Source organism: Allobosea sp. P5_A5 (assembly GCF_056400625.1).
Genome location: NZ_JBFUKY010000002.1, coordinates 276,369 through 500,803, shown reverse-complemented (window position 1 = coordinate 500,803; position 224,435 = coordinate 276,369). Strand labels below are relative to the sequence as shown.

The following is a 224,435-nucleotide window of genomic DNA, read 5'->3' as shown; positions in this document are numbered from 1 at the left end:
TGGAATGGCTCCTCAGGACGAGGGCTAAGGGTGATCAGGCAAACGTCCTCTCAAGACTCCCTGCCCGCCAACCAGCGCGCCAGCACCCGCCGCTCCTCCGCCGTCATGCCGGAGAGGTTGTTCGGCGGCATCGCATGCGTCATCACGACCTGCGTTCGGATGGCGCGGGCATGCAGCGCAATCTGCTCCGGCCCGTCAAGCCACACGCCCTTGGGAGCGATCTGGAGACCGGGCCAGGATGGCTCCGGGGCATGACACATCGCACAGCGGCCGGTGACGATGTTCGTGACCTCGACGGGCGGCAGGCTCATTCCCGCCAGCAGCATCGGCCTCTCCGCCGTGCGCGGCGCAAGCCCCAGCCGCTCGCGCCCACCGGGCGACGCCGACATCGCGACCCAGAACGCAAGCCAAAGCGCCAGGATCGCCACAGCCCAGCACCACCACGGCGATTTCGTGTGGTCGGCATGGCGCACATTGAAGAAATGCCGGATCAGCGCGCCGGCGACGATCACCAGCGCCACTAACAGCGGGATCACCGCCGCATTGGCATACGTCACCGGATAATGGTTCGACAGCATCAGGAACAGCACTGGCAGGGTGATGTAGTTGTTGTGCGTCGAGCGCTGCTTGGCCGCCTTGCCGTATTTCGGATCGGGCTTCTCGCCGGCCGTCAGCGCCGCGATCACCTTCCGCTGGCCGGGCATGATGTTGAAGAAGACGTTGGCGGTCATGATCGTCGCCATCAGCGCGCCGGTGTGGATCAGCGCCCCGCGGCCGGAAAAGACGTTCGCGAAGGCCCAGCTTGCGCCGACGACATAACCGAAGCCGATCAGCCCGAGCCATAGATCGTGACGGCCGAGCGGCGAGCGGCACAGCCCGTCATAGATCAGCCAGCCCCCCGCCAGTGCAGCGATGCCGATCGCGCCCGCGGCCATGGCTGAGAGCTGCATGACGGCCGGATCGATCAGATAGAGCTCGGATTGCGCGTAATAGACCCAGACCAGCAGGAAAAACCCCGAAATCCAGGTCCAGTAGCTTTGCCATTTGTGCCAGGTCAGCTCGGCCGGCATCACCGCCGGCGCGACCATGTATTTCCGCATCTCGTAGAAGCCGCCGCCATGCACCTGCCAGGCGCGCGCGCCGGTCCCGGCAGGAATATCCGCAGCCGGACGCAGGCTCGCGTCGAGATGGATGAAGAAGAACGAAGAGCCGATCCAGGCGATCGCCGTGATGACGTGGAGCCAGCGCAGCATCATGCTGCCCCATTCCATCAGATAGGCGCTGAGCATGGCCGGCCTTGGCTCCCTTGCGGCGAGACTCAACGATGGACTTCGCCGCGATGCAAATTACGGTTGGGCACAGGAAGCAGGCAAGCGCTGCGCTTTCCACAGCCCTCATCCTGAGCAGCGCTTCGCAGAACGCGCGTTCCGCGGCTCCTCAGGATGAGGACTCGCCTGCGATCGAAGTGAGGAGCATGAGGATGGCCGGGCTGACGACGCATATCCTCGACACCCATGGCGGCGTGCCGGCCGCGGGCGTGAAAATCACCCTGCATCGGATCACGGACGGCCGAACGCAGACGCTGGTCGAGACGTCGACCAATGCCGACGGCCGCACCGACGCCCCCCTCCTGACGCCCGGGGCGACGGAGTCCGGCATCTACGAGATCGACTTCGCGATCGGCCCCTACTTCCGCGAGAGGGGCGTTCCCTTGCCCGATCCGGCCTTCCTGGAAGTGGTGACGGTGCGCTTTGGCATCTCGGACACCAGCCGCCACTACCACGTCCCGCTGCTCGCCTCGCCCTTTGGCTACACGACGTATCGGGGCAGTTGAGACATAAGCCCCTCCCCCGTCATGGCGAGCAGGCGCCGCCGATGAAGCAATTCAGGGACGTAGAGTGCTCGCTCCGCATTACTTCGCTCCGCTCGCAGTAACAGCTCATGCGCATCCGCGCCGCGACAGCCCTTTCCGCGCGGCCGCAATGGCTTATCATCGTCCCCTGAATCAGATTGCGAGCGCCCGCCGATGACGATGCCCCCCTACCCCCGCGACATGAAGGGCTATGGGCGCACACCGCCGCATGCGCTTTGGCCGGGTAACGCCCAAATCGCCGTGCAGTTCGTGATCAATTACGAGGAAGGCGGGGAGAACAACGTCTTGCATGGCGACGCCGCCTCCGAGGCCTTTCTGTCGGAGATCGTCGGCGCCGCCCCCTGGCCCGGCCAGCGCCACATGAACATGGAGTCGATCTACGAATACGGCTCCCGCGCCGGCTATTGGCGGCTCTGGCGCATGTTCACCGAGCGCGATCTGCCCGTCACTGTCTTCGCGGTGGCAACTGCGCTCGCGCGTTATCCCGAGATCGTCGGCTCCATGCAGGAGGCCGGCTGGGAGATCGCGACGCACGGGCTGAAATGGATCGACTACCGCGATGTGCCGAAGGACCGCGAGCGCGCCGACCTCGCCGAGGCCATCCGCATCCAGACTGAGCTGACGGGAGCACGCCCGCTCGGCTGCTATCAGGGCCGCACCTCCGAAAACACAATTCCACTGACGATGGAGGAAGGCGGCTTCCTCTATACGGCGGATATCTACGCCGACGAGCTGCCCTATTGGCTGTCCGGTCCGAAAGGACCGCAGCTCGCCGTGCCCTACACGCTCGACGCCAACGACATGCGCTTCGCCACGCCGCAGGGTTTCAACAGCGGTGACCAGTTCTTCGCCTATCTGAAGGACTCGTTCGACACGCTCTATGCCGAGGGCGAAACCGCGCCGAAGATGATGTCGGTCGGGCTGCATTGCCGCCTTGTCGGCCGCCCCGGCCGCGCCGCAGCGCTGATGCGCTTCCTGGATTATGTGAAGAACCACGACAGGGTCTGGGTCGCGACGCGGCTCGACATCGCCCGCCACTGGGTGCGTCACCACCCGCCGGCCGGCGGCTATGTCCCCTCAAAGCTGCCAAGAGCGCTTTTCACCGAAGTCTTCGGCCGCATCTGGGAGAACTCGCCCTGGGTCGCGGAAGCCGCCTATGATGCCGGCCTGAGTGAAGCCCAGGACAGTCCCGAAGCGCTGCATGCCGCGATGGCGGGCATCATGCGTGGAGCTGATCGCCAGCGGCACGACATATTGCTCAACGCCCACCCTGATCTCGCCGGCAAGCTGGCGGCGGCGGGCGAGATGACGGCGGAATCGATCGGCGAGCAGGCTTCCGCTGGGCTGGACCGCCTCACAGCCGACGAACGAGCGCGCTTCACCACGCTGAACGAAGCTTACAAGACCCGTTTCAGCATTCCCTTCATCATGGCCGTAAAGGGGGCGAGCAAAGCCGATATCATCGCGGCCTTCGAGACGCGGCTGAGGAATACGCCGGAGCAGGAATTCGAGACGGCGCTGACGCAGGTGGAAAAGATCGCGCTGCTTCGGCTGAAAGAGCTGATGGCGATTCATTAGCTGGCGAGCAAGTCATTAGGTCACCGTTTGTCGGTCTCGCGCGGCCGCCATCCCGGACAAGCGGCAGAGCCGCGCCGATCCGGGATCCATGCCTGAACACAGATGACAAGCGTTCCGGCATAGATCCCGGGTCTCCCTCCGGTCGCCCGGGATGACCCACGAGCCTCCGAGTTCTCTTAAGCCGCCTGCCCCAACCTTAATCCCGGCACCTTTCCGCCCACCCGCTTCAAATCCGAGACGAAACGGGCATATTCTCGCCGCTTAGCGTCTTCATCCGGCAGTCGCAGCAGGAACGAGGGATGGACCGTCGCTAACAGCGGCGTGCCGTCCTCCAGCGCCAGATCGCTGTCACGCGCCTGCCCCAGCGAGCCGGCATGACCGGTCAGGGAGCGCAAGGCCGAGGCGCCCAGAGAGACGACCAAAGCCGGTTTGACGAATTGCAGTTCGAGATCGAGCCAGAATTTGCAGGCCTTAATCTCCCCGACATTCGGCTTCTCGTGAATGCGTCTCTTGCCGCGCAGCTGGAATTTGAAATGCTTCACCGCGTTGGTGACATAGGCCCGACGGCGATCGAGCCCGGCCTCAGTCAATGCCCGGTCGAACATCTGCCCGGCCGGCCCGACGAAGGGTTTGCCGGCAAGATCCTCCTGATCGCCCGGCTGCTCGCCAACGAAGATCACCGGCGCATCGAGCAGCCCCTCTCCGAAAACCGTCTGGGTCGCGTTGCAGTGAAGGTCGCAGCGCGTGCAGGCTCGCGCGGCCTTGGCCGCATCCTCCCATGACGCGATCGCGCCGGCATGCTCGGACGTCCCGTCCTCAACCTGCCGCAGCGCCTGCCTGACATGCCGCTCCGGCGGCTGCGTGGGCGCTTTCATGACCATCTCCTCGGCGCGGCGGGCGGCGCCCGCGATCAGTGGAGCAATCAATTCGGCCTCCGGCAGATTCCGCCAATACTTCACCGGCATCTCGGAGCGCATCGCCTTGGGCTTGAGCCGGGCGGGGTTGAAGATATTGGCGTAGTAGGTGCGCCAGTAATCCTCCATGGCGTCGTCGTCGGGCGCGTCTGATTTGCTCGCGGCGGGGCCGATCTGCAGGTTCGAGCCGTCCCAGTGCAACGAACCCTGCGGCGTCAGGATCGACCACTGCATCGAGGAAAAGCGCCCGGTGAAGAAGGAAGCGGCCCGCTCCAGAATGAAATGCTCGGGCTCGAACCAGGCAATGTAGGGGCCGTTCTCACCTGCCCCTTCGACGGCCCTGAAGCGTACGAAGGCGGTCATCTTGTGGAGATCGCGGCGGACGGTGCGAGCCATCGCCTCGGCACGAGCGACATCGCCGTCGACCGCGACATCGAGCAGGCCGGACTCGGTCTGAAGCCGCAGCAGCAAACGATAAAGCAGATTGAAGCGCTCCGGCTCCCGGTGGCAGATCACGGTTTCCGCCAGCGCCATGAAACGGCGCGGCACGGTCAGCCCCGCCGGCTGGCCGTCCTGACCATCCGCAGCCTCCTCGAAGGAGTCGCTGAAGAGCCCCCCTGCTTCCTCACCTACGAGCCACGCAACCGCCTCCGGCCCTATCCCGGCAAGGGCCAGCCGCCTCGCCTCGCGGCGCCAGCCGTCGAAATCGGCCTGACCCGCCAGCCGCGCGGCGATCATGCGAAAAGCGCCAATTGCTGCGGCTTCGGCGACAGGCGCGCCATCAGCCCTGCACTGTCGAGCGAGGCGCCCGGACGCCAATCCTCCGCCGCGATAAAATGCCGAATGGTCGTTATCGAGCGCGTCAGCCGCCCGATATCATCCAGCCGCAAGCGCCTGAACCGACGCGAGGCCAGAATGCGGTCGACGCTTCGGGTGCCCAAACCAGGGACCCGGAGCAGGCTCTCCCGATCGGCCCGGTTCACATCGACCGGAAACCGCCCGCGATTGCGCAACGCCCAGGCCAGTTTCGGATCGATCTCCAGATCGAGCATTTCGGCAGGGCCGAATATCTCCTCGACCTCGAAGCCGTAAAAACGCGTCAGCCAGTCGGCCTGATAGAGCCGGTGCTCGCGCATCAGCGGCGGCGCCAGAAGCGGCAGCTGCTTCGACGCATCGGGAATAGGGCTGAAGGCGGAATAATAGACCCGCTTCAAGCCGAACGTGCCGTAAAGCAACGCGCTGCGCGTCATGATCGCCGAATCGCTCGCGCCATCGGCGCCGACGATCATTTGCGTGCTTTGCCCGGCGGGCGAAAAAGCCGGCGCCTTCTTCGATTTGCCGCGTTCTTCGCGCGCCTCGTCGATCTTGAGTTTGAGCCCACCCATGGCGCTGCGGATTTCGACCGGCTGCTTTTCCGGCGCGAAACGAGCCAGCGCGGCCTCGCTCGGCAATTCGACATTGATCGAAACCCGGTCGGCAAAGAGCCCGGCCTTGTCGATCAGCTCGCGGCTCGCGCCTGGAATAAGCTTGAGATGGATATAGCCGCGGAAACCATGGTCCTGCCGCAAGCTCTCGGCGACCCGCACCAGCTCCGCCATGGTGTAGTCGGCTGAGCGGATAATGCCCGATGAGAGGAAGAGACCTTCGATATAATTGCGCCGATAGAAATTCAGCGTCAGCGCGACCACCTCCTCGACCGAAAACCGCGCACGGCGGACATTGCTCGAGGAGCGGTTGATGCAGAACACGCAATCGAAGCTGCAGTAATTCGTCAGCAGGATTTTCAGCAGCGAGATACAGCGACCGTCCGGCGCATAGGAATGGCAGATGCCGGCGCCGGTGGTCGATCCGAGCCCCTTGCCTCCCCGCGAATCGCGTTTTGTCGTAGCGCTGGATGCGCAGGACGCGTCATATTTCGCCGCGTCGCTGAGAATTTCGAGCTTCTCCATCACGGTCAGCTGAGCCATGCGACATCTCCTGTTCGCTTTTTGTTCTTATAAATGCTTCTCCGACGCTTGGCCACCCCTTCCTCACGTCGGAACTCCGGTCATCGAAGTCGCGTTGCTCTCGCGCCTTTCAAAGGAGAGATCTCGTGTTCCGCCTGCTTCTCGTGATCATCGTGCTTGTCGTGGGGTATGACGCAGTCGTCCATCAGGGCGCCTACACCCGAGAAGCCTGGAACGGCATCGTCGGGCTGACCGATTCATCTGTCGAAGGTGCGAAGCGGCTTGGCGAGCGGACGCGGACCGACATCCGCAACTAGCCCGACTTTCCCAGCGGCATCGTTATTCCGCAGTGCGTCAATTTCGTCTGGACATGTCGGCGCTCTCGCTCGACAGTCCGGCAACGCACATAGGGAACGCAACTTTTGACCGACTCCGCCGTCGCCAGCCCGCAAGCCGCCGTCCATTTCGAGCCCGACGATCAGGTCGAGCGGCTCAAGGCGGAAATCCTGCGCAAGCTCACCTATTCGCTTGGCAAGAATCCATCGGTCGCGCAGCCCCATGACTGGCTGACCGCCGGCATTCTGGCGGCGCGCGACCACGCGGTCGATGTCTGGCAGGCGACGACGAAGGAAAGCTACGCTACCGGTCGCAAGCGGGTCTATTATCTCTCGCTCGAATTTCTGATCGGCCGCTCGTTGGCCGAAACCCTGAACAATCTGGGCCTTACCGGCCCGATGGTGCAGGCATTGCGCGAACTCGGCGTCGATCTCGACCAGATCGAGACGCTCGAGCCGGACGCGGCCCTCGGCAATGGCGGCCTCGGCCGTCTTGCCGCCTGCTACATGGAAGCCATGGCCTCGACCGGCGTTCCCGCGCTGGGCTACGGCATCCGCTACGACCATGGGCTGTTCAAGCAGCGCATCGATGGCGGCAAGCAGATCGAGGTGCCCGAGGACTGGCTCTCCTTCCGCAACCCCTGGGAGTTCGAGCGGCGGGAATCCTCCTATCGCATCGGCTTCGGCGGCTCGATTACGAGCACGGCGACCGCTGGCGAGGTTTTCTGGGCGCCCGAGGAGACGATCTTTGCCGTCGCCTACGACACGCCGATCGTCGGCTGGCGCGGCAAGGACGCGACGACGCTGCGGCTTTGGCGGGCCCGGGCGATGCACCCGCTCTCGCTCGACGCTTTCAACCAGGGCGACCTGATCGGCGCCGTGGCCGAACGCAACCGCGCGGAATCCATCTCCAAAGTGCTCTACCCCAACGATTCCACCCCGGCGGGGCAGGAATTGCGGTTGCGGCAGGAGTTCTTCTTCACCTCCGCCTCCCTGCAGGATCTGGTGCGGCGCCATCTCCGGCAATTCGGCACGCTCGACAACCTGGCAGACAAGGTCGCCATCCAGCTGAACGATACCCATCCGTCACTGGCCGTCGCAGAGCTGATGCGATTGCTGACCGACGAGCACAAGATGGAGTGGGAGCGCGCCTGGGAGATCACCAAGGCGACGATCTCCTACACCAATCATACGCTCCTGCCGGAAGCGCTGGAGACCTGGCCCGTCGCGCTGATGGAGCGGCTGCTGCCGCGCCATATGCAGATCATCTTCGGCATCAATGCCCGCTTCCTGGCCGGCGTGCGCCGGGACCAACCCGATGCCGACCTCGCAACCCTGTCGCTGATCGACGAGAGCCATGGCCGTCGCGTGCGCATGGCGCATCTTGCCTTCGTCGGCTCTCACAAGGTCAACGGCGTCTCGGCGCTGCATTCGAACCTGATGAAGGAGACGGTGTTCGCCCCGCTCCACAAGGTCTTTCCGCAGCGCATCACCAACGTCACCAACGGCATCACCCAGCGGCGCTGGTTGTTCAGCGCCAATCCCGGCCTGACCTCCCTGCTGCAGGAGGTCTGCGGCGCCGGCGTCACCGACGATATCGGGCTGATCCGCAAGCTGGCGGACCATGCGCAGGACGGAGCGCTGCACGACCGGCTCCGCGCGATCCGGCGCGTCAACAAGGAAAGGCTCGCCACGGTCATCCGTCAGGATTGCGGCGTAAGCGTCGATCCCGATGCGATCTTCGACGTGCAGATCAAGCGCATCCATGAATACAAGCGCCAGCTGCTCAACATCCTCGAGACCATCGCGCTTTATGACGCGATGCGCTCCGAGCCCTACCGGGACTGGGCGCCGCGCGTAAAGGTCTTCGCCGGCAAGGCCGCTTCGAACTACGGCACGGCGAAGTCGATCATCAACCTGATCAACGACGTCGCGGCGGTGGTGAACAACGACATCACCACGCGCGATCGCCTGAAGGTGGTTTTCCTGCCGAACTACAATGTCAGCCTGGCCGAGATCATCATCCCGGCCGCCGACCTCTCCGAGCAGATCTCGACCGCCGGCATGGAAGCGTCGGGCACTGGAAACATGAAGTTCGCGCTCAACGGCGCGGTCACGATCGGGACGCTCGACGGTGCCAATATCGAGATCGGCGAACGCGTTGGCGAGGACAACATTGTGATCTTCGGCATGACGGCGGAGCAGGTCGAGGCCGCCAAGCGCAATCCGCGCCCGACTGCCGACATCATCCGCGATGCGCCGCATCTCGAAGGCGTGCTTGACGCGGTGGCCGGCGGCGCCTATTCCCCCGGCGATCGAAACCGCTATGTCGGGCTGGTCGATGGCCTGCGCGCCAATGACTGGTTCATGGTGCTCAGTGATTTCGAGGCGTATCGCCAGGCACAGCGCCGCGTCGATGCGCGCTGGGCTGATCCGGCGACATGGTGGCGCATGTCGGCCACCAATACCGCCCATTGCGCCTGGTTCAGCGCCGACCGCGCCATCCGCGAATATGCCGAGCGGATCTGGGACGTGCCGATGAAGGCCCCGGCTGAAGCCTGAGCCGGCGTCGATGCAACCGGCTCCTGCCATGATCCCTTGCCCCTTGCCCGGAAGGATGGGTGCGACGGTCACGCCGGACGGCGTCACCTTTGCCGTCTTCTCTCGCAATGGCGAGCGCCTGTCCGTCTGCCTCTTCGACGACGCCGGCGAGCGTGAGGTCGCGCGTCTGCCGCTGCCCTGCCGCAGCGGCGATGTCCACCATGGGCTCCTGCCCGGCGCGTCCGAAGGGCTGCGATACGGCCTGAGGGCAGAAGGGTTGTGGGCGCCCGAGCGCGGACACCGCTTCGACCCGTCCAAGCTCCTGATCGATCCTTATGCGACGCTCATCGACCGGCCGTTCCGGTGGGATCCGCAACTCGCGCAGCGTGGTCAGGACACGGCTGGGCTGGTTCCGCGCTGCGTGGTTCAGGGCGCTCGTCGCAACGGGCCTCATGAGCAGGGCGGCAATCGAACGAAGCCGCACTTCATCTATGAGCTCGCGGTCAAATCCTTTACCATGCGCCATCCCGGCGTTCCCGAGCGACTGCGCGGGACCCTGGCGGCTCTGAGCGAACCCGCGATCCTCGACCATCTCCAGAACCTTGGCGTCAGCCATGTCGAGCTGATGCCGATCGCCGCCTGGATGGACGAGCGCCATTTGCCGCCGCTCGGCCTCAGCAACGCCTGGGGCTATAACCCGGTCAACTTCTTCGCGCTCGATCCGCGCCTGGCGCCTGGCGGCACGGCCGATCTTGCCCGGCTCTGCTCAGTCTATGCGCAGGCCGGCATCGGCGTCATCCTCGACATCGTCTTCAACCACACGGCCGAAAGCGACGAATTCGGCGCAACGCTCTGCCTGCGGGGGCTCGATAACGCGGTCTATTATCGCCACGCCGCCGACGATCCCGGCCGGCTGATCAACGATACCGGCTGCGGCCATACCGTCGCGCTCGACAGCGCCCCGGTGGTGCGTATGGCGACGGATGCGCTGCGGCATTGGCGGGAGCTCGGCGTCGCTGGGTTCCGCTTCGATCTCGGCACGGTGATGGGGCGGACCGAAGCCGGCTTCACGCCGGATGCGCCCCTGCTTACGGCGATCCTGCAGGACCCGGACCTGTCGCAGGCGATCCTGATCGCGGAGCCTTGGGATATCGGCCCCGGCGGCTACCAGCTCGGCCATTTCCCGGCGCCCTTCGCCGAATGGAACGGCCGCTATCGCGACGATGTCCGCCGCTTCTGGCGGGGCGACGGCGGCATGGCCGGTGCATTGGCGACGAGGCTCTCCGGCTCGTCCGACCTGTTTGCGGCAGCTCACCGTGGCCCGCAGGCGAGCATCAACTTCATCGCCGCCCATGACGGCTTCCCGCTCGCAGATCTCGTCGCCTTCGCCGGCAAGCACAACGAGGCGAACGGCGAAGGCAACCACGACGGCGACAACGACAATCACAGCTGGAACTGCGGTGTCGAAGGTCCGACGCAGGATGCCGCCACCGAAGCCAGGCGCGACAGGGACATTTGCGCCCTGCTGGCGACACTCTTTCTCTCGCGCGGCATTCCGATGCTCACGGCCGGCGATGAATTCGGCCGGACTCAACATGGAAACAACAACGCCTATGCCCAGGATAATCCAGCGTTCTGGCTCGACTGGGACAGCTCCGACGGAAGCCGGCTGGCGACCGTCGCCGGCCTTGCGAGATTGCGCCGCGATCACCCCCTGCTAGACGCGGAAACCTTCCTCGTCGGCACCGGCAACCCGCCCGACGCGCTCTGGCTCAAGCCGGATGGAACGCGCATCGCTGACGGGGAATGGGATCGGCTGGATGCGTTTTGCCTGCAGTTGAATGGCGAGGGCGAAAGCCTGCTGATCGCGGTCAATCGCGGGCAGGAGCCAGTGCCGTTTCGGTTTCCGGATGGGCGCTGGATCAAGCTTCTTCTGTCGGTTGAAGGCGCGGATGGCGAGTTGCCATCTCGCAGCGTCGGGCTCTGGCGCAAGGGCTGACCCTTCATCTTCCGGGGCCTCGCAAAGCAAGGACCCTGAACCCCACAACCATGCGAGCGAACGGTTTCGCTCTCACCCGGTCGTGGGTTCCGGGTTCATGCCTGCGGCATGCCCCGGAATGACAAGATGCGGTGCCCGCAACAGGCGGCCTCAGACCTTCACATCAGCACGATCAGCGAACGCGGCGAGAGCGTGATCTCCTGATCGGCCTTCAGCCCTTTGCGGCCCTCGTCGGAATCGGCGCCGGTTTCGGTATCGAGCACGACGGACCATGAGCCCGATTTCACCCGCTGAGGGATCTTGAACACCACCGCCCCGTCGAAGCTGTTGAAGAGGATCAGCGCCTCGTCCCCGCCGTCCTCGACATCGGGTGTGTGCATCAGCAGGCCGATGGCGCGAACACCCTCATCGTCCCAATGCTCTTCCTGCTGGTCGCCGCCGGCAGGATTGACCCAGCGCAGGATGCAGCCGTCGCGGAAGGAGGCGCGACGGAAGATCGAATGTTCGGCGCGCAGCTGCGTCACCCGCTGAACGAAGCCGGTCAGCGCCTTGTCACGCTTCGTCAGCTCCTCCCAGCGCATCCAGGCGATCTCGTTGTCCTGGCAATAGACGTTGTTGTTGCCACGATTGGAATGCCCGTGCTCGTCGCCCGCAAGCAGCATCGGCGTACCGTGCGACAGCAGCATCGTCGCCAGCAAATTCCGCTTCTGGCGCTCGCGGACAGCGATGATGCCCTCGTCTTCGGTCGGCCCTTCCGCGCCGTAGTTGAACGAGATGTTGTGGCCGTGGCCGTCCTTGTTGTCCTCGCCGTTCGCGTCGTTGTGCTTCTCGTTGTAGGAGACCACGTCGTTCAGCGTGAAGCCATCATGAGCGGTGAGGAAGTTCACGCCGGCCCACGGCCTGCGCCCGCGCAGATCGTAGATATCGCCTGAGCCCGTGATGCGGGCGGCGAGATCGCGGATCATGCCCTCCTCACCCTTCCAGTAACCGCGAATGGTGTCGCGATATTTATCGTTCCATTCAGCCCAACCGGGGGGGAAACCACCGACCTGATAGCCGCCTGGACCGATGTCCCATGGCTCGCCGACGAGCTTGACCTTGCTCAGGACAGGGTCCTGGCCCACCGCATCGAAGAACCCGCCGCGCTGGTCGAAGCCATGCGGCTCGCGGCCCAGAATGGTGCCGAGGTCGAACCGGAACCCGTCCACCTCCATCACTTCAGTCCAGTAGCGCAGCGAATCCATCACCATCTGCAGCACGCGCGGATGGCTGGTATTCACCGTGTTCCCGGTGCCGGTATCGTTGATGTAGAAGCGCGCCTCGTCGGGCATCGTCCGGTAATACGAGAAGTTGTCGATACCCTTGAAGGAGAGCGTCGGCCCCATCTCGTTGCCTTCGGCGGTGTGGTTGTAGACCACGTCCAGGATCACCTCGAGACCGGCATCGTGGAAGCGGCGCACCATGTCGCGGAAGGACGAGAGGCCCGCCTGGCCGCAATAACGCTGCATCGGCGCAAAGAAGCCGATCGTGTTGTAGCCCCAGTAATTGGTGAGGTTCTTCGCCTCGAGATAGTGGTCGTCAAGATAGGCATGGATGGGCAGCAGCTCGACGGAGGTCACGCCGAGGCTCTTGATGTAATCGACGATCGCCTGCTCGCCGAGGCCGTCGAACGTGCCGCGCTTGGCCTCCGGAACGGCAGGGTGCAGTTTCGTGAAACCCCGCACATGGGTCTCGTAGAAGATGGTCTTGTCCCACGGCACGGCAGGCTTGGCCGGCGCCTTCATATCGGCGGACCAATCGACAACGACGCATTTCGGCGTGAACGGCGCGCTGTCGAGTTCGCTGAAGGTCAGATCCTCGTCTGCCTCCGCTTTGACGTCATACCCGTAGTGAGACTCGTCCCAGGCGATCTGCCCCGAGTACTCTCGCGCGTAAGGATCCAGCAGCAGCTTGTTATGGTTGAAGCGATGCCCCTCCTCCGGCGCGAAACGGCCGTGGACGCGGTAGCCGTAGCGTTGTCCGGGCTTCACGCCCGGCAGATATCCGTGGAAGATTTCGTTGGTGTATTCCGGCAGCGTGATCCGGGCCGTCTCGGTCTTGCCGCTGTCGTCGAACAGGCACAGCTCGACGCGTTCGGCATGGGCGGAAAACAGGGCGAAGTTGGTCCCGTCTCCGTCGTGCACCGCACCAAGCTCGTGCGCCTGACCGGACTGCACCTCAAATCGCTTGCCCTGCTCGTCGGCCATCGTCATGCACCCCTTAAGGCTTCAATTAGCGCATGGGCAGCCGCGGATCATGCAATACCGCCGTCACATCCCGTCGCTATGTTTCGTCGCGAGGCAGCAACGTGACGAGACCCCGAACGTTCCGGCGATCGGCCCGCAATTTGCTTGATATTTTGCGCTGCACCATGGAACGATGTAGGGTGAAGTCGAGTTATCGTTATGGCGGGTTCCGAGGGCGTGACGATGGCTGACGTGTTGAAGCTGGCTGAGACCGAGAGCGTCTCCTCCACGTCAGGTCATGCACTGACTTACGCAGCCGCCGTCAAGGACGACCCTTTCGAAAAGCCGCCGATCCCGGCCACGACAAAGCTGCTGTTCGTCACCTCGGAGATGGGTGACTTCATCAAGGCGGGCGGCCTGGGTGAGGTCTCGACAGCACTACCGCGCCAGCTGCGGGCCTTCTGCGACGTACGCGTGCTGCTGCCCGGCTTCCGCCAGGTCCGCAGGGCGCGTCCGGCGATGGAGATCGTGCGCCAGATGCCGCGCACCGCCAGCCTGCCGCCATGGTCGCTCGGCCGCTTCTCGACGGCGGACGGTCTGACGATCTACGTCGTGCTCTGCGACGAACTGTACGACCGCGAAGGCTCGCCCTATGGCCCCTTCGCCGGCGGTGATTTCGGCGACAACGATATCCGCTTCGCGCGCCTTTCGCTGGCTGCCGCCGAGATCGCGGCTGGCGAGGCGGACCCGAACTGGAAGCCCGACATCCTCCACGTCAATGATTGGCCGTCGGCCCTGGCGCCCGGCTACATGCGCTGGAAGGGTCTCGCCACGCCGTCGATCCTGACGATCCACAACCTCGCCTATCAGGGCCTTTATTTGCCGCAGCGCATGGGCGCACTCGGGATCCCCGACCTGGCTTTCAACGTCAACGGCGCCGAATTCCACGGCAAGGTCTCGTTCCTGAAGAGCGGGATCTATTACGGCTCGCATGTGACCACCGTCAGCGAGACCTATGCCCACGAGATCACCACGCCGGAGCACGGCTGCGGGCTGGACGGTTTGCTCAAGACCCGCATGGGGGAAGGCCGCCTGACCGGCATCGTCAACGGCATTGACGACAGCTGGAGTGCTCTGATCGAGGGCGGCAAGACCTCCGAGCAGATCGTGCGGCAATGGAAGCGTCGCAACGCGGCCGAAATCCGAAAGACGTTCGAGCTGCCGGAATCGCGCGGGCCGCTGTTTTCGATCGTCTCCCGCCTTGTCCACCAGAAAGGTATCGACCTTTCGCTAGAAGCCGCAGAGACGATCGTCGCGCAGGGCGGCCAACTCGTCGTGACCGGCCGGGGAGAACCCCGCATCGAGGAAGCCGTCGAGAAGCTGGCGCGGAAGTTTCCAGACTCCGTGGCGGCTCGCATCGGCTTCGACGATGCCGAGGCCCGGCGTCTTTTCGCGGCGAGCGATTTCCTGCTGATGCCATCCCGCTTCGAGCCCTGCGGTCTCAGCCAGATGTACGCGCAGCGTTCGGGCGCCCTACCGATCGCCTATCGCACCGGCGGCCTTGTCGACACGATCGAGGACGGGCTTTCCGGCTTTCTGTTCTCGTCCTTGACGGGCGCGGGGCTGTCCAGCGCCGTCACCCGCGCGCTCGAAGCCTTCCGTTCGAAGCGCGCCTTCGTACAGATGCGCGAGCACGCGATGGCCAAGCGCTTCGACTGGCGCAAGCCGACCTTCCGCTATGCGGGTGTCTACGCGCGCGCTCTGTCGTCATGAAAAAGGCCGGCGCATCGAAGCGTCGGCCTGGAAATCTCGTTTGAATGGCCTTGGTGGTCGCAGGCGATCAGGCCTTGCTTTTGGTACCGGTTTTAGCTGCCGGCTTCGCGGGCGCGGCTTTGGTTGCCGCTTTCTTCACTGGCTCCCGGGCTTCGGCCTTGTCCGATACCGCAGCCTTGCCCTTAAGCGGCGCCTTGGCTTTCGCGCCCGTGCTGACGCTCACGCGCTCCTCGGCGAGGCGCCAGTGCTCCGCATCCTTGCCGTCCGGTTTACCCTCGGCCTCCCAGATCGCGTAGGCAGTGTCGCGGACGATCTGATCCCGGCTCATGGTCGCTCTCCCAGCTCTTGGCTATGCCCGAACGGATAACGGCAGCATCGGCTCTTGGTTCCGGTCTCGGCAAGCTCAAACTGACGCCATCTTGTCGTCGGAACGTCGGTCGGCTCTGCTGCGTTGCATCATGACTGATTCCGCAGCACCGCAGGATCAGGCCCAGATCGCGAAAAGACTTGAACGATGCGTGAAATCCAACCTGTCTTGCCGACGCTCTCCCCGCAGGATGTCACGATGCTGGAAGAGGCCCGGCACCCGGACCCTTTCGCGGTTCTCGGGCGTCACACCTACGAGAGTGGCTCGTTCGTCCGGACGTTCCTGCCCGACGCGCACTATGTCGAGCTCGTGACCGGCGAAGGCGAGGAGCGTCAATCCGTCGCGATGACCGAGCGCGGGAGCGGCCTCTTCGAGGCGGTGGCCCCCGCTGAGGGTCCCTACCGCCTGCGCGTCTCCTGGCCTCATGGGATTATCGAGACTGCCGACCCTTATGGCTTCGGGCTGCTGCTCTCGGAAGACGACATTTATCTCTTCGCGGAGGGGCGCCATTTCGATCTGTCGACCCGCCTCGGCGCCAATCCGTCCGTCATCGACGGTGTCGAAGGTGTGGTCTTCGCGGTCTGGGCGCCGAACGCGTCGCATATCGCGCTAGTGGGCGACTTCAACGACTGGGATACCCGACGCCACCCGATGCGCCGCCGGCTCGGCCCTGGCATCTGGGAGCTCTTCATCCCCGGGATCGGTCCGGGCGCGGTCTACAAATATGCCATCACCGCTGCGAATGGCGAGCGCCTGCCCTGGAAGGCCGACCCGCTCGGCCGCTTCCATGAGCTCCCGCCCCGGACCGGCTCGGTCGTCGCGGCCGCGCCGGCCTTCGCCTGGAGCGACGAAAGCTGGCTCGTCCAGCGCGAGAAGCGCAACGCGATCCACGAGCCGCTTTCCATCTACGAGGTCCATATCGGTTCCTGGCTGCGGACCGAATGGGGGCAGATGGGCTCATGGGACGAGGCGATCGACCGGCTCATTCCGTATCTGGACCATATGGGCTTCACCCATGTCGAGCTGTTGCCGATCACCGAACATCCCTTCGGCGGCTCCTGGGGCTATCAGCCGCTCGGGCTTTTCGCGCCGACATCGCGCCTTGGGCCGCCGGAGGCTTTTGCGCGCTTCGTCGATCGCTGCCATGCCGCGGGCATCGGCGTCATCCTCGACTGGGTGCCGGCGCATTTTCCCTCCGATGAGCACGGCCTGGCCAATTTCGACGGCACGGCGCTCTACGAGCACGAGGATCCGCGGCAGGGCTTCCACATCGACTGGAACACGCTGATCTACAATGTCGGCCGGCGCGAGGTGCGCGGCTTCCTGATCGCATCGGCGCTGTGGTGGCTCGAGACGTTCCATCTCGACGGGCTGCGGGTCGATGCCGTCGCATCGATGCTTTATCGCGACTACAGCCGAAAGGCCGGCGAGTGGGTGCCGAACCATCTCGGCGGGCGCGAGAATTTCGAGGCCGTATCGTTCTTTCAGGAGCTGAATACCTTGGTCGGCAGCCGTGGACGCGGGGCCATCACCATCGCCGAGGAATCGACCGCCTGGCCCGGCGTCACCCGTCCGGTCGAGTTCGGCGGCCTCGGCTTCCATTTCAAATGGAACATGGGCTGGATGCACGACACGCTGCGCTTCTTCGAGCGCGATCCCGTGCATCGCGGCTGGCATGGCGACGACGTGACCTTCGGGCTGGTCTACGCCTTTTCCGAACATTTCGTGCTACCGATCTCGCATGACGAGGTCGTGCACGGCAAAGGCTCGCTGCTCTCGCGCATGCCCGGCGACGACTGGCAGCGCTTTGCCAATCTGCGCCTGTGCCTGGCGATGATGTGGACCCACCCGGGCAAGAAGTTGCTCTTCATGGGCTGCGAATTCGGGCAGGAAAACGAGTGGAAGGTCGATGACCCCTTCCCATGGCCGCACCCTTACGACGAACGCCGGCGCGGCACGATGCAGCTGGTGCGTGACCTAAACGCGCTGTACCGCGCTACCCCGGCCCTCCACAGCCTCGACCACAGCCCGGACGGCTTCGACTGGCTGATCGCCGATGACAGTGCCAACTCCGTCTTTGCTTTCACCCGCTCGGCCGAGGACGGCAAGCCGCCGCTCCTCATCGTCGCCAACATGACGCCGACGCCGCTGCACGGCTATCGCATTGGCGCGGCCGCGCCGGGCCGCTGGCGCGAATGCTTCAATAGCGATGCCGGGCTATATTCCGGCTCCGGCCTCGGCAATGGCGGCGAAGTCCAGGCCGAACCCATGCCCTCGCATGGCCACGAACAGTCGCTCTCGCTGACCTTGCCGCCGCTCGCGCTGCTCGTGCTCGAGCATGACGGCGACGCGAACTGAAGACCGCGAGGATCGAATGAGCGACGAACTTCTGCGCCAGCTTGCAGCCAAGGCGGGCATCTCTCCGGAGTGGACCGACCAGGCCGGCAAGTTTCATAGCGTCTCCGCCGAGAGCCTTCGGGCGATCCTGACCGGCTTCGGTCTGCCGGTGGACGGCGACGAGGCCTTGCGCAACGCGATGTCTCTGGTCGAACAAGGCCCCAACCCCGCCGCGGCCTCTCGGTTCACCACGGCGCGTGTCGGGCAAGCGGTCGGAATGCCCTTGGCCGGCGACGCCGGCAGAGCCGTCGAGATCACGTTGGAAGGCGGCGCCCGGCGCCTCGTCACCACACTCGAAGGCTATGGCGAAGCGCTGACCCTGCCGGCCTTCGACACCCCCGGCTATCATACGGTCCATCTGCTTGACGGCGATTTTACAGTCGCCACGGCGCCCCAACGCTGCATCACGTTCGCAGATCTCGACGAGGGCCGGCCCGGCTTCGGGCTCGCGGCACAGATCTACTCGCTGCGCACCGCCCATGATGGCGGCATCGGCAATTTCGCCGGCGTCGCCGCGTTCGGGAAACGCGCGGCGCGCCTCGGCGCCGATGCACTGGCGATCAGCCCCGTCCACGCCCTCTATGGCGCTTCCGCCAACCATTTCAGCCCGTATTCTCCATCGACGCGACTGTTCTACAACCCTCTTCACGCCGACCCCGAAGCGCTCTTCCCGGCAGATCTGGTCGCGGGCGTCATCGCCGAAGAAGGGCTCGGCGAAGCCATGGACAAGCTCTCGGCCGACCCCGCGATCGACTGGGCGCTGGCCACGCCGCTGCGCCAGCGCCTGCTGCGGGCGCTGTTTCGCCGTCTGCGCGAAAGCGACGCGCTTTCGTCGCAACGCGCCGATTTCGAGCACGCGCGTGATGGCGCGTCCTCGTTGCTGCGCAGCCACGCCGTCTTCGAGGTGCTGCACGCGAGCGAATTCGCCCGCGACTCCTCCGCCTGGCACTGGCGAAACTGGCAGCAGTCTTATCGCGATCCGGACAGCGCGGAGGTCGCAGCCTTTGCGGGAGCACATGCCGACGAGGTCGAGTACCAGATCTTCCTGCAATGGCTGACCGGTCGTTCCTATAGCGAAGCTCAGCGCACCTGTCGCGAAAGCGGCATGAAGGTCGGGCTTATCGCCGATCTCGCCATCGGCATGGATGGCTCGGGAAGTCACGCCTGGAGCCGACAGCATGAGGTGCTGAACGGGCTGTCGGTCGGTGCCCCGCCTGACTACTATTCCGCTGAAGGACAGAGCTGGGGTCTCACCACCTTCTCCCCGCGCGGGCTTGCGGCCTCCGGCTATGCGCCGTTCATCGAAACCTTGCGCGCCAGCCTGCGCTATGTCGGCGGCATCCGTATCGACCACGTCATGGGCATGAGCCGGCTCTGGCTGGTGCCGGAGGGCGCCAGCGCCATCGACGGCGCCTATGTCGCTTTCCCGTCCGAGACGCTTTTCAGATTGATCGCGCTCGAATCTTGGCGGCACCGCGCGATCGTCATCGGCGAGGACCTCGGAATCCTCCCCGACGGCTTCCGCGATTATCTGCGTGGCCAGGGTGTCGCCGGCCTGCGCGTGCTTCGTTTCGAGAAAACCGACGACGGCTATATTCCTCCGGCCGAGTGGGACCCTGCCGCCGCGGCGCTCACCACGACGCACGACCTTGTCCCGACGGCGGGCTGGTGGGCAGGCTCCGACATCGACGATGGCGAGCAGCGCCAGACGTTCGAGGATTTGCGTGCCTGGGACCGCGGTATCCTCTGGGGTTCCTTCGAGCGCGAGGGCCTGGTTCACGGGGAACGTCCGGCGCCGGACGATACCGGCCCCGTCGTGGATGCCGCGATCGGCTACGTCGCGAAATCGCCCTGCACCCTCAAGCTGCTGGCGATCGAGGACGCGCTCGGCATCCGCACGCAGCCCAACGTGCCGGGCACGACGATTGAGAAGCCGAACTGGCGCCATCGCCTGGAAGGCGAGGCCGGCGAGCTGCTCGACGACGCGAAGGTGCGCGAGCGGCTGGCATATCTCGGCCCGGCTCGGAGCGACGCTTGAAAAAACACCGTCATTGCGAACGTAGCGAAACAGTCCAGGGGAGGTAGAGCGCTGCCGATTCTGGAATGCTTCGCTGCGCTCGCAATGACGGAAAGGCTTACGCTCTTTTCTCGACGATATCGGCGATCGCCTCCAGCATTCGAGTGTCGTCGCCGGCCAGACCTTCCATCGCCGCCATGCGCTGGATGACGGTCGCGGCGATCGCCTCCTCCACCGTATCCTCGGCATAGGCATAGAAGATCGTCGCGTGCTGCCCGTCCCGGTGGCAGCGGCCTTCGATCTGCTGGAGCTGGATGGCGCTATGGCGCATATCGTGGACGACCAGCGCCCGCTCGCGCTCGCCGCCGGGCATCTCGCCGCGATGAAGCGAAATCGATTCCGTGACAGTGAAGATCACGGCATCGAGCCCGCCGGTCTGGAAGACGATCCGCGTCTGCTCGTTGACGATGCCCGAGTGCTCGCCATTGATCTCCGCCACGCGCCAGCCCCGCCCGCGCAAGCTGTCGGCCAGCATCGCGCTGGTCTCAAGAAAGGCGACCGAGATTGCCACCTGCTCGTCATTTCCGAGCAGATCCTCGCAGAAATCAACCGTGCCGGGGATGCGTAGCAGGCTCGCCTTCTGGCGGAAGCGCAGATCGGCGGCCCAGCCCTGCGGCTTGCGGGTCGAGCCGCCGGCCAGTCCCAGTTCCTTGCGGAACTCGCGCCAGGTCGCCTCGTAAAGCTTGCGCGCGGGCACGTCCAAAGCGATCGGCGCCAGCTCGCGCTGCACCTCGGGCCAGCCCGCGATCTCCTCCGGTCGGCGCCTCAGCCCGATCGCGTGAGTGCCGCGATACAGCAGATCGGCCATGATCTTGCGATCGTCCTCGTTCGGCTGCCAGCTCCAGTTTTTCCAGCGGCCCTTGGCGCGGCCGATCCTCAGCCGCTTCATCAAGCCCCGGAACCCATCGAGATCGGCACTCGGCATGCCCGCCGCCTTGGCCAGCAGGCTGGCGAGATAGGACAGCTCATGCGGCGATTGCCCGGCGGTGGCGCTCATATAGATCGCGAAATCGGCCGCCGCCGCCATCTGCCGGCAGACCATCCCTTGCTGCGAGTTCGGATTGCGGATGCGATGCGCCTCGTCGATCACGACCAGCGGCCAGGTCCGCTTCGGCGTGCCGAGCTTCGCCAGCTCGTTGTTCCTGGCTCGCGCGGAACGCTTTTTGCTGTCGGCAGGTGGCGCGAGAAGCGACTTCGTCTTCTCGAAATTCATCAGCGTCACACGCTTCGCCGGCAGGCCTGACAACGCCATGGTCCGCCGCCATTGCGGGATCGCACCCTTGGGGCAGATCACCAGCACATCCTGCTCCGGCATGGCCGAAAGCGCGAGCCAGGCCGAGAGCGTCTTGCCCAGTCCGGTCAGGTCGCCCAGCAGGAAGCCGGCGGCCCCCTTCGCCCGCGCTGCAAGGATGGCATCGCGCGCGACGAGCTGATGAGCGTGCGGAGTGAAAATCATATCGTGTCGACTTGTACGCCGAACCAAGCCGTCATTGCGAGTGCAGCGGAGCAATCCAGGGGACCGGGCTGGAACCCTTCAGCCCAGTCCCCTGGATTGCTCCGGAGCTTCGCTCCACGCAATGACGGTGCGCCACGTCGGCAAAACATGGCGTCCCTACCTGTCTTGGCACTGGCGCAAGCCCAGCTCCATCGGCAATCTGCGCCCGCCAATAGGAGACAAGACGGCCATGACCCGCGCGCAGGCGATCGCGAACGCCCAGGACTATTTCGATTCACGCCGCATGAAGAGCGACCTCGCCCGCCTCATTGCGATCCCCAGCGAGAGCCAGAACCCCGAGCGCGCGCCGGTTCTGTCCCAATATCTCGACACAGAGATGCGCCCGCTGCTCGAAAAGCTCGGCTTTGCCTGCCGCATTCTGACCCATCCGAAAGCCAAGGGTCCCTTCCTCTATGCCGAGCGCATCGAGGATCCTTCGCTGCCGACAATCCTGGGCTATGGGCATGGCGACGTCATCCGTGGGCTCGACGCGCAGTGGAGCGAGGGCCTTTCGCCCTGGACGCTCGTGGAGAAGGACGGGCGCTGGTACGGGCGTGGCGTCGTCGACAACAAGGGCCAGCACCTCATCAACCTCAACGGCCTGCGCGCCGTGCTGGAAACGCGCGGCAGGCTCGGCTTCAACGCCAAATACCTGATCGAGATGGGCGAGGAATCCGGTTCTCCAGGTTTGCGGGAACTCTGCCAGGACGAGGCCGAACTGCTGAAAGCTGACATCCTGATCGCCTCCGATGGGCCGCGCCTCAACGCCGAGCGACCGACCGTGTTTCTGGGCGCACGGGGCGTCATCACCTTCGACCTACAGATCGTGGCTCGCGAGGGTGGGCATCACTCCGGCAATTGGGGCGGGTTGCTTTCCGATCCCGCGATCCAGCTGGCCCACGCGATTGCCTCGATCACCTCGCCCACCGGTCAGATCCGGATCCATGAGTGGGTCCCGAAGGAGCTTCCGGATGCAGTTCGCAGGGCGGTGGACGATTGCGAGGTCGATGGCGGCCCGGACGGGCCGACGATCGATCCCGGCTGGGGTGAACCCGGTCTGTCGCCAGCCGAGCAGGTCTTCGGCTGGTGCTCGTTCGACGTGCTGGCGATGAAGTCCGGCGTCCCCGAGACACCCGTCAACGCCGTTCCGCCAAGCGCATGGGCGCGCTGCGCGTTGCGCTTCGTCGTCGGCATCGATCCGCGAGATGTCGTCCCGGCTCTTCGTCGCCACCTCGACCGCCAGGGGTTTTCGATGGTCGAGATCGTCATGCCGGGCGCCGAGCGATTCGGCGCGACCAGGCTGAATCCCGACGACGACTGGGTGCGCTTCACAGTCCGCTCCATCGCCGAAAGCACCGGCAAGAAACCTGCCTTGCTGCCCAATCTCGGTGGCTCTTTGCCGAACGATATCTTCGCCGAAATCTTGAAGCTGCGGACCATCTGGGTGCCGCATTCCTACCCCGGCTGCTCGCAACATGCACCGGACGAACATTTGCCGATCACCATCGCGCGCGAGGGCCTGACCGCGATGGCCGGGCTGTATTGGGATATCGGCGGGGGCAAGGCCCCGCCGCTTTGATCGATCACTCCCTTTGATCGATCACTCCTCCTTTTGATCGATCACCCCTGCGGCTGGCGCGGGTCACGGCCCGGCGGCAGGTCGATCGGCGACGCCGGCGGCCCCTCAGGCGGCGCGTTCGGCGGCAGCTCCGCCGGCGGCTCGGTCGGGATGCCCTGCGGTGCCTCGTCCGGAGGAATTTCGACCGGCGGGGCCGGTGGGACCTCGGTCGGGGTCAGCGGTGGCGCCTCCGGCAGCGGCTGCGGAACGGCTGGCGTGCCCTCGGGAGAAGCAAGATAGTCTGACATCATCGGTAGGGACCCTCCTGTGCAAGGAACGTCGCAGACCACGGAAGGTTCGTCGTCTGAGGCGATCAGGATCCCATCGGTCCCGGCTCGTCATCCTTCGGCAGTGGAAAGCGGCGCTGCAGCCGGCTCTCCAGCGAATGGTCGAGGAAGAGCAGGGCCAGCGCGAGCAGTGTCGCCGTCACCGCGATCGGCCAATGCCCCAGCCCGGCCGCACAACCGAGCGTCGCGGTCACCCAGATCGCGGCGGCGGTCGTCAATCCGTGCGCGACGAGATCGTCACTGCGCCGGATGATCAGGCCCGCTCCGAGAAAACCGATGCCGGTCAGCACACCCTGCACCACGCGGCTCGCCGCATCCGGATGCAGCGTGTCGCTGAACAAGCTCGCCGCCACGGCCGTGCCGAGGCCGACGATGCCGAAGGTGCGCAGACCGACACCCTTGTGACGGATCGTGCGCTGCAGGCCGATGGCGAGGCCGGCTGACGTGCCGAGCACAAGCCGCAGCAGGGGTTCAACCGCACCTGAAAGCTGTTCCATCATCATGCGCTATCCACCCGACCGACCGGACAGCCAGCATGAAGGCGCGAGCCGGACCTCATCCAGTCCCGGATGGCGGCTACTGAAAACCGCGTCAACATTGTTTGGAAAGGTCCGTGGTGGGTGATGTAGGGCTCGAACCTACGACCCGCTGATTAAGAGTCAGCTGCTCTACCAACTGAGCTAATCACCCATACGCCACGAAGCGTCGCCGTCGCCGCGATGTCGTCCGCGTCAGGCAGGGGGCGTGTAGCAAAGCCCCCCTGCCCTGTCCACCCGTCTGCGACAGAAATCTGACGACAGCGCCGCTTTCGTCCGGAAAACCGTCAAGCCGCGCGACGGTTGAGCAGGTGATACAACGCGATGGCGCCGAAGGTCGCCGTACCGATACCGGCGAGCTCATAGCCGAAGATCGGAAGCTTGAGATCGCCTGCGCCGAGGATGAGCGCGGTCGCGACCGTGATCAGGTTTTTCGGCTGGGAGAAATCCACCTGAGCCTCGACCCAGATCCGCCCCGCCGTCGCGGCGATCAGGCCGAAGACGACGACGGCAAGACCGCCGAGCACCGCAACCGGGATCGTGCCGATCACCGCGCCGAACTTGGGTGAGAAGCCGAGCAGCACGGCGATGACGCCGGCCGCGACGAAGACCAGTGTCGAATAGACCCGCGTCACCGCCATCACGCCCATGTTCTCGGCATAGGTGGTGACACCGGTGCCGCCCCCGGAACCCGCGATCATCGTCCCGATGCCGTCCGCAATGAAACCGCGCCCGATCATGTGGTCGAAGCTGCGGCCGGTCATCACGGCGATGCCTTTGATATGGCCGAGATTTTCCGCGACCAGGATGATCGCCACCGGCACGATCAGCGTCATCGCCTTGAGCTCGAAGACCGGCGCGGTGAAATGCGGCAGACCGAACCAGGCGGCTGCGCCGATCTTGCTGAAATCGATTACTGGCGCGCCGAAGGAAGACGCGGTCACGGCGTACAGAACATAGGCCGCGAGCCCGCCGATCAGGATCGGCAACCGCTGCACCAGCCCGCGCCCATAGACCGCGATCAACGCCACCGCGACCACCGTGAACAGCGCGATCCACTTGGTATAGGGGCTGGCCGAGATCATGCCGATCGCGACCGAGGTGAGGTTGAGGCCGATTGCGGCAACCACCGCGCCGGTTACGACGGGCGGCAGCAGCGCCTCGATCCAGCGGGTGCCGACGGCCTGAACGACGACACCGATCAGTGCGTAAACCGCGCCGCAGGCGATGATTCCGCCAAGCGCGACGCCGATGTTCAGATTGGGCCCGGAGCCGGCATAGCCGGTGGCGGCGATGACCACGCCGATGAAGGCGAAGGAGGAGCCGAGATAGCTCGGCAATTGTCCGCGTGTGATGATGAAGAACAGCAAAGTCGCAATGCCGGAAAAGAAGATCGCGACATTGGGATCGAAGCCCATCAGCACAGGCGCGAGCACGGTCGAGCCGAACATCGCCACGACATGCTGCAGCCCCGCCACGGCAGTCTGGCCGCCCGGCATCCGCTCGTCCGGCATCACGGCGCCGGAGGTCTTCAGCGTCCAGTTCGGAAAATAGCCCATCGCGATCGCTCCCCACGCGGCCGCACGGGGGCGCCGCTCCGGAAACGCAGATGAAGGCAAGAGCGGGGCCAGCGCCAGATGGCGGCGCGGTCATCCACCGGAATTGAATAGGGTGTCGGTGATTGCGCTCAAAATGGCGGTGACGGCCGGGCCCTATCCCCTCTCCCCTTGCGGGAGAGGGGATAGGGTGAGGGGTCGCTCAACGTCGATCGTTGGCGAACGGCCTACGATGAAGGATAGCGTGACCCCTCATCCGGCCCTTGCGGGCCACCTTCTCCCGCAAGGGGAGAAGGGACGACCAGCTTTACTCCGCCGCTTGAGCGTGCTGCCGCGTTCCACGCGCAACCAGCTTGTTCAGCGCCGCCAGATAGGCCTTGGCGGAAGCGACGAGCGTATCGGGGTCGGCCCCGCGCCCGGTCACGGCCCCGTCTCGCGAGAGCCGCACTGTAACCTCGGCCTGCGCATCGGTTTCCTCCGTCACGGCGTGAACGTCGTACAGTTCCAGCACCGCCTCATGCGGCACGATCGCCTTGATCGCGTTGAACACCGCGTCGATCGGCCCGTTGCCCTCGGCCTCCTCGGTGACGAAGCGCCCATCGACGGAGAGCCGCATGGTCGCGCGCTGCGGCCCGCGCGTGCCGGCGATCACCGTCAGCGATTCCAGGCGGATGCGATCATGCGCGGTGGCGATATTCTCGTCGACCAACGCCTCGATATCCTCGTCATAGACATGCTTCTTGCGGTCGGCGAGCGCTTTGAAGCGCGTAAAAGCATCCTCCAGCTGGTTGTCGCCCAGCTCGTAACCCATCTCCTTCAGCTTGGAGCGGAACGCGGCCCGGCCGGAATGCTTGCCCATCACCAACGAGGTCTTGGTGACGCCGACCGAGGCGGGCGTCATGATCTCGTAGGTCGACTGGTTCTTCAGCATGCCGTCCTGATGGATGCCGCTTTCATGGGCGAAGGCGTTCCGGCCGACGATCGCCTTGTTGTACTGCACCGGGAAGGAGCAGGCGGAAGAGACCGCCTTCGAGACGCGCATCAATTGCGTGGTTTCGACACCAGTCTCGTAAGGCAGCACATCGCCACGCACCTTCAGCGCCATCACGATCTCTTCCAGCGCCGCGTTGCCGGCACGCTCGCCGATGCCGTTGACCGTGCATTCGACCTGCCGCGCCCCGCCCTCGATCGCCGCCAGCGAATTGGCGACGGCAAGCCCCAGATCATTGTGGCAATGGGCCGAGAAGATCGCCTTGTCGGCGTTCGGGACCCGCGCGCGGACCGCCTCGAACATGGCGCGATACTCGGCTGGCGTCGCATAGCCGACCGTATCCGGCAGGTTGATCGTGGTCGCGCCGGCCTTGATCGCCGCCTCGACGGCACGGCACAGATACTCGATCGGCGTGCGCGTCGAATCCATTCCCGACCATTCGACATCCTCGACCAGATTGCGCGCCTGCGTCACCGTGGCGGCAATGATGTCCAGCACCTCCTGCTGGCTCTTGCGCATCTGATGTTCGAGATGGATCGGAGACACCGAGACGAAAGTGTGGATGCGCGGGCGTGCCGCATGGCGAACCGCCTCGCCTGCCCGCGCGATATCGGCGCCGATCGCACGCGCCAGCCCGGCGACGCTTGCGCGCTTCAGCCTGCGGGCGATCTCGGAGACCGCTTCGAAATCGCCTTGGGAGGCGATTGGAAATCCGGCCTCGATGATGTCGACGCCCATGGCATCGAGTGCGTCCGCCACTTCCAGCTTCTCCTCGAAGGTCATGGTGGCGCCGGGGCACTGCTCGCCGTCGCGCAAGGTGGTGTCGAAGATCAGGACGCGGTCTTTGGGAGACACGGCTGGCGAAGAGCCGTTCTGGATCGGATCGGTCATGGATTTTGTCCGGTGTCGGCGCCGCGGCGGAGTTCGCAAGGCGAGCGCATGGGTTCGGAAGTCGGCGGTTCTCGTCACTCCCCTGAGCGCCCAGGCAAAATGCCCGGCCGGCCCTCAGGGGCGGCTAAGGAGAAGCTGGCCGAGAAGCGAGGATGCCGGACGTGCGCACAGGGCCGCATTCCGCGCGATGGCGCGGTCGGTGCGGCAGCTGTGGGCGAACGCCTGAGACAAGGATGATCCTCGTGAACCTGCCGAATGTGTAACCTGAAGCTGCGATGCCGCGCAAGCTGGCCCGCAGGCAATAGCCCGGCCACCTCCTCGCGAGCCCTCGTCCTGAGGAGCGATCCTGCCCGATCGCGTCTCGAAGGACGCTCCAGGAGGCAGCTCCACAATAAACCGGACTGGCCTTCGAGACGCCGCCAGCGCGGCTCCTCAGGATGAGGGCTGCGGAGTGCGGGAGCATGGTGTCCTATCACTTGCCCCATCTTTCTGCCGCAGCACATAATAAACATGGCGCCGGAATCGCGCGGAGACGGGCGGCATGACGCGTTACAACCGCTGGGCCATCGGGCTGGCCTTCTGCCTGGCGGGCCTCGCCGGCTATATCGACACGATCGGCTTCATCAGCCTCGGCGGTTTCTTCGTCTCCTTCATGAGCGGCAACACCACTCGTCTCGGCATCGAGACGGCCGGGCTGAAGGGGGGCGGTATGGCCACCGTCGCGACCATTCTAGCCCTCTTCGTCTCCGGCGTGGTCGCCGGCTCGCTGGTCGGGCAGTTCGCCGGCAGGCGGCGCAAATCGGCCGTGCTCTGGCTGGTGGCGCTGGCGCTGGCCATCGCCGCGCTGCTGGACATGGCCGGCTGGAGCTTCGCAGGCGCGGTGTGGCTTGCCTTCGCCATGGGCGCGGAGAATGGCGTGTTTCAGCGCGACGGCGAGGTCACGATCCCGCTCACATACATGACCGGCACGCTGGTGAAGATGGGCCAGCGAATCGCGAGCGCGCTGACCGGTGGCCCGCCCTTCGGATGGGTGCGCCATTTCTTGCTCTGGCTCGGCCTTCTGCTCGGCTGCATCAACGGCGCCGTGGCCTACCAGTTCGTCGGGCTCGGCGCCGTCTGGCTCGCGGCGCTGGCGGCGGCGGTGTTTGCGGTCGCGGTGCCCTTCCTGCCGCTCACCGGCCGCGATTGACGCGAGGGTGGAATCGGTCATCCTCACGCCCGAACCAGCCGGAGACGACCATGCGCGCCCTTTTCATGACCGCCGCCCTCGGCCTTGCGCTCGCCGGCTGCCAGACGCAGATGGCGGCGGCCCCGCCCGCCCCGCCGCCCGAGCAGGCAGCACCCGGCGTCACGCCCTCGACCTTCCACATGCCGACCGGCAGCGGCTGCTCCGGTGAGATCGCCCGCTTCCAGGCCGTGCTCGACAACGACGTCGCCATCGGCCACACGACGAAACCCGTGCACGATCGCGCCACCGCCGACCTCGATCGCGCGCGGGCGACCTGCTCGACCGGCGGCGAGGGTCCGGCGCTCGCCCAGCTCCACGCCGTCAAGACGAAGTTCGGCTATCCGGGATAGTCTTCGGGCGTCATGCTCGGGCTTGACCCGAGCATCTCGGAAATCCGCACTTTCTCGGCATGAGAGTCTCGGGTCGAAGCTCCGCTTCGCCCGAGAATGACGCATGTCGTTTTTACGCCGCCAGCCCGCGCTTCTGCAGCAGCGCATCCGGCGTCGGCAGCCGCCCGCGAAAGAGCGTGTAGGCCTCGGCCGCATCCCGCGTATCGCCTGCCGAATAGATGAAGCGCTTCAGTTTCGCCGCGACCTCCGGAGAGTAGAGGTCGCCCGTCTCGGTGAAGGCGTCGAAGGCATCGGCGTCCATCACCTCCGACCAGAGATAGCTGTAATAGCCGGCCGAATAGCCGTCGCCCGCGAACACATGCGTGAAATGCGGTGTGCGATGGCGCATGGTGATCTCGGCCGGCATGCCGAGGCGTTCCAGTTCCGCCGCCTCGAAGGCGATCGGATCGATTTCGGCCGGCGCCTCCAGCGAGTGGAAGGCCAGGTCGGCCAGCGCCGAGGAGGTATACTCCACCGTCGAGAAGCCCTGGTTGAAGGTCTGCGCCATCTTGATCTTGTCGATCAGCGCTTCCGGGATCGGCTCGCCGGTTTGGGCATGGCGGCAATAGTCCGACATCACCTCGCGCGTCATGAACCAGTGCTCATAGAGCTGCGACGGCAGCTCGACGAAATCGCGCGCCACCGACGTGCCGGCAAGCGAACCATAGGTCACGTCGGACAGGAGCCCGTGCAGTGCGTGGCCGAATTCGTGGAACAGCGTGCGGGCATCGTCCAGCGAGAGCAGCGCCGGCTCGCCATCCGCCGGCTTGGCGAAGTTGCAGACATTGACGATGATCGGCCGCGTCTCGCCATCAAAGTTCCGCTGCCCGCGAAAGGCGCTCATCCAGGCCCCCGAACGCTTGGATGAGCGGGCAAAATAATCGCCGACGAACAGCCCGATATGCCGACCGCTGGCCGCCTCCGTCACCTCGAAGATCGTTACATCCGGGTGATAGCCGACGAGATCGGGCCGCTCCGCGAAGGCGAGCCCGAACAGCTTGCCGGCGACGTCGAAGGCCGCCTGCCGGATCCGGTCGAGCTGGAGATAGGGCTTCAGCACGGCTTCATCGAGCGCATAGGTCTTCTGCCGGACCTTTTCGGCGTAGTGGCGCCAATCCCAGGGGCGGATCGGCCCGTTCTCGCCTTCGCTTTGGGCGAGCGCCGCGAGATCGGCGGCCTCACGCGCCGCGCGCGCCTTGGCCGGCGTCCAGACCAGTTCCAGCAGATCGCGCACATGCTCGGGCGTCTTCGCCATCGCATCGTCGAGCTTGAAATGTGCGAAGGTCGGATAGCCGAGCAGCCTGGCCTTCTCCGCCCTCAGCTTCACCATCTCGGCGACGATGGCGCGGTTGTCGCTCTCTCCGCCATTCTGGCCGCGCTTGCTCCAGGCGATGAAGGCTTCCTCGCGCAGGTCCCGACGCGTCGAAAAGGTCAGGAACGGCTCGATGATCGAGCGCGAGAGCGTCACCGCATGTTGACCGGGCTTGCCTCGGTCGGCCGCCGCGCGCGCCATGGCCGCCCTGACGAACTCCGGCAGGCCTGCGAGCCCGCTCTCATCCGCGATGAACAGCGCATAGGAGGACTCATCCTTGAGCACGTTCTGACTGAACTGCGTGCCCAGCGCCGCCAGCCGCTCGCTGATGGCGGAGAGCCTCGTCTTGTCGCCCGCGGCGAGCTTGGCGCCCGAGCGGACAAAACCCTTATGCGTCCGCTCCAGCAGACGGGCCTGCTCGGCATCGAGGCCGAGCGTGTCGCGCTGTTCGTTGACCGCATCGACGCGGGCGAACAGGCCCTCATCCATCATCACCGCCGACCAATGACGCGAGGTCAGCGGCGACATTTCGCGCTCGATCGCCTGCAGCGCCTCGTTGGTATCGGCGCCGGTGAGATTGTAGAACACGCCACCGACGCGCGAGAGCGCCCGCCCTGCCCGCTCCAAGGCCTCGATCGTATTGGCGAAGCCAGGCTCGGCCGGCTCCGCGACGATCGCCGCGATCTCGTCCTTATGCTTGGCCAAGGCCGCATCGAAAGCCGCCCGGATATGCTCCGGCTTGATCGCGGCGAAAGGCGGCAGACGAAACGGCGTCTCCCAGCGGGAGGCGAACGGATTGTCGGCCGGCAGCGGCAGAGCCTCGGGATAGGTCGTCGCGGCAGTCGTCATGAGCGGACTTTCAAAAACGTTAGGTCAGCGTTCGCCGAAGATATGCGCGAGATAGCGGCGCATGAAGGGCGGCATGTCGTGCGGATCGGTATCGGCCATATTGCGGATGATGACGATGTCGGAAAGCTCCTCCTCGGCCAGCGTTTTCATCCGCTCCAGCATCAGCGCGCGCGCCGCCTCGGCCGGCAGGTCGATCTCGACCAGGCGCATAAAGGCGACCCGCCCTCGCTCGATCAGTGCCGTCCAACCCTCACCGAACGTCACATCGCCGAGATGCAGCCCGGTCTCCTCTTTCAGCTCGCGCGTGACGCTGCCGGAAAGATCGACCGATCCATCGGGGCGCAGATCGTCGCGATCCGGCGTGCCGGCAGCGAAATAGACCTTTCCGGCATTGGCGGTGTGCTCACCCATCTTCCCGCACAGAAAGGCGCCGTCCTTCGTTCGCAAGGCCGCCATGGCAAAGCCGTTGCGGATCTCCGGGCCGGGAAATCCGGCATCCCGCCAAGCCATGAATGCCGCGTAATCCGTCTCGAAGTAACCCGCTTCGAAGGTATCGCCGCTGATCGCCGCACGGTGCTGCAGGAGCACGCGCCCGTTGAACATCGCGGGCTTGCCGGCGCTGATCCCGGCCCAATGCGCGGCGATCGCCTCGGCGTTGTCGCGCTGGTAAGCCCAGACATAAGGCTCGATCCGAGCTTCGATGCGGCTGAGCTGGACGATGCTGCCGTCCACGACACTGTCGCTCACAACAGCACGCCCTCGCTGACCAGCACAGCCGAACCACCGATCCGCGCCGAGGCGAGGACGCCGCCGCGCACGCTCATCTCAAGCGTGATCTGCGAGGGCCGCCCCATCTCGTAGCCCTGTTCGATCACGAAGCGGTGGTCGCCATCGGCCGGCGCCTCATAGGCCATGATCGCGCCGGCGAAAGCCGCCACGGCCGATCCCGTAGCCGGGTCCTCGATCAGGCCGAGATTGGGCGCGAACATGCGGGCGTGGAAATGATGACCGGCCTCCTCGACCTCGCGGCTGTAGACGAACGCCGCGCCCTGGCCGAACGCCTCGCCCCAGACGCCCATATTCGGCCACGCCTTCGTCACGGCATCGCGCGAGGCCAGCGGCACACACAGATAGGGCACGCCAGCGCTGAACGCGGACGGCCTGTGTCGGTCGAAGCCGATCGACCCCGCGTCAAGCCCAAGCGCGGCGGCCAGTGCGATGTCCGACGCAGCCTCCCCCGTCCGCTCAGGCAGGCGCGGCAAAGTAAAGACCGCGCGACCCTGACGGTTGCTCGAAATCTCCACCGCGCAGGACACGGCGCCGATCTTCTCCTCCAGCACGAGCATTTCCGGCAGATGACCTGCCGCATCGTCATGCAGCGCAAGCCACACCGCCGTGCCCACCGTGGGGTGACCGGCGAAAGGCAGCTCGATGCCCGGCGTAAAGATGCGCACCGCCGCGCGGTGCTCGGGCCGCTCCGGCGGGAGCACGAAGACGGTCTCCGACAGGTTGAACTCGCGGGCGATCGCCTGCATCGCCTCGGTGTCCAGCCCCTCGGATTCCAGCACGACGGCAAGCGGATTGCCGTCGTGGCGGCGCGTGGTGAAGACATCGAGCGTGACGAAACGGCGTTTCATGGCGGGCTTTCGAAAAAGAAGTGGAGGAACCAATGCGATCGAGGCCGCGCGAACGCCGCGCGGCGCTAGATCGCTTCCGGCGCGAAGATGCGCGACGGGGTCACGAATTCGTCCTGCGCCGCGACCATCAAAATCTCGCGCGAGCCGGCTTCCTTGGTCCGCTTCAGCAATCCGTAAATCGAGGACGCCGCCTTGCCGAGCGCGGCGGCGGCCGAGCGCTCGCGCAGGTAATGCGTGAAGAACAGCGCCGCGATCGCATCGCCCGCGCCGTTGACGCTGACATCGAGCTTCGGCGTGCGCACCCGCCAACTGCCGCCCTCGTCCGCCGCCATCAGGTCGATCGCATCGTCGGGCGTCTCCTCCGTGACGAGCGAGGTCACGAGCACGACCTTCGGGCCGGCATCGCGCAGCGTCTCGACCGCGCGATGCGCGTCGGCCACCGTCTTGACCGTGACACCGGTCAGCAATTCCAGTTCGAACTGGTTGGGTGTCATGATGTCGGCGGCGGGAACCGCCTGCTCGCGCATGAACTCGGGGATGCCCGGCCGCACGAAGACCCCGCGCCCGACATCGCCGATCACCGGGTCGCAGCAATACAGAGCTTTCGGATTGGCGGCGCGAACGGCTGCGGCGGCCGAAAGAACTGCGTGGCCGATATCGGCGGAGCCCATATAGCCGGAGATCACGCCGTCGCAATCCGCCAGCACGCCGCGCTCGCCGATGCCCTGCATGACCTCGTCGATCATGCCGCCGTCGAAGACGCGACCTTTCCAGGCGCCATAGCCGGTGTGGTTCGAGAACTGCACCGTATGGATCGGCCAGACCTCGACACCCAGCCGCTGCATGGGAAACACCGCAGACGCATTGCCCACATGCCCGTAGGCGACGTGGGATTGGATGGAGAGAATATTCATGAGGCAGACCAGACGGGCGTTCGAGCGAGAGCCGGAACCTAGCGTCTCCCGCGCTGGGCGCCAATCGAAAGCCGTGGAGACCGCGATCACTGGCGGCGCAGGCATAAGCGCGTCATCCCGGGTAAAGCCCGGGATGACGCGCGCTTCCGGAAAACAAAAAGCCCTCAGGCCCCTGACTGCGCCTTCTTGGCGAACGTATCGATGAAGGTCTTCGTCAGGTCGACATTGGAACTCGTCAGCTCCGGGTCGAGCAGCTTCAGCGAGTCGTACATGCTCTTCATTGCGTCTGCCGTGGCGATGCCGGTGCGCGAATAGGCTTCCTGAGAGTTCTTGACCGCGCGGACGTAAAGCGGCCTGTCTCCGAGCAGGTATTCTTCGGGCACGAGGTCCGCGACCTCCTCTGGCTTGGCGGTCTCCAGCCACTTCAGCGCCTTCATGAAAGCGTTGACCAGCTTCTGCGTGGTGACCGGGTTCTTTTCGGCAAAGTCGTTCTTGAGATAAAGCACGGCGGCCGGGTTCGAGCCGCCGAACAGCGCCTTTGTGCCGGCCTCGGTCCGGGTGTCGATCAGCGCGACGATGTCGCCATCGGCCTCCAGCTTCGAGGTAACGGGGTCGAGATGGGAGATCACGTCGACCTGCTTTTGCTTGATCGCAGCGACCGCGCTGGCCCCGGCACCGACGCCGATGAAGGCGGCATCGGTGGCCTTCAGCCCCGCCTTGACCATGGCATACTGCGCCGTCAGCGACGTCGAGGAGCCCGGCGCTGTGACGCCGATCTTCAGACCCTTGAAGTCGGCCGCGCTTTTCACCTTGTCGGCGAGGTCCTTGCGGACCGCGATGGTGATGGCGGGGAAGCGGCCGAGCTCGATCACGGCCCGGATGTCCTGGCCCTTCGCCTGCATGCGGATGGTGTGCTCATAGGCGCCGGTCACGACATCGACCGAGCCGCCGACGAGCGCCTGTAGCGACTTGGCGCCGCCACCGAAATCGTTGATCTCGACGTTCAGCCCCTGCTCCTTGAAGTAGCCCTTCTTCTCCGCGACCGTGAGCGGGAGGTAATAGAGCAGCGGCTTGCCGCCGACGCCGAGCGTGATGTTGGCTTTTTCAGCGGTCTGCGCAAACGCTGGGAGGGACACCGGACCGGCCAGGCCGGAAACGGCAAGCGCGGTCAGCGCGTCGCGGCGGGTGAGCTTCATGGTCGTGACCTCCGGTGGCGAAAGGCGCCTCTCGCGGGCACCGTTGAAACGGACGATAGGCGAAGCGGCGGACCTGCGACACCCCGTCGTTAGGTGGTCGTCGTCGCACTCTGCGCAGGGCGCCAGACCAGCAGGCGCCGCTCGACCAGCGTCACCAGCGCATCGATCAGGATCACGAAGATCGTCAGGATCAGCATGCCGGAAAACACACCGGTGACGTCGAACACGCTTTCCGCCTCATGGATCTTGTAGCCAAGCCCGGCGGAGGACCCGAGATATTCGCCGACAACCGCCCCAACCAGCGCAAAGCCGACCGAGGTATGCAGCGAGGAGAACATCCAGGTCAGGGCGGAGGGCCAGTAGACGTGTTTGAACAGCTGCCGCTCGTTCATGCCGAGCATACGGGCATTGGCGAGGATCGTCGGCGAAACCTCGCGCACGCCCTGATAGACATTGAAGAACACGATGAAGAAGACCAGCGTAAAGCCCAGCGCCACCTTCGACCAGATCCCTAGGCCGAACCAGAGTGCGAAGATCGGTGCCAGCACCACGCGCGGCAAGGCGTTGGCCGCCTTGATATAGGGGTCGAAAACCGCCGCCAGCAGATCGTTGCGGGCAAAGGTGAAGCCGAAGAAAATGCCCGCCGCAGAGCCGATGCCGAAGGCGAGGATCGTCTCGGTCAGCGTGATGCCGAGGTGATAATAGATGTCGGCCCCGGTCAGCTGCTTGAACGTACGCGCCAGAACCGCGCCGGGCGTCGAGAAGAAGAACTGAGTCGTCTTGATGTCGCCGAACAGGCTTGTGGTGGTGGCAAGGTGCCAGACGGCCAGGAAGACGACCATCACCAGTGCCTGCAGGACGAGAAGCTTCGTGCGCTTCATCAGGCCGTTCCCCGCGCCAGTTCTGTGCCTTCGACGAGTTCCTTGCCCTCGCCCATCGCATAGGCCTTCTGCACCTCGACGCGCAGCGACGACCAGATGTCGCGATGGATCTCGTGGAAGGCCTTGTCCATCCGGATGTCGGCAATGTCGCGTGGGCGCGGCAGCGTGACCGCGTAGTCGGCGACTATCCCTGCGGCAGGCCCGGCCGACATCACCACCACCCGGTCCGACAGCGCGATCGCCTCTTCCAGATCATGTGTGACGAACATCAGGGCCTTGCGATCGCGCGACCAGAGATCCAGCAGCAAATTCCCCATAATCTGCCGCGTCTGCGCATCGAGCGGCCCGAAGGGCTCGTCCATCAGCAGGATTTCCGGATTGCGGATCAGCATCTGCGCGAGGCTGACGCGCTTGCGCTGCCCGCCCGAAAGCATATGCGGGTAGCGGTCAACAAAGGTGCGCAGGCCGACCCGCGCCAGCCATTCGCGCGCCTGGGTGTCAGCCTCTTTGTCGGACACACCCATGGGTTCCAGCGCGACCTTGACGTTGTCCAGCGCCGTCTTCCACGGCATCAGCGCATCCTGCTGGAAGAGGTAACCGGCGCGTCGGTTGAGCCCCGCAAGCGGTTTGCCGAAGATCTCGACGCTGCCTTTGGAGGGCGCGAGAAGCCCGGCCGCCGCATTGAGCAGCGTGGACTTGCCGCAGCCGGTCGGCCCGACGATCGAGACGAATTCGCCCGGCCGAACCTGCAGATCGATGTCCTTCACCGCCTGATAGCGGCCGCCATCGGCGAGGTGAAAGGTGATATCGACACCGCCCAGGGTGACAGCCGGCGAGATGGATTGACCGACGGCTTCTGCAGCCGGCCGCGGACGATCTTGCAGCTCCATGGAAACTCGTTTCCCCGCGGGCCGCATACAGGGCGGCCTGTCCAATCGTTGAGCGGAGTCATAGGCGATGGGCAGGCAAGCCGGCAAGCGATGCGCGCGCGCGCCGGAGATAGCGACAGCGCGTGTTAGGCAGAGCCCACGCTTGCCAAGTCCGGCGGCTCCCAGCCATATGCCGCACCGTTTCCCCGGAAGGATCAGGCGCACCGATGGCCGGCCTTGAGCAGCTCATGCATGATCTCGTGGAGTTCATGCGCACCCATCAGGAATGGGCGATTCCGATCGTCTTCGTCGTCGCCTTCATGGAATGCGTGGCGATCCTGTCCTGGCTCGTGCCTGCGACCGTTTTTTTCACTGCTTTCGGCGCTGCGGCGGGAGCGTCCGGGCTGAACCTCATCCCCCTCGCCTTCGCCGCCTCCATCGGCGCCGGCAGCGGGTTCATGGTGTCCTACTGGGCCGGCCTCATTCTGGGTCCGCAGGTCGACCACTACTGGCCCTTCCGCAACAATCCGCAAATGCTCCGGCGCGGGCATGATTTCTTCGAGAAATGGGGGATCGCCAGCATCCTAATCGGCCACTTCTTCGGGCCGCTGCGCGCTGTTATCGCAATTGTCGCCGGCATCGTCCGGATGCCGGCGCTACAATTCAACATCGCGAATTGGATCGCGTCTTTTGCCTGGGGCTTTGCCCTGCTTTACGGCGCAGGGCAGATCGCGGCGTTCATGACGCGCTAGCCCATGATCGCTCGGAGATATCCGCCGTTCAGACGATCCCGAGCACGATCGACATCATCATCGCCAAAGACAACGCCAGGACAATCCTGACGACTGTCGGAGTTTCAAGAAGTCGCATCAGCTCCATGGCAGCCTCCCCGGTCAGTGGGCAAACTCGGATACGTCACGCATTCTTTTCGACAAGGGCCTCAGGCGACGAGATCGACGATCAGCCAGGCTACGGCCGCAAGCACAAGGCCGCCGAGCAGAACCATCAGCACCGGTCGACCGAGAAAGCCCTGCCGTCCCTCGACGGGCGTCTCGATAGCGGGATCCACATTTGTATGATCGTCGGCGCGCATCGGCTCGATGGCCTCGCCGTCGCGGAGCTCACCTTGTGCCCTGGCACGTTGTTTGGTCTCGGTGGTCATCGCGGCCTCCTATCCTGTTCGAACTTGCGGGCCGTCACTCAACCTGGAAAAGCGTTGAGAAGCGCGTTGACGATGAGCATGAATGCAATGGTTCCAAAGAATGCCGCCGCAAGCGGCCAGTCACTCCGCGTCGGCCTCGGCGCAGCCTTGGCACGCGGAGCCCGATGCCTCGCTTCGATGGTATTGAACTCGCGATACGCTCTCATCGTCGTCGTCCCGCAGATTGCTTCCGTTGAGAGGCCAACGCCGGGATGCTGAGCCGGTTCCGAACTTGTTAACGTCGGCGTCGGTTTCATAAACGAATAGGGCGGGCGCCGATGGCACCCGCCCTATTCAAAATCAAGGTTTCGTCAACCTTAACAATCTCCTGCGCCAGCTTCCGGAATCACAGGGCGAGGCTGTTGATTCCAGAAGCGAGCGGGCCCGGAAGCCCTCAGTTCTTCGTCTTGTCGACCAACGCCTTGGCTTTGATCCGAAAGGCCCGGCGCCAGCCGGGCCGTCGCCAGGCAAAAGACCGTGGGTCGATGCTCAGTTCTTTGTCTTGTCGACGAGCGCCTTGGCCTTGATCCACGGCATCATGTCGCGGAGCTTGGCGCCGACTTCCTCGATCGGGTGGGCGGCGTAGCGGGCGCGGGTCGCCTTGAACGAAGTCTGGTTGACCTTGTTCTCCAGCATCCAGTCGCGAGTGAACTTGCCCGACTGGATGTCGGTCAGCACGCGCTTCATCTCCGCCTTGGTCTCGGAGGTGATGATGCGCGGGCCGGTGACGTATTCGCCATACTCGGCCGTGTTCGAGATCGAGTAGTTCATGTTGGCGATGCCGCCTTCATAGATCAGGTCGACGATCAGCTTCACCTCGTGGAGACACTCGAAATAGGCCATCTCGGGAGCGTAGCCAGCCTCGGTCAGCGTCTCGAAGCCAGCCTTGATCAGCTCGACCAGGCCGCCGCAGAGCACGACCTGTTCGCCGAACAGATCGGTCTCGCACTCTTCCTTGAAGGTGGTCTCGATGATGCCGGCGCGGCCGCCGCCATTGGCCGAGGCGTAGGACAGGCCGAGGTCATGGGCGTTGCCGGTCGCGTCTTGGTGGATCGCGATCAGGGTCGGCACGCCGCCGCCGCGCTGGTACTCGGAGCGCACCGTGTGGCCGGGGCCCTTCGGGGCGACCATCAGCACGTCGAGGTCCTTGCGCGGCTCGATCAGGTTGAAATGCACGTTGAGGCCGTGCGCGAACAGCAGCGCCGCGCCCTGCTTCATGTTGCCGTGAAGCTCGTCGCGATAGATGTCGCCCTGAAGCTCGTCGGGGGTCAGCATCATCATGACATCGGCTTCCTTGGCGGCTTCCGACGGGGTCAGGACCTTGAAGCCGGCCTCTTCGGCCTTCTTGCGCGTGGCCGAGCCGGCCTTCAGCGCGATGATGATGTCCTTCACGCCGGAATCGCGCAGGTTGAGCGCATGGGCATGGCCTTGCGAGCCGTAGCCCACGATGCAGACCTTCTTGCCCTTGATCAGATTGATATCGGCATCACGATCGTAATAAACGCGCATGGGTGTCTCCTTTGTCACGCGGTGTGGGTCTTCCGGCGCGGATCGTTTTTTGCCGTGCCGTAAAGGGTGAAGAACTGGTCGGTGGCGCGCTCGACATCATCGGCGATGTCCGCCTTGTCGAGCTTCAGCGCATCGCCCAGCAGCAGGCGGATCTGCACGTCGCGGCCGACGAGGCCGAAGAAGCTGCGGAACGCCGTTTCCGTATCATCGAAAGCCAGCAGCCCGGCCTCGCGCCCGGCGTCCAGCACAGGCTTCAGCCGCTCACCGATGGCAAACCGGCCATTGGCGAGCACGATCTTGCCGAGCGTCCCGTCACGCGACGCCGCCTCGCTGACGGCGACGCGATTGAGCGCGATCGAGGTCGGGCTCGAAATGACTTCGAGCCAGTTGACGGCGAAGCGCATCAGGCTCTCGCGGAGCGCGCCGGCATCGAGCCGCTGCCGGTCGAAATTACCCGCCCTCACCTGCGAGGCCTGCCAGCGCACGGTCGCCGAAAGCAGCCCGTCGCGGTCACCGAACCATTTGTAGAGCGTCTCCTTGGAACAGCTCGCGCGCCGGGCGACGGCCGTCATGGTCAGCTGATCGCCCTTTTCCACCATCAGGCCCAGCACGGCGTCGAGCACAGCCTGCTGGCGCGCGGTCAGCGCCTCGGCTTGCGTCTCTGCAGCGGCCTGCGTCATGAAAGCGATCGGCTCCAGTACCGTACGTTACGGTTCCGTCGTCTAGCGCGGCGGCCCTTCGCAGGCAAGAGCCAATCAGCACTGGCGTCGGCGAACGCAGCCTCTATGTCTGCCCGATGGGACACCCAAGGAGCCGCCATGACCCTGCCGACCACCGCCGAGATTGTCGCCTTCTGGCGCGAGGCCGGCCCCGAGCGCTGGTTCGAGAAGAGCGACGCCTTCGACGCCGAGATCACGCAGCGCTTCCTGCCCGTTCATGAGGCGGCTGCCGCTGGTGATCTCGACGGCTGGCAGGAAACGCCCGAGGGGGCATTTGCGCTGCTGATCCTGCTCGATCAGTTCCCCCGTAATATGTTTCGCGGCAGCCCGCGCGCCTTCGCCACCGACGAAAAGGCTCTCGCAATCGCCGATGCGGCCATCGCGAAGGGCTTCGATCGCTCCTACCAGCCGCCGGAACAGCGCTTCTTCTATATGCCGCACATGCATTCCGAGGAGCTGGCCGATCAGCAGCGCTGCGTCGATCTCTGCACAGCTACGAACGACGCGGAGGGCGTGAAGTTCGCGGTGATCCACCACGACATCATCCGCGATTTCGGTCGATTCCCACACCGCAATACGGTGCTGGGACGCGAAACGACAACAGAGGAACGGGACTTCCTCGCGGAAGGTGGTTTCGCGGGCTAACGGGCTGGCCTAGGCCGGCTGCGCCATCCGCAGCAGTGCGATAGCGGCGACCGTCAAGACGAAGCCGGTCCACCACAGCGGAGAACGCAGGCTCCCACCCTGCCCCTGCCCCAGCGCCGGCGCCCGCCCAGCCAACCGCATCACGACCGGCCAGGCGAGGCAGGCGAAGCCAATGAGCCCGAGGCCGAGCGCGATGTGTTCCAGAGTAAAAGCGGCCGGCATCATCGATCCAATTCGCTTCGAAAGCGGCCCAGGAACATGGAGAGGGCTTCTACGGCAACGCCGACGATCTCATCGGGCAGCCGCCCGATATAGCGGAGAAGCCGCTCGTCGCGATCGATCATACGCGCCTGGTCGATCAGGATTGCGCCGCCCACGACGCATCCGGGCGGGATGAAAACCTTCGTCGGCCAAACCTGCTGGTTCGACGTGATGGGACACACCAGCGATCTCAGCGAAACCTCATGGAGGCGATTATCCGAAAGCACAACGGCTGGACGACGCCCGGATTGTTCCGTTCCTCGCGTGGGATCGAGGTCGATCCAGTAGACGTCGCCGAGGTCAGGTGTCTTTCGGTCGCGGATTATAGTCGTCATAAATCACTTCCGAACCGACATCCGGGCCCCAGTCGAATTCGTCCTTCGGAGCATTGGCAAGACCGCCCAGTCGTCTGGCTTCAGCGACCATCCACTCGATCGTGATCGGGTCGGGCATATTGTTCAGCTCCCGCACCGACGGCGTTTTAGCGGGTTCGAGTTTCACCGCCTTATCCTCGACCGTAAGATCAAGCGCCATCCCGGGACGCAAGCCAAGCTGCCTCACCACCGCCTGCGGCAATCGAACGGCGGTGCTATTGCCCCATTTTGCGACCTGAACCTTCATCCTCGCCTCCACATCCGGATATCAATATAGGCGCTATCCGGATATCCGGCAATCACATCGCCTCCGGCCCGCGGCTCATCGCGGCAATTCCCGTGCGCGAGACTTCGGTGAGCCCGACCACCGTCATAAGCTTGATGAAGCGCTCGATCTCCTCGGTCGAGCCGGTGAGTTCGAAGACGAAGGAAGTCAGCGAGGCGTCGAGCGTGCGCGCGCCGAAGGCGGAGGCCAGCCGCATCGCCTCGACGCGATGGTCGCCCTTGCCGACGACCTTGACCAGCGCGAGCTCGCGCTCCAGCGACTCGCCCTGTTCCGTCAGGTCGACCACGCGATGCACCGGGATCAGCCGGTCGAGATGCGCCTTGATCTGGTCGATGATGTTGGCCGTGCCGGAGGTCACCACTGTGATACGCGAGATGTGCTTGTCGTGCTCGGTCTCCGAGACGGTCAGGCTCTCGATGTTGTAGCCGCGTCCGGAGAACAGCCCGGCGATGCGGGCCAGAACGCCCGGCTCGTTGTCGACGATCACCGCCAGAGTGTGGCGCGCGCTCGGCTGCGACTTCGGGGCGTTGGGGTAGTGCGTGGCGGTGCTCGACATCTGAAGACCTGTGGCGGCGTGTGGAAAAGCGGAATTTCTAGAGTTTGCGGAGATCGGCGATGGCCGGCTCGTCGACCTCGTCATGGGCGACGATCCATGGCTCGGCGAGCGCCCCCGTGAGCCATTCGAGATAGGCCGGCAGCGCGAGCATGGCATCGATATAGGCCTGCGATACCGTATCGACCGGAATCGCATAGGTATCGAGCCGCGTGACCACCGGCGCGAACATCGCGTCGGCCGCGCCAAATTCGCCGTAGAGGAACGGTCCGCCTGAGCCGAAGCGCTCTCGCGCCGCCCGCCACAAGGCCGTGATGCGCTGGACATCGCGCGCTACGCCTTCGCCCCGGTCGCGCGCGGCATAGCGCTTGCCGAGATTCATCGGGCAGGCGCTTCTCAGCGCGGAGAAGCCGGCGTGCATCTCGCTCGATATCGCACGGGCATGAGCGCGCGCTGCGGGCTCGCGCGGCCAGATGCCCGCGTCCGGAAACCGATCGTGCAGGTATTCCGCGATCGCCAGCGTCTCCCAGACGGCGATATCGCCATCGACGAGGAGCGGCAGGGTGCCGCCGCTGCCGGGAGCCGCCGCGAAAACCGTCGCCTTGAAATCGGGCTCGTCGAGCAGGACGAGCTGTTCCTCGAAAGCGATGTCCTTGGCCCGCAGCAGCAGCCAAGCCCTGAGCGACCAGGACGAATAGCATTTGTTGCCGATCAGCAGCTTCATGCGGCGACCTGCTCCAGCTCGGCAGTGAAATCGAGCGCGGCAGCGACATGCAGCGCCGTCGTATCGAACACCGGCACCGCGCAGTCGCCCTGCCCGATCAGCAGGCCGATCTCGGTGCAGCCGAGGATGATCCCGTCGACACCCTCCTCCCGAACCGCCCGCTCGATGATCGCGAGGTAGCGCGCTTTCGAACCGGGCTCGATCCGGCCGCGACACAGTTCTTCGTAGATGACGCGATGGACCTCGTCCCGCTCCTGCGCATCAGGCAGCAACGCCTCGACGCCGAAGGCCGCGAGCCGCCCGCGATAGAAGCTCTGCTCCATCGTAAAGCGCGTCGCCAGCAGCAGCGGCCGCTGCGAGCCGGCCGCCTTGACGGCGCGCGCCGTCACATCCGCCAGATGCAGGAAAGGCAGATTCGTCGCCTCGGTGATGCGGTCGGCGACCTTGTGCATCGTGTTGGTACAGAGCACGAGGCAGGACGCCCCGCCCCTCTGCAGCCGCCGCGCGCTTTCGGCCAAAGCCGCGCCGGCGCCGGCCCAATCGCCCTGCGCCTGCATCTCCGCGATGCCAGCGAAATCGAGCGAATGCAGCAGCACATCGGCCGAATGCAGCCCGCCGGACCGGGCGCGCACGCCTTCGTTGAGCAGCCGGTAATAGACCGCCGTCGATTCCCAGCTCATGCCGCCGATGAGGCCGATGGTCGCCATGATGTTTCCTTCCCCAACCGCTGCCGTCATTCTCGGGCGAAGCCATGCTTCGACCCGAGAAGCTCGCGACGAAGGGGCGCAAACCGGCGCCTCATTCCGCCTGAGATGCTCGGGTCGAGCCCGAGCATGACGCCATACCTCAAACCAGCTGCTTGCCCTTGGCGTCGATGATCTGGCCGGTATCTCCCTCGAAATCGTTGAGGATCATCTCGTTATGCGCCTTGCCCGAGGGGATCATCGGGAAGCAGTTCTCTTCCTTGGCGACGATGCAGTCGAAGATCACCGGCTTGGGCGTCTCGATCATTTCCATGATCGCATCGTCGAGCTTGTCGGGGTCATCGCAGCGGATGCCGTGGCCGCCATAGGCCTCCGCCAGCTTCACGAAATCAGGCAGCGACTGCGAATAGCTTTCGGAATAGCGCCCGCCATGCAGCAATTCCTGCCACTGGCGGACCATGCCCATATATTCGTTGTTGAGGATGAAGACCTTGACCGGCAGGCGGTACTGAACCGCCGTCGACATTTCCTGCATGTTCATCAGGATCGAGGCCTCGCCCGCGACGTCGATGACGAGCGCCTTGGGGTGGCGCATCTGCACGCCGATCGCAGCCGGCAGGCCATAGCCCATGGTGCCGAGCCCACCGGAGGTCATCCAGCGGTTCGGCTCCTGGAAGTCGAGATACTGCGCCGCCCACATCTGGTGCTGACCGACCTCGGTCGTGATGTAGGTATCGCGATCCCGGGTCAGTTCCTGCAATCGCTGCAGGGCATATTGCGGCTTGATGATCGTCTCGGAGCGCTTGTAGCCGAGGCTCTTTCGACCCCTCCAGCCGTCGATCTGCGTCCACCAGGCAGCGAGCGCCGTCTTGTCGCCCTGCGCACCGCTCTCGCGCCAGATCCGGACCATGTCTTCCAGGACATGGGCACAATCGCCGACGATGCCGATGTCGATCTTGACCGTCTTGTTGATCGAGGACGGATCGATATCGATATGGATCTTCCGGGAATTCGGCGAGAACCCGTCGATGCGCCCGGTGATGCGGTCGTCGAACCGCGCCCCGACATTGATCATGACGTCGCAGTCATGCATCGCGAGGTTGGCCTCGTAGGTGCCGTGCATGCCGAGCATGCCGAGCCATTGCCTGTCGGCGGCCGGAAACGCGCCGAGCCCCATCAGGGTCGAGGTGACCGGCGCATTGGTCAGCCGCGCGAACTCGCGCAGCAGCGCCGAAGCGTGCGGGCCGGAATTGATGACGCCGCCGCCGGTATACAGGATCGGCTTCCTGGCGCCGGCGATCATCTCGATCGCCGCCTTGATCTTGTTCAGGTCGCCCTTGACCACGGGGCGATAGGTCTTGTGCTGGTTGTCGCGCGGGCGGCTGTAGAGACCGGTCGCGAACTGGATGTCCTTGGGAATGTCGATCACGACCGGGCCCGGTCGCCCGTTCGCGGCGACGTAGAACGCCTCATGCAGGATGCGCGGCAGGTCCGCGATGCTCTTCACCAGGTAGTTATGCTTGGTGCAGGAGCGCGTGATCCCGACCGTGTCGCATTCCTGGAAGGCGTCGGAGCCGATCAGATGCGTCGGGACCTGCCCGGTCAGGACGACGAGCGGGATCGAGTCGAGCAGCGCGTCGGTGAGGCCGGTGACGGCGTTGGTCGCGCCAGGGCCAGAGGTGACGAGCACGCAACCGACCTTGCCCGGGCCGGAGCGGGCATAGCCCTCGGCCGCATGAACAGCGCCCTGCTCATGGCGGACGAGGACATGCTTGACCTTGTCCTGCTGAAAGAGCGCGTCATAGATCGGCAGCACGGCGCCGCCCGGATAGCCGAACAGATGCTCGACACCCTGATCCTGAAGCGCGCGGACGACCATCTCGGCTCCGGTCATCATCTCGCTCATAACGCTCTCCTTGCGGCTCGTCTTCGATGTGTCGTGGGGCAGGCTTGAATTCAGGCAATAAAAAAGGCCCTCGAGGGGCCTGGGCATGCGCTGGCGTTGGGGACGCCCGGTCTTGAAACCGGCCCCTACCAGCGCACCTGTACGAGAATAAGCTTGCGCATCGCGCCGTGATCCTTCGCGGAAGTTGCTGAACGCTAGCGGAGCCGCTCTGCCCGGTCAAGCGTCTAACGATGCGGAAAGGGCCAGCGCCTATCCGATGACGGATCCTGCACGACAGGCCGGGCACGCTGGCTGCCCGATCAGCACTTCAGAAGGGATCGCGCATGGTCGAGCGCAGCGTCCGGAGCCACCGCCTGCCACCCTTCCATTTGATGCCGGAACCAGGTGACCTGCCGCTTGGCATAAGCGCGGGTGTCGGCCTGTCCGCGCCGGATCGCCTCCTCGAGCGAAAAATCCCCATCGAGATGCGCGATCAGCCCGGGCACGCCATGAGCCCTCATGATCGGCAGCAGCGGATCGAGACCCCGCGCCCTCAAGCGCTCGACCTCCGCCAGCGCGCCTTGCTCCAGCATGTCTTGGAAGCGGCGATCGATCGCGGCCCGTACGATCTCACGATCCGGGTTGATGAACAGCCGCAATGCTTCAGTGCCGCCAAGCGGCCCCGGCTCGCGCTCGCCCTGGAAACTCGCCAACGAGTGCCCGGTCGCCAGATGGACCTCGATCGCCCGCATGATCCGCATCCGGTCGGAGGGACGCAACCGCTCCGCCATCGCCGGATCGCGCGTCGCAAGTTCGGCATGCAGCGTCTCGGTCGGCACGCCTTCGGCACGCTGGCGAAAATCGGCGCGGACGGCATCTGGGACGGGCGGCATCGCTGAAAAGCCCTCCGTCAGCGCCTTGAAATAAAGCCCGGTTCCGCCGACGAAGATGGGGATCTGCCCTGCCTTCCGAAGTTGCGGAAGCAGCATCGCGACATCCGCAACATAACGCATCGCCGAATAGTTCACGGCGCCATCGACATGTCCGTAAAGCCGGTGCGGAACCGCCGCCTCGTCCTCGCGGCTCGGCCGGGCCGAGAGAACACGAAGGTCCCGGTAGACCTGCATCGAATCGGCGTTGACGACGACACCGCCGAATTCGCGCGCCAGCGTTGATGCCAGCGCCGACTTGCCGCTTGCGGTCGGACCTGCGATGAGCACCGCCCCGATCACTGATCCTGCTCGCTGCACCCGGTCTGTCCCATGCTCGTCGCGACGCTCGTTTCTGCCCATGGCCAGGCGCTGGTCAGCGCCGCGCTGATCGACAGGCTCCGACAGGCGGTTCCCGTCGTCTCCGGATCAGCCGTGCTGGACGGCGAGATCGCCGCCGATCTCTTCGCGGAAGCGGGCGAGCCGCGCAAGCTCGAAGCCGATCTGCGCGCCGCGCTCGACGGCGCGGCCATCGACATCATCGTCCAGCCAGCTGAGACCCGCCGCAAGGCGCTGTTCCTCGCGGACATGGATTCGACCATGATCGGCCAGGAATGCATCGACGAACTCGCGGCCTATGTCGGTCTGAAAGACCTCGTCTCTTCCATAACGGAACGGGCCATGCGCGGCGAGATCGCGTTCGAGCCGGCGCTGCGTGAGCGTGTGGCCCTGCTGCGCGGCGTTCGGCTCTCCGTGGTCGACGAGATCATCCGCGAGCGCATCACGCTGACGCCGGGCGGCCATGAGCTGGTCCAGACCATGCGGGCAAATGGCGCCTACACCGCGCTGGTCTCCGGCGGTTTCACCGTCTTCACCGGGCCGATCAGCGCGACGATCGGCTTCGACGAGCACCGCTCCAACATCCTGATCGCGCAAGACGGCATGCTGATCGGCGAAGTGGCAGACCCCATCCTGGGGATGCAGGCTAAATTCGATGCCCTCGTCGAACTGCGCAGCCGCTTCGGCTTGTCGTCGGCCCAGACGCTGGCCGTCGGCGACGGCGCCAACGACCTCGCCATGATCGGCGGAGCGGGGCTCGGCGTCGCCTATCGCGCCAAGCCGGCAGTCGCAGCCGCCGCCGATGCGAGGCTCGACCATGCCGACCTCACCGCCCTGCTCTATTGTCAGGGCTATACCGGCAAAGAGATCGTGCGGGCCTAACAAAAAAGGGCGGCCCGGCGGGCCGCCCTTTTCAATTTCGCGAAAGAAACGCCTCAGTTCATCGCCAGCGCGACGAAGCGGACCTCACCCTGAGCGTTCGAGACCAGCAGGAGGGCGGACTTCTTGCCCTCCTTCTTCAAGGCATCGATCCGCTTGGTCACATCGTCAGGCGAATTGACCGCCTCCTGTCCGACCTCGACGATCAGCTCGCCCACCATCACGCGCTTGTCGGCGGCGTTGGAGTTCGGATCGACCTTGCTGACGACCACGCCCTTCAGCCCCTCCTTGAGCGAATAGCGCTTACGCAGCTCGTCGTTCTGCGCCGACAGTTCCAGGCCGAGAGCGCTGGCGACCGCCGGCTTTGCCGCTTCCGGCGTGGGCTTGCTGGCGGCAGCCGTCTGCACCTTCTCGCCATCCTCGAGCCGGCCGAGCTTGACCGTCTTGGACTCTTCCTTGCCCTTGCGCATGATCAGGACGGGAACGTCCTTGCCGACCGGGGTCGCTGCCACGATGCGCGGCAGGTCGCGCGAATCCTTCACGTCCTTGCCATCGAACTTGGTGATGACGTCGCCTGTCTCGAGGCCCGCCGGCTTGGCCGGGCCCTTCTCGTCGATGCCTGCGATCAGCGCGCCGCGCGCCGTGCCGAGGCCGAGCGCATCGGCGGTGGCGTCGTCGACGCTCTGAATGCGCACGCCAAGCCAGCCGCGACGCGTCTCGCCGAAATCCTTGAGCTGCTCGACGACATTCGAGGCGAGCGAGGACGGCACGGCGAAACCGATGCCGACCGAGCCGCCGGTCGGCGAGAGGATCGCCGTGTTGATGCCGATCACGTCACCGGCCATATTGAACAGCGGGCCACCGGAATTGCCCTTGTTGATGGCCGCGTCGGTCTGGATGTAAGTGTCGTAGGGCCCCTGGCTGATGTCGCGGTTGCGGGCCGAGACGATGCCGGACGAGACCGAGCCGCCCAGGCCGAACGGGTTACCGATCGCCATCACGGGATCGCCGATCCGCATCTTGTCGGAATCACCAAACTTCACAGCCGGGAGCGGCTTGTCCGACTTCACCCGCAACACGGCGAGATCGACCTTGGTGTCCTTGCCGACGACCTCGGCCTTGAGGCGGGTGCCGTCGCTGAGGATCGCCGTGATCTCGTTGGCGTCGCCGATGACGTGGTTGTTGGTCACGATCAGGCCCGACGCGTCGATGATGAAGCCCGAGCCGGCCGATTGCGAACGGCGCTGCTGTGGTGCCTGTCGCTCGCCCTGCTGGTTGCGGCGGTTGAAGAACTCTTCGAACAGGTCACCGAAGGGCGTATCCGGCCCAAGCTGCGGCGGCTGCGGCAGATTGCGGCCCTTGGTGTCGGCCGTGGTGACCGCCGAGATGTTGACGACGGCGGGCATCACCCGGTCGACAAGGTCGGCGAGCGAGGTCTGCCCCTGCAACAGCGGCGTGTTGGCCCTCACCTGGGTCGGCGCCAGCATCGGCGCCATCAACGCCAGCCCTGCGACGCCCGCGGCGAGCGCGAAGCGAACGGGCCGGCCGGCGACGGAAACGGTTTTCAATGCCATCTGATCCTCTTGTTCCGAAAAACGCAGGCCAACCGAAGCGGCGCGATCTCCACGCCAGATTGAACCCCGAAATGCGGCATGAGAGCGACGCACGATCGCGTCATCCGCCGCTAGCATGCGCAGCCCCGCGACGACTTACCCGTCGCGACGCGACTTACCAGTTGCCGCGCGCCAGCCAGACGAGCACGACGCCGAGCACCGCCGAGCCCAAACCGATCAGTCTCATCCGGTCGGATGGGGTCTCGGCCGCGCTGCGCAGGGCATCCTTCGCCAGATTGGGAATGGAGGCGAAGAGAATGCCCTCGATAGCGAAGACGAGGCCGAGCGCCGCGATGAAATCCCACATCGGCGCCCGCCCGGATCAGGGCCTCGCCGGCGCGGGGACGGTCGTGCCGTTGGCGGCGGGCGCCTGCGGCTGACCGGTCCCGCGCTGTGCGTTGGGGCCGTTGAAGAATTGGAAGAACGGCGAATCCGGCGTCAGGACCATGCGCGTATCGCCGGGCTTGATGCTGGTCTCATAGGCCTGCATCGAACGATAGAAGGCGAAGAAGTCCGGATCCTTGCCGAAAGCTTCGGCGAACACCTTGTTGCGCTCGCCTTCGCCCTGGCCACGGATTTCGTCGGCGTGCTGCTGGGCCTCGGCGACGATAACCGTCGAGTCTCTCTCGGCTCGCGCCCGGATCTCCTGGGCCTGCTGGCCGCCGAGAGCGCGCGCTTCCGCCGCCTCGCGCTGCCGTTCCGTCTGCATCCGCTGGAACACCGCCGCCGAGTTGGCCGCCGGCAGGTCGACGCGACGCAGTTTGACGTCGACGACCGTCATGCCGAAGCGCGCGGCTTCGCGGTTCACCACATCGCGGATGCGGTTCATCAGGCGCGACCGCTCGGTGCGCACCATGTCGGTGAAGGTCGCGTCCGCCAGGACCGAACGGACATTACCGTTCACGATCGAGGTCAGCTGCGAGTTCGCCCGCGGGATGTTGTTGACCGCCTGGTAGAAGCGCAGCGGATCGGAGATTCGGTAGCGCGTGAAGGCATCGACCACGAGCCGCTTCTGGTCCGAGGCGATGATTTCCTGCGCCGGCAGGTCGAGGTCGAGAATGCGGTTATCGAGCAGCGTCACGCTTTCGACCGGCGCGAACCACTTGAAGTAGAGGCCGGGCTCGGTCTTGACCGCGCGCACGGCGCCCAGCCGCAGCACCAGCGCCGATTGCGTCTGCGAGACGATGAAGGTGCACGCGTAGAACACGACCGCGGCGATGACGACGACGACGAGCGCGGCCGCGCGAAGGAAGGGACCGTTCATCGGGTGGCTCCCTGCTGCTGGCCGCCCTGGGTCGGGCGCCTCGGCTGCTGGAGTTCGCCCAGCGGCAGGTAGGGCACCACGCCCTGGCCATTGCCGTTCTGGTCGAGGATGATCTTTTCCGTTCCGCCCATGACCCGTTCCATCGTCTCCAGGAACAGACGCTCGCGCGTCACGCCGGGAGCCAGCTTGTACTGCTCGTAGACCGCATTGAAGCGGCTGGCCTGGCCGCGGGCTTCCGCGACGGTCTGTTCCTTGTAGGCTTCCGCCGACTGGGTCAGCTGGGCGGCGCGTCCGCGCGACTCCGGCACGACGCGGTTGGCATAGGTCTGAGCCTCGTTGCGAAGGCGCTCCTGGTCGGCGCGCGCGGCCTGCACGTCGCGGAAGGCGTCGATGACCTGCTGCGGCGGATCGACCTTCTGCAGCTGCACGAGGCGGATCTGCACGCCGGCCTTGTAGCCGTTCAGCGTCTCCTGCATCAGCTGGCGCACTTCGTTCTCGATCGCACCGCGATCGGTCGTCAGCACCGGCTGGATGTTGCGCTTGCCTGTGATCTCGCGCATCGCGCTTTCGGCCACGGCCTTCACCGTGCCCGGCGGATCCTGGATATTGAAGACGTAGTTCTCCGGCGTGGCCGGGTCGATCTGCCACTGCACGATGAAATCGATGTCGACGATGTTCTCGTCGCCCGTCAGCATCAGGCTCTCTTCGGTGACGTCGGTCTGGCGCGAAGCGCGCACCGAGTCGACGGTCCGGAAGCCGACCTCAGTGGTGATGACGTTGGTGACCTGCGGCTTGACCACCGAGCCGATCGGATAGGGCCAGTTCCAGTTCGCGCCCTCACCGGTCTTCCCGATGAACTTGCCGAAGACGACGTTGAGGCCAACCTCGTTGGGCCGCACAAAATAGATGCCCGACAGAAGCCACAATGCGACGATCAGGAGGAGGCCGATAACCAGCCCGCGCCCACCGAGATTGCCGCCGGGGAGGAGATTTCTCAGCCGGTCCTGGCTGCGCCGCAGAATGTCTTCGAGATCGGGCGGGCTGCCATTGCTGCCATTGCCTCCGGAGCCACCGCCCCACGGGCCGCCGCCGCCACCACCACTGCCTCCGCGCTGGCCCCAGGGTCCCCCCCCGTTGTTGCCACCGCCGCTCTGGTTACTCCAAGGCATTCTCGGCCCGTTCCCTTTCGTTCGCTTGTCGTGCTTGGGGCGCTGCCGAAAAGGAGGCCCGAAGCCGGCGCTCCCGGTGGAACGCTGGCCTGAGTTGGTCATGGGCCATGGATTCGTCAACGGCGCAAGCCATTCATCGTGAACGGAAAGCGGCGATCTGCCGGCCTAGCCGGCCTCAAAGCGGCCCTTCAACCGCCTTCCGGGCGCCGTCTTTCGGCAACGATGCGTCGAAACGACGCGCGAACTCACAGAGGCTGAACGTCATTCCGCCGACGATAGCTCACGAAGGCAAAGGCGTGTTCGTTATCGAGGTCGGCAGGATGCCCCTCGCGTGCAACCTCGACGAAGTCGTCGCGCCGCCAAACTGGAAACACCGCGTCACCGGCTGGCTCGGCATGGACGAAGGTCATTTCGAGCCGATCGGCCAGCGGCAGCATTTGCCGGTAGATCTCGGTGCCGCCGCCGATGATGACGGCCGGGGCCTGCATCTCGGCGCCGATCCGCTGCCCCCACGAAACCGCCTCATCGACCGAATGGGCGACGTCGACGCCCTCGGCAGCGAAGCGAAGATCTCGTGTCAGCACGATCGTGCGGCGGCCCGGCAGCGGCTTGCCTATGGAGAGAAAGGTCTTGCGGCCCATGATGATCGGGCAGCCCATGGTAAGCTGCCTGAATCGTTTGAGGTCGGTCTTAAGCCGCCAGATCAACCGATTATCGCTGCCGATGACGCCATTATCCGCAACGGCCGCGACGAGGACGAGGGGGAGCGCTGTCATCGGAATCAGACCTCTGCGCCAAGTCTCGACAGCGCCTCCCCCTCGAGCCGCTTCACGGTCCATTCGTCCTGCGCTTTTGCGCCGATGGCGCGGTAGAACACACGCGAGGGCTCGTTCCAGTTCAGCACCCACCAGGCCAAACGCGGCAGGTCTTCCTCGACGCAGCGCTTCGCCAGCCGCGCCATCAAGGCCTTGCCGATGCCGCGCCCGCGCTGCTCCGGCCGAACGTAGAGGTCCTCCAGCCAGATGCCGTGCCGGCCCTTGAACGTCGAATAGGTGTAGAACCAGAGAGCGAAGCCGACAGGCGCGCCGTCCCATTCCGCGATGTCGCAGAAGACGCGCGGCCCTTCACCGAACAGCGACGCGGCAATCTCGTCCTCGGTCGCCACAACCTCATGAAGCAGCTTTTCGTATTCCGCGAGCTCGCGCACGAACTGCAGGACGAGACCTGCTTCGCCTGGACGGGCCGGCCTGATCGTCAACGACATGAGAACTGCGCTCCTGGTCTCTAGGCCTCCTGTTCGCCCGCCGGATTGTAAGCGTCAAGCGGTGCGAAACAGGGGTGGCGCGCGGTCGAAAACTGCCCGAAACTAACGCCAAATGTCCGGCTCCGAGTCGGCGACACAAACGGGGGAAACGATGGTTTCAGCGTCCGACACATCTCACGCAGGGCAATCGCGCAAGGCCGCCGCCAGCGGCTGGATCGGCTCGGCGCTCGAATATTATGACTTCTTCATCTACGCGACCGCCGCAGCGCTCGTGTTTCCGCAGGTTTTCTTCCCCTCGCAGAACCCGACGACCGCGATCGTCGCGTCGCTCGCGACCTACGGCGTCGGCTATGTGGCGCGGCCGATCGGCGCCTTCGTGCTCGGCCATTGGGGCGACACCCATGGCCGCAAATATGTGCTGCTGCTGTGCATGTTCATGATGGGCTTTTCGACCGTCGCGGTGGGTCTGCTGCCAACTTACGCGCATGTCGGCATCTGGGCTCCGGTCCTGCTCGTGCTGCTCCGGCTGATCCAGGGATTCGCGGTGGCGGGCGAGATCTCGGGTGCGAGCTCGATGATCCTCGAACATGCTCCCTTCGGCCGCCGGGGCTTCTACGCGTCCTTCACCCTCCAGGGCGTCCAGGCCGGGCAGATCATGGCGGCGGCGGTCTTCCTGCCGCTGGCGCATTTCATGCCGCAGGAGGCCTTCATGTCCTGGGGCTGGCGTGTGCCGTTCCTGCTCTCGGTGCTGGTGATCATCGCCGGCTTCGTCATCCGGCGCGAGGTCGAGGAGACGCCGGCCTTCGCCCGCGAAACCGGCGCTGGCGCACCGCCGAGGGCCCCCGTCGTCGAAGCGATCAAGACCAGCTGGCCAGATATGATCCGCGTCATCCTGATGGCGTTGATGAACACGATCCCCGTCGTCGCCACCATCTTCGGCGCAGCCTATGCGGTCCAGCCGGCCTATGGCATCGGCTTCCATGCCGACGTCTATCTCTGGATCCCCGTGCTCGGGAACATCCTGGCCGTGCTGATCATCCCCCTGATCGGCAATCTCTCGGACCGCATCGGCCGGCGCCCGCCGATCATCGTCGGCTCGCTCGCCGCCGGATTGCTCGCTTTTGGCTATCTCTACGCGATCAGCATCAAGAGCGTACCGCTGGCGATCGTGATGTCGCTCCTGATGTGGGGCATCGTCTACCAGGGCTACAACGCGATCTTCCCGAGCTTCTTCCCGGAGCTGTTCCGCACCCGCATTCGCGTCTCCGCGATGGCGATCTCACAAAATCTCGGGACGACCGTCACGGCCCTGCTGCCGGCACTTTTCGCCTGGGTCGCCCCGCCGGGCTCGCAGAACATACCGATGACGGTCGGCTCGATCGCCTTCGGCGTGACCGTGATCGCGGCTGCGGCCGCCTGGAGCGCCCGCGAAACCTACCGCGTGCGGATCGACGATCTCGGCAAGCCCGACGCGGTACCGATGAACGCGGAAGAATACGAAGCCGAGCGGGCCCGCTTCCGGGCCGAGGCGCTGGCCGAAGGCCGCGTCATACGGCGATAGGCGCCTTGATCGAGGGATGCGCGTCGTAGCTCTCGATCGTCACATCCTCGAAGCGGAAATCCTCGAGACGCGTCACATCGGGGTTGAGCCGAAGCGTCGGAAGTGCCTTCGGCTCGCGCGAAAGCTGCTCTCGCGTCTGGTCGAGGTGGTTCACATAGAGATGCGTGTCGCCAAGCGTGTGGACGAAATCTCCGACGCCCAACCCCGTGACCTGCGCCACCATATGGGTCAGCAAGGCGTAGCTCGCGATGTTGAAGGGCACGCCCAGAAAGATATCGGCTGAGCGCTGGTAGAGCTGGCAGGACAGCTTGCCTGGTCCGTCGACCGTCGGCTCGACGAAGAACTGGAATAGGCAGTGGCACGGCGCCAGCGCCATCTTCGGAATGTCGGCGGGATTCCAGGCCGAGACGATCAGGCGGCGTGAATCCGGATTGCGGCGGATCTCGTTCACCACCCAGGCGATCTGGTCGATCAACTGCCCGTCGGGCGCCGCCCATGAGCGCCACTGCCGGCCATAGACGGGGCCGAGATCGCCGTTCGCATCGGCCCATTCGTCCCAGATGGTGACGCCGTTTTCTCTGAGATAGGCGATGTTGGTGTCGCCGCGCAGGAACCAGATCAGTTCGTGGATGATCGACCTGAGATGCAGCTTCTTGGTCGTGACGAGCGGAAACCCTTCGCCGAGATCGAAGCGCATCTGGTGGCCGAACACGGCGAGCGTGCCGGTGCCGGTACGGTCGTCCTTGCGGACGCCGTCTCTCAGAACGCGGTCAAGCAGGTCGTGATACTGGCGCATGGCGAATCTCTTCGAAATAGCCGCGACCATAGCGGTTCCGCCGCCTGCCCGCGCGGGTCGCGACAGCGAACATCCCCAGTTTTCCGCCATGCCTGCGACAGGACTTGGCCGCAGCGCGGTCCAGACCCGCATGTACATCGATTTTGTCGAACTCGCAGTTGAGGCTCAAAATCCTCACCTTATCGCTTTGCCGTCGAAATGCGGCCCGGCGCCCTTTCCCCGCGCGTCGGCTGCGCCTATATTCGCTCCGCCGCTCGCAAGAACGGCTATGGCGATAAACCGACTTCGAAATAAGCCTTTCGGACCCGGGGGCAGTACCCGGCGCCTCCACCAAAACCCTGAGAGATCAGGGCTTTGGCGGGGGCGAAACAGGATCGACGAGGGTGTAAAGGTTGTCCTTTTGCTCGGCATGGTTCCGCCGTTATCGGGCCAAAAGCATAGTTGCCAACGACAACAATGCTCGGGTCGCCGTCGCCGCGTAAGCGGTGCAGGTACCCAAACCAAAGCCCTTGCGTTTAGCCGCGTAAGGCGGGGCTCGGAGGCGCCTGGCAACAGAAGCCTCCACTTTCATTTTTGGCTGCCGGCTGTTCCCGCCGGATCAAAGCATCGGCCCGAAACGTGGAACGCGGTGTTCGGGTCAGCCGATGCCGGAGCAAGTTGAGAAGCGGAAACGTCGACCCGATGTCCCAGGATGTGCTTCGTTACGATCTGATGGTGCAGGAGGCGCTGAAGGGCGTCGTCCGCAAGATCCTGACGGAGGCGGCGCGCGACGGCCTGCCCGGCGAACATCATTTCTATGTCACCTTCCGCACCACGGCCCCGGGCGTGCGCCTGTCGCAGCGCCTGCGCGAAAAGCACCCGGAAGAGATGACTGTCGTGCTCCAGCACCAGTTCTGGGACCTCAACGTCAGCGACCACTCCTTCGAGGTCGGGCTCTCATTCTCCGGCGTGCCGGAGCGCCTGCTGGTCCCCTTCGATTCGATCACGACGTTCTTTGATCCCTCGGTCCAGTTCGGGCTGAAATTCGACACCCAGGAGGCCGAGGACGCGGCCGCCGCGTTCGAGCCGGAGCCGGAACCGGCGGCAAAGCCCGTTTCCGTGCCCGCCAAGATCCTGCCGGCCGGCCTGCCTGCCCTGAAGAAGGCGGAGGCGGATACGCCGAAACAGGACAAGGGCACCAAGGCGGCCAAGAAGGCCGAGGACGCTTCCGACGACAAGGAAGAGGCCGGTGGCGCCGAGGTCGTGAGCCTCGATTCTTTTCGCAAGAAGACGTGAACCGGGCCGAGAGCCGGCCTTCACGACCGCAATCATCCACCTGACGGATATGGCCCGATGAGCGAGACGCGCACCGAAACCGATTCCTTCGGCCCCATTGCCGTGCCGGCCGATCGTTATTGGGGCGCGCAGACGCAACGCTCGCTGCAGAATTTCCGCATCGGCGGCGAGAGCGAGCGCATGCCGCTGCCGCTGGTTCATGCCCTCGTGCTGGTCAAAAAGGCCGCGGCCCATGTCAACGCCCGGCTCGGACTGCTCGACCAGCGCGTCGCCGGCGCGATCGGCCAGGCCGCCGATGAAGCGCTCTCCGGCAAATTCGACGGGCATTTCCCGCTGGTGATCTGGCAGACCGGCTCGGGCACGCAGTCGAACATGAACGCCAACGAGGTTCTGGCCAACCGCGCCAACGAGATCCTCGGTGTCGGCCTGGGCGCCAAGAGCCCGGTCCATCCCAACGATCACGTCAATCGCGGCCAGTCTTCCAACGATTCCTTCCCGACCGCGATGCACATCGCCGCTGTGCTGGAGATCACCCGCAAGCTGCTGCCGGCGCTCCGCGCGCTGGAACAGGCGCTGGGCGCCAAGGCCACGGCCTTCGACCACCTCGTCAAGATCGGCCGTACGCATCTGCAGGACGCGACCCCCGTGACGCTCGGGCAGGAATTCTCCGGCTACGCGATGCAGCTCCATCTCGGCATCAGTCGGATCGAGGCAATGCTGAAGGGCCTGTACGCGCTGGCCCAGGGCGGCACGGCCGTCGGCACCGGGCTGAACACGCACCCCGACTTCGCCGTGCTCTTCGCCAAGGAAACGGCGACCTTGACCGGCCTGCCCTTCCGCAGCGCCGACAACAAGTTCGAGGCGCTGGCCAGCCATGGCGCGCTGGCTGCGGCCCATGGCGCGCTTGCGGCGCTGGCCTCCGACCTGTTCAAGATCGCCAACGACATCCGCCTGATGGGCTCCGGGCCGCGCTCCGGCCTCGGCGAGATCAGCCTGCCGGAAAACGAGCCGGGCTCCTCGATCATGCCCGGCAAGGTCAATCCGACCCAGGCCGAGGCGCTGACGATGGTCGCGACCCAGGTTCACGGCAACCAGGCGACGGTCGGCTTTGCCGCAAGCCAGGGCCATTTCGAGCTCAACGTCTTCAAGCCGGTGATCGCCGCCGCTTTCCTGCAATCCGTTCGCCTGCTGGCCGATGCGGCCGAGAGCTTCCGCGTCAATTGCGTCGAGGGCATCGAGGCCAACGAGGCGCAGCTGAAGGATTTGCTGTCGCGCTCGCTGATGCTGGTGACGGCGCTCGCCCCTGCCATCGGCTACGACAAGGCCGCCAACATCGCGAAATCGGCTCACCACAACGGCACGACATTGCGGGAAGAGGCGCTCAAGGCCGGTGTCGACGCGCAGCTTTTCGACAACACGGTCAAGCCGGAGCAGATGCTCCAGCCCGCCTGAAACGTGGATTGCGGTTTTCGGGAAAGCCGATGCGAAAAATGACAGGCTAGCGAACAGCGAACATGGCCGAGATCGTCAATCTGCGCCGCGCTCGCAAGCAGAAGGCGCGCGAGGAGGCCGGCAAGCAGGCCGAGCAGAACCGCATCGAATTCGGCCGCACCAAGGCCGAGCGGACCTTGACCAACGCCGAGCGCGACATCGCCGAGCGCCGCCTCGAAGGCCACCGCCTGGTCGGTGACGATCCCCCTGAGAAGCCATGAGCAACGAGCACAAGCGCTCGCTCAGCATCGCCGGCCATCGTACCAGCGTCTCGCTCGAGGATGAATTCTGGGCCGCGCTCAAGCAGATCGCGGCAGAGGAACAACGCAGCCTCACCGCTCTGATCGCGGAGATCGACTCGCGGCGGGGTGCCACCAACCTGTCATCGGCCCTGCGCCTGCATGTCCTAGCGCATTTTCGCGCGCTTGCGTCGGCCGCGCCGCAAGAGTCAGGCCTTTCAACAGGTTAGCGGTCGGCGCTGAATCAGATCGCGAAGCCGTTGAATCACCATCTCAATTGAATGGGGCGGCACGGGGCGGCGGCGACGTGGGTTGACCCGGCGGCACGGCAAGCGTTCCGCTTCCGACCGAGGGCCCGACGGGTGCGACCGGAGGCGCCTGCACGGCCCCTTCCGGCGAGCTGCTGCGAGGCGCGCCGGGCAACACGAGCGGACCGCCTTGGGCAGGGGACGACGATGGCGGCGGCGATAGCGGCGTCCCGGCCCGCTCTGCGGCAGCCCTCGCCCGCTCCTCGGCCTCCGCCCGGCGACGCGCCTCCTGTTCCGCCTTGGCCTGCTCGACCTGCCGGCGCTGCTCGTCGATGCGTTGCGCCTCCTCCTGCCGCTTCTGCTCGGCGGCGCGGCGCTCGTCTTCCGCCTTCAGGAAGTCCTGGAGCTTGCGTTCATTCTCGCGCATTTCGCGTTCGGCGCGCAGGCGCCGCGCCTGCGCGGCCCGCTCACGTGCATCGGCCTCGAAGGCTTCGACGCGCTCGATCTCGCGAGCCAGCGCACGCGCCGCGACGGTGTTCGACAGGGCGCTGACATCGGTCTCCCGCCTGAGGTCCGACAAAGGTCCGCGCCAGGCTATGGCGATTTGCGGTGCGTCGCCCGGCCAGCCTTTCGGCAAGGCCCCGAGCGGTTTCAGCGCAAGGCGGAGATCGGCGCTCAAGGCCCGAAGGTCGACAGTGCCGCTGGCCTCCACCTTCAGGCCGCTCCGCTCGAAGGCAACCGGCTGCAACCGGATGAGGCCACCGGCCAGTGTGAAAGGCAGCGCCAGATCTCCCAACGCCCATGAATCGCGATCGAGCGCCTGAACCAGCCGGTCCCGCAGCCGCGTCGCGTCACTCTCGGAGGCGTCCTCACCCGTGCTGGCGATCAAGCGCCCATAGGCTGTCGGGTCGAAGCGCGCCAGCCGCATCTCCTTGACCGAGAGGTTGCCGGCCCCCGACAATCCCGCAATCAGCCGGGCGGGCGTCTCGCCAGCACCGCCGACTTCAATGCGCCCGGAAGCTTTGCCGCCCACCGCGCCTTTGGTCGGCCCGGCAAGATCGATGTCCGACAGGTCGAGCCGGCCATTGAGCTGCGCCAGACCTCCATCGCGACGCAGCGCGAGCCGCCCGGTGATCTGCCCGCCGCCATAGCCCCCGGCTACATCTTCGATCCGCAGACCATCCTGGTCGGACCGCAGGGCGAAGCGCGCATTCTGCAATGCAATTCCGTCGACCAGGGTCAGCGCGCCCGCCTCCATCGCAATGTCGAGGTCCGGCAGGTCCGCCACCTGTCCGAACCGCGCCGTCGACCAGATCGACCCGGGCGTCGGGCCGGCCTGACCGAATCCGCCCGCGATCAGCCCGCGCAGATCGGCCGATGGCAGCGCCAGCCTGCCGCTCGCGCGCCCCTCTCGCGGAAGCGAGAGCGCGCCCGTGATGCTGGCCCCGCCGAGATGGATGGCGAGATCGTCGAGCTTCACGGCCTCGCTGCCGAGCTGGAGCCGAGCGTGAGCATCGAGCACCGCATCGGGCAGCAGCCTCGCCGCTCCCTCGGGCAGAAGCTGGGCCGGGCTGTCCGCCTGCAACGTCACCTGCGGGCCGTTCGGAGCCTGATCGACCAGCACGGAAAGCCCGGGACCGGCAAGTGCGCCGCCGACACCACCGTCGCCGAGGTTCAGGCTTAGTCGGCCCGCCCCCCCGCGCATCGGCACCGGCAGCCCGAACGCGGCGAAGGCCTGCCGCCGATCCGAAAGATCGAAGTTGAGCGTGGCGCGCTGCCAGCGGCTCTCCCGGTCGAGCCGCCCGTCGATCGAAAGCTTGCCGGCAGCCGCCGCACCATCCACGGTCAGGCTGGTTTCGCCCGTCGCCGCCCGCGTCAGGCGAAAAGCCGCATCGAGCCGGGACAGCCCATCCCCCGCCCGGCCGAGCAACTCGCTCACGCCGGCTGGCAGGAGCGGACCCGCGAGCGCCACCAGCGTTTCTAACCGCGCCGCACGCACGCGGCCCGCAATCTCGCCACCCTCGGAGAGCAACGCGCCGGCGCCGGTGACGGCGACCCCGCCGAAGCCATCGACGCTTAGGCGGCTTAAGCGCCAGGCCTTGCCCTCTCGGCGCAGGTCGAGCGAGGCCGAACCGGGCGGTGCCTTGCGGAAGCGCGCATTGGCAAGCGACAGGTCGAGCGCGATATCCCGCTCGCCGATCAACTCCGCAAAGCTGGTGCCCGGCGGCAAGGTGTTGAGGTCGAGCCCGCTCAGCGTGGCTTTCGCGGCAAGGCTCTGCTCGGTCAGCTCGCCAGACGCCTCAAGCCGCAATCCGGAGGAACCGGCGACGAGCAGCCGCTGGAAGGCGAGCTTGCCGCCGCCCCATGCACCGACCGCATCACCGTCGATACGGCCGAGCCCTCCCGCCAGCTCCGCCAGCCCTGGATCGAGGCCATTGCGGGCGAGCACCAATGCGACGCGACGCGCATCCTCGGCCTTGACGGTGATCCGCCCGGAAACGTTTTCGGCATCGATATGGCCGCTGGCGCCGATCAACGCTCCCGCGACACGCAGCGACGCCGTCGCCTCGTCCAGCCCGTTATCGTCCAGCTTGCCGCGCAGCGAGAGCGCGGAGAAGTCTTCGCCCCGCCAGATCAACTGGTCGAGATCGAGGCTCAGATCGATCCGTCCCGGCAAGCCCCGCAGAGCTCGCTCGAAGCCTTTGCGGTCCGCCAGCGCCGTCGTCAGCGCATCGGCATCGAGCCGCCTGGCGCGCAGCGCCATCGAACCCGTGCCGGTCATCGGCAGAAACTGCCCTTCGCCCTCCAGCCGGGCGGCGCCGCCGGCGATATCCATCGTCAGGCCGGCAACGTCGATCTGCCGGCTCCCGCCCTTCAAGTGTCCCGACAGCGAGACGGCGCCGCCGGGCGAAAGGCCGAAAGCGCCATCCGCCTCGAAACCCACCCTGCCCTCGCGGCGCGGCAGCAGAAGCGACCCGTCGAAACTGAATTGCAGATCGTTGCCGGTGAGAAAGGCTTTCGTGCGCAGCCGCCCGGCATCGTCGATCTCGCCGGTCGTCACCCGCATCGACGTGCCGCCGGCTTCGCCCTCGAAGCGCCAGGGGCCGGCAAGCGTGACGGCGGAAACCTCGGCCGCCAGCGGCGCGATCGTGACGGCCGGCCGCCCGGGCTCGCGCCAGACCACAGCCGAGCGGCTGATCGTCAGCCGGTCGAGGCTGGTCTGCGCGGGCAGGCCGTTGCCCTTGCGCGGAGGCAACCGGATGGCGCCGTTTTCATCGGCCGAAAGCGAAATCGTCGCGCCATCGAGGCGGGCCTCTGCGAAGCGGAACTCGCCGCGCGCCAGCGCCGCGAGAGCAAGTTCGACGGTGGCCTGCTCGACGGTGGCGAAACTATCCAGCCCGTCCGCGCCGCCGAGCCGAACCTGCCCGAGCGCGAGGCGCGGCGACGGCAGAAGCCGCAGCTCGATATCGCCGCCGATCGTCGTCTCGACCCCGAGTGCCTCGCTCAGCCTTGCCTCGAATTGCGGTCGATAGCTCCGCCAGTCGACAAAGCCCGGGCCGATCAGGGCCGCCAGCAATGCAAGCACCAGCATGGCGGCGAGAACTGTCAGAGTCTCACGCAAATGACGCTTTCTGCCCCTCTCGTCCCACGATGGCAGCCCTGCCGTTTTCGGCGGAGCCGCGCGAGACCCGCCATCCCTGCAAATGACGGCAAGTCATGGTGAGAGCACGACATTTCGGGCAAGCGCAGGCTAGGCGCAAGCCGTTATCGCATGGCGGTGAGCATCCGCGGTGTCACAACACCACGATCTTGCCGGGATTGAGGATGTTCTGGGGGTCGAGCGCGCGCTTGATCGTGCGCATCACCGCCATCGCCTCGGCCCCGTGTTCCAGCTCGAGATACTTGATCTTCTTCTGGCCGACGCCGTGCTCGCCGGTGCAGGTGCCGCCCATCGCCAGCGCCCGCTTGACCAGCCTGTCGATGAAGCCCTGCACGCGCGCCACCTCGTCGGGATCGTTCAGGTCGAGCAGCGGCTGCGTATGAAAATTACCGTCGCCGACATGGCCTGCGATCGGCGCGATCAGCCCGGTCGCCTCGATGTCGCGCTTCGTCTCCTCGACGCATTCGGCGAGTTCGGAGATCGGCACGCAGACATCGGTCGCCAGCGTATCCGCGCCGGGGCGCAACGCGCGTCCAGCCCAATAACCGTTATGCCGCGCCTCCCACAGCCGGGTGCGGTCCTCAGCCTTGGTCGCCCAGTCGAACGGCCCGCCGCCATGGTCGGTCGCAATTTCGCCGAAGCGCTCGGACTGCTCCTTCACCCAAGCCTCGGTGCCGTGGAACTCCACGAACAGCATCGGCGTCTCCGGCAGGCCGAGCTTGGAATGCAGGTTGAAGCCCTTGATCATCACCTCGTCGAGTAATTCGATCCGCGCCACCGGAATGCCGGTCTGGATCGTCATGATCGCGGTGTCGCAGGCGGCCTTGATCGAGGGGAACGGGCAGACGCCGGCGGCGATCGCTTCCGGAATGCCGTGCAGCTTCACCGTTACTTCGGTGATGATGCCGAGCGTGCCTTCCGAGCCGACGAGCAGGCGGGTCAGGTCATAGCCGGCCGAGGTCTTGCGCGCCCGTGTCGAGGTCTGGATGATCGAGCCATCGGCCATCACGGCCTTCAGCGCCAGCACATTATCCTTCATCGTGCCGTAGCGGACGGCATTTGTGCCCGACGCCCGCGTCGCCGCCATGCCGCCGATCGAGGCATCCGCACCGGGGTCGATCGGGAACATCAGGCCCTGATCGCGCAGATGCTCGTTCAGCTCCTTGCGCGTGACGCCGGCCTCGACCACGACATCGAGATCAGCGGCATGAACCGCGACGATCCGCTTCATCTGCGACAGGTCGATGCAGACGCCGCCATGGATCGCGTTGACATGCCCTTCCAGCGACGTGCCCGTGCCGAAGGCGATGACCGGCACGCCATGGCCGGCGCAAAGCTTCACGATTTCGGCCACTTCTTCCGTACTCTGCGGAAAGACAACCGCGTCGGGCGGCAGGTTCGGGATCCAGGTGAGGGTATGGCCATGCTGCTGGCGCACCGCGAGGCTGGTGATGAGGCGATTGCCGAAACGGGCGGCCAGCGCTTGTATCACGGCCTCGATCGCAGCCTTCGGTGGCGGCATGGCGGCAGTAGTGGAGGGCTCGTGAAGCGCGGCGGCAGGGAGGCTCATCGTGATTATGTCCGGTGCTGGAGCTCGAATCGGGAGCGGCTTCGTTACACGGCTGCCACAGGTCTCGCCCATGCATTTCCCATGCGGAATGGACGGCTGACGCCGCAGCGATTTGATGCATAGTAGAGCAAGCGATGCGGGAATGGGCAGCGGATTTTCAGCTGCCCGCCTTGAACCAGACGCCCGGCCGGGAGGCGACCGATGAAGACGGAGACACGCGCCCCGGCGCTCTTCTTTGCGCCATTCGTATCCTCGGTGATGCGGGTCGAGCCGCAGTGGATCGACTATAACGGCCACCTCAACATGGCCTATTATCATGTGCTGTTCGACCGGGCCGTGGACGAGGTTTTCTCGCTGGTCGGGCTGTCGCGCGATTATGTCGAGACGCGCCACGGCTCGACCTTCACCGCCGAATGCCACATTCTCTACAAACGCGAGCTGACCGAGGGCGATCTGGTGCGGATCACGGCGCAGCTCATCGCGTTCGACGACAAGCGCCTGCACTACTATTTGGAGATGCGCCACGCCCATGAGGGTTGGCTCGCCGCGACGAGCGAGAACATGGCGCTCCATGTCGATATGCTCAACCGCAAGGTCGTTCCCTTCCCGCCCGACATCCTCGCCAACCTGGCTCTAATGAAGGCGGCCCATACCCGCATGGCCCTGCCGGCCACCATCGGCCGCATCATCGGCATGCCGGAAAAGACGGCCATCGAGGTGGGCGAGCGCGAAATGGCCGATGCGGACGACGGTAAAACACGGCATTAGGGCCCCGTGCCGAGCCGTCATTGCGAGCGTAGCGAAGCAATCCAGAGGGACTGGGGAAGCGGCCATCTGGTCCCCCTGGATTGCTTCGTCGCTGCGCTCCTCACAATGACGCTGGTTTGTCTCATACCGATGGCCTATCCGGCCCTTTTCACCACCGCCCGCACCGCATAACCGCGAAACGGCCTCTCGATCTGACAAGTCGCCCCGGCCTGCGCGGCCATCGCCCGCATCACCGCCGGCAGATCCTCCCTCGGCGTGACATGGAACAGCGCGAGCCAGCGCCGCAGCACCCCCTTGAACGCCGGAGGCAAACCGGCCTGATCGCCGAAATCGACGACATGCAGCGAGCCGCCCGGCGAAAGCCTGTTGATCGCCTCCGCGACGACAGCCTGCCAGGGCGGGATCATCGACAGGGCATAGGAGATCACGATGCGGTCGAAGCCAGCGCGTCCAAACAGCGTCTGCGGGTCGAAATCCGTCGCGTCGGCCTGCGCCAGCCTGATGCGGCCGGCAAGCCCGGACCGCGCCACGGAAGCCTCAGCCGTCTCCAGCATGACGTTGGACACGTCGAGCCCGAAGCACGCGCAGTGCGGATAGCGCCGCGCGATGCCGATCAGGTTTCGCCCCGTACCGCAGCCTATTTCAAGGATCGCATCGCCGGATTTCGGATCGAGGCCTGCGATGAGTTCGTCACGGCCCAGCAGGTAGAATTTCCGGCTGGCATCGTAGATGTGGCGCTGGTGCCGATAGATGCGGTCCATCAGACCGGCAGCGGCTCCGCCGCCGGCCTCGGCAGCGCTCACGCGCTGGCCTCCGGCAATACATAAAGGTGAAAGCCGCCATAGATCGCCGAGCGATCCTGCCGGCATAGCTCACGGCTCTGCTCCTCGCGGTAGTGCCACTGGTCGAGGATCGCGGCCGGCACGCGGCCCGGCAGCAGCCGTTCGTCGGCGGCGGTGCGGAAGATCACGCGGGCGCCCGGCCGGGCGGTGCGCGTGATCTGCGTCCACAGCGCCGTCAGCTCGGCGTCGTTCATCCAGTCCTGCGCGTCGAGCAGCACATAGGCGTCGCAGCTCTTGGCGGGCTGATCCTCCAGAACCGTCGTGATCGAGCCCTGTCGATAGGCGACCGCGCCGGCACGGGCCTTCACCGTCTCGAAATTCTCAAGCTGAAGATAGGGCGGCAACGCCGCATCAGGACCCTCGGCATAACGACGGCCGAAAGCCTGCTGCGCGAAGTAGTTCTCCTTCAGGTCGAAATCGCAGGCGAGCCGCTCGAACCGGAGCCTCAAGGCGCCGAGAATTCCGTCCTCGCCATCGGCGGCGAGCGCCTTGTACTGCGCAGGCGGTATGCCGAGGCCGTAGAGCGAGGCCGGCTGCCGCACGAGCCAACGCACCAGCCTGCGCTCGAAGATCGGCGCCAGATGCTTCTCGTAGAGTGCCCGCTGCTCGGTCAGATCGCGAGCCGCCAGCATCGCCTTCAGATCGGCGCCGAGCAGCCGTGCCAGCACATGGCCAGTGCCGATGAACCGTCCCAGCAACCCGTAGCGATAGAAGCCGTTGGCGAAGAGGTTGATCCGGCGGCGACGGTTCAGCCCCCGCCCTTCCCAGTAGCCGCGTGAGACGGCGTCGAGATGCGGCGCGACCTCACGATCGTAGAGCGCGACGTTCTCACGCCGATCGGCCCGGCCGAAGAAGCGCAGGAATGCGTCGTGCTGCAGCCGCGCCAGCGCCGCGAGCTTGAGCTTGCCGAGAGCGATATGGGCGCCGTTGAGGTCGACCGCGCTGACGCGGATCGGCGCGGCCGTCAGATAGGACAGCACATTGCAGGAGCCGGACGCGATCGCCACCACATGGTCGTCCGGCCTCAAGGCCAGCGCCTTCATGTCGACGACCGGGTCCTCCCAGATCTGCGGATAGACCAGCCCCGAAAAGGCCCGCGTGAACAGCCATTCGAGCAGCCCCGCCTTGGAAAGCGGTTTGCTGCGCTGGACCGCGATGCTCAAGCCGAGCGTCGTCGCCTGTCGAACCGTCCGTGCCGTCTGCGCCACTGCTGGCCTCCTCGGGTGAAGGTGGCGAGCCGCCTAGAGGATGCGCATGACGGTGCGGTGACGGGGCGCATGATCCTGGCCCGGTCCCATCTTCGTGAAGCGGCGAAAAGCGCGAAGGGGCTGAAATCTTCGACACGAATCGCCATATCCCGCGCAGCGACAACGACGATGCCGGTAGCGCTGCTGCCGCATCGATGGAGGAGATCGACATGGGTTTGAGCAGCTTGTTCGGCGCCGAGCGGAAGCCTGAGGAGACGTTCCCGTTCCAGCTGACCGATGCGGAATGGCGCGCGCGGCTGACGCCGGAGCAGTACCAGATCCTGCGCGGCCACGGCACGGAGCGGGCCGGGTCCTGCGCACTGAATTACGAGAAGCGTGCCGGCACCTTCTCCTGCGTCGGCTGCGGCCAGAAGCTGTTCAAATCGGGCAAGAAATTTGAAAGCGGCACCGGCTGGCCGAGCTTCGATGCGCCGCTCGAAGGCGCGGTCGAGACCAGCGAGGACCGCAAGTTCGGCATGTCCCGCACCGAGGTGCATTGTGCCAATTGCGGCGGCCATCTCGGCCACGTCTTCTCGGACGGTCCCCCGCCCACCGGCCTGCGCTACTGCATCAATGGCGCGGTGATGGATTTCGAGCCCGAGGCCTAGGAGTTCTATTCGTGCGTCATGGTCGGCCTTGTGCCGGCCATCGCTGGTCGAAGGTGGTGTCCAAGACATGGATGCTCGCCGCAAAGGCGAGCGTGACGGCAGGGGCGTCACGACCTGTAGAAAATGCTGCCGACAGCGCGCAATCTCGCCGCCCTCGTCCTATATTGCGATGAGAACGAATCACGCACGAGTAGCGCCGCCCCTTGTCCGAATATGACACCACATCGGCCCCGATGCCCCGCCCCGGCGGTCTCGCTTCCCGCGCGGCCGCACAGCCTGCGGCTGGCTATCTCAACGGGCTGAATCCGGAGCAGCGTCAGGCGGTCGAGGCGACGGACGGGCCTGTGCTGGTGCTCGCCGGCGCGGGCACTGGCAAGACCCGCGTGCTCACCACCCGCATCGGCCATCTGATCTCGACCGGCCGCGCCTATCCCTCGCAGATCCTCTCGGTGACCTTCACCAACAAGGCGGCGCGCGAGATGAAGGAGCGCGTCGCCCATCTCGTCGGGCCGGTCGCCGAGGGCATGCCCTGGCTCGGCACCTTCCACTCGATCTCGGCCAAGCTGCTGCGCCGCCATGCCGAGCTGCTCGATCTGCGCAGCGACTTCACCATCCTCGACACCGATGACCAGATCCGCCTGATGAAGCAGGTGATCCAGGCCGAGGGCATCGACGAAAAGCGTTGGCCCGGCCGCATGCTGGCGGGCTTTATCGACTCCTGGAAAAACCGGGGGCTCGCCCCCAAGGACGTGCCGGCGGGCGAGGCGGCGGTCTTCGGCGGCGGCAAGGGCGGCAAGCTCTATGCCGCCTATCAGGCGCGGCTGCTGGCGCTAAATGCGGTCGATTTCGGCGATCTGCTGCTGCATTGCCTGACGCTCTTCCGGGGGCATCCGGATGTGCTGCAGACCTATCACGAGCGCTTCCGCTACATCCTCGTCGACGAGTATCAGGACACCAACACGGCTCAGTATCTCTGGCTGCGCCTGCTGGCTCAGGGGCGCCGCAACATTTGCTGCGTCGGTGACGACGACCAGTCGATCTATGGCTGGCGCGGCGCCGAGGTCGACAACATCCTGCGCTTCGACCACGATTTTCCGGGCGCGACTGTGATCCGGCTGGAACGCAATTACCGCTCGACCGGGCACATCCTCGCCACCGCCTCCAAGCTCATCGCCCGCAATGAAGGCCGCCTCGGCAAGACCCTGCGGACCGAGGGCGAGGCCGGCGAGAAGGTGACGATCACCGGCGCTTGGGACAGCCAGGAGGAGGCGCGTCTGCTCTCCGACGAGATCGAGGCGATGCAGTCCAAAGGCCATGACCTCGGTGAGGTCGCGGTGCTGGTGCGCATCTCCGCCCAGATGCGCGAGATCGAGGAGCGCTTCGTCCAGGCCGGCGTGCCCTATCGCGTCATCGGCGGCCCGCGTTTCTACGAGCGCGCCGAAATCCGCGATGCGCTGGCCTATCTGCGCTGCGTGGTCTCGCAGACCGACGACCTCGCCTTCGAGCGCATCGTCAACCAGCCCAAGCGCGGACTTGGCGACGCGACGATCCAGCTCCTGCACAACCATGCCCGCGCCACGCAGCTTTCGCTGCTGCAATCGGCCCGTGCCGCGGTGGAAAGCGACGAGCTGAAGCCGAAGGCCCGCACCTCGCTGCGCGAACTGGTCGATGCTTTCGGGCGCTGGTCGGCCCGCGCCGAGCATATGCCACAGGGCGAGCTCGCCGAGTTGGTGCTGGAGGAGAGCGGCTACACCGAAATGTGGAAGAAGGACCGCTCGGCCGACGCTGCCGGGCGGCTGGAAAACCTCAAGGAACTCGTGCGTTCGCTCGACGAGTTTCCCGACCTGCCGTCCTTCCTCGAGCACGTCTCGCTGGTGATGGATGTCGCGGACGGCGACGCCGCACGACGCGTCTCGATCATGACGCTGCATGCCGCCAAGGGGCTGGAATTCGACACCGTCTTCCTGCCCGGCTGGGAGGAAGGCCTGTTTCCAAGCCAGCGCGCGCTCGACGAGAACGGCCGCGCCGGGCTGGAAGAGGAACGCCGCCTCGCCCATGTCGGGCTGACGCGAGCCCGCAAGAAGCTGAAGCTCTATTTCGCCTCGAACCGCCGCATCCACGGCCTCTGGCAGACCAGCCTGCCCTCGCGCTTCATCGACGAATTGCCCGAGGAGCATGTCGAGATCGAGCAGGCACCGACCGCCTATGGTGGCCAGGGCAGCTACGGCGCCTCCCGCTTCGACCGGATGGAAAGCTTCGGCTCCAGCTATAACACGCCGGGCTGGCAGCGCGCGCAGGAGAACCGCGCCCGTAACGGCGGGGGCAGCGGCGGCGGCAATGGTGGCGGCAGCGGCTTCTCGGAAAACGGCCAGGGCTTCGGTTCGGGCAACGGCTTCGGCGGCGGCTCCCGCCAGCGCGGCCCGCTGCTGATCGACGGCGAGCTGACGGCCAAATCATCCGGCGAGTCGAGCTACGACACCGGCGCCCGCGTCTTCCACGTCAAATTCGGCCCCGGCTCGGTCGCCAGCGTCGACGGCAACAAGCTCACGGTCGATTTCGACAAGGCTGGACGCAAGATGGTGCTGGACTCATTCGTGCAGGCGACGGGGTAACTCCCTTCGCCGCCTGAGGCGATCTCGCCTTGACGACCTACTTACTAGTAGGTAGAAGGATGCATGGCCGCTTCAGCGACGACATCAGATGAAATCCTGCGCTCTGCGCGCTCTCTGCTAATAGAGGGCGGCTATAACGGCTTCAGTTATGCCGACATCGCCAAAGTCGTCGGCATCCGCAATGCGAGCATCCACCATCACTTTCCGAGCAAGTCCGATCTCGTCCGCACGCTCGTCGCGCGATACCGGGAGGAGGCAGCCGCCGGGATTGCCGCGCTCGACCGCCAGATCCCTGATCCGGCCCAGCAATTGCGCGCCTATACGGGCTATTGGGAAGCCTGCATCGCCGATGCGAGCGCGCCATTCTGCCTTTGCGCACTCCTCGCGAGCCAGATCCCGGTGCTCCCGCAGGACATCGTCATCGAGGTCCGGGCGCATTTCCGCACTCTGTCCGCCTGGTTGACCTCGGTTCTCGAGCGCGGCGCTAGACAGGGCAGCCTGCATTTCACCGGCACGGCCGAGGCCGAGGCGGAGGGCTTCATGGCAAGCGTCCACGGCGCGATGCTCTCGGCCCGCGCCTATGGCGATCCCAAAATATTCGGCACCGTCATCCATCCGCTCCTGCAGCGCCTGAAAGCACCACAGTGAAGCGGGTTCTGGCCCGAGGGCAAAGCGATTTACACATCGTACCTACCGACTAGTAGATAGGTAAAGTAGCGTTCTGAACCCAAGCCTACCCTTTAGACACGCCGACTCCTGACAACCTCCTTTCAAGAAGGCACTCCCATGTTCGGAATTTCATCGCTCGGCTGGGTGCACACGCTTGGCAGCCTGCCGGCCATCCCGGCGGCAGCCTATATGTTCGCGGTCCATGGCCGGATCGTGCCGCGCTCGAAAGCAGGCACGGTCTATCTGGTTGCGATGCTGGTCGGCGCCGCGACGGTTTTCCTCGTCGCGCATCAGCCGGTCAGTTACGGCATCGGCGCGGTGACGCTCCTGCTGCTCGCGATCGGCTATACCGCCGACCGGCTGCCGGTCTCGCGTCGGGCGGCGCGGTATATCGAAACGATCACTCTCAGCGTGACGGCGTTCCTGCTCATGCTGCCGACCGTGACCGAAATCCTGCGTCGTGTTCCGGACGGCCACCCCTTCGTCACCGACCTGAAATCCCCGCTCCTTCTCGGCGCGCAGGGCGGCATCCTCGCAGCGCTGGTCATCGGATTGACCGTCCAGGTCACCGCCTTGCGGAGGCGAGGTACGGCCTCCGCATAAGGCCATAGCGCTTCGGCAAGCGCCTTATGCCCGCTCCTCCCGCCCCCGAAACGCCGCCCGCGCTGCCATCACCTGGGCATGGTAGGTCTCAGCCCACAGCCATACACCGCAGAAGGCGGCGCTGAGCTCCCGTCCCAGTTCGGTCAGCGTGTAATCGACATGGGGCGGAATGACGGGGTGGACGGTGCGGGTGACGAGCCCGTCGCGTTCCATCTCCCGCAGCGTGTTCGTCAGCATCTTCTGGCTGATGCCGTCGACCACCCGGCCGATCCGGCTGAAGCGCAGGGTGCCGTGCTCCTCCAGAGCCTCCAGCACAAGCATCGTCCATTTGTCGGCAACCTGCGCGATCACCTGCCGCACCAGCGACTCAACCGCGGGGCTGACGGCCGGCAGCGCGTCGTAATTCGCGTGAACGGCCTCCACCGCATTCCGTATCACCCGCATCGCACACTCTCCTTTTGGTGCGTATGGCACTTTCAAGCGCCTACTTTCGCTGGAAGAGTAACAGCGCCATCTGCCTCCATGCAACAGCGAGAGACTGCGCGATGAACATCACCGGCAATACCATCCTGATCACCGGCGGCGGCTCCGGCATCGGCCGAGGCTTGGCCGAAGCGCTTCACGCCAAGGGCAACAAGGTCATCGTCGCAGGGCGCCGTCAGGCCGCGCTCGATGCGGTGACGGCTGCCAATCCCGGCATCGAATCCCTGACACTGGACATTCAGGACGCGGCCGACATCCTGCGCTTCGCCAGCGCGGCGATCAGGCGCTTCCCGGCGCTCAATGCTGTGATCCAGAATGCCGGCATGATGAAGCCGGAAACCGTTTCCGCCAGCGAGGGCCTCGCCATCGCAGAGGAGACGATCGCGACGAATCTGCTCGGCCCGATCCGCCTGACGAGCGCGCTGCTGCCGCATCTCCTCAGGCAGCCCCGCGCAACGATCCTGACCGTCTCATCCGGCCTGGCCTTCGTGCCGCTGGCCGCGACCCCGACCTATTCAGCGACCAAGGCTGCGATCCATTCCTGGTCCCTCTCGCTGCGCCACCAGCTCGCGGGTACCTCGACAGAGGTGATCGAGATCGCCCCGCCCTATGTTCAAACAGAACTGCTCGGTCCGCACCAGGCGATCGATCCGGCTGCGATGCCGCTTGCGGATTTCATCTCGGAGGTGATGACGACCCTGGAGACCCAGCCTGATGCGACCGAGGTCATCGTCGAGCGCTGCAAGCCGCTACGACTGGCGGAGGCAAGCGGCAGCTTCGCGCAGGTCTTCGCCGGGCTGAACGCTCGGCACGGCTGACGGAAACCCCTCTCATTCGTCCCGATGGCAGCAAACGCAAAGCTTGTTGCCATCGGGATCGCGGATATAGGCGCCGTAATAGGCCGGATGGTAATGGCTGCGAAGGCCAGGCGGCCCTTCGCAGACCCCGCCATGAGCCAGCGCGGCAGCATGGCAACGATCGACCACCGCCCGGCTTTCAGCGAGGAAGGCGGTCATCGCGCCGTTTCCCGGCGCGGCCGAGGCGCCGTCGAAAGGACGCATCAGGATGAAGAGCGGGCGCTCGGCGTCGGTCGGTTGCCAGCCGACCATGCCCGCCGCCTCATCGCGAAACCGAAGCCGCACGCCGAGCGCCGTAAAAAGCGCCGCATAGAAGGCTTCGGCGCGCGGGAGATCGTTGGTCCCGATCGTGACATGCGAAAACATGGCCTAGCCTTTCCATCAGCCGGCCGAAGCCACGGCCGGTACGCCGATGGGATAGCCTTCTTCGCCGGCACGCAAGCGGGCCGAGCCCGATGACAACCGCCCGCGGCCCTGCTAATCGCTGCCGATGCGCGAAGGCCTGCTGCCCGCGACGGTCGCGACCGTCCTCGAACTTTCCACCTCGGGCGACAAGGCCCGTGCCCTGACCGAGTTGCTTGGCGAGGTCTTCGACCCGACCGAGACCGCGATCTCGTCTTTCGAGGTCGAGGACGGCGTCACGACGCTTTCGCTCAACGCACCTTGGAAGGTCGAGATCTATTTTGCGGCCCATCCGGACGAGGAAGCGGTGCGCGACATGCTGCGGCCCATCGTCGGCGAGATGGTCGATCAGACACCGTTCACCAAGGTGAACACGAAGGACTGGGTTGCCGCCAGCCTCGACGGGCTGAAGCCCGTACGGGCCGGGCGCGTCCTTGTCCACGGCGCCCATGATCGCGGCAGCGTGCGCATCAACGACGTCGCCATCGAGATCGAGGCGGCTCTCGCCTTCGGCACCGGCCATCATGGGACCACGGCGGGCTGCCTGCTCGCGCTCGATGCCGAGCTGAAGAAGCGCCGCCCGCGCCACGGGCTCGATGTCGGCACCGGAACCGGCATTCTGGCGCTGGCCCTGGCCAAGCAGATCAAGCGGAAGGTCGTCGCGGGCGATATCGACGCCGTGGCGGTCGAGGTCTCCGCCCACAATGCCCGTCTCAACCACGCGCCGCAGGCGCTCGATCTCTACGTCGCGCCCGGCGTCCGTCATGCCAAGGCCGCGCGGCCGGGGCGCTTCGACCTCGTCTTCGCCAATATTCTGGCAGGTCCGTTGAAGCGGCTTGCTCCGCACCTCGCGCGCGTGCTGTCACCAAACGGAACGCTCATCCTGTCAGGCCTGCTGGCGATGGACGCGCCGGGTATCGTCTCCGCCTACCGGCACCAGGGCGTCTATCTGTCGAGCCACTCGCTGCGCGAGGGCTGGGCCACGCTGGTCATGAAAAAAGGCGGCGCAGCCCCGAGGCCGCGTCGCCCTGCGTGATCCCCGGCACCTGGATCGTATCGGATCGCCGTGACCGCGCCCAAAAGGACGCGCGGCGATCCAGGCGCGGGATCGTTACTTTCAGAAGCCGAGCGGGCCGTACTTCGCCTCGGCTTCGGCCTGCAGGCTGCGGGCATCATGCCATACGGCGACGGTGAACTTGACGGCGTCGGCGACCTGTTCGGCGATCTGCTTGACGATAGCGATCATGATCATTGTCCTTTCGGCATCCCGGGCGCGAGGCGCCGCCGGGAGTGCGTTCAGCGGTTGCGGGATTCAGCGATCGAACGGGAGCGGTTGGATGCTCGAGAGCGTGAACGGAATGCCGCCCAACACGATCCCGGCTTCGTTCACGAGCAGATGGCGCGCGCGCAATTCGCGCTCCGCGCTGCGCAGGCGGCTTTTCACCACGGCAGCGTAAAAGCGTGAAAGAAGACCCGGCGTTTGCGACGCCTGTCGCGTTGCCTCGGCCATCACAGGCACAGGCAGGATATCGGCGTTGTTCAATACGTAAGTCATGGGTCCATCCCGAAAAACGAACGACAGTCCCGGTCGCTTCCTCGTTCTCTTATGCCAACCAAGATAGGCGCATCTCGCACATGCGAGAAGAATGTTTCGCAGATGCGAGATATGCGCCCAATGCATGAAAAGTCGGGATATCCGTTAAGATTTGCGCTCAACGCATATCGAAGAGGCAGAATGCCGCCTAATTCGGCACCGGCCCATCATCGTTTGCGCAAGCCCGGCGCACGGTTTCAGGCTGGCGTCGGTCATCCCAAGGCGCGAGGATACACAGCGCTCCCTGGATGATGCCATGACCGATTCGACTGCCCCCGCCTGCCGCTTTCAATCCTTCTCCGAGCCCAGCGATCCGGCGCATGTCGCCGGCCGGGTCGCCGCGCTGCGCCAGGCGCTCGCGGCCCGAGGGCTGGCTGGCTTCATCATCCCGCGCGCCGACGAGCATCAAGGCGAATATGTCCCGGCCCACATGGCCCGCCTCGCCTGGCTGACCGGGTTCACCGGCTCCGCCGGCTATGCGGTGGTGCTGGCCGACAAGGCCGCGCTGATCGTCGACGGGCGCTACACGCTTCAATCGGCGGCGCAGACCGACGCCGCCGTGGTCACTCCGGTGCGCATGGAAGAAACGCCGCTGGAGCGCTGGATCGAACGGAATCTGCCCGCCGGAGGGCAGCTCGGCTACGATCCCTGGCTGCACACGGTCGATGGCGTCGCAAAACTGGAGAAAGCGGTGGCCGCGGCGGGCGGCAGCCTGGTTTCGGTGGCGCCCAATCCGATCGACGCGCTCTGGAGCGACCGCCCGGCTCCGCCGACGGCCCCGGTCAAAGCGCATCGAGCCGATTATGCCGGTGAGGACACCGCCGCCAAGCTCGGCCGCATCCAGAGGGCGCTGGCAGAGGCGAAGGTCGACGCGCTCGTCGTCTCCGACCCGCATGCCCTGGCCTGGGTCTTCAACATCCGTGGCGGCGATGTCGAGCACACTCCGCTCCCGCTCGGCTATGCCATCGTGCCGCGTGAGGGGCGGCCCACGGTCTTCCTCGCCCCCGAAAAGATCACCAACGAAGCCGGCGACGCGATCGGCGCCGTCGGCGAGATCGCTCCCCCCGCCGCGCTCGAACAGCATTTGAAGAGGTTGGGCGAGGCCAAGGCCAAGGTCAGGCTCGATGCGGCGACGGGCGCGGCGGCACTCGCCACGATCATCGCCGAGGCCGGCGGTATCCCGGACGCCGGAGCCGATCCGATCGCACTGATGAAGGCGCGCAAGAACGAAGCGGAGCTTGCCGGCACCCGCGCCGCCCATCTGCGCGATGGCGCCGCGATGACGAACTACCTGTCCTGGCTTGCGCGCGAGGCACCTAAAGGCAGGCTCACCGAGATCGACGCCGTCGCCGCCCTCGAGCAGGAGCGCCTGCGGACCGGTCTGCTCAAGGACGTGTCCTTCACGACCATCGCGGGCGCCGGTCCCAACGCCGCCCTGCCCCATTATCGCGTCACCGAGAACAGCAACCGAAAACTCGAACCCGGCATCTTCCTGGTCGATTCCGGCGCGCAATACGAGGACGGCACCACCGACATCACCCGCACCATCGCCATCGGCGAGCCGACGGCGGAGATGCGCGACCGCTACACGCGCGTGCTCAAAGGCCATGTCGCGATCTCGCGGCTGGTCTTCGCCAAGGGCGCGTCAGGCGCTCAGCTGGACGCCTTCGCGCGCCTGCCGCTCTGGCAGGGCGGCTTCGACTTCGACCATGGCACCGGCCATGGCGTCGGCAGCTATCTCTCGGTGCATGAGGGTCCGCAGCGGCTCTCCAAGCTCGGCACCACGCCGCTGGAGCCGGGTATGATCCTCTCCAACGAGCCCGGCTACTACAAGGAAGGCCATTACGGCATCCGCATCGAGAACCTGATCGTGGTCGAGGAGCGTCAGATTCCTGGAGCCGAGCGGACGATCTACGGCTTCGAGACGATCACCTGGTGCCCCTATGAGCGGGCTCTGATCGACCCCAGCATTCTCGACAACGGCGAGATCGCCTGGATCGACGGCTATCACGCCACGGTTCTGGAGAAGATCGGTCCACGGGTCGAGGGCGAGGCAAAGGCCTGGCTGGAGGCGGCCTGCCGGCCGTTGTGAAGAGCGCGGTCTTACCTCGTCATTGCGAGCGCAGCGAAGCAATCCAGAACGGAAGCGCCCGACGTCCTCCTAGATTGGTTCGTCGCTTTGCTCCTCGCAATGACGGAGGGGGCGCGGCGACCCCTCATCCGTTTTGCCCGTCCTTCTCCCTCTCGGGAAAGGGCGCTGGTCACATCACCGCCCTGAACGCCACCACAGCCGCTACACCGACCGCCACCACCCCCAGCAGCGGCAGTCGTGTCGCAGCCAGCGCCGTAATGGCGGCCGCCGCGGTTTCGGCCCACCCGGTCGCCAGCGCGCTCGGCGCGATCACCGCGACGAGCACGGCGGGCGGGATCGCATCGAAAGCGGACTGCGCCCGTGGCGAGAGGTTCAGCCGCCCCACCAGCGCCAGCCCGGCGACGCGCGTCGCATAGGTCACGATCGCCATCCCGAGGAACGCGAGCAGATTGATCGGATCGACGCTCACGGCCCGGCCTCATCGATCACGATAGGCTGCGCCTGCCGCGCATCGCCCGCAGCCATCCACGCCGCCCCGAGCCCACAAAGCGCGCCGGCGGCGACATGCCAGGGTGGCCCCGCCAGCCGATAGGTCACGGCCGAGGCGATCCCCGCCGCCGCGACCGTCCAAAGCGTCACCCGCCCCTTCCAGAACGCGGCGACCAGCGCGATGAACAGCGCTGTGAAGGCGAAATCCGCGCCCAGCCGCTTGGGATCGCCCAGCACGGCGCCGATGGCCGCCCCCAGCGTCGCGGTCGCCATCCAGTTCGCGACGAAGGGCACGACCATCGCGAACCAATAGGCCGGCGTCAGCTTGCGAGTGCGCGCCCGCTTCTCGGCCAGCGCCCAATTCTCGTCGGCCATGTAATAGAGGCCGAGAAGCCTCTGCCAGCGGCTGAAACCATGGAGCTTTGGCGCCAGCGAGGCGCCCATCAGGACGTGGCGGGCATTGATCAGCAATGTCGAGAACACCAGCGCGGCGATGGGCGCGGGCGCAGCCCAGAGCTCGATGGCGGCGAATTGCGCCCCGCCCGCAAAGACCATCGCGCTCATCAGGAAGACTTCGAGCGGCGAGAGCCCCTTGCTCGCCGCCACGGCGCCGAACAAAAGCCCGATCGGCGCGGCCGCGACCGCTGCCGGCCAGATATCGCCCAGGCCGCGCCTGACATCGTCTCGCATTGTCGACATGGAAACTCTCTTGAAAACCGTCTCAGCCGGCATGCGCCGCGCGGAAGGCGCCGGGCGTCACGCCAAGCCGGGCCTTGAAGGCGCGCGTCAGGTGCGGCTGGTCGCAGAAGCCCGTCGCCGCCGCGACCTGGCTTGGCGCCTCGCCGCGCCGCAGCTTTTCGCGCGCCCGTCGGACGCGGACATCGACGAGGTAGGCATGTGGCGTCAGCCCGGTTTCCTGCCGGAAGGCGCGGATCAGATGATGGCGCGGAAGCCCGGCGAGCCGCGCCAGATCGGCGAGCGCGAGCTCCTCGTCATAACGCTCCTCGATCATGCGCCGGACCCGCGCGACGGGGCCGCTCTCACATCTGACGGGCAGCACCGTGAGATCGGCATGGCGCGCCAGAATCTGTCCGTAGGCGCGCAGCAACCCCTCCTCCCCGGCGAGCGCATCCGTGCCCTCTTCCAGCCGCCGATGCGCAGCACCGAACAAAGCCGCACCCTCGGGATCATTCACCACAGGCTCGCGAAAGAACGGCGTCCCGATTCTCTCTCGCCCCGTCAGCGACGCCGCAAGTTCGCGCATCAGTTCGATGGTCGGGTAGCTCATTCGGTAGCGATAGCCGCCCTCGCTCGGCGCCCCGTCATGGACATCGAGCGGGTGGTTCAGCACGATGTCGCCGGGCCCCGCATAGAGCTTCCGTCCGCGCGCATGCCAGATCTCGCAGCCCTGCTCGATCGTACCGATCGCATAGGTGTCATGAGCATGGGGCGCATAGGCATGGGTGCGGAAGGTCGCCGCTAGGAATTCAAGTCCGTCGAAGCGGCGCGCCGCGAACAGATGCGCGCTCTCCCCTGCTTTCAGCGGGGCATTCAGCAAGGCGTATTCCTGCGTGATCGACTGCATGAGGCGAGGTTAGCGCAGAAGCCCGGCGCCCTGTCTTGAAGAAAAGTGATGACCGCCATCGCGGAAGCGGAACAACCCGGCGCACCCCGTCGTTGCGAAGCTAGCGCCGGTCGATGGCGCGTGTTCACGAGAGATTTTCCCATGACCCTTCGCCCGATCGCCTTGTTGTTCACCGCAGCGCTCCTGGCGCTGCCCGTAGCTGCCAGCGCCCAGGGAATTCCGCGTGGCGCCGCCACTGGCGCCCGTGTCGGCAATGAGGCAGCGGGACCTGTCGGCGGTGTCGCGGGCGGCGTTGTCGGTGGCGTAGCGGGCGGTGTCGCCGGCGGCGTAAAGGGCGTGCTCGGCGTGCCGCAGAGGACGGCGGTCGGTCCGGGTCACCGTCGCCATCACATGAAGCGCAATCGGCATCATCGCTGAGTTCGCCGGGTTAAATCCCAAGGCCGCCGGTTACTCCGGCGGCCTTTTTCATGTGCGGATCAGCCACCGACCAGATCGAACCATCCGGCTTCGTCGATCACCTCGACATTGTGCTTGGCAGCATCCTTCAGCTTCGATCCGGCGCCGGGCCCCGCCACCAGCAAATCGGTCTTGGACGAAACCGAGCCCGCGACCTTCGCACCGAGCCTTTCGGCCATCGCCTTGGCCTCGTCGCGGGTCATCAGCTCCAGCGCGCCGGTGAAAACCACGACCTTGCCGGCCACCGGGCTCGCGGTCGCGACCGCTTCCAACGGCTGCGGATCGACCTCGCTCAGCAGCCGGTCGAGCACCTCCTGATTGTGCTGCTCGCCGAAGAACTGCAGCAGCGCCTCGACCACCGTCGGGCCGACACCATCGATCGCATCGAGCTCCTGCCGCTGCGGAGATGCTGGATCGGCTGCGGTCGCGACGGCCTCTCGCAGCGCCGCAAACGAACCGTAATTGCGCGCCAGCAGCCTCGCATTGGTCTCGCCGACATGGCGAATGCCAAGCCCGAAGATGAAGCGGTTGAGCGGTGGCTTCCGCGCGGCTTCAATCGCCTCGAAGAGCTTGGCGACGCTCTGCGCGCCGAAGCCCTCCTTGGCCTTGAGCTTCTTCAGCGGATTGGCTTCGTCGCGCCGGGCGAGCGTGAAGATGTCGGCCGGTTCCTTGACCGGCAGGTCGGGATCCGTGTGGAAGAGCTCGATCTGCTTGTCGCCGAGCCCATCGATATCCATCGCGTCGCGCGAGACGAAATGCTTCAGTCGCTCGACCGTTTGCGCAGCGCAGATCAGGCCGCCGGTGCAGCGCCGCACCGCATCCTCCTTGCCGGTGCGCGGATTATGCTCGCGCACCGCCTCGCTGCCGCAGATCGGGCAATGCGTCGGAAATTCATAGGGCCTGGCGTCCGCCGGCCGCTTTGCGAGGTCGACGGCTTCGACACGCGGGATCACGTCGCCGGCCCGTTTCACGGTCACGGTGTCGCCTATGCGGATATCGGCCCCGTCGCGAATCGGCGCTCCCTTGGAGTCGTAGCCGCGGATATAGTCCTCGTTGTGCAGCGTCGCATTGGTCACGACGACACCGCCAACCGTGACGGGTTTCAGCCGCGCCACCGGAGAAAGCGCCCCGGTGCGCCCGACCTGGATGTCGATCGCCTCCAGCACCGTCGTCGCCAGCTCGGCCGGGAATTTATGGGCGATCGCCCAGCGCGGCGCCCTCGACACGAAGCCGAGCCTGGCCTGCAGCGCGAGATCGTCCACCTTGTAGACCACGCCATCGATATCGTAGCCGAGCGTGGCGCGCCGGCTCTCGATCTCCCGATACTGCGCCACCATCTCGGCGACGCTCTCACAGCGCTTCATCAGCGGATTGGTGCAAAAACCCCAGCGCGCGAACGCCGCGACCACACCGCTTTGCGTATCGGCCGGCGGCACCGGCATTTCGCCCCAGGCATAGGCGAAGAAGCGCAGGGGCCGCGCGGCGGTCACGCTGACATCGAGCTGGCGCAGCGAACCCGCTGCCGCATTGCGGGGATTGGCGAATTCCGGCAGCCCCTTCTCGCGCTGGCGCTCGTTGATCCCCGCGAAATCGACATGGCCGAGATAGACCTCGCCGCGTATCTCCGCGATCTCGGGTACGTCCGTGCCTGCCAGTGAATGCGGTATCTCCGAGATCGTGCGGGCATTCAGAGTGACATCCTCGCCCTCCTCGCCGTCGCCACGCGTTGCGGCCGAGACGAGTTCGCCCTTTTCATAGCGCAGCGAAAGCGACAGCCCGTCGATCTTGGGCTCGGCGGTGAAGGCGATGACGGCATCCTCCTTGCGACCGAGGAAGCGGTAGACGCGGGCCCCGAACTCGGCCACCGCCTCGTCCGAAAACGCATTGTCGAGCGACAGCATCGGCACGCGATGCCGGATTTTTGCGAACTTGCCGGAAGGTTTGGCGCCAACCTTGCTGCTGACGCCACCTGCATCCTCAAGCTCTGGAAAGGCTGCTTCCAGCGCGACGAGCCGCCGACGCTTTGCGTCGTAGGCGGCATCGTCCATGATCGGCTGGTCGTTCTGGTGATAGGCGATATCGGCGGCTTCGATCTCGGCAGCCAGCCGCTTGTGTTGAAGCTTGGCGCGGCGCGGCGTCAGCTCGGCCACCGGCGTTTCGGAAGGTGCGCTATCGTCGGTCTCGCTCATGCAGGAAGCATTAGAGCCATTTTCATCCAAGCTAAACCGTCATTGCGAGGAGCCTAGCGACGAAGCTCGCAGTGACGGTCGAGGGCGACAAGCCCTGCTTCCCGGCCTATACTCCGTGAACTGCAAATTGGAAGCTCGACGCCGGACGGCCGTTGACACCAAGGATCGGATCGACGGCTGCTTGGCGAACCGGGCTCAACCCGGAGAAACGCCATGGTCCATCTCGACGCCACCCTGCACCGCCTCCACGCGGATGAGCCGCCACGCGTCCGCACCATCACCACGGCCGCCCTGAAGGACGCGCTTGGCCGCGGCTGGGAAGACTTCAAGGCTCAACCGAGCCATCTCGTCTTCGTCGCGCTGATCTATCCGATCGCCGGCATTCTGCTGGCCCAGCTGACGGTCTCCTATAACATCTTTCCGCTGCTGTTCCCGCTGCTCGGCGGCTTCGCCTTGCTCGGGCCCTTCGCCGCGATCGGCCTCTACGAGATCAGCCGACGCCGCGAACACGGGCTGGATTGCTCCTGGCGGCAGGCTTTCGGCGTGCTGCACTCGCCCGCCATCGGCCAGATCGTTCTGCTGGGCGTTCTCCTCACCGGGCTTTTCGTCGCCTGGCTGACCTGCGCCTGGCTGATCTACAAATGGCAGCTCGCCCTGCCTGCGGACGTGTCCACGGCCGACTTCCTGCGTGCGACGTTCACCACTTTCGATGGCTGGGTGATGATCGTGCTCGGCAATTCCGTCGGCCTGCTCTTCGCCATCCTCGCCTTCGCGATCTCTGTGGTTTCCTTCCCGCTGATCATCGACCGACATGTCGAGATGGCGACGGCGGTGCGCACCTCGATCGCAGCGGTCGAAGCCAATCCCCGCGTGATGATGATCTGGGGCCTGATGGTCACAGGCCTGCTCGTGCTCGGATGCCTGCCGTTGCTGGTCGGGCTCGTCGTCGCCATGCCGGTGCTCGGCCATGCGAGCTGGCATCTCTATCGGAAGGTTGTCGGCTGACTTTGGCAGGCCGGGAACAGGAACTTTAGCCCCTGAATGCGGTTCATCCCGCAGGCTGGGCCTTAGGCCCATCAGATCTGGGGGCTTCAAATGAACGGCATCATCTATCTCGTCGGCCTGATCGTCGTGGTGCTCGCGATCCTGTCCTTTCTTGGACTTCGCTGAGCGCGACGCGACCGGCAACTGCCGGACGAGCTAACCTAAATCAGTGATAGCGCGATCGGTCGGACCGGGCTTTTAGCCTGAGCCCGACCGATCGCTTTTTAATGACCGGCGCAGGAGCGGGTCAGGTCGCGATCAACCGCGATCGTCGCGCCGGGGCTTGTTGCTCTTGAAAGGCTTGCCGGCTGGTCGCGCGGCGCCGGGTCCGTCGCTCTTGCCGGCATAGGGCTTCGCCCCGAACGGCTTTTTGGCGCCGGCATAAGGCTTCCGGTCGCCCTCGGTCGACTTCCCGGCATAAGGCTTGGGGCTCGAGCGGAACGAGACATTCGGATCGGACACTGCGCTGCGGTCGCTGCGCACCGGATCATAGGACTTGTCGCTGCCGAAGGGCTTGGATTTGCCCTCGTAAGGCTTCTTCTTGCCCTCGTAAGGCTTACCCTCATAGGGAGCCTTGCCTTCATTGGAAGGCTTGCCGAAGGGCTTCTTCTCATAAGGCTTCTTTTCGAAGCTGCGGGCCGGACCGGCATCGCGCTGCGGCCGCGCATGGGGCGATGGCGCGTGGCTCGATTTGTCGGCGAAGGGCTTCGCGGGGCGGCGCTCATCTTCGCCGGTCACAGGCTCGATCACGATCTTGTCGCGGTCGGCCGCCTTGGCCAGTTCGTAGAAGCGCTCGGCGGCCTCCGCGTCGATCTCGACCTTGGTCTCGCGGTCGAAAATCCGGATAGCACCGACCTCGTCGCGCGTGATCTTGCCACGGCGGCAGAGCATCGGCAGCAATTGGCGCGGATCGGCGCCGTCACGGCGGCCTATATTGAGGACGAACCACACGGTTTCCCCGCGCGGGCCGGCCCTGCGAGGAGCGTCGCTGTCGCCATCCCGTCCGGCCCCGAAAGGCTGGCGCTTGCCGGCGTAGTCGTCATTGCCGCGCGGAGCACGCTGTTCGTCGCGGCCAAAGCCGGGGTCGCCCGCCTCTTCGCCTGCCGGCAGGCGCGAACGATAGAGCCGGACGAGAGCCGCCGCGATCTGGCGCGGCTCGCGGCCCGCCATCAGCGCCTCGATCATGCCGGCATCGTCCTCACCCTCGTCGCTGGTGAGCAGCGGGTCCTTGAGCATCCGCTCCTGATCGAGCGTCTGGATCTGCTCGGCCGTCGGCGGGCCGATCCATTCGGCCTCGACCTTGCCTTCCATCAGCAGCCGCTCGGCCTTGCGGCGACGCGACTGCGGCACCAGCAGAACGCTGACGCCCTTGTTGCCGGCGCGGCCGGTCCGGCCCGAGCGATGCTGCATCACCTCGGCATCATTGGGCAACTCGGCATGGATCACGAGGTCCAGCCCCGGCAAATCGATGCCGCGCGCCGCGACATCGGTCGCCACGCAGACGCGCGCCCGGCCATCGCGAAGCGCCTGCAGCGCCGCATTGCGTTCGTTCTGGCCAAGTTCGCCCGACAGCGCGACAGCGGGGAACCCGCGCTCGAGCAGAATGGCTTCGAGATGGCGCACCGCGTTACGGGTGTTGCAGAACACCAGCGAAACGGGCGCATCATGAAAGCGCAGCAGGTTGACGACGGCGAGCTCCGCCTCCTTCGGATAGACCCGCACCGCCTTGTAGGCGATGTCGGCATGGCCGCGGCGCGTGGCCTCGACCTCGATCCGCAGCGCATTTTTCTGGTAGCTCTGCGCGAGCTGGATAATGGCCTTCGGGAAAGTCGCCGAGAACAGCAGGCTGCGCCGGCCTTCCGGCGTCGTCTTCAGGATGAATTCGAGATCGTCACGGAAGCCGAGATCGAGCATCTCGTCGGCCTCGTCGAGGACCACGGCGCCCAGCTCGGAAACGTCGAGGCGGCGGCGCTCGATATGGTCACGCAGGCGCCCGGGCGTTCCGACGACGATATGCGCGCCCTCGTCCAGCAGCATCGCCTCGCGACGCGGATCCATGCCACCGACGCAGCAAATCACCTTCGCACCGGCATACTCGTAGAGCCAGGCCAGCTCGCGCTGCACCTGCATCGCCAACTCGCGCGTCGGCGCGATGATAAGCGCCAGCGGCGTGCCGGCGCGACCGAGCTTCTCGGCATCGCCGAGCAATGTCTCGCCGATGGCGAGGCCGTAGGCGATCGTCTTGCCGGAGCCGGTCTGCGACGAAACTAGAAGGTCGCGCCCGCGCGCGGCCTCTTCCAGCACGGCGTTCTGTACCGGCATGGCTTCGGAATAATTGTGTTCGGCGAGCGCACGCGCGAGCGGCGGGCTCGTGAGGGAGAAGGACATGGACTTAAGAGCCTAAAGGTTGCGGCGCAGGCGAATGAACGGCGCAGGATACCGCGCGCCGGATGCGCACGGCTATCGATTGACCCAGTGCCATAGAGCAAAAGCCGGAAAAAGGGAATGCTGGGCGTGCAGCGCTCCGCACAGACCGGATGCGACCTGCGATAGCTTCTGCAGCCAGGCCTAACGATTTACCGCTGAGGCAAGGAGAAGCCCCATGACCACGCGCTTCGGACGGTATGATCTGACCACCCTCGTCGACGGCGTCTTTTCGGCCTCGTCCGACATCCTGATCCATCCAGGCGGCGCGGATGCGCGCGCCAAAGCCATCGCCGAACTCGGCCCGCAGATCGCCATCGTCGTGAACTGCTTTGCATTGCAGGACGATGCCGGCATCACCTTGATCGATGCCGGCACCGGCACGAGCTGGGGCGAGGCATTGGGTCATGCCCCCGCAGCAATGGAGAAAGCCGGCATCGCGCCCGATGGGGTCAGACGCGTGCTGCTCACCCATCTCCACGGCGACCATGCCCTAGGCCTGTTCGATGGCGAAAGGCCGGTCTTCCCGAATGCCGAGATCATCGTGCCGGACGCCGATTTCGCCTTTTTCGGAGACGAGACGAAACGCGACACCCTCCCGGAAAACAAGCGCGGCGGCTTCACCATCACCGCCACGCTGAAGCGGCTTTATGAGGGCCGCTTCCGCATGGTCGGCGCCGGCGAAATCATGCCCGGCATCACTCTCGTTCCGCTGCCCGGCCATACCTACGGTCACAGCGGCTATCTGTTGGCAGACGACACGAAGCCCCTGCTGATCTGGGCAGACGCACTGCATCTTTCGGAAATGCAGGCGGCGGACCCCGATCTCGGCCTCACCTATGACATCGACGCCGAGCTGGCGATCCGCACGCGCCGCGACATCCTCGAACAAGCGGCCGCGCAAGGCTGGCTCGTCGCGGGCTCCCATGTCGAAGGGATCAGTCGAGTCGAGCGGATCGGGACAGGCTACAGGCTCGTTCGGTCCCAATAGGTCTTCGCCCCCCAAGCCGCCATCTTCGAGACGCAAGCCAAATGCGTGCGTCTCGGAGAGCGTTTCAGGGAGTCGGAGAGATCGCCAATGTCCTTCGATCCGCTCGGCGGCTACTCAGGATAACGGCCTGGAATCGCTGAATCAGGCAAGCTCTTGCCGCAAAACGCCCTGTCAGCCGCCGAAGCCGGCTGCTTCCAGCAGCCGCCCGGCCGCGGCTCGCGCTTCTTGCGTAATCGAGGCGCCGGCCAACATCCGCGCGATCTCCTCACGGCGGGACTGGTCGGCAAGCGGGGTCACCCGCGTCACGGTGCGCGACGCTTCGCCCTCCCCCGCCGCCGATTTGGCGATGAGGAAATGCTGGCCGGCCTTGGCCGCCACCTGCGGCGCATGCGTCACCGAGATCACCTGCACGCGCTGAGCCAGCCGCGACAGGCGTTCGCCGATGGCATCGGCCACGGCGCCGCCGACGCCGGTGTCGATCTCGTCGAAGACCAGTGTCGGCGCCGAGCCCTGCTCGGCCAGCACGACCTTCAGCGCCAGCATGAAGCGCGACAGCTCGCCACCGGACGCGACCTTCATCATCGGGCCTGGCCGCGTACCCGGATTGGTCTCGACCCAGAACTCAACCCGGTCGAACCCTTCCGGCCCGCGCGACGCCTCGTCGCTCTCGACGCGCGTGATAAAGCGGGCCCGCTCCAGTTTCAGCGGGGGCAATTCCGCCTTGACGGCCGCATCGAGCCGGGCCGCGGCGGCTTTGCGCGCTTCCGAAAGCGCTTTGGCTTTCGTGAGGAACACGTCCTCCGCCTGCGCCAGCTCGCTTTCCAGCCGGGCCAACGAGGATTCGCTTTCGTCCAATGCTGCGAGATCGCCCGCCATGCTCGCGGCAAGCACGGGCAGACCGTCGACCGGCACGTCGTATTTGCGCCCGGCCGCCCGCAGCGCGAACAGGCGCTCCTCGACCCGTTCCTGCTCGCGCGGATCGTATTCGGCGGCGCGCATCGCAGCGGCCAGCGACTCCCCAGCCTCCTCCATCGCGACGATCGCCGTGTTCAGCGCCGCGATCGACGGATCGACCAGCTCCGGAGCCTGTCCCGCCCGCCGCTCAAGCCGACGCAACACGGCGGCCAGCGCTGGCACCGGCGAGCCGTGCCCGCCAACGGCTTCATGCGCCTCGATCAGATCGCGCGCGACCTTTTCGGCCTGCATCATGCCTTGGCGGGTCGCGGCCAACGCGTCCTCTTCACCGGGCTTCGGCGCGAGCTTGCCGAGTTCCTCGACGGCATGCCGCAGGAAATCCGCCTCCTTGCGCGCGGCCTCGACGCGCATGCGCTGTGCCTGCAAGGCCTGCCGGGCGCGCTTGAGCGTGTCGCTCGCGCCGGCCATGGCCTGCGCTTGGCTCTCGAGCCCGCCGAAACCGTCGAGCAGAGCGCGATGCTGGGCAGGGTCGGTCAGCGCCCGGTCGTCGTGCTGTCCATGGATCTCGACGATCGCCGCGCCGACCATTCGCAGGATTTGCACCGAAACCGGCTGGTCGTTGATGAAGGCGCGCGTGCGCCCGTCGGCATATTGCACGCGGCGCAGGATGAGATCGCCATCGGTGTCGATTTCCTGAGCCTGCGCAAGCCGGCGGGCGGCGTGCTCCATCGGCAGGTCGAACACCGCGCTAACTTGGCCTTGCGTTTCGCCGTGCCGCACCAGCGAGCCGTCGCCGCGCCCGCCGAGCGCGAGCGCAAACCCATCGAGCAGGATCGATTTGCCCGCGCCCGTCTCGCCTGTGAGGACGCTGAGGCCCTCACGGAACCCGAGATCGAGCCGGTCGATCAGGACGATGTCGCGAATGGAGAGCTGCGCCAGCATGGCTCAGCGCAAGCTTGAGAGCAGGCGCGGTTGCCGAAGGCTCGGCATCGCGGCGCCCGTCAGAAACGCAGGCCCACGATGCCGCCGACGGTGCGCTGGAAACCATCGAAGGCGCGGCTGATATAGGAGCCGCGATCCTCCCGGGGCTCCAGCCCGCCGCTCTGCAGCAGCGCGTAGGCGTCCTTGTACCACGGGCTGTCGGGGAAGTTGTGCCCGAGAACCGCCGCGGCCGTCTGAGCCTCGCTCGTGATGCCCATCGCGAGATAAGCCTCGGTCAGGCGCTCCAACGCCTCCTCGACATGGCGCGTGGTCTGATACTTGATGATGACCTCGCGGAAGCGATTCACCGCCGCGGTATAATTGCGCTTTTCCAGATAGAAGCGGCCGACATTCATTTCCTTGGCAGCCAGCTGATCCTGGGCGATCAGCAGCTTCTCCTTGGCGTCGAGCACATATTCCGACTTGGGATAACGCGCGATCAGCTCCTGCAAAGCCTGGATCGCCTGCCCGGTCTTCTCCTGGTCGCGGGTCGCGTCCGGAATCTGGTTATAATAGGAGACCGCCATGATGTACTGGGCGTAGGCCGCGTCCGGGCTGGCCGGGTTCTGCGCGATGAAGCGCTTCGAGGCGGTGATCGCCTCGGTCCATTTCTGGGCCTGGAAATTGGTATAGGCCGTCATCAGCAAGCCCTTGCGGGCATAGGGCGAGAACGGCGCCGACTTGTCGATATCCTCGAACTTCTTCGAGGCGCCTTCGCTGTCGCCGTTCTGCAGCCGTGCTAGGCCCTCATTATAGAGCTTGTCGGCAGGCGTCGGCGGGGTCAGGTCGGGCTTGTAGACCTCCGGCCGGTCGAAGGGGTTCAGCGAGGACAGCGTATCGCAGCCGCCGAGCAGCATGGCGGCACCCAGCGCCAAGGCGATGCCCTTGCGCGCCGATGTGCCACGATGGAATGCCGGAAGGCTCTGGCGCGTCACGCTCACGTCGTCGGTCCTTTTCGATCGTCCTAGATCATCGCACGTCCTGTCGGACGCGATCACGATGACCTACCTCATTGGCTGGAGCATCGCGTTCATCCGAGAAGTGGATCCCACTTCTTGGTTCGATGCCCTGGCCGGGGAGCATGGCTTACCCCAGACGCCGGCCGCGCGCCACTGCCGAAAACCGTTTCTGCGGGGATTCCACAGTCCGCGGCTTCTGCGACGCAAACCGGGCGATTGGAAGGCAAAGTTCGACAACAAGGCTCGGCGGCCCAGGCCCTGCCCCATCGTCGGTGGGGTCAGGCCGTAACTCCGAAAAGCCTCAGCGCAGATCGGGAGCGTAGGCAGCAGAGGCGAGCGCACCCATCTGGGCACCGCGCGGCGCCACGAACACCGGCTGCGATTCGACGATCGCGAAATTCGCCCGGTCGGCAAACAGCGCCTCGAGAATCCGCACATTCATCCGGTGGCCGCCGCAATAGGAGCGGAACTCGCCGATGATCGGATAGCCGGCCAGCGCCAGATCACCGACAGCGTCGAGCACCTTGTGACGCACGAACTCGTCGGCGTAGCGCAGGCCTTCCGGGTTGATGACCTTGTCGTCACCCACCGCGACGGTGTTGTCGAGCGAGGCGCCGAGCGCGAAACCCGCTTTCCAGAGCTGCTCGACATCGCGCATGAAGCCGAAGGTGCGGGCCTTGGCGATATCGTTGGCATAGGCCTTGGCGTCGAGATCGAAAATCTTGCGCTGGCGGCCGATGACCATCGAGTCGAAGTCGATTTCGACATCGAGCCGGAAACCCTGGTCGGCCGGCATCAACTCGGCGAAAGCGCGGCCCTGCTCGATGCGAACCGGCTGAAGCACCTTCAGATAACGGCGCGCGGCCGAAAGGGTGACGAGCCCGGTCTCTTCGATGGCCGCGACGAATTCGCGGGCACTGCCGTCCATGATCGGCATTTCCGGCCCGTCGATCTCGACCAGCACGTTATCGAGGCCGAGGCCCATGCAGGCCGACATCAGATGCTCGATCGTCGAGACCGAAGCAGGGCCGCGGTCGCCGATCACCGTGCAGAGTTCGGTCGCGCTGACTTTGGTGTGCTTGGCATGGATCAGCTGCGGCGGCATGCCGTCGATGCCGGTCCGCAGGAAGACGACGCCGGAATTGGCGCTGGACGGCTTGAGGGCGATGCTGGCGGGCGCTCCGGAATGGACACCGATCCCGTTCAGGGTAATCGCCGCCCGCAGGGTCGTCTGCCGATCGAAGCTCATTCCGGTATCCAATCTTTGTCTGCCGCGACCGCTGCCTCAAGCTCTCGAGGAGCAGCTTGGCGGCGACATCCCCCGTAGGTCGTATCATTCGACTCGACGGGTAACCTCTGAAAGCAGCCGCAACATAGGGTCTCGCGGCGGCTCCTCAAAATCACTCTTTCTTACGCTCTGTTACAGTCCCAGCGCGTGAGAGACGGTTATATAACAGGCTGAAAGATAACGATTTTTTAACATGCGAAAAAGCCCGCCGCGGGCGACCGCGGCGGGCTTTCATAACAGTGCCGTGACGGCGCTGGGATCAGTTCGCCTGGCGGCGCAGGAACGCCGGGATTTCCAGATGGTCATCCTCGCTGTTGCGCACCGGCGCGGCGCGGCCATGCGGGTCGAGCTGACCTTGGGCCGGGCGCGGTGCCGGCTGCGGCGCCGGGCGGCGCATATATTCCGCATGGGCGGCGCTGGGCGCAGCATGCTGCGGAATCGCCGGAGCCTGGCGCAGCTGCTGTGTCGGAGCCGGCGCGGCGGCCGCTTCCTCGTCCTCCTTGCGGCCGAAGCCGACGGAGGCCAGGCGCTGCATCAGCGACATGCGCTTCTGCTCGGCGGTCGGCATCTGCGGCGCGGGCTGCGGGCCACGCTGGGCATGAAGCTGCGCCTGGCCGGGGGCCGGCAGGTCCTCGATGCGGGGCATGCGCGTGGGGCGCACGGCACGCTCCGGCATCGGCGGGATGAAGCTTTCCTCCAGGTGCAGGCTGGGCTCGTGCATCGGCATCGGCTCGGAAGCCGGGGGAGCGACCATGGCCGGGCGCGGCTGCATCGGCTCGATGCGGATGTCATGCGTGATCTGGGCCGCCGGAGCGGCCTCGATCATCGGGGCCATCATGCGGGTGGTTTCGATCACCGGCACGGACTGCGGCGCCGGGCGCATCGCCTGCGGCGCCGGAGCGGTGCTGCGCAGGCGCGCTTCCTGCTTCAGCCGCTCGGCGACCTGGGCGATGCGGGCTTCGGTCTCGTCGACCTCGCCATGCTGCAGAATCGGCTTGTCGATGCCGGTGGCGACGACGGAGACGCGGACCGTGCCCTCGAGCGATTCGTCGAAGGTCGCGCCGACGATGATGTTGGCTTCGGAATCGACCTCCTCGCGGATGCGGGTGGCGGCTTCGTCGACTTCGTAGAGCTTCATGTCGCGCCCGCCGGTGATCGAGATCAGCAGGCCGCGCGCGCCCTTCATCGAGATGTCGTCGAGGAGCGGGTTGTTGATCGCGGCCTGGGCCGCGGTCAGCGCGCGCTTTTCACCCTGCGCCTCGCCGGTGCCCATCATCGCCTTGCCCATGCCGCGCATCACGGCGCGGACGTCGGCGAAGTCGAGATTGATCAGGCCAGGGCGGACCATCAGGTCGGTGATGCAGGCGACGCCCGAATAGAGCACTTGGTCAGCCATGCCGAAGGCATCGGCGAAGCCGGTCGTCTCGTTGGCGACGCGGAACAGGTTCTGGTTCGGGATGACGATCAGCGTGTCGACGGCCTCGTTGAGCTCGTTGATGCCGGCCTCCGCCATGCGCATGCGGCGCTGGCCCTCGAACTGGAACGGCTTGGTCACGACGCCGACAGTCAGGATCCCCATGTCGCGAGCGACGCGGGCGATCGCAGGCGCAGCTCCGGTGCCGGTGCCGCCACCCATACCGGCCGTGATGAAGACCATATGCGCGCCCGCCAGGTGATCGCGAATCTCGTCGATAACTTCCTCGGCGGCCGCACGGCCGACCTCGGGCTGCGAGCCGGCGCCGAGACCCTCGGTCACCTGCAGGCCCATCTGGATGATCCGCGAGGAGCGCGACAGTGCGAGCGCCTGGGCATCGGTGTTGGCACACACGAAGTCGACGCCGTCGAGACCGGCCTCGATCATGTTGTTGACGGCGTTACCGCCCGCGCCGCCGACGCCGAAAACGGTGATCCGGGGCTTGAGTTCCCGGATGTCCGGGGCTTGCAGATTCATCGCCATGGTTGCCTCTTTTGATCCCTGTGACCGGCGCCTGGCGGGAGCCGTCTCTAAGCTTCGTTGACGCCGTGCCCACCGGGGTGGGCGATTTACGCACTTACTCTTCGAACCCGGCTTCGCCGGATTCAGAAACTGTCTTTCAGCCACTGCCCGACGCGCGAGAAGTAGCCGTCCGTCCCTGTCGCCGCGTAGCGGCCGCCGGCCGCGCGCGGTTCGAAATGCTCGGCGCTCGCCACCTGCGGGTAGACCAGCAGGCCGACGGCGGCCGCGAAGGATGGCCCCTTGCCGGCCTCGGGCAATCCCTTGATGCCGAGCGGACGGCCGGTGCGGACCTGACCGCCGAGGATGCGTCGGGCGACCTCGGGCAGACCGGTGAGCTGGCAGGCGCCACCGGTCAGGACGACGCGCCGCCCGGCCTGGGCCGAGAAGCCGGCATTGTTCAGCCGGTCGCGCACCAGTTCGAGGATTTCCTCGACGCGGGGCTTGATGATGCGGATGAGATGCGACTTCGCCAGATGGTTCGGCATGTCACGCTCGTCGTCATCGACCTGCGGCACCGCGATCATGTCGCGCTCGTCGGAAGCCGAGGAAATGCAGGAGCCGTGCAGCGTCTTCAGCCGCTCGGCCGCGGAGACGCGGGTCGAGAGGCCGCGCGCGACGTCCATGGTGATGTGGTTGCCGCCGACCGCGATCGCGTCCGAATGCATCAGGTGCCCTCCGGAGAAGACCCCGAGCGAGGTCGTGCCGCCGCCCATGTCGACCACGACGACGCCCATTTCGGCCTCGTCGTCGACGAGCACGGAGAGGCCTGACGCATAAGGGGTCGCGACGACCGCCTCGACCTCGAGATGGCAGCGCTCGACCGCGAGCATGACGTTGCGCGCAGCCGAGGCCTCGCTGGCGACGACATGCATGTCGACCGAGAGCTTGCCGCCAATCAGCCCGCGCGGGTCGAGCACGCCCGGCACGCCGTCCAGCGCGTAGCCGGTCGGCAGAGCGTGAAGCACGGCCTTGCCGGGGCGGATCGCGTGAGTCGCGGCGGTGGCGAGCACACGCTTGATGTCGTTGTCGCCGACCGAGCCGGAGCGCAGATCGACACTCGCGGCATAATGCTGCGAACCGATGCGACCGCCGGTCAGGTTGACGATGACCGACTGCACCTCGACCTTGGCCATCCGCTCGGCCGCGTCGACGGAGGCCCGGATCGCGCGTTCCGCGCTTTCGAGATCGATGATCGCGCCGCCCTTCAGCCCCAGCGAGCGCTGGTGGCCGATGCCGATGATGCGCGCGACATGGGTGCGTCCGCGCAGCCGGTCGTTGGCCTCGGCCGGGTTGAGCTCGGCGATCAGGCAGACGACCTTGCTCGTGCCAATGTCGAGGATCGAGAGGATCGCGCTCTTGCGCGAGGATAGCGGGCGCATCCGCGGCGTCAGGCCCTGGGAGGTGACATGGTTCACGCCTCGCCTCCCTTCTTCTTGGCTTTGCTGCGGTTCTTGAGCATGTCCGCGCGTGCGGCGGCCGATTCTTCCGAGAGCCGTGCGATCACCCGGTCGGGCTCGCGCAGGTCCAGCGCCAGCACATCCTTGTCGAGGATGCGATCGTTGGTCTGCAGGGAGACCAGCCGCTGCACCGCGACCTCCGGCTTGATCTCAGGCAGGCGCACATCCATCCCGTTGTCGAGCTTCAGGTTCCAGCGCCGGTCGGAGACCAATGTGCCGGCGCGGATATGTTCCGCCAGCGGGCCAGCCTCCTTGCGCAGCGCGAGATATTCGCTCGCGCGGATATTGGCGTTGGGACCGACGACAAGCGGCAGATAGGCGAAGCGGCCGTCATCCATCTTGTCGATCACCGCCCCGTCCGCTGCGATCACGAAAAGCTCTCCCTTGACCTGCCAGAGCGCATAAGGCTCGCGCTCCGTCAGCGAGATCGAGATCTCGCCGGGATAGAGCTTGCGAACCGTCGCCTGACGGATCAGCGGGTTCGCTTCGAGCTGAAGGCGCGCCTCGTCGGCGTCGAAGAACATCAGCGACGTCTTGGGATCGATACCGGCCGCGACCAGCACTTCCTGTTCGGAAATGCCGGACAGGCCCGAGATCGTCACCCGCTCGATACCGAAACCCAGCATGCGCGCCAGGATGTGGCGCGGCGGGCCGTAATTGTCCTGAATCGACTGATACTGTCCGCCGATCACCATGCCGCTGCCGATACTGATCGAGAGGAAACCGAGCGCCAGCCAGGTGCCGACGTTGCGCGGCAGCCTTTCGGCCAGCGGTTGGGAGCGCCTTGGGCGCCTGAACCAGCGGCCCTGCCTTTCGCTGCCGATCAGCAGCTGGGGCGCGGGCGCCGGGACCGGCAGGCGCGAAGAGGGTCGTGCCGTCATCGCTTTCACCGATCGAGGGAGGCGTCGTCCACCATCCATTTGACGAGCTCACCGAAGTTAAAGCCCGCATGGGCAGCCAACTCGGGCACCAGGCTGGTCTCGGTCATCCCGGGCTGCGTATTGACCTCCAGCCAGACGAGAGTGTCGGTCTCGTCGTGGTAGCGGAAGTCAGCTCGGCTAACGCCCCGGCAACCGATTGCTTGATGCGCCGTTAACGACCACTCTTCGATCTGCTGGTAAATTTTTGGTAAAATTTGAGCCGGACAGGTGTGGATAGAGCCGCCTTTCGCGTACTTCGCGTCGTCGTCGTAAAATTCGCCAGTTGCGGCTTGCATTTCGGTCACACCGAGGCTGCGCCCGTTCATCACCGCGCAGGCCGGTTCGCGGCCCGCGACGAAGCGTTCAGCAAGCAGCATCTCACCGCAGAGCCAGCCCGCGCGCGCGATCTCCTGCAGCGGGTGTTCGCGCCCCTCTTGGACGACCAAAACGCCGACCGAGGAGCCCTCGTCGCCCGGCTTGAGGACATCGGGTGGAGGCAGCACATGGGCTTTGGCGGCCGCGAAACGCGACACGGTAACGCGGTCGTCCTGCGCTTCGAGGGCCCCCGCGCAGGCGGCCCCACTGGCTAGGCTGACCTCCCGTTCGACGGACCATGCGCCCATCAGAACCGCCACATGTTTCGCCATCGGCGCGTCGCTCCTGCGTTGCGCCTAACTTCGGTTAACCATGGTTAACGGGCGGTTAATTCTGACGGCGATCGCGCTTCGACGAGACCCCTCAGGAGACCCCGAGCCGCTTGATCTCCCAATGCAGCTCGTAGCCCGAATGCGCCTTCACCCGGCGCCTGACCTCTTCGCCCAGCCCCTCGATATCGGCTGCGGTGGCACCGCCGGTGTTGATCAGGAAGTTGCAGTGCATCTCGGAAACCTGTGCCCCGCCAATGCGCAGGCCGCGGCACCCTGCGGCATCGATCAGCTGCCAAGCCTTGCCGCCCTCCGGGTTCTTGAAGGTCGAGCCGCCGGTGCGCTCCTTGATCGGCTGCGCCGCCTCGCGCGCGGCGGTGACGCGGTCCATCTCCGCCTGAATCTCGGCACGGTCGCCCGGCCGCCCCTGGAACAGCGCCGAGGTGAAGATCACATCGGCCAGGTTCTCGGCGCTCTTGCGATAGCTGAAGCCCATATCCGTATGCGAGAGCGTGACGATCTCGCCATTGCGCCGAACGCCCCGCGCCTCGACCAGCACATCGGTGGTTTCGCCGCCATGTGCGCCTGCATTCATCCGCAGCGCCCCGCCGATGCAGCCGGGAATGCCCCGGAAGAAGGCGAGCCCGTCAAGCGCGGCATCGGCCGCCGCCCGCGCAACCTTCACGTCAGGAACCGCAGCCCCGGCCCGCAGTCGCTCGCCTTCGATCGCGATCGCGGCGAAAGCTTTTCCGCCCAGCCGAATGACGAGGCCCGGAATGCCGCCGTCTCTCACGATCAGATTGGAGCCAAGGCCGATCACCGTAACCGGTATCTCGGGCGGCAGCCCCGCGAGCAGATGGGCGAGGTCCTGCTCGTCGGCCGGTGTGAACAGCAGTTGCGCCGGCCCGCCGACACGAAACCACGTCAGCGCCGACAGATCCTGGTTCGGCAGCAGCCGGCCGCGCAGCTCAGGTGCGGCGGCCCGGATATTGGAGGAGATGTCTTCGAAGGGCATTGGCCACCCGCGTGTCTCCTTCTCCCCTTGCGGGAGAAGGTGTCCCGGCAACGCCGGGACGGATGAGGGGTCGCGCCGCCCTCAAAAGGTCGAGCAGATCACCCGGCGATGGTCGAAATCGTCGCGCGACCCCTCATCCGGCGCTATCGCGCCACCTTCTCCCGCAAGGGGAGAAGGGAAGCAAGCGGCAAGGCATCACCCCTTCAACGCTGCAAGCTCTCCCGGCAGCGCATAGGCCCATTGGGTGATGTTGCCGGCGCCAAGGAAGACGACGTAGTCGCCCGGCCCGGCAAGCTCCGCCACCATGCCGGCGAGCTTGTCTGGCGCCTCGAGCGGCAGCACGTGGCGGTGGCCGCGTGCCCTGATCCCGGCGACCAGCGAGTCGCGGTCGGCCCCCTCGATCGGGGTTTCGCCGGCGGCATAGGTGTCGGCGACGATCACCGTGTCGGCGTCGTTGAAGCAGGCGGCGAAATCCTCGAACAGGCTCGACAGGCGCGTGTAGCGGTGCGGCTGCACGATCGCGATCACCTTGTTCTTGGTCGAGGCGCGGGCAGCCCGCAGCACGGCGGCGATCTCGACCGGATGGTGGCCGTAATCGTCGAAGATCAGCGCCCCGTTCCACTCGCCGGTCTTGGTGAAGCGGCGCTTGACGCCGCCGAAGCCGGCCAGCGCCTCGCGAATGCGATCGACCGGAATGCCGAGATCATAGGCGACGGCGATGGCCGCCGTGGCGTTCATCGCGTTGTGATGGCCCGGCATCGGCATCATCAAATCGCGGATCACGTCGTCGCGGCCGGTCTTGCGGTCGCGGATCAGCAGCGTGAAGCGCGATTGCCCGCCGGTCAGGTCGATATCGAGCAGGCGGAAATCGGCCTGTGGATTCTCGCCATAGGTCACGACGCGCCGGTCCGTGATCTGGCCGACGAGGCCCTGCACGGTGGGATGGTCGATGCACATCACCGCGAAGCCGTAGAACGGCAGATTCTCGACGAAGGAGCGGAACGCTGCCTTGATCGCATCGAAGGTGCCGAAATGGTCGAGATGCTCGGGGTCGATATTGGTGACGATCGCGACGTCCGCCGGAAGCTTCAGGAAGGTGCCGTCCGATTCGTCGGCCTCGACCACCATCCAGTCGCTCTCGCCCATGCGGGCATTGGTGCCATAGGCGTTGATGATGCCGCCATTGATCACGGTCGGGTCGAGCCCGCCCTTCTCCAGCAGCGTCGCGACGAGCGAGGTCGTGGTCGTCTTGCCATGCGTGCCGGCGATCGCGACGCAACTCTTCAGCCGCATCAGCTCGGCCAGCATCTCGGCGCGGCGCACCACGGGCAGGCGCTGGGCACGGGCGGCGAGCAGCTCGGGATTGTCGCCCTTGATCGCCGTCGAGACGACGACGACTTCTGCATCGCCGATGTTTTCGGCCTTGTGGCCGACGAAGGTCACGATGCCCTTCTCAGCCAGGCGCTTGACGTTGGCGCCGTCCGAGGCGTCCGAACCCTGCACCTTGTAGCCGAGATTATGCAGGACCTCGGCGATGCCGGACATGCCGATGCCGCCGATGCCGACGAAATGAATGGGGCCGAGTTCGGTCGGCAGCTTCATCATCCTGCGGGTCCTGTCAGTTCGAACGAGCCGTGGCGATCACGAGATCGGCGAGGCGGTCGGCAGCGTCGGGAATGCCCGCGCTCTTCGCGTTTGCGGCCATGGCCGTCAAGTGTGCCGGCTGCGCGATGAGCTTCGACAGCTCGGCGGCAAGGCGCTCAGGCGTGAATTCCGGCTGGAGGATGCGTATCGCCCCGCCGGCCTTTTCGAGGAAGGCCGCATTCGCCGCCTGGTCCTGATCGAGCGAGCCCGGCAGCGGCACGAGAATTCCCGGGCGCCCGATCACGGTCAACTCCGCGACGGTCGAGGCACCGGCGCGGCCGATGACCAGATGAGCCGCCGCCATCTGCACGGGCAGATCCTTGAAGAAGGGCGAGACCGTCGCTCCGATTTCAAGGTTCTCGTAGGTCCCGCGCACACGGTCGTCGTCTTCGACGCGAGCCTGCTGGACGATCGAGAGGCGCGCCTGTTCAGCAGGGGTCAAAAGCTGGACGGCTTGCGGCACGATATCCGCCATCACCCGCGCGCCCTGGCTGCCGCCGAAGACGAGCAGCCTGATCTTGCCTTCGCCGGGCCAATCGTAGTGCTGTTTCGCCGCCTCCAGCACTGCCGGCCGTACCGGATTGCCGACATGGCTGCATTTCGTCTTCAGAGCGTCCGAAATACCGCCGACCTCGGCGAACCCGGTTGCGATCGCGGTCGCACGGCCGGCTAAAAAGCGGTTGGCCCTCCCCATCACCGCGTTCTGCTCGTGGATGATGGTGCGAACGCCGGCGAGCGAGGCGCCCAGCACAGGCGGCACCGTCGGATAGCCGCCGAAGCCGACCAACATGGCGGGCTTGACCTGCGCGATGATGCGCCGCGCCGCGAAGGTGCCACGCGCCAGCTTCAGCACCGCGCCCGCCATCTTGAGCGGTGAGCGTCCGGAAGGCGTCGCAGCCGGTACGGCATGCACCGCCTCGGCCGGGAAGCTCCCGGCATACTCGGCCGCGCGCGTATCGGTCATCAGCACGACGCGGGCGCCGCGCGCATGCAGCGCGTGGCTCAGCGCCTCGGCGGGAAAAAGATGGCCGCCGGTCCCGCCGGCGGCCAGCATGATGAGGGGCGCGTCCGTCATCTCAGCGTCCGTACAGGCCGATCTCGGTCGAACGCGGCCGCCGCCGTGTCAGCGCGAGCAGAAAGCCTGTGCCGATCGCCAGCGAGAGCAGGGACGAGCCGCCATAGGAGATGAAGGGCAGCGTCATGCCCTTGGCCGGCATCATGTGCAGGTTCACCATCATGTTGATCGAGGCCTGGATGCCGAACAGCAGCGCCAGCCCCGTCACGGCGAGGCGCGTGAACGGATCCTCCGATTTCTGCGCCACGAACAGCGAGCGGATCACGATGATCGCGAACAGCGCGACGAGGATCATGCAGACGACCACGCCGAACTCTTCCGCGGTCACGGCGAAGATGAAGTCGGTATGCGCGTCCGGCAGGATGCGCTTCACCGTGCCCTCGCCCGGACCTTTCCCGAGCCAGCCGCCCTGCGCGAAGCTCTCCAGCGCCGTGTCGACCTGAAAGGTGTCGCCTGAGCCCTTGTCCATGAAGCGCTCGATGCGGGCCCGCACGTGGGGCACCAACTCATAGGCGATGAAGATGCCGGTGGCGCCGACGCCGCCCAGCCCGATCACCCAGAACCAGTGCAGCCCGGCCACGAAGAACAGGCCGGCCCAGACCAGGCTGATCAGCATGGTCTGGCCGAAATCCGGCTGCAGCACCAGCGGCACGATGGTGAAGGGCAGGATCAGAAGCGCCAGGATCGTGCCCGGCAGATCCGGCCGGCGCGTGCCCTCCGCGAAGGCCCAGGCCGCGAGAATGACGAAGGCCGGCTTGACGAATTCCGAGGGCTGCACGGAGCCCAAAGGCCCGAGCGTCAGCCAGCGCTTCGCGCCTTTGACCTCGACGCCGAAATACAGCGTCGCGCACACCATCGCGAGCGAGACCACATAGATCAGCAGAGCGGTGCGCCGCACCTGTCGCGGGGTCATGAAGGACACCGCAAGGAAGATGACGATCGCGACAGCGAGATAGGCCGCCTGGCGATTGACGAAATGGAAGGTCGAGAGGCCGAGCCGCTCGGCCACGGGCGGCCCACCCGCCATCAGCAGCACGACGCCCGACACCATCAAGGCGATGAGGGCGGCGAGGATTAGGCGGTCGATCGACCACCACCAGCGGCCGCTGAGACTAGGTTCGGCGCGTGAAACCATGGGAAAAACCGTTCCGTCGACAAGCCGGCGCACGAGACGCGCCTTCAAGACGAATCACTTTGGTCAATGAATGGTTAACCGTTTGATTCCGAAGCGGCGTAATGGGACTGGCGAAGGCTGGCGGCGCGGACACTCAAAGGGGTGCCATGACGGCGATCGCCCGCAGCGGACTTCGATGATGTCCGCTGCGGGATGTCTCGATCCACGCGCGATCTAGCGCGAGGCCATGATCACGTCGCGGTGCCCGGCTTCGCAGGTCGTGTCAGCCACTGCGCTTAATTTCGAACAGGCTCCACGGCCGCCGCGGCCCCTTGGCGCGAGCGAAAGATGTTCGCGGGCAGCGGCGGCTCCGCATTGAGCAGAGTGACCGTCACCCGTCGGTTCGGCGAGATGTAGGGATTGTCGGGGAAGGTCGGCTCGGTGTCGCCACGTCCCGACACGGAGGCGAAGCGGTCGCTGGGGAACCCGGCGCCCACCAGGATCTCGCGTATGGCGAGCGCGCGTCCGGTGGTCAGGTTCCAGGGATCGACGCCCCCCGCCGAGCCCGGACGCGCTGCGGCCGTGTGGCCGGTGACGGACAGGCGGTTTGGCATCTGGCGCAGGGTGGGTGCCAGCGCCTCCAGCACGACACGGGTGCGCGGGTAGGGTTGGACCGAGCCCTCGGGGAACATGGAGCGGCCAGCCTCGTCCACGAGGGAGACATCCACCCCCTCCTTGGTCGGCTCGATCACGATATTGCGCGACAGGTCGGCAATGTCGGGCATCTTCTGGAGCGCTTGCCGGATGCTGGCTATGGCGCTGTGGTTGGCCTGCTCGTCGGTCGCCGCGCGGGTGACCTCGCGGTCGCTGCGGCCGGAATTGGTCCGGCGCGCTCCGTCCTCCTGCTTGGCGGCCATAGGCACGTCGCGGGGCGCCGAAGACTTCTTGCCCGAAGTGTCGAGAGCGGTACCCCACAGCATGCCGCCAGCACCACTGGCGCTGGGGCTTAGAGCAGCCGTCGGCGCGAAGTATTCCGCCAGGCCGTTCTTCTGCTCCTGCGTCGTCATGCTGATCAGCCACATCAGCAGAAAGAACGCCATCATGGCGGTCACGAAGTCCGCATAAGCGATCTTCCAGGCCCCGCCATGGTGCGCATGGGCGGCCTTCTTGACCTTCTTGATGATGATCGGCTGGATCGGCTTGTCCATCGAGTTCCTGCTGGCGCGAGTACCTACTGGAGGTCGGCTCAGATCTAGGCGGGCGAATTGGCGGTTGCCGCTTCGACTTCGCTGAAGGTCGGGCGGACGTCGCTCATGAGGGCCTTGCGGGCGAATTCGACGGCCATCACCGGCGGCTGGCCGCTGATATGGGCGAGCAGGCCCGCCTTGAGCGACAGGTAATATTTGGCTTCTGCCTCGAAGGTGCTCTTGAGCGACGACGCCATGGGCGCGAAGAAGCCATAGGCGACGAAGACGCCGAAGAAGGTGCCGACAAGCGCGCCGCCAATCAGATGTCCCAGCACCTCCGGGGGCTCCTTGATCGCTCCCATCGTCTTGATCACGCCGAGCACGGCTGCGACGATGCCGAGCGCTGGCGTTCCGTCGGCAAGCGACTGCATGGCCGAAACGACACGCTCCTGCTCCTGGTGGTGCGTCTCCAGTTCCTCGTCCATCAGCGCATCGATTTCGTGGACGTTGTTAGCGCCCATCGTCAGCATGCGCATGTAATCGCAGACGAACTCGACCGCATGATGGTTCGCTGCAAAGGTCGGGAAGGCGTTGAACAGGCTCGATTCGCTCGGATTTTCGATGTGCTGCTCGACTGCGAGCATGCCCTTCTGCTTCACGAGCTTGTACAAGGAATATTGCATCCCAAGCAGTTCGACGTAGCAGTCCCTCTTGTACTGGGGGCCCTTAAAGATCGTGCCGAGCATGCTGGGCACGGCCTTGAGGACCGGCCCGGGGTTGCCGATGACGAAGGCGCCGATCGCCGCACCGAGGATGATGACGAATTCGAAGGGCTGCCAAAGGACCTCGAGGTGGCCGCCCATAGCCGCGTAGCTGCCGAAGACGCAGACGAAGACGATGATTGCGCCGACGATCAACCGCATAATTTGCCATCCTTGCGCAGCCGCAGGTAGAGCCGCGCGAAGCCACAACCGGTCTGAGGGATGAACGATCGAGGTTAAAGGCGAGTTTAGGGCCGTCGAACCGCGCCTTCGTAAGCGTGGTTTTCGGTCATGGCCTGGGGCTTGAGCAACCAGGTGGACCCAAGGGATATAGCGGCATGCGATGAGCCTCCGCCGCTCCCGGTGATCGGTGTCGGATGTCGTTTCCGGGGCGATCGATGTGTCCCGCCTTGCTGTGGCGAGGCTGCGCCATCGAGCGGGGGTTTCCGCGAACGTCAGCGGTCAGCCCCTTGCGGGCATGATCTATCGCCCGCCAAACCTCTCAAATCCCGGCTGCGCCTGCACGAGCTGCCTGAACGCCTCCCCACGAACCTCGAAATTCGCGAACTGGTCGTAGGAGGCGCAGGCCGGCGAGAGCAGCACGGCGATCTCGCCCTCTCCGGCCTGGGTCAGGGCATCCCTTGTTGCAGCGGCCACCGCCTTGTCGAGCGAGACGCTGCGCTCATATGTCACGCTGCCCTCGTCGTCGAAGGTGTCGGCGAACAGATCGCTCGCTGCGCCGATCAGATAGGCCTTGGCGATGTTGGGGAAGTAGCGGCGCAAGCTGTCGATGCCGCCCTCCTTGGCCTTGCCGCCGAGGATCCAGAAGATGCCGCGAAACGAAGTCAGAGCCTTCTCGGTCGAGTCCGCATTGGTCGCCTTGGAATCGTTGATGAAGACGACGCGGCCGATGCGCCCGAGCTCTTCCATGCGGTGCGCGAGCCCCGGATAGCTCTTGAAGCCCGCCGCGATGTCTTCGGCGCTCACGCCCAGTGCGGCGCAGGCCGCAAAGGCAGCCGCCGCATTCTGCGCATTGTGCGAGCCGCGCAGCGAGCCGATGCCGGCGAGGCTCGCGACGAGGTGGCGCTCGCCGCCCTGGGCCTCGACGATCTGCGTCTCCTGCTGCCCGCCCCGCTCCTCGACCTGAGCGAAGACGCCTTTATCGAGTGGCTCATCGCCACTGATACGAACCAGAGGCCTGCCGGTTATGGCCCGGCGCCCCGCCATCTGCCGCGACGGCTCGTCATCGACGCCGATGATCGCGACGTCGGCAGCGGCCACCAGCCGCTCCTTGATCGCAGCATAGTTCTGAAGGGAGCCGTGTCGGTCGAGGTGGTCGGGCGTGAGGTTCAGCTGAATGCCGACGCTGGGTTTGATGGAAGGGGCCAGGTCGATTTGAAACGTAGAGCATTCGATGACGTGGATGCGGCCGGCGGCCGGCGGCTCGAGCGCCAGCACGGCAGTGCCGATATTGCCGCCCATCTGCACGTCACGCCCGGCCGCCCTGAGCACATGCGCGATCAGCGCGGTCGTGGTCGATTTGCCGTTGGTCCCGGTAATGCAGACGACAGGCGAGCCCGGTACCGTCTGCGCCCGCTCACGGAAGAACAGTTCGATGTCGCCGATGATCTCGACGCCGGCCGCATACGCTTTCTCCGCCGTCCAGTGCGGTTGCGGATGCGTCAGCGGCACACCCGGCGCCAGGATCAACGCCGCGAAATGAGACCAGTCGCAGGCGCTCAGATCGACAATGGCGATGCCTTGCGCCACGGCTCTCTCCCGACTCGCCGCATTGTCATCCCATGCCGCAACCGCGGCGCCGCCGGCCACGAGCGACAACGCCGTGACGATCCCCGAGCCGCCGAGGCCGAAGAGGGCGACCTTGCGCCCGGCGAAGACCGTGACGGGGGTCATGCGAGGGCTCTCAGCGCAGCTTGAGCGTCGAGAGGCCGACCAGCGCCAGCACGACCGAAATGATCCAGAAACGGATCACCACCTGCGGCTCGGTCCAGCCCAGCTTCTCGAAATGGTGGTGGATCGGCGCCATCAAAAATACCCGTTTGCCGGTGCGCTTGAACACGCCGACCTGAATGATCACCGACAGCGCCTCGACCACGAACAGCCCGCCGACGATCGCCAGCACGATCTCGTGCTTGGTCGCGACTGCGATGGTGCCGAGCAGGCCGCCCAGCCCCAGCGAACCGGTATCGCCCATGAAGATCTGCGCTGGCGGGGCGTTGAACCAAAGAAAGCCGAGGCCGGCCCCGATGACCGCGCCGCAGATGACCGCGAGTTCGCCCGAGCCCGGCACATGGTTGATCTGGAGGTAATTGGCGAAGATCGCATTGCCGACGAGATAGGAGATGAAGCCGAAGGTGCCGGCCGCGATCATCACCGGCACGATAGCGAGCCCGTCGAGCCCGTCCGTCAGGTTCACGGAGTTGCCGGCGCCGACGACCACGAAGGCCGTCACGACCGGAAACAGGATGCCGAGCGGGATGATCGCGTCCTTGAGGAAGGGCATCGCGAAACCCGACGAGATCGCCGTCGGCTGCGTCTGCATCACGAGGTAGCAGGCGATCAGCGCCACCACGACCTCGAGGCCGATGCGCGCCTTGCCGGAAAAGCCCTTATGCGACTGCTTCGTCACCTTCAGGAAGTCGTCATAGAAGCCGATAGCGCCATAGGCCGCCGTCACGCCAAGCACGATCCAGACATAGGCGTTGCGCAAATTGCCCCAGAGCAGCACGGCAGCGAACAGCCCGGACATGATCATCAGCCCGCCCATGGTCGGCGTGCCGCGCTTGGCCAGATGCGTCTCAGGCCCGTCCGTGCGGATCGGCTGGCCCTTGCCCTGCTTGATCCGGAGCCAGGAGATCGCCGCCGGCCCGAAGAAGAACACGAACAGCAGCGCCGTCGCCGTCGCCCCGCCCGCCCGGAAGGTGATGTAGCGGAAGACGTTCAGGATCGGGAAGGTGCCGGAAAAATCGGCTAGCCACGTGAGCATGTCTTGGCGTCTCTTGAAAATCGGCCGGCGCGGCGCGCGTCGGTGGATGTGAAGTCAGTCTTCGGCAGGCATGGTGGGAAAGCGCGCGAGCAGCGCCTTCACGATGGGCCCCATGCGCGAGCCCAGCGAGCCCTTCACCGTGACGACATCGCCGGCCCGCAACGCATCGAGCACCAGCGGCTCGAGCGCGGCCGCGTCGTCGGCATAAGCCCCCCGCATGGCCGAAGGCAAGCTTTCGTAGAGGCCTTTCATCAGCGGCCCGCAGGCGAAAACGCTGTCGATCCGGTTCGAAGCCAGCGGTTCGGCCAACCCCTTATGCAGCTCGCCACCTGTCGGCCCAAGCTCCAGCATGTCGCCGAGCACGGCGATGCGACGGCCCCTGCTCGCGACCGGAAGGCGGCCGAGATTCTCGATCGCGGCGCGCATCGAGGCGGGGTTGCCGTTGTAGCTTTCGTCGAGCAGCGTCAGCGTGCCGCCGGGCACCTGCAGCCGCTGCCGCGCGCCGCGTCCGGCCGGCGGCGTGAGATCGCCGAGCGCCAGCGCAGCGAGCGCGAGATCGGCGCCGAGCGCCTTCACCGCTGCCAGCACCGCCAGCGAATTCAGCACGATGTGGCGGCCTGGGCTGCCGAGGCGATAGGTCACCGGCTCGCCCAGCACCCGCGCTTCCACCGTCGACATATCGGCTTTGAGCGCGCAGGAGATTAATCGTACATCCGCATCCGGGCTCTCGCCGAAAGTCAGAATCTCGCCGGCCGGGCCCGATCTGGCGATGTCCCGCAGGAGTTGCGATTGCGGAATATCGGCGTTGATGATGGCCGTGCCGCCCTTTTCCAGCTCCCAGAACACGCCGGCCTTTTCTTCCGCGATGCCTTCCAGCGAGGCAAAAGCGGCCAGATGCACCGGTGCGATCGTGGTGACGATCGAAACCTGCGGGCGCACCAGCCGCGCCAGAGGCACGATCTCGCCGGGGCCGTTCATGCCGATCTCGTAGACGCCGTAGGCGACATCGACTGGCGTGCGCACCAGCGTTAGCGGCACACCCCAATGATTGTTGTAGGAGGCGACGGGCGCATGGGTCTTGCCCTGACGGGACAGCACGAGGCGCAGCGCCTCCTTCGTACCGGTCTTGCCAACCGAGCCCGTGACGGAAACCACACCGGCCTTCAGCGCGGCGCGACGCGCGGAGCCCGCCTTCTCCATCGCCTTCAGCACGTCCGGCGCCACCGCCAGCGCGCCGGTGCCCGCAAACTGCGAAGCGTGAGCCTCGTCGACCACCGCGAGCGCCGCGCCCTTCTCCAGCGCCGCCTTGACGAAATCATGCCCATTGCGCGTCTCGCCGGTAATGGCGAAGAACGCGTCTCCCGGCTCCAATGTGCGCGTATCGATCGAGGCGCCGGTCACGGCCTGCGGCACCGCCCCGTCCGCTTTCGCGCCAAGCGCCGCGATCAGTTGGTCGCCGGTCCAGAGAGGGCCGCTCATCATCCAATCTCCGATAGCGCTTTTCGAACCACGTCCTGGTCCGAGAAAGGCAGTGTCCGGTCGCCTATGATCTGGCCGGTTTCATGGCCTTTGCCGGCCACGACCAGCAAATCCCCCGGCTTCAGCATCGCAACAGTGGCGCGGATCGCCTCCTCGCGCCCGCCGATCTCGCCGAGCTTGGGCGACGCGGCCATGATCTCGGCCCGGATCGTCGCTGGGTCCTCGCTGCGCGGATTGTCGTCGGTGACGATGGCGATGTCGGCCTTTTCAGCCGCGATCGCGCCCATCAGCGGCCGCTTGCCCCTGTCGCGATCGCCGCCGCAGCCGAAAACGCAGATCAGCCGCCCGGTGGCATAAGGCCGAAGCGTGGTCAGCACCGCCGCGAGCGCGTCCGGCTTGTGGGCGAAGTCGACGACGACGAGCCCTCCATTGGCCTCGCCGATGCGCTCCAGCCGCCCGGAGACGCCTTCGAGTTTCGAGATCGCACCGAGTGCCCGCGCCTTGTCCGCTCCGCTCGCGATTGCAAGTCCGGCCGCGACAAGCGCATTCCCCGCCATGAAATCGCCGACCAGCGGCAGCGAAACCGAAAGTTGCTCGCCATCGAAACCGAGGGTCAGCCGCTGCACGAAACCATCCCGCTCATTGGCCAGCAGGGTCAGCGTCTCGCCTTTGCGGCCGACGCCGATGATCGGATGCCCACTGGCCTCCGCCGCCCGCGCAGCTTCTTCCGCATAAGGCTCGTCGCGGTTGATCACGACCGGCGCGCCGGCCGGCAGCAAATCCCACAGCCGCAGCTTGGCAGCGAGATAATTCTCGACGGTCGGATGATAGTCGAGATGGTCGCGCCCGAGATTAAGGAAGGCGCCGGCCTTCAGCCGCACCCCGTCGAGCCGGTGCTGGTCGAGCCCGTGCGAAGAGGCCTCCATCGCCAGATGCGTGACGCCCTCCCCGGCCAGCTTGTCGAGGGTGGCGTGCAGCGAAAGTGGATCGGGCGTCGTCAGGGAACCGTAATCGGCACCCTTGCTCGTCACCACGCCGATCGTGCCGACGCTGGCCGCCTCATGTCCCAGCGCCTGGAAAATCTGCCGCGTGAAATCGGCGACGGAGGATTTGCCGCTGGTGCCGGTGACCGCGACGATGGTTTCCGGCTGGCGCGGATGGACTTTCGCCGCAGCCAGCGACAGAGCGAGCCTGGGATCATCGACCTCAGCGAAAGCAACGTCAGCGGGTAGATCGACCGGGCGCGGCTGGCCGGAAACCACCGCCACGGCCCCACGAGCGACCGCATCCGCGATGAAGCGCCCGCCATCGGTCTTGGCGCCAGCGAGCGCGACGAAGACATAGCCACCGGTTACCTTGCGGCTGTCGAAAGCGATGCCGTGGACCCGCCGGCTGGCGGTGTCGGCATCGAAGCTGCCGGGAAAGAGGTCCTGCAGCCTGTATGTGATGGCGTCTGTCAAAACCGGTACCTTTGCCGATGCGAAGACGTGGCCGTCATTCTCGGGCGAAGCGGAGCGCAGACCCGAGAATCTCGTCCAGGACAAGGCGCCGCGCCGTCCATATCGAGGCGCTGTCTTGCGCCCTATCGTCAGGAGATGCTCGGGGCAAGCCCGAGCATGACGCCCGTCAACGACCATTCGTCGCCGAGACCCAACCTTACCGCGAGCCCCACGCTCCAAGCTTCGCCATCAGCGGGAACGGCGACGGCGGCGGGTCGAAGCGTGGCACGACGCCAAGCAGCGGGGCTGCGCGCTCGATCAGCTTGCCGGTGGTGACACCGCCATTCCAGGCTGCGGTCGAATAGCCGCCGCTTTCGGCATAGCCCTTCGGTTCGTCATAGATCGCCAGGAACAGGAAGCGAGGTTTGTCGGCAGGGATGATCGCCGTGAAGGTGGTGAAGTTCTTGGTCTTCGAATAGCGCCCGCCAATGACCTTTTCGGCCGTACCGGTCTTTCCGCCGACGAAATAGCCGGGAATATCGGCCTTCTTGGCCGAGCCCTTCTCGCCGTTGACGCGCATGATGAAACGAAGGGCTTCCGAGGTCTCCGGCTTGATCACCCGCGTCGCGACCTTCATCGCGTCTTCCTGCGTGCGCTTCAGGAAGGTCGGTTTCATCAGATAGCCACCATTGACCAGCGCGGAGACGGCCGCCATCGCCTGGATCGGCGCCACCGCGAGGCCGTGGCCGAAGGCGATGGTCGCGGTGTTGATCTCGCCCCAGCGCTGCGGAACGATCGGTGCCGCGCTCTCAGGCAGCTCGGTCTGCATGCGGTCGAGCTGCATCATCTTTTTGAGAAAGGCCTTGTGCCCCTCGACGCCGACAGCGAGCGCCATCTTGATCGAGCCCATATTGGACGAGTGCAGGAACACCTCCGGCACCGTCAGGGTCCGGCCGGTGCCGTGGTATTCCTTGATGACCTGTCGCCCGAACCGCATCATGCCGCCGGCGGTCGAGAAGCTGGAATTGATGTTGACCTTGCCGGAATCCAGCGCCATCGCGATGGTCAGCGCCTTGAAGGTCGAGCCCATCTCGTAGACGCCGACATTCATCCGGTTGATCCGGTCCTTCTCCAGCGCGTCGACCGGGTTGTTCGGGTCGAAGTCCGGCAGCGAGACCAATCCGAGCACCTCGCCGGTGTTCACGTCCATGATTGCGCCCGCAGCCGCGATCGCCTTGAACCGGGCCATGCCGTTGACGAGTTCGTCGCGCAGCAGATGCTGGATGCGCAGGTCGAGCGAGAGCTGCACCGGCTTCAGATCGCTGGCCTCGGTTGCCATCCCGGCACCGTTCAGGTCCTGCAGCCCTTGCGAGTCGATGTATTTCTCCATTCCGGCAATGCCGATATTGTCGACATTGGCAAAGCCGAGGATGTGAGCGGCGGCCGGGCCGTTGGGATAAAACCGTTTGTGCTCGGGCAGGAAGCCGACGCCCGGAATGCCGAGCCGGTACACTTCAGCCTGCTGGCGCGGCGTGATCTCGCGCTTGACCCAGACGAAGCCCTTCTTGGTGCCGAGCTTGTCGCGCAGATCCTTGGCGTCGAGGTCTGGAAGGACGGCCGTCAGCAGCTCCGTCGCCTCATCCTTGTCGAGAATCTTGCGCGGCTCGGCGAAGACCGAGACCACGCCGATATCGGTGGCGAGGATGTCGCCGTTGCGGTCGATGATGTCGGGCCGCGCGGCCGAGATCGCGGTCGAGGCCGCGCGCCGGATGCCGACCTGCTCCGGCGGGAACGAGGCCAGCACCGCAAGCCGCCCCGTAATCGCCAGAAACAGCACCGAGAAGCCGAGGATGACGAGGCCGACGCGGGGCTGCGCCTTGTGGCCGCTCATGCGGAAAACGTCGCGCAGCCACTCGATGCGCGAAGGCCGCACGGCAGCCGCGCTCGCCACCTCGGGGATGGGAGCTGGGGAGTCGCTGGGGGTCTGCTCGGTCATGGCATGGCTCCGGGCGTGGTCGCGCTCGCCTTGCGATCGCGCGGCGTCTCGGTCGGCAGGCCCAGCCCGAGGTCTTCCAGCTTGCGGCCGATCGTGTCGACCTTCGGCCCACGGTTCGGAATCTCGGAGGGAACGACAACCTGGGTCGCCTGGAAGGGCTGCAGATCGAGATGGCGGTCGGCCAGCGTCTGGATGCGGTCAGGCCGATCGAGGAACTGCCACTCGGCCTTCAACACCTGAATGGCATCGCGCTCGCGCTGGGTCTTGGTCTTGAGCTTTTGCAGCTGCTCGGTCGCCAGCGTCGTCTCGTATTTGATGGTGTAGGCATAGACCGCCGACGACACGAGCGCGCAAATGGCGATGGCATGGAGAAACTTGATCACGCTCAGCTTCTCCGGCGCGGCGATGGTTGGGGAAGGCCGGCGAGCGCGACGAGCCCGGCTTCCGCCCGGCGCGGCGGCGTCTCAAGGCGTTCGGCGGCGCGCAGCTTGGCGGAACGGGAACGTGGATTGGCCCGCGTCTCGGCTTCAGAGGGACCGACCGCGCCGCGCTCGACCAGCCGGAAGGTTGGCTGCGCCACCGCTACGGCCGGCGCATGACGCGATCCGGCCGAGACCTTGCCGGAGCGCTCGGCGAGGAACTGCTTGACGATCCGGTCCTCGAGCGAATGAAAGGTGACGACGACAAGCCGGCCGCCCGGCTTCAGCGCGGCCTCCGCCCCATGCAGCGCCGCGACAAGCTCGCCGAGTTCGTCATTCACCGCGATGCGCAGTGCCTGAAACACCCGGGTGGCCGGATGGGCGCCGCCGGGCTCGGCCCAGACGATGCTGGCGACGAGATCGGCCAGTTGCTTGGTCGTGGTCAGCGGCGCCTTGCGGCGGGCCTCGATCACGGCGCGGGCCACGCCGCGCGAGCGCCGTTCCTCGCCGTAATGGTAGAAGATGTCGGCGAGCAGCGCCTCCTCCGCCTCGTTGACGAGGTCGGCCGCGCTTTGCCCATCGCCGCTCATGCGCATGTCCAGCGGCCCGTCGAAGCGAAACGAGAAGCCGCGCTCGGCTTCGTCGATCTGCATGGAGGACACGCCGATGTCGAGCACGACGCCGTCTAGAGGCGCCATCTCGAAACGCTCCGCCTCGGCGGCGAGATCGCTGAAGCGGGCCTGCGCGACTGTCAGGCGTCCGGCCATCGCCGTCACGAGATCGGCGCCGCCGGCAACCGCTCGGGGGTCGCGATCGAGCGCGAGCAGCGTGGTATCGGGCGCGGCTTCCAGGATCGCGCGGCTGTAGCCGCCCGCCCCGAAGGTGCCGTCGAGATAGCGCCCGCCGGCCTTCGGCGAAAGCGCGTTCAGAACCTCTGCGAGAAGCACGGGCACATGACGAACCGGTCCGCCAATGGCTCCGTCTGAACGGTCGCCATGGTTCGTCATGGGCTCGCACCTCCCGTCGATGGTGGCAGGGAGCCGAGCGCGCGCTTCACGTCGCGCAGCCGTGAGCGGGCCGCGTCGAGATGAGCACGAAAGCGCTCGGGCTCCCAGATCTGGAATTTGTGGCCGTGGCCGACGAAGGTCACTGCATCGCCGATGCCGGCATGTGCCTTCAACGTCTCGCTCAGCATCATGCGCCCTTCCGGATCGACCCTGACGACCTCGGAGGTGCCGTTCAGCGCCGTCGAGAGCAGTTCCCACTCGTCCGAGAAGGGCGAGAAGCGCGACAGGATCTCGTCGATCGTCGTCCGCAGGGCGTGCCCGCCCGCGTCCAGCGCCGGCAGATCCAGCGCCTGGTGAATATAAAGCCCCTCGTAGCCGTCCTTGGCCAACACGGAGCGGAAACTCGAGGGAATGGAGACGCGGCCCTTGGCGTCCAGCCGATTGGTGAAGTTCGAGACGAAGCGGTCCATCAACGCCGCCTCCCGGCCTGCTCTTCACGACGGCGCCGCCACGCGAAGCGAGGGGCGGAGTAGCCTCCCGTCGAAGCAGGCAAGACGCATCTGGCGACCAATTTCCGCGCGGCACACGGACCCTGATCGACGACTTGCCTGCCGGCTTCGACGGGATGATTTGGGATAGCATGGGCTACCATGGGCGTCAATGGAATCGCCGGCCCGGAAGGGCTTCGGCGATGGCTCAGGAACATCACAGCCTGTTAAGGTTAAGGTCCGGTAACCACGAGGAATTCGGCGCGCTTTCAAATAGCGGCACGTGGCCGCCGGCGCTGATCCGGCCAAAAAAATTTGCAAACGCGCGATTGGGGTCGGGCGCGTTCGAAGCGCTGTCCGCGCGCGAGGCCAGGCCGTCACTCGCTTCGCCACAAGCGCAGGCCCGCCTTCGACGGCTGGTGCGACGCGGCATCGGTCGGCGACCATCGCAAGCGTGGAAGACCACGCTGGATGTGCCTTGGGACGGAAGACGGAGGTCGAAGTGCCAGTCGGCCTGTAAGCCGGGTTCTGTAGGGCCGAAGGATCGCTCCCCCGACGTGACGGCCATTCCTCTGGGACGCACATTGCTGCGCGCCTCGAGCAACCAACCCGGACGACAGGGCCCGGAAACCGGCCCCTCCCCGCTTGCGCGGAGAGCATCGTCCCTATTCGGTTTTGCTCCCGGTGGGGCTTGCCGTGCCGTCCCCGTTGCCGGGTCCGCGGTGCGCTCTTACCGCACCTTTTCACCCTTACCTCGGGCCCAAAGTCGAAACTTCAGGTCCGGGGCGGTTCGATCTCTGTGGCGCTTTCCCTGGGGTCGCCCCCGCCGGACGTTATCCGGCACCGTGTTTCCATGGAGCCCGGACTTTCCTCCCTCGCAAGCGAGAGCGGCCGTCCAGCCGACTGGCGAGGGGGACATGCGCGCTGGTGCCGCCGGCGTCAAGCGCGGCGGCACGAAAGCTTCGGCCGCGTCAGTTGCGCGCCGTGATCGTACGCACTTTGGCGCAATAGGTCCGGTTCGCGCCGCTCATGCGCAGCGCCATGTGGCCGCTCTGATATTTCATGATGGTGCGGCAGGTGTCGCCGCCGGCCATGCGATAGGCTTCAGCGAGGTATTTCATGCCGTAGCGCGCGTTGGTCTCGGCATCGAGTAGGCCGCCGGCACCGCCGGAATACCCCATGCCCCGCGCCGTCTGATGGCGAATCTGCATCAGGCCGAGATTGCCGGCATGGGCCGCGCGTGGATTATAGCGGCTCTCGACACGGATGATGGCGTCCGCAAGCGAGAACGGGACGCCGTTGGCGGCGGCGTGGCGCGCGACGATCGCTTTCAGACCCTCGCCCCCGACCGGCGCGGCGAGCGGCTTGGCCGCTGCTGCGTCCACCTGCGGCGCCACTTTGTCCTCGGTCTTGACGGCGGCAATGTCTTTGGAGCCGGCCGCCTCGCGAGCCTTCGAGGCGCGCGCTTCGAGCTTGGCCGCACGGCGCTCCTTGGCGGTCATCGCCTTACGCGGCGCCTCCGCCGTGGACGTCTCGCCCTTGGCCTCCTCGGCCTTCAGGCGGGCGATCTCCGCGTCGCGCGCCATGATCGCCCTGGGGTCCATCTCCGCGTTCACGAATTCCTCGGCCGAAGCCACTCCGGTGAGGCTAATCAGAACCGCAGCGATCAGGCCGCCATAGACATACTTCATGATCACTCAAACCCTGCTGAGCCACATCTCGCTGAGTGGCGGGGTCCAATGCTGGTTGAATGTGACGATAATCTGTCTCAACCCAAAGAGAATCGCTGCATATCGCAGCCGACTTCCTTCCTGATCTCTATTTGACTGTAGAGTATTCCCATGTATTGGCACCGGCGAAAAGCTTTGCCGGCAAGGCCGTCAAAATCGCGAATCACGTCGCCGAATGGCCTGCCCCGTTTTCGCCTTTTTCGGATTTGTCGAGGCTTATGTTTGGAACCGGACGAAGCGATGCGCGTTATGCGACATCCTGCTTCCTCTTGATCGCGATGCGCCGAACGCCCATCATCGCCGTTGTCGCGCGCAGCGGATGCGCGGACGGCCGTCGGTTTGCGACGGCTCTATTCGGAGTTCTGTTTCCTCCCATGTCTTCTTCGTTTTGGGGCGCACTCGGTGGCGGCGGTCTCGGGTTCGCGATCGGGGGCCCGCTCGGCGCCTTGCTCGGCGCATTCGCCGGCCACGTGCTGGTCGATCGTGAAGGCTCGCCTTTTGGCCCGGCCCCGCGCGAACTGGTCTTCACGACAGGCCTCGTCGCGCTCGCCGCTAAAATGGCGCGTTCGGATGGTGTCGTAACGTGCGACGAGGTCACGGCCTTTCGCCGGATCATTGCGGTGCCGGCCGGCGAAGAAGCGCGCATCACACGGCTGTTCGACCTCGCTAAGGAGACAAGCGCGGGCTTCGAGGCCTATGCCGGCCAGATCGCCGCGCATTTCAAGGACGAGCCGGCCCTTCTGGAGGACGTGCTGGACGGGCTGTTTCTGATCGCCGCGGCCGATGGCGCCGTGCATGAGGCGGAATATGCCTATCTTCGCGACGTCGCCGCGATCTTCGGCATTTCGGAAGCCGATTTCGGCCGGATCGAGGCTCGCCACATCCGCAGGGCTGACGACCCCTATCTGATCATCGGTGCCAGCCGGGAGATGGGCGACGACGAGCTGAAGCGGCACTATCGCCGCCTCGTTGCCGAGAACCACCCCGATCGCCAGATCGCCCGAGGCCTGCCGCAGGAGGCCGTCGCCACCGCCACGAAGCGCCTCTCGGCGATCAATGCCGCCTGGGACAGGATCTCCCATGACCGGGGCCTGAGCCGCCGCCTCTCGCACGAGCCGGCCTGAGCAGCGAATGACCGACACAGCCGAACCAGATAGCCGCTTCGCGGCCAAGATCTTTCCGTCCCCCAATCACGGCGAGCGCAAGCGAAGCGACGGCGAGCCCGGACGCCGGCCCGACATGCTCATCCTGCATTATACCGGCATGGGTCTGGCCGGCGAAGCGCTGCAATGGCTGTGCAATCCGATCGCGCAGGTGTCCTCGCATTATTTCGTCTTCGAGAACGGCCACACTCTTCAACTCGTGCCTGAGAACCGTCGCGCCTGGCATGCCGGCGCCTCTCACTGGGCCGGCGAGACCGACATCAACTCCTGTTCCATCGGCATCGAGATCGCCAACCCCGGCCATCCCGGCGGCCTGCCCGATTACCCGGACGAGCAGATCGCCGCCGTGCTGAACCTCAGCCGCGACATCTGCGAGCGTTGGTCGATTCCGCCCGAGCGGGTCCTGGCCCATTCCGACATCGCGCCCGGCCGCAAGATCGATCCCGGCGAGAAGTTTCCGTGGCGGCATTTTGCGGAGGCCGGCGTCGGCCTCTGGAGCCAACCTGCCCCAATCCGAAGCGGGCGCTATTTCAGCAAGGGCGATACCGGCCAGCCGGTCGAGGCGCTGCAGGCGATGTTTGCGATGCTGGGCTACGGTCTCGCGGTCGATGGTGTTTTCGACGAGAAGACGGAGGCGGTCGTCGCCGCCTTCCAGCGACATTGGCGGCAGGACAAGGTCGATGGCGTGGCCGATGCCTCGACGATCACGACGCTGCGGGATCTTCTAGCGGCCAGTGCCCCCTCCCGGACGGCCTGAATCCTTTCGGCAGTCAAGGTTCGCTTAACCGGCGACCCTTTAAGCTCAAGCATGGGCAATCGGGGGATAGCCTGCTTGAACGCCATGTCGACCTTGCCAAAACCGCCGCCGTCGCCCCCCAGCCCGGGGGCCATCGGCGCGTGGGAATGCCAGCTCGCCAGCCAGGCCTTGACCTGGACGGATGGCGTCTACGACATTTTCGGCCTGCGTCGCGGCAGCACCATCCATCGCGGCGACACGCTCGATCTCTATGAGGAACAGTCGCGCCTCGAGATGAACCGGCTTCGAAGCCGGGCCATCTCAACCGGACAGGCCTTCTCGCTGGATTGCCGGCTCAAGGCGGCCGATGGCCAGCGGCGCTGGATGCGTCTCCTGGTCGGTGTCGAGCATCGTCACGGCCGCCCGGCGCGGATTTTTGGCTCGAAACAGGACATCACAGCCGAAAAAGCGCTCTGGACCGACCTCATACGCAGTGCCGAGCCCCGCGCGATTGCACCTGACACGCTCCTGCAAGGCTTCGAAGACGCTCTGCGGCGGTATAACGGGCGGACGGACGGGCGCGATCATGCACTCGTCATCTATGCGATCGACGACGCCGCCGATCTGCTGGCGACTTACGGGGCGGCCGCATGCGAGGGCGTGATGCGAAGCCTGGAGCAACGGCTGGCACGACTGTTTCCCGACGCGATCGCATCCGGGCGTCTCATCGGTACGAGCTTCGGATTGCTCGTGCCCGTATCACAGGAGCGCAGTCGCCTGGTCGGAATGCTCGAAAGCGCCCGCCGGCTGTTGCAGCGCCCGGTCTCGCACGGACCTTTCGTCATCGATTTTACCATTTCGGCCGGTGCAGCGACGGGCTCGGCCATCGGTGAAGCCGTCTCCCGCCAGCAATTGTTCGCAGGCGCCGAAGCCGGGCTGAAAGCAGCCCGGCTCACCGGCGGCGAGAAGCTCCGCCTGTTCGATGGGCCGATCGCGGGCGCCCGACTGGACCGCCCGCTGTCGACCGTGTGAACCGCTCGGCTGGACCTCTGAGGGCTCAGCCCTTCACGCTCTTGACGACATCGGCGACGTTGCGCCCGAAGGCTTCCGCCGTCTTGAGATCGCCGGGGACCATCTCTTCGACCGAGGCATCGGACGGAGAGGTCACCAGCAGGCCGAGATAGCCCCCGAGATTGTTCAGGTCGTCGCGGGTCGAACCCTTGGCATTGGAGGGGTGCATGCCGGTGCCCGTCCAGAGCATCTTATGCTGGGCCGCGAGCGTCGAGAGATAGGTGATCGTGCTGCCCTTGTCGCCGTTCAGCGTCGCGGAATTGGTGAAGCCGGCCGCGATCTTGCCCTTCCAGTCCATCGTGTACCAAGGCTTGGACGAGGCGTCGGCGAACTTTTTGAACTGCCAGGAGACCATGCCCATATAGGTCGGCGAGCCGAAGATGATGGCGTCGGAGGCCTTGAGTATCTCCCACGCGCTTTCCGGCACATTGCCCTCGGCGTCGATGGAAACGAACTCGACCTTCGCCCCCTCCGCACCCGCACCCTTGGCGACATGTTCGGCGACCCGCTTGGTGTGGCCGTAGCCGGAGTGGAAGACGATGGCGATCTGGGTCATGAGTGGGCTCCTTTGGGGAAAGCTGACAATGCCCGCAAGATGTTGCAGCGCAGCGGCGAGTTCAACGCTTGCGCGATTGCAATCCTGCAGGCTGGCGCTGGCATCGAGGCAATAAGGTAGCCGCCACCGGACTATCAGAGGCTCTGCCAAATTGCGCGGACTTCAACGCTTGCGGACGAACTCCGTGCGCAAAACCAGCCCCTTGATCGCATCGTGCCGGCAGTCGATTTCCTCCGGGTCGTCCGTCAGCCGGATCGTCTTGATCACCGTACCTTGCTTCAAGGTCTGGCCAGCGCCCTTCACCTTGAGGTCCTTGATCAGGACCACGGAATCGCCATCGGTAAGAACGGTCCCGGCAGCATCCCGAACCTCGACCTTGCCGGCCGCGGCGGTCACAGCCGCCACCTCCGACGCCGGGCGCCACTCGCCGCTCGCTTCGTCGTAAACGTAATCGTCGTCGGCCATGGCCGTTCTACCTGCTCGCTCACCAGCCGGGTGCGCCCGGCCCGGCTGCGTAGCGGAGCAACGCAGATAATTCAACACGGCGAAGCTGTACAATACGGCAGCCCTAAGCGTCATTCTCGGGCAAAACGAGGCTTCGACCCGGGAATCTCGCGCTCAAAATAGCGCCTTCTGGTCAGGAGATGTTCGGGTCAAGCCCGAGCATGACGCCTCTGTCCGCCTACTCCGCCGCCTGCAACCGGTAGCTCGCGGGATCGTAGTTCAGGATCGGCGCGAGCCAGCGTTCGGCCTCCTCGACGCTCATGCCCTTGCGCCGGGCATAATCCTCGGCCTGGTCGCGCTCGACCTTGGCGACGCCAAAGTAATAGGCATCGGGATGAGCGAGATAGATTCCCGAAACCGAGGAGCCCGGCCACATCGCATAGCTTTCGGTCAGTTTCACGCCGACGCGCCGCTCGGCCTGCAAAAGCTCGAACAACGTCGCTTTCTCGGTATGGTCAGGCTGGGCCGGATAACCGGGCGCAGGGCGAATGCCGCGATACTCCTCGCGGATCAGGTCGTCATTGCCAAGCGTCTCGCCCGCCGCATAGCCCCAGAACTCCTTGCGGACGAGCTGATGCATCCGCTCGGCGAAGGCCTCGGCGAAGCGGTCCGCCAATGCCTTGACCATGATCGAGCGGTAATCGTCGTTGTCGCGCGCGAACTTCTCGGAGATGCGCTCTTCCTCTGCGCCGGCCGTCACGACGAAAGCGCCGACATAATCCGGAGCCCCGCCCTCCGGCGCGACGAAATCGGACAGGCACATATTCGGCTTGCCGTCACGCTTGGAGAGCTGCTGGCGCAGGCCGTGCAGCGTGGCGAGCGTCTCCTGCCGGCTCTCGCCAGTATAGAGGCGGATATCGTCGCCGACCGTGTTGGCCGGCCAGAAACCGATCACAGCCTTGGGATTGAACCAGCGCTCCTCGACGACGCGCTTCAGCATCGCCTGCGCATCGTCCCACAGCGCGCGCGCCGCCTCGCCCTGCTTTTCGTCCTCGAGAATCGCGGGATAGCGACCCTTGAGTTCCCAAGTCTGGAAGAAGGGCGTCCAGTCGATTACCGGCACCAGATCGGCGATGTCGTAGGTGCGGAAGACGCGCGTGCCCAGAAAGCTGGGCTTGGGCGGCACGTAATTCGCCCAGTCCGGCTTGAAGGCGTTGGCGCGGGCCTTGGCCAGCGGCAGGCGCTGCTTGTCGGCCTCCGACCGGCGATGCCCGTCAGCGACCTTGGCGTATTCCGCCTGCACGCTGGCAATATATCCAGGCTTCTGCTCCTGCGAGAGCAGGCTGGAGACGACACCGACGGCGCGCGAAGCGTCGTTGACGTGCACCGCCTGCCCGGCCTGATAGGCTGGGTGGATCTTCACCGCCGTGTGCACGCGGCTCGTCGTGGCGCCGCCGATCAGGAGCGGAATGTCGAAGCCCTCGCGCTCCATTTCGGAGGCCACCGTGACCATCTCGTCGAGCGAGGGCGTGATCAGCCCCGACAGCCCGATGATGTCGACGTTTTCCCGGCGCGCCGTGTCGAGGATCTTCTGCGTCGGCACCATCACGCCGAGGTCGATGACCTCGTAATTGTTGCACTGGAGCACGACGCCGACGATGTTCTTGCCGATGTCGTGCACATCGCCCTTCACCGTCGCCATCAGCACCTTGCCGGCGGCCGACCGCCCGGTGCCGCCGTTCAGGCGCTTTTCTTCTTCCATGTAGGGCATGAGATAGGCCACGGCCTGCTTCATCACGCGGGCGGACTTCACCACCTGCGGCAGGAACATCTTGCCGGCGCCGAACAGGTCTCCGACCACGTTCATGCCGGCCATCAACGGCCCCTCGATGACGTGTAGCGGCCGCTCGGCCTTGAGCCGCGCCTCTTCCGTATCGGTCTCGATGAAGGCTGTGATGCCAGCGACCAGAGCATGTTCCAGCCGCTTCTCGACCGGCAGCTCGCGCCAGGCCATGTCCTTGCCGGACACCGCGACCGAGCCGTCGCCCTTGAAGCGCGGCGCGGCCTCCAGCAGGCGCTCGGTCGAATCGCTGCGGCGGTTGAGAACGACGTCCTCGCAAAGCTCGCGCAGCTCCGGGTCCAGATCGTCATAGGAGCCGAGCTGCCCCGCATTGACGATGCCCATATCCATGCCGGCCTTGATGCAATGGTACAGGAACACCGAATGCATCGCCTCGCGTACCTTCTCGTTCCCCCGGAAGGAGAAGGAGAGGTTCGAGACGCCGCCCGAAATATGGGCATGCGGCAGGCTCGCGCGGATCGCTTTCGTCGCCTCGATGAAGTCGTTGCCGTAGTTGTCGTGCTCCTCGATACCCGTCGCCACCGCAAAGATGTTGGGGTCGAAGATGATATCCTCAGGCGGAAAACCGATCGTCTGCGTCAGCAGATTGTAGGCCCGCGTGCAGATCTCGATCTTGCGCTTGAACGTATCGGCCTGCCCGACCTCGTCGAAGGCCATGACGACGACCGCCGCACCGTATTGCCGGCAAATGCGGGCCTGTTCGAGGAAGGCGTCCTCACCCTCCTTCATCGAGATCGAATTGACGATCGGCTTACCCTGGATCGTCTTCAGCCCGGCCTCGATCACCGGGAACTTCGACGAATCCACCATAATCGGGACACGGCTGATGTCCGGCTCGGAGGCGATCAGGTTGCAGAATTCCGTCATCGCTCCTTGCGAATCCAGCAGGCCCTCGTCCATGTTGATGTCGATGACCTGCGCGCCATTGGCGACCTGGTCGCGCGCCACGTCCAATGCGGCGGCATAGTCGCCGGCGGTGACGAGCTTCCTGAACTTGGCCGAGCCGGTGACGTTCGTGCGCTCGCCGACATTCACGAAGGGGATCGTCTCGTCGAGCGTGAAGGGCTCCAAACCGGCCAGCCGGAGCCACGGCTTGATCTCGGGGATGGTGCGCGGCGCCTTGCCGGCCACAGCCTGCGCGATCGCCCGGATATGATCCGGCGTCGTGCCGCAGCAGCCGCCGACCACATTGACGAGCCCGGCATCGGCGAATTCGGCGAGCATGTTCGCGGTCGCCTCGGGCCGCTCGTCATAGAGCCCGAATTCATTGGGCAGGCCGGCATTCGGATAGGCGCAGACCAGCGTGCCGGCGATGCGCGCCATATCCTTGATATGCGCCCGCATTTCGCGCGCGCCGAGCGCGCAGTTGAGGCCGATCGTCAGCGGCGCGGCATGGCGCACCGAATTCCAGAAGGCCTCGACCGTCTGGCCCGACAGCGTGCGGCCGGACAAATCGGTGATCGTGCCGGAAATCATGACGGGCAGGCGAAGGCCCTTCTCGCGATAGACCTCTTCGATCGCGACGATCGCCGCCTTGGCGTTCAGCGTGTCGAAGATGGTCTCGATCAACAGGAGCTCCGAGCCGCCGTCGATCAAGCCCCGCACCTGCTCCGCATAGGCGTCGCGCACCTGGTCGAACGTTACGGCGCGGAAGCCTGGATTATTGACGTCCGGCGAGATCGAGAGCGTGCGATTGGTCGGACCGATCGCACCCGCGACGAAGCGGCGCCGCCCATCCTCCTTCTCCGCGATGACGGCGGCCTCGCGGGCGAGCCGCGAGCATTCGACGTTCAGCTCGTAGACGATTGCCTCCATGCCGTAATCAGCCTGGGCGATCGAGGTGCCGGAAAAGGTGTTGGTCTCGACGATGTCGGCGCCGGCCCGGAAATAAGCGAGGTGAATGTCTCGCAGCGCATGCGGCTGCGTCAGCGCGATGATGTCGTTGTTGCCCTTGAGATCATGGGCGAAATCCTTGAAGCGCTCGCCGCGGAAATCCGCCTCGGTCAGCTTCAGGTCCTGAATCTGCGTGCCCATCGCGCCGTCGAGCACGAGGATGCGCTCGGAAGCGGCTTGCCGCAAAGCGCGTTCGATCTCGGCGCCATCGACGGGAGTGGGTGTGAAATCGGACATCGTTACGCTTTCGCTGATGGATGCTCAGTCATTCCCGTCATTGCGAGGAGCGAAGCGACGAAGCAATCTAGGAGCCGCAGAGCTCTACGGCCCCTGGATTGCTTCGCTGACGCTCGCAATGACGGCGTTATTCCGCCGCCACTGCCTGCGCCGCCGGCTTCTCGGGCTTCAGGCCGACGAGATGGCAAATGGCGTAGACGAGATCGGCTTTGTTCATCGTGTAGAAATGCAGGTCGGTCGCGCCGCGATCGATCAGGTCAAGCACCTGCTCGGCGCAAACTGCGGCGGCCACCAATCGCCGCGTCGCGACATCGTCTTCCAGCCCCTCGAAGCGGTCGGCCAGCCATTGCGGCACGCTCGCGCCGGTCTTGCGGGCGAAATTGGCGGTCTGCCGGAAGTTCTGCACGGGCACGATGCCGGGCAGGATCGGGATATCGATCCCGGCCGCCCGCACCTTGTCGAGATAGCGGAAATACACATCGTTATCGAAGAAGAACTGGGTGATCGCCCGTGTCGCGCCGGCATCGACTTTGGCTTTCAGCGCCTCGATATCGGCTTCAAGCGAGGCGGCTTCGGGATGCTTCTCCGGATAGGCCGAAACTGTCACCTCGAAATCGCCGATGCGCTTCAAACCCGCGACAAGATCGCAGGTCTGGTCGTATCCAGCCGGATGCGGCTCGTAGACCGTGCCGAGCCCGCCGGCCGGATCACCGCGCAGCGCCACGACATGGCGCACGCCCGCATCCCAATAGGAGCGGATGACCTCGTCGACCTCGGCCTTGCTCGCGGAAACGCAGGTGAGATGCGCCGCCGGCTTCAACGCCGTTTCCTCGACCATGCGCTTGACCGTGGCGTGGGTGCGCTCTCGGGTGGAGCCGCCGGCGCCATAGGTCACCGAGACGAAGCTCGGACCGAGCGGTTCGAGCCGGCGCACGCTTTCCCACAACGCGACTTCCATCTCCTCCGATTTGGGCGGGAAGAACTCGAAGGAGACGCTGGGCCGGCGCGAGCTGTGGCGGCTGGGGCGAAACGCGTTCATCAGGCAACCTCGAGATTGTCTTGCCGCAGGGGCGCATCCAGTTGGACGCGCCGGTCGCGGCCACGCCAGAGCATCACCGGCAACTGCCCGGATTTGCCGTCGGCGAGCGTCACCTCCTGCGCGAGATCGCAGGCGAGCCCGGCTTCGGTGAACCAGCCGGCGATCTGCTGGCGCGAAAAGCCGAGGCGGCGATGGGCGTGCTCGCTGCGCAGGAATTCCATCTCGTGCGGCGCGAAATCGACGACGATGAGCCGCCCGCCCGGCGCCAGCACAGCAGCCGCTTCACGGATCGCGCGGCCGGGATCGTCGAGGAAATGCAGCACCTGATGCACGACGACGAGATCGAACGAACCGCGGACGAACGGCAACGCATAGATGTCGCCCTGCCGAAGCTCGACCCGCGACAGCCCCGCCTGCTCCAGATTGGCCCGCGCCACCGCCAGCATCGCGTGGTTGGCATCGACGCCGACGGCGCGGCCGTATTTCGGTGCGATCCGCTCCAGCATCCGGCCCGTGCCGGTACCCAGATCAAGCATCGTGCCCGATGTACCCTCCCCGACCGCGGCCTCGACCGCAGCCTCGACGAGATGGTCCGGCACATGCAGGCCGCGTAGCCTGTCCCAGTCGCGCGCCACGCTGGCGAAATAGCTCTGGGCGGCTTCGGCCCGGCTTGCCCGGACGGCCGCCAGCCTCTGACGATCAGCAGCCAGGACGGGGTCGCTCAGATCGAGCCACGCCGCCAGCGAAGCCGCAAAGGCACGGCCCGCGCCCGTCTCGTCCAGCCGGAAGAAAGCCCAGGCGCCTTCGCGCGAGCGGCGCACCAGCCCGGCCTCGGTCAGCAATTTGAGGTGGCGCGAGATGCGCGGCTGGGACTGGCCCAGAATATCCGTCAGATCCGAGACAGAAAGCTCGCCCTGAGACAGCAACGCGAGAACGCGCAGCCGCGTTTCCTCCCCCGCCGCACGCAGGGCCGAGAGCAGAACATCTGAAGACAACGCCGTCGGCTGCAACACGCGAACGCCTCCCGCGCCCGAAAAGACATAAAGATATCTTTATGTCAGACGAGCCGTTCGCGCAAGCGGATTTTCGTGCCGGAAAACAGGACGGTTGGGCAGTGTCGACACGACCTGAATTGCAACGCCGGCTCCTCGAACCTGCTCGCGAGATCAGGGACGCCGCACCGCCGGAACGACCGGCGGCATGACCACCACCGGGTCGCCCGCAACAATCGACCCCGCGATCGTGACGGAGAGGACAAGCCCGCGCAGTTCGGCCGCCGCCTTGATGAAGCCGAACTGAAGGTCGGGTCGGCCCGTCGCCTCGGCGAGCGCGCGACCTGACCGGCGGCACGGCAGGTTGTACGCCTCCACCCGCAGCACGGCGCCGCCGTCGAAGCGCCCCTCGCCACCCCATTGCCCGCCGAAGGCCAAATGGCTGCCGGGTGCGACTGTCGAGAAAGCCGGGAGTCCCGAGATCAGCAGGTTGCAGCCCAGCCATTCGGGATCGATCGCTTCGACGCCCAATCGCGCTGCGATCAGCGCCAGTTCGACAGGGCACAGCGCGGACACCTGCCGGTCGTTGCGCAGCACGGTGCCGCGCGGGAGCCAAGGTTCGCGAGGGCCGGCCTTACGAGACGGGCCGGCGTGCAGTTCGCCGATGATGCCGGCGAGATCAAGCGTCAGCAGCGGCACGGCCCGCGTGACAAAGGGATGCGACCCGCCTCGTGATGCGGTCGAGAAAACGGCGGCAACCGAACCCGCCTGTCGGCCCGCTTTCACGGCGCCGCCGGCGTTCGGGTTAGCAGCGTAAAACGGCGAGCTTCGCTCAGAGCAGCTTGAGATCGCCTGCGGCGGTCTTTCCACGCTCGGTCTTCAGCTCGAAGGAGAGCTTCTGCCCTTCGTCCAGCGCCATTATCCCCGCTTCCTTCACGGCTGTGATGTGAACGAACACATCTTTGCCGCCATCCGCAGGTTGAATGAAGCCGAAGCCTTTTTCAGTGTTGAACCATTTAACGGTCCCGGTCGCCATCGCCGTGTCCCTCGCAGCCGCGCCCGCGGACACATGGACGATCGTCGACAAGCCCGCATCGTTCAGAATTGACCGAAACCGGGCTATTGTCGAGATCAAACGCCGTAGCTGCGAATCAGCAACCCGATCAAGATTTGGTCAACGTCACAAGGGTTCTGGATTCGGCACGGGACGAGCCGCCAAGATAGATTTCGACGTCGCCCGGATCGACCACATATCGGCCCTGCTCGTCATGAGCGCCAAGAGTGCCGGCCTCCAGTTTGAACCGTACGGTGCGCGTCTCGCCGGCCTTCAGCATGATCTTCTGGAAGCCCTTCAGTTCGCGCAGCGGCCGCGACAGGCTGGCGACGGGCTGGCGGATATAAAGCTGCACGACCTCCTGCCCATCCTGGGAGCCGGCATTGGTGACGTCGACCGAAACCTCGACCGAACCGCTGAGCGGCATGGACGAAGCAGAAACCCGAGGCTGAGCGTAGGTGAAGCGGCTGAAGGACAGCCCGTAGCCGAAGGGATAGAGCGGGTCGTTACGCTCGTCCATGTAGATGGACTCGTAGCGCTGGCGGATTTTCTCCGGCCGGCCGGTCGGCAGTGCATTGTAATAGACCGGGATCTGCCCGACCGAGCGCGGAAAGCTCATCGGCACCCGGCCGGAAGGATTGTACCGCCCGGTTAGGATGTCGGCGATCGCCGGCCTGGCTTCGGTGCCGCCATGGAAGGTCTGCAGGATCGCGGCGACATGTTCGCTCGCCCACGTGAGAACGAGCGGCCGGCCGGTCTGCAGTACCAGCACCACCGGCTTGCCAGTCGCGACGAGCGCCTCCAGCAGCTCCTGCTGAACGCCGGGCAGGTCGAGCTTGGTTCGCGAAGCCGCCTCCCCCATGAACTCGCAATCTTCGCCCAGCATGGCGACGACGAGATCGGCCTCGGTCGCTGCGCGCACCGCCGCGTCCTTGTCAGCGAATTCGGTGCCGCAATTCTTGGTGAAAGCGGGCTGGTAGGCGATCGCGACATCGCCCGGCAGCCGCTCGCGCAACGCGTCCGGCAGCGAGGCGATCCTGCGGCGGCCAAGCCCGGCCGGGTCGGTCCAGACCCGCTCCTCCTCCGGCACCGCCATGGCGCCGATCACAGCGATGGATTTCACGCCACTCCGGATCGGAAGCACGCCATCGGTAGTCTTGAGCAGGATCGCGCCTTCGCGGGCCGCTTGCAGCGCCACCGCGCTCGCTTCCGCCGTCTGCATCAGCTTGGGCGCTTGCGCCGGATCGACATCGGGCTTCTCGAACAGGCCCATATGAAACTTCACGCGCAGGACACGCCGAACCGCCTCGTCCAGCGCTTTCATCGGCACCCGCCCGGCCCGCACTTCGGCAGCGAGGTGCTTGTGGTAGACGTCGCCCATCATGTCCATGTCGATGCCAGCGAGCAGCGCCTTGCGGGCCGCCTCTGCGTCGTCGCGCGCGATGCCGTGTAGCCGAAGCTCGGTGATCGAGCCGAAATCGGAAGTGACGAAGCCGCGAAAGCCCCATTTGCCCCGCAGCAGATCGGTCAGCATCGCCTTGTTGGCGGTCGCCGGCACGCCGTTCAGGGCATTGAAGGCCGCCATGGCCGTCATCGCACCCGCATCGAACGAGGCCTTGAAGGGCGGCAGATAGAGGTCGAAGAGCTGGCTCGTCGGGATCCAGGTCGAGTTGTAGTCGCGCCCGCCCTCGGCCGCGCCATATCCCACAAAATGCTTCGGCGTGGTCGCCACCCCGCCGCGCTGGTAGCCATGGGTGCGCGCCGACGCCACGACCGAGCCAAGATAGGCGTCCTCGCCCGCCCCTTCCAGCACGCGGCCCCAACGCGGATCGCGCGAAATGTCGACCATCGGCGCAAAGGTCCAGTTGATGCCGGCGGCCGAGGCCTCGCGCCCGGTCCAATACGCCGCCTGCTCGATCAGTTCCGGGTTCCAGCTGGAAGCCTGGCCGAGCGGGAGCGGAAAATAGGTCGAGAAGCCGTGAACGGCGTCGAGCCCGATGATCAGCGGGATCTTCAGGCGGCTTTCGCGCGCAGCCTTCTGCACCGTCAGCACTTCCGACGGGACGACGAAGTTCATCACCGCGCCCATGTCGCCGCTGCGGATCTGGCCGGCGTCGAAGCCGTCGCCGCGGCCAGAGAGGTGCAACTGCCCGACCTTCTCCTCAAGCGTCATCCGCTTCAGCAGCGCATCGACCTTGCGTTCGATGGCCTGCGCCTCCCGCCCGGTCTTCCAGGCGATCGGCTGCTGCGCGTGGGCGACCGCCGGCACGAGGAACAGCAGGGCAGCAACGATCCGCAGAAGCATGAAGGCGATCTCTTCGGTGGGACGCGGAGGAATCCCTGCGCCCTACAGGATCGGGCGAGGAGGCTCAACCGGCGATGAGCGGCGGTCCGTGGCAGAGTCCTCATCCTGAGGAGCCGCGTCAGCGGCGTCTCGAAGGATGCTCCAGCTGCGTCCGGAACCTCATGGACGCGATCCTCTGGATCGCTCCTCAGGATGAGGGCTCGCGTGGGAAGAGGCCTTAAACCGGAGCAGCCACCCTCCATGGCGCACCCATTGCATCCACCATGGCCACGTCCCTCGCCAGTCACTAACACGGTCAAACCCATGTCGCAGACCGCCCTTGCCATGATCCCGCACCGACACCGCTTCTACGAAGACCTGCTGGCCATCCCGCTGGGCTCGCTGATGGTGAGCATCGGCGTCGTGCTCTTCGCCAAGGCGACGGTGCTGACCGGCGGCGCTGCCGGCCTGGCGCTCCTGCTGCAATTCGCGGCGGGCTGGAATTTCAGCGTCCTGTTCTTCGTCATCAACCTGCCGTTCTACTGGCTGGCGCTGCGCCGCATGGGCCTACCCTTTACCCTGCGCACGATCGCCACGGTCGGGCTGATCTCGGTCTTCGTCTGGGCGACGCCGTTCTGGCTGCGCATCGAGTCGGTGGCGCCGCTCTATGCCACGATCGCCGGAGGTGTTGCGATGGGGCTCGGCCTGCTCGCGCTTGCCCGGCATCGCACCGCGATCGGGGGCGTCAACATCCTGGCGCTTTATTTGCAGGAACGCCACGGCATTCGCGCCGGTTGGGTCCAGCTCGGGGTCGACGCAACGATCTTCACCGCCGCGCTTTTCCTGCTGCCGCTCGATAAGGTCGCCTTGTCGGTCGTCGGGACCATCGTCATCAACGCGATCCTGGCGATGAACCATAAGCCGGGCCGCTATATGGCGGTATCCTGACACTGGGCCTCCTGCCTTTGGAGCGGTTGCGCCCCGCCTGCCGCCATGCGACTCAAACCGCCGGACGCAAGAGCATCGGACCAAAAAATGGAATCCATTTTTTGGACGAATCCGATGCTTCGATAATAGGATAGATCATCGTGACCGCGTCCGGTTGGACGCGCGACGATCTAGCGGCGAGATGTGAGATGGCCCAGCCCCTGACGATCGAAGACCTGCGCATTCTGGCCAAGCGCCGCGTGCCGCGCATGTTCTACGATTACGCCGATTCCGGCGCCTGGACCGAAGGCACCTACCGCGCCAACGAGACCGACTTCGCCAAGATCAAGCTGCGCCAGCGCGTCGCCGTCGACATGACCAACCGCTCGCTCGCCTCGACGATGATCGGCCAGCCGATCGCGATGCCGGTCGCCATCGCGCCGACCGGCATGACCGGAATGCAGCACGCCGACGGCGAGATCCTCGCCGCCCGCGCTGCCGCCAAGGCCGGCGTGCCCTTCACCCTCTCGACCATGAGCATCTGCTCGATCGAGGACGTAGCGAACCACACCAGCGCGCCGTTCTGGTTCCAGCTCTACGTGATGAAGGACCGCGACTTCATCACCCGCCTGATCCAGCGCGCCAAAGCCGCCGGCTGCTCGGCACTGGTGCTGACGCTCGACCTGCAGATCCTCGGTCAGCGCCACAAGGACATCCGTAACGGCCTCTCCGCCCCGCCGAAGCCGACGCTCGCCAACCTGATCAACCTCGCCACCAAGCCCCGCTGGTGCCTGAAGATGCTGGACACGCCGCGCCGGCAATTCGGCAATATCGTCGGCCACGTCACCGGCGTCGCCGACATGTCCTCGCTCGGCTCCTGGACCTCGAGCCAGTTCGACCCGCAGCTAAATTGGGACGACGTGAAGTGGATCAAGGACCAGTGGGGCGGCAAGCTGATCCTGAAGGGCATTCTCGACCCCGAGGACGCTGAAACCGCCGCGCAAAGCGGCGCCGATGCGCTGATCGTCTCCAACCATGGCGGGCGCCAGCTCGACGGCGCTCTGTCCTCGATCGAGGCGCTGCCAGCCATCGTCGATCAGGTCGGCAACCGCATCGAAGTGCTGTTCGACGGCGGCATCCGCTCGGGCCAGGATGTCCTGAAGGCGATCGCGCTCGGCGCGAAAGGCACCTTCATCGGCCGCGCCTTCCTCTACGGTCTCGGCGCCATGGGCGAAAAAGGCGTGACCGCCTCGCTCGACATCATCCGCAAGGAACTCGACATCACCATGGCGCTCTGCGGCCTGCGCGACATCCAGAACGTCGACGAGCGGATTCTGGTCGGCGGCCGCGAGGGCGCGATCAAGCGGCTAGCGGCGGTTTAGGCTTTCAGGCTCGATATTCCATATTCGAGCAAGCGTGCATCACGCGTGACGAGAGTGAGACCACGGTTGTTCGCCTGTGCGATAAGCATGCGGTCGAAGGGATCGCGGTGGATGGGGGGAAGCGCCGCAGCGGTCACAGCGTCATCGAGCGTGATATCGAGCATTATCAACCCTGACGCGGACACACTCTGCCAATCCGCAACGGGCAAATCGATTTTACCGACCGACCGTTTGATTTCCAGCTCCCATACACTGGCAACGCTAACGTAAGCGTTTTCAGCTTTCGCGATGTTGTCCCTCACGACATCGGAAAGCTTGTCGCTATCCATTCCCAACCACCATAGCAAAACGTGACTATCTAGCAGCAGCCTCATTTGCTGATCGGCTCGTCAGGAATGTCTTTATAGACTTCGAAAAGATCGGTGAGATCGTTTTCGGGCTTCCACCAATCCGGGTCGATCTCGTGGACTTTACCGGCCCAGAGCCCCGACCGCCGTTTGACTGCGCCCACCGACGCCGGCTCGACCTGCACCAGCTTCACGGCCGGCGTCCCATTGCGAGCGATGATAACCTCCTCGCCTCGCAGCGCCTGTTCGATCAGGCGGGAGAGGTTCGTCTTGGCCTCGTGAACGTTCACGATCGTCATTGAAAAAGCCCATATTAGCTAACCTAGCTAATATGGGCTTTTTCCGTTCGATCAGCAAACGCCACTCGGGCTAAGCGCTGCGCCGGGATCACTCCCGACGCAGAGACGACAAGCTCAGGCGCGATACCAGGACGCGAGGTTCCAAGTGTCGACGTCCCAGCCGGAATGGTCGTGCATCAGGTTCTGCGCGGCTGCGACCACCTTCGTCCGCGAGAGCACCGGCAGGATGACGTTCGCCTCGCAGAAGATCTCGTTGACCTTGATCAGCAGCCCGGCGCGCTTGGCCGGGTCGAGTTCCTTCTGCGCCGCTTTGTAGGCCTCGTCGGCCGCCGGATCTGAGTAGCGGGAGATATTGCGGCCGAGCCACTTGTTCTCCTTGTTCGCGATCTCCCAGGAGACGAACTGGTTGAGGAAGCGCTCAGGGTCCGGCTGCGGCTGCGTCGTGGTGTACATCTCCATGTCGACATAGAGCTTGGTGTAGGTGTCGGGGTTCGCCACATCCGACGAGAAGAACACCGAGGCCGTCACCGACTTCAACTCCAGCTCGATGCCCGCCTTCTGGCAGGCCTGCTTGACGATCGCCTGCACCTTCTGACGCGGCGCGTTGATCGAGGTCTGGAAGACGTATTTCAGCTTCTTACCATCTTTCTCGCGGATGCCGTCGGAGCCCTTCTTCCAGCCGGCGTCGTCGAGGATCTTGTTGGCCTTCTCGATGCTGAACTCGTATTTCAGCTTCTCGGACTTGAAGCGCTTCGGCTCGTTGACGAAGCTGGCCGTCGCGGTGCCGGCCCGGCCATAGATGAACTTCTGGATCGAATCGCGGTCGATCAGCAGGTTAATTGCCTGTCGCACGGCCGGGTCCGACAGCGTCGGATGCTTGGTCTTGACGCTCGAGCGCTCGCCATCGACCTCGGTCCAGGGATCGGTCGTGTTGAGCGTGATGAACTCGATGTCGCCGGCGGGAGCCGCGCTGACCTTGCCGCGCCCGCCCGTCTCCATGCGCTTCAGCAGTTCGTCCTCGACCAGCGTATCCCAGGCATAGTCGTACTCGCCGGTCTGGAGCACGGCGCGCGCGGCCGAGACGGCATCGCCGCCGCCCTTCACTTCGAGCGTGTCGAAATGCGGACGGTTGGCGACGTGATAGTCCGGATTGCGCTCGGCGCGGATGATATCGCCGGGGCGGAATTCGACGAACTTGTAGGGGCCGGTGCCGACGGGCTTCAGGTTGTCGGGAGCCTCGCGGGACTTGGCGCCGACATAGTCGCCGAAGCGGTGCTTGGGCAGGATCATGCCGGCCACGCCCACGAACGCATCGGCCCAGAACGGCGTCGGCTGAGCGAAAATCACCTTGACCGTGAGGTCGTCGACCTTCTCGACCTTGATGTTGGTGTAGGCGCCCGCGGTGTAGGCGGCCGTTGCCGGATCGGCCGCGTATGCCCAAGTAAACACAACGTCGTCGGCGGTGAAGGGCTTGCCGTCATGCCACTTCACGCCCGGTTTCAGTTTCCAGGTCACGGTGGCGCCGTCTGCCGAGAGCCCGCCATTCTCCTTGGTCGGAACGCTGGCGGCGAGCTGCGGGACGAGATTGCCCTCCTTGTCCCAGCCGGCGAGCGGCTCGTAGAAGATGCGCGAGGAAATCTGGTCCTTCGTGCCTGAGGCGAAATGCGGGTTGAGCAGCGTCGGCGCTTGCCAAAGCAGCATCTTCAGCGGCCCGCCACCGCCGGCCTTGGTCGGCTTGTAGTCGAGCGTGGCGTCCGCCATCGCGACGCCGTTCCAGAGCAGGATCTGGCTGGCGATCGGCGCGGTGATGCCGACAGCCGCCATGTTTTTGATGAAGGAGCGGCGCGACAGGCGGCCTTCCTTCAGATCTTCCACCATGCCCTGAATCGTTTCGTTGCTCATAGTCGACCTTCTTAAGACAAAGAAAAAGAAGCCGGCCAATAATCCGCGGGCTTCTCAACTGACCTAGGGAGAACCAAAACCTGACGAAGCTTGGATTCGGCTTCGTTCCGGTGAAGCGTAGCTTAAGCCAACCTCAAAGTGACCGATGCCCGAGGCATGACGGGGCAGCGTGGCGCACATTGCGGCAGATGGCTGCGGCTTGGGCATTCATCGTCATTTGCGAGCGCAGCGAAGCAATCCAGGGGACTGGGCAGAACAATCAGCCCTGCCGCCCCTGGATTGCCGCGTCGCTGCCGCTCCTCGCAATGACGGATTGGTCGCCCGAAAGCGGCCCTACAGCCTCAGCGCGAGAACTTCTTGTACTGAATGCGCTTCGGGATCGTGCTGTCGATGCCGAGGCGACGCTTCTTGTCTTCCTCATATTCGGCGAAATTGCCCTCGAACCACTCGACATGGCTGTCGCCCTCGAAGGCGAGGATATGGGTCGCGATGCGGTCGAGGAACCAGCGATCGTGGCTGATGATGACGGCGCAGCCGGCGTAATCCTCCAGCGCCTCTTCCAATGCCCGCAGCGTGTCGACGTCGAGGTCGTTGGTCGGTTCGTCGAGCAGCAGCAGGTTGGCGCCTGATTTCAGCATCTTGGCGAGGTGGACGCGGTTGCGCTCGCCGCCCGAGAGCGAGCCGACCTTCTTCTGCTGGTCGCCGCCCTTGAAGTTGAAGGCCGAGCAATAGGCGCGTGAATTGATCTCGCGTTTGCCGAGATACAGGATGTCGTTGCCGCCGGAGATCTCCTCCCAGACGTTCTTCTTGTCGTCGAGCGAGTCGCGGCTCTGGTCGACATAACCGAGCTGGACACTCTCGCCGACCTTGATCGTGCCTGCGTCCGGCTGCTCGACGCCGGTGATCATCTTGAACAGCGTCGTCTTGCCCGCGCCGTTGGGACCGATGACGCCGACGATGCCGCCCGGCGGCAGCTTGAACGACAGCCCGTCGATCAGGAGCTTGTCCTGAAAGCCCTTCGACAGCTCCTCGAAATCGACGACATTGTTGCCCAGACGCTCGGCGATCGGAATGATGATCTGCGCGGTATCCGGCCCCTTGTTGTTGGCCTTCTGCACCAGCTCGTCATAGCGCTGGATGCGGGCCTTGCTCTTGGCCTGACGGGCCTTGGGCGAAGCCGCCATCCACTCGGATTCGCGCTCCAGCGTCTTCTGGCGGGAGACGTCCTCGCGGCCTTCCTGAGAGAGGCGCTTCTGCTTCTGCACCGACCAGGCCGAATAGTTGCCCTCATAGGGGATGCCCTGGCCGCGATCGAGCTCCAGGATCCAGCTAGTCACGTTGTCGAGGAAGTAGCGATCGTGGGTCACGATCAGGATCGCGCCCGGATAACTGCGCAGATGGCCTTCGAGCCAGGCGGTCGTCTCGGCGTCGAGATGGTTGGTCGGCTCGTCGAGCAGCAGCAGTTCCGGCTGTTCCAGCAGCAGCTTGCACATCGCGACGCGGCGGCGCTCACCGCCCGAGAGCTTGTCGACCGGCCAATCGTCGGGCGGGCAGCGCAACGCGTCCATCGCCTGGTCGACCTTGGAATCGAGATCCCACAATCCCTTGGCTTCGATCTCGTCCTGAAGATTGGTCATCTCGTCGGCGCTCTCGTCGGAATAGTTCATCGCGAGTTCGTTGTAGCGGTCGAGGATCGCCTTCTGCGGGGCCACCCCGAGCATGACGTTCTCGCGAACGTTCAGCTCCTCGGCGAGCTTGGGCTCCTGCGGCAGGTAGCCGACCCGCGCCCCGTCGGCGACCCAAGCCTCACCGGTCCACTCCTTGTCGAAGCCGGCCATGATCTTGAGCAGCGTGGATTTACCGGCGCCGTTGACACCGAGCACGCCGATCTTGGCGTCCGGATAGAAGGAAAGATGGATGTCCTTGAGAACCTGCTTGCCGCCCGGATAGGTCTTCGACAGGCCGCGCATATGATAGATGAACTGGCGGGACATGGGCGAGCGGGCTCCGCTGGAAAGCGCTGGGCGACACAGGAGATGTCGGGAAATCTGGCCGCTATGTAGCGAGCGGCCGCGCGGCCCGCAACCGCCGTCAGGCGGCGACGAGCCCATGGAGGAACCGCACGAAGCGCCGTGTCGCCCCACCGGCCGATGGCGCTCGGGCCACCGTCTGCGCAACCACCAGGCGCTGGCTCGGCACCACCGCGACGAACTGCCCGCCATAACCGGACGCAAAACCGGCACCCGGCCCGAACACGGCGGGATCTAGGACCCACCAGAGATAGCCGTAGCCGAGATCGCCCCTGTCGGTCCGCGAATGAGCGGTCAGCGACCGGCTGATCCAGGCTGACGGTACGATCCGGCGCCCCTGCCACTCCCCGCCGGCGGCGACGAGTTGCCCGAAGCGCAGCATGTCACGGGGACTGAGGCTGAAGACATAGGCCGGGTGGCGCGACCGCGCGTCCTCGACATAACGACCATCCCGAACCCGAAAATCCTGCATGCCGATCGGTTCGGCGATCAGGCGGCCGAAGCTCGCAAAAATATCCTCGCCCGTCTTCTGGCGATAGATCGCACCAAGCGCGTTGAAATCCCAATTGTTATAAAACCAGAAGCTCCCCGGAGCATGACTGCCGCGGTCCGGTCGCTTCTCGCGCATGTCGCGCGTTTCATAGGCGGCCGGATGATAGATCCCCGAACGGGCGGTTAAGAGATCTAGGACGGTTGCACGCTTCTCGTCGGGGCTGAGCGCGGGCGGCAGGTCGTCGATGCCCAGTTCGCCTAGATTAGCCTCGAGCCTGATGCGCCCCTCGGCGATGGCGATGCCGTAGAGCATGCCCAGCAGGCTCTTGCGAACCGAGGCGACCGACACTTTGCGAGCCGGATCACCATGACTTGCGAGCAGTTTGCCGTCGCGCGCGATCAGCATGGCGGTCGGCGCCGCCTCGGCCAGATAGGCCGAGAAGCCCGTCAGGTCCTCGCGGGCCTGCGACGTGGCGGGTCCGGCCAGAACCAGAGCCGAAGTCACGCCCAGCAGACTTCGGCGAGAGAGAGTGGATGGCATACGCACCCTATTCTGGCAGCATGCCGGGTCTCGGTGGACCAGCCGCCGTCTTCAAAATCTGCCGCCGCTTGATGGCCTATTTGCGGCCCCCACTCACGAATCCGCCAGCCTCGCGCGCACCCGCTTTCCTCGGCCCGGATTTTGCCGGAAGCTCTATACGGACCCGAAGCCGGAGCCCTCCATGTCCCTTGCCCTCCGCCTTTCCCCGATGCTGCCTCGGTTTCTAACCATGCTGGCGCTGTTGCTGCCCGGAGCCCTGCCCGCCCGCGCCGATCCGTCCGAGCCCGGCTGCCGGCCGGAGATGGCCTCGCTCGGCTTGCCGATCCGCAAAGTTGCCCTCGCCAAGGACGAGGCTCGCCTGACCTTCGTCGGCCACGCTACCTTCCTGATTGAGACGCCGGCCGGCATCCGCATCGCGACCGACTACAACGATTATGTTCGCCCCCCGGTGACGCCAGACATCGCGACGATGAACAAGGCGCATTCGACGCATTATTCGAATAACCCGGACCCTGGCATCAAGCAGGTCCTGCGCGGCTGGGACCCTGAAGGAAAAGGCCCGGCACGCCACGATCTGACCCTCGGCGATGTCCGCGTCCGCAATGTGCCGACGAACATCCGCAGTTATGACGGCGGCACGGATTATGACGGCAATTCGATCTTCGTCTTCGAGATCGGCGACCTTTGCATCGCCCATCTCGGCCATCTGCATCACCCTCTGGAGCCCGGCCATCTGCGCGCGCTCGGCCGGGTCGATGTCGTGCTCTTTCCGGTCGATGGCAGTTATACGCTCGATCAGGAGGGCATGATCGAGGTGCTGAAGTCGTTGCAGGCGCGGGTGATGATCCCGATGCATTTCTTCGGCGGCGGCACGCTGGCCCGCTTCATCGCGCGCAGCGAAGGCCTCTGGCCGGTCGAAAAACGCTCGGAGCCGTCGATCGTGCTGGGCAAGGCCAGCCTGCCGCTAAAGCCGACGATGATCGTTCTGCCAGGGCACTAAGCGGCCGTTAACGCCCCGCTCAGCTTGCCGGAGGGTTTGCCTTGCTCCAGCAGGCAAACCCGGCATTCTCCAGCGATCCGGAGATATCGACGATGCGCCGTATCGCTATCCTTGCCTGTTCACTGGCTGGCCTCGCTTTGTCGCCGCTGCCGGCCAAGGCTGAACGCGTCGTCGCCTTACCGGTGTCCACCGGAGCGGCGCTGGCAAACAATGCCGCGACCGAGCCAGCCGCGCATGCGCCTTTCCCCGACGCCATGCGGGCAGAGCCGGCCCCGCCGCTGCGCCTCAGCGCCACCGAAAAGAAGCCCTGGTGCGCGACCGAGATCATGGTGGGCGGCTTCTGCATGATGAACTGAGCGCCGCCTAGCTCAAAGGCACGCGCCCTTCCAGCGGATAGGCCGGGTCGCTATAGCCCGGCGTCGAGGGATGGCCGGGCGGCACCAGCCCGTCGACCAGCGCCTCATCCTCGCTGGTGAACGCCACATCGAGCGCCGAGAGATACGCTTCCCACTGCGCCAATGTACGCGGTCCGGCGATGGTGGCGGTCAGCAGCGCATTGTTCAGCACCCATCGCACTGCGAACTGAATCGGCGTCAGCCCGCGCTTCTCGGCATGTTCTTTGATCGTCTGAGCGATCGCGAGGCTTTCCTCGCGCCACTCCGCCTGCATCATCCGCTTGTCGCCCCGGCCGGCCCGCGTCCCTTCGGCCGGCGCCTGACCCGGCGCGTATTTTCCCGTCAGCACGCCGCGCGCCAGCGGCGAATAGGAGGCGACGCCGAGCCCGTAATAGCCGCAGGCCGGCAGATGCTCGACCTCCGGCATCCGGTTCATCGCGTTGTAATAGGGCTGGCTGACCACGGGCCGGTCGATGCCGAGCCCGTCGCAGATGCGGCAGATCTCCGCCACCCGCCAGGAACGGTAGTTCGACAGGCCGAAATGCCGGATCTTGCCCTGGCGCACGAGGTCGGCGAGCGCATGGACGGTCTCTTCGAGCGGCGTCCCATGGTCCTCCTTGTGGAGGTAGTAGATGTCGATCACATCCGTGCCGAGGCGGCGCAGGCTGTCCTCGCAGGCCTGCATCACCCAGTGCCGCGACAGGCCGGCGCTGTTCGGCCCCGCCCCCATCGGATTGGCGACCTTCGTCGCCAGCACCCAATGCTGGCGCTGTGCGGCGATGGCGCGTCCGGTGATCTCTTCCGAGCGGCCCTCATTGTAGGCGTCGGCCGTGTCGATGAAATTGATGCCGGCGTCGCGAGCGTGATCGACGATGCGGCACGAACTGTCCTCGTCGGTCGGCCCGCCGAACATCATCGTGCCCAGACAGAGCGGCGAGACCTGCAGGCCGGAACGGCCGAGGCGGCGATAATCCATGGCGATGTCCTTCGTTGGTACGCAGGAGATTGCGACGGCGACGCCCGTAGCGCCAGAGGCAGACGGCGCACGCCCGCCCCGCGCTCCGGCAGGCACTGCGGCAGCGCAAGGAAATCCTTAAGCTTTTCTGGGAAGTTGAGGCATCGTTTCGCGGTCACCCGATGAATCTCGCCCAACTCATCCAGAGCCAGAACTTCGCGCTGCTGATGCAGGCGCTGGGCAATGCCGGCGATCTCACGGCCGGGCAGACCGTGCCCGCTCGGCTTCTGGCGTTGGAACCGGACGGCACCGCCACGGCAGCGATCGGCGACATCAAGGTTTCGCTCGTGCTCGCTGGCCCCCAGGCCCGGCAGGCGGCGTTGCAGCCGGGCGCGACGCTGATGCTGCATCTGGAGGCACCGGAACAACCGGGCGGCGATCTGCGCGCGACAGTGGTCGATATCCGCCCTCCCGATGCCACGCCAAATGCCGCTACCGGCGCGGCAACAAGCAATCCGGTCGCGCCCGGAACCCCGATATTCGGCATGGCGTCGAACGCGCCCTCGGGCACCTTGCCGACGCCGGTCCTCACCCCTTCCCCAACGCAGGGCGCTGGTATGCCGGCGGCCCCGAAAGTCTTGTCCGCCGGCCAAACCGTCGAAGCCGCGCCGGTTGGACAACCACTGGCTCGTCCAGGCGCAGTCGCGGCAGCGGTCGGCAATCCCACCCCACTGCGTGCCACGCCCGGTGATCCGAGTACCCTTGCGCCCGTCGCTTCACCGCGTGCGCTGATCGGCCCGATGCTCGGCGCAGCCCTGCAACGGCAGGACAGTATGGCGCCGCTTTTCGCCAATCTACGCGGTCTCATCGAGGGCGCCCTTGCCCTTGCCTTGCCCAAGCCGATGCTCGCAGCCGCCGACCGTGTCCTTGCGCAGGCTTTTCCGGTGGAGCGCGCGGTGCTGACGGGACCTAAGCTGCAAGACGCGCTTAAAAGCTCCGGCCTGTTCATGGAGGCGAACGCCGCAGCCGGGCGGCCCGCCCCAGCGGCGGGAGACCTCAAGGCCGCACTGCTCGCGTTAAGCGAAGCCCTCCAGCCGGTCATCGACGCGATGTCCCCTGCCCCGCAGGCGGCGCGACAGCCGCCCGTCGCCGGCGCCACGACCGATCAAAGCGAAGCGCCATCACCTCCGCCTCCACCCAGACGCGACGGCCCCCTCGCGCCGCAGCCGCCGGCCGAGCGAACCCTCGTGCCGGGGGATCCGCCGCTCGCCATCGCCTCGGCTCTGCTCAACCAGACGGACGCGGCGCTCGACCGCATCAAACTCACGCAATACGCCTCGCTACCGCTGGATGCCGCGCGGCCCGAGAGCGCTCAAGCCGCTCCGCAACGGTGGTTGGCAGAGGTCCCGCTCGCCTTCCAGCAGGGCATCGCGACCTTGCCCTTGCAGGTCGAGCGTGATCCGCCGCGCCGGACCGTGGAGGGTGTCGTGCCTCCGATCTGGCGCATCCGCTTCGCGCTCGACGTCGAGCCGATGGGACCGTTGCAGGGTGTCGTCACCCTGCAAGGCCGTGCCGTCGGCGTGACGCTGTGGGCCGAGCGGGAGAACACAGGGCAATTGCTGCGAGGGGCTGCGCCCGGCCTCGAATCCGCTCTGCTCCATGCCGATTTCGGCTCCGGCGCCGTCGATGTTCACACCGGCCGGCCGAAGGCCGTGCAGCCCACCGCCGGCCAGTTCCTGGACCGGCTGTCATGACCTCGCCCAAGCCCCCGCGCATCGCCGTCGCGCTGGAATATGACGGCCAGGGCGCGCCGCGCGTCACCGCCAAGGGCCGTGGCGAGCTGGCCGAACGCATCGTCAAAACCGGGAAGGAGCATGGCGTCGCCGTCGAGGAGAACGTCGTGCTGGCGCAGGCCCTCTCGGCCGTCGAGCTCGATGACGAAATTCCGGAGGAGCTCTATCGCGCCACGGCACAGGTCATCGCCTTCGTGCTCGCACTGCGGGGCGAGTTGCACCGCGTCAAGCGTGGCGGACGCAGCACGTGACCGGAGCCATCGTGGTTCGGCGCGCCGGCGCGGCGGCCTATTCGGCGTTGAGCGAAGCGTTTGCCGAGCTGGCCGAGCACGCCCTCGAACCCAATCCGCATATGGCCCCGGCGGCCGTCGCGGCAGCCGTCGAACTCGTACCTCCAGACCAGATCGTCGTTCTCTGCGCCTGGTCCAGCGAAGCGCTCGATTTCGAGCGTCTGGTCGGCGTGTGGGCTTTTCGACGGAGCGCGGGCTGGCGGAGCGGCTTCGAGGCGGTGCTAGTCGCCCCGCTGATGCCGCTCTACGAGGTGTCCTCCCTGCCGGTGGTCGACCGCGACCTCGCTGCCGATGTCTCGCGCGCCTTCATGCGCCATCTCAGGGCGGCCGACGACGTTCCCCACAGCCTGTCGCTGCCGCTGCTGCCGCTCGAAGGACCGGCTTATCAGGTCCTGGCGGAAGCCTGCCGCGACCTCGGCGGGACGATCGCGGTCTATGAAAGCTGGGTGCGCCCGGTCATGGTCCCGCAACCCGGCGACGATGCCGAGCGCTACCTCCGGCGCGCCCTTGGTTCGAGCTACAAGAAGCGGATGCAGCAGTTCCGTGCCGTGGGCCGCAGCGGCGCGCTGACGTTCCGCCGCAGCCGGGGCGACGCGGCGCGAGCCGCGCTCGATGCGTTTCTGAGCCTGGAAGCGGCCGGCTGGAAGGGCGAGGAAGGCACCGCCATCACCTCCAATCCCGCCCACGCCCGCTACTTCCGCGCCCTGGTCGACCGGTTTGCCGAAACGGACGGCGTGTTGATCGATGCGCTGCTGCGGGACGGGCAGACCCTGGCGATGGGCCTCCTGATCGAGAGCGCCGGCCGGCGCCATTTCCTCAAGATCGCCTATGACGAGTCGCAGGCCCGCCATTCGCCCGGCCGGACGCTGACGATCGCGATGCTGCGGGCCGACCTCGCCGGCACGCCGCCTGCCTTCTTCGATAGCGGCGCGGGCGAGGATGTCGATGCGGGCACCTATGCTTGGGGCGAGCGCCGACGCATGGGCCATGTCGTGATCGGCCTTGGCATTCGAGGCTTCAGCCGCGCCAGGCTGGCCGCGTTGGCGCGGTTCTGGCTCAGGCGCTTGCGGGGAAGGCTTCGCGCCCGCTCACGCCCGACCAGCCCAACCAGCCCAACCGCGATCAAACCAAGCGCTTGACGGGGCTTTCAACCGGTCGCTAAACCCGATCTTTCCTTGCGGAAACCGTCATGACCCAGCCCATACGCATCGGCATCGTCACGGTTTCCGACCGCGCCTCGGCAGGACTCTACGCTGATGAAGGCGGACCGGCGATCCGCGCGTATTTCGAGAAGGTGCTGACATCCCCGTGGGACGCCGTCGCGAGGGTCATTCCCGACGACCGCAAGCTCATTGCGGACACCCTGATCGAACTGGCCGACGCGCAAGGCTGCTGCCTTGTCGTGACCACGGGCGGCACCGGCCCCGCTCCCCGCGACGTGACGCCGGAAGCGACGGCGGACGTCGTGGAAAAGCCGATGCCCGGCTTCGGCGAACTGATGCGGCAGGTCAGCCTCGCCAAGGTGCCTACAGCGATCCTGTCGCGGCAGACCGCCGGCATTCGCGGCAGGACGCTGATCGTCAACCTGCCCGGCCGCCCCCGCGCCATCGCGGAATGCCTCGACGCGGTGATGCCGGCGATCCCCTACTGCATCGACCTGATCGAGGGGCCTTATCTGGAAACGGACCCGGCCGTGATCGTGGCGTTCCGGCCGAAGACGTAAAGGTCCGTTGTGCTGAGGCCCGGCCCGAACATCTTCGCTTTGTCATTCCGGGGCGGGCCGCAGGCACGAACCCGGAACCCACGACCGGGCGTGACATTTCCCATATCGTTGCGGGCGGCTCACCCAATCGTGGGTTCCGGGTTCTTCGTTACACGAAGCCCCGGAATGACAGAGAACTTAGCCCGCCGTCATCTCCCGGCCGATCGCCTGCACGAGCTGCGGCGCCAGCGGCTCCGTCGAAGTGCCGAAGCCTCCGATCAGCGCGCCGTCGCGCCCGATCAGATATTTGTGGAAGTTCCAGCGCGGCGCCTCGGCGGGCTTCAGCGCCGCAGCCCAGCGATAGAACGGGTGCGCCTCCGGCCCCCGCACAACCGTCTTCTCGACGAAGGGATAGGTCGCGCCATACTCGTCATGCGCGGCTTGCGCGATGGCCGCGCCGTCCAGCGGCTCCTGCCCGCCGAAATCATTGCTGGGCACCGCGACCAGCATCAGTCCCCGGCCGCGATAGCGCTGCCAGAGCTGCTCCAGCGTCGCCATCTGCCCGGCAAAGCCGCAACGCGTCGCCGTGTTGACGATCAGGACGGGCCGGCCGCGATAATCCGAAAGGGATAGCCGCCCGCCGCCCGGCCTGTCGAAGCCGAAGCCATAGGCATTGCCGGGAGCGCCCTGCGCCATCGCCCAACCCGGCACGGCGCTTGCCGCAAGCCCCGCGATCATCATCCGCCGATCCATGGCCCGTATCCTTGTTGCGTGAGACAGATACGTCGAGGCCGCGCAAATGGATGCGCCCCGGAAACCTTTCGGTTCCGGGGCGCATCGTCAATTCCCGATCTCCGCGAGCGATGCCGCTGCGGAATCCTCAGCAGGCGAGGACCTTCTTCACCCGCACTTCGAGGTCGCGCAGCTCGTAGGGCTTCACGACGTAATGGTCGGCGCCGTTAGTCGTGGCCTCGTCCATCTTGTCGACCGAGCGCTCCGAGGTCGCCATGATGATCTTGATCTGATTGAGCTCGGGCACGGAGCGGATGGCGCGAAGCAGGTCGATCCCGCTCATGCCGTCCATGTTCCAGTCGAGCAGCAGCAGATCGTAGCGCTTGGTCTGCATCTTCATCAGCGCCTCGCGGGCGTTCTCCGCCTCGTCGATATCCTGAAACTCGATCTGCTTCAGGAAGTAGGTCGCCAGGCCGCGCATGCTCTTCTGGTCGTCGACCACCAGGATGCGGTACTCGCTTCTGGCCTTTGACATCTCAATCTCCTCACGCCGTCCGCAGGCTTGGCCGCTCGCCGAGAAGGTGGCTCACTGCCGCGCCGATCTGGTCGAGCGGTACAACCCTCTCAGTGGCTCCGATCTCGAAGGCCGCTTTCGGCATCCCGTTTACCACGCAGGTCTCCCCACTTTGGATTAACGTCTCGGCGCCGGCTTTTCGCATGGCTAACAAACCCTCTGCGCCATCCCGGCCCATGCCGGTCAGCAGGATGCCGATCGCCTGCGCGCCGATGCTGCGCGCGACCGAATGGAACATCACGTCCACCGAAGGGGAATGGCCGCTGACGAGCGGACCTTCCTTCAGGCAGCAGATAAACTCGCCGCGCCTTTCCTCGATCTCGAGATGGCGCGGCCCGCCGGGCGCGACCACCGCCATGCCGGGCTTCAAACGGTCCCCATCGGCCGCCTCGCGCACGTCCAGCCCCGTCGCGGAGGCGAGCCTGCCGGCGAATTTCGCGGTGTAGCCTGCCGGCATATGCTGCACGACGGCGATCGGCAGCCGCAGATGCGCCAGATCGCGCATCACCGTCTGCACGGCCGGCACACCGCCGGTGGAGGCGCCGATCGCGATGAAGGAGGTCTTGCCGGTCCGTACCGGCTCTCGTGCGGCAAGCGGACGGGCGGCTGCGCCGAGCTGGGCCATCTGCCGCGCCGCAGCGATCATCTTGCGGCTGCCGGCCGCGCGCTGCAACCCGGCGACGAGATGGGCCATGAAGCCCTCCAGCGTATGCCTTGTCCCATCCGGCTTCTCGATGAAGTCGATCGCGCCGAGTTCCAGCGCCTGAATGGTGTTGTCGGCACCGGGCCCGCCGAAGGCCGAAACGATCAGCACCGGCAGCGGGTCCTGCTTCAGCACCCGCGCCAGTAGCTTGAGCCCATGCCGGCCCGGCAGTTCGAGATCGAGCGTCAGGACGTCGGGGCGCAGCTCCTGAATGGTGTCCCAGCCCTCCTCTGCCGAGCCCGCCACGCCGATCACCTGGAAGCCCGGCGCGGCATCGATGATCTTCGTCATCAGCTTCTGCATCAGGATGGAATCGTCGACGACGAGAACCCTGACGGGCGCGCCTGAAGAGGTCGGGATGCTCATCACCACACCTCCACTTCACCGGCAACAGGCTGCGTCTTGAGCCGGTTGAGGTAAGCCATTTCCTGCTGCTGGTCGGGATCGCGCGCTGTCGCCTGCACATGCTGCACCCAGGCGCGGCCTGTCGCGGGCTGGTAATGGATCCGCCGCGAGCGATTGCCGCCGACATCCTTGGAGACGACCGCAATGCCCTCGCGATTCAGGAATTCGTTGACGAAGGCGATGTTGCCGTCGCCGATCGCCAGCATTGTCGCGCCCGACAGAACGCGCGCGCCGCCGAACACCTTCGCCTCGAAATTGCTGCGCTTGGCGCCGCGCTTCAGCAGATCGTTGATCAGCACCTCCATCGCCGTGTCGCCGTAGCGCTCGCCGGCATTGGGGTCGTTGCCGTTGTTCTTCGGCAGCAGGAAATGGTTGAGGCCGCCGACGCCCGACTGTGTATCGCGCATGCAGACCGACACGCAGGAGCCCAGCACCGTCGCGACGATCTCATCCTTGGCGGATGTGATCTCGTGCTCGCCGGGCGCCACGGTGATGATCGTCGCGCCGAAACGCGGGTCGAAATAACGGCGGGAGGACCGTGTCACGCTCATGGAGTCCTCTCGTAGATCGTGCGGCCGATGAGCCGCAGATTGGCATGCGGCTGCGGCAGCGATTCCGAATGGCCGAGATAGAGAAAGCCGCCCGGCGCCAGCAGCGAGACGAAGCGATCCAGGATAGAGGCCTTGGTCTGCGTATCGAAATAGATGAAGACGTTGCGGCAGAAAATCACGTCGAACGGGCCGCCCATCGGCCATTTCTCGATCAGGTTCAGCCGCTTGAACGAGATCATCCGGCGCATCTCCTCGGCCATCCGAACCTCGCCGCGCCCCTGATTGCCGTCCAGCTTCATCAGCGGCTTCACGTCGCTCGGCAGGCGTTCGATCAGCTCGGCCGGGTAAATCCCGGCCTCGGCGCGCGCCAGGATGTCCGTGTCGATATCGGTCGCGAGGATTTTGAAGTCGAGATCGTTCCGGTGTCCGAGCGGCTCGCGGCAGGAGGCAGCGATGGAATAAGGCTCCTCGCCGGACGAGCAGGCGGAGGACCAGATCCGGATGCGCCCGCGCCGGCCGCTGCGCTCCTGCACCAGCCGGGGCATCACATCCTTGCGCAGATGGTCGAAGTGGTGGCGCTCGCGGAAAAACGCCGTGTGGTTGGTGGTTACCGCATTGATGAGCTCGGGCAGTTCGCTGGCCGCCTGCGGCGTCTTCAGGAAGGCGCAGTACTCGGCAACGGAATCCATGCCGAGCGCCTTGACCCGGCGCGCCAGCCGCCCGCGCGTCATCGCCTCCTTGTGCTCGCGGATGACGATGCCCGCCTGTTCATAGACCAGCGTCGCGATGAACTTCATGTCGTCGCGCGTCAGCGTGATGTCGGCGCCCGCTGGTGCGAAGGCGGAGGTGGAATGAGAGACGAGGCTCGATCGTGACATAATCTCAAATCCCTGCGCGCAGCGAGGCCTGGCGGCCTCCGGCTGCGATGCGGCGTGGCGGCGCGGTGAAGCCGGAACCGGCCATGGCACCGGCCGAAGAGGGAGATGAGCGCTCGTAAACCGGACGCGCCGGCGCTGCCGCCGTGGTGAAGCCGGCGACGGCCTGCTGAAGCCGCGCGATCTGCTCGCTCAGCGCGGCGGCGGCATCTGCACCTTGTCCGGCAACGCCGGCGCTTTCACGCAGCTCGCCATCGATCTGGACGACCTTACGGCCCATGGCCTCGACGCCGCGGCCCTGCTCCGCCGTCTCGGCGGAAATCTCGGCGACGGTCGAGGACACCTTGCTCACGGCCGCGACGATGCGGCCTAGCGCATCCCCAGTGTCGCGCACCAGCCGGACGCCCTCGCCGACCTGTCCGTTCGAGGTCGCGATCAGCCCTTTGATGTCCTTGGCGGCCTGAGCGGAACGCTGAGCGAGCGCCCGTACCTCCGAGGCCACCACAGCGAAACCCTTGCCGGCATCGCCTGCCCGCGCGGCCTCGACGGCTGCGTTCAAGGCCAGGAGATTGGTCTGGAAAGCGATCTCGTCGATTACGCCAACGATGTCGGAGATGCGCGCCGAGGAGGTCTCGATCCGCTCGATCGCGCCGACGGCCTGCAGGACGACGCCCTGGCCCTGTTCGGCTGCTCCCATCGTCTCGCCGGAAAGGCGAGCGGCATCGCGGGAGCGGGCCGCGCTGCTGCGTACCAGTGTCGCGACCTCGGCCGCCGAGGCAGAGGCCTCACCCAGCGCAGTCGCGCCCTGCCCGGTTCGGCCTGCAAGATCCTCGACGGTTCCGGCGACCCGGTCGGCGGCCCAGGCGGCTTCGTCCGCTGTCGCCTGCACGGTCTGGAGCGCAACCGCGATCCGGTCCAGCCCCTGGTTGAGATCGCTGCGCAGCGTGGCCATCCGTCCGCGATACTGTCCGGTCATACGGCTGGTCAGGTCGCCGCGATTGAGGCCTTCGGCTGTGGCCGCGACGTCTTCGAAGACGTTCTCGACCGAAGCCAGCATAGCGTTCAGCGTCAGGGCCGCGTCGCCAAGGCTTGCCGGGCCCCCCTCGGGCAGGCGCTTCGAGAAATCACCCTCGGCGGCGGCCTCCGCCATGTCGCGCAGCGCCAGCGACAAAGCGCGGTCGCCGCTGAGTTCCTGCCATTCGACCGCTGTGGCCTGGCCCTCGTCCAGCGTGGTGAGGATAAGCCGCACCGTGCGGCGCCCCAGCGCAAGCTCGATCGCCTCGCCGGTACGCGTGCGATGCTCGGCGCCGATGCGTTCCATCACGCGGCCGAGCATGTCCTTGGCGGAACATCCGGGAAAAGCGGCGCGGAAATCGTCCTGCGCCTCGCCGAAGAAACGCAGCAAAGCCTTGCTCGCATAGACAACCTGGCCTTTGGCATCGCAGATCATCGTCGCGCTGCGCCCGTGATCGAGCGCGGCGCGAATACGCGCAGCTTCCGTTGCCTTGTCCTGAAGGGCCGCAAGCGCACGACCGAGTTCGCCGGCCTCGCCGCCTTCGGACCACACGGGGGTGGCGCCCGGCTGCCCGTCGGCCAACCGCGAAACGGCCTCTCGCAGCGGCTTCCAGCGCCGGGTGGCCGCCCAAGCGGTGAAACAGCCGGCGCCCGCGACCGCAACGGCTGCGACAAGGCCGCCGACCGGGAAGCCGACATTGTTCCCCGCGTAAACGCAGCCGGCGGCAAGCAAGGCCGAGCCGGCTGCCGTCAGCGGTTGGCTTACCGAAAGCGGTGAGAGAGGGCCGAGCGCATTGCCCATGAAGTCCTGTCGATTCTTGGTCTTGCCCGCTCTCTCACACAACGCCGGGCTTTTTGAAGAAGGGCGGTCAGGCCGCGCGGCTGGTCTTGACCTGCACGTCGCCGCCGTCACGGATGACGGCCGCCAGGTCGAGCAGCGCGACGATGTCGCTGTCCATCAGGACCAGGCCTTCGATCAGCCCATGCTCGTCGCGCTCCAGATCCGGCGCGGGTCGCACAGCCGAGACCGGCACATCGACGATGTCGGACACCGAGTCGACCAACAGGCCCGCCGTCCTGTCGTCGACATCGACGACGACGATCACATGGGTCGCAGACGCATCGGTGACGCCGAGCCCGATCGCAGTGCGCAGATCGTAGACCGCCAGGATCACGCCGCGCAGGTTCAGCACGCCGCGCACATGCGGGGCCGCATGCGGCAGCGGCGTCGTCGCCTGCCAGCCCTTGATTTCGCGGACCATGCCGACATCGATGCCGAAGGTCCGGTCGCCGACCTTGAAGGTGACGATCCGTCGTGCCGCAGCCTCGGGCTGCGCCGCAGAAAAGTGCTTGTCGCCGAGTTGGAGCGTCATGATTATCCAGCCATCTTGAGGTCAGATTGGGGAGCGCGCTCGCCGGTGGCGGCGAGCCGCAGCATGGAGTCGACGTCGAGGATCAGGGCGACGAGGCCGTCGCCGAGGATCGTCGCGGCCGAGGCGCCGTTGACCGCGCCGTAATTCGCTTCGAGGCTCTTCACGACGACCTGCTGCTGGCCGACGATCTCGTCGACAGCGATGCCGACATTGTTGCCGCGCTCGGTCTCGGCGATGATCACGATGTTCTCGTGGGGGGTGCCCATCGAGCCCATCACGTCGCCGAGGCGATAGAGCGGCGTGACCTCGCCGCGCCAGCGCAGCACCTCCTGGCCGAAGGGCAGACGCTCGATCGGCGTCGAGGCGAGATGCTGCGTCTCGATCACGGACGCGATCGGAATGACGTAGCGGTCGTCGCCGCAGCGGATGACCATGCCTTCCAGCACCGCAAGCGTTAGCGGCAGGGCGAGCGTGAACTTGCAGCCTCGTCCCGGCTCGGAATCGACCGAGATGCGCCCGCCAAGCGATTCGACGTTGCGGCGCACCACGTCCATGCCGACGCCGCGGCCCGACACGTCGCTGATGACCTCTGCGGTCGAGAGGCCGGCGGCGAAGATGAGCTGGTCGATCTCCTCCGGCAGCAGCCGCTCGTCGGCGCCGACGAGGCCGCGCGAACGCGCCTTGACGAGGAGCCGTTCGCGGTTGATGCCGCGACCGTCGTCGGTGACGGAGATGACGATGCGGCCGGCGCGATGCTCGGCGACGAGCTTGATCACGCCCTCGCGCGGCTTGCCGGCCTCGACGCGCTCATCCGGTGTCTCCAGCCCGTGATCCATCGAATTGCGGATCATATGGGTCAGCGGGTCGGCCAACTCCTCGATGATGGTCTTGTCGACCTCGGTGTTCTCGCCTTCGAGGACCAGGCGCACTTCCTTGCCGAGCGTCTGGGCGAGTTCGCGCACCAGACGCGGCATGCGCTGGAAAACGGCCTTCACCGGCTGCGCGCGCACGGCCATGACATGGTCCTGCAGTTCGCGGGTCTGTCGCGACAGCGTCAGGATGCCTTCGGCCGTCTTGGCGTAGACGTCATAGGGCAGCGAGCGCACACATTCGACCAGCATCGACTGGGTGATGACGATCTCGCCCACCAGATTCATCAGCTTGTCGATGCGGTCGAGATCGACGCGCACGCTGACGGCCTGGCGCTGGCGCGCTGCGGCCTGATCGTTGGCGGGCGCACGGGTCGCCGCTGCCCGCGCGGCGGCAGGCTCGGCCAGGGTCGTCAGGGGCGCCGGCGCAACGGCGGCGACAGGTGCCGGCTGGATGTCGGGCTGCGAGATGGCCTCGCTCGCCGGGCCGAGCTTGGCCAGGATCGCCGAGAGGTCCGCAGCGACGGTGCTCGAGACTTCGGATGCGGCCGCAAGCGGCGCAGCAGCGACAGCCGGGGCAGATACCGTCGCTTCGGCCGGAGCGGAGGCCTCGATGGTGAACTCCTCCGCCGAAAGCGTGAAGTCGAATAACCCGTGCAATTCTTCGGTCGAGAGCTCGGTGCGCAGCGCGACGTCGAAGCCCATCCAGCAATCGGTGACGTCGAGCGTTTCGAGCGGCGGCACACGGCTGAAGTCGCAGGAGACGGAAACGACGTCCTTTGCCGGCAGCGAGGCCAGCACGACACGCGGCTCGATGACCCGGCGGAACAGATCGGAATCCGGTACGATCTTCAAGACGAGATCGCGTCCCGGCGTGGCCGGCGCGGCAGGCACCTCGTCATCCCAGCCATCGTCGGCCTTGGCCACTGGCGCAGCCGTCTTGGCATCGACCATCGCGAGCAGGTTGCCGAGCGCGGCGATACCGAGCGGCGCATCGTCGGCTTTGGCGACTGGGGCGGCAACGACGGGCGCGGCGGCCGGGGCCGCCGGCGGCGCTGCCAACGTCTTGGCGGGATCCTGTCCAACCTGTTCCAGAGCCGCGAGAAGGTCGGGGCGCTCGGTCCCAGGCTCGTCATTGCGTGCGGCCGAGACCAGGTCGGCGACCGCATCCGAGCAGCGCAGGAAGAGCGCGAACGGCGCGTCCTCGATCGCGACGCGGCCGGACCGGAGATGGTCGAGCGACGCTTCGAACACATGCGCGAAGCCGACCAGCTCGGTGCAGCCGAAGGCGCCTGCGCCGCCCTTGATCGAATGGATGGCGCGGAAGGCCGCGTTGACGTCCTCCGGGTCGGTCGAGCCCTCGTCGAGCGCCTGGAGCTTGAGTTCCAGCGCTCCGAGAAGCTCTTCGCATTCCTGGAAGAAGGTCTGCTTGAGTTCTGCCAACGGATCCATAGGCCAGCCTCAGTTCTGATAGCGGGCGACGAGGCCGAGCAGGGTATTGGGCTCGAACGGCTTCACCATCCAGGCGCTGGCGCCGGCGCGGCGGCCCTCCGCCTTGATCTCGGCGCCGTTCTCGGTGGTCAGAACGATGATCGGCGTGTTCTGCCCGGCAGGCCGGGCGCGGCAGGCGCGGGTGAACTGGATCCCGTCCATGATCGGCATGTTGAGATCGGTGATGACGACGTCGGGCTTGAATTGGTCGAACTTGTTCAGGCCGTCCTCGCCGTTCTCCGCCTCGGCCACTTCATGGCCGGCATTGCGAAGGGTCAGGCTCAGCAGACTGAGCAGGGTCTTGGTGTCATCGATGGCCAGGATCTTCATGCCTGTCACTCCAGAACGAGAGGGCTTCGCGCGGCATCGAAGCCGATCGCCCGCAGGGATTCGCGGCATTCTTTCGAAGCCGCCTTGAGCGTGACCGAGAGCCCCCGCGCGGTGGCGCTGGTGGCTGCGGAATGAAGAAGCTGCACCCACAGGCTGGGCAGCGGGCCGGCGGTGGCGCACTCGACGGCGACGCTCTCCTTCTGCTCCAGCGCGACGAGCAGCTGGTTGCGGAAGGCGGCCGCCTCGGAGCGTCCGAGGAAAGGCGGTAGCGAAACGGTGATGACCATGGAGCGCGACCCGAACTGATGCCCGTCAGCATCGCGGTAGACTGGTAAAAATTTCGCTAAACCGGCACGGCCGCGTCAATAATTCCGACGATTGCAAGGCAGCCGCAACGTAGCGTCAGAACATGCTGTTGCTGATGGCGCGCGGCACCAGCGTCACCCGGCCCTCATTCTCGCGGTATTTGCGCGGAACGTTGATGATGCCCGAAAGATGCAGCCAAAGGTTATTCGGCGAAATCGGCTTGGTGATGATCTCATGGGCGCCGAGCTTGGCTGCCTGAACGACCGAACGCTTGTCGGGACGCTCCATCATCACCAGCACCGGCGCCTTCGCGAAAGGCGAGGTCTTCTGCGAGCGGATCGCGGTCAGGCATTTCGGCCCGCTCGCATCCGGCATGTCCCAATCGAGGATCACGATATTGGGCTGTTTCTGGATGAAGACCGTCGCCGCCGAGGCGATGTCGGCCGCCTCGAAGATGCGGTGGAGCTGGGCCTGGTACAAAATCGTGCGCACGATCCGCCGATAATGCGGACTGGGGTCGATAAGCAGAACCGAGAGGTTCGGAAAGGAAGGCGCGATATGCATGATGCCGGCCTGAAACTCGCTAAACTCAACTCACTCGACGACGCCGACGGGCGCTAGACCTTCAGGCCGATGCGGAACCCGCCCCAATGGCGGCCCCGCACCATGATCGGCGCAGAAAGGTCTTCCATCACCAGGAACTGCCCACCGCCCATGTCGCGTCGGTAACTCTGCAACAGGAACGGCTTGCGATTGCGCGCGGCGGTCAAACCCGTGCGATCGTTGAAGATCCGCCGGTTGCGGCAGTTGGCGTTGTTCCACACCGGATCGCTGCCCTGGGGCTGCGAGTACTTCCGGTTATGCGTCGGCAGGAAGCCGTTGCGGTCGACGGCGGCGCAGAAGACGATGCGGGGATTGGACTCCAGCAGCTTCTCCTGAAGCGCGGGGAGCAGCCTGTCCGTCACCGCCACGAAACGCGTCATGTGCTGCGCCGGATTGGAGCCCGGCACGTCGCGATAGGTTTCGTCGAAGAGCTCGACCATGCCGATCTCGCCGCGCTGCAACGCCTGCTCGAACTGTGCCGAGATCGCCTCGGCCGTTTCCATGACAGTGGCGATCAGCTCCGACTGGGCCGTGCGGACGCCGGATGCGGCGATCGAGCCAAGGATGCCTTCGCTGATCGCAACAAGCGCGTCGGTGCGTCGCGCCGCCTGTTCGAGACTTTCGGTCGAGTGATCGACGCCGGCCACGAGCCCGGAAAGGTCCTGCCCGGCCTTGGCGCAGGCGGCGGCGTTCTCCCGCGTCGGCTGCGAGATCGCCTCGATCCCGCCGATCAGCTGCACGACCGAGCGGCCGAAGCTGTCGAACTGATCGAGTTGCTGCGCAATGGTACGGCTGCCCTCGATCGCGCGCTGGGCCGTCTGCATGTTGCTTTCGCTGCGCCGCGAGAGCCCGTCGACCGCGCGCACCAGTTGGTCGAGCTGGCCGGCGCTCGCCGTGGTGGCTTCGCGGGTCTGCTCGGCGAGCGCCTTGACGGCGGCCGCGATGACGGCGAAGCCCCGCCCCGCCTGGCCGCTGCGAGCGGCCTCGACGCCGGCATTGATCGCCAGCAGCTGGATCTCGCGAGTGATGGACTGGATCGCGTCGCTCGAAGCGCGGGCCTTGTGCGCGTCCGAGACCGCCTGGACCAGCGCCTGCGACATCGATTGCGCCTCTTCGGCAAGCGTGCCGATATCGGATTGCGCGGCGGTCAGCCCGAGTTTGACCGACCCGGTGACCCGCTCCAGCCCGCTGCGGACGGACGAGGCCGCAGCCTGCGCGCCCTCGGCCGCCTGCTGAATGGCCCGGTTCGCGTTCGACACCTGCGAGACCGCGCCGACGACACGCCGCAATCCGTTGGTCTGGCCCTCGAGCTCGCGCGTCACATCGCCGATGCGGCCGGCGATATCGGTGATCTCGGCGCCGAGCTTGCCAAAGCGCTCGGCGATCTCGCGCACGGCCCGTTCCGCACCCGCTGAAGCGGGCTTGTCCACATTTGCCGCGATGGCGCCGTGCGAAAGCCGGTCAACGTCGAAAGCCAGTGCATGCATCGTCCAGCAGTCCCCGGCGAAATTCCTGCTGAAACGTAGTCAAACGCGGTAAACCGCCGGTTAAGACTGTTTTCCGCCACCGCGGAGCGCCTCGACGGCGTCGCACTCGCGATCAGTTGACGACGAACCGGTCCCGCCAGCGGAACTGCTTCTGTTCTGTTACGTAAGATGCGCAGGGCCTCGGCTTGAAAATGCTCCAGCCCGCCGATCGCGCCCCGTCCATCTCCAGGAGAGCCCGCCATGAACACCGTCACCGGCCTGTCGCGCCGCCACCTCCTCGCCTTTGGGGCGGGTGCAGCAGCGCTTGCAGCCGCTCCCCGCGTCTGGGCCCAGGCCGCCGCTCCGGCGGCGCCGACCGGCCCGTTCTCGCTGCCCAAGCGCGCCTATGAAGCCAATGCGCTGGAGCCGCACATCGACGCCACGACGATGGACATCCATTACAACCGCCATCACGCGGCCTATGTCGCGGCGCTCAACAATGCCGCCAAGGACAATGGCATGATTGCCAAGGCCTCATCGGTCGGCGAGTTGCTGGCTGACCTGAACCAGCTGCCGGAGAGCATCCGCACGCTGGTCCGCAACAATGGCGGCGGCCACGCCAACCACACGATGTTCTGGGAGATCATGGCTCCGAATGCCGGAGGCGCGCCCACGGGCGAGGTCGCGACGGCGATGACCCGCGATCTCGGCGGCTTCGACAAGTTCAAGACGGATTTCGAGGCTGCGGGCCTGCGCGTCTTCGGCTCGGGCTGGGTCTTCGTCACGGTCGACAAGGCCGGCAAGCTCGCCTTGCTGCCGCGCCCGAACCAGGACAGCCCGATCATGGACAAGCACATGGTGCTGTTCGGCAACGACGTCTGGGAGCACGCCTACTACCTGAAATACCAGAACCGTCGCGCCGATTATCTCAAGGCCTGGTGGAACGTGCTGGACTGGAAGAAGATCGAGCAGCGTTACGCCGCCGCCAAGGCCGGCAAGCTGGCGATCTGAGCGATTGGGCCGACTGCGTCATTCTCGGGCGAAGCGTCGCTTCGACCCGAGAACCTCATGCAGGAAGAGGCTCTATTGTCGAGAGATGCTCGGGTCGAGCCCGAGCATGACGCCCCTCGATCAATGCCCGACTCTTGCCCCGCTGCCCTTGCTGAGCGGCGGCAGGAACCAGGCAAGCAGCCCGATCAGCGGAATGAACGAGCACATCCGGTAGACCGTCTCGATGCCGAACCAGTCGGCGAATTCGCCGAGCAGCGCCGCGGCGAGGCCGCCCAGTCCGAAGGACAGCCCGTAGAAAAAGCCGCCGACCAGCCCGACGCGTCCCGGCAGCAGCTCGAGCGCGTAGATCAGGATCGCCGCGAAGGCGCTGGACATGATGACGTTGATGATCACCGTCAGCACACCGGTCCAGAACAGATCGGCATAGGGCAGGATCAGCGTGAAAGGCAGCGCGCCCAGAATCGAGAACCAGATGATCTTGTTGCGGCCGATCCGGTCTCCGAGCATGCCGCCGCCCAGCGCACCGGCCGCCGACGAGGCTAGGAACAGGAACAGCATCTCTTGCGAATGCTGGATCGAGACCCCGAACTTGCCCATCAGGTAGAAGGTGTAGAACGAGCTGAAGCTGGCCGTGTAGGCATTCTTCGAGAACAGCAGGATGATCAGGATCGTGACGGCAAAGGCAACCGAGCCTTTGGCCGGCCCCGCGACCGCAGCCTTTGCGGCGCCTGCCGGCTTTGGCGGCCGCGCCCGGTCGAGCCGCGCATAGCTGGCGGCCGTCCACACCATCAGCATCATCGCGATCAGCGCCGCCGCCGAGAACCACGCGAGGCTCCCCTGCCCGCGCGGCACGATGATGAAGGCCGCAAGCAGCGGCCCCAGCGCGCCGCCGGTCTGACCACCAACCTGGAAGATGCCCTGCGCCAGCCCGTGCTGGCCGCCGGACGCGTTACGCGCCATGCGCGTCGCTTCGGGATGGAAGATCGAGGAGCCGATGCCCACGCAGGCGGCCGAGAGCAGCAGCAGCCCGTAGCTGCCGGCATTGGCGAGCCCGATCAGCCCGAGCAGGCTGAAACCCATCCCCACCACCATCGAATACGGCATCGGATGTTTGTCGGTATAGAGCCCGACAGCCGGCTGCAGCAGCGAAGCCGAAACCTGGAAGGTCAGCGTGATCAATCCGATCTGGCCGAAATCCAGCCGATAGGAATCCTTGATGATCGGGTAGATCGCCGGGATCAGCGACTGGATCATGTCGTTGAGCAGATGCGTCAGGCTGAGCGTGATCAGCACCGGCATCATGGCCCGCTGGGCAGTCGAGGCAGCAGTCGGCGTACTGACGGCCATGGTGAAGGCTCCGTGGCGGAGCCGGCGGAAACGATTCTCCTCCTGGCTCCGGGCGCGGTCTAGACGATCGGACCGGGCGCAACAATCGAGCCCGGTGACATTGCAGCCATGCGTGCGGCTCGCCGGCTCAATGGCCGTCAGCCCGGCAGGTTCAGTCTTCCGCCGGTCAGCGGCGCGGGCACACCCGTCGTCCCCGGCAGGCTGAGCGGCAAGTGCTTGACGCTGCGGATCGCGAGATAGGCGAAGGTCTGCGCCTCGATGACGTCGCCGTCCCAGCCGGCCGCTTCGACCGGTTCGACCGGCACGCCGAGGCGCGCCTCGAACCGCTGCATGAAATGCCGGTTGAGCCGACCGCCGCCCGTCACGAGCCAACGCCGCGGCGGCTTCGGCACATGCCTGAGCGCATCGACCACGCTCTCGATGGTGAAGGCCGCCAGCGTAGCGGCGCCATCGGCGTCCGATAGCGTCTCGACCACCTGCGCCCGACGATGAAAATCGTTGCGATCCAGGGATTTCGGCGCAGGGCGCTGGAAATAGGGATTGGTCATGAAATCCGCGACGAGATCTTCGCGCACGGTCCCGCTCGCGGCGAGCATTCCGTCGGCGTCGTAAGCCTCGCCACGCCGCTTCAGCACGAAATCATCCAGGATCGCGCTCGCCGGCCCGGTATCGAAGGCGATGACGTCCTCGCCGTCGATATAGGTCACGTTCCCGACCCCGCCGAGATTGAGCACCATCACCGGCTGTTCCATGCCTTGCGCGAGCGCGCGGTGATAGAGCGGCGCCAGCGGCGCGCCCTCCCCTCCCGCCGCGACATCGGCATAACGGAACCGGTCGACCGTCGGGATGCCGAGCGCGGCAGCGACCGCCGGTCCGTCGATGAGCTGGCGGGTGAAGCGCAGATCCGGACGGTGATAGACGGTCTGGCCGTGAAGGCCGACGAGATCGATCCTGGCTGGATCGAGCTTCTGCTCCGCGATGAAGCGGCGCACAGCCTCCAGATGAGCCGCGGTCACGGCGGCCTCAAGCTCCTCCAGCGGCTCGCTCATCGCCCGCTCGGGCGCTGAGATCAGGGCCTGCAAGGCGCTCCGGGTCTCGGCCGGATAGGGATAGCCGGCGCCAGCGCCGAAGCTCAACCGGTCACGCCCATCGCTTTCCACGATGGAGACGTCGATCGCATCCATCGAAGTCCCGCTGATCACGCCGATGGCGGTCAGCACCGGCTTGTCGAGATGGCGCATCCTAAAGCGACTCCTGCATCCCACGCCGAATTCCGTCCGGCTTTGGGAGACTGGATTAGGCCGTCTCCGGAGCAATGCGCAAGCGAAGCGCTTGCCTCTCGGCGGCGCCGGCAAATTGTGGCCGGTCGGCTCGGATGTGGCGGAACAATGGCGCCACCATCCGTGTTGCCTAGGCATCAGGTTGATGCAGGGAGGCGACGATGGGTTTGCTTGAGATCAGCATGGTTTTGGCCTGCGCTTCGGCCATCGGTTTCTACATCGCGGCCGATACCGAATAGGGCGTCCGGGCCGCCACCGACACCTTCATGCTTGCCAGATCGGGCGTGCGCTGCCACGGACGCAGTCCGCGCGTGGCAGGAACAATTTTATCCTTCGGGTGCTTATTGAACCGAGGACACAAAAGCCGGGCCGATGTCTGCAAAAATTTTGATCGTCGAGGATGAGATCCTGATTGCCATGGAGACCCAGGCGATCGTCGAAGATCTTGGCCATATCGCCGTCGGGATCGCGGCCACATCCGCCGAGGCGCGGGATCTGGCAACGGCCGAGCTTCCCGATATCGCTCTTGTCGACGTCAATCTCGCAGACGGTCCGACCGGTCCCGATATCGGCGCGGAGCTGGCCGAGAGGGGCGTGGCCGTCGTTTTCATCACGGCAAACCCGAGAATGCTGGAGCGCCGGATCGAACGCGCCATCGGCGTCGTCGACAAGCCACTTGCAGACAGCGATCTTGCCGAATTGCTAGCTTATGTCACCAGCCTGGCTCAAGGCACGCCGGGGAATCCGCCTGCTCGCCTCACGCGGTTCTGAAGCGACAGCGGCAGTCGGCCAGATCGGAGCTACAGCCGAATCCGCTTATCGACAAGAAGAAGTCCGCGTCACTCTCCCGGACTATCCGCCCGCCATAGGCGCGCAGCTTGTACCGTCACGTCTACGACGAGACCTTCCGGCTTCCAGTCGCGCGTGAGTGTGCCTCCAAGCTGGCGCTGAACGCTCATCTCGGCGAGCTTGGTCCCGAAACCTTGATGTTGCGGCTCAGCCACGATGGCGGGGCCGAGCGTCTCGGTCCATCGCATCTTGACCAACCCTCCCTCGCCAGAGATCGCAATATCGACACGCCCTGAATCGGCTGACAAGGAGCCGTATTTGATCGCGTTGGTGACCAGCTCGTGGAACAGCAGGGCAATCGGGGTCGCACCGCGATCGTCGACGACGACATCGTCACCCGAGACCACCAATCGGCCATCCGACGCGGCCGGATAAGGCGAGAACAGGGAATCGAGCAGCCCCTTGACTGTCGTCGAGCCGACGACAGGGCGGGAGACCTCGCTGTGAGGCCGCACGAACTCATGCGCTCGACCCAGCGATGCGACGCGCTCGCGGAACTGTGCCGCGAAGGTCTTCGACTCCGGGAATTCCCGTGCCGACAGCGAAATCAAGCTCCCGACGACCGAGAAGATGTTCTTGATTCGGTGGCTCAGTTCGTGGCTGAGGAGTTCGTTCGCCTCCGCCGCCAGTTTTGCCTCATGGATATCCGTGCAAGTGCCGATCCAGCGCGTAATGCGCCCGTTCGGATCGCGCACCGGCTGGGCGCGCCCGATGGTCCAGCGATAATCGCCCGAATTGTGCCGGAGCCGGTATTCGACCTCGTAGGGTTCGCCTGTCTGCAAGGATCGGTTCCAGCGACGCCACGCCTCCGGCTGATCGGCCTTGTGGAACATGCCGGCCCAGCCCTCGCCGTCCGTTGAGCCGCGAGGCACGCCGGTGAACTCGTACCAGCGCTCGTTGTAGTAATCGTGGAAACCGTCGGGCCTGGTCGACCAGACCATCTGCGGCATCGCATCGGTCAGGATCTTGAACGTCGCCTCGGTGACCGGCAGCCCAGCCTCATACAAACCATCAACCGCCAACGCCCACCCCCTTCGCCACCGTCTCGCGGCTCGTAAAAACGCGAACCGCTGAAAATAGTTGCATGGTAGGCCGGGCCGGACGAATCCGCGGACTCATACCATATTGATATCGGGGCCGTCTCGCCGACGGACTTATTCCTGCCGGGCGACGGTGGGACTGGTCGCCGCCTTGACAAGCGGGCAGTTCGCCTATGCGACGGGAGCGGTAATCAACGTCGATCGCGGCTTGCTGATTCCGCGATTGTAGCGATGCTCGGCGCCGCGGCGAAGAAGCCGGCGCTCGGCCGGCCTGGAGGAACGGATGGAGAAGGCACATGGAAGCGGTTCGGCTTTCTCCGCCCGTGACGGGCGGCCTGCATGAGCTATGAATTCGATTTCGCCGACGTCTTCGCGGCCTGGCCCGAGTTGTTGCAGGGACTGCTCAATTCGCTGGTGATTTCGGCGCTGGCGATGGCCATCGGCATGGTGGTCTCGGTCGCCGGCGCGTTGGCCAAGACATCCGGGCCTAAATGGCTGGTCTGGATCATCGACGAGTACATCGAGCTGATCCGCAACACGCCGTTCCTGATCCAGATCTTCATGATCTATTTCGGCCTGCCGTCGCTTGGCCTGAAGTTTTCCTCCAATGGCGCGGCGCTGCTGGCGCTCGTCGTCAATGTCGGCGCCTATGGCATCGAGATCATTCGCGCCGGCATCGAGAGCATCCAGAAGGGGCAGATCGAAGCGGGCAAGTCGCTCGGCATGCGCCCGCTCCAGATCTTTCGCTACATCATCCTCAAGCCCGCGATCCAGGCGATCTATCCCTCGCTGACCAGCCAGTTCATCCTGCTGATGCTGAACACCAGCGTCTGCTCGGCGATCGCGGCGAGCGAACTGACGGCGGTGGCCGGCGACATCCAGTCGCGCACCTTCCGCAGCTTCGAGGTCTATCTCGTCGTGACGTGCATGTATCTCGGCCTGTCGATCCTTTTCTGGACGGTCTTCGCCGGCATCGAGCGCACCTTCCTGCGCAAGCCAACCCGCTGAGGACGAGACATGCGCGCACTCACATCGGGCGATCTCATCTACATCGTTCTGGCGGTCCGCTGGACCTTGCTGCTCTCGCTCGCGGCCTTTGTCGGCGGAGCGATCGGCGGCGTCCTCGTGGCGATCGCCCGCACCAGCGAATACAAGTGGCTGCGCTTCCTGGCGATCGGCTACATCAAAATCTTCCAGGGCACGCCACTGCTGATGCAGCTCTTCCTGGCGTTCTTCGTGCCAGGTCTGTTCGGCTGGTCGGTGGACCCCTGGGCCGCGGCGGCGCTAGGGCTGTCGCTTCATGCCAGCGCCTTCCTCGGCGAGATCTGGCGCGGTGCCATCGAGGTGGTGCCACGCGGGCAGTGGGAGGCGGCGACCTCGCTCGGCCTGCGCTATTGGCCGAAGATGGTGCTGGTCATCGCGCCGCAGGCGGTCAAGATTGCGATCCCGCCGACCATCGGCTTCCTCGTCCAGCTCATCAAGGGCACCTCTCTGGCCTCCATCATTGGTTTCGTGGAGCTGGCCCGGGCCGGGCAGATCATCAACAACGCCGCCTTCCGGCCCTTCACGATCTTCGCGCTGGTCGCGCTGGTCTACTACGTCGTCTGCAGGCCGCTTTCGGCCTACAGCAAGAGAATGGAGCAAAAGCTCCTGATCGCCGCGCGCTGAGCGCGGTCACGCAACGTCGTCTGTTCAAGAGGAGAACGTCCATGTCCCTGTTCAAGTCCATCTGCCGGCGCGGCTTCGGCGCGCTGGTCTTCGCCGGCCTCGCCGCCGCTTCGCTCGGTACCATCGCCCCGGCCAAGGCCGCCACGCCCGACGAGATCAAGAAGAACGGCGTGCTGAAGGTTGGCCTGCTGACCGACTATCCGCCCTTCGGCGGCACCGATTCCAACCAGCAGCCCGCCGGGTACGACGCCGATGTGGCGGCGCTTTTCGCCAAGTCGCTCGGCGTCAAGCTCGAGCTCGTGCCAGTCACGGGCCCCAACCGCATCCCCTATCTGCTGACCAACAAGGTCGACCTGCTGATCGCCACCTTCGGCATCACCCCGGAGCGCCAGAAGCAGGTGCTGTTCTCCAACCCCTACAGCGCCATGACGATCTACGTGCTCGCGCCCAAGAACATGGCGATCAAGACGCCCGACGACCTGAAGACCGTGACGATCAGCGTGGCGCGTGCCTCGACGCAGGACATCGCGATCAGCGCCGTCGCCCCGCAGGGCACACCGCTGAAGCGCTATGATGACGACGCCACCACCCTGCAGGCGTTGATCTCGGGCCAGGTCCAGGCCATCGGCGCGAGCAACATCGTGCTCGCCCAGATCAGCAAGGACTATCCGCAGCTCAACATCGAGCCGAAGATCACGCTGAAGGAGCAGGCCAACGGCATGGCTTTCCGCAAGGCTGACACGGTCCTCGCCGAATATGCAGATAAGTTCATTGGCGAGGTCGAGGCCAACGGCGAGCTCTCGAAGATCAACCAGAAGTGGTTCGGCACGCCGCTTACCAAGCTGCCGCCGATGCCGAAGTTCACCACCGACAAGTGGTGATCCCAAGCCCAGCCCGTTCCCCCCGCGCCTGAGGCAGGGCGGAGCGGCAGGCTTCGGGGATCGCATATGGTCCCGCTGAAACACGCGCATCCGGCCTTGGCCGGGTGCGGCTTCCACTCCCGTACACGATGGTTTTCAGATGGCTGGCAGCGCCCCTACCGAGCCCAGGACCGGCGATGCGATCATCCGGATGCGCCACGTCGACAAGTTCTACGGCGACTTCCATGTGCTGCGCGACATCGACCTCACCGTCTCGCGCGGCGAGCGCATCGTCATCTGCGGCCCCTCCGGCTCGGGCAAATCGACGCTGATCCGTTGCCTGAATCAGCTCGAGGAACACCAGAAGGGTGAAATCTTCATCGATGGCACCCTGGTCCATGCCAAGCTCAAGGGCATCGAGGACATCCGTCGCGAGATCGGCATGGTCTTCCAGAGCTTCAACCTGTTCCCGCACCTGACAGCGCTCGAGAACTGCATCCTCGCGCCCATGAAAGTGCGCGGCATCGCAAAGGCGGAGGCCGAGGCGACCGCCCACAAGATCCTGGAGCGCGTCCATATCCCGGAACAGGCCAACAAGTATCCGGTCCAGCTCTCCGGCGGGCAGCAGCAGCGCGTCGCCATCGCCCGCTCGCTCTGCATGAATCCCAAGATCATGCTCTTCGACGAGCCGACATCGGCGCTCGACCCCGAGATGGTCAGCGAGGTCCTCGACACCATGGTCGAGCTGGCCGAGAGCGGCATGACCATGATCTGCGTGACCCATGAGATGGGCTTCGCCCGCAAGGTCGCCGATCGCGTGATTTTCATGGACGCCGGCGAGATCGTCGAAATGGCGCCGCCGGATCAGTTCTTCTCCGCACCGACGAGCGAGCGGACCCGCAAGTTCCTCGGCCAGATCCTGCACCACGCTTAACGCGCTGCGGCTCCTAACAGTACTGCTGTTCGCGACCGGTAACTCGCCCTCAAACTCTGCCGCGCGCTCCCGAAGACGAAGGTAAGCCCGCCCTCAGTTCTTCATGTCCGTGTCCAAGGCGGTCAGCTCGTCCGAGAGGCCGTTGACCGACAGGGTAACCTTCACGGCCTGCTGTGTCTGCGCACGATAGGTGACCGACACGTCCGACGAGGCAGTGCGCAATGGCGTTATCGGGAAAACGAGAACTTCGACAAAGACTTGCGCAACCACGCCGCCGGCGGCGGACCGGTTCGCGGTTCTGATCGGGAATGGTGGGCCGGGCCGGACTCGAACCGGCACCGGCGCTGTTATGAGCAGCGAGCTCTAACCATTGAGCTACCGGCCCGCATTTCGCCTACAGCATCGCGGGCAAAAGAAAAACCCCGCGGCACCAGCCGCGGGGTCGGTTTGATGGTGCGGAGGTAACCGTCGTCAGGCAGCACGGGCGAGCCGGTCGGCCTCACCGTGGGAAGCGTGCCCTTCGCGGAACTGGAAGCGCGCGATGTGTTCGGTCAGGGCGCGGGTCTGCTCGTCGGTCAAGGCCAGCGCCGCATTGGTCTCCTCCACCAGCGCCGCGTTCTGATGCGCCATGGTGCCGATGCCGTCGATCTCAGTGTTGATCGCCGAGACGTCGCTGGCCTGGCTGCGAGCCGTCTGCGAAATGCCGTTCATCAGCCCAGTCAGCTCGTTCACCGAGCCGACGATCGCGCCGAACATGGCCGAGGTTTCCTCGACCAAACCGACGCCGACCTTGACGTCGCCATGGGCGGCTTCAACGAGCTTCTTGACGTCGTTGGAGGCGTCCGCCGAGCGCTTTGCGAGGCTTCGGACTTCGGTCGCGACCACCGCGAAGCCCTTGCCGGCATCGCCGGCGCGGGCCGCTTCCACTGCCGCGTTCAGTGCCAGCAGGTTGGTCTGGAAGGCGATTTCGTCGATCATCGCGATGACCTCGGAAATCTTGCTGGAGGACTGGCGGATGCGCTGCATGGCTTCGAGCGCCGAGGCCACGACCTTTTCGCCGCGCTGGGCCCGCTCTTCGGCGCTCTGCGCCATGCCGGTCGCCTGGGCGGCCTCGGTCGCGGTCTTCTTGACCGTTCCCGCGAAGGCGCCGAGCTGGTTGGTCGCCATCGAGACGGCGTTGCTCTCCTCGCTGGTACGCTCCGCGAGGTCGGTCACGCCGTCGAGGATCTCGCTCGTCGCGCTCCGCACGGCGGAGACGGTTTCTGACAGGCGGGCCAAGGTGCTCTCGAATTCTTCGGCCAGCGCATTCGTGCCGTCCTTCAATTCGGCGAAGGCACCCTGATAAATCCCCTCGATGCGGGTCGAGAGGTGGCCGGCGGAGAGTTCGGCCAGCACGTCGCAGGTTTCCGAAAGGCCGGTCTGAACCGTCTCCAGAAGCGCGTTGACCGAGCCGGCCAGCGCATTCAGCTCCTCGTCGGCGAACTGCGCCGCGACACGCTGGCTGAAGTCGCCGGCTGCGGCGGCTGCGACGACGACGCCGAACGCCTCGCCGAGTTCGCGCATCATCTCGCGACGCTGCTCTTGTGCCTTCTGCTCGTCCTCGACCTTCGCGGCCTCGGCGGCGCGCAGCGCCACGGCGTTATCGCGGAACAGCAGGACGCTCTTCGAGATGTCGGAGATCTCGTCATTGCCCTTCGTGTCGACGGCGGTTTCGAGCGCCCCATCAGCGATCGCACGGGTCGCGCCCCAGAGCCGGTTGAGCCGGCCGACGATCATCGGACGGACATAGAACAGCGCCAGCGCCAGCGCGATGAGGAGCGATCCCGCCCCGATCCCGCCGAGCCACATCTTGTTCTGCTCGATCATGGCGCTGCTGGAGGCGCTAGCGGCCGCGGCACCAGTGCGCGATGCGGTGACGAGTTCGTCGACGGCGCTGCGCACGGCAGCGGCAGCAGCCCGCGTCTGCTCAAGCCCCTTTTCCATCGCGGCACGGGTCTCGAGTTCCCGCTCGCGGATGACGACGACGCCGTTGCGATCGGCGCTCAGATTGATGATCCCCTGGATCGCCTTGGTCCGTTCGGCATTCTGGCGAAGGCCGTCGGCATCCGCCAACAGCGCCATCAGCCGTTTGATGTTGGCGGTGAGCTGCGTCTTGAGCTGCCCGAACCGCGCCGTGTTGTCGACCTGGGAAATCTCGCGCAGCAGGCCGACAAGCTCGCTGGCCTGGAGCTGCATGGACTGCAGCGCCGACACCAGCGCCAGGTCCTTGTCGATGATCTGGTTGATGGTCGCCTCGACCTGGTCGCTGGTGACCTGGCTGGAGCTGGAGATGCCCATCTTGAGATTGAACTGGGCATCGGCCGTCTCGAAATCGGCGATGCCGCTGAAGGCATCGCGCGCCTTCGTCAGGTTGGTGAGTGCGACGACCTGATCGGCCGCGTTGCGCAGCCGGTCGCCGGTGAGGTTGTCGATCTCGTTGATCTGCCGGGCCAAAACGTCGATTGCCTTTTGCGTCTTCGTCTGGTCGACCTTGCTCTGCTCGAAGATCTTGCGCATCAGGTCCATCTGCTGCCACTCGGCCTTGTCGAGGTCGCCGGTCAGCGCGGACCGTTGCTGGACGGAGGCGACTTCGCTGAAGCGCGCCGCCAGCGCCGTCGACTGCGTCGCGGCCTGGGACAGCTCGAGCGCAAGCTGCACCACCGGCATCTTCTGGTTGACGAGATCGTCCACCGTCGACTCGACCCGCTGATAGGACAGCCAGGCCACGCCCGTGGAAACGATGGTGAGCGCGGTCAGCGTGCCCAGCGCCGCATAAATCCGGGCCGCGATGCCGATCCGTGTCGGCTTGCGCTCACGCGCGGGCTTGGTTTTCGTCATGAAGTCGGCTCCGGAAAACGCAACGCGAGAAGAGCAATTCAGCGAGGGGCGATGGAACGCGCCGGGGGCGACTGGCAGCCCATCCGCGACAGGCTCACGCGAATCCGCAGCCTCCCGGCAGGCCAGCCGGGCGGTCGCGACCGCGTGCAGAGTCGAACGGACATGGAAGGTCTTCCCCCGGCCGGATTCACCCGGCTCGTCATGGGAAAAATGGCCTATCCGCGCTTAAGGAACGTTTAAAAACTGGATTCTTTTGAATCACCCTGCGGACTGTACCGGTGACGTTCCGTTAGGGTTTGGCGTCGGTCAGACAGCGAGCGGCGTATCGGTATCGCGCGGCACCGGGCGAGGCCGGCCGTCCTCGTCGATGGCGACGAAGGTGAAGGTCGCGTCGGTGACCTTCTCGTGCAGGGTGGTGCGGAAGCGCTTGGCCCAGGCCTCGATATGGATACGCATCGAGGTCCGGCCAATCGATTCGATCTCCGTATAGACGCTCAGCACGTCGCCGACCTTCACCGGGTGGATGAAGGTCATCGCCTCGACCGCAACCGTGACGACGCGTCCTTGCGCACAATCGACACCGGCGATGCCGCCTGCCTGGTCCATGCGCGACATCACCCAGCCGCCGAAGATGTCACCATTGGAATTGGTGTCGCTCGGCATGGCGATGGTGCGCACGGTGAGTTCACCGCGCGGGTGCTCGGCGGCGGCGGCTTCGGCAAGGCTCATCGTCGACCTCAATTGGCAATCGGACAGCGATGATGGTCGTGGCTTTGGCGCCGCGCAAGCGCCTTGGCGTCGGTCAAGCGCTGGCAGCGCCCTCGACTGGCACGGAACGCGGCCGCGTCCTCGACAGCAGCCAGCAGACGATGCTGAGATTGACGAGGTTCCAGGCGAGACCGTTGAGGAAAGCGACGCGGTAGGAGCCGAAATAATCGAAGATGACGCCGGAGAGATATCCGCCCGTCGCCATGCCGAGCACCGTGACCGACATCACCAGTCCGATCCGCATGCCGGCCTGCCGGGCTGGCATGTATTCCCGGATGACGATCGCATACATCGGCACGATGCCGCCCTGGAACAGGCCGAACAGCCCGCTGACGACGTAGAGCGACGATAGCCCGTCGAACCACAGGTAGAGAAACAGCGCCACGCCTTGCATCAGCGACCCCAGCGCCAGCGTCGCCGTGCCGCCGATGCGGTCTGCGATGAAGCCGGAGCCGATGCGGCTGACGATGCCGAGCCCCATCATCAGTGAGAGCATCTCGGCACCGCGCGCGACGCCGTAACCGAGATCGCCGCAATAGGCGACGATATGCACCTGCGGCATCGCCATCGCGACGCAGCAGGCGAAACCGGCCAGGCAGAGCAGAACCTGCAGCGCGTTGGCGCTTAGGCCCAGATCGTTGCGGGCGCCGGCACTGCTGATCTCGGCCGAGGCCAGCGCGGCCGAGGCCGGCTGGCGGCGGAAGAACGGCGCGAGCGGCAGCATCACCGCCAGTGCCACGATGGCGATGCCGAAATGGGTCGCGCGCCAGCCGTAATGAGCCAGCCCCCAGGTGATGACCTGCGGCCAGACCACACCGGCCAGATAGCTGCCCGACGCACCGCAGACGACGGCCAGCCCGCGATGCCGCCGGAACCAGTGCGACAGATCGGAGATCAAGGGCGAAAACCCGGCCGCGCTGCCGACGCCGATCAGCAGCCCATGCGCGATCGCGAACTGCCAGAGCGAATGCGACAGGCCGGCGGCGGAATACCCGGCAGCCAGCAGAAAAGCGCCGGCGATCACCGGGACCATGATGCCGTAGCGATCCGCGACACGGCCCATCACGATATTGCCGACGCCGAAGCCGATCATTGCGAAGGTATAGGGCAGCGAGGCGCCCGACCGCAGCGTCTCGAACTCGCCCTGCATGGCAGGCAGCACCACTACGACAGACCACGAGCCGACGCAGGCGACGGTGCCGATGACCAGCGCCAGCGCGAGCCGCATCCAGGCGTAGCGGGAATCAGGCGCGTAACGCGCCGTATCGTCGATGCGGGCCATGTTTCCTCGACAGCCGGCTGGCGGCCTTCGTGCCGAGGATTAACAGGTGGCGGCGGTCCCACAAATGCTGCTCACACAGGACTGGAATGCGTCACCGATGGCAGCATCACCGTGTGGAAAAACGTTATTGAGATGCCAGAACGAACAGGGGTCATCCCGGACGCAGCGCAGCGGACATGCGGGATCCATTCCGGAGCGCTTGCCGGGGGGAGGTTCCGGAATGGATCCCGGGTCTCCCTCCGGTCGCCCGGGATGACCGCGCGGTTCTCCCGGCAAAGAAAAGCCGCAGCCCGGAGGCTGCGGCTTCAAAGGCCAAACGGCCTAGCGGATTCAGGCGGCGCGGCGCTCGTGGCGGCCTTCGTTCACCTCTTCGATAATCTTGGCGACGAAGGCCGGCAGATCGTCGGGATTGCGCGACGTGACGACGCCCTTGTCGGTCACCACCTCGCTGTCTTCCCAGTGAGCGCCCGCATTGATCAGGTCCTGCTTGATGGTGTTGTAGGAGGTCATCTTACGACCCTTGGCGATGCCGGTGTCGATCAGCAGCCATGGCGCATGGCAGACGGCCGCGACGACCTTGCCCTGCTCGAAGAAGCTTTTGATCAGCGCCAGCGCCTTGTCGTTGCCACGCAGCGTGTCGGGGTTCATCTGGCCGCCCGGCAGCACGATCGCATCGTAATCGTCGGCGCGAGCCTGATCGAGAGCGCGGTCGACCTTGACCGGCCGACCCCAATCCTTCTTGTCCCAGCCCTTGATCTCGCCCTGCTCGGGCGACACGATCTCGACCATCGCACCGGCCTTCTTCAGCCCGGCGAGCGGCACATCGAGTTCGGATTGCTCGAAGCCGTTGGTGGCGAGAATCGCAATTTTCTTTCCGGCCAGATCGCTCATGGCATTCTCCTGAACTATTGTGGGGGTCTGTTCAGGAAACGATGCACGGCAGGAAGCGTTCCCGGACAAAAGGTCGCGAAGACGGGAGCCCGGTCGAGAATACCGCCAGCGCTCATCCTGAGGAGCCGCAGAACGCGGCGTCTCGGAGGATGCCCCAGGAAGGTCCCGAGCCTGACCATCCTTCGAGACGCGCGTCTGTGAAGCGCTCCTCAGGATGAGGGCTCCATGTTCACACGGTCTCTGAGAATCTGATGGGCCTCAACGGAAGATCCGCTCGCCTTCCGTATCGACGATCTGCTGGCCCTTGGTCAGCGTGAAGTTCGCCGCCTCGTCTTCACCGGGGAAACGGTCGGCGCGAATGAAACGATGGCTCTTGGTTTCGCCATCGATCGCTTTCTCGATCACGCCACAAAGCTGATAACCGCCCTCTTCCTTGTAAGGCGTCGCGTGGATGGTGAAGCCGTTATGCTCGATGCTTTTGACCGGGCCGGCGGACTTGTCCTCGGCCGGCTTGCGACCGCCGCCGAACAGAGATTTCAGGAAGGACATCGCGGCACTCCTCCGGCCTGTTCACGGCCTTGAAAGCGGCCGATAGGATCATTGAAACCGAGACGTAGTCGCGGGCGCCGGTCCTGCCAAGCGTTTAGGCTCACGCCGACAGATGCAGGACGACCTCGCGCCGGTGCGGGCGGCTGCGATGCTCGAACAAATAGATTCCTTGCCAGGTCCCGAGCGCCAGCCGCCCTGCCATGACCGGGATCGACAGGGACACCGGCGTCAGGGCCGCCTTGATATGGGCCGGCATATCGTCGGGCCCCTCCTCGCGATGGACGAGATAATCCATCGCCGGATCGTCCGACGGCGGCACCAGCCGGCGAAAAAAGCCGTCGAGATCGCGCTGAACGTCAGGGTCGGCATTCTCCTGGATCAGCAGCGAACAGGAGGTGTGGCGGACGAAGACCGTCAGCAATCCTGTCGCCCGCCCCGCTTTGGCGACGAACGCCAGGACCCGCTCGGTAAACTCGTGAAGTCCGGGGCCGCGGGTCTCCAACGTCAGAATGGTTTGATCGGACATCGCATCAGCCTCGTTTCATACGCGACGCTTCGACAGCGCTCGAAACCCAGCCGCCTAGTTGCCGATCCCGGGGCTCGACCGGATGGAACCTAGCGACGTCAAGCAGCGTCTTCCAATAGAACAAACACAGAACAGGACGCATTATGAGCAATCCCGATCCCAAAAACGACCCCAACCCATCCGGCAACACCGTCAAGGATCCAGAGCAGTGGACGTCGGGCGACGACCCGATGACCGGAGCCCAGACCTCTTATCTCAAGACCTTGAGCGAGCAGGCCAAGCAGCCGGAGATGTATGCCGACGACCTGTCGAAGGCCGAGGCATCGCGGCGGATCGACGAACTCAAGACGGCGATCGCGTAATGCGAAAAGGGGCGCCACGGCGCCCCTTTTGTCTCAATTGTCCAGGAAGCTCCTGAGCTTCCGCGAGCGGCTCGGATGCTTCAGCTTCCGCAGCGCCTTCGCCTCGATCTGGCGGATGCGCTCGCGGGTCACGCTGAACTGCTGGCCCACTTCTTCCAACGTATGGTCGGTGTTCATGCCGATGCCGAAGCGCATGCGCAGCACGCGCTCCTCGCGTGGCGTCAGCGAGGCCAGCACCCGCGTGGTCGTCTCGCGCAGGTTGGACTGGATCGCCGCATCGATCGGCAGGATCGCATTCTTGTCCTCGATGAAGTCGCCGAGATGCGAATCCTCCTCGTCGCCGATCGGCGTTTCGAGCGAGATCGGCTCCTTGGCGATCTTCAGGACCTTGCGTACCTTCTCCAGCGGCATGGCGAGCTTCTCGGCCAGCTCCTCCGGGGTCGGCTCGCGGCCGATTTCGTGCAGCATCTGGCGCGAGGTCCGCACGATCTTGTTGATCGTCTCGATCATGTGGACGGGGATGCGGATCGTGCGGGCCTGGTCGGCGATCGAACGGGTGATCGCCTGCCGGATCCACCAGGTCGCGTAGGTCGAGAACTTGTAGCCCCGGCGATACTCGAACTTGTCGACCGCCTTCATCAGGCCGATATTGCCTTCCTGAATCAGGTCGAGGAACTGCAGGCCGCGGTTGGTGTATTTCTTGGCGATCGAGATCACGAGGCGCAGATTGGCCTCGATCATCTCCTTCTTCGCCTGCCGGGCTTCGCGCTCGCCCTTCTGCACCATCATCACGATCTTGCGGAATTCCTGGATTTCCAGGCCCGTCTCGGAGGCGAGCGTGTGCACCTCTTCGCGCAGTTGCTTGATGCGCTCCAGCTCCGAGCCGACGAATTCCTTCCAGCCGCGCGAGCCGAGCTTGGAGACGCGCAGGACCCATTTCGGGTCGAGTTCGCCGCCGACATGCTGCTTCAGGAAGTCCTCGCGGCCGACGCCATAGCTCTCGGCCAGGCGCAGCAGGCGAGTCTCGTGGCCAATCAGGCGCTTGTTGATGTCGTAGAGCTGCTCGACCAGCGCCTCGATACGGTTGTTGTTCAGCGAAAGCGACTTCACCGCGGTGATGATGTCGTCTTTCAGCTTCTTGTATTTGCGGTCCTGCGACGGCGAGAGCTTGGTGTTCTCCAGCCGGTTGGCGATATCCTGATCCTGCAGGCGGCGCAGCTTCTTGTAGTCGTCGGCGATCGCATTGAAGGTTTCAAGCACGCGCGGCTTGATCTCGGCCTCCATGGCCGCGAGCGACACGTTGTTCTCCATGTCGTCGTCGTCCATGTCCGCAGGGGCTTCCCCCTCCGACGTCTCCGCCGCAACCTCGGGCTCCTCGCCCTCGGCACCGGGAACGGCCTCCGGATTCTTGCTGTCGGGACCGGCATAGGTCGCTTCGAGATCGATGATGTCGCGCAGGAGGACCTTGCCCTCCACCAGCTCGTCACGCCAGATAATGATGGCCTGGAAGGTCAGCGGGCTCTCGCAGAGCCCGGCGATCATCGCCTCGCGGCCGGCCTCGATGCGCTTGGCGATGGCGATTTCGCCTTCGCGGGACAGAAGCTCGACCGAGCCCATCTCGCGCAGATACATCCGCACCGGATCGTCGGTGCGTTCGGTCGGCTCGAGGTTGCGCTTGGTCTCGACAGGCAAGGCCGAACGCGTGGCCTCGGTCAATTCACCGCCTTCGGGCTCGTCCTCGTCGCCGGCACCTTCCTTGCGGCTGGCACGGTCCTCGCGGGCCGCCTCCGGGTCCTCGTTATCGACGACATTGATGCCCTGCTCGCTGAGCTGCCCGAGGACGTCTTCGATCTGTTCCGAGGAGAACTCTTCGGAAGGCAGCACTTCATTCAGTTCGTCATAGGTGACATAGCCGCGCTTCTTAGCGAGCTTGATCATTCGCCTGACGGCCTGATCCGTCAGATCGAGCAGGGGACCGTCAGTCGTCGGGGGGGCATCCGGCGGGACCTGATCGGTCTTTTCCCGTTCGCTCGCTTTCGTCGCCATCAATCAGCGCTCCGCTCCTGCGCCGGCTTATGGACCGCGAGCCATATACCGACGCATAAAAGGGTGGCGCGACCGAAGGCTTCGGCGCGCTCACCCACCCAAATCATTCGACCCCAGATGGCACGCAACGTCGTTGACGAATCGTGAACCATCCGACACTTCGCGCACAGCGACCGGCAACGACCACCAAGACCCGGCGTTCAATCCTCGGACATGGCCTCGATGCCCTCGATCGTCTCGAGGCGGGCCTTGATGTCCTTGATCCAGGCAAAATTGGCTTCGGTCGCGTCGTCAGCCAGTGCACGCTCAGCTGCTCGCAACTCGCTATTTAGCGTCCGCGCGCGCTGATGCAAGACGATGGCCTGATGAATCGAGTCGAAAACCGATTCAGGATCAGCATCTTGCATCAGCTTCAGGCGCTCTGCCGGCCCGGTTACCGCCAGCAACTGGCCGTAAGCCTCCCGCACGCGCGGCTGCGCCAGCCGCTCCGAAAGGCGCTCGCGATCGAGCGTTTCATCGACCGCGTCGAGCAGAGCCTGCCGGAAGCGCTCCGCTGCCGACCCGTCCAGCGACAGCTCGGAAATATCGTCGACGCAGCGCAAGATCAGGTCGGGGTGGCTCGCCAGCCCCAGCAGGATGAAGGCCTCGCGCTGATCCTCGCCGCGCACCCGGGCGATCATTCGCGACTGCGTCAGCGCACTCGACGCCCGCAAGGGACCTGCGAGCCAAGGCGGAACCTGCCGAAAGCTGCCTCCGCGCTGGGCCCCGGAAAAACCGTTTCGGCCGCGCTGAAAAGCGTTTGCGCCTCCCCGCTCCTGCCGTGCCGGCGCGGCGCTGGCGAAAAGCCGCGCCAACCGCTCGTCCATCTCGCGGCGATAGTGCCGGCGCGTCGCCTCGTCGCGGATTTGTCCCAGCGGCTCCTTCAGACGCCGTTCGAACGCGGCCCGGCGCTCCGGCGTGTCCATGGGCCCGGCCTCGACCTCGCGCTGCCACAACATGTCGGCGAGCGGCCGCGCGGCCCCCAGCACCTCGGCGATCGCCTGCCGACCGCCGGAGCGCGCGAGATCGTCGGGGTCCTGCCCCTCGGGCAGCAGAGCGAAGGACAGCGACTTGCCAGGCTCCAGCATCGGCAAGGCGAGGTCGATCGCGCGGCTGGCGGCCTTGCGGCCGGCCTTGTCGCCGTCGAGGCAGATCACCGGTTCATCCGCCATGCGCCAAAGCAGGCCAAGCTGATCCTCCGTCAGCGCGGTGCCGAGCGGCGCCACGGTCTGCGGATAACCGGACAGCGACATCGCGATGACGTCGACATAGCCCTCGACCACGATGACCTGGCTCGTGTCGTGCGCCGCCTTGCGGGCATTGTGATGGTTGAACAGCAGCGAGCCCTTGTGGAAGAGCGGCGTTTCCGGCGAGTTCAGGTACTTCGCCGAAACCTCGGCGCTCATCGCGCGCCCTCCGAAGGCGACGACGCGCCCGCGCACATCATGGATCGGGAACATGATGCGATCGCGGAAGCGGTCATAGGGCACGGCGATCTCCTCGCCATGCACCAGGAGGCCCGCCTCCATCATCAGCTCGGCCGGGACGCCCTTTCCCGCCAGGTGGTCGCGCAGCACAAACCGGTCGGCCGGCCCGTAACCGATGCGAAAGCGCGTGCGCGCTTCGCCGTCGAGCCCGCGCGTCGAGAGATAGCGCCGGGCCGCCCCGCCGCGCTCGCCCATCAGCTGCGCCTCGAAGAACTGGGCCGCGAGCTCCACGACCTCGTGCAGCCCTTTGCGCCGCTCCTCCTGGACCTGCGCCTCCTGGCTGATCTTGGGCAGGATGACGCCGGCCTCGCCCGCCAGCTTTTCGACCGCCTCAGGGAAGGAGAGCCCTTCGGTCTCCATCACGAATTTGAAGATGTCGCCATTCTTGCCCGACGAGAAATCGAAGAACGAGGCCTTCTGGTCGTTGACGAAGAAGGAGGGCGTCTTCTCGGCGTTGAACGGCGAGAGCCCCTTCCACTCGCGCCCCGACTTCTGCAGGCGCACGCGCTTGCCCACGACCGCCGAGACCGGCAGCCGCGCCTTGATCTCCTCAAGGACGGACGGGGGAAACTTCATATGGCTCTATCTGAGCCTTTGGCCGCCACTTGCCAAGCGCCCTGCCGCTGCGCCGGCCGGTTAGCAGCCATATCCACAGGGCCCGTCCCGTGGTAAAGAAAAACGCTGAAAAGGAAGAAAGCGATGGCGCTCAATATCAAGGATCGCGAAACCGAGGAGGCTGTGCGCCTGCTCGCGCGCCGCCGGGGCTCCAGCCTGACCGAAGCGGTGCGGCACGCCGTCAGGAGCGAACTCGACAAGGACGAATTGTCCGAGGAGGAGAAGGCGCGCCGCGTGGCGGAAGGCAGGCGCAGGCTGGATGCGCTCTACAAGAAATACGACATCAAGCCGGCTGATAAATCGATGACGAAGCAGGAGATGGATGACGCAATCGGCTATGACGAAAACGGCTTCTGGTGAATCTCGCCATCGATACATCAGCTGTCGTCGCATGCTTGACGGGTGAGGCTGAGCGCCTCGCCTTTGTCGATCTCATCCAGACCTCGCGACAGAGGCAAATGACGGCCGTCAATCTCCTTGAAGCTCGCCTCGTCCTGACCTTCACGAAGGGACTGCCTAGCACAGCGGTCGATGATTTCATCGCCGATTACGGCATCGAAATCATCCCCTTCGACGAGCCGCTCTCCGATCTCGCCTTCGACGCCTATGGCCGCTATGGCAAAGGCCGGCATCCCGCCCGACTCAACATGGGCGATTGCGCCGCCTATGCGTTGGCGAAGTCGCGAGGTTGGCCCTTGCTCTACAAAGGCGAAGATTTTTCACAGACGGATATCGAGCGGGCCTGATCTTGAGCATTTTCGAGCGAAGTGGACACCGGTTCGCGTAAAGAAAATGCGGCATCCCAAACAGCTAGAGCACCTACGCGATTTGGAGAAACGCGGAAATGCTCTAGCCCGCCCGCTGCATCCTCACCCGCCCAGCGCCGTTTTCACCATCGGGCTGGCTTTGCCGAAATCCATCTGCCCGGCATAGGCTCCCCGCAGCACGCCGATGACCTTGCCCATATCCTTGACGCCCGCAGCGCCGGTCTCGGTGATGGCCTTGTCGATCGCGGCCTTGACCTCTTCGTCCGACATCTGCTGCGGCAGATAGCCGGAGATCACCGCAACTTCGGCCCGCTCGCCATCCGCCAGCTCCGGGCGGTTATTGGCATCGTAGATCGCGATCGATTCCTGGCGCTGTTTGATCATCTTCTGCAGCACGCCGAGGATCTCGTCGGGCGTCGCCTCACCCTTGCCGGCGCCGCGCGCCTCGATGTCCTTGTCCTTCAGCGCCGCGCTGATCAGACGGATCGCCGCGACCTTCGTCTTCTCGCCGGCCTTCATCGCTTCTTTCATATCGGCGGGGAAGCGCTCGCGCAGGCTCGTCATCTGTCGTTCCTTTTTCTTGTGTATGGCCTGCACCAGCTTCGATTGACGGGCTGGGCCGGCCTCTTTAAGGCTCGCGTTCCAGACAGGCGGCGCGGATTTCGCGAAGCTCCGCCACCGCTTGACTGCCGTTCGCGCGGCCTGGACCGAGACATAGACATGACCGCTCACGAAGGAAACCCCGTCGAAACCGGCTGGACCGAACCGCGCGCGACGGCGCTGCTGGTGCTCGCGGACGGCACGGTGCTGGAAGGCTTCGGCCTTGGCGCCGTCGGCGAGGCGCCCGGCGAGGTCTGCTTCAACACGGCGATGACCGGCTATCAGGAAATCCTGACCGACCCGTCCTATGCCGGCCAGATCATCACCTTCACCTTCCCGCATGTCGGCAATGTCGGCGTGAACGAGGAGGATACCGAGACGATCAATGCCGCTGCCTCCTCGGGCGTGCGCGGCTGCGTCCTCCACACCGCCATCACGGAACCGTCGAACTGGCGCTCGGCCAAGCATTTCGACGCCTGGCTGAAGGCCCGCAACATCGTCGGCATCTGCGGCGTCGACACCCGCGCGCTGACTGCGCTGATCCGCGACAACGGCATGCCGAACGCGATCCTGGCCCACAGCCCAGACGGCGTCTTCGACATCGAGCGGCTGAAGCTCGAAGCGGCGAAGCTCCCCTCGATGGCCGGTCTCGACCTCGTGCCGCTGGTGACCGCCTCCCAGCGCTACGACTGGGACGAGACGCCCTGGGTCTGGCCGGCCGGCTACGGAAAGCGCGAGGCTGCCAAGTATAAGGTCGTCGCAGTCGATTACGGCGTGAAGCGCAACATCCTGCGCCTTCTCGCCAAGGCCGGTTGTGACGTCACCGTCGTGCCCTCGACAGCGACCGCCGAAGACATCCTGTCCCTGAAGCCGGACGGTATCTTCCTGTCCAACGGCCCGGGCGACCCGGCCGCGACCGGCGAATATGCGGTGCCGGTGATCAAGCAGCTGCTCGACAGCAAGGTGCCGACTTTCGGCATCTGCCTCGGCCACCAGATGATGGCGCTCGCGATCGGCGGCCGAACCATGAAGATGAAGCAGGGCCACCACGGCGCCAACCATCCGGTGCAGGACAAGACCACGGGCAAGGTCGAGATCGTCTCGATGAACCATGGTTTCGCGGTCGATCCGGCGAGCCTGCCCGCCAATGCCATCGAGACCCACGTCTCGCTTTTCGATGGCAGCAACAGCGGTATCGCCCTGACCGACCGCCCGGCCTTCAGCGTCCAGCACCACCCGGAAGCATCTCCCGGCCCGCAGGACAGCCATTACCTGTTCACCCGCTTCGTCGAGTTGATGGAAAACGGGAAGCGAGGCTGAACGCCCGCTTTCACGGCCCGGCCTCGCCGAAGCTTTCATCATCGCCCGCGGCGCATCGCCGACAGCGTGCGGCAAGAATGACGAGACGCCTTACGCCGCCCGCGCGTGCTGCCTCGTAAACTGCTCGACTTCGCCTTGCGCCACGCCCGCTTCTTGCCCGATCCGCTGCACCAGCACGGCGGCGGAGGATCGCAGCGCCCCCAAGGGGCGGTCCAGCCAATAGGACACCGGGTTTGGCGCCTCGCGCCCATCCACACGCACGATCCGGCCAGATTCAAGCTGACCGGCGGCCAAGGGCGGACGCGCCAGCGCGATGCCAAGGCCATGTGCCGCAGCATCGAGCACGAGATTGTAGTCCTCGAAGCGCCTGTCCTGTGGGCGTGGGCGATAATCCAGCCCCTGCGCGGCGAACCAGGCTTTCCAGCCGGCGGCATCGGAATCATGGATCAGCGGATGTGCCAGTAACCGTTCGGGCGGGCCCTCTCCGATGACGCCGGCAAGAGCCGGTGCAGCGATCGGAAAACAGCGCTCGTCAAACAGCTTGAGCGAAAGCCGGCCCGGTGCGCCGCCGCTTCCGCAGCGGATGCCGAGATCGATGCCCTCCTCCTCGAAATCGACCTTGCGATGCTCGACCTGCATCACAAGGCGCAAGGCGGGATCGCCGGTTTCCAGCCGCTCGAGGCGCGGCATGAGCCACAGCGCGCAGACGGAAGGCGGAGCGCTGACGCGCACCACCGAACCGCCGCGCCCTTCCCGCCAGCGTTCCGAGGTGTCGGCGATCAGCGCGAAAGCCTCCTGCGTGCGGGCAAGAAGGCGCTGGCCTTCCGGCGTCGGCGAAACCCCGCGCGCTTGACGCAGGAACACGCGATAGCCGAGCCAGTGCTCCAGCTTGGCGACCTGCCGGCTGATCGCACCATGCGTCAGGTTCAACGCCTCGGCAGCCGCCGAGAAGCTGCCGGAGCGTGCCGCAGCCTCAAAGGCGCGCAACGTTTCCAAAGGAGGCAGGGCTTCGCTGTGATCCATGGTCACAGCTCATGCGCGAATTGATCATTTGTCAATCAGCTCGGCGAAGCGTCTATCGGGACAACCTTTGCGTCGCGGAGAACCGCCATGTCACAAACCTCCTGCACTGACGGACCGAGCAGCGCCGGCACCTCACGGCCCGATCTGATCCTGTTCTTCACCGTTCCCTTCACCGTTCTCGCCTGGGCCTCCTCCTTCCCGGCGATCCGGGCGGGCCTTGCTGGCTTCGGCCCAGCCGAAATGGCGGCGCTGCGCTTTGCGCTCGCCGGCCTGCCGGCAGCGCTGTTCCTGATCGCGACCCGGGCAAGACTGCCGGCAAGAGCCGATGTCTGGCGCTTCCTCGTCGGTGGCGTGATCTTCATCGCGGCCTATGCGCTCCTGTTGAATTTTGGCCAGCGGGTCGTGCCGGCGGGGCCCGCCGCCTTCATCATCAACACCAACCCGATCATGACGGCCGTGCTCGCCATGATGATCCTCGGCGAGCGCTTCAGCCTCACGGCCTGGCTCGGCACAGCCTTGTCCTTCGCCGGTATCGGCGTCATCGCGCTCGGCAAGGGGCTCGATGTCGAGATCGGCACAAGCGTCCTGCTGATCCTCGGCGCAGCCTTCTGCAACGCCATCGCCACCGTCGTGCAAAAGCCGCTCTTCGCCCGCTACAAGCCGCTTCATGTCGCAGCCTGGAACATGGCGATCGGCGGCTTCGTCCTGCTGCCGTTCCTGCCCGGCGCCCTCACGCAGGTCCCAAGCGCACCGGCGGCGTCCTTCTGGTCCGTGGTCTATCTCGCGGCGGTGCCCAGCCTCATCGCCTACGGCACCTGGGCGATCACGCTCTCGCGCCTGCCGGCGGCGCGCGCCTCGAACTTCCAATATGCCGTGCCGCCGATGGCGATGCTGATCGGCTTCCTCTGGCTAGGCGAGATGCCGACGCTTTACGGCCTGATCGGCGGCATCATGGCGCTGGCCGGCGTCGCGGTGGTCAACCTGAAGCGTAAGGCCGCTCCAGTGTCACCCGGTTGCGTCAGCCCGCCCTCTACGGTTAGTCGATAAGGCACGGGCCGAGGCCGCTTGGCCGCGAGGGGTGAAGGCGAAGCATGTCCTGGCGAGATTTCTGGAACGGCGAGCACGCCATTTATGTCTCGGCGCGCCACAAGGCCCTCCATTACCGCCAGATCGCGACCGACCTGATCCGCCATATCCCCTCTACGGACGCTGTCGTGCTCGACCATGGCTGCGGCGAAGCCCTGGACGCCGCACGCATCGCCGCAGCCTGCGGCAGGCTTTATCTCTGCGAGGCCGCGCCGAACGTGCGCGAAAAGCTGCGCGGCCGGTTCGGCCGCACCGACAAGATCGCCGCCGTTTCGCCTGAGGAGGTGGAGGCGCTTCCGGAAGCGACGCTCGACCTCGTCATCGCCAATTCGCTCGTCCAGTACCTTTCGCGCGATGAGCTGAAGGCCTTGCTCGTGACCTGGCGCGAGAAGCTGAAGCCGGGCGGCGCGCTGGTGCTGGCCGATGTGATTCCGCCCGATGTCAGCCCGCTTACGGACGCGACCCAGCTCCTCGGTTTCGCCTGGCGCGGCGGCTTTCTCACAGCCGCTCTGGCCGGGCTCGTGCGCACCGCCTTTTCGGATTATCGCAAGCTGCGCGCGCAATACGGGCTGGCGACGTACCCGGCCGAGGACGCCATCGCCTTGATGCGGGAGGCCGGCTTTGCCGATGTCCGCCGCGATGCCAATTTCGGGCATAATCCGCACCGGATGACATTCAAGGCGACGAACCCGTCGGCAGCCGTCGCGACCTGAAACAGGGCGCAGACGAACCCGATTTGCCAAAACGGTTTACGCGGCGCGATCGGCGAAGCTGAAGAATTTGTGGCCGACAAACGAGAACACCATCACGATTCCCGTCGTCACAAACTGCATCGGCAGGTAAGGCAGGCCGAGCCGCGTCACGAACAGATGCATCAGCACGCCGGTGAGCGCGAACCCACCGGCAGCGATGACAGCGAAGCGCCATCCAGCTTCGGCATGGCTGCGCGTCGCCTCGAAGGTCATCCAGCGGTTCAGGGTGTAGGACACCACAGCGCCGACCACGAACCCCGCAAGCGTCGCCGGCACGGGATCGAGCCGGGCGAGCTCGACGAGCCCGACCAGCACCCCATAATGCGCGACGGCCGTCAGCCCGCCGGCAAAACCGTAGATCAGGAGCTGGCGGGACTGGCGCGGATAGCGGCGAAACGGCATGGCGCTCTATAGCCGAGGCGCCACCGCGACGCCTACCGCTTCCTTGAGAGTGATCTGACCGTGGCTTGAAGCCGGCCTGCTCTCATCGGCGCAGCGCCGAGTGCAGGTTATGCACGTCGCGAAGGGGGACAAACCGCGCTTTTCCCTTTCCCCAACAGCTTTGCCCATCTATAGCGAGCGCCTAGCATACAGTCAGACGCCCGCCAGGCCTCCGCTCGCCCGATCGGACCGGTCTTGCGCGCGCACGCTCTAGACCGGTCGAGATCATGCCAAAGCGCACAGACATCAAGTCCATCCTGATCATCGGCGCCGGCCCCATCATCATCGGCCAGGCTTGCGAGTTCGACTATTCCGGCACCCAGGCCTGCAAGACCTTGAAGGCCGAGGGATACCGCATCGTCCTGGTCAACTCGAACCCGGCGACGATCATGACCGATCCGGAGCTTGCCGACGCGACCTATGTCGAGCCAATCACGCCCGAGATCGTCGCCAAGATCATCGAGAAGGAGCGGCCCGACGCTCTGCTGCCGACGATGGGCGGCCAGACCGCGCTGAACTGCGCGCTCTCGCTCAACAAGAAAACGATTCTCCAGCCGGACGGCAGCAAGATCAGCGTGCTGGAGAAGTTCGGCGTCGAGATGATCGGCGCCACGGCCGAGGCGATCGACAAGGCCGAGGATCGCGAGCTCTTCCGCGAGGCGATGACCAAGATCGGCCTCGACACGCCCCGCTCGCACCACATCAAGACGCTCGGCCAGGCGCTCGATGCGCTCGAGGATATCGGCCTGCCGGCGATCATCCGCCCGTCTTTCACCATGGGCGGCACCGGCGGCGGCATCGCCTACAACAAGGGCGAATTCATCGACATCGTCGAGCGCGGCATCGACGCCTCCCCCACCAGCGAAGTTCTCATCGAGGAGAGCGTGCTGGGCTGGAAGGAATACGAGATGGAGGTCGTCCGCGACAAAAAGGACAACTGCATCATCGTCTGCTCGATCGAGAACTTCGATCCGATGGGCGTGCACACCGGCGATTCGATCACGGTCGCCCCGGCGCTGACGCTGACCGACAAGGAATACCAGATCATGCGAGACGCCTCGCTGGCGGTTTTGCGCGAAATCGGCGTCGAGACCGGCGGCTCCAACGTTCAATTCGCGATCGACCCGGCCACCGGCCGCATGATCGTCATCGAGATGAACCCGCGCGTCTCGCGCTCCTCGGCGCTGGCCTCCAAGGCCACCGGTTTCCCGATCGCCAAGGTCGCGGCTCGCCTCGCGGTCGGTTACACGCTGGACGAGATCGAAAACGACATCACCGGCGGCGCGACGCCGGCCTCCTTCGAGCCGACGATCGACTACGTCGTCACCAAGATTCCGCGCTTTGCGTTCGAGAAGTTTCCCGGCGCCGAGCCGACACTGACCACCGCGATGAAGTCGGTCGGCGAAGCCATGGCCATCGGCCGCACTTTCCAGGAATCGCTGCAGAAAGCGCTGCGCTCGCTGGAAACCGGGCTCGACGGTCTCGATGAGATCGAGATTGAGGGCCTGGGCCTGGGCGACGACCGCAATGCGGTGAAAGCCGCGATCTCGGTGCCGACGCCGGACCGGATTCTGCATGTCGCGCAGGCGATGCGGCTGGGTTTCACCGACGAGCAGATCCACGAAAGCTGCAAGATCGACCCCTGGTTCCTCGCTCAGATGCGCGGCATCGTCGAGACCGAGGAGAAGGTCCGGAAATTCGGCCTGCCGCAGACGCCCGGCGCCTTCCGCCAGATCAAGGCGATGGGTTTCTCCGACAAGCGCCTCGCCGCCGTCTCCAGCAAGAGCGAGGCTGAAGTCCGCGAGCTTCGCCGCTCCCTCGACGTGCGCCCGGTCTACAAGCGCATCGACACCTGCGCGGCCGAGTTCGCCTCGCCGACCGCCTATATGTACTCGACCTACGCCATGCCCTTCGCCGGCAAGCCGGCTGACGAGGCCCATCCGTCCGACAGGAAGAAGGTCGTCATTCTCGGCGGCGGCCCGAACCGCATCGGGCAGGGCATCGAATTCGATTACTGCTGCTGCCACGCGTGCTACGCGCTGAAGGATGCGGGCTACGAGACCATCATGGTCAACTGCAATCCCGAGACGGTCTCGACCGACTACGACACCTCCGACAGGCTCTATTTCGAGCCGCTGACGGAGGAAGACGTGCTCGAAATTCTCGAAACCGAGAAGCAGGCCGGCACGCTGCACGGCGTCATCGTCCAGTTCGGAGGCCAGACTCCGCTGAAGCTCGCCAATGCGCTGGAAGAGGCCGGCATCCCGATTCTCGGCACCTCGCCCGACATGATCGACCTCGCCGAGGACCGCGACCGCTTCAAGCGCCTGCTCGACAAGCTGCATCTCAAACAGCCGAAGAACGGCATCGCCTATTCGGTCGAACAGTCGCGCATGATCGCCGGCGAGCTTGGGCTGCCTTTCGTGGTCCGGCCATCCTACGTGCTCGGCGGGCGCGCCATGGCGATCATCCGCGACGAGGCCATGTTCGAGGACTATCTGCTCGGCACCCTGCCCTCGCTGATCCCCTCCGACGTCAAGGCCAAATACCCGAACGACAAGACTGGCCAGATCAATACGGTGCTCGGCAAGAACCCGCTGCTGTTCGACCGCTATCTGTCGGATGCCATCGAGGTCGATGTCGACTGCCTCGCCGACGGCAAGGATGCCTTCATCGCCGGCATCATGGAGCATATCGAGGAGGCCGGAATCCATTCCGGCGATTCCGCCTGCTCGCTGCCGCCGCGCTCGCTGTCGCCCGAAATCCTCGCCGAACTGGAGCGCCAGACCAAGGCGATGGCGCTCGCGCTCGATGTGGGCGGGCTGATGAACGTGCAATATGCGATCAAGGCCGGTGAGATCTACGTTCTCGAGGTCAACCCGCGCGCATCGCGCACCGTGCCCTTCGTCGCCAAGGTCATCGGCAAGCCGATCGCGAAGATCGCAGCGCGCATCATGGCCGGCGAAAGCCTGGCGAGCTTCGGCCTCAAGCCCGAGAAGCTCGACCATGTCGGCGTCAAGGAGGCGGTGTTTCCCTTCGCGCGCTTCCCCGGCGTGGACGTGCTGCTCGGGCCCGAAATGCGCTCGACCGGCGAGGTCATCGGCCTCGATCGGTCCTTCGACGTCGCCTTTGCGAAGAGCCAGCTTGGCGCTGGCTCAAAGGTCCCGGTCAAGGGAACCGTTTTCGTCTCGGTTCGCGACGACGACAAGCCGCGCATCGTCGAATCGGTGCGCATGCTCGCCGGCCTCGGATTCCGAATTCTCGCAACGGGCGGCACGCTGCGCCTGCTTCAGAACGAGGGCATCGACGTCGGTCGTATCAACAAGGTGCTGGAAGGCCGGCCCCATGTCGTCGACGCGATCAAGAACGGCGAAATCCAGCTGATCTTCAACACCACCGAGGGTCCGCAAGCGCTCACAGATTCCCGTTCGCTGCGACGCGCGGCCCTCTTGCACAAGGTGCCCTATTATACCACTTTGGCAGGCGCGATTGCCGCTGCGGAGGGCATCAAGGCCTATTGCAGCGGCGATCTCGAGGTTAGATCGCTGCAATCCTACTTCGAGCACGCCGCCTGATCTCAGGCGCGGCTCGGTATTACGAAGTCGATATGGAAGCGCGGGAACACCGGTGGCCGATGCGGCCGGTGCGGCCCGCGCTTTCGAAGCTTACGGGACGGAAAGAATGGAAAAGGTTCCCATGACGGCCGGCGGCTTTGCCGCTTTGGAAGTCGAGCTGAAGGACCGTCAGCAGGTCCAGCGCCAGCGCATCATCACCGCGATTTCCGAAGCCCGCGCGCTCGGCGACCTCTCCGAAAACGCCGAATATCACGCGGCGAAAGAGGCGCAGTCGTTGAACGAGGGCCGCATCATGGAGCTGGAGTCCCTGATCGGCCGCGCCGATATCATCGACGTCAGCAAGCTTGGCGGCGACACGATCAAGTTCGGCGCCACGGTCAAGCTGATCGACGACGATACCGAGGAAGAGAAGAGCTACCAGATCGTCGGCGAGCCCGAATCGGATGTGAGATCCGGCAAGGTCTCGGTCGGCTCGCCGATCGCGCGCGCTCTGATCGGCAAGAAAGTCGGCGATTCCGTGCAGGTCAGCACGCCCGGCGGCGGAAAATCCTACGAGATCGTCGACGTCGTCTTTCGCTGAGGGGCGGGTTCGCCTTGGGGCTTCCCCAAAGCGAACCGGGACCTACATAAGGACATGGCCATCCGGAGATCTCCCGTGACGACACGCCGCCAGTTTCTGTCCGCCTCGCTCGCAGCCGGCGCCGTCGGCGCGGCCTCGATTGTCGCCACGCCTGCACGGGCGCAGGGTCTCACGATCGGCACCGTGCAGATTGCCTTTGCGCCCACCGTCCAGACGGCATGGGGCGAGCAGACCGGCCTCGTCGCAGCCGAGATTCAGCACACGCTGGCAACGATCCTCGGCCCGAGCCTGCAGCGCGGGACAAGCAATCGTCTCGTCATCAATATCACGAGCCTCTGGCTCGGCGCCTATGCCGGTGGCGGCGGTGGCGGCAAACCCACGGATGGCGGCGGCAGCGGGGATTTTCTCGAAAGCACCGTTAGCGTCTACGACCGTGCCGGCACTCAGCTTGCCAGTTGGCCGATCCGCTCGACCGAAAGCTCCAGCTCCGGGGGCGCCTGGTATCGCCCCGATGTCGACCAGCGCCGTCTGCAGGCACTTGCTTGCAACAATGCCGGGTGGATCAAGCGCTATCTGGAAGGCTGACGGCTCTTAATCGAACGGGACGATCGGCTCGTCCTTGACCCTGTCGAGGGCGAGTCCGGTCCGGACATTTCGCACATTCGGCAGTGCGGTCAGGTCCGCAACGAAGTCCTGGAAGGCCTTCAGATCCGGCGCGACGCATTTCAGGATAAAATCGATGTCGCCCGAGAGCGTCCAGCACTCGCGCACCGGCGCCCAATCGCGGATACGGGCCTGAAAGGCCGAGAGATCCGCCTCCGCCTGGCTCGCCAGATGGACGAAAGCGAAGCAGACGACTTCGTAGCCCAGCGCCCGCTCGTCCAGATCCGCATGGTATCCGCGGATCAGCCCAGCCTCTTCCAACGCCCGGACGCGCCGCAGGCAAGGTGGCGGCGAGATGCCGACACGGCTCGCCAACTCGACATTGGTCATCCGCCCGTCGGCCTGGAGCTCTCGCAGGATGCGCAGGTCGATACTGTCGCGTTTTGCGGGCAAGAAGGGTCCCTGGGGCAAAAATGGCGGCCTGGAAAGACCGCGCTGGTGTAGACGCCGCCGCCGGGCGATACAAGGCGCATGCCGCTGCCAGCCGCCGCCATGCACGCAAATCCCGAGCCGACCGTCTGGGTGCTGACTGACGGCAAGGCCGGCGACGAACTGCAATGTCTTGGCGTCGCTGAAAGGCTGACGCCTTCGCCGCTGATCCGCCGCGTCGCGCCGCGCAAACCCTTCGCCTGGCTGATGCCGCATGGCCCGATCGACCCGCGCGAAGCGCCAGACCGGCCGGACAGCCCGCTCAGGCCGCCCTTCCCAGACATCGCCATCGCCTCCGGCAGGCGCGCCGTGGCTTATCTGCGGGCGCTGAAAAAGGCCTCGAACGGCGCGACCTTCACCGCCTTCCTCAAGGACCCCCGCATCGGCACCGCGGCCGCCGACCTGATCTGGGTGGCTGAGCATGACCGGCTGCGCGGCGACAACGTCATCGTCACGCCGACTGCGCCGCACCGCCTGACCCAGGAGAAGCTGGCGGCCGCCCGCGCGCTCCCCCCGCCCGCTCTCGCCGCCCTGCCCGGCCCCCGAATCGCCGTGCTGGTCGGAGGCGACAGCCGCCATCATCGCTTCACACCGGGCGATATCGCGCGCTTGGCGGACGGCCTGGATGCACTGGCCGCGAGCGGTGTCTCGCTGATGGGCTCGCCGTCGCGTCGCACACAGACGCAGCTCTCAGCCGCCGTCGCGGCCGTCTTCCACCGGCATGGCGGCTGGTGGTGGGACAGCACGGGGGAAAACCCGTTCCTCGCTCTCCTCGCCAATGCCGATGCGATCCTCGTCACGGCGGATTCGACCAATATGCTGGGCGAGGCCACGGCAACCGGCAGGCCCGTCCTGCTGTTCGAGCCATCCGGCGGTCATCCCAAGATCACCGCCCTGATCGACGCGCTGTACCGCTCCGGCGCAGCGCATCCTTTCCGTGGACAGCTCGTCGGCAAAGCCTATCGGCCGATGGACTCCACGCCCGTCATCGCCGATGCGATAAGACAGGGCTGGATACGCCATCGAGCGGAACTCGGGCTCGCGGCCTCTTGAGCCGCTTGTGCCTTGTGCCGCGTCGTCGCGTGCGTATCTGACGGTATCGGCGCGGCTCGTCCGCGCGGGAGGAAGACAGACGATGGCTCACACCCACGCTCGAGTCATGATCATCGGCTCCGGCCCCGCCGGCTATACGGCGGCGATCTATGCCGCCCGCGCGATGCTGGAACCGGTGCTGATCTCCGGCCTGCAGCAGGGCGGCCAGCTCACCATCACCACCGATGTCGAGAACTATCCGGGCTTCGCCGATCCGATCCAAGGGCCTTGGCTGATGGAGCAGATGCGCGCCCAGGCCGAACATATGGGCACCCGCATGGTGTTCGATCACATCGCCAGGGTAGACCTGTCGCACCGGCCCTTCCGCCTCTGGGGCGATGCCGGCGAGACCTACTCCTGCGATTCCCTGATCGTCGCCACCGGCGCCCAGGCAAAATGGCTCGGCCTGCCGTCCGAGCAGGCTTTCCAGGGCTTCGGCGTCTCGGCCTGCGCCACCTGCGACGGGTTCTTCTTCCGCAACAAGGAGGTCGTGGTCGTCGGCGGCGGCAACACCGCCGTGGAAGAGGCACTCTACCTCGCCAATCTCGCCAGCAAGGTCACGCTGATCCATCGTCGCGATTCCTTGCGTGCCGAGCGCGTCATGCAGGAGCGCCTGTTCAAGCATCCGAAAATCGACGTCATCTGGGATAGCGAGATCGCCGAGATCTGCGGCGCAACACAGCCGCCCAACGTCACCCATCTGCGGCTTCGCAACCTGAAAAGCGGTGCTGAGAGCGAGCTGAAGACCGACGGCGTGTTCGTTGCCATCGGCCACAAGCCGGCCACCGAGCTCTTCGAGGGCCAGCTCACCATGCGCGAAACCGGCTATCTCGATGTCGAGCCCGGCACCACCAACACCAATATTCCCGGCGTTTTCGCCGCTGGCGACGTTACCGACGAGCATTATCGTCAGGCCGTCACGGCGGCAGGACTCGGCTGCATGGCCGCGCTCGACGCCGAGCGTTGGCTGCTGGCGACAGCGCTCGATCAGCGCGAAGCGGCGGAATAGGGGGCAGGCAACGACCCATCACGCGAATTGATGGGTCACCTCACCAGATTCAGTCCCAAAAAGAACAATCTCTGTCACACAGACATTGACGGACAACGACTTTGTCCTCCAACATGCACGAAACGCATAACGGGGGACGCGCGGTGGATTGGGACCGTATTCGCATTTTTTATACGGTCGCAGAGTCCGGCAGCTTCACCAAGGCTGGTGATGTGCTCGGCCTGAGCCAATCGGCCGTCAGTCGTCAGATCGGCGCTTTGGAACGGGAGCTGCGCGCGCCGCTGTTCCACCGCCACACGCGCGGCCTCATCCTGACCGAACAGGGCGAACTGCTTTGGCGCGCGGCGCGCGAGATGACGCAGCGGTTGGAGCGCACCCGCTCCCAGCTCTCGGAGACCCGCGAGCATCCCTCGGGCGAGCTCAAAGTCACCGCGACGCGCGGGCTAGGAGGGCATTGGCTGACGCCGCGCCTGGCCGAATTCCTCGACCTTTACCCGGACATCCGTGTCGAACTCATCCTGACGGACGAGGAACTCGATCTGTCGATGCGCGAGGCCGATATCGCGATCCGTCTGCGGCAGCCGCAGCAGCCCGACCTGATCCAGCGCAAGCTCTTTACGGTGCATTTCCATGTCTACGCGGCACCGGCCTATGTGAAGCGCTTCGGTGAGCCGAAGAGCCATGAGGATCTCGACAACCACCGCATCCTCTCTTTCGGAGGCACCTCGCCGTCCTATCTGACCGCCGTGCACTGGCTCGGCACGATCGGCCGCGACCAGCGCAATCCGCGTCCGATTCACCTCACCGTGAACAACATCACGGCGATGAAGCGAGCGGTCGATTCCGGCGCCGGGATGGCCGTGTTGCCGGACTATCTGATCGAGCCCGGTTCGCCATTGGTGCAGATGATGCGCGAGACTGAGATGCCGCAGCTTGAAAGCTATCTGGTCTATCCGGAAGAAATGAAGTCGGTCGCTCGCGTTCAGGTCTTCCGCGACTTCCTGATCCAGAAGGCCCAGCGCTGGACCTATTGAGCCGCATTTCGGCGCAGACATTTAAGCCCGCTGCCCGCCCGGACAGCGGGCCTTTTCGTCTACTTCGCCGGCGCCTATATCGGCGGCACATCGTCTGAGCGGAAGCAGGCGGAGGTCGTTAGCACCTGCTCAATCTGCAATGAACGCATATTTCTCAATCATTTAGGCTCAAATTAGTCTCATCTGGGCTCTAGACATGCATTCGGCGCATGACAGACCCAAGCGATGTTGCATTGCAAAACGGCAGCTCCTGCACAATATTGAAGCCACGGTTGTTCGAAACGGGCTCCGCAATCTCCTCCCGGCGTTGAGTTCGTTTCAGCCGTTCCCCTCTGAGATGTTTGGCGGTTGAGCCGAATGTTTCAAACTTTCAAGGCCGGCTCCCGCAAGGGACGCCGGCCCTTTTTTTGTCTGAAATCGACATCGTCTGGCCGCCGGCCTGCGACCATCGTCATTGCGAGCCCTCGGGTCTTGCCTTCGGCAAGCCCAAGGACAGGCTCCGCGAAGCAATCCAGGGGGACCGGGTTGAACGCTTGAGCTTCGCCCCCTGGCTTGCTTCGTCGCTTCGCTCCTGGCAATGACGGGGAGGCTCGACGAAACAAAAGAGGCGCCGCCCGGGAGCGACGCCTTCTCATTGACGCGATCAAATTGCAATCAGGCCGCGAGCTTGCCGGCGATCTTGGCGAAGTTGTCGATGAAGCCCTGCAGGAAGCCACGCGTCGTCTCGTCGGTGACGTTGTGCTCGGCGTCGAACATCCCGTCCTTATAGTTGATGAAGACCTGGCTGCCGACGACCACACCGGCGAGATTGGTCATGATCATGCGCAGTTCGTTCTGGGCCACGGCGGTGCCGACCGCGCTGCCGCTCGTGCCGGTGACAGCGACCGTCTTGCCGGCCCAGGAGCTCTTGCCATAGGGACGCGAGGCCCAGTCGATCGCATTCTTGAGGACAGCGGGGATCGCGCGGTTGTATTCGGGCGTGACGATCAGAATGGCGTCGGCGGCCTCGATCTCGCGCTTCAGGCGCAGGGTGGGCTCCGGCCGGTTCGGCTCGAGGTCCTGGTTGAACATCGGCAGGTCGTCGATCTGGACGAACGACGCCTCGAACGCGTTTTCCCCGAGCTTGACCACCGCCTGCGCCAGCTTGCGGTTGATCGATTCGCGGCGATTGCTGCCGACGACGATGGCGAGCTTCAGTTTAGCCATGATATCCTCGAGATGGAGTGGAAGGCCGCGACACTAGCCGCGCTCGCACGGGGTGCAAGCGCTTGCGCGCAAACGCGCCATTGCACGATCCCAACGGAATGCGGTCAGCGCGGGCTCCGCCGGGCGATCAGGGGCAGCGCGTCGAACAGGCCGGGCTCTGCGCCGGTCCGCGCCTTCTCGATCGTCAGGATCCTGAGCTTGGTCTCGACACCGCCTTCGGCGGAGAAGCCACCGGTCTTGCCCCCGGCGGCTAGCACGCGATGGCAGGGCACGATGATCGGCCAGGGGTTCTGGCCGAGCGCGACGCCAACCGCCCTCGCCGCCCCCGGCTCGCCGAGGCGCTGTGCGACCTCGCCATAGGTCAGCGTTTCGCCATGCGGGATCGCGAGCGCGATCTCGTAGACCTTCCGGTTGAATTCCGACACGGTTTCGATTGCCAGGGGTAGCTGCGACAGGTCGCACCTCTCGCCTTGAAACAGCGCCCGGATGCCTGTGATCGCATCGCTGACATAGCCGCAGGCCGGGGCCTCCTCGGCCTCCGGGAAGCGCTTGGCCAGCCGCAGCCGGGCAGCCATCTCGTCGCCCTCCGGCAGTTGCGCGCCGATGAAGCGCTCGCCTTCCCAGATCAGCGCACAGGTGCCGATGGCCGTCTCAAAGAGATGGAAAAACTGGTTCGCCATAACCCCTCGCCGTCTTCTTTCGACAGGCGAGGTCTAGCATGGCTCACCGTGCTGGCGGCACCCGAAAGCTGCGGCGTGCAAACTCACATAAAGAGTTTTTCGCCTTCCAGTCCCTTGTAGAGCCCGGCCACCTGCTGCTCGTAACCGTTATAGATCAGCGTCGGGCGCCGGTCGCGCGAGCCCAGCACCTGCTCGCTCGCCTGGCTCCAGCGCGGATGCGGCACCGCCGGATTCACATTGGCCCAGAATCCGTATTCCGACGCCTGTAAGCCTTCCCAGAAGGTCTTGGGCCGCTCTGCGACGAAGCTGATCTTGCGGATCGATTTGACCGATTTGAAGCCGTATTTCCAAGGCGTGATCAGCCGAAGCGGCGCGCCGTGCTGCGTCGGCAGCGGCTTGCCGTAAATCCCGGTGACGAGCAGCGGAAGTTCGCTGGTCGCCTCGGCGATGGTCAGCCCTTCCGTATAGGGCCAGGGATACCAGCGCTGGTTCTGCCCCGGGGCCATGCGCGGGTTCAGGAACGTCTCGAAGCGGATGTATTTGGCTCCGGCAAGCGGCTTCGCCATCGCGACGAAGGAGGCCAGCGGAATGCCGGTCCACGGCACCGCCATCGCCCAGGCCTCGACGCAGCGGAAGCGATACAGCCGTTCCTCGAGCGGCAGCTTGCGGACGAGGTCATCGAAGCCGATCTCGAAGGGCTTCTCGACCATGCCGTCGATCTGGATCGACCAGGGTCGCGTTGCCAGCCGCTGCGAGGCGTCGACAATGTCCTTCGACATGCCGAATTCGTAGAAGTTGTTGTAGTTCGCCGCGTCCTCGGCCTTCGTCAGCGGCACATCGAGCTTGTAGGCGTCGTTGTGCTTGGCCGGATAGAGGTCGAGCGTCGGATCGGGCGTCTCGGCCTGCGCCAGAGCAGGCAAAGCCGCCCCCGCGATCAGCCCGGCGCCGGCGGCCATGAGCTGGCGGCGGTTCATGAACACGCTTTCGGGCGTGGCTTGGCTTTCCGGCATTTCCCAGCCGGCACGGCGCTTGATCAGCATGACGGACATACTCCGTTTCGTTGAAGGCCGTTAGGCCACGAAAGCGGAGTCACGGCAATTCACGAGGGGGAGAGGCGGCGGATCAACATCCGTCATGCTCGCCCTTGTGGCGAGCATCCACGTCTTGAACACAGCTCTCGCCGAATGAAGACGTGGATGCTCGCCACAAGGGCGACCATGACGCCAGGCGTGCTGATCACCCCCGCGCTTCGAGCGCCTTGATGATCGCGCCGCCCATCTCGCTGGTCGAGACGGCATTGGTGCCGGGTGCCGCGATGTCCTTGGTGCGCGTGCCGGAGGCCAGCACGTCGGCGATCGCGCCGTCCAGCCTGTCGGCCGCCTCGCTGGCGCCGAAGGAATAGCGCAGCGCCATCGCAAAAGAGCCGATCATCGCGATCGGGTTGGCCAGGCCCTTGCCGGCGATATCCGGCGCCGAGCCATGAACCGGCTCGTAGAGCGCCTTGCGCTTGCCCGTCACCAGGTCTTCCGCTCCAAGCGAGGCCGAGGGCAGCATGCCGAGCGAGCCGGTTAGCATCGCCGCGACGTCAGAGAGGATGTCGCCGAAGAGGTTGTCGGTGACGATAACGTCGTATTGCTTCGGCCAGCGCACGAGCTGCATGGCGCAATTATCGGCCAGCACATGCTCCAGCTCGACATCCGCATATTCGGCAGCGTGCAGTGCGGCGACGGTCTGCTTCCAGAGCACGCCGGTCTTCATCACATTGTGCTTTTCGGCCGAGGAGACCTTGTTGCGGCGTGTGCGCGCCAGCTCGAAAGCGACGCGGGTGATCCGCTCGATCTCCGGGGTGGTGTAGACCTGCGTGTCGACGCCGCGCTTCGAGCCGTCCTCCAGCGTGACGATTTCCTTAGGCTCGCCGAAATAGACGCCGCCGGTGAGCTCGCGCACGATCAGGATGTCGAGCCCCTCGACGACCTCGGGCTTCAGCGACGAGGCCGAGGCCAGCGCCGGGTAGCAGATCGCGGGACGCAGATTCGCGAACAGGCCGAGATCCTTGCGCAGCCGCAGCAAGCCTGCTTCCGGCCTGTGCTGATAGGGCACATCGGCCCATTTCGGCCCGCCGACGGCGCCGAACAGTACGGCGTCGGCATCCTGCGCGAGCTTCATGTCGCCTTCGGAGATCGCCTGCTTGTGGGTGTCATAGGCGACGCCACCGACCAGGCCCTTCTCGGTCTCGAACGAACCGAGGCCCTGCTTGCCGAACCAGGCGACGATCTGCTCGACCTGGCCCATCACCTCGGGGCCGATGCCGTCGCCGGGGAGCAGCAGGAGCTTATGGGTCGCCATGATCGTCTCAGCCTCGCTTGGAAAGTCCGCTTCCTCGCGGCGTGCTTAAAACATCGAGCCGAAAAGGGGAATGCGTTGGCGACAGCCCTGCGCCCGGCGAGACGCATCGGTGCGTCGAGAGCGAGCATCGGTTCGGCGCCGACAAGGCGATGCCGAGGGCATCCCGCGACATCGCCTTGCCGAAAGACCGGCGCCTCAGGCCTTCTTCTCGATGTTCCAGAAGAATTGCACCGGCGCGAGCACCATGCCGCTCAGATTGGTGCGATAGGCCATCGGCTGTTGCACGAGCCCGCAGGGCGCATAAGGCACCGCCCCGAAGCCGCGCCGCTCGATCTGCGCCGCGATCTCCTTCTGCTTTGCTTCTTCGGGCGCCGCGATCCACTGGTCGCGCAAGGCTTCCAGCGTCGGATCGTCGGGCCAGCCGAAGAAGGCAGAGCCGCCATTCGCCCGCATCAGCGGATGCAGCGCCGGGTTCAGGGTGTCGGCGCCGGACCAGAGCGTGTGGAACACGGACCAGCCGCCCTGCTCCGGCAGGCCGCGATTGGCGCGCCGGCCGATGAAGCTCGCCCAATCGGTGGCGACGAGCTCGGTCGTGATCCCGAGCTTCTTGAGCAGGTCTTCAGTCACCATGCACTGCTGATAGGCGATCGGCTGGTCGGAGGGTGCGAGCAGCACGACCTTCTCGCCGGCATAGCCGGCCTCCTTCAGCATCGCCTTCGCCTTCTCCAAGTCACCCGGCAGCGCCTCTTTGCCGCCCGCGCCGGTCGACATTGGCGAGCCCGGCGTGAAGAAGGTCTTGGCCTCCTGATAGTAGGCCTTGTCGCCAACGACGGCGTCCATGTAGTCGGTCTGCTTGATCGCGGCCATCACCGCCCGGCGCACGCCCGGATTGTTGAAGGGCGGCTGCATATGGTTGAAGCGCATGATCAGGAACAGCCCCAGCGGGACGTTCTTGATCACGATGTCCTTGCTGCGTGTCAGCACCGGCAACAGGTCCACAGGCGGCTGCTCGTACCAGTCCACCTCCCCCTTCGTCAGAGCGCCGACCGCCGCGCCTGGCTCTGTCAGCGCCAGCCATTCGATGCGGTCGATCTTCGCGACCTTGCCGCCGGCAGCCCAAGAGGGGTCTTCCTCGCGCGGCTTGTAGCTGGCGAAGCGCTCATAGACAGCGCTCTGACCAGGTACCCATTGCCGATCGGCGAAGCGCCAGGGGCCGGAGCCGACCGCCTCGGTGATCGGCTTCATCGCGTCCGTCAGCGCGATCCGCTCCGGCATGATGAAGGGCACGTTCGAGGACAGCTTGCCCAAAGCTGCCGGCAGCATCGGGAACGGCTTCTTCAGCCTGATCCGGAAACTGCGCTGGTCGATCGACTCATAGGCCTCGACGAAATTCGCGAAAGTCTGGCCGAAGGCATCGCGTTTCGACCAGCGCGCGATCGAGGCGATGCAGTCCTTCCCGGTGACCGGCTCGCCGTCATGGAAGGCAAGGCCTTCGCGCAAGCGGAAGCTCCAGCTCAGCCCGTCCGAGGCCGTCTCCCAGCTCTCCACCATCTGCGGTTTGATGGCGAACTGCGCATCGGTCGCGAACAGCGTGTCATATATCAGATAGCCGTGATTGCGGATGACGTAGCTCGTCAGCGTGATCGGATCGAGCGAGGGCAGCGGCGTCGACGGAATAAACCGCAATGTTGCGGCGCTGCCTTGCGAGAAGCTGGCATTCGGCATGAAGGCGGAGGCAGCGAGCGCTCCCGCGCCCTTGAGCATAGTGCGTCGGCTGGTCATCTCTTGATCCCCCTGCTCCGCCCAGCTTGGCGCGAGACCGGGCCGGACGCAAGAGATATACCAGATGCCGCCCTCGCTTCGGAGCTACCGCGACAGCCTTGCCGTCACCTCAATCTCGACCTTCATCTCAGCTTTCAACAGTCCCGCGATGACATAGATGCCGGCGGCGGGACGGATTTCACCAAAGACCTCGCCGCACACGCCGAGCACCGGCTCGCAATAGCTGCGATCGGTGACGAAATACTGGGCTCGCACCACCTCGCCAAGAGACGAGCCGGCATCGGCCAACACGCTCTCGATGGTGCGGAAGATGTTGCGCGCCTGCTCGGCCGCATCGTCCGGCATGGTCATCGTGCCGTAGTCGTAGCCGGTCGTTCCGGAAACGAAGACGAGATCGCCATCGATCACCGCCCGCGAATAGCCGAAAGCCTTCTCGAAGGGCGAGCCGGTGGAGATCAGGCGACGAGTCATGAAACGATCCTTCATTGGCGATCACCCTGAGCCCTCATCCTGAGGAGCAGCCGCAGGCTGCGTCTCGAAGGATGCTTCATCAGGCTCCGGAGCGATCTGGACCATCCTTCGAGACGCCGCTTCGCGGCTCCTCAGGATGAGGGCTTGCAGAAACTAGACCCGCCCGCCCTTGAGCGCCCGCAGCACCTTTTCGCCCGGCCGCCCGGTTTGCGGCATGCCGATCTTGCCCTCGATCTCCTTGATCGCCGCCCGCGTCATCGATCCCACGGCGCCATCGGGTTCGCCGACATTGTAGCCGCGCGCGATCAGCAGCCGCTGCAGCTCGCGCCGCTGCTCGCGCGACAGCGGCAGATCGTCGGTCGGCCATTGGCCCTGCACGCCGGGCCTGCCGCGCAGCCGGTCGGACAGCAGCGAGATCGCCAGGGCATAGGAGTCCGCGCCGTTGTAGCTGTAGGCGGCATCGTAGTTCTTGAAGACGAGGAAGGCCGGCCCCTCGCGCCCGGCCGGCATCAGCAGCCCGGCATTGCCGGTGCCGTCGAGTCGCGAGCCGTCATATCTGACGATGCCTTCCGCCGCCCAATGCGAAAGCGGCTTCTTCGGGTTGCGGCCGGTCGCGCCGCGATAGCCGTCCGGTACGCGGACCTCGTAGCCCCAGGTCGCGCCCGTGACCCAGCCGGCCTTGTCCATGAAGTTTGCGGTGGAGTGCAGCGCGTCGGGGATCGAATCGACGAGATCGCGACGCCCATCGCCATCGCCATCGACCGCCAGCCGCAGATAGGTCGAAGGGATGAACTGGGTATGTCCGAAGGCGCCGGCCCATGAGCCCATCAGCCGCTCGGGGAGGACATCACCGCGCTGGATGATCTTCAGCGTCGCGATGAACTCGCCCTTGAAGAAGGCGTTGCGGCGCGGCGCGAAGCAGGCGCCGGTCGAAAGAGCCTGCACCAGCGGCATCTTGCCCCGGGCCTTGCCGAAATCGCTCTCGACGCCCCAGACGGCCGCGATCGTATGCCGATCGACGCCGAAGCGCTGCTCGGCGGCCGCGAAGACGGAGGCGTATTGGCGCAGCATGTTGCGCCCCTCCGCCACCTTCTCGTCGTCGACCAGCGTACCGAGATAATCCCAGATCGGCGTCTTGAACTCCGGCTGGTTGTTCATCGCCTCGATGACTTTCATGTCCGGCTGCACGCCGGACATCGCGCTGTCGAACACAGCTGTCGAGACGCCGGCCGACGAGGCAGCCGAGCGCAAGCCGGAGAGGCAGGACTGGAAATCCGCCTGCGCATTGGCAGCGCCAGCGGACAGGATGACGGGAAGGGCAACGGACATGGCCATGGAAAGGGCGCGCATGGTCTCCACCGATTCGGGGAACAGTTGCCGGCAGGCTAGGGCAGCACGGTTAACGGAGGTTAACGCCGGGAGAAGGGCGGCACGATGCCGCAAAAGGAGCTATGCGGTGTCCTCCCGCCGTTCTGCGATTCGCCTGTCATGAATGCCGCCGCCGTCGATCTCATCGGGTTTGCCGCCGCGGCGCTGACCAGCCTGTGCTGGCTGCCGCAAGCCTGGCGCACGATCCGCACGCGCGACACCCGGGCCATCTCGCTCTGGACGCAGGCGCTTTTTGCCTGCGGCGTCGCGCTGTGGCTGGGTTATGGCATGCTGATCCTGTCCTGGCCCGTGATCTTTGCCAATGCCATGACGCTCGTCCTCGTGCTGGTCATCATTGCAATGAAGCTGCGCTTCGGCTGAGGCGCGCTTTTTCGTCTCCGCCCTCCCCGACCCGTTGGAACAACACCATGCGTATTCTGCTCATCGCCGCCGCGATGCTCATCGGCACCACGCCCTTGCTGGCAGGCCCGACCTGCAGCCCCAGCGATGCCTCGGCCCAGATCCTTGCCTCGGCAACGATCGGCGACACCCATCCGGGCTTCGCTCACAAGCATGTCGGCTATGGCTGGTCGCTTCAGGTCAAGCGCGAGGACCATGACGATGCCGGCATGAGCTATTATGTCGGCGATCTCTATGACGCGCAGGGCAAGCTTTCGACGCGCAACGTCTTCGCGCTGAAAAACGAGTGGGACTGCGGGCCGTAACGGCTCAGCGCGCCGGCTTCACCCGCAACACCTTGCCGTCATCCTCATCCGTCAGCAGGTAGATGAAGCCGTCCGGCCCTTGCCGGACGTCGCGGATGCGCGCGCCGATATCGGTCAGCAGCCGCTCCTCGCCGGTGACTTTTTCGCCCTCGGTGGAAAGCCGCGCAAGCTGGCTGCCGGCCAGCGCCCCGACGAAGAGCGAATTCTTCCAGGCTGGCCAGATCGTACCCGTATAGAACGCCGCGCCCGAGGGCGCGATCGACGGATCCCAATAGAACAGCGGCTGCTCCATGCCGGGTTTGGCCGTGCCTTCGCCGATCTTCGCGCCGGAATAATCGACGCCATAGCTGATGACCGGCCAGCCATAGTTCAAGCCGGCCTTGGGCGTGTTGATCTCGTCCCCGCCGCGCGCACCGTGCTCCGCTGTCCAGAGCTGGCCGGTTTCGGGGTGGAGAGCCGCGCCCTGAACGTTGCGATGGCCGATCGACCAGATTTCCGGTGCCCAGCCGGGCTTCTTCGGGTTGTCGCCCGGAATGCTGCCATCCGGCCGGATGCGAACAAGCTTCCCGATATGGTTTTCTGGGTTCTGCGCCTGGTCGCGCTGGCTGAACCGCTCGCCCAGCGTCACGAACAGCGCGCCAGTGCGGTCGAACACCAGACGCGAGCCGAAATGCATGGTCGAGTTCACGGTCGGCATCTGCCGGAAGATCACGAAAACGTCCGTCAGCGCTGTATTCTGCTCGTTGAGCCTGCCACGCGCGACGCTGGTACCGTTGCCGTTGGCGCGCGACTCGGCGAAGGAGAGATAGACCATCCGGTTGCGGGCGAAATCGGGGTCGAGCGCCACGTCGAGCAGCCCGCCCTGCCCGCGCGTCATCACATTCGGCACGCCGGTGATCGGCCGCGAGAGCGCGCCGTTCTTGTCGACGAGCCGCAGCCGGCCGGGCCGCTCCGTCACAAGCATTCGCCCGTCCGGCAGGAAGGTGAGCCCCCAGGGATGTTCCAGCCCGCTGGCGACGGTCTCGACGGAGAGGTCGCCGGCGCTCGACGGATAGCGCTTCTGCGCCATAGCCGGCTGCTGCAACAGAGCCAGCGCAAAGCCTGCCGCCAGAGCCACGGTCATCGTCCTGATTGCCCGCATCCTCGTTCTCCCTTGTCACTCGGCAGATAGGAAGAACGAGGCGCGGAGCAAACCGGTGCTCACGTCCTTGTCAGGACGCCGACTGCCTTTGGATTGGAACCCGCTTATTCCGCCTTGACGCCGGCATCCGCGATGATCTGCTTCCAGGTCGCGATTTCCTGAAGATGATAGGGCCGGAACGCCTCGGGATCGCGCACCTTCAGGCTGAAGCCGAGCTTCAGGATGGCGTCGCGCGTCGCCGGCTTGTTCAGCGAGGCGATGATCGCCTTGGAGAGCGTGTCGAGAACCGGCTCAGGCGTCTTGGCGGGAGCAAAGAACGCGGCCCAGGATTCCGCATCCGCATTGGTCACGCCCTGCTCGCGCAGCGTCGGCAGGTCTTTCGCCTGCGGGTTGCGCTCGGGGCTGGCGATGGCGAGCCCACGCAGCGCGCCGGCATTGATCTGCTCCAGCACGCTCGGCAGGGTCGAATTGGCGATATCGATGCGCCCGCCGACCAGTTCCTGTACCAGCGGCGCGGCGCCCCTGAACGGCACATGGGTCATCTTGATGCCGGTGCGTTGCATGAACAACTCCATCGCCAGATGCGAGCCGGAACCGACGCCGGTCGAGCCGTAATTCAGCTTGCCGGGATCGGCCTTGGCGAGCGCGATCAGCTCTTGGATGTTCTTGGCCGGCAGGTCTTTGCGCACGACGAAAGCGTGCTCGAAGGCGCCGACGCCGGCCAGCGGCGCGAAATCCTTCACCGCATCATAGCCGGGGTCCTTCAGCAGGAACATGTTGTTGCCATGCGTCTGGTTGTTGCCGAAGACGAAGGTGTAGCCGTCCGGCGCCGCATGGGCGACGGCGCGGGTCCCGACAGCGCCGGACGCACCCGCCCGGTTGTCGACCAGCACATTCTGGCCGAAGGCGGTGGAAAGATCCTGTGCCACGAAGCGCGCGATCGCGTCCGTCGGCCCGCCCGCCGGATAGGGCACGATCATCGTCACCACCTTGCTCGGGAAGCTCTGAGCCCGCACGATGGACGGAGCAAGCACGGCGCCGGCCATCAGGCCGAACGTGGAACGGCGGGTCAGCGACATCGATTTCCTCCCGGGACGCCCGCTGAATGGCGGGGCTCATTGGGCCGGAGGTTTAGGCGCAACCGGTTGATGCGTAAAGCGTCGGCGCATGCCCGAGAGCATGCTGAGCGTGCGCTGCAAGCAAGGGATGAAAGACCATGACAGTCCGAATCGAGCGCCTGGGCAGCGTCGCCACCGTCATTCACAGCCGGCCTGAAGCCCGAAACGCGGTGGACCCCGAAAGCGCCGTCGCATTGACCGAAGCTTTTCAGGATCTCGACCGCGACCCCGAGACGCGCGCCATCGTCTTCTGGGGCGAGGGTGGCGCCTTCTGTGCCGGTTGGGACCTGAAATACGCGCAGGCTTTCACCGACCCCGCGCGCTTCGAGAACGATATTGTCGAAGGCCTCGGCTTTCCGCTTGAAGGCGCACCGCCACGTGGGCCGATGGGCCCCTCCCGGCTTGAGATGAGCAAGCCCTTGATCGCCGCGATCGAAGGCCCAGCGGTGGCGGGAGGCATGGAGCTGGCGCTCTGGTGCGATGTCCGGGTGATGGCGGAGGATGCCTATTTCGGCGTCTACTGCCGGCGCTGGGGCATTCCTTTGATCGATGGCGGCACGGTGCGCTTGCCGCGCCTCGTCGGTCAGGGCCGCGCGCTGGAGATCATCATGACCGGCCGCAAGGTCGAGGCGGACGAAGCCTTGCGCATCGGGCTTTGCGAGAAGCTCGTCGCCAAGGGGCAAGCCCGCGCGGCCGCCGAGGCGATGGCGCAGGAGATTGTGCGTTTCCCGCAAGGCGCCATGCTGGCGGATCGCGCCAGCGCAATCGCCGGACACGGCCTGCCGGTGCGCGAGGCGTTGGCGCATGAATGGGAACGCGGTGTGCGCACCATCGCGACGGAGGGTGCAGCCGGTGCGGGTCGGTTCGCCTCTGGCAAAGGCCGAGGCGGCGATTTCGGCGAGATCTAGCCGGAGAGGCCGGCGCGTTTCAGCCGCTGGATCGCGAGGTCGAGCGCCTGCAGGAAGGCTGAGCGGTCCTTCCGGGCGAAGGGTTTCGGCCCGCCGCCGGCCACGCCCATCGCGCGCAGATCCTCCATCATGTCGCGCGTCGCCAGCGCCATGCCGATGGAAGCTGCGGTAAAGGGCTTGCCGGTCGAGCCGATGACGTCGGCGCCGGCCTTGATGCAGCGGTCGGCGAGCGGAATATCCGAAGTGACGACGATCGACCCGCGTGCGACCCGCTCCGCGATCCAGTCATCGGCCGCGTCGAAATTGCCGGGCACCGTCACCCGCTCGATCCAGGGCTCGCGCGGCACGTTGAGGAAGCTGTTGGCGACGACATAGACATGCAGCCCGTGTCGGCCGGCGACGCGATAGATCTCGTCCTTTACCGGGCAGGCATCGGCGTCGATGTAGATCGCGATCGGGGCTGGCGCTTCCATGTCGGCCTTGCGCATCGCAAGCTCTGCGTCCGTACGCAAGCCGAAACGCCCAGACCTGCGTGGAAGAATTCTCGTGCACCGTCCCCGGCGCGGGTTTAGCCTCGGTAGGCCTGCTTCGAGATGACGTGAATCGGCTCCGGGCCGGTCGTCGCAGGCGAACTTTCTGACGGAGAAGGGCGGGCACGCGCATCGCCCCTTCCGGACCCGCCCACAGGTTTCCCCGCCAGCAAGGAGCAGGACGATGGCAAAAGGCGAGCAGCGCAGCAACCGCGAAGCCAAGAAGCCCAAGAAGGACAAGCCGAAGGTCTCGGCCGCGGCGCCGTCGAGCATGGCCGCCGCGGCCGCCAAGACTGCGGCGCCCAAGAAAAAATAGGGCGCCGGCCCTTCAGGGCGTCTCGGGCACTTCGTCCGTCCAGACCTTGAAGCCGGTCAGGATGTTGGGCCCGAACGACGTCGCGATCGCGACGTCGGCCGCGTCCCGGCCGCGCGCGATCAGCACGCGCCCGATGCGCGGCACGTTGTTGCGCGGGTCGAACATCTGCCAGCCGCCCTCGAGATAAGCCTCGAAGGAAGCCGCGAAGTCGCCCACGGCATAGGGTGGCGGTGTGCCCACGTCGCTGAGATAGCAGGTGCAGTAACGCGCCGGAATGTTCATCGCCCGGCAGAAGGCGATGGCGAGATGGGCGTAATCGCGGCAGACGCCCTTCCCCTCGGCATAAGCATCCGATGCGGAACGCGAAACGCTCGCATCGTTGTAATTGAAGACGATGTGGCGGTGGACGAAGTCGCAGATCGCCTGCACCCGCTCCCCGCCCGGCCTCGTATGCCCGAACAGCTCCCAGGCCAGCGAAATCATCCGGTCACTGTCGCAGAATCGGCTCGCGAGCAGGAAGACGATGCACTCGTCCGGCAAATTCTCGACCGCGACCTGGCCGACGCTGCGATCGAAGGCTTCGGGAAGCCCGCTATCCCTGATGACGGTATCGGCGGTGATCGTCATCGCACCTGCCGGCGCGAGCAGGCGCGTGCACCAATTGCCGAAGCTGTCGCGATAGGCGCTGGTTTCGACCGCCGGCGTGATCCGCATCTGGTCGGGCTCGGTCAGGTCCGAGACCCGGCTGAAATGAACATTCAGCACCAGAATCATCGGAGTAGGTTGTGGCAGATCGTAGTCGAGTCTGTAGCCGATCCTGAGTTTCACGCGATTCCTCTTGCGCGACGATGATGCGTCGATAGTGAGTGGCCCCCGCCAGACTTGCATCATGCACGTTTCCGGCCAAGCGCGCCTGTCATCTGACATGCGCGCTTTCCTTTTGTGCGATCGGCACGGCGTGAAGCCACATTCGCTATGCTGACGCGAATGATCAAGCACTCTGGCTTGCGACGACGCGGCGCGAGGCCTAAACCACGCGCGCGCCGCTGACGGCGCGTTTCCTTGCCGCTCCTCCCGGAGATCAGTCCCATGGCCTTCCTTGCCAACGCCCTGAAGCGCGTGAAGCCCTCTGCCACCATCACGATCACGCAGAAGGCGCGGGACCTGAAAGCACAGGGCAAGGACGTGATCTCGCTCTCCGTCGGCGAGCCTGATTTCGACACGCCAGACAATATCAAGGAAGCCGCCATCGCAGCCATTCGCCGCGGCGAGACCAAATACACCCCTGTCGCCGGCATTCCGCAGCTGCGCGAGGCGGTGGCGAAGAAGTTCAAGCGTGAGAACGGGCTCGACTACAAGGCGAGCCAGACCATCGTCTCCACCGGCGGCAAGCATGTCATCTATAACGCCCTGCTGGCCACGCTGAACCCCGGCGACGAGGTCATCTGCGTCTCGCCCTATTGGGTCTCCTATCCGGAGATGGTGGCGCTCTGCGGCGGCACGGCGACCTTCGCCGAAACCTATCTGAAGAACGATTTCAAGCTGCAGCCGGAAGACCTCGAAAAGGCGATCACGCCAAAGACCAAATGGGTGATCCTGAATTCGCCCTCAAACCCCTCGGGCGCCGCCTACAGCCACACCGAGCTGAAGGCGCTGACCGACGTGCTGATGGGTCATCCGCATGTCTGGGTGCTGACCGACGACATGTACGAGCACCTCGTCTATGGCGACTTCAAATTCGTCACCCCGGCGCAGATCGAGCCCGGCCTCTACGAGCGCACGCTGACCATGAACGGCGTCTCGAAGTCCTATGCCATGACCGGCTGGCGCATCGGCTACGCCGCCGGCCCGCAGCACCTGATCAACGCCATGGACCTCGTGCAAGGCCAGCAGACCTCGGGCACTTCAGCGATCTCGCAATGGGCGGCCGTCGAGGCTCTCGACGGCACGCAGGAGCACATTCCGGTCTTCCGCAAGGCCTTCGAGCGTCGTCGCGACCTCGTCGTCTCCATGCTGAACCAGACGCGCGGCCTGAAATGCCCGACGCCGGAAGGCGCCTTCTATGTCTATCCCGACTGCTCGGAGCTGATCGGCAAGAAGCTGCCCAACGGAAAGACGATCGAGACCGATGAGGACCTCGTTATCGGCCTCCTCGAAGCCGAGGCGGTCGCGGCCGTCCACGGCTCCTCCTTCGGCCTCGGCCCCAACTTCCGCATTTCCTACGCCACCTCGGACGAGAAGCTGGAAGAGGCCTGCCGCCGCATCCAGCGCTTCTGCGCCGAGCTGCGCTAAGCTCGATGAACGAGGGCGCCGCAACGCGCCGGTTCGTTCTGGCCGGGGGCTTCATGCTCCCGGCCACTTTTGTTTTCGGGCAGGGCGTGCCTATGCTTTCGGCGCGCGAGGCTTTCGAGGCACGTCAAGCCGGGCGCATGATGCTGGTCGACATCCGCACGCCCGACGAATGGGCCGATACCGGCTTGCCTGAGGGCGCCATCCCCTTCGACGTCGATGCCACGGCATTCGATGTCAGGTTGGCCGGACTGCGGCTGGACAATCCCGGAAAGCGCATCGCCCTGATCGATCGGACCGGAGCGCAGGCCGTCGCGACGGTGCAGAAGCTCGGCGGCCGGGGCTGGCGCGATCTGATCGCCGTGCGCGGCGGCATGCTTGGACCGAGTGGGTGGCTAGAGGAGAAGCTGCCGGTGAAGGCTTATCCTTGATCCCGACAAAGCCCTCATCCTGAGGAGCCGCGTAGCGGCGTCTCGAAGGATGCTCCAGATATCTCCGTAGCCCGCTGGAGCATCCTTCGAGACGCGCTTCTACGAAGCGCTCCTCAGGATGAGGGCTTTGATATCAAGAGATCAGGCCGCCTCTCCCGCGTGATCCGCTCCGCTTCTGCCCGCCGCCATTTCGCGATCCGCGCGTGATCGCCTGAAAGCAGCGCCTCGGGCAGGCCCTTGCCCTCCCATTCGCGCGGGCGGGTATAGTGCGGATATTCCAACAGGCCGTTTTCGAAGCTCTCCTCCTCGCCGGAGGCTTCCTTGCCCATCACGCCGGGGATCAGCCGCACGCAGGCATCGAGCAGCGTCAGCGCCGCCATCTCGCCGCCCGAGAGGATGTAGTCGCCGATCGAGACCTCGGTCAGCCCGCGTCCCTCGATCACCCGCTCGTCGACGCCCTCGAATCGCCCGCAGACGATGACAACGCCGGGTCCCGTCGCCCACTCGCGCACCTGGCGCTGCCGCAAGGCCTGCCCACGCGGCGACATCAGCAGACGCGGACGCGTGTCTTCCGGCGGCACGGCCGCATCGATCGCAGCCGCCAGCACATCGCAGCGCAGCACCATGCCGGCACCGCCACCCGCAGGATTGTCGTCGACATTGCGGTGCCGGCCGATGCCGTGTTCGCGGATCTGATGCGCATCGAGCGACCAGAGACCCTTCCGCAGCCCCTCCCCCGCCAGCGAGATGCCGAGCGGACCGGGAAACATCTCTGGGTAGAGCGTCAGGACCGAAGCGCGGAAGGTCATGGCTTTCCGCGCCTCGCTAGACCCTCGACCGTCATTGCGAGGAGCGAAGCGACGAAGCAATCCAGGAGGACTGGGCCAAGCGGTCGAACCCAACCCTCCTGGATGGCTTCGCTACGCTCACAATGACGACACGGCATGGTCAGAACCGCAACGCCGGCAAGCCATCCACCGCAGCGAAATCGGGACCCTCGCCGATGAGGTTGTCGAAACCCGCGAAATCCTGCGCGCCCAGCATCGTCAGCAGCGCCACCGCGCGCATGCCGGCGCGCTTCGCCGCTTCGATGCCGTTCGGCGCATCCTCGAAGACGATGCAGTCGGCCGCAGGCATGTCCATGCGCCGCGCCGCTTCCAGAAACAGGTCGGGGTTCGGCTTGCCGCGAAAGCCCTGAGAGGGCGCGACGATGGTGACGAAGCGCTCGCGCATCCCGAGCTTGTCCATCACCATGTCTAGATTGCCGGGAGGGGCGGCGGTCGCCAGCGCCATCGGCACGCCGGCAGCATCCGCACGCGCCATCAGCGCCAACAGCCCGACGACGGGCGCGACATGCGGGCCATAGGCCTCGCGGTAGTAGAGTTCCTTGTCGTGGCCGAGCGCGTCGATCTTCGCTTGGTCCGCACCCGGAAACAAAGGCGCGATGATCTCGGAGGAAGCCATGCCCGCCGTCTTGCGAAAGAAGGCGTCGGCATCGAAGGGCAGGCCATGCTCGGTCAGGAGCCGGCCCCAGGCACCTTCGTGATAGCGCATATTGTCGACGACGGTGCCGTCCATGTCGAAGATCAGCGCGCGGGCTGGCTTATCGCTCGGCGTCATCGGGGCGGTTCTCCTCGGGCTCGAACAGACCCGGATCGGGCTGCGCCTCGATCCGCCGCGCGGCGATGTCGATACGCGGCGCGAAGGCTTTAGTGAAAGGCATCAGCACAGAACGCTTGTCCGGCGTCTCGATGTCGAGCAGGTCGCCCGCACCGTAATTCTCCACCGATGTGACGGTGCCGAGGACCGTCCCGGCGGGATCGACGACCGCGCAGCCGATCAGGTCGATCTGCAGGAACTCGTCCTCGTCCTCGGATGGCGCCAGCTTGTCGCGGGCGACAAGCAACTCGGTGCCGTTCAGCGCCTCGGCGGCCTCACGCGTCGTCACGCCCTTGAGCCGGGCGATCACGACCTCCTTGGCCGCGCGAACCTCGGAGATCTCGTAGGCGCGGCCCTTGCGGTCGCTGAGCACGCCGTAGTCCGCGATCCCGAGCGGATCGCCGGTGAAGGTCTTGATCCGGACCTCGCCGCGCACGCCATGCGGCGCGCCGATGATCCCGAGCAGGATGAGGGAACTGTCAGTCATGCAGGCCTCGGCGTCATGCTCGGGCTTGTCCCGAACATGCCTGTCTTGAAAACCGTGCTCGTCGGGCAAAAACATCGATGGTCGGCACGAGGCCGACCATGACGCGAGACCGTCAGCACGGTATCGGAAGGCTCACGCCTCGGCGGCGGCGGCTTCTTCGGCGGCAGGCTGAGCGGCCTTGGCGGCCTTCTTCTCGGCGCGCTCCTTGGCCTTGTCGCCGGCGACGGCCTTCTGCGGGTTGTTGCGGGCCGGACGCTTGGTCAGGCCGGCGGCGTCGAGGAAGCGCAGCACGCGGTCGGTCGGCTGGGCGCCCTTGGCGAGCCACTCCTTGGCCTTCTCCAGGTCGAGCACGACGCGCTCGGCCGAATCCTTCGGCTTCATCGGGTCGTAGGAGCCGATCTTCTCGATGAAGCGGCCATCGCGCGGCGAGCGGGCGTCGGCGACGATGATGCGATAATAAGGGCGCTTCTTGGCGCCGCCACGGGTCAGGCGGATCTTGAGGGACATAAGTCTTCTTCCTTACTGCTGATCGGGTTCGAGTTGCTTTACTGCGGCGATGGCTGCTTCCAGCTCCGCCTCTCCGTCCATCGACGCCGACTTGAAGATCTCGAAATCGATCTCTCCGTCTTCGCGAATGTCGATCTCCCACTTCTCTCCCGGAATATTCGCTGCGATCGAGATCGCATCGTCACGGTAGATGACCAGGGAATGGTCGATTTGGGCCTCCTCGAGCTTGGCCTGGATTTCCCAGAGCTTCTCAAGCATGGCGGCCGCGCTGGTAGGCTTGCTCACTTCTTCTTCCCTCCAAACGGATTGCCGCCCATTCCGGGCATGCCCCCAAGTCCCGGCAGCTTCGGCATCATGCCGGCCGGAGGCGTGACGCCCTTGGGCAGGCCGGAAAATCCGCCCGGCGGCAGCGACGGCAGGCCGCCGCCGAGGCCCCCGAGTCCGCCGCCCGCACCGAGCTGCTTCTGCAGCGCTTCGAGCTGGCCTGCATCCATCGTCGAGGGATCGGGCATGCCGGCGGGCAACCCACCACCGAGCCCGAACATTCCGCCGAGCTTGCCCAGCATGCCGCCCTTCTGCTTCTTCATGGCCTTCATCATGTCGGCCATGCCGCGATGCATCTTGAGCAGCTTGTTGATCGCCTCCGGCGAGGTGCCGGAGCCGGCGGCGATGCGCTTCTTGCGGCTGTTCTTTAGCAGATCGGGGTTCTTGCGCTCGGCCGGCGTCATCGAGTTGATGATGGCGACCTGACGCGCGAGCATCTTGTCGTCGACCTTGGCGGAGGCGAGCTGGTTCTTCATCTGCGCCATGCCGGGCAAAAGCCCCATCACGCCGCCGAGACCACCCATCTTCTCCATCTGCTGGAGCTGCATGCGCAGATCGTCGAGGTCGAAATTGCCCTTGGCCAGCCGCTGCGCAAGCGCTTGGGCCTTGTCGGCATCGACCGTCTGCGCCGCCTTCTCGACGAGGCTGACGATGTCGCCCATGCCGAGAATGCGGTTGGCGATGCGCGAGGGATGGAACTCGTCGAGCTCGTCGACCTTTTCGCCGGTACCGACGAGCTTGATCGGCTTGCCGGTGACGGCGCGCATCGAAAGCGCCGCGCCACCGCGCGAATCGCCGTCCATACGGGTCAGCACGATGCCGGTGAGGCCGACGCGGGCATCGAAGGCGCGCGCCGTGTTGACGGCGTCCTGCCCGGTCAGCGCGTCGGCGACGAGCAGCACCTCGTGCGGGCCGGTCGCGGCCTTAACCTGCGCGACCTCTTCCATCAGCATGTCGTCGAGCGTGACGCGGCCGGCGGTGTCGAGCATCACCACATCGTAGCCGCCGAGCCTGGCGGCCTCGATCGCGCGCTTGGCGATCTGCACAGCCGACTGGCCGGCGACGATCGGCAGGGTCTGCACGCCGACCTGCGTGCCGAGAATGGCGAGCTGCTCCATCGCCGCCGGGCGTCGCGTATCCAGCGACGCCATCAACACTTTCTTCTTGTTGCGCTCGGTCAGGCGCTTGGCGATCTTGGCCGTAGAGGTCGTTTTACCCGACCCCTGCAGGCCCACCATCAGGATCGGCACTGGCGGCACGGCGTCGAAGCTGATGCCCTCGCCCTCCCCGCCCAGCGTGTCGATCAGGACGTCGTTGACGATCTTGATGACCTGCTGGCCCGGCGTGACCGACTTCAGCACCTCGGCGCCGACGGCGCGCTCTCTGACCTTCTCGGTAAACGAGCGCACGACCTCGAGCGCGACGTCGGCCTCCAGCAACGCGCGGCGAACCTCGCGCAACGCGGCGTTGACGTCCTCCTCGGTCAGCGAACCCCTGCGGGTCAGCCCCGAGAGGATGCCGGAGAGCCTGTCGCTCAGCGTGCCGAACATGCGGACCTGCCTGCTTGCCTCAGGAAGCCTTCACCACCAGAGCCTCATCGCCAAGCGGCTTCGCGCCCGAGGGCGCAATCGCGCTGTCGGGCGTTGACCTCCGGGCTCATGAAGCGACTAGCGCGGCCCGGTCGGCGGATGTGGTTTCGGCGATGTCGGCGAAACGGATGGCGCCCTTAAAGCGGAAGACTGTGGCGAAAGTCAAGTTTTCGCCAAGCATGATGACTGAGGATCACTGGAGCCCTCATCCTGAGGAGCCGCGTCACGCGGCATCTCGAAGGATGCTCCAGATCGCGCCGGAACCACTTGCTGAAGCATCCTTCGAGACGCGAGCCTGACGGCTCGCTCCTCAGGATGAGGACTGAGAAAAATCGTCCTGTTCATATTCGGCTCAGCCCCACCTGCCTATTCCAGCCCCAGAAATGCCCGGATCGGCCAGCATCGCTGCCCGACCATTCAAGAGACAGACCGATGCACCGCCGCTCCGCCCTGCTTCTCTTCTGTGCCGGCGCCCTCCTCGCCGGTTGCGCCGCCGAGCCGCGCCGCGAGGGCCCGCTCGATGCACGCATCGTCGAGCGGCTGAACGCCGTCACGCTCGATCCGGCGCAGGCCGGCCGCATCCTCAATGCCTATCGCGTCAGCCTCGGCCTCAATCCGCTCAAGCCCGACCCGCGGCTAATGGCGATGGCCCAGCGGCAGGCCGACGCGATGGTCGCAAAGAACAGCCTCTCCCACGATGCCGGCGGCAGCTTTGCCTCCCGGGTCGAGGCGGCGGGCCTCGATTCCGCCCGCGTCGCCGAGAACCTCGGCGGCGGCTATTATTCGACCGAGGAAGCTTTCGAAGGCTGGCGGACATCGCCCGGCCATGACGAGAACCTGCGCATGAAGGAGGCGACGCGTTACGGCATCGCCCTCTCCAAGGACCCGCGCACGAGCTATCGCGCCTGGTGGGTTCTGGTCGTGGCGGCCGAGCCGGAGGTCCGGCGCGAAATGGGCGCATCCGCCCCGGCGCAAACCATGTGGTTCGGGAACAACGCGCGCCCGGTGCGGTAAAGACGTCTGACGGATTCTCGTCATTGCGAGCGAAGCGAACCAGTTCAGAGAGATCGGGCTAAAAGGATCGGCCCAGTCCCTCTGATTGCTTCGTCGCTGCGCTCCTCGCAATGACGCGCATCTGTATCGAAGGAAATCCCATCTTTACAAACGCCCCCATCCGGTGATGGCTCTGGTCTTTCAAGCGGAGCCATCACCATGACCTTCGAAGCCTGGGCTACTTTCGCCGCCGCCACGGCGGTTCTCCTCGTCATTCCCGGACCGACGATCCTGCTCGTCGTCTCCTATGCGCTCGGCCAGGGCTGGCGCGCCGCGCTGCCCATCGCGGTCGGCGTAGCGCTTGGCGACTTCACGGCGATGACGCTGTCGATGCTTGGCGTCGGCGCCCTGCTGGCGACGTCCGCGACCGTCTTCACCGCGTTGAAATGGATCGGCGCGGCCTATCTGGTTTGGCTCGGCATCAAGCTGTTCCGCGCTGGCGGCTCCCTCGATGCCAAGCCCCGCGAGGACGCCGCGCCCGCCTGGAAGATGCTCGGCCACGCCTGGCTGGTCACAGCGTTGAACCCCAAAAGCATCACCTTCTTCGTCGCCTTCCTGCCGCAGTTCCTCGATGCCAAGGCTGATTTTGGAACGCAGATGCTGATCTTCGAGGCCACCTTCGTCGGCCTCGCCTTCGCCAATGCGTTGGGCTACGCGCTCGTGGCCTCCCGTGCCCGCTCCGTCATCGGCAATCCGCGCGCGATCGGCCTGTTCAACAAAGCCGGCGGCACAGCTCTGATCGGCGCCGGCATCGCGACGGTGGCGATCCGCTCCGGCAGCCACTGAGATCCACATGACTCAGGACAAAGACGCGCAGACACTCGATTTCTACGCGGCTGAAGCGACGGCCTATGCCGAACGACCCCGCGAGGCCGAGCATCGACGCATCGACCTGTTCGTCGAAAAGCTGCCTGCCGGCGCCCGTATCCTCGAGCTGGGCTGCGGCGGCGGCCAGGACAGTGGGGAGATGCTGGCGCGGGGCTTTGATGTCGTTCCCACCGATGGCTCGGCCGAACTGGCGGCAGAGGCGCAAAAGCGTCTCGGCCGGCCCGTTCGCGTCTTGCTGTTTGAAGATCTGACGGAGATTGCCGCTTATGACGGCATCTGGGCGCATGCCTGCCTGCTGCATGCGCCTCGCCCGGCCCTGCCCGGCATCATCGATCTCATTCATACGGCTCTGAAGGCAGGCGGCGTTTTCTATGCCAGCTTCAAGGCCGGGGAGGCAGAAGGTCGCGACGGCTTCGGCCGATATTTCAATTATCTGTCGAAGGACGAGTTGGCTGCGGCCTACGACCCGGCATCGCGCTGGGCGTCACTGGCCATCGATGAGGACATGGGCAGCGGCTACGATCAGATGCCGACGCGCTGGCTCCATGTCCTTGCCGTCAAGCAGGCTTGACCGAAGGCTGCGAGCCACTAACTCATTCCGATCATGAACCGCCGCAAGCTTCTCTCCCTCGCCGCACCTGTTGCCCTCTTCGCTTCGGCCGGCGCGGCGTGGGCGGCGGTGTCCCGCTCGCGCAATCCCTATTACCGAGGGCCGGTTAGCGACCATTTTGACGGCATCGTCTTCGGTGATGGCCGCACCGCGTCGAAAGGCCTGCTTGACGTGCTGCGCTGGCAAACCGGCAAGCGAGACCGGGAGCCCTTCCCTGCTGCCTACCCCACCCCGCCGCAGGACAAGCCGCCGATCCGCGTCGAAGGCGCGCGCATCGTCCATCTCGGCCACGCCTCGTTCCTCTATCAGTTCGCAGGCCTGAATCTCCTGGTCGACCCGGTTCTCTCAGAGCGAGCGAGCCCGTTCTCCTTCATCGGCCCCAAACGCGTGAACCCACCGGGCGTCGCCTTCGACGATCTTCCGCCGATCGATGCGGTCTTGATTACGCACAACCACTACGACCATCTCGACATCGAGACGCTGGCGCGCATCCACCGCCGCGACCGGCCGCGCATGATCATGCCGCTCGGCAACGACACCATCGTCAAGGCCCGTATCCCGGACGCGCGGACGGAAGCCTATGACTGGTCGGACACGGTGGCGCTGTCGGATGCGCTGTCGGTCACGCTGGTGCCGACCTACCACTGGTCGGCTCGTGGCGCCTTCGACCGGCGTATGGCGCTATGGTGTTCCTACATCCTCGAAGCCGGCGGAACGAAGATCTTCCACATCGGCGACACCGGCTATCATGACGGCTCGCTTTATGAGCGGCTCGGGAACGAGCACGGACCGTTCCGACTCGCCGTGCTGCCGATCGGGGCCTATGAGCCACGCTGGTTCATGGCCGACAACCACATGAACCCGGAAGAGGCCGTGAAGGTCATGCTGGCGCTGCGCGCCGAACAGGCGATCGGCCACCATTGGGGCACGTTTCAGCTCACCGACGAGGGCGTGGAGCGCCCGCCGGAAGCGCTGAAGGCCGCGCTCGCCGCCGCTGGCTTGCCGGAAGAGCGCTTCCAGGCCATGAGGCCGGGGCTGAGCTGGGTAGCGTGAACACCTATGTCATTCCGGGGCGGGGCCTGCGCCGAACCCGGAACCTACGACTGGGTACGACCTTTAGAAATCCGACCGCGCGACGGCTCGCCCGGTCGTAGGTTCCGGGTTCGATCCTGCGGATCGCCCCGGAATGACAGCAAAAAGCTACTTCGGCTGAACGTAGACGTTGATCTCGAGGTTCGGGTTACCCGCATCGTCGAGCTCGCTGACATATTCCTCGAGGAACGCGTCCTTCACCGTGATGCTCTTGGCTTCGAGATAGGCGGTGATGGTCTCGTACGTCGAATCGATATCGTCATAAGGCGCCTGATGCAGGAAGCGCAGGGCGGCGCCGGCCGGTGACGTCGCCATCCGGAAATCGGGGCCGAGCGCCGGCGCCTGACCGCCGGGAGCGATCGCGACCGGCAACATCGCCTCGAAGCGGAAGCCGTCATCGGTCGTCTCGACGAACAGCGAAAGCGGGCGTCCCGTCACCGCAAGCCCAGTCCTCTGCGCTTCGACGCGCAGCGCCTTGATGGTATCGGCGAGCTTCTGGAAGCCCTGGTCCCAGGTCGCCTGCCCGGCCAGCATCAGCACCGGCTTCGGCGCGAGCGTGACAGAGGCGACATCGGAACTGTCTGAACCCTTCCCGGTCAGGGTCGCGTTCGCATCCGGCAGACCCGTCTGCTGCTGTTGCGGCACAGGCGGCAAGGGCTGGCCCGGCGCCGGCAGGGTCGGCGGCGGCTGCACCGGCTGCGGCTCAAGCGGCACGGAGGGCGTCGGCGCAGGCTGCACCGGCTGCGGCGTGACGTTTGGCGCGGGCGGAGGAGGCTGCACGGGGTTGGGACCGGGCTGGCCCTCGGGCATGGCTGCAGGTGGCCTCTGATTGGGTGCGGACTGCGCCTGTGCCGGGGCGGCACCGACCGGGGGAGCCAGCGGGCTCGACTGTACGGCGGAGGGCGCCGCGACGGTGCCCTGAGCAAGTGCCGCAGCCGCGAGGGCGACCGTGCCGACGCCGGCAAGAACGGATATCCGGATAGACCGCATCGTGACGCCCCAAGCTCAACGCGATTCGCGCCCTTGCGGCGCAACATAGAATGTCCACATGGACCGACAAGCGGCACGAGGGTGGCTTTTTCACGTCGCCTCGGCCATAGACCGGCAATTGTTGGGACATGTGACGCAATGAACGCCCTGGCACATCGCCGGTTCCTGAAGATGAACGGGCTCGGCAACCAGATCACGGTGCTCGATCTACGCGGCAGCAAGCATGTCGTGAGCACGGCGGAAGCCCGTGCCATTGCGGAAGAACCACGCGCGCGGTTCGACCAGCTCATGGTCCTGCACGATGCCAGGCTCGCCGGCACCGACGCCTATATCCGCATCTACAACACCGATGGCAGCGAAGCCGGCGCCTGCGGCAACGGCACGCGCTGCGTCGCCTGGGCGATGACGGCCGACGCCGAAATGGGCGATGCCACCAAGACCCGGCTGACGCTGCAGACCAAGGCCGGACTGCTCCCGACCTTTCAGGAGAACGGCGACGTCTTCACGGTCGACATGGGCGCGCCCCGGCTCGCCTGGGACGAGATCCCATTGGCCGAGCCTTTTGCCGACACCAGCCGCTTCGAGCTGCAGATCGGCCCGATCGACAATCCGACCCTGCACACGCCCTGCGCGGTCAATATGGGCAATCCCCACGCGGTGTTCTTCGTCGAGGACCCCTACGCCTACCATCTCGAGCAGATCGGCCCGCTGCTCGAAAACCACCCTGTCTTCCCCGACCGCGCCAATATCGAGCTCGCTGCCGTCAAGGCGCCGGACCATATCGTGATGCGCGTCTGGGAGCGCGGCGCCGGCATCACCCAGGCCTGCGGCTCGGGCGCCTGCGCCGTGCTGGTGGCAGCGGTCCGGCGCGAACTTTCGGCCCGCGAGGCGACCGTCAGCCTGCCCGGCGGCGATCTAATTATCGAATGGCGCGAAAGCGACGGCCATGTCCTGATGACCGGCCCGGCGACCTTCGAATGGGAAGGCACGCTCGACCCCGCCTTGTTCGAGACGGCGGCCTGATGCCGCTGGAGGTCGTCACCTTTGGCTGCCGGCTGAACATCGTCGAGAGCGAGGCGCTGCGGCTGAAAGCCGAGGCCGCCGGACTGAAAGACGCCGCGATCGTCAATTCATGCGCCGTCACGGCGGAGGCGGCGCGCCAGGCCCGCCAGGCTGTGCGGCGCCTCAAGCGCGAGCAGCCCGACCGGCCGGTGATCGTGACGGGGTGCGCCGCGCAGATCGAGCCCGCTCGCTTCGCCGCGATGCCGGAAACCGATCTCGTCCTGGGCAATGACGAGAAACTGGATGCCGAGCGCTGGATCGGCCTCGCCCGCTCGAACAGCCTCGGCAGCGGCATCGGGGCGGCGCACGACAAGATCATCGTCGGCGACATCATGGCGCATTCGACGATCCGTCCGGCTCCAACGGGCCGCCTGACCGGCCATACGCGCGGCTTCGTGCAGGTCCAGAATGGCTGCGACCATCGCTGCACTTTTTGCGTCATCCCCTTCGGCCGCGGCAACTCTCGCTCGCTGCCGGTGGCGGAGGTCGTGGCGCAGTGCAGGACCATGATGGAAGGCGGCGCCCGCGAGATCATCCTGACCGGCGTCGACCTGACGAGCTATGGTCGCGACCTGCCGGGAGCACCGCCGCTTGGCATCCTGGCCGGCGCGATCCTGCGCGCACTGCCTGAACTACCCCGCCTGCGGCTCTCCTCGCTCGACGCCGTCGAAGTCGATGACACCCTGCGCGAGCTGATCGCCAGCGAGCCGAGGCTGATGCCGCATCTCCATCTCTCGCTGCAGCACGGCGATGACCTGATCCTGAAGCGCATGAAGCGCCGCCATAGCCGTACCAATGCGATCCGCTTTTGCGCCGAACTCAAGGCATTGCGGCCGGACATCGTCTTCGGTGCCGATCTCATTGCCGGTTTCCCGACCGAGGATGAGACGATGTTCGCCCGCTCGCTCTCGCTGATCGAGGAATGCGGGCTGAGCTTCGTCCACGTCTTTCCCTATTCGGCGCGGCCTGACACGCCTGCCGCGCGCATGCCGCAGCTTTCCGGCACGCTCATTACCGAGCGGGCGGCGCGCTTGCGGGAGGGAGCAGCGGCGGCACAACGACGTCATCTGGCGGCGCGTATGGGGCGGCCCCTGACCGTCCTGACGGAGCGCGGAAACAACGGCCGGGCCGAGGATTTCACGCTGGTCAGGTTTGCCCGACCTGTCGAACCCGGTCTCATCATGCCTGTCATCGGCCATTCCGATGACGGCCGCGCCCTGCTGGCGGCCTGAACGGCCAGCGCAAAAAAGGTTCGGGTCGGCGCTGGGTTTTGCCGCGCGCAGCCGCTCCCGACCTCAGGACACAACCTGGCCCTCGACCCGGTGCACCACGTTGTTGCAATAGCCGCGCGGGTTCCAAGGCGGATCCAGCGGCTGCATTTGCCCGGCCGTATCGCGCGCACGCGCCATGATCGTCACGGCTCCGAGCTCCGCAGCGGTGATATCGAGCGCGAAACGCCGCCATGCGAAGGGGCCCTCGCCTGCTTCCAGCTCCGCCCGTCGCCATGACTGGCCACCATCGGTCGAAATCTCCACGTCCGCGATCGGCATCGCCCCGCTCCAGGCGAAACCCGTCACCGCCAGGGGCTCGCCCATCTTTGCGACGAACCCTGACGCGGGACCGGTGATCATCGACTTCACCGGCATGTCCGTAATGACCGCGAAATCGGCCGGGTCGAGCGATGCGCCGGGCGCCATCGTTCGCACGGGCAAGCGATAATCCGTGCCACGCATCTTCTCGCCGTCATGCTCCTGCGGGCGCAGATCGATGCGGGAGAGCCATTTCTGCCAGGCCGAGCCGGGATAGCCCGGCGCCACGATTCGCAACGGCCCGCCATGCAGGTATGGCAGCGGCCCGTCATTCATCCCGAAGGCGATGAGGGTCTCGGGCGCGAGCGCCTTAGCGATGGGCAGGCCACGCGAGATCGCCTCCTTGTCGGGACGAGCAGCGGGATGGTCCGGGGAATGATGGCCCGTATAGACCGCGCTCGGGCGCGGCATCGAATGCTCCAGAACATCGGCAAGGCGCACCCCTGTCCAGCGCGCACAGCCGACGGCACCAAGCCCCCACTGCAGACCATCGGTCGCCGGCGTGAACTGGCCACGCCCATTACCCGCGCATTCCAGAACCGCCGTGACCGTTACCGTCTGGAAGTGCTGGCGCAGCCCCGCCAGCGTCCAGACAGCCGCCCGTTCGACCTCGCCATCGACCGCCAGCGTCCAGCCAGCCTCGTCCGCAATCTCCGGCAACAGCCCATTATTGCGAATGAAAAACGACTCGACCGGTGTGATGGCGTGGTCGAGTTGAGAGACGGGAGGTTCGGCGTTGAGGGCGGGGTCCTCATGGACATGGAGATCGGGCTTCGCACCGGAGAGCAGAGCGAGTTCGTCTGATCGGCTTGCCAAGGAAGGACCTTCTCTTTGAGCGTCGCAACGCAGGAGAATTATCTTCTAGCAGACCGGTGGGCCGCCCGTCTCTCATGGCGGCCCGGCAACCACCCGGCATCGAGCAGGCTACGCGCCCGAGACCATCTCCTCGCGCAGCGCCCGCCGCAGCACCTTGCCGACATTGGTCTTCGGCAGCGTCTCGCGGAAGAAGATCTGCTTGGGCACCTTGTAGCCGGTGAGGTTCTCCTTGCAGTAGGCCCTGAGCTCGTCGCTGGTCAGCGTCGCATCCTTGCGGACGACGAAGGCCGCCACGACCTCGCCGGAATGCTCGTCCGGCAGGCCGATCACCGCCGCCTCCCGCACGCCGGGATGCGAGGCCAGCACGTCCTCGACCTCGTTGGGATAGACGTTGAAGCCGGAGACCAGGACCATGTCCTTCATCCGGTCGACAAGCTTCACCTGGCCATCCGGCAACAGGATGCCGACATCGCCGCTGCGAAAATAGCCGTCCGCCGTCATGGCGTTCGCCGTCTCGTCCGGCCGGTTCCAATAACCCACCATCACTTGCGGACCTTTGATGCAGACTTCGCCGGCCTCGCCCATCGGCAGGGCGTTTCCTTCGGCGTCGCGGATCGCGATGTCGGTCGAGGGGATCGGATAGCCGATCGTGCCGGTGAATTCGGCGATGTCGGGCCGGTTGATCGTGGCGATGGGCGAGGTCTCAGACAGCCCGTAACCCTCGATGATCGGCTTGCCGGTCACCGCCTTCCACTGCCGGGCGACGGCGGCCTGCGTCGCCATCCCGCCCGCGACCGCGAAGCGCATCTCGCTGAAATCGACCGAGCCGATCCCGGCGTGATTGGCGAGCGCGCTGTAGAGCGTGTTGACGCCCGAAAATAGCGTGAAGCGGGTGTTCTTCAGCATCTTCACGAAGCCGCCGATATCGCGCGGATTGGCGATCAGCAGGCTCTTGGCGCCGATGCGCAGCAGGAACATGCAGCAGCAGGTCAGCGCGAAGATGTGGTAGAGCGGCAGCGCCGTCACCATCACATGCTGATAGTCCGGGCGGCCCTGCGGCGATTCCAGCACCCATTCGAGCCAGAAGCCGGCCTGCTGGACATTCGCCGCGACATTGCGATGCGTCAGCGTGGCGCCCTTGGCGAGGCCCGTCGTTCCGCCCGTATATTGCAGGAACGCGACATCCTCGGGCGCGACCGCCACCGGCGCCATCGCCCCTTTGTGCCGCAGGACATCCCCCAGTTCGAAGGCGCCGGGCAGATCGAACGGCTTCACCGCCTTCTTGACCCGCCGCGAAACGAAATTGACGATCCTGCCCTTGAACCCCATCAGGTCGCCGGGCGTCGCGACGACGATGCCCTCGACCTTCAGGTTCGGCTTCGCCTCCTGCACGACATGGGCGAAGTTCTCGATCACCACCAGGATGCGCGCGCCGGAATCATTGACCTGATGGGTCAGTTCGCGCGCCGTGTAGAGCGGGTTGACGTTGACGACGGTGAAGCCGCCCAGCAACGTGCCGAAGATCGTGACCGGATAGGCCAGGATATTCGGCATCATCAGCGCGACGCGGTCTCCCTTCTTCAGGCCTTGGGATTGCAGCCAGGCCGCGAAGGCTTCGGCGGCGCGAAACGTCTCGGCGAAGCTGATCGCCTTGCCGAAGCTTTCGAAGGCGGGGCGCTGCGCATAGGTCCGGCAGGCGAAGCGGATCAGGTCGGTCAGGGTGCCGATCTTCGCTTCGTCGAGTACCGGCGGGACCGCCGGCGGATAATGCGGCAACCATGGCCGCTCGTCGCGCTGTTGGGCCTGCAAGGCGCCGCTCGCCATTCCGTTCCCTCCGCTTCAGCCTTGGCTGTCCGCCCGCGATGGGAGGGTGCCGGCTTGTTGTTTTGCCACCATAGAGTGCGAAACCGCACGGCCGAGCGCAAGCGTCAGCCTTCGCACCAGAAGGTTTAGATATAAACCTTCTGTCCTCGCCACTGGCAAGCCCAGTCGGCGTTTTGTCCTGCGGTCAAGCGCGGGCGGAAAGACAGGCTCGGTCGCGCCTCACAGGTTTCGCCGCTCTCCACGCAGCGTCGCGAGCCCGATCCCCGCCGCATCGAAGCCGCCATCGACGGCCAGCACCTGGCCGGTGATGTAGCTCGCCTGATCCGAGCACAGGAAGACGATGGAGTTGGCCAGTTCCTCCTCCAGCCCGTAGCGGCCGAGCGGGATCGCATCCCGGTAGTCGGCACGGATCTCGGCGCTGTGGACCGCCTTGGCCATCGCGGTCTCGACCGGGCCAGGCGCCACCGCATTGACGCGGATTCCCAGGCTCGCGAGTTCCACGGCCTGCTGCTTCGTCAGATGCGCCAAAGCCGCCTTCGACGTGCCGTACGCAACGCGAAGCGTCGAGGCGCGGAGGCCCGAGATCGAGGTGATGTTCACGATCGCGCCCCCGCCCTGGTCGGCCATCAACGGCGCGGCGAGTTGCGTCGCCAGGAACGGCCCGCCGAGATTGACCGCGAGTACGCGCTGCCACTCCTCATAAGTCGTCTCAAGCAGCGACTTGAACACCGCCGTGCCGGCATTGTTGACCAGCGCATCGAGCCGGCCGAAACGGGCGACGAGCGTCTTGAACGCGGCCTCCACCTGCTGCGGTATGGCAATGTCGCAGGTCAGAGCCAAGGCGGCATCGGGGTGGGCCAGTCCAGCCGTCGCAGCCTCGACAGCCGGTCCATCGAGATCGAGCAGCGCCACCCGCCAGCCCTCCGCCAGAAAGCGTTTCGCCGTCGCCAGCCCGATCCCGCGCGCAGCGCCGGTGACGAGAACAACCTTTGAAGTCGCGGAAGACATGATGAGGACCCAGCCCGAGGGATTGCGATGCGGTGAGCCGAACGCTAGTGCGGCCGCCACGGCAGGGGCAAGCGCCGCGCGTGGCAAGCGACCGCCCCTCGACAAGCGACCCCCTCTCCTGTATGGCCGCGCTCTCAACTGAAAACAGCGCGCCGTAACGCCCGCGTGTTCAAACGCGATCACGGCAATGGAGAGACTTAAATGAACATCATCGAGCAGATCGATGCCGAACAGATTGCCAAGCTGAGCGAAGGCAAGAGCATTCCCCCCTTCCAGCCCGGTGACACCGTGCAGGTCAACGTGAAGGTCAAGGAAGGCGAGCGCAGCCGCGTTCAGGCCTATGAAGGCGTCGTGATCGCCCGCAATGGCGGCGGCCTCAACCAGAGCTTCACCGTCCGCAAGATTTCCTATGGCGAGGGTGTCGAGCGCGTTTTCCCGCTCTTCTCGCCTAACCTCGATTCCATCAAGGTCGTCCGCAAGGGCAAGGTGCGTCGCGCCAAGCTGTATTACCTGCGCGATCGCCGCGGCAAGTCGGCCCGCATCGCCGAGCGCGTCGAGGCGCGTCCCCCAAAGGCCAACAAGGGCGCTGCCAAGTAAGCATTGGCAAGGAAGTCGCAGGCAGCACCTGCCGGCGACTGTCGGCACCATTCGAGACAATTTGGGAACGCGGCTCTTCGGAGCCGCGTTTTTTCGTTTCGCATACCCCGGTTCGACGCCTCGCCAGATCGATATTCGCCTGACGCATACCAGATTGGATTCCATCTCGTTGTCATGCGCCCCAAAATTATCTAAGTAAGACAATCATTAGCAAGCTATCGAAAATCTCATGGATCGGACACTTCTCCAGGCAGCGTTCACGGGTGAGCTTGTGGCCGTTAACCGCAAGCTCAGGGCCCTGTTCGACGAGCGCGCTCGGGACATGGGGCTGACGCTTGCCCGTGCCCGCCTCCTCGTCGAACTCGCTCGCGAGGATGGTCCCATCCAGTCCGAGCTGGCCGAGACGCTCGAAATCGAGCAACCGACGCTGGTCAGGCTGCTCGATGGGCTGGAACGCAGCGGCATGATCGAGCGCCGCGCCGCCGAGGGAGATCGCCGCGCCCGCCGCATTTTCCTGACGGAGATCTCTCGCGCCCAGGCGCAGGACGTTCTCGCGCTGCTCGTCGAGATCCGTGCGCTGGTCCTGCAGGACATCCCAGACGAGGCGCTTCAATCCGCGCTCGCGGTGCTTCGCCAGACCTCCCGCAACATCGCCGCCGGCCGACGGGCGATGTCATGAGCCTGTCGGACGCCGATCGCCCCGTCGCTCCACCAGCCAAAGCGGCCATCACGCGCGAATGGCTGACCATGCCGGCCTCCCGCGCGGCGGCCTATATGCTCGCCTCTGTCGCGCTGGCCATGACGCAGCAGATCGGCGCCAACATCGTCAACACCAATGTCTACCAGATCCAGGGCGAGCTCGGCGCCACCATCGCCGAGACGAATTGGCTCGTCGCCGCCTACATGGCGCCGAACGTCTCGCTCTCCATCGCGCTGATCAAGATCCGGATGCAATACGGCCTGCGCAACTTCGCCGAGCTGAGCATTGCCGGCTTCGTCCTGGTGGCGCTGTTCAACCTCGTCCTCGTGCATGATTTGCCCTCGGCCGTGGCCGTGCGCTTCATGAGCGGCATCGCGGCGGCGCCGATGTCCTCGCTTGCGTTCTTCTACATGATCGAGCCCCTGCAGCCGTCGCAGAAGTTGACCGTCGGGCTCTCGCTGGCGCTGACGAACACCACGCTGGGCATTCCCGTCACGCGGCTGGTCTCGCCTTGGCTGCTGGAAACCGGCGGCTTCCACGGGCTGACCCTCTTTGAGCTGGGGCTGGCGCTCATCGCCTTCGGCTTCGTCTACGCCCTGCCCCTGGTCACCCCGCCACGGATCAAATGGATCGGCCCGCTCGATATCGTCAGCTATCTGCTGATCGCCATCGGCTTCGGGGCGATCGCGGTCGCCCTCAGCCTCGGCCGCATCTATTGGTGGTTCGAGGCGCCTTGGCTTGGCTGGCTGTTCGCGGTCGCAATCCTGTGCCTGATGCTGGCGGCGATCATCGAGCTGCATCGCCCGAGCCCCCTCATCGACATCCGCTGGCTGACGAGCCCCACCACGCTCTACTTTGCCGGAGCCTTGCTTTTGCTGCGCGTCGTGCTCGCAGAGCAGACCGTCGGCGCCTCGAATTTCTTTCAGGCGCTCGGGCTGCAGAACGAGCAGACCCTGCCGCTCTATGCGGTGATCCTCGCCGCCATCGTCGCCGGCGGCCTGAGTTGCGCGGCCCTGCTGCGGCCCGGCCGGGAAAATGGGTTCTATGCGGCAGCGCTGGCCTGCGTCTGCCTTGGCGCCTTTCTCGACAGCAGCGCGACCAGTCTGACGCGCCCCCAAGACATCTGGCTCAGCCAATCGCTGGTCGCCTATGGCTCCGGATTGTTTCTGCCGGCGGCGATGGCTCAAGGGATGCGCGGCGCGATCGCACGCGGGCCGCTTTACATCCTGAGCTTCATCACGGTCTTCCTGTTCACGCAGAGCATCGGCGGGCTGCTCGGCTCGGCGATCTTCGGCACCTTCATCACGCTGCGGACGAGCTTCCACTACAACGTCCTGGCCGAGCATTTCTCGCTGGCCGATCCGCTCGTCGCCCAGCGCGTGACGCAGCTCGGCGGCGCCTATGGCAAGGTGCTGACCGATGTCACCCTGACCCGGGCCGAAGGCGTCACGCTGCTGGCACAGCAGGCGACGCGGGAAGCGACCGTGCTGGCCTATAACGATGCCTTCCTGCTGATATCGGGCATCGCCGGGCTCGCTCTCGCTGGCGTGCTCATCCAGGTTCTCGTCCTGCGGCTGCGGACGCCGCGCCCCGTACCGGCGTCGATCGCCGCCTGAGCTTTACAGATCATGATCCGGATTTTTCGCTCGCTTTCCACCTATGTCGCCCTTGCGATCGGCCTGATCGGCGTCGCCGTGATCCTCTACGCCTGGCGGCTGCCGCCCTTCGCTAGCGCGGTCGAAATGACCGAGAACGCCTATGTTCGCGGCCAGGTGACGGTGATCGCGCCGCAACTGCCGGGTTATGTGGCGCAGGTGCCGGTGCAGGACTTCGCGATTGTGAAGAAGGGCGACCTCCTGCTTCAGATCGATGACCGCATCTATGCCCAGAAGCTCGAGCAGGCACGCGCCGGGTTGTCCGCGCAGCGCGCCGCACTGGCCAATTCAGACCAGTCGCGCGCTTCCGCCGAGGCCCGCCTGCGCGCCGCCGTGGCCAACGTCGCCAGCTCGGAGGCCGGCCTGCGCACGGCGGAAGCGAACTGGGGCCGTATCTCGCCCTTGCGCGAGCGCGAGGTGGTCACCCAGTCGAGCGCCGACCAGAGCCAGCAGGCGCTCGACCAGGCCCGCGCCTCGCTCGCTGCGACGAGCGCGGCCGCCGAAGTCGCGCGGCAGGATATCCAGACCGCCATCGTCAACCGCCAGTCGCTGATCGCGGCCGTCGAAGGCTCGGAGGCAGCGTTGCATCTAGCCGAGATCGACCTCGGCAATACGCGCATCCTCGCGCCGCAGGATGGCTCGCTCGGCGAGGTTTCCGCCCATATCGGCCAGTATGTCGCCGCCGGAACGCAGCTGATGGCGCTGGTGCCGGAGCAGGTCTGGGTGATCGCGAATTTCAAGGAAACCCAGCTCGCCGACATGCAGGTCGGCCAGAAGGTCTCCTTCACCGTCGATGCTTTGCGGCGCGTGAGGCTGACCGGCACGATCGAGCGTTTCTCGCCCGCGGCAGGCTCTGAATTCAGCGTCATCCGGCCAGACAACGCCACCGGCAACTTCGTCAAGATCGCGCAGCGCGTGCCGGTCCGCATCGCGGTCGACCCCGCCCAAGCCATTGCGGAACGGCTGGCTCCCGGCATGTCGGTGGTTGTCAGCGTCGATACCGCTCAGCCGCCTGCTAAGGGCATGTGACGGTCCCGAGCCCTCATCCTGAGGAGCAGCAGTACGCGGCGTCTCGAAGGATCAGGCTACGCGCTACAAATACGCTGCGTCGGCCCTGCGCCGAACGCCGATTGTCGCGCTTCCTTGGAACTGCTACACGCTAGCTCATGACGCCATGCGTGCATCAGTTCCAGCGCTTCTGCGCCGTGCAGGGAGAAGGCCATCTGCCTCCTCTGCCGACGACGCAGGACTTTGCCGCGCTACATGACCATGCCCGCCTGCCCTGGCGCTTCTTCGGCCGCTTCACGGCCTCGCTCGCAGGCCTTACCGGCGCCTGAGACCGGCCGCTTCGCGCGGCCGGCGACAGGCGATCCGTGATGTCGAGCCGGCCCTGCCGGCTTTCTTGCTTTCCAGCTCAGATTTTTCAGACCGAGACGAAGCCATGACTGCGACCTCCGCACCCCGCACCCTCTACGACAAGATCTTCGACGACCACGTCGTCGACCGACAGGAAGACGGCACCTGCCTGCTCTATATCGACCGCCACCTCGTCCATGAGGTGACGAGCCCGCAGGCCTTCGAGGGGCTGCGCATGACCGGCCGCAAGGTCCGCTCGCCGGAGAAGACGCTGGCCGTCGTCGACCACAACATCCCGACGACCGACCGCTCAAAAGGCATCGCGGAAGAGGAAAGCCGCATCCAGGTCGAGGCGCTGGCCAGGAACGCGCGCGACTTCGGCGTCGAGTATTTCCACGAACTCGACAAGCGCCAGGGCATCGTCCACATCGTCGGTCCCGAGCAGGGCTTCACGCTGCCCGGCACGACCATCGTCTGTGGCGACTCGCACACCTCGACGCATGGGGCCTTCGGCGCGCTCGCCCACGGTATCGGCACCTCGGAGGTCGAGCATGTGCTGGCGACCCAGACGCTAATCCAGAAAAAAGCGATGAACATGCTGGTCCGTGTGGACGGCACGCCCGCGCCCGGCGTCGGCGCCAAGGACATCACGCTAGCGATCATCGGCGAGATCGGCACGGCCGGCGGCACCGGCTCGGTGATCGAATATGCCGGCGAAGCCATTCGCGGGCTCTCGATGGAAGGCCGCATGACGGTCTGCAACATGTCGATCGAGGGCGGCGCCCGCGCCGGCATGGTCGCTCCCGACGAGAAATCCTTCGCTTATCTCAAGGGTCGTCCCAAGGCTCCGCAGGGCGCTGCCTGGGACGCGGCCGTGCGCTATTGGGAGACGCTCCGCACCGACGAGGGCGCGCATTTCGACCGTATCGTCACGCTCGACGCCGCCAATCTGCCGCCGATCGTCTCATGGGGCACGAGCCCGGAGGACGTCATCTCGGTCACCGGCGCCGTGCCCGATCCCGAGCAGATCGCCGACGAGGTCAAGCGCGCCTCGAAGAAGCGAGCTCTCGACTATATGGGCCTGACTGCCGGCACGAAGATGACAGAGATCCCGCTCGACGTGATCTGGATCGGCTCCTGCACCAACGGCCGCATCGAGGATCTGCGCGTGGTCGCCAGGATCGTCGAGGGCAAGACGATCCATGCAAGCCTCGATTACGGCATGATCGTTCCCGGCTCCGGGTTGGTGAAGGAGCAGGCCGAAGCGGAAGGCCTCGACAAGATCTTCCTCGCCGCCGGCTTCGAATGGCGCGAGCCCGGCTGTTCGATGTGTCTCGGCATGAACCCCGACCAGCTCAAGCCGGGCCAGCGCGCGGCCTCGACCTCGAACCGCAATTTCGAGGGCCGTCAGGGATTCAAGGGCCGCACGCATCTCGTCTCGCCGGCAATGGCGGCGGCGGCGGCCCTGACTGGCCGCTTCATCGACGTGCGCACGCTGGGCTGAATGGACAAGCGGGAAGCAAGCGGGGAGTAAGCCATGTCGAACGATCCCCGCGAAGCCGCCCGCGCCGCCGAGGCCAAGGCAGCCCTGAACCGGGTCAACCGCGACAGCGAAACCCTGCTCGGCACCTCGATGGGCCGGGCAGCGGATCATTTTGCAGGAGCGGATGCACCGCAAGGCGATCGCATCGAGCTGTGGGGGCGGCGGATCGGCCGCACCCTGTCGCTGATGGGCGTGATCGTGCTCGCCTGGTGGCTCGGCCATCAGCTGAAGTTCTGGTGAGGACGATGGACGCGTCGGTGAGCGGCAACACGGAGATCGACTGGGACGGCGCCAAGGCGCCGTCGCTCGATGCGTTCGAGGTTCTGGCGCAAGCCGCCTTCGACCGCCTGCCGGACGAATTCCGCGCGCTCTGCGCCGACGTGATCTTCAACGTCACCGAATTTCCGGAGGACGATGTGCTGAAGGAGCTGGAGGCCGAAAGCCCCTTCGACATCCTCGGCCTCTTCTCCGGCGTCGGCCTGCCGCAACAGGGTTTCGGGCCGCAAACCGGCCAGATGCCGAACGTGATCCACCTCTATCGCCGGCCGATCCTCGACTATTGGGCGGAGCATGACGAGAGCCTGGGCTCCGTCGTCACCCACGTCCTGGTCCACGAGATCGGCCACCATTTCGGCTTCTCCGACGAAGACATGGAAGCCATCGAACAGGCGGCCGGCTGACCCCGGCCTTAAAGCAAGGACATCTGAGACCATGCAGCCCTTCACCACCCTGACCTCCACCCCCGCCCCGCTGAAGGTGGTCAATGTCGACACCGACATGATCATCCCCAAGCAGTACCTCAAGACCATCAAGCGCACCGGCCTCGGCTCGGCGCTGTTCTCGGAGATGCGCTACAAGGAGGATGGCTCGGAGAACCCGGATTTCGTGTTGAACCAGCCCGCCTATCGCAAGGCCCAGATTCTGGTCGCAGGCGACAATTTCGGTTGCGGCTCCTCGCGCGAGCATGCGCCCTGGGCGCTGCTCGACTTCGGCATCCGCTGCGTAATCTCCACCAGCTTCGCCGACATCTTCTACAATAACTGTTTC

At 65.5% G+C, this 224,435-nt stretch carries 213 protein-coding genes, 2 tRNA genes and 2 other RNA genes (1 of these 217 only partly in view); 81 read left to right on the top strand and 136 right to left on the bottom strand.

Annotated features, from left to right (window positions below):
• Nucleotides 1-50: 50 nt before the first annotated feature.
• On the bottom strand, nt 51-1,289 hold the full coding sequence (locus tag AC1DR6_RS05990) for a urate hydroxylase PuuD (protein ID WP_476828266.1): 1,239 nt from the start codon (nt 1,287-1,289) through the stop codon (nt 51-53).
• Between the two features lie 191 nt (nt 1,290-1,480).
• On the opposite strand from AC1DR6_RS05990, the gene uraH reads away from it, so the two are divergent.
• Both uraH and puuE read left to right on the top strand, forming a co-directional pair.
• Complete coding sequence (gene uraH, locus AC1DR6_RS05985; protein ID WP_476828265.1) at nt 1,481-1,834, top strand: hydroxyisourate hydrolase; 354 nt, start codon at nt 1,481-1,483, stop codon at nt 1,832-1,834.
• A 192-nt stretch (nt 1,835-2,026) separates the two neighbouring features.
• Entirely contained in the window at nt 2,027-3,451 is a 1,425-nt protein-coding gene (puuE, locus tag AC1DR6_RS05980; protein ID WP_476828264.1) for an allantoinase PuuE, read from the top strand.
• A 176-nt stretch (nt 3,452-3,627) separates the two neighbouring features.
• On the opposite strand, the gene AC1DR6_RS05975 is transcribed toward puuE, so the two are convergent.
• On the bottom strand, nt 3,628-5,103 hold the full coding sequence (locus tag AC1DR6_RS05975; protein WP_476828263.1) for a UdgX family uracil-DNA binding protein: 1,476 nt from the start codon (nt 5,101-5,103) through the stop codon (nt 3,628-3,630).
• Nucleotides 5,100-6,332, bottom strand: coding sequence for a putative DNA modification/repair radical SAM protein (locus AC1DR6_RS05970; RefSeq protein ID WP_476828262.1), 1,233 nt, complete (start codon nt 6,330-6,332; stop codon nt 5,100-5,102). The genes AC1DR6_RS05975 and AC1DR6_RS05970 overlap by 4 nt, the downstream gene beginning before the upstream one ends.
• 125 nt (nt 6,333-6,457) lie before the next feature.
• Between AC1DR6_RS05970 and AC1DR6_RS05965 the strand changes: the two genes are divergently transcribed.
• The 3 genes from AC1DR6_RS05965 (at nt 6,458) to glgX (AC1DR6_RS05955) (ending at nt 11,186) form a co-directional block, all read left to right on the top strand.
• Nucleotides 6,458-6,628: a hypothetical protein gene (locus tag AC1DR6_RS05965; protein WP_476828261.1), complete on the top strand. Its 171-nt coding sequence runs from the start codon at nt 6,458-6,460 to the stop codon at nt 6,626-6,628.
• A gap of 105 nt (nt 6,629-6,733) precedes the next feature.
• Nucleotides 6,734-9,208: a glycogen/starch/alpha-glucan phosphorylase gene (locus tag AC1DR6_RS05960; RefSeq protein WP_476828260.1), complete on the top strand. Its 2,475-nt coding sequence runs from the start codon at nt 6,734-6,736 to the stop codon at nt 9,206-9,208.
• A 28-nt stretch (nt 9,209-9,236) separates the two neighbouring features.
• The gene (gene glgX, locus AC1DR6_RS05955) at nt 9,237-11,186 is read left to right on the top strand and encodes a glycogen debranching protein GlgX (RefSeq protein WP_476828259.1); all 1,950 of its coding nucleotides are present in this window, start codon (nt 9,237-9,239) and stop codon (nt 11,184-11,186) included.
• A gap of 158 nt (nt 11,187-11,344) precedes the next feature.
• On the opposite strand, the gene glgX (AC1DR6_RS05950) is transcribed toward glgX (AC1DR6_RS05955), so the two are convergent.
• Nucleotides 11,345-13,432, bottom strand: coding sequence for a glycogen debranching protein GlgX (glgX, locus tag AC1DR6_RS05950; protein WP_476828450.1), 2,088 nt, complete (start codon nt 13,430-13,432; stop codon nt 11,345-11,347).
• A 198-nt stretch (nt 13,433-13,630) separates the two neighbouring features.
• Between glgX (AC1DR6_RS05950) and glgA the strand changes: the two genes are divergently transcribed.
• A complete protein-coding gene (glgA, locus tag AC1DR6_RS05945) occupies nt 13,631-15,184 on the top strand; it encodes a glycogen synthase GlgA (protein ID WP_476828258.1) in 1,554 nt (517 codons plus the stop codon).
• A gap of 67 nt (nt 15,185-15,251) precedes the next feature.
• Here the strand turns inward: glgA and AC1DR6_RS05940 are convergent, their stop codons facing one another.
• Nucleotides 15,252-15,512, bottom strand: coding sequence for a DUF2934 domain-containing protein (locus AC1DR6_RS05940; RefSeq protein WP_476828257.1), 261 nt, complete (start codon nt 15,510-15,512; stop codon nt 15,252-15,254).
• Between the two features lie 186 nt (nt 15,513-15,698).
• On the opposite strand from AC1DR6_RS05940, the gene glgB reads away from it, so the two are divergent.
• Together glgB and malQ are read left to right on the top strand one after the other, a co-directional pair.
• Complete coding sequence (gene glgB, locus AC1DR6_RS05935; protein WP_476828256.1) at nt 15,699-17,909, top strand: 1,4-alpha-glucan branching protein GlgB; 2,211 nt, start codon at nt 15,699-15,701, stop codon at nt 17,907-17,909.
• A 16-nt stretch (nt 17,910-17,925) separates the two neighbouring features.
• Nucleotides 17,926-19,986: a 4-alpha-glucanotransferase gene (gene malQ, locus AC1DR6_RS05930; RefSeq protein ID WP_476828255.1), complete on the top strand. Its 2,061-nt coding sequence runs from the start codon at nt 17,926-17,928 to the stop codon at nt 19,984-19,986.
• Nucleotides 19,987-20,083: 97 nt separating this feature from the next.
• On the opposite strand, the gene AC1DR6_RS05925 is transcribed toward malQ, so the two are convergent.
• A complete protein-coding gene (locus AC1DR6_RS05925) occupies nt 20,084-21,481 on the bottom strand; it encodes an SNF2-related protein (RefSeq protein ID WP_476828254.1) in 1,398 nt (465 codons plus the stop codon).
• A 229-nt stretch (nt 21,482-21,710) separates the two neighbouring features.
• On the opposite strand from AC1DR6_RS05925, the gene AC1DR6_RS05920 reads away from it, so the two are divergent.
• Nucleotides 21,711-23,099, top strand: coding sequence for a M20 family metallopeptidase (locus tag AC1DR6_RS05920; protein ID WP_476828253.1), 1,389 nt, complete (start codon nt 21,711-21,713; stop codon nt 23,097-23,099).
• A 41-nt stretch (nt 23,100-23,140) separates the two neighbouring features.
• Here the strand turns inward: AC1DR6_RS05920 and AC1DR6_RS05915 are convergent, their stop codons facing one another.
• From AC1DR6_RS05915 to AC1DR6_RS05895, 5 genes are all read right to left on the bottom strand, one after another.
• Entirely contained in the window at nt 23,141-23,389 is a 249-nt protein-coding gene (locus tag AC1DR6_RS05915) for a hypothetical protein (RefSeq protein WP_476828252.1), read from the bottom strand.
• A 62-nt stretch (nt 23,390-23,451) separates the two neighbouring features.
• The gene (locus tag AC1DR6_RS05910; protein ID WP_476828251.1) at nt 23,452-23,928 is read right to left on the bottom strand and encodes an MgtC/SapB family protein; all 477 of its coding nucleotides are present in this window, start codon (nt 23,926-23,928) and stop codon (nt 23,452-23,454) included.
• 111 nt (nt 23,929-24,039) lie between these two features.
• Nucleotides 24,040-24,115: transfer RNA gene (locus AC1DR6_RS05905), tRNA-Lys, on the bottom strand.
• 133 nt (nt 24,116-24,248) lie between these two features.
• Nucleotides 24,249-25,520 (bottom strand): solute carrier family 23 protein, encoded by a 1,272-nt coding sequence (locus AC1DR6_RS05900; RefSeq protein ID WP_476828250.1) that lies wholly within the window; start codon nt 25,518-25,520, stop codon nt 24,249-24,251.
• A 304-nt stretch (nt 25,521-25,824) separates the two neighbouring features.
• Nucleotides 25,825-27,399, bottom strand: coding sequence for a 2-isopropylmalate synthase (locus AC1DR6_RS05895; protein ID WP_476828249.1), 1,575 nt, complete (start codon nt 27,397-27,399; stop codon nt 25,825-25,827).
• A gap of 541 nt (nt 27,400-27,940) precedes the next feature.
• Here AC1DR6_RS05895 and AC1DR6_RS05890 point away from each other — a divergent pair.
• Together AC1DR6_RS05890 and AC1DR6_RS05885 are read left to right on the top strand one after the other, a co-directional pair.
• Entirely contained in the window at nt 27,941-28,588 is a 648-nt protein-coding gene (locus tag AC1DR6_RS05890) for a YoaK family protein (RefSeq protein WP_476828248.1), read from the top strand.
• 50 nt (nt 28,589-28,638) lie between these two features.
• Nucleotides 28,639-28,977, top strand: a complete 339-nt coding sequence (locus AC1DR6_RS05885) for a hypothetical protein (protein ID WP_476828247.1) — start codon at nt 28,639-28,641, stop codon at nt 28,975-28,977.
• A 112-nt stretch (nt 28,978-29,089) separates the two neighbouring features.
• Here the strand turns inward: AC1DR6_RS05885 and AC1DR6_RS05880 are convergent, their stop codons facing one another.
• The 7 genes from AC1DR6_RS05880 to AC1DR6_RS05850 form a co-directional block, all read right to left on the bottom strand.
• On the bottom strand, nt 29,090-31,177 hold the full coding sequence (locus AC1DR6_RS05880; RefSeq protein WP_476828246.1) for a M3 family metallopeptidase: 2,088 nt from the start codon (nt 31,175-31,177) through the stop codon (nt 29,090-29,092).
• A 24-nt stretch (nt 31,178-31,201) separates the two neighbouring features.
• Nucleotides 31,202-31,924, bottom strand: coding sequence for an NUDIX hydrolase (locus AC1DR6_RS05875; protein WP_476828245.1), 723 nt, complete (start codon nt 31,922-31,924; stop codon nt 31,202-31,204).
• A complete protein-coding gene (locus tag AC1DR6_RS05870; RefSeq protein WP_476828244.1) occupies nt 31,921-32,814 on the bottom strand; it encodes a PhzF family phenazine biosynthesis protein in 894 nt (297 codons plus the stop codon). The genes AC1DR6_RS05875 and AC1DR6_RS05870 overlap by 4 nt, the downstream gene beginning before the upstream one ends.
• A gap of 65 nt (nt 32,815-32,879) precedes the next feature.
• Nucleotides 32,880-33,728, bottom strand: coding sequence for a pyridoxal kinase PdxY (gene pdxY, locus AC1DR6_RS05865; RefSeq protein ID WP_476828243.1), 849 nt, complete (start codon nt 33,726-33,728; stop codon nt 32,880-32,882).
• 164 nt (nt 33,729-33,892) lie between these two features.
• On the bottom strand, nt 33,893-34,924 hold the full coding sequence (locus tag AC1DR6_RS05860) for an ABC transporter substrate-binding protein (RefSeq protein WP_476828242.1): 1,032 nt from the start codon (nt 34,922-34,924) through the stop codon (nt 33,893-33,895).
• A gap of 89 nt (nt 34,925-35,013) precedes the next feature.
• A complete protein-coding gene (locus AC1DR6_RS05855) occupies nt 35,014-35,805 on the bottom strand; it encodes an ABC transporter permease (protein WP_476828241.1) in 792 nt (263 codons plus the stop codon).
• Nucleotides 35,805-36,695, bottom strand: coding sequence for an ABC transporter ATP-binding protein (locus AC1DR6_RS05850; protein ID WP_476828240.1), 891 nt, complete (start codon nt 36,693-36,695; stop codon nt 35,805-35,807). The genes AC1DR6_RS05855 and AC1DR6_RS05850 overlap by 1 nt, the downstream gene beginning before the upstream one ends.
• A 206-nt stretch (nt 36,696-36,901) precedes the next feature.
• Between AC1DR6_RS05850 and AC1DR6_RS05845 the strand changes: the two genes are divergently transcribed.
• Nucleotides 36,902-37,426, top strand: a complete 525-nt coding sequence (locus AC1DR6_RS05845) for a DedA family protein (RefSeq protein ID WP_476828239.1) — start codon at nt 36,902-36,904, stop codon at nt 37,424-37,426.
• Between the two features lie 188 nt (nt 37,427-37,614).
• Here the strand turns inward: AC1DR6_RS05845 and AC1DR6_RS05840 are convergent, their stop codons facing one another.
• The 3 genes from AC1DR6_RS05840 to AC1DR6_RS05830 form a co-directional block, all read right to left on the bottom strand.
• Nucleotides 37,615-37,836, bottom strand: coding sequence for a hypothetical protein (locus AC1DR6_RS05840; RefSeq protein WP_476828238.1), 222 nt, complete (start codon nt 37,834-37,836; stop codon nt 37,615-37,617).
• Nucleotides 37,837-38,364: 528 nt separating this feature from the next.
• Entirely contained in the window at nt 38,365-39,384 is a 1,020-nt protein-coding gene (gene ilvC, locus AC1DR6_RS05835; RefSeq protein WP_476828237.1) for a ketol-acid reductoisomerase, read from the bottom strand.
• A 14-nt stretch (nt 39,385-39,398) separates the two neighbouring features.
• Nucleotides 39,399-40,064, bottom strand: a complete 666-nt coding sequence (locus tag AC1DR6_RS05830) for a TetR/AcrR family transcriptional regulator C-terminal domain-containing protein (RefSeq protein WP_476828236.1) — start codon at nt 40,062-40,064, stop codon at nt 39,399-39,401.
• 138 nt (nt 40,065-40,202) lie between these two features.
• Between AC1DR6_RS05830 and AC1DR6_RS05825 the strand changes: the two genes are divergently transcribed.
• Nucleotides 40,203-40,748, top strand: coding sequence for a DUF924 family protein (locus tag AC1DR6_RS05825; RefSeq protein ID WP_476828235.1), 546 nt, complete (start codon nt 40,203-40,205; stop codon nt 40,746-40,748).
• 9 nt (nt 40,749-40,757) lie between these two features.
• Here the strand turns inward: AC1DR6_RS05825 and AC1DR6_RS05820 are convergent, their stop codons facing one another.
• From AC1DR6_RS05820 to miaA, 8 genes are all read right to left on the bottom strand, one after another.
• Nucleotides 40,758-40,970, bottom strand: coding sequence for a hypothetical protein (locus AC1DR6_RS05820; protein WP_476828234.1), 213 nt, complete (start codon nt 40,968-40,970; stop codon nt 40,758-40,760).
• Complete coding sequence (locus AC1DR6_RS05815; protein ID WP_476828233.1) at nt 40,970-41,344, bottom strand: type II toxin-antitoxin system PemK/MazF family toxin; 375 nt, start codon at nt 41,342-41,344, stop codon at nt 40,970-40,972. The genes AC1DR6_RS05820 and AC1DR6_RS05815 overlap by 1 nt, the downstream gene beginning before the upstream one ends.
• Nucleotides 41,310-41,630, bottom strand: a complete 321-nt coding sequence (locus AC1DR6_RS05810) for an AbrB/MazE/SpoVT family DNA-binding domain-containing protein (protein WP_476828232.1) — start codon at nt 41,628-41,630, stop codon at nt 41,310-41,312. The genes AC1DR6_RS05815 and AC1DR6_RS05810 overlap by 35 nt, the downstream gene beginning before the upstream one ends.
• 52 nt (nt 41,631-41,682) lie before the next feature.
• On the bottom strand, nt 41,683-42,225 hold the full coding sequence (ilvN, locus tag AC1DR6_RS05805) for an acetolactate synthase small subunit (protein WP_476828231.1): 543 nt from the start codon (nt 42,223-42,225) through the stop codon (nt 41,683-41,685).
• A gap of 37 nt (nt 42,226-42,262) precedes the next feature.
• Entirely contained in the window at nt 42,263-42,946 is a 684-nt protein-coding gene (locus tag AC1DR6_RS05800; RefSeq protein ID WP_476828230.1) for a glutathione S-transferase family protein, read from the bottom strand.
• Entirely contained in the window at nt 42,943-43,653 is a 711-nt protein-coding gene (locus AC1DR6_RS05795) for an aspartate/glutamate racemase family protein (RefSeq protein WP_476828229.1), read from the bottom strand. The genes AC1DR6_RS05800 and AC1DR6_RS05795 overlap by 4 nt, the downstream gene beginning before the upstream one ends.
• Nucleotides 43,654-43,792: 139 nt before the next feature.
• Nucleotides 43,793-45,556 carry an acetolactate synthase 3 large subunit gene (locus AC1DR6_RS05790; RefSeq protein ID WP_476828228.1) on the bottom strand — a complete coding sequence of 588 codons (1,764 nt, stop codon included), beginning with the start codon at nt 45,554-45,556 and terminating at the stop codon, nt 43,793-43,795.
• A gap of 299 nt (nt 45,557-45,855) precedes the next feature.
• A complete protein-coding gene (miaA, locus tag AC1DR6_RS05785) occupies nt 45,856-46,827 on the bottom strand; it encodes a tRNA (adenosine(37)-N6)-dimethylallyltransferase MiaA (protein ID WP_476828227.1) in 972 nt (323 codons plus the stop codon).
• Here miaA and serB point away from each other — a divergent pair.
• Nucleotides 46,798-47,685 carry a phosphoserine phosphatase SerB gene (serB, locus tag AC1DR6_RS05780; protein WP_476828226.1) on the top strand — a complete coding sequence of 296 codons (888 nt, stop codon included), beginning with the start codon at nt 46,798-46,800 and terminating at the stop codon, nt 47,683-47,685. The two genes, miaA and serB, sit on opposite strands and share 30 nt — an antisense overlap.
• A gap of 53 nt (nt 47,686-47,738) precedes the next feature.
• On the opposite strand, the gene AC1DR6_RS05775 is transcribed toward serB, so the two are convergent.
• From AC1DR6_RS05775 to AC1DR6_RS05750, 6 genes are all read right to left on the bottom strand, one after another.
• Nucleotides 47,739-49,256, bottom strand: a complete 1,518-nt coding sequence (locus tag AC1DR6_RS05775) for a DegQ family serine endoprotease (RefSeq protein WP_476828225.1) — start codon at nt 49,254-49,256, stop codon at nt 47,739-47,741.
• A 154-nt stretch (nt 49,257-49,410) separates the two neighbouring features.
• Nucleotides 49,411-49,602: a DUF2065 domain-containing protein gene (locus AC1DR6_RS05770; RefSeq protein ID WP_476828224.1), complete on the bottom strand. Its 192-nt coding sequence runs from the start codon at nt 49,600-49,602 to the stop codon at nt 49,411-49,413.
• 15 nt (nt 49,603-49,617) lie between these two features.
• Nucleotides 49,618-50,559 carry a protease modulator HflC gene (gene hflC, locus AC1DR6_RS05765; protein WP_476828223.1) on the bottom strand — a complete coding sequence of 314 codons (942 nt, stop codon included), beginning with the start codon at nt 50,557-50,559 and terminating at the stop codon, nt 49,618-49,620.
• Complete coding sequence (hflK, locus tag AC1DR6_RS05760) at nt 50,556-51,728, bottom strand: FtsH protease activity modulator HflK (RefSeq protein ID WP_476828222.1); 1,173 nt, start codon at nt 51,726-51,728, stop codon at nt 50,556-50,558. The genes hflC and hflK overlap by 4 nt, the downstream gene beginning before the upstream one ends.
• Nucleotides 51,729-51,973: 245 nt before the next feature.
• A complete protein-coding gene (locus tag AC1DR6_RS05755; protein ID WP_476828221.1) occupies nt 51,974-52,504 on the bottom strand; it encodes a dihydrofolate reductase in 531 nt (176 codons plus the stop codon).
• 5 nt (nt 52,505-52,509) lie between these two features.
• On the bottom strand, nt 52,510-52,992 hold the full coding sequence (locus tag AC1DR6_RS05750) for an N-acetyltransferase family protein (RefSeq protein ID WP_476828220.1): 483 nt from the start codon (nt 52,990-52,992) through the stop codon (nt 52,510-52,512).
• Between the two features lie 151 nt (nt 52,993-53,143).
• Here AC1DR6_RS05750 and AC1DR6_RS05745 point away from each other — a divergent pair, with 151 nt between their 5' ends.
• Nucleotides 53,144-54,553 (top strand): MFS transporter, encoded by a 1,410-nt coding sequence (locus AC1DR6_RS05745; protein ID WP_476828219.1) that lies wholly within the window; start codon nt 53,144-53,146, stop codon nt 54,551-54,553.
• Here AC1DR6_RS05745 and AC1DR6_RS05740 read toward each other — a convergent pair.
• Complete coding sequence (locus tag AC1DR6_RS05740) at nt 54,540-55,349, bottom strand: thymidylate synthase (protein ID WP_476828218.1); 810 nt, start codon at nt 55,347-55,349, stop codon at nt 54,540-54,542. The two genes, AC1DR6_RS05745 and AC1DR6_RS05740, sit on opposite strands and share 14 nt — an antisense overlap.
• A gap of 210 nt (nt 55,350-55,559) precedes the next feature.
• On the opposite strand from AC1DR6_RS05740, the gene ssrA reads away from it, so the two are divergent.
• The 5 genes from ssrA (at nt 55,560) to AC1DR6_RS05715 (ending at nt 58,584) form a co-directional block, all read left to right on the top strand.
• Nucleotides 55,560-55,915: a transfer-messenger RNA gene (gene ssrA, locus AC1DR6_RS05735) on the top strand.
• Between the two features lie 115 nt (nt 55,916-56,030).
• Nucleotides 56,031-56,624, top strand: a complete 594-nt coding sequence (locus AC1DR6_RS05730) for an SspB family protein (protein ID WP_476828217.1) — start codon at nt 56,031-56,033, stop codon at nt 56,622-56,624.
• Between the two features lie 57 nt (nt 56,625-56,681).
• Nucleotides 56,682-58,076, top strand: coding sequence for a class II fumarate hydratase (gene fumC / locus AC1DR6_RS05725; RefSeq protein WP_476828216.1), 1,395 nt, complete (start codon nt 56,682-56,684; stop codon nt 58,074-58,076).
• Between the two features lie 62 nt (nt 58,077-58,138).
• A complete protein-coding gene (locus AC1DR6_RS05720; protein ID WP_476828215.1) occupies nt 58,139-58,336 on the top strand; it encodes a DUF4169 family protein in 198 nt (65 codons plus the stop codon).
• Nucleotides 58,333-58,584: a ribbon-helix-helix domain-containing protein gene (locus AC1DR6_RS05715; RefSeq protein WP_476828214.1), complete on the top strand. Its 252-nt coding sequence runs from the start codon at nt 58,333-58,335 to the stop codon at nt 58,582-58,584. Before AC1DR6_RS05720 ends, AC1DR6_RS05715 begins: the two co-directional genes overlap by 4 nt.
• A gap of 43 nt (nt 58,585-58,627) precedes the next feature.
• On the opposite strand, the gene AC1DR6_RS05710 is transcribed toward AC1DR6_RS05715, so the two are convergent.
• Together AC1DR6_RS05710 and AC1DR6_RS05705 are read right to left on the bottom strand one after the other, a co-directional pair.
• Nucleotides 58,628-62,224: an AsmA family protein gene (locus AC1DR6_RS05710; protein WP_476828213.1), complete on the bottom strand. Its 3,597-nt coding sequence runs from the start codon at nt 62,222-62,224 to the stop codon at nt 58,628-58,630.
• A 172-nt stretch (nt 62,225-62,396) separates the two neighbouring features.
• Nucleotides 62,397-63,785 (bottom strand): FAD-binding oxidoreductase, encoded by a 1,389-nt coding sequence (locus tag AC1DR6_RS05705; protein WP_476828449.1) that lies wholly within the window; start codon nt 63,783-63,785, stop codon nt 62,397-62,399.
• Nucleotides 63,786-64,034: 249 nt separating this feature from the next.
• On the opposite strand from AC1DR6_RS05705, the gene AC1DR6_RS05700 reads away from it, so the two are divergent.
• Nucleotides 64,035-64,601: a thioesterase family protein gene (locus AC1DR6_RS05700; RefSeq protein WP_476828212.1), complete on the top strand. Its 567-nt coding sequence runs from the start codon at nt 64,035-64,037 to the stop codon at nt 64,599-64,601.
• A 134-nt stretch (nt 64,602-64,735) separates the two neighbouring features.
• On the opposite strand, the gene AC1DR6_RS05695 is transcribed toward AC1DR6_RS05700, so the two are convergent.
• On the bottom strand, nt 64,736-65,362 hold the full coding sequence (locus AC1DR6_RS05695) for a class I SAM-dependent methyltransferase (RefSeq protein ID WP_476828448.1): 627 nt from the start codon (nt 65,360-65,362) through the stop codon (nt 64,736-64,738).
• A gap of 38 nt (nt 65,363-65,400) precedes the next feature.
• Nucleotides 65,401-66,651, bottom strand: a complete 1,251-nt coding sequence (locus tag AC1DR6_RS05690) for a BtaA family protein (RefSeq protein ID WP_476828211.1) — start codon at nt 66,649-66,651, stop codon at nt 65,401-65,403.
• 209 nt (nt 66,652-66,860) lie between these two features.
• On the opposite strand from AC1DR6_RS05690, the gene msrB reads away from it, so the two are divergent.
• The 4 genes from msrB (at nt 66,861) to AC1DR6_RS05670 (ending at nt 71,182) form a co-directional block, all read left to right on the top strand.
• On the top strand, nt 66,861-67,298 hold the full coding sequence (msrB, locus tag AC1DR6_RS05685) for a peptide-methionine (R)-S-oxide reductase MsrB (RefSeq protein ID WP_476828210.1): 438 nt from the start codon (nt 66,861-66,863) through the stop codon (nt 67,296-67,298).
• A 233-nt stretch (nt 67,299-67,531) separates the two neighbouring features.
• The gene (locus AC1DR6_RS05680; RefSeq protein ID WP_476828447.1) at nt 67,532-69,910 is read left to right on the top strand and encodes an ATP-dependent helicase; all 2,379 of its coding nucleotides are present in this window, start codon (nt 67,532-67,534) and stop codon (nt 69,908-69,910) included.
• A gap of 63 nt (nt 69,911-69,973) precedes the next feature.
• Nucleotides 69,974-70,558 carry a TetR/AcrR family transcriptional regulator gene (locus tag AC1DR6_RS05675; RefSeq protein ID WP_476828209.1) on the top strand — a complete coding sequence of 195 codons (585 nt, stop codon included), beginning with the start codon at nt 69,974-69,976 and terminating at the stop codon, nt 70,556-70,558.
• A gap of 138 nt (nt 70,559-70,696) precedes the next feature.
• Nucleotides 70,697-71,182 carry a hypothetical protein gene (locus AC1DR6_RS05670; RefSeq protein WP_476828208.1) on the top strand — a complete coding sequence of 162 codons (486 nt, stop codon included), beginning with the start codon at nt 70,697-70,699 and terminating at the stop codon, nt 71,180-71,182.
• Between the two features lie 24 nt (nt 71,183-71,206).
• Here AC1DR6_RS05670 and AC1DR6_RS05665 read toward each other — a convergent pair whose 3' ends face one another.
• Nucleotides 71,207-71,626 carry a winged helix-turn-helix transcriptional regulator gene (locus AC1DR6_RS05665; RefSeq protein WP_476828207.1) on the bottom strand — a complete coding sequence of 140 codons (420 nt, stop codon included), beginning with the start codon at nt 71,624-71,626 and terminating at the stop codon, nt 71,207-71,209.
• Between the two features lie 101 nt (nt 71,627-71,727).
• Here AC1DR6_RS05665 and AC1DR6_RS05660 point away from each other — a divergent pair, with 101 nt between their 5' ends.
• Nucleotides 71,728-72,483 carry an SDR family oxidoreductase gene (locus tag AC1DR6_RS05660; RefSeq protein WP_476828206.1) on the top strand — a complete coding sequence of 252 codons (756 nt, stop codon included), beginning with the start codon at nt 71,728-71,730 and terminating at the stop codon, nt 72,481-72,483.
• A 12-nt stretch (nt 72,484-72,495) separates the two neighbouring features.
• On the opposite strand, the gene AC1DR6_RS05655 is transcribed toward AC1DR6_RS05660, so the two are convergent.
• Complete coding sequence (locus AC1DR6_RS05655; RefSeq protein WP_476828205.1) at nt 72,496-72,888, bottom strand: VOC family protein; 393 nt, start codon at nt 72,886-72,888, stop codon at nt 72,496-72,498.
• A gap of 124 nt (nt 72,889-73,012) precedes the next feature.
• On the opposite strand from AC1DR6_RS05655, the gene AC1DR6_RS05650 reads away from it, so the two are divergent.
• Complete coding sequence (locus AC1DR6_RS05650; protein ID WP_476828204.1) at nt 73,013-73,960, top strand: 50S ribosomal protein L11 methyltransferase; 948 nt, start codon at nt 73,013-73,015, stop codon at nt 73,958-73,960.
• An 81-nt stretch (nt 73,961-74,041) separates the two neighbouring features.
• On the opposite strand, the gene AC1DR6_RS05645 is transcribed toward AC1DR6_RS05650, so the two are convergent.
• Together AC1DR6_RS05645 and AC1DR6_RS05640 are read right to left on the bottom strand one after the other, a co-directional pair.
• Nucleotides 74,042-74,170 (bottom strand): hypothetical protein, encoded by a 129-nt coding sequence (locus AC1DR6_RS05645; protein ID WP_476828203.1) that lies wholly within the window; start codon nt 74,168-74,170, stop codon nt 74,042-74,044.
• A 66-nt stretch (nt 74,171-74,236) separates the two neighbouring features.
• The gene (locus tag AC1DR6_RS05640; protein WP_476828202.1) at nt 74,237-74,467 is read right to left on the bottom strand and encodes a hypothetical protein; all 231 of its coding nucleotides are present in this window, start codon (nt 74,465-74,467) and stop codon (nt 74,237-74,239) included.
• 307 nt (nt 74,468-74,774) lie between these two features.
• Here AC1DR6_RS05640 and AC1DR6_RS05635 point away from each other — a divergent pair, with 307 nt between their 5' ends.
• Nucleotides 74,775-76,610 (top strand): aminopeptidase P family protein, encoded by a 1,836-nt coding sequence (locus AC1DR6_RS05635; protein ID WP_476828201.1) that lies wholly within the window; start codon nt 74,775-74,777, stop codon nt 76,608-76,610.
• A gap of 169 nt (nt 76,611-76,779) precedes the next feature.
• Here AC1DR6_RS05635 and AC1DR6_RS05630 read toward each other — a convergent pair whose 3' ends face one another.
• The 3 genes from AC1DR6_RS05630 to AC1DR6_RS05620 are packed head-to-tail and all read right to left on the bottom strand — an operon-like array spanning nt 76,780 to nt 78,684.
• A complete protein-coding gene (locus AC1DR6_RS05630; RefSeq protein ID WP_476828200.1) occupies nt 76,780-77,079 on the bottom strand; it encodes an AzlD family protein in 300 nt (99 codons plus the stop codon).
• Nucleotides 77,076-77,798: an AzlC family ABC transporter permease gene (locus AC1DR6_RS05625; protein WP_476828199.1), complete on the bottom strand. Its 723-nt coding sequence runs from the start codon at nt 77,796-77,798 to the stop codon at nt 77,076-77,078. Before AC1DR6_RS05625 ends, AC1DR6_RS05630 begins: the two co-directional genes overlap by 4 nt.
• 22 nt (nt 77,799-77,820) lie before the next feature.
• Complete coding sequence (locus tag AC1DR6_RS05620) at nt 77,821-78,684, bottom strand: AraC family ligand binding domain-containing protein (RefSeq protein ID WP_476828198.1); 864 nt, start codon at nt 78,682-78,684, stop codon at nt 77,821-77,823.
• 141 nt (nt 78,685-78,825) lie between these two features.
• On the opposite strand from AC1DR6_RS05620, the gene AC1DR6_RS05615 reads away from it, so the two are divergent.
• Nucleotides 78,826-79,101 (top strand): hypothetical protein, encoded by a 276-nt coding sequence (locus tag AC1DR6_RS05615; protein WP_476828197.1) that lies wholly within the window; start codon nt 78,826-78,828, stop codon nt 79,099-79,101.
• Between the two features lie 59 nt (nt 79,102-79,160).
• On the opposite strand, the gene ligA is transcribed toward AC1DR6_RS05615, so the two are convergent.
• On the bottom strand, nt 79,161-81,329 hold the full coding sequence (gene ligA, locus AC1DR6_RS05610) for an NAD-dependent DNA ligase LigA (RefSeq protein ID WP_476828196.1): 2,169 nt from the start codon (nt 81,327-81,329) through the stop codon (nt 79,161-79,163).
• 213 nt (nt 81,330-81,542) lie between these two features.
• On the opposite strand from ligA, the gene AC1DR6_RS05605 reads away from it, so the two are divergent.
• The gene (locus tag AC1DR6_RS05605) at nt 81,543-82,334 is read left to right on the top strand and encodes a DUF2189 domain-containing protein (RefSeq protein WP_476828195.1); all 792 of its coding nucleotides are present in this window, start codon (nt 81,543-81,545) and stop codon (nt 82,332-82,334) included.
• Between the two features lie 297 nt (nt 82,335-82,631).
• Here the strand turns inward: AC1DR6_RS05605 and AC1DR6_RS05600 are convergent, their stop codons facing one another.
• Entirely contained in the window at nt 82,632-84,761 is a 2,130-nt protein-coding gene (locus AC1DR6_RS05600; RefSeq protein ID WP_476828194.1) for a DEAD/DEAH box helicase, read from the bottom strand.
• 214 nt (nt 84,762-84,975) lie between these two features.
• Here AC1DR6_RS05600 and aidB point away from each other — a divergent pair, with 214 nt between their 5' ends.
• A complete protein-coding gene (aidB, locus tag AC1DR6_RS05595; RefSeq protein ID WP_476828193.1) occupies nt 84,976-85,788 on the top strand; it encodes an AidB family quorum-quenching N-acyl homoserine lactonase in 813 nt (270 codons plus the stop codon).
• A gap of 171 nt (nt 85,789-85,959) precedes the next feature.
• Here the strand turns inward: aidB and recN are convergent, their stop codons facing one another.
• The 23 genes from recN to AC1DR6_RS05480 form a co-directional block, all read right to left on the bottom strand.
• Entirely contained in the window at nt 85,960-87,645 is a 1,686-nt protein-coding gene (gene recN, locus AC1DR6_RS05590) for a DNA repair protein RecN (RefSeq protein ID WP_476828192.1), read from the bottom strand.
• Between the two features lie 59 nt (nt 87,646-87,704).
• The gene (locus tag AC1DR6_RS05585; protein ID WP_476828446.1) at nt 87,705-88,619 is read right to left on the bottom strand and encodes an outer membrane protein assembly factor BamD; all 915 of its coding nucleotides are present in this window, start codon (nt 88,617-88,619) and stop codon (nt 87,705-87,707) included.
• A gap of 325 nt (nt 88,620-88,944) precedes the next feature.
• Nucleotides 88,945-89,892: a UDP-3-O-acyl-N-acetylglucosamine deacetylase gene (lpxC, locus tag AC1DR6_RS05580; RefSeq protein WP_476828191.1), complete on the bottom strand. Its 948-nt coding sequence runs from the start codon at nt 89,890-89,892 to the stop codon at nt 88,945-88,947.
• Nucleotides 89,893-90,190: 298 nt separating this feature from the next.
• Complete coding sequence (gene ftsZ / locus AC1DR6_RS05575; RefSeq protein ID WP_476828190.1) at nt 90,191-91,888, bottom strand: cell division protein FtsZ; 1,698 nt, start codon at nt 91,886-91,888, stop codon at nt 90,191-90,193.
• 122 nt (nt 91,889-92,010) lie between these two features.
• Nucleotides 92,011-93,306, bottom strand: a complete 1,296-nt coding sequence (gene ftsA / locus AC1DR6_RS05570; protein ID WP_476828445.1) for a cell division protein FtsA — start codon at nt 93,304-93,306, stop codon at nt 92,011-92,013.
• Nucleotides 93,307-93,338: 32 nt separating this feature from the next.
• A complete protein-coding gene (locus tag AC1DR6_RS05565; protein WP_476828189.1) occupies nt 93,339-94,265 on the bottom strand; it encodes a cell division protein FtsQ/DivIB in 927 nt (308 codons plus the stop codon).
• A 5-nt stretch (nt 94,266-94,270) separates the two neighbouring features.
• On the bottom strand, nt 94,271-94,951 hold the full coding sequence (locus AC1DR6_RS05560) for a D-alanine--D-alanine ligase (protein ID WP_476828188.1): 681 nt from the start codon (nt 94,949-94,951) through the stop codon (nt 94,271-94,273).
• 91 nt (nt 94,952-95,042) lie between these two features.
• The gene (gene murB, locus AC1DR6_RS05555) at nt 95,043-95,963 is read right to left on the bottom strand and encodes a UDP-N-acetylmuramate dehydrogenase (RefSeq protein WP_476828187.1); all 921 of its coding nucleotides are present in this window, start codon (nt 95,961-95,963) and stop codon (nt 95,043-95,045) included.
• Nucleotides 95,964-96,158: 195 nt separating this feature from the next.
• Entirely contained in the window at nt 96,159-97,565 is a 1,407-nt protein-coding gene (murC, locus tag AC1DR6_RS05550) for a UDP-N-acetylmuramate--L-alanine ligase (protein WP_476828444.1), read from the bottom strand.
• A gap of 16 nt (nt 97,566-97,581) precedes the next feature.
• Nucleotides 97,582-98,682 (bottom strand): undecaprenyldiphospho-muramoylpentapeptide beta-N-acetylglucosaminyltransferase, encoded by a 1,101-nt coding sequence (gene murG / locus AC1DR6_RS05545; protein WP_476828186.1) that lies wholly within the window; start codon nt 98,680-98,682, stop codon nt 97,582-97,584.
• A gap of 1 nt (nt 98,683) precedes the next feature.
• Nucleotides 98,684-99,817: an FtsW/RodA/SpoVE family cell cycle protein gene (locus AC1DR6_RS05540; protein WP_476828185.1), complete on the bottom strand. Its 1,134-nt coding sequence runs from the start codon at nt 99,815-99,817 to the stop codon at nt 98,684-98,686.
• A gap of 275 nt (nt 99,818-100,092) precedes the next feature.
• Complete coding sequence (locus tag AC1DR6_RS05535; protein ID WP_476828184.1) at nt 100,093-101,004, bottom strand: flagellar motor protein MotB; 912 nt, start codon at nt 101,002-101,004, stop codon at nt 100,093-100,095.
• 44 nt (nt 101,005-101,048) lie between these two features.
• A complete protein-coding gene (gene motA / locus AC1DR6_RS05530) occupies nt 101,049-101,906 on the bottom strand; it encodes a flagellar motor stator protein MotA (RefSeq protein WP_476828183.1) in 858 nt (285 codons plus the stop codon).
• Between the two features lie 321 nt (nt 101,907-102,227).
• Nucleotides 102,228-103,658: a UDP-N-acetylmuramoyl-L-alanine--D-glutamate ligase gene (gene murD / locus AC1DR6_RS05525; RefSeq protein WP_476828182.1), complete on the bottom strand. Its 1,431-nt coding sequence runs from the start codon at nt 103,656-103,658 to the stop codon at nt 102,228-102,230.
• Between the two features lie 10 nt (nt 103,659-103,668).
• Nucleotides 103,669-104,751, bottom strand: coding sequence for a phospho-N-acetylmuramoyl-pentapeptide-transferase (gene mraY / locus AC1DR6_RS05520; RefSeq protein ID WP_476828181.1), 1,083 nt, complete (start codon nt 104,749-104,751; stop codon nt 103,669-103,671).
• Between the two features lie 54 nt (nt 104,752-104,805).
• The gene (locus AC1DR6_RS05515) at nt 104,806-106,230 is read right to left on the bottom strand and encodes a UDP-N-acetylmuramoylalanyl-D-glutamyl-2,6-diaminopimelate--D-alanyl-D-alanine ligase (protein WP_476828180.1); all 1,425 of its coding nucleotides are present in this window, start codon (nt 106,228-106,230) and stop codon (nt 104,806-104,808) included.
• Nucleotides 106,230-107,690 carry a UDP-N-acetylmuramoyl-L-alanyl-D-glutamate--2,6-diaminopimelate ligase gene (locus AC1DR6_RS05510; RefSeq protein WP_476828179.1) on the bottom strand — a complete coding sequence of 487 codons (1,461 nt, stop codon included), beginning with the start codon at nt 107,688-107,690 and terminating at the stop codon, nt 106,230-106,232. Before AC1DR6_RS05510 ends, AC1DR6_RS05515 begins: the two co-directional genes overlap by 1 nt.
• Nucleotides 107,691-107,886: 196 nt before the next feature.
• On the bottom strand, nt 107,887-109,665 hold the full coding sequence (locus AC1DR6_RS05505) for a peptidoglycan D,D-transpeptidase FtsI family protein (RefSeq protein ID WP_476828178.1): 1,779 nt from the start codon (nt 109,663-109,665) through the stop codon (nt 107,887-107,889).
• Entirely contained in the window at nt 109,662-110,048 is a 387-nt protein-coding gene (gene ftsL, locus AC1DR6_RS05500) for a cell division protein FtsL (protein ID WP_476828177.1), read from the bottom strand. The genes AC1DR6_RS05505 and ftsL overlap by 4 nt, the downstream gene beginning before the upstream one ends.
• 2 nt (nt 110,049-110,050) lie before the next feature.
• Complete coding sequence (rsmH, locus tag AC1DR6_RS05495) at nt 110,051-111,091, bottom strand: 16S rRNA (cytosine(1402)-N(4))-methyltransferase RsmH (protein WP_476828176.1); 1,041 nt, start codon at nt 111,089-111,091, stop codon at nt 110,051-110,053.
• The gene (locus AC1DR6_RS05490) at nt 111,088-111,561 is read right to left on the bottom strand and encodes a division/cell wall cluster transcriptional repressor MraZ (RefSeq protein ID WP_476828175.1); all 474 of its coding nucleotides are present in this window, start codon (nt 111,559-111,561) and stop codon (nt 111,088-111,090) included. Before AC1DR6_RS05490 ends, rsmH begins: the two co-directional genes overlap by 4 nt.
• A gap of 519 nt (nt 111,562-112,080) precedes the next feature.
• Nucleotides 112,081-112,486: RNase P RNA component class A (rnpB, locus tag AC1DR6_RS05485), an RNA gene on the bottom strand.
• Nucleotides 112,487-112,550: 64 nt separating this feature from the next.
• Nucleotides 112,551-113,270: a lytic transglycosylase domain-containing protein gene (locus tag AC1DR6_RS05480; protein ID WP_476828443.1), complete on the bottom strand. Its 720-nt coding sequence runs from the start codon at nt 113,268-113,270 to the stop codon at nt 112,551-112,553.
• Between the two features lie 413 nt (nt 113,271-113,683).
• Between AC1DR6_RS05480 and AC1DR6_RS05475 the strand changes: the two genes are divergently transcribed.
• The 3 genes from AC1DR6_RS05475 (at nt 113,684) to AC1DR6_RS05465 (ending at nt 116,240) form a co-directional block, all read left to right on the top strand.
• Nucleotides 113,684-114,433 carry a TerB family tellurite resistance protein gene (locus tag AC1DR6_RS05475; protein WP_476828174.1) on the top strand — a complete coding sequence of 250 codons (750 nt, stop codon included), beginning with the start codon at nt 113,684-113,686 and terminating at the stop codon, nt 114,431-114,433.
• Between the two features lie 7 nt (nt 114,434-114,440).
• Nucleotides 114,441-115,229, top strand: a complete 789-nt coding sequence (locus AC1DR6_RS05470; RefSeq protein ID WP_476828173.1) for a peptidoglycan recognition protein family protein — start codon at nt 114,441-114,443, stop codon at nt 115,227-115,229.
• 84 nt (nt 115,230-115,313) lie between these two features.
• The gene (locus AC1DR6_RS05465) at nt 115,314-116,240 is read left to right on the top strand and encodes a PAS domain-containing protein (protein ID WP_476828442.1); all 927 of its coding nucleotides are present in this window, start codon (nt 115,314-115,316) and stop codon (nt 116,238-116,240) included.
• 25 nt (nt 116,241-116,265) lie between these two features.
• Here AC1DR6_RS05465 and AC1DR6_RS05460 read toward each other — a convergent pair whose 3' ends face one another.
• The 8 genes from AC1DR6_RS05460 to bglX form a co-directional block, all read right to left on the bottom strand.
• The gene (locus tag AC1DR6_RS05460) at nt 116,266-116,835 is read right to left on the bottom strand and encodes a flavodoxin family protein (protein ID WP_476828172.1); all 570 of its coding nucleotides are present in this window, start codon (nt 116,833-116,835) and stop codon (nt 116,266-116,268) included.
• Nucleotides 116,836-116,997: 162 nt separating this feature from the next.
• Nucleotides 116,998-117,300 carry an alkylphosphonate utilization protein gene (locus tag AC1DR6_RS05455; RefSeq protein WP_476828171.1) on the bottom strand — a complete coding sequence of 101 codons (303 nt, stop codon included), beginning with the start codon at nt 117,298-117,300 and terminating at the stop codon, nt 116,998-117,000.
• Nucleotides 117,301-117,517: 217 nt separating this feature from the next.
• Entirely contained in the window at nt 117,518-121,270 is a 3,753-nt protein-coding gene (gene metH / locus AC1DR6_RS05450; protein WP_476828170.1) for a methionine synthase, read from the bottom strand.
• 127 nt (nt 121,271-121,397) lie between these two features.
• Nucleotides 121,398-122,309, bottom strand: coding sequence for a methylenetetrahydrofolate reductase [NAD(P)H] (gene metF / locus AC1DR6_RS05445; RefSeq protein WP_476828169.1), 912 nt, complete (start codon nt 122,307-122,309; stop codon nt 121,398-121,400).
• Nucleotides 122,309-123,322, bottom strand: a complete 1,014-nt coding sequence (locus AC1DR6_RS05440; protein ID WP_476828168.1) for an ArsR/SmtB family transcription factor — start codon at nt 123,320-123,322, stop codon at nt 122,309-122,311. The genes metF and AC1DR6_RS05440 overlap by 1 nt, the downstream gene beginning before the upstream one ends.
• A 153-nt stretch (nt 123,323-123,475) precedes the next feature.
• Complete coding sequence (locus AC1DR6_RS05435; RefSeq protein ID WP_476828167.1) at nt 123,476-124,000, bottom strand: MOSC domain-containing protein; 525 nt, start codon at nt 123,998-124,000, stop codon at nt 123,476-123,478.
• Nucleotides 124,001-124,133: 133 nt separating this feature from the next.
• Nucleotides 124,134-124,337, bottom strand: coding sequence for a cold-shock protein (locus AC1DR6_RS05430; RefSeq protein WP_476828441.1), 204 nt, complete (start codon nt 124,335-124,337; stop codon nt 124,134-124,136).
• A 127-nt stretch (nt 124,338-124,464) separates the two neighbouring features.
• Nucleotides 124,465-126,660 carry a beta-glucosidase BglX gene (gene bglX, locus AC1DR6_RS05425; protein WP_476828166.1) on the bottom strand — a complete coding sequence of 732 codons (2,196 nt, stop codon included), beginning with the start codon at nt 126,658-126,660 and terminating at the stop codon, nt 124,465-124,467.
• A gap of 303 nt (nt 126,661-126,963) precedes the next feature.
• Here bglX and AC1DR6_RS05420 point away from each other — a divergent pair, with 303 nt between their 5' ends.
• Nucleotides 126,964-127,587, top strand: a complete 624-nt coding sequence (locus AC1DR6_RS05420) for a YitT family protein (protein WP_476828165.1) — start codon at nt 126,964-126,966, stop codon at nt 127,585-127,587.
• A 188-nt stretch (nt 127,588-127,775) separates the two neighbouring features.
• Nucleotides 127,776-128,948, top strand: a complete 1,173-nt coding sequence (locus AC1DR6_RS05415) for an alpha-hydroxy acid oxidase (protein WP_476828164.1) — start codon at nt 127,776-127,778, stop codon at nt 128,946-128,948.
• Here AC1DR6_RS05415 and AC1DR6_RS05410 read toward each other — a convergent pair.
• The 5 genes from AC1DR6_RS05410 to AC1DR6_RS05390 all read right to left on the bottom strand — a co-directional run bounded on the left by AC1DR6_RS05410 (nt 128,945) and on the right by AC1DR6_RS05390 (nt 134,559).
• Entirely contained in the window at nt 128,945-129,322 is a 378-nt protein-coding gene (locus AC1DR6_RS05410) for a type II toxin-antitoxin system VapC family toxin (RefSeq protein WP_476828163.1), read from the bottom strand. The genes AC1DR6_RS05415 and AC1DR6_RS05410 overlap by 4 nt on opposite strands.
• A complete protein-coding gene (locus AC1DR6_RS05405) occupies nt 129,319-129,594 on the bottom strand; it encodes a type II toxin-antitoxin system Phd/YefM family antitoxin (RefSeq protein ID WP_476828162.1) in 276 nt (91 codons plus the stop codon). Before AC1DR6_RS05405 ends, AC1DR6_RS05410 begins: the two co-directional genes overlap by 4 nt.
• 114 nt (nt 129,595-129,708) lie before the next feature.
• Nucleotides 129,709-131,496, bottom strand: a complete 1,788-nt coding sequence (locus AC1DR6_RS05400; RefSeq protein WP_476828161.1) for a peptide ABC transporter substrate-binding protein — start codon at nt 131,494-131,496, stop codon at nt 129,709-129,711.
• 341 nt (nt 131,497-131,837) lie between these two features.
• Nucleotides 131,838-133,490, bottom strand: a complete 1,653-nt coding sequence (gene ettA, locus AC1DR6_RS05395; protein ID WP_476828160.1) for an energy-dependent translational throttle protein EttA — start codon at nt 133,488-133,490, stop codon at nt 131,838-131,840.
• A gap of 97 nt (nt 133,491-133,587) precedes the next feature.
• Complete coding sequence (locus AC1DR6_RS05390; RefSeq protein ID WP_476828159.1) at nt 133,588-134,559, bottom strand: serine hydrolase domain-containing protein; 972 nt, start codon at nt 134,557-134,559, stop codon at nt 133,588-133,590.
• A 181-nt stretch (nt 134,560-134,740) separates the two neighbouring features.
• Here AC1DR6_RS05390 and AC1DR6_RS05385 point away from each other — a divergent pair, with 181 nt between their 5' ends.
• Both AC1DR6_RS05385 and AC1DR6_RS05380 read left to right on the top strand, forming a co-directional pair.
• Entirely contained in the window at nt 134,741-135,559 is an 819-nt protein-coding gene (locus AC1DR6_RS05385) for an MBL fold metallo-hydrolase (protein ID WP_476828158.1), read from the top strand.
• A 92-nt stretch (nt 135,560-135,651) separates the two neighbouring features.
• A complete protein-coding gene (locus AC1DR6_RS05380) occupies nt 135,652-135,915 on the top strand; it encodes a hypothetical protein (RefSeq protein ID WP_476828157.1) in 264 nt (87 codons plus the stop codon).
• Between the two features lie 7 nt (nt 135,916-135,922).
• Here the strand turns inward: AC1DR6_RS05380 and AC1DR6_RS05375 are convergent, their stop codons facing one another.
• Nucleotides 135,923-136,930, bottom strand: coding sequence for an aldo/keto reductase (locus AC1DR6_RS05375; RefSeq protein ID WP_476828156.1), 1,008 nt, complete (start codon nt 136,928-136,930; stop codon nt 135,923-135,925).
• A 161-nt stretch (nt 136,931-137,091) separates the two neighbouring features.
• Here AC1DR6_RS05375 and fliK point away from each other — a divergent pair, with 161 nt between their 5' ends.
• The 4 genes from fliK to mog are packed head-to-tail and all read left to right on the top strand — an operon-like array spanning nt 137,092 to nt 140,715.
• Nucleotides 137,092-138,663, top strand: a complete 1,572-nt coding sequence (fliK, locus tag AC1DR6_RS05370; RefSeq protein ID WP_476828155.1) for a flagellar hook-length control protein FliK — start codon at nt 137,092-137,094, stop codon at nt 138,661-138,663.
• On the top strand, nt 138,660-138,953 hold the full coding sequence (locus AC1DR6_RS05365) for an EscU/YscU/HrcU family type III secretion system export apparatus switch protein (protein WP_476828154.1): 294 nt from the start codon (nt 138,660-138,662) through the stop codon (nt 138,951-138,953). The genes fliK and AC1DR6_RS05365 overlap by 4 nt, the downstream gene beginning before the upstream one ends.
• Complete coding sequence (locus tag AC1DR6_RS05360) at nt 138,950-140,131, top strand: GNAT family N-acetyltransferase (RefSeq protein ID WP_476828153.1); 1,182 nt, start codon at nt 138,950-138,952, stop codon at nt 140,129-140,131. The genes AC1DR6_RS05365 and AC1DR6_RS05360 overlap by 4 nt, the downstream gene beginning before the upstream one ends.
• A 50-nt stretch (nt 140,132-140,181) precedes the next feature.
• Nucleotides 140,182-140,715, top strand: coding sequence for a molybdopterin adenylyltransferase (gene mog, locus AC1DR6_RS05355; RefSeq protein WP_476828152.1), 534 nt, complete (start codon nt 140,182-140,184; stop codon nt 140,713-140,715).
• Between the two features lie 177 nt (nt 140,716-140,892).
• Here the strand turns inward: mog and AC1DR6_RS05350 are convergent, their stop codons facing one another.
• The 12 genes from AC1DR6_RS05350 to AC1DR6_RS05295 form a co-directional block, all read right to left on the bottom strand.
• Nucleotides 140,893-141,447 carry a glutathione peroxidase gene (locus AC1DR6_RS05350; RefSeq protein WP_476828151.1) on the bottom strand — a complete coding sequence of 185 codons (555 nt, stop codon included), beginning with the start codon at nt 141,445-141,447 and terminating at the stop codon, nt 140,893-140,895.
• 127 nt (nt 141,448-141,574) lie between these two features.
• A complete protein-coding gene (locus AC1DR6_RS05345) occupies nt 141,575-141,961 on the bottom strand; it encodes a response regulator (RefSeq protein ID WP_110488895.1) in 387 nt (128 codons plus the stop codon).
• Between the two features lie 10 nt (nt 141,962-141,971).
• A complete protein-coding gene (gene cheB, locus AC1DR6_RS05340; protein ID WP_476828150.1) occupies nt 141,972-143,069 on the bottom strand; it encodes a chemotaxis-specific protein-glutamate methyltransferase CheB in 1,098 nt (365 codons plus the stop codon).
• A complete protein-coding gene (locus AC1DR6_RS05335) occupies nt 143,069-143,659 on the bottom strand; it encodes a chemoreceptor glutamine deamidase CheD (protein WP_476828149.1) in 591 nt (196 codons plus the stop codon). Before AC1DR6_RS05335 ends, cheB begins: the two co-directional genes overlap by 1 nt.
• Complete coding sequence (locus tag AC1DR6_RS05330) at nt 143,656-144,537, bottom strand: CheR family methyltransferase (RefSeq protein ID WP_476828148.1); 882 nt, start codon at nt 144,535-144,537, stop codon at nt 143,656-143,658. Before AC1DR6_RS05330 ends, AC1DR6_RS05335 begins: the two co-directional genes overlap by 4 nt.
• Before the next feature lie 4 nt (nt 144,538-144,541).
• Nucleotides 144,542-146,350: a methyl-accepting chemotaxis protein gene (locus AC1DR6_RS05325; protein ID WP_476828147.1), complete on the bottom strand. Its 1,809-nt coding sequence runs from the start codon at nt 146,348-146,350 to the stop codon at nt 144,542-144,544.
• 67 nt (nt 146,351-146,417) lie between these two features.
• Nucleotides 146,418-146,921: a chemotaxis protein CheW gene (locus AC1DR6_RS05320; RefSeq protein WP_476828146.1), complete on the bottom strand. Its 504-nt coding sequence runs from the start codon at nt 146,919-146,921 to the stop codon at nt 146,418-146,420.
• Between the two features lie 2 nt (nt 146,922-146,923).
• Entirely contained in the window at nt 146,924-149,233 is a 2,310-nt protein-coding gene (locus AC1DR6_RS05315; RefSeq protein ID WP_476828145.1) for a chemotaxis protein CheA, read from the bottom strand.
• Nucleotides 149,234-149,251: 18 nt separating this feature from the next.
• Nucleotides 149,252-149,611 carry a response regulator gene (locus tag AC1DR6_RS05310; protein ID WP_476828144.1) on the bottom strand — a complete coding sequence of 120 codons (360 nt, stop codon included), beginning with the start codon at nt 149,609-149,611 and terminating at the stop codon, nt 149,252-149,254.
• 5 nt (nt 149,612-149,616) lie between these two features.
• Nucleotides 149,617-149,898, bottom strand: coding sequence for an STAS domain-containing protein (locus tag AC1DR6_RS05305; protein WP_476828143.1), 282 nt, complete (start codon nt 149,896-149,898; stop codon nt 149,617-149,619).
• Between the two features lie 115 nt (nt 149,899-150,013).
• Complete coding sequence (locus AC1DR6_RS05300; protein WP_476828142.1) at nt 150,014-150,481, bottom strand: response regulator; 468 nt, start codon at nt 150,479-150,481, stop codon at nt 150,014-150,016.
• A gap of 53 nt (nt 150,482-150,534) precedes the next feature.
• Nucleotides 150,535-151,914, bottom strand: coding sequence for a methyl-accepting chemotaxis protein (locus tag AC1DR6_RS05295; protein ID WP_476828141.1), 1,380 nt, complete (start codon nt 151,912-151,914; stop codon nt 150,535-150,537).
• 333 nt (nt 151,915-152,247) lie between these two features.
• Between AC1DR6_RS05295 and AC1DR6_RS05290 the strand changes: the two genes are divergently transcribed.
• Nucleotides 152,248-152,997 carry a superoxide dismutase gene (locus tag AC1DR6_RS05290; RefSeq protein WP_476828140.1) on the top strand — a complete coding sequence of 250 codons (750 nt, stop codon included), beginning with the start codon at nt 152,248-152,250 and terminating at the stop codon, nt 152,995-152,997.
• 120 nt (nt 152,998-153,117) lie between these two features.
• Here AC1DR6_RS05290 and AC1DR6_RS05285 read toward each other — a convergent pair whose 3' ends face one another.
• Nucleotides 153,118-154,344: an MFS transporter gene (locus AC1DR6_RS05285; RefSeq protein ID WP_476828139.1), complete on the bottom strand. Its 1,227-nt coding sequence runs from the start codon at nt 154,342-154,344 to the stop codon at nt 153,118-153,120.
• 137 nt (nt 154,345-154,481) lie between these two features.
• Nucleotides 154,482-155,585 carry an anhydro-N-acetylmuramic acid kinase gene (locus tag AC1DR6_RS05280; protein ID WP_476828138.1) on the bottom strand — a complete coding sequence of 368 codons (1,104 nt, stop codon included), beginning with the start codon at nt 155,583-155,585 and terminating at the stop codon, nt 154,482-154,484.
• A 411-nt stretch (nt 155,586-155,996) separates the two neighbouring features.
• Here AC1DR6_RS05280 and AC1DR6_RS05275 point away from each other — a divergent pair, with 411 nt between their 5' ends.
• Nucleotides 155,997-156,395 carry a response regulator gene (locus tag AC1DR6_RS05275; RefSeq protein ID WP_476828137.1) on the top strand — a complete coding sequence of 133 codons (399 nt, stop codon included), beginning with the start codon at nt 155,997-155,999 and terminating at the stop codon, nt 156,393-156,395.
• Nucleotides 156,396-156,463: 68 nt separating this feature from the next.
• On the opposite strand, the gene AC1DR6_RS05270 is transcribed toward AC1DR6_RS05275, so the two are convergent.
• Nucleotides 156,464-157,495 (bottom strand): sensor histidine kinase, encoded by a 1,032-nt coding sequence (locus AC1DR6_RS05270; RefSeq protein ID WP_476828136.1) that lies wholly within the window; start codon nt 157,493-157,495, stop codon nt 156,464-156,466.
• Between the two features lie 357 nt (nt 157,496-157,852).
• On the opposite strand from AC1DR6_RS05270, the gene AC1DR6_RS05265 reads away from it, so the two are divergent.
• The 4 genes from AC1DR6_RS05265 (at nt 157,853) to AC1DR6_RS05250 (ending at nt 160,975) form a co-directional block, all read left to right on the top strand.
• Nucleotides 157,853-158,521: an amino acid ABC transporter permease gene (locus AC1DR6_RS05265; protein ID WP_476828135.1), complete on the top strand. Its 669-nt coding sequence runs from the start codon at nt 157,853-157,855 to the stop codon at nt 158,519-158,521.
• A gap of 9 nt (nt 158,522-158,530) precedes the next feature.
• A complete protein-coding gene (locus tag AC1DR6_RS05260; protein ID WP_476828134.1) occupies nt 158,531-159,181 on the top strand; it encodes an amino acid ABC transporter permease in 651 nt (216 codons plus the stop codon).
• A 41-nt stretch (nt 159,182-159,222) separates the two neighbouring features.
• Entirely contained in the window at nt 159,223-160,062 is an 840-nt protein-coding gene (locus AC1DR6_RS05255; RefSeq protein ID WP_476828133.1) for a transporter substrate-binding domain-containing protein, read from the top strand.
• A gap of 139 nt (nt 160,063-160,201) precedes the next feature.
• Nucleotides 160,202-160,975, top strand: a complete 774-nt coding sequence (locus AC1DR6_RS05250) for an amino acid ABC transporter ATP-binding protein (RefSeq protein ID WP_476828132.1) — start codon at nt 160,202-160,204, stop codon at nt 160,973-160,975.
• 93 nt (nt 160,976-161,068) lie between these two features.
• Here the strand turns inward: AC1DR6_RS05250 and AC1DR6_RS05245 are convergent, their stop codons facing one another.
• The 8 genes from AC1DR6_RS05245 to AC1DR6_RS05210 form a co-directional block, all read right to left on the bottom strand.
• Complete coding sequence (locus tag AC1DR6_RS05245) at nt 161,069-161,197, bottom strand: hypothetical protein (protein WP_476828131.1); 129 nt, start codon at nt 161,195-161,197, stop codon at nt 161,069-161,071.
• Between the two features lie 87 nt (nt 161,198-161,284).
• Nucleotides 161,285-161,360: transfer RNA gene (locus AC1DR6_RS05240), tRNA-Ile, on the bottom strand.
• 86 nt (nt 161,361-161,446) lie between these two features.
• The gene (locus AC1DR6_RS05235) at nt 161,447-163,852 is read right to left on the bottom strand and encodes a methyl-accepting chemotaxis protein (RefSeq protein ID WP_476828130.1); all 2,406 of its coding nucleotides are present in this window, start codon (nt 163,850-163,852) and stop codon (nt 161,447-161,449) included.
• Nucleotides 163,853-164,158: 306 nt separating this feature from the next.
• Nucleotides 164,159-164,581: an acyl-CoA thioesterase gene (locus tag AC1DR6_RS05230; RefSeq protein WP_476828129.1), complete on the bottom strand. Its 423-nt coding sequence runs from the start codon at nt 164,579-164,581 to the stop codon at nt 164,159-164,161.
• 73 nt (nt 164,582-164,654) lie between these two features.
• The gene (locus AC1DR6_RS05225; protein ID WP_476828128.1) at nt 164,655-165,902 is read right to left on the bottom strand and encodes an MFS transporter; all 1,248 of its coding nucleotides are present in this window, start codon (nt 165,900-165,902) and stop codon (nt 164,655-164,657) included.
• Between the two features lie 330 nt (nt 165,903-166,232).
• Complete coding sequence (locus AC1DR6_RS05220) at nt 166,233-166,793, bottom strand: type 1 glutamine amidotransferase domain-containing protein (protein WP_476828127.1); 561 nt, start codon at nt 166,791-166,793, stop codon at nt 166,233-166,235.
• Between the two features lie 258 nt (nt 166,794-167,051).
• On the bottom strand, nt 167,052-167,342 hold the full coding sequence (locus AC1DR6_RS05215; protein WP_476828126.1) for an HlyU family transcriptional regulator: 291 nt from the start codon (nt 167,340-167,342) through the stop codon (nt 167,052-167,054).
• Between the two features lie 100 nt (nt 167,343-167,442).
• Nucleotides 167,443-167,868, bottom strand: coding sequence for a secondary thiamine-phosphate synthase enzyme YjbQ (locus AC1DR6_RS05210; protein WP_476828125.1), 426 nt, complete (start codon nt 167,866-167,868; stop codon nt 167,443-167,445).
• Between the two features lie 143 nt (nt 167,869-168,011).
• On the opposite strand from AC1DR6_RS05210, the gene AC1DR6_RS05205 reads away from it, so the two are divergent.
• A complete protein-coding gene (locus AC1DR6_RS05205) occupies nt 168,012-168,230 on the top strand; it encodes a DUF3072 domain-containing protein (RefSeq protein WP_476828124.1) in 219 nt (72 codons plus the stop codon).
• 33 nt (nt 168,231-168,263) lie between these two features.
• Here the strand turns inward: AC1DR6_RS05205 and rpoD are convergent, their stop codons facing one another.
• Nucleotides 168,264-170,276, bottom strand: coding sequence for an RNA polymerase sigma factor RpoD (gene rpoD / locus AC1DR6_RS05200; protein WP_476828123.1), 2,013 nt, complete (start codon nt 170,274-170,276; stop codon nt 168,264-168,266).
• Between the two features lie 200 nt (nt 170,277-170,476).
• A complete protein-coding gene (dnaG, locus tag AC1DR6_RS05195) occupies nt 170,477-172,378 on the bottom strand; it encodes a DNA primase (RefSeq protein ID WP_476828122.1) in 1,902 nt (633 codons plus the stop codon).
• Nucleotides 172,379-172,501: 123 nt separating this feature from the next.
• Here dnaG and AC1DR6_RS05190 point away from each other — a divergent pair, with 123 nt between their 5' ends.
• A complete protein-coding gene (locus tag AC1DR6_RS05190) occupies nt 172,502-172,777 on the top strand; it encodes a type II toxin-antitoxin system VapB family antitoxin (protein ID WP_476828121.1) in 276 nt (91 codons plus the stop codon).
• Nucleotides 172,774-173,163: a type II toxin-antitoxin system VapC family toxin gene (locus AC1DR6_RS05185; RefSeq protein WP_476828120.1), complete on the top strand. Its 390-nt coding sequence runs from the start codon at nt 172,774-172,776 to the stop codon at nt 173,161-173,163. Before AC1DR6_RS05190 ends, AC1DR6_RS05185 begins: the two co-directional genes overlap by 4 nt.
• 123 nt (nt 173,164-173,286) lie before the next feature.
• On the opposite strand, the gene AC1DR6_RS05180 is transcribed toward AC1DR6_RS05185, so the two are convergent.
• Nucleotides 173,287-173,748 carry a GatB/YqeY domain-containing protein gene (locus AC1DR6_RS05180; RefSeq protein ID WP_476828119.1) on the bottom strand — a complete coding sequence of 154 codons (462 nt, stop codon included), beginning with the start codon at nt 173,746-173,748 and terminating at the stop codon, nt 173,287-173,289.
• A gap of 156 nt (nt 173,749-173,904) precedes the next feature.
• On the opposite strand from AC1DR6_RS05180, the gene carA reads away from it, so the two are divergent.
• Nucleotides 173,905-175,104 (top strand): glutamine-hydrolyzing carbamoyl-phosphate synthase small subunit, encoded by a 1,200-nt coding sequence (gene carA / locus AC1DR6_RS05175; protein WP_476828118.1) that lies wholly within the window; start codon nt 173,905-173,907, stop codon nt 175,102-175,104.
• 90 nt (nt 175,105-175,194) lie between these two features.
• On the opposite strand, the gene AC1DR6_RS05170 is transcribed toward carA, so the two are convergent.
• The gene (locus tag AC1DR6_RS05170) at nt 175,195-176,127 is read right to left on the bottom strand and encodes a LysR substrate-binding domain-containing protein (protein WP_476828117.1); all 933 of its coding nucleotides are present in this window, start codon (nt 176,125-176,127) and stop codon (nt 175,195-175,197) included.
• 87 nt (nt 176,128-176,214) lie between these two features.
• Here AC1DR6_RS05170 and AC1DR6_RS05165 point away from each other — a divergent pair, with 87 nt between their 5' ends.
• Nucleotides 176,215-177,174 (top strand): DMT family transporter, encoded by a 960-nt coding sequence (locus AC1DR6_RS05165; RefSeq protein ID WP_476828116.1) that lies wholly within the window; start codon nt 176,215-176,217, stop codon nt 177,172-177,174.
• 44 nt (nt 177,175-177,218) lie between these two features.
• Nucleotides 177,219-177,926, top strand: a complete 708-nt coding sequence (locus AC1DR6_RS05160; RefSeq protein ID WP_476828115.1) for a class I SAM-dependent methyltransferase — start codon at nt 177,219-177,221, stop codon at nt 177,924-177,926.
• A gap of 36 nt (nt 177,927-177,962) precedes the next feature.
• Here the strand turns inward: AC1DR6_RS05160 and AC1DR6_RS05155 are convergent, their stop codons facing one another.
• Complete coding sequence (locus AC1DR6_RS05155; RefSeq protein ID WP_476828114.1) at nt 177,963-178,367, bottom strand: GtrA family protein; 405 nt, start codon at nt 178,365-178,367, stop codon at nt 177,963-177,965.
• Nucleotides 178,368-178,633: 266 nt separating this feature from the next.
• Between AC1DR6_RS05155 and carB the strand changes: the two genes are divergently transcribed.
• The 3 genes from carB to AC1DR6_RS05140 all read left to right on the top strand — a co-directional run bounded on the left by carB (nt 178,634) and on the right by AC1DR6_RS05140 (nt 183,146).
• The gene (carB, locus tag AC1DR6_RS05150; protein ID WP_476828113.1) at nt 178,634-181,981 is read left to right on the top strand and encodes a carbamoyl-phosphate synthase large subunit; all 3,348 of its coding nucleotides are present in this window, start codon (nt 178,634-178,636) and stop codon (nt 181,979-181,981) included.
• 106 nt (nt 181,982-182,087) lie between these two features.
• Nucleotides 182,088-182,561, top strand: coding sequence for a transcription elongation factor GreA (greA, locus tag AC1DR6_RS05145; protein WP_476828112.1), 474 nt, complete (start codon nt 182,088-182,090; stop codon nt 182,559-182,561).
• Nucleotides 182,562-182,636: 75 nt separating this feature from the next.
• On the top strand, nt 182,637-183,146 hold the full coding sequence (locus tag AC1DR6_RS05140) for a hypothetical protein (protein WP_476828111.1): 510 nt from the start codon (nt 182,637-182,639) through the stop codon (nt 183,144-183,146).
• A gap of 6 nt (nt 183,147-183,152) precedes the next feature.
• On the opposite strand, the gene AC1DR6_RS05135 is transcribed toward AC1DR6_RS05140, so the two are convergent.
• A complete protein-coding gene (locus tag AC1DR6_RS05135; protein ID WP_476828110.1) occupies nt 183,153-183,617 on the bottom strand; it encodes an Lrp/AsnC family transcriptional regulator in 465 nt (154 codons plus the stop codon).
• A gap of 78 nt (nt 183,618-183,695) precedes the next feature.
• Between AC1DR6_RS05135 and AC1DR6_RS05130 the strand changes: the two genes are divergently transcribed.
• The 3 genes from AC1DR6_RS05130 (at nt 183,696) to AC1DR6_RS05120 (ending at nt 186,788) form a co-directional block, all read left to right on the top strand.
• Complete coding sequence (locus AC1DR6_RS05130) at nt 183,696-184,706, top strand: mitochondrial fission ELM1 family protein (RefSeq protein WP_476828109.1); 1,011 nt, start codon at nt 183,696-183,698, stop codon at nt 184,704-184,706.
• Nucleotides 184,707-184,788: 82 nt separating this feature from the next.
• Complete coding sequence (gene trxB, locus AC1DR6_RS05125; RefSeq protein WP_476828108.1) at nt 184,789-185,754, top strand: thioredoxin-disulfide reductase; 966 nt, start codon at nt 184,789-184,791, stop codon at nt 185,752-185,754.
• A gap of 143 nt (nt 185,755-185,897) precedes the next feature.
• Complete coding sequence (locus AC1DR6_RS05120) at nt 185,898-186,788, top strand: LysR family transcriptional regulator (protein ID WP_476828440.1); 891 nt, start codon at nt 185,898-185,900, stop codon at nt 186,786-186,788.
• A 654-nt stretch (nt 186,789-187,442) separates the two neighbouring features.
• On the opposite strand, the gene AC1DR6_RS05115 is transcribed toward AC1DR6_RS05120, so the two are convergent.
• The 7 genes from AC1DR6_RS05115 to AC1DR6_RS05085 form a co-directional block, all read right to left on the bottom strand.
• The gene (locus tag AC1DR6_RS05115) at nt 187,443-187,994 is read right to left on the bottom strand and encodes an NADPH-dependent FMN reductase (RefSeq protein ID WP_476828107.1); all 552 of its coding nucleotides are present in this window, start codon (nt 187,992-187,994) and stop codon (nt 187,443-187,445) included.
• 104 nt (nt 187,995-188,098) lie between these two features.
• Nucleotides 188,099-188,674 (bottom strand): methylated-DNA--[protein]-cysteine S-methyltransferase, encoded by a 576-nt coding sequence (locus tag AC1DR6_RS05110; RefSeq protein WP_476828106.1) that lies wholly within the window; start codon nt 188,672-188,674, stop codon nt 188,099-188,101.
• An 83-nt stretch (nt 188,675-188,757) separates the two neighbouring features.
• On the bottom strand, nt 188,758-189,714 hold the full coding sequence (gene msrP, locus AC1DR6_RS05105) for a protein-methionine-sulfoxide reductase catalytic subunit MsrP (RefSeq protein WP_476828439.1): 957 nt from the start codon (nt 189,712-189,714) through the stop codon (nt 188,758-188,760).
• Nucleotides 189,715-189,910: 196 nt separating this feature from the next.
• Entirely contained in the window at nt 189,911-191,020 is a 1,110-nt protein-coding gene (gene leuB, locus AC1DR6_RS05100; protein WP_476828105.1) for a 3-isopropylmalate dehydrogenase, read from the bottom strand.
• Between the two features lie 195 nt (nt 191,021-191,215).
• A complete protein-coding gene (locus AC1DR6_RS05095) occupies nt 191,216-192,802 on the bottom strand; it encodes an ABC transporter substrate-binding protein (protein WP_476828104.1) in 1,587 nt (528 codons plus the stop codon).
• A gap of 84 nt (nt 192,803-192,886) precedes the next feature.
• Nucleotides 192,887-193,273, bottom strand: a complete 387-nt coding sequence (locus AC1DR6_RS05090) for a RidA family protein (protein ID WP_476828103.1) — start codon at nt 193,271-193,273, stop codon at nt 192,887-192,889.
• Nucleotides 193,274-193,426: 153 nt separating this feature from the next.
• Nucleotides 193,427-194,623: a lytic murein transglycosylase gene (locus AC1DR6_RS05085; RefSeq protein ID WP_476828102.1), complete on the bottom strand. Its 1,197-nt coding sequence runs from the start codon at nt 194,621-194,623 to the stop codon at nt 193,427-193,429.
• Between the two features lie 138 nt (nt 194,624-194,761).
• Here AC1DR6_RS05085 and AC1DR6_RS05080 point away from each other — a divergent pair, with 138 nt between their 5' ends.
• On the top strand, nt 194,762-195,022 hold the full coding sequence (locus tag AC1DR6_RS05080) for a SemiSWEET transporter (RefSeq protein WP_476828101.1): 261 nt from the start codon (nt 194,762-194,764) through the stop codon (nt 195,020-195,022).
• A 47-nt stretch (nt 195,023-195,069) separates the two neighbouring features.
• On the top strand, nt 195,070-195,366 hold the full coding sequence (locus tag AC1DR6_RS05075; protein WP_476828100.1) for a hypothetical protein: 297 nt from the start codon (nt 195,070-195,072) through the stop codon (nt 195,364-195,366).
• Between the two features lie 4 nt (nt 195,367-195,370).
• Here AC1DR6_RS05075 and AC1DR6_RS05070 read toward each other — a convergent pair whose 3' ends face one another.
• Together AC1DR6_RS05070 and AC1DR6_RS05065 are read right to left on the bottom strand one after the other, a co-directional pair.
• A complete protein-coding gene (locus AC1DR6_RS05070; RefSeq protein ID WP_476828099.1) occupies nt 195,371-196,507 on the bottom strand; it encodes a PQQ-dependent sugar dehydrogenase in 1,137 nt (378 codons plus the stop codon).
• A gap of 104 nt (nt 196,508-196,611) precedes the next feature.
• The gene (locus tag AC1DR6_RS05065) at nt 196,612-197,586 is read right to left on the bottom strand and encodes a Bug family tripartite tricarboxylate transporter substrate binding protein (RefSeq protein WP_476828098.1); all 975 of its coding nucleotides are present in this window, start codon (nt 197,584-197,586) and stop codon (nt 196,612-196,614) included.
• A 137-nt stretch (nt 197,587-197,723) separates the two neighbouring features.
• On the opposite strand from AC1DR6_RS05065, the gene AC1DR6_RS05060 reads away from it, so the two are divergent.
• Nucleotides 197,724-198,533: a crotonase/enoyl-CoA hydratase family protein gene (locus tag AC1DR6_RS05060; protein WP_476828097.1), complete on the top strand. Its 810-nt coding sequence runs from the start codon at nt 197,724-197,726 to the stop codon at nt 198,531-198,533.
• On the opposite strand, the gene AC1DR6_RS05055 is transcribed toward AC1DR6_RS05060, so the two are convergent.
• Nucleotides 198,530-199,021, bottom strand: coding sequence for a YaiI/YqxD family protein (locus AC1DR6_RS05055; RefSeq protein ID WP_476828096.1), 492 nt, complete (start codon nt 199,019-199,021; stop codon nt 198,530-198,532). The genes AC1DR6_RS05060 and AC1DR6_RS05055 overlap by 4 nt on opposite strands.
• 226 nt (nt 199,022-199,247) lie before the next feature.
• Here AC1DR6_RS05055 and AC1DR6_RS05050 point away from each other — a divergent pair, with 226 nt between their 5' ends.
• Nucleotides 199,248-199,379, top strand: coding sequence for a hypothetical protein (locus tag AC1DR6_RS05050; protein ID WP_476828095.1), 132 nt, complete (start codon nt 199,248-199,250; stop codon nt 199,377-199,379).
• 12 nt (nt 199,380-199,391) lie between these two features.
• Here AC1DR6_RS05050 and AC1DR6_RS05045 read toward each other — a convergent pair whose 3' ends face one another.
• Entirely contained in the window at nt 199,392-200,207 is an 816-nt protein-coding gene (locus AC1DR6_RS05045; protein WP_476828094.1) for a transglutaminase-like domain-containing protein, read from the bottom strand.
• 261 nt (nt 200,208-200,468) lie between these two features.
• Here AC1DR6_RS05045 and AC1DR6_RS05040 point away from each other — a divergent pair, with 261 nt between their 5' ends.
• Nucleotides 200,469-201,671 (top strand): pyridoxal phosphate-dependent aminotransferase, encoded by a 1,203-nt coding sequence (locus AC1DR6_RS05040; RefSeq protein WP_476828093.1) that lies wholly within the window; start codon nt 200,469-200,471, stop codon nt 201,669-201,671.
• A gap of 5 nt (nt 201,672-201,676) precedes the next feature.
• On the top strand, nt 201,677-202,099 hold the full coding sequence (locus AC1DR6_RS05035) for a rhodanese-like domain-containing protein (RefSeq protein WP_476828092.1): 423 nt from the start codon (nt 201,677-201,679) through the stop codon (nt 202,097-202,099).
• Nucleotides 202,100-202,212: 113 nt separating this feature from the next.
• On the opposite strand, the gene trmD is transcribed toward AC1DR6_RS05035, so the two are convergent.
• The 6 genes from trmD to ffh all read right to left on the bottom strand — a co-directional run bounded on the left by trmD (nt 202,213) and on the right by ffh (nt 206,626).
• Nucleotides 202,213-202,908: a tRNA (guanosine(37)-N1)-methyltransferase TrmD gene (trmD, locus tag AC1DR6_RS05030; RefSeq protein ID WP_476828091.1), complete on the bottom strand. Its 696-nt coding sequence runs from the start codon at nt 202,906-202,908 to the stop codon at nt 202,213-202,215.
• A 139-nt stretch (nt 202,909-203,047) separates the two neighbouring features.
• The gene (locus AC1DR6_RS05025) at nt 203,048-203,719 is read right to left on the bottom strand and encodes an HAD family hydrolase (protein ID WP_476828090.1); all 672 of its coding nucleotides are present in this window, start codon (nt 203,717-203,719) and stop codon (nt 203,048-203,050) included.
• A complete protein-coding gene (gene rimM / locus AC1DR6_RS05020; protein ID WP_476828089.1) occupies nt 203,703-204,245 on the bottom strand; it encodes a ribosome maturation factor RimM in 543 nt (180 codons plus the stop codon). Before rimM ends, AC1DR6_RS05025 begins: the two co-directional genes overlap by 17 nt.
• Before the next feature lie 132 nt (nt 204,246-204,377).
• On the bottom strand, nt 204,378-204,752 hold the full coding sequence (gene rpsP, locus AC1DR6_RS05015; protein ID WP_476828088.1) for a 30S ribosomal protein S16: 375 nt from the start codon (nt 204,750-204,752) through the stop codon (nt 204,378-204,380).
• 12 nt (nt 204,753-204,764) lie between these two features.
• Nucleotides 204,765-205,037, bottom strand: a complete 273-nt coding sequence (locus AC1DR6_RS05010; protein ID WP_476828087.1) for a hypothetical protein — start codon at nt 205,035-205,037, stop codon at nt 204,765-204,767.
• Nucleotides 205,034-206,626 carry a signal recognition particle protein gene (gene ffh, locus AC1DR6_RS05005; RefSeq protein ID WP_476828086.1) on the bottom strand — a complete coding sequence of 531 codons (1,593 nt, stop codon included), beginning with the start codon at nt 206,624-206,626 and terminating at the stop codon, nt 205,034-205,036. Before ffh ends, AC1DR6_RS05010 begins: the two co-directional genes overlap by 4 nt.
• Nucleotides 206,627-207,097: 471 nt before the next feature.
• Between ffh and AC1DR6_RS05000 the strand changes: the two genes are divergently transcribed.
• The 4 genes from AC1DR6_RS05000 to AC1DR6_RS04985 all read left to right on the top strand — a co-directional run bounded on the left by AC1DR6_RS05000 (nt 207,098) and on the right by AC1DR6_RS04985 (nt 210,209).
• On the top strand, nt 207,098-207,679 hold the full coding sequence (locus AC1DR6_RS05000) for a CAP domain-containing protein (protein ID WP_476828085.1): 582 nt from the start codon (nt 207,098-207,100) through the stop codon (nt 207,677-207,679).
• Nucleotides 207,680-207,877: 198 nt separating this feature from the next.
• A complete protein-coding gene (locus tag AC1DR6_RS04995; protein WP_476828084.1) occupies nt 207,878-208,504 on the top strand; it encodes a LysE family translocator in 627 nt (208 codons plus the stop codon).
• A 7-nt stretch (nt 208,505-208,511) separates the two neighbouring features.
• Nucleotides 208,512-209,117, top strand: a complete 606-nt coding sequence (locus AC1DR6_RS04990) for a class I SAM-dependent methyltransferase (protein WP_476828083.1) — start codon at nt 208,512-208,514, stop codon at nt 209,115-209,117.
• Between the two features lie 33 nt (nt 209,118-209,150).
• Nucleotides 209,151-210,209 carry an MBL fold metallo-hydrolase gene (locus AC1DR6_RS04985; protein WP_476828082.1) on the top strand — a complete coding sequence of 353 codons (1,059 nt, stop codon included), beginning with the start codon at nt 209,151-209,153 and terminating at the stop codon, nt 210,207-210,209.
• 147 nt (nt 210,210-210,356) lie between these two features.
• Here AC1DR6_RS04985 and AC1DR6_RS04980 read toward each other — a convergent pair whose 3' ends face one another.
• Complete coding sequence (locus AC1DR6_RS04980; protein ID WP_476828081.1) at nt 210,357-211,238, bottom strand: GyrI-like domain-containing protein; 882 nt, start codon at nt 211,236-211,238, stop codon at nt 210,357-210,359.
• A gap of 138 nt (nt 211,239-211,376) precedes the next feature.
• Between AC1DR6_RS04980 and dapF the strand changes: the two genes are divergently transcribed.
• Both dapF and mtaB read left to right on the top strand, forming a co-directional pair.
• Nucleotides 211,377-212,261, top strand: coding sequence for a diaminopimelate epimerase (gene dapF / locus AC1DR6_RS04975; protein WP_476828080.1), 885 nt, complete (start codon nt 211,377-211,379; stop codon nt 212,259-212,261).
• A complete protein-coding gene (gene mtaB / locus AC1DR6_RS04970; protein WP_476828079.1) occupies nt 212,261-213,532 on the top strand; it encodes a tRNA (N(6)-L-threonylcarbamoyladenosine(37)-C(2))-methylthiotransferase MtaB in 1,272 nt (423 codons plus the stop codon). Before dapF ends, mtaB begins: the two co-directional genes overlap by 1 nt.
• Nucleotides 213,533-213,595: 63 nt before the next feature.
• Here the strand turns inward: mtaB and AC1DR6_RS04965 are convergent, their stop codons facing one another.
• The 3 genes from AC1DR6_RS04965 to AC1DR6_RS04955 form a co-directional block, all read right to left on the bottom strand.
• Nucleotides 213,596-214,705 (bottom strand): sulfite oxidase, encoded by a 1,110-nt coding sequence (locus AC1DR6_RS04965; protein ID WP_476828078.1) that lies wholly within the window; start codon nt 214,703-214,705, stop codon nt 213,596-213,598.
• 108 nt (nt 214,706-214,813) lie between these two features.
• Entirely contained in the window at nt 214,814-216,529 is a 1,716-nt protein-coding gene (locus AC1DR6_RS04960; protein ID WP_476828077.1) for an AMP-binding protein, read from the bottom strand.
• 219 nt (nt 216,530-216,748) lie between these two features.
• Nucleotides 216,749-217,537, bottom strand: a complete 789-nt coding sequence (locus AC1DR6_RS04955; RefSeq protein WP_476828076.1) for an SDR family NAD(P)-dependent oxidoreductase — start codon at nt 217,535-217,537, stop codon at nt 216,749-216,751.
• Nucleotides 217,538-217,738: 201 nt separating this feature from the next.
• Here AC1DR6_RS04955 and rplS point away from each other — a divergent pair, with 201 nt between their 5' ends.
• The 9 genes from rplS to leuD all read left to right on the top strand — a co-directional run.
• Entirely contained in the window at nt 217,739-218,134 is a 396-nt protein-coding gene (gene rplS, locus AC1DR6_RS04950) for a 50S ribosomal protein L19 (RefSeq protein WP_476828075.1), read from the top strand.
• Between the two features lie 229 nt (nt 218,135-218,363).
• Nucleotides 218,364-218,813, top strand: coding sequence for a MarR family winged helix-turn-helix transcriptional regulator (locus tag AC1DR6_RS04945; protein ID WP_476828074.1), 450 nt, complete (start codon nt 218,364-218,366; stop codon nt 218,811-218,813).
• 68 nt (nt 218,814-218,881) lie between these two features.
• Nucleotides 218,882-220,450 (top strand): efflux MFS transporter permease, encoded by a 1,569-nt coding sequence (locus AC1DR6_RS04940; protein WP_476828438.1) that lies wholly within the window; start codon nt 218,882-218,884, stop codon nt 220,448-220,450.
• Between the two features lie 12 nt (nt 220,451-220,462).
• Nucleotides 220,463-221,518 (top strand): HlyD family secretion protein, encoded by a 1,056-nt coding sequence (locus AC1DR6_RS04935; RefSeq protein ID WP_476828073.1) that lies wholly within the window; start codon nt 220,463-220,465, stop codon nt 221,516-221,518.
• Nucleotides 221,519-221,667: 149 nt separating this feature from the next.
• Entirely contained in the window at nt 221,668-221,826 is a 159-nt protein-coding gene (locus AC1DR6_RS04930; protein ID WP_476828072.1) for a hypothetical protein, read from the top strand.
• A gap of 104 nt (nt 221,827-221,930) precedes the next feature.
• Nucleotides 221,931-223,349, top strand: a complete 1,419-nt coding sequence (gene leuC, locus AC1DR6_RS04925; RefSeq protein WP_476828071.1) for a 3-isopropylmalate dehydratase large subunit — start codon at nt 221,931-221,933, stop codon at nt 223,347-223,349.
• A 33-nt stretch (nt 223,350-223,382) separates the two neighbouring features.
• Nucleotides 223,383-223,628: a hypothetical protein gene (locus tag AC1DR6_RS04920; RefSeq protein WP_476828070.1), complete on the top strand. Its 246-nt coding sequence runs from the start codon at nt 223,383-223,385 to the stop codon at nt 223,626-223,628.
• Nucleotides 223,629-223,633: 5 nt separating this feature from the next.
• Nucleotides 223,634-224,068: a metallopeptidase family protein gene (locus tag AC1DR6_RS04915; protein WP_476828069.1), complete on the top strand. Its 435-nt coding sequence runs from the start codon at nt 223,634-223,636 to the stop codon at nt 224,066-224,068.
• A 31-nt stretch (nt 224,069-224,099) separates the two neighbouring features.
• Nucleotides 224,100-224,435: the 5' portion of a 3-isopropylmalate dehydratase small subunit gene (gene leuD, locus AC1DR6_RS04910; RefSeq protein WP_476828068.1), read on the top strand. It continues 267 nt past the right edge of the window; only the first 336 of its 603 coding nucleotides appear in the window; it begins with the start codon at nt 224,100-224,102; its stop codon lies beyond the right edge, outside the window.

Coding starts and splice junctions, on each gene's coding strand:
- AC1DR6_RS05420 (WP_476828165.1), top strand. CDS start 126,964: ATGTCGCAGACCGCCCTTGCCATGATCCCGCACCGACACCGCTTCTAC.
- AC1DR6_RS05890 (WP_476828248.1), top strand. CDS start 27,941: ATGACGCGTTACAACCGCTGGGCCATCGGGCTGGCCTTCTGCCTGGCG.
- AC1DR6_RS05705 (WP_476828449.1), bottom strand. CDS start 63,785: ATGCCGCCACCGAAGGCTGCGATCGAGGCCGTGATACAAGCGCTGGCC.
- AC1DR6_RS05385 (WP_476828158.1), top strand. CDS start 134,741: ATGTCCCTTGCCCTCCGCCTTTCCCCGATGCTGCCTCGGTTTCTAACC.
- metH (WP_476828170.1), bottom strand. CDS start 121,270: ATGTCCGATTTCACACCCACTCCCGTCGATGGCGCCGAGATCGAACGC.
- AC1DR6_RS05455 (WP_476828171.1), bottom strand. CDS start 117,300: ATGGCCGACGACGATTACGTTTACGACGAAGCGAGCGGCGAGTGGCGC.
- AC1DR6_RS05870 (WP_476828244.1), bottom strand. CDS start 32,814: ATGAAACGCCGTTTCGTCACGCTCGATGTCTTCACCACGCGCCGCCAC.
- AC1DR6_RS05680 (WP_476828447.1), top strand. CDS start 67,532: ATGCCCCGCCCCGGCGGTCTCGCTTCCCGCGCGGCCGCACAGCCTGCG.
- AC1DR6_RS05715 (WP_476828214.1), top strand. CDS start 58,333: ATGAGCAACGAGCACAAGCGCTCGCTCAGCATCGCCGGCCATCGTACC.
- AC1DR6_RS04995 (WP_476828084.1), top strand. CDS start 207,878: ATGACCTTCGAAGCCTGGGCTACTTTCGCCGCCGCCACGGCGGTTCTC.
- AC1DR6_RS05060 (WP_476828097.1), top strand. CDS start 197,724: ATGACAGTCCGAATCGAGCGCCTGGGCAGCGTCGCCACCGTCATTCAC.
- AC1DR6_RS05600 (WP_476828194.1), bottom strand. CDS start 84,761: ATGTCCTTCTCCCTCACGAGCCCGCCGCTCGCGCGTGCGCTCGCCGAA.
- AC1DR6_RS05350 (WP_476828151.1), bottom strand. CDS start 141,447: ATGGATCGGCGGATGATGATCGCGGGGCTTGCGGCAAGCGCCGTGCCG.
- AC1DR6_RS05250 (WP_476828132.1), top strand. CDS start 160,202: ATGGCTGGCAGCGCCCCTACCGAGCCCAGGACCGGCGATGCGATCATC.
- ffh (WP_476828086.1), bottom strand. CDS start 206,626: ATGTTCGGCACGCTGAGCGACAGGCTCTCCGGCATCCTCTCGGGGCTG.
- AC1DR6_RS05850 (WP_476828240.1), bottom strand. CDS start 36,695: ATGGAGCTGCAAGATCGTCCGCGGCCGGCTGCAGAAGCCGTCGGTCAA.
- AC1DR6_RS05800 (WP_476828230.1), bottom strand. CDS start 42,946: ATGAAGCTGCTGATCGGCAACAAATGCTATTCGTCCTGGTCGCTCAGG.
- AC1DR6_RS05170 (WP_476828117.1), bottom strand. CDS start 176,127: ATGGATCACAGCGAAGCCCTGCCTCCTTTGGAAACGTTGCGCGCCTTT.
- metF (WP_476828169.1), bottom strand. CDS start 122,309: ATGAACGCGTTTCGCCCCAGCCGCCACAGCTCGCGCCGGCCCAGCGTC.
- AC1DR6_RS05810 (WP_476828232.1), bottom strand. CDS start 41,630: ATGAAGGTTCAGGTCGCAAAATGGGGCAATAGCACCGCCGTTCGATTG.
- rplS (WP_476828075.1), top strand. CDS start 217,739: ATGAACATCATCGAGCAGATCGATGCCGAACAGATTGCCAAGCTGAGC.
- bglX (WP_476828166.1), bottom strand. CDS start 126,660: ATGCTTCTGCGGATCGTTGCTGCCCTGCTGTTCCTCGTGCCGGCGGTC.
- AC1DR6_RS05625 (WP_476828199.1), bottom strand. CDS start 77,798: ATGTCGACAATGCGAGACGATGTCAGGCGCGGCCTGGGCGATATCTGG.
- AC1DR6_RS05660 (WP_476828206.1), top strand. CDS start 71,728: ATGAACATCACCGGCAATACCATCCTGATCACCGGCGGCGGCTCCGGC.
- ilvC (WP_476828237.1), bottom strand. CDS start 39,384: ATGCGCGTTTATTACGATCGTGATGCCGATATCAATCTGATCAAGGGC.
- serB (WP_476828226.1), top strand. CDS start 46,798: ATGCTCGTCGCGACGCTCGTTTCTGCCCATGGCCAGGCGCTGGTCAGC.
- AC1DR6_RS05740 (WP_476828218.1), bottom strand. CDS start 55,349: ATGCGCCAGTATCACGACCTGCTTGACCGCGTTCTGAGAGACGGCGTC.
- AC1DR6_RS05880 (WP_476828246.1), bottom strand. CDS start 31,177: ATGACGACTGCCGCGACGACCTATCCCGAGGCTCTGCCGCTGCCGGCC.
- AC1DR6_RS05750 (WP_476828220.1), bottom strand. CDS start 52,992: ATGTCGTTGACGATCAGGCCGGCCCGTCCAGGCGAAGCAGGTCTCGTC.
- ftsZ (WP_476828190.1), bottom strand. CDS start 91,888: ATGGCGATGAATCTGCAAGCCCCGGACATCCGGGAACTCAAGCCCCGG.
- AC1DR6_RS05790 (WP_476828228.1), bottom strand. CDS start 45,556: ATGAGCGAGATGATGACCGGAGCCGAGATGGTCGTCCGCGCGCTTCAG.
- rsmH (WP_476828176.1), bottom strand. CDS start 111,091: ATGACGAACCATGGCGACCGTTCAGACGGAGCCATTGGCGGACCGGTT.
- AC1DR6_RS05775 (WP_476828225.1), bottom strand. CDS start 49,256: ATGGCATTGAAAACCGTTTCCGTCGCCGGCCGGCCCGTTCGCTTCGCG.
- AC1DR6_RS05490 (WP_476828175.1), bottom strand. CDS start 111,561: ATGGACCGCTTCGTCTCGAACTTCACCAATCGGCTGGACGCCAAGGGC.
- recN (WP_476828192.1), bottom strand. CDS start 87,645: ATGCTGGCGCAGCTCTCCATTCGCGACATCGTCCTGATCGACCGGCTC.
- murG (WP_476828186.1), bottom strand. CDS start 98,682: ATGACGGACGCGCCCCTCATCATGCTGGCCGCCGGCGGGACCGGCGGC.
- murD (WP_476828182.1), bottom strand. CDS start 103,658: ATGACCCCCGTCACGGTCTTCGCCGGGCGCAAGGTCGCCCTCTTCGGC.
- AC1DR6_RS05605 (WP_476828195.1), top strand. CDS start 81,543: ATGGTCCATCTCGACGCCACCCTGCACCGCCTCCACGCGGATGAGCCG.
- AC1DR6_RS05310 (WP_476828144.1), bottom strand. CDS start 149,611: ATGAAGATCCTGGCCATCGATGACACCAAGACCCTGCTCAGTCTGCTG.
- glgX (WP_476828450.1), bottom strand. CDS start 13,432: ATGGCCGACGAGCAGGGCAAGCGATTTGAGGTGCAGTCCGGTCAGGCG.
- ettA (WP_476828160.1), bottom strand. CDS start 133,490: ATGTCCCGCCAGTTCATCTATCATATGCGCGGCCTGTCGAAGACCTAT.
- AC1DR6_RS05215 (WP_476828126.1), bottom strand. CDS start 167,342: ATGTCCTTCCTGAAATCTCTGTTCGGCGGCGGTCGCAAGCCGGCCGAG.
- AC1DR6_RS05290 (WP_476828140.1), top strand. CDS start 152,248: ATGAACACCGTCACCGGCCTGTCGCGCCGCCACCTCCTCGCCTTTGGG.
- AC1DR6_RS05795 (WP_476828229.1), bottom strand. CDS start 43,653: ATGGCGACCATCGGCCTCATCGGCGGCATGAGCTGGGAATCGACGGCG.
- uraH (WP_476828265.1), top strand. CDS start 1,481: ATGGCCGGGCTGACGACGCATATCCTCGACACCCATGGCGGCGTGCCG.
- AC1DR6_RS05650 (WP_476828204.1), top strand. CDS start 73,013: ATGCGCGAAGGCCTGCTGCCCGCGACGGTCGCGACCGTCCTCGAACTT.
- AC1DR6_RS05665 (WP_476828207.1), bottom strand. CDS start 71,626: ATGCGGGTGATACGGAATGCGGTGGAGGCCGTTCACGCGAATTACGAC.
- AC1DR6_RS05235 (WP_476828130.1), bottom strand. CDS start 163,852: ATGACGAAAACCAAGCCCGCGCGTGAGCGCAAGCCGACACGGATCGGC.
- AC1DR6_RS05050 (WP_476828095.1), top strand. CDS start 199,248: ATGGCAAAAGGCGAGCAGCGCAGCAACCGCGAAGCCAAGAAGCCCAAG.
- AC1DR6_RS05335 (WP_476828149.1), bottom strand. CDS start 143,659: ATGAGCGTGACACGGTCCTCCCGCCGTTATTTCGACCCGCGTTTCGGC.
- AC1DR6_RS04945 (WP_476828074.1), top strand. CDS start 218,364: ATGGATCGGACACTTCTCCAGGCAGCGTTCACGGGTGAGCTTGTGGCC.
- leuB (WP_476828105.1), bottom strand. CDS start 191,020: ATGGCGACCCATAAGCTCCTGCTGCTCCCCGGCGACGGCATCGGCCCC.
- AC1DR6_RS05670 (WP_476828208.1), top strand. CDS start 70,697: ATGTTCGGAATTTCATCGCTCGGCTGGGTGCACACGCTTGGCAGCCTG.
- AC1DR6_RS04920 (WP_476828070.1), top strand. CDS start 223,383: ATGTCGAACGATCCCCGCGAAGCCGCCCGCGCCGCCGAGGCCAAGGCA.
- AC1DR6_RS05205 (WP_476828124.1), top strand. CDS start 168,012: ATGAGCAATCCCGATCCCAAAAACGACCCCAACCCATCCGGCAACACC.
- AC1DR6_RS05130 (WP_476828109.1), top strand. CDS start 183,696: ATGCCGCTGCCAGCCGCCGCCATGCACGCAAATCCCGAGCCGACCGTC.
- AC1DR6_RS05085 (WP_476828102.1), bottom strand. CDS start 194,623: ATGCGCGCCCTTTCCATGGCCATGTCCGTTGCCCTTCCCGTCATCCTG.
- AC1DR6_RS05515 (WP_476828180.1), bottom strand. CDS start 106,230: ATGAGCGGCCCTCTCTGGACCGGCGACCAACTGATCGCGGCGCTTGGC.
- murB (WP_476828187.1), bottom strand. CDS start 95,963: ATGCCCTTCGAAGACATCTCCTCCAATATCCGGGCCGCCGCACCTGAG.
- AC1DR6_RS05225 (WP_476828128.1), bottom strand. CDS start 165,902: ATGGCCCGCATCGACGATACGGCGCGTTACGCGCCTGATTCCCGCTAC.
- AC1DR6_RS05675 (WP_476828209.1), top strand. CDS start 69,974: ATGGCCGCTTCAGCGACGACATCAGATGAAATCCTGCGCTCTGCGCGC.
- AC1DR6_RS05830 (WP_476828236.1), bottom strand. CDS start 40,064: ATGACGCAGGCCGCTGCAGAGACGCAAGCCGAGGCGCTGACCGCGCGC.
- rpsP (WP_476828088.1), bottom strand. CDS start 204,752: ATGTCCCTCAAGATCCGCCTGACCCGTGGCGGCGCCAAGAAGCGCCCT.
- ftsA (WP_476828445.1), bottom strand. CDS start 93,306: ATGCGCCCGCTATCCTCGCGCAAGAGCGCGATCCTCTCGATCCTCGAC.
- AC1DR6_RS05330 (WP_476828148.1), bottom strand. CDS start 144,537: ATGTCACGATCGAGCCTCGTCTCTCATTCCACCTCCGCCTTCGCACCA.
- lpxC (WP_476828191.1), bottom strand. CDS start 89,892: ATGAGCTTCGATCGGCAGACGACCCTGCGGGCGGCGATTACCCTGAAC.
- carB (WP_476828113.1), top strand. CDS start 178,634: ATGCCAAAGCGCACAGACATCAAGTCCATCCTGATCATCGGCGCCGGC.
- AC1DR6_RS04935 (WP_476828073.1), top strand. CDS start 220,463: ATGATCCGGATTTTTCGCTCGCTTTCCACCTATGTCGCCCTTGCGATC.
- AC1DR6_RS05615 (WP_476828197.1), top strand. CDS start 78,826: ATGACCCTTCGCCCGATCGCCTTGTTGTTCACCGCAGCGCTCCTGGCG.
- AC1DR6_RS05565 (WP_476828189.1), bottom strand. CDS start 94,265: ATGACGGCACGACCCTCTTCGCGCCTGCCGGTCCCGGCGCCCGCGCCC.
- greA (WP_476828112.1), top strand. CDS start 182,088: ATGGAAAAGGTTCCCATGACGGCCGGCGGCTTTGCCGCTTTGGAAGTC.
- aidB (WP_476828193.1), top strand. CDS start 84,976: ATGACCACGCGCTTCGGACGGTATGATCTGACCACCCTCGTCGACGGC.
- murC (WP_476828444.1), bottom strand. CDS start 97,565: ATGAAGCTGCCGACCGAACTCGGCCCCATTCATTTCGTCGGCATCGGC.
- AC1DR6_RS05025 (WP_476828090.1), bottom strand. CDS start 203,719: ATGACGCCGAGCGATAAGCCAGCCCGCGCGCTGATCTTCGACATGGAC.
- hflK (WP_476828222.1), bottom strand. CDS start 51,728: ATGCCTTGGAGTAACCAGAGCGGCGGTGGCAACAACGGGGGGGGACCC.
- rimM (WP_476828089.1), bottom strand. CDS start 204,245: ATGACTGACAGTTCCCTCATCCTGCTCGGGATCATCGGCGCGCCGCAT.
- AC1DR6_RS04940 (WP_476828438.1), top strand. CDS start 218,882: ATGCCGGCCTCCCGCGCGGCGGCCTATATGCTCGCCTCTGTCGCGCTG.
- AC1DR6_RS04955 (WP_476828076.1), bottom strand. CDS start 217,537: ATGTCTTCCGCGACTTCAAAGGTTGTTCTCGTCACCGGCGCTGCGCGC.
- rpoD (WP_476828123.1), bottom strand. CDS start 170,276: ATGGCGACGAAAGCGAGCGAACGGGAAAAGACCGATCAGGTCCCGCCG.
- AC1DR6_RS04990 (WP_476828083.1), top strand. CDS start 208,512: ATGACTCAGGACAAAGACGCGCAGACACTCGATTTCTACGCGGCTGAA.
- AC1DR6_RS05970 (WP_476828262.1), bottom strand. CDS start 6,332: ATGGCTCAGCTGACCGTGATGGAGAAGCTCGAAATTCTCAGCGACGCG.
- AC1DR6_RS05470 (WP_476828173.1), top strand. CDS start 114,441: ATGACCGACACAGCCGAACCAGATAGCCGCTTCGCGGCCAAGATCTTT.
- AC1DR6_RS04915 (WP_476828069.1), top strand. CDS start 223,634: ATGGACGCGTCGGTGAGCGGCAACACGGAGATCGACTGGGACGGCGCC.
- AC1DR6_RS04960 (WP_476828077.1), bottom strand. CDS start 216,529: ATGGCGAGCGGCGCCTTGCAGGCCCAACAGCGCGACGAGCGGCCATGG.
- AC1DR6_RS05700 (WP_476828212.1), top strand. CDS start 64,035: ATGAAGACGGAGACACGCGCCCCGGCGCTCTTCTTTGCGCCATTCGTA.
- fumC (WP_476828216.1), top strand. CDS start 56,682: ATGAGCGAGACGCGCACCGAAACCGATTCCTTCGGCCCCATTGCCGTG.
- AC1DR6_RS05475 (WP_476828174.1), top strand. CDS start 113,684: ATGTCTTCTTCGTTTTGGGGCGCACTCGGTGGCGGCGGTCTCGGGTTC.
- mog (WP_476828152.1), top strand. CDS start 140,182: ATGACCCAGCCCATACGCATCGGCATCGTCACGGTTTCCGACCGCGCC.
- AC1DR6_RS05745 (WP_476828219.1), top strand. CDS start 53,144: ATGGTTTCAGCGTCCGACACATCTCACGCAGGGCAATCGCGCAAGGCC.
- AC1DR6_RS05845 (WP_476828239.1), top strand. CDS start 36,902: ATGGCCGGCCTTGAGCAGCTCATGCATGATCTCGTGGAGTTCATGCGC.
- carA (WP_476828118.1), top strand. CDS start 173,905: ATGACCGCTCACGAAGGAAACCCCGTCGAAACCGGCTGGACCGAACCG.
- AC1DR6_RS05540 (WP_476828185.1), bottom strand. CDS start 99,817: ATGGTTTCACGCGCCGAACCTAGTCTCAGCGGCCGCTGGTGGTGGTCG.
- AC1DR6_RS05255 (WP_476828133.1), top strand. CDS start 159,223: ATGTCCCTGTTCAAGTCCATCTGCCGGCGCGGCTTCGGCGCGCTGGTC.
- AC1DR6_RS05940 (WP_476828257.1), bottom strand. CDS start 15,512: ATGAGCCGGGATCAGATCGTCCGCGACACTGCCTACGCGATCTGGGAG.
- AC1DR6_RS05720 (WP_476828215.1), top strand. CDS start 58,139: ATGGCCGAGATCGTCAATCTGCGCCGCGCTCGCAAGCAGAAGGCGCGC.
- AC1DR6_RS05990 (WP_476828266.1), bottom strand. CDS start 1,289: ATGCTCAGCGCCTATCTGATGGAATGGGGCAGCATGATGCTGCGCTGG.
- AC1DR6_RS05415 (WP_476828164.1), top strand. CDS start 127,776: ATGGCCCAGCCCCTGACGATCGAAGACCTGCGCATTCTGGCCAAGCGC.
- AC1DR6_RS05260 (WP_476828134.1), top strand. CDS start 158,531: ATGCGCGCACTCACATCGGGCGATCTCATCTACATCGTTCTGGCGGTC.
- AC1DR6_RS05220 (WP_476828127.1), bottom strand. CDS start 166,793: ATGAGCGATCTGGCCGGAAAGAAAATTGCGATTCTCGCCACCAACGGC.
- AC1DR6_RS05090 (WP_476828103.1), bottom strand. CDS start 193,273: ATGACTCGTCGCCTGATCTCCACCGGCTCGCCCTTCGAGAAGGCTTTC.
- AC1DR6_RS05430 (WP_476828441.1), bottom strand. CDS start 124,337: ATGGCGACCGGGACCGTTAAATGGTTCAACACTGAAAAAGGCTTCGGC.
- AC1DR6_RS05035 (WP_476828092.1), top strand. CDS start 201,677: ATGAACGAGGGCGCCGCAACGCGCCGGTTCGTTCTGGCCGGGGGCTTC.
- AC1DR6_RS05190 (WP_476828121.1), top strand. CDS start 172,502: ATGGCGCTCAATATCAAGGATCGCGAAACCGAGGAGGCTGTGCGCCTG.
- AC1DR6_RS04980 (WP_476828081.1), bottom strand. CDS start 211,238: ATGCGGTCTATCCGGATATCCGTTCTTGCCGGCGTCGGCACGGTCGCC.
- AC1DR6_RS05910 (WP_476828251.1), bottom strand. CDS start 23,928: ATGATGATGGAACAGCTTTCAGGTGCGGTTGAACCCCTGCTGCGGCTT.
- glgX (WP_476828259.1), top strand. CDS start 9,237: ATGATCCCTTGCCCCTTGCCCGGAAGGATGGGTGCGACGGTCACGCCG.
- AC1DR6_RS05325 (WP_476828147.1), bottom strand. CDS start 146,350: ATGGGCAATGCGCTCGGCCCTCTCTCACCGCTTTCGGTAAGCCAACCG.
- leuC (WP_476828071.1), top strand. CDS start 221,931: ATGACTGCGACCTCCGCACCCCGCACCCTCTACGACAAGATCTTCGAC.
- AC1DR6_RS05320 (WP_476828146.1), bottom strand. CDS start 146,921: ATGACGCTCCAACTCGGCGACAAGCACTTTTCTGCGGCGCAGCCCGAG.
- AC1DR6_RS05400 (WP_476828161.1), bottom strand. CDS start 131,496: ATGAGCAACGAAACGATTCAGGGCATGGTGGAAGATCTGAAGGAAGGC.
- AC1DR6_RS05000 (WP_476828085.1), top strand. CDS start 207,098: ATGCACCGCCGCTCCGCCCTGCTTCTCTTCTGTGCCGGCGCCCTCCTC.
- trxB (WP_476828108.1), top strand. CDS start 184,789: ATGGCTCACACCCACGCTCGAGTCATGATCATCGGCTCCGGCCCCGCC.
- AC1DR6_RS05180 (WP_476828119.1), bottom strand. CDS start 173,748: ATGACGAGCCTGCGCGAGCGCTTCCCCGCCGATATGAAAGAAGCGATG.
- AC1DR6_RS05825 (WP_476828235.1), top strand. CDS start 40,203: ATGACCCTGCCGACCACCGCCGAGATTGTCGCCTTCTGGCGCGAGGCC.
- AC1DR6_RS05820 (WP_476828234.1), bottom strand. CDS start 40,970: ATGCCGGCCGCTTTTACTCTGGAACACATCGCGCTCGGCCTCGGGCTC.
- dapF (WP_476828080.1), top strand. CDS start 211,377: ATGAACGCCCTGGCACATCGCCGGTTCCTGAAGATGAACGGGCTCGGC.
- AC1DR6_RS05620 (WP_476828198.1), bottom strand. CDS start 78,684: ATGCAGTCGATCACGCAGGAATACGCCTTGCTGAATGCCCCGCTGAAA.
- AC1DR6_RS05155 (WP_476828114.1), bottom strand. CDS start 178,367: ATGCCGTTTCGCCGCTATCCGCGCCAGTCCCGCCAGCTCCTGATCTAC.
- AC1DR6_RS05230 (WP_476828129.1), bottom strand. CDS start 164,581: ATGAGCCTTGCCGAAGCCGCCGCCGCCGAGCACCCGCGCGGTGAACTC.
- AC1DR6_RS05165 (WP_476828116.1), top strand. CDS start 176,215: ATGTCACAAACCTCCTGCACTGACGGACCGAGCAGCGCCGGCACCTCA.
- mtaB (WP_476828079.1), top strand. CDS start 212,261: ATGCCGCTGGAGGTCGTCACCTTTGGCTGCCGGCTGAACATCGTCGAG.
- malQ (WP_476828255.1), top strand. CDS start 17,926: ATGAGCGACGAACTTCTGCGCCAGCTTGCAGCCAAGGCGGGCATCTCT.
- AC1DR6_RS05115 (WP_476828107.1), bottom strand. CDS start 187,994: ATGGCTAAACTGAAGCTCGCCATCGTCGTCGGCAGCAATCGCCGCGAA.
- AC1DR6_RS05300 (WP_476828142.1), bottom strand. CDS start 150,481: ATGCATATCGCGCCTTCCTTTCCGAACCTCTCGGTTCTGCTTATCGAC.
- AC1DR6_RS05885 (WP_476828247.1), top strand. CDS start 28,639: ATGCGCGCCCTTTTCATGACCGCCGCCCTCGGCCTTGCGCTCGCCGGC.
- glgA (WP_476828258.1), top strand. CDS start 13,631: ATGGCGGGTTCCGAGGGCGTGACGATGGCTGACGTGTTGAAGCTGGCT.
- trmD (WP_476828091.1), bottom strand. CDS start 202,908: ATGACCTTCCGCGCTTCGGTCCTGACGCTCTACCCAGAGATGTTTCCC.
- AC1DR6_RS05375 (WP_476828156.1), bottom strand. CDS start 136,930: ATGGATTATCGCCGCCTCGGCCGTTCCGGCCTGCAGGTCTCGCCGCTC.
- AC1DR6_RS04985 (WP_476828082.1), top strand. CDS start 209,151: ATGAACCGCCGCAAGCTTCTCTCCCTCGCCGCACCTGTTGCCCTCTTC.
- AC1DR6_RS05110 (WP_476828106.1), bottom strand. CDS start 188,674: ATGGCGAACCAGTTTTTCCATCTCTTTGAGACGGCCATCGGCACCTGT.
- motA (WP_476828183.1), bottom strand. CDS start 101,906: ATGCGGTTGATCGTCGGCGCAATCATCGTCTTCGTCTGCGTCTTCGGC.
- ligA (WP_476828196.1), bottom strand. CDS start 81,329: ATGAGCGAGACCGACGATAGCGCACCTTCCGAAACGCCGGTGGCCGAG.
- AC1DR6_RS05840 (WP_476828238.1), bottom strand. CDS start 37,836: ATGACCACCGAGACCAAACAACGTGCCAGGGCACAAGGTGAGCTCCGC.
- miaA (WP_476828227.1), bottom strand. CDS start 46,827: ATGGGCAGAAACGAGCGTCGCGACGAGCATGGGACAGACCGGGTGCAG.
- AC1DR6_RS05210 (WP_476828125.1), bottom strand. CDS start 167,868: ATGTCCGATCAAACCATTCTGACGTTGGAGACCCGCGGCCCCGGACTT.
- AC1DR6_RS05075 (WP_476828100.1), top strand. CDS start 195,070: ATGCGTATTCTGCTCATCGCCGCCGCGATGCTCATCGGCACCACGCCC.
- AC1DR6_RS05770 (WP_476828224.1), bottom strand. CDS start 49,602: ATGTGGGATTTCATCGCGGCGCTCGGCCTCGTCTTCGCTATCGAGGGC.
- dnaG (WP_476828122.1), bottom strand. CDS start 172,378: ATGAAGTTTCCCCCGTCCGTCCTTGAGGAGATCAAGGCGCGGCTGCCG.
- AC1DR6_RS05560 (WP_476828188.1), bottom strand. CDS start 94,951: ATGGCGAAACATGTGGCGGTTCTGATGGGCGCATGGTCCGTCGAACGG.
- AC1DR6_RS05855 (WP_476828241.1), bottom strand. CDS start 35,805: ATGAAGCGCACGAAGCTTCTCGTCCTGCAGGCACTGGTGATGGTCGTC.
- AC1DR6_RS05460 (WP_476828172.1), bottom strand. CDS start 116,835: ATGACCCAGATCGCCATCGTCTTCCACTCCGGCTACGGCCACACCAAG.
- AC1DR6_RS05365 (WP_476828154.1), top strand. CDS start 138,660: ATGACCTCGCCCAAGCCCCCGCGCATCGCCGTCGCGCTGGAATATGAC.
- AC1DR6_RS05055 (WP_476828096.1), bottom strand. CDS start 199,021: ATGCGCAAGGCCGACATGGAAGCGCCAGCCCCGATCGCGATCTACATC.
- AC1DR6_RS05305 (WP_476828143.1), bottom strand. CDS start 149,898: ATGGTCATCACCGTTTCGCTACCGCCTTTCCTCGGACGCTCCGAGGCG.
- AC1DR6_RS05920 (WP_476828253.1), top strand. CDS start 21,711: ATGACCCGCGCGCAGGCGATCGCGAACGCCCAGGACTATTTCGATTCA.
- AC1DR6_RS05815 (WP_476828233.1), bottom strand. CDS start 41,344: ATGACGACTATAATCCGCGACCGAAAGACACCTGACCTCGGCGACGTC.
- AC1DR6_RS05275 (WP_476828137.1), top strand. CDS start 155,997: ATGTCTGCAAAAATTTTGATCGTCGAGGATGAGATCCTGATTGCCATG.
- AC1DR6_RS05390 (WP_476828159.1), bottom strand. CDS start 134,559: ATGCCATCCACTCTCTCTCGCCGAAGTCTGCTGGGCGTGACTTCGGCT.
- AC1DR6_RS05065 (WP_476828098.1), bottom strand. CDS start 197,586: ATGTCGCTGACCCGCCGTTCCACGTTCGGCCTGATGGCCGGCGCCGTG.
- msrB (WP_476828210.1), top strand. CDS start 66,861: ATGGGTTTGAGCAGCTTGTTCGGCGCCGAGCGGAAGCCTGAGGAGACG.
- msrP (WP_476828439.1), bottom strand. CDS start 189,714: ATGCTGATCAAGCGCCGTGCCGGCTGGGAAATGCCGGAAAGCCAAGCC.
- AC1DR6_RS05755 (WP_476828221.1), bottom strand. CDS start 52,504: ATGACAGCGCTCCCCCTCGTCCTCGTCGCGGCCGTTGCGGATAATGGC.
- puuE (WP_476828264.1), top strand. CDS start 2,027: ATGACGATGCCCCCCTACCCCCGCGACATGAAGGGCTATGGGCGCACA.
- AC1DR6_RS05635 (WP_476828201.1), top strand. CDS start 74,775: ATGACCGATTCGACTGCCCCCGCCTGCCGCTTTCAATCCTTCTCCGAG.
- ilvN (WP_476828231.1), bottom strand. CDS start 42,225: ATGTCGAGCACCGCCACGCACTACCCCAACGCCCCGAAGTCGCAGCCG.
- AC1DR6_RS05645 (WP_476828203.1), bottom strand. CDS start 74,170: ATGATCGCTATCGTCAAGCAGATCGCCGAACAGGTCGCCGACGCCGTC.
- mraY (WP_476828181.1), bottom strand. CDS start 104,751: ATGCTCACGTGGCTAGCCGATTTTTCCGGCACCTTCCCGATCCTGAAC.
- cheB (WP_476828150.1), bottom strand. CDS start 143,069: ATGAGCATCCCGACCTCTTCAGGCGCGCCCGTCAGGGTTCTCGTCGTC.
- AC1DR6_RS05160 (WP_476828115.1), top strand. CDS start 177,219: ATGTCCTGGCGAGATTTCTGGAACGGCGAGCACGCCATTTATGTCTCG.
- AC1DR6_RS05285 (WP_476828139.1), bottom strand. CDS start 154,344: ATGGCCGTCAGTACGCCGACTGCTGCCTCGACTGCCCAGCGGGCCATG.
- AC1DR6_RS05895 (WP_476828249.1), bottom strand. CDS start 27,399: ATGACCGATCCGATCCAGAACGGCTCTTCGCCAGCCGTGTCTCCCAAA.
- AC1DR6_RS05860 (WP_476828242.1), bottom strand. CDS start 34,924: ATGAAGCTCACCCGCCGCGACGCGCTGACCGCGCTTGCCGTTTCCGGC.
- AC1DR6_RS05695 (WP_476828448.1), bottom strand. CDS start 65,362: ATGGACCGCATCTATCGGCACCAGCGCCACATCTACGATGCCAGCCGG.
- AC1DR6_RS05915 (WP_476828252.1), bottom strand. CDS start 23,389: ATGATGTCAGACTATCTTGCTTCTCCCGAGGGCACGCCAGCCGTTCCG.
- AC1DR6_RS05265 (WP_476828135.1), top strand. CDS start 157,853: ATGAGCTATGAATTCGATTTCGCCGACGTCTTCGCGGCCTGGCCCGAG.
- AC1DR6_RS05480 (WP_476828443.1), bottom strand. CDS start 113,270: ATGAAGTATGTCTATGGCGGCCTGATCGCTGCGGTTCTGATTAGCCTC.
- AC1DR6_RS05655 (WP_476828205.1), bottom strand. CDS start 72,888: ATGTTTTCGCATGTCACGATCGGGACCAACGATCTCCCGCGCGCCGAA.
- AC1DR6_RS05900 (WP_476828250.1), bottom strand. CDS start 25,520: ATGGGCTATTTTCCGAACTGGACGCTGAAGACCTCCGGCGCCGTGATG.
- glgB (WP_476828256.1), top strand. CDS start 15,699: ATGCGTGAAATCCAACCTGTCTTGCCGACGCTCTCCCCGCAGGATGTC.
- hflC (WP_476828223.1), bottom strand. CDS start 50,559: ATGAACGGTCCCTTCCTTCGCGCGGCCGCGCTCGTCGTCGTCGTCATC.
- AC1DR6_RS05280 (WP_476828138.1), bottom strand. CDS start 155,585: ATGCGCCATCTCGACAAGCCGGTGCTGACCGCCATCGGCGTGATCAGC.
- AC1DR6_RS05410 (WP_476828163.1), bottom strand. CDS start 129,322: ATGAGGCTGCTGCTAGATAGTCACGTTTTGCTATGGTGGTTGGGAATG.
- AC1DR6_RS05405 (WP_476828162.1), bottom strand. CDS start 129,594: ATGACGATCGTGAACGTTCACGAGGCCAAGACGAACCTCTCCCGCCTG.
- AC1DR6_RS05070 (WP_476828099.1), bottom strand. CDS start 196,507: ATGCGGGCAATCAGGACGATGACCGTGGCTCTGGCGGCAGGCTTTGCG.
- AC1DR6_RS05505 (WP_476828178.1), bottom strand. CDS start 109,665: ATGACCGAGCAGACCCCCAGCGACTCCCCAGCTCCCATCCCCGAGGTG.
- pdxY (WP_476828243.1), bottom strand. CDS start 33,728: ATGAATATTCTCTCCATCCAATCCCACGTCGCCTACGGGCATGTGGGC.
- AC1DR6_RS05095 (WP_476828104.1), bottom strand. CDS start 192,802: ATGACCAGCCGACGCACTATGCTCAAGGGCGCGGGAGCGCTCGCTGCC.
- AC1DR6_RS05925 (WP_476828254.1), bottom strand. CDS start 21,481: ATGATTTTCACTCCGCACGCTCATCAGCTCGTCGCGCGCGATGCCATC.
- AC1DR6_RS05040 (WP_476828093.1), top strand. CDS start 200,469: ATGGCCTTCCTTGCCAACGCCCTGAAGCGCGTGAAGCCCTCTGCCACC.
- AC1DR6_RS05465 (WP_476828442.1), top strand. CDS start 115,314: ATGTCGACCTTGCCAAAACCGCCGCCGTCGCCCCCCAGCCCGGGGGCC.
- AC1DR6_RS05730 (WP_476828217.1), top strand. CDS start 56,031: ATGTCCCAGGATGTGCTTCGTTACGATCTGATGGTGCAGGAGGCGCTG.
- AC1DR6_RS05975 (WP_476828263.1), bottom strand. CDS start 5,103: ATGATCGCCGCGCGGCTGGCGGGTCAGGCCGATTTCGACGGCTGGCGC.
- AC1DR6_RS05080 (WP_476828101.1), top strand. CDS start 194,762: ATGAATGCCGCCGCCGTCGATCTCATCGGGTTTGCCGCCGCGGCGCTG.
- fliK (WP_476828155.1), top strand. CDS start 137,092: ATGAATCTCGCCCAACTCATCCAGAGCCAGAACTTCGCGCTGCTGATG.
- AC1DR6_RS05535 (WP_476828184.1), bottom strand. CDS start 101,004: ATGGACAAGCCGATCCAGCCGATCATCATCAAGAAGGTCAAGAAGGCC.
- AC1DR6_RS05380 (WP_476828157.1), top strand. CDS start 135,652: ATGCGCCGTATCGCTATCCTTGCCTGTTCACTGGCTGGCCTCGCTTTG.
- AC1DR6_RS05345 (WP_110488895.1), bottom strand. CDS start 141,961: ATGTCAAAGGCCAGAAGCGAGTACCGCATCCTGGTGGTCGACGACCAG.